The 222,904-nt window shown below is 74.5% G+C and carries 218 protein-coding genes and 8 pseudogenes (2 of these 226 cut by a window edge); 94 read left to right on the forward strand and 132 right to left on the reverse strand.

Translation table 11 applies throughout. The features are described 5' to 3' along the window. From D1J60_RS32360 to D1J60_RS32370, 3 genes are all read right to left on the reverse strand, one after another. Positions 1–382, reverse strand: the 5' portion of a protein-coding gene (locus D1J60_RS32360; RefSeq protein ID WP_125823559.1) for an alpha/beta hydrolase. 1,238 nt of this gene lie to the left of the window's left edge; the window shows 382 of its 1,620 coding nt (coding positions 1–382); its start codon is at positions 380–382; its stop codon lies beyond the left edge, outside the window. A 116-nt stretch (positions 383–498) separates the two neighbouring features. Beyond that, entirely contained in the window at positions 499–1,059 is a 561-nt protein-coding gene (locus D1J60_RS32365) for an FABP family protein (RefSeq protein WP_125823560.1), read from the reverse strand. Positions 1,060–1,161: 102 nt separating this feature from the next. Further along, entirely contained in the window at positions 1,162–1,833 is a 672-nt protein-coding gene (locus D1J60_RS32370; protein WP_125823561.1) for a hypothetical protein, read from the reverse strand. 193 nt (positions 1,834–2,026) lie between these two features. Here D1J60_RS32370 and D1J60_RS32375 point away from each other — a divergent pair, with 193 nt between their 5' ends. Beyond that, positions 2,027–2,578, forward strand: coding sequence for a hypothetical protein (locus tag D1J60_RS32375; RefSeq protein WP_125823562.1), 552 nt, complete (start codon positions 2,027–2,029; stop codon positions 2,576–2,578). Between the two features lie 143 nt (positions 2,579–2,721). After that, a complete protein-coding gene (locus D1J60_RS32380) occupies positions 2,722–3,807 on the forward strand; it encodes a cation diffusion facilitator family transporter (protein WP_125823563.1) in 1,086 nt (361 codons plus the stop codon). Positions 3,808–3,814: 7 nt separating this feature from the next. On the opposite strand, the gene D1J60_RS32385 is transcribed toward D1J60_RS32380, so the two are convergent. Continuing rightward, positions 3,815–4,717, reverse strand: a complete 903-nt coding sequence (locus D1J60_RS32385; RefSeq protein ID WP_345497842.1) for an alpha/beta fold hydrolase — start codon at positions 4,715–4,717, stop codon at positions 3,815–3,817. A gap of 100 nt (positions 4,718–4,817) precedes the next feature. On the opposite strand from D1J60_RS32385, the gene D1J60_RS32390 reads away from it, so the two are divergent. Next, positions 4,818–6,176, forward strand: coding sequence for an OFA family MFS transporter (locus tag D1J60_RS32390; protein ID WP_125604237.1), 1,359 nt, complete (start codon positions 4,818–4,820; stop codon positions 6,174–6,176). 147 nt (positions 6,177–6,323) lie between these two features. Here the strand turns inward: D1J60_RS32390 and D1J60_RS32395 are convergent, their stop codons facing one another. Next, positions 6,324–7,190 carry an ArsR family transcriptional regulator gene (locus D1J60_RS32395; protein WP_125823565.1) on the reverse strand — a complete coding sequence of 289 codons (867 nt, stop codon included), beginning with the start codon at positions 7,188–7,190 and terminating at the stop codon, positions 6,324–6,326. Between the two features lie 79 nt (positions 7,191–7,269). Between D1J60_RS32395 and D1J60_RS32400 the strand changes: the two genes are divergently transcribed. Next, complete coding sequence (locus D1J60_RS32400) at positions 7,270–8,499, forward strand: MFS transporter (protein WP_125823566.1); 1,230 nt, start codon at positions 7,270–7,272, stop codon at positions 8,497–8,499. Here the strand turns inward: D1J60_RS32400 and D1J60_RS32405 are convergent. Beyond that, the gene (locus D1J60_RS32405; protein WP_125823567.1) at positions 8,486–8,938 is read right to left on the reverse strand and encodes a MarR family transcriptional regulator; all 453 of its coding nucleotides are present in this window, start codon (positions 8,936–8,938) and stop codon (positions 8,486–8,488) included. The genes D1J60_RS32400 and D1J60_RS32405 overlap by 14 nt on opposite strands. Positions 8,939–9,030: 92 nt before the next feature. On the opposite strand from D1J60_RS32405, the gene D1J60_RS32410 reads away from it, so the two are divergent. Continuing rightward, complete coding sequence (locus D1J60_RS32410) at positions 9,031–9,885, forward strand: SDR family NAD(P)-dependent oxidoreductase (protein ID WP_125823568.1); 855 nt, start codon at positions 9,031–9,033, stop codon at positions 9,883–9,885. Between the two features lie 10 nt (positions 9,886–9,895). Here the strand turns inward: D1J60_RS32410 and D1J60_RS32415 are convergent, their stop codons facing one another. Beyond that, complete coding sequence (locus tag D1J60_RS32415; RefSeq protein WP_125823569.1) at positions 9,896–11,005, reverse strand: mechanosensitive ion channel family protein; 1,110 nt, start codon at positions 11,003–11,005, stop codon at positions 9,896–9,898. Positions 11,006–11,435: 430 nt separating this feature from the next. Between D1J60_RS32415 and D1J60_RS38755 the strand changes: the two genes are divergently transcribed. After that, a complete protein-coding gene (locus D1J60_RS38755; protein ID WP_164720785.1) occupies positions 11,436–12,281 on the forward strand; it encodes a hypothetical protein in 846 nt (281 codons plus the stop codon). Positions 12,282–12,366: 85 nt separating this feature from the next. Here the strand turns inward: D1J60_RS38755 and D1J60_RS32430 are convergent, their stop codons facing one another. Continuing rightward, entirely contained in the window at positions 12,367–13,107 is a 741-nt protein-coding gene (locus D1J60_RS32430) for a polysaccharide deacetylase family protein (RefSeq protein WP_241253481.1), read from the reverse strand. A 312-nt stretch (positions 13,108–13,419) separates the two neighbouring features. Here D1J60_RS32430 and D1J60_RS32435 point away from each other — a divergent pair, with 312 nt between their 5' ends. The 3 genes and pseudogenes from D1J60_RS32435 to D1J60_RS38345 form a co-directional block, all read left to right on the forward strand. Then, positions 13,420–14,052 carry an NAD(P)H-dependent oxidoreductase gene (locus D1J60_RS32435; protein WP_125824322.1) on the forward strand — a complete coding sequence of 211 codons (633 nt, stop codon included), beginning with the start codon at positions 13,420–13,422 and terminating at the stop codon, positions 14,050–14,052. Positions 14,053–14,443: 391 nt separating this feature from the next. Further along, positions 14,444–15,022: a sigma-70 family RNA polymerase sigma factor gene (locus tag D1J60_RS32440; protein WP_241253482.1), complete on the forward strand. Its 579-nt coding sequence runs from the start codon at positions 14,444–14,446 to the stop codon at positions 15,020–15,022. Between the two features lie 917 nt (positions 15,023–15,939). Continuing rightward, a pseudogene (locus D1J60_RS38345) lies at positions 15,940–16,656 on the forward strand (IclR family transcriptional regulator C-terminal domain-containing protein); the annotation flags it as partial. Between the two features lie 186 nt (positions 16,657–16,842). Here the strand turns inward: D1J60_RS38345 and D1J60_RS32450 are convergent. Further along, entirely contained in the window at positions 16,843–17,796 is a 954-nt protein-coding gene (locus D1J60_RS32450; protein ID WP_125823573.1) for a nucleoside hydrolase, read from the reverse strand. A 265-nt stretch (positions 17,797–18,061) separates the two neighbouring features. Between D1J60_RS32450 and D1J60_RS32455 the strand changes: the two genes are divergently transcribed. From D1J60_RS32455 to D1J60_RS32460, 3 genes are all read left to right on the forward strand, one after another. Continuing rightward, on the forward strand, positions 18,062–18,724 hold the full coding sequence (locus tag D1J60_RS32455) for a DUF4360 domain-containing protein (RefSeq protein ID WP_164721016.1): 663 nt from the start codon (positions 18,062–18,064) through the stop codon (positions 18,722–18,724). Positions 18,725–18,907: 183 nt separating this feature from the next. After that, positions 18,908–19,078 (forward strand): hypothetical protein, encoded by a 171-nt coding sequence (locus D1J60_RS37540; protein WP_164721017.1) that lies wholly within the window; start codon positions 18,908–18,910, stop codon positions 19,076–19,078. 284 nt (positions 19,079–19,362) lie between these two features. Next, entirely contained in the window at positions 19,363–20,793 is a 1,431-nt protein-coding gene (locus D1J60_RS32460) for a nucleobase:cation symporter-2 family protein (RefSeq protein ID WP_125823574.1), read from the forward strand. Positions 20,794–20,863: 70 nt separating this feature from the next. Here the strand turns inward: D1J60_RS32460 and D1J60_RS32465 are convergent, their stop codons facing one another. The 4 genes from D1J60_RS32465 to D1J60_RS32480 form a co-directional block, all read right to left on the reverse strand. Beyond that, a complete protein-coding gene (locus D1J60_RS32465) occupies positions 20,864–21,535 on the reverse strand; it encodes a transcriptional regulator (protein ID WP_241253483.1) in 672 nt (223 codons plus the stop codon). Positions 21,536–21,715: 180 nt separating this feature from the next. Next, a complete protein-coding gene (locus D1J60_RS32470; RefSeq protein WP_125823576.1) occupies positions 21,716–22,957 on the reverse strand; it encodes an MFS transporter in 1,242 nt (413 codons plus the stop codon). Continuing rightward, positions 22,954–23,709 (reverse strand): PIG-L family deacetylase, encoded by a 756-nt coding sequence (locus D1J60_RS32475; protein WP_125823577.1) that lies wholly within the window; start codon positions 23,707–23,709, stop codon positions 22,954–22,956. Before D1J60_RS32475 ends, D1J60_RS32470 begins: the two co-directional genes overlap by 4 nt. An 11-nt stretch (positions 23,710–23,720) precedes the next feature. Then, the gene (locus tag D1J60_RS32480; RefSeq protein ID WP_125823578.1) at positions 23,721–25,124 is read right to left on the reverse strand and encodes a glycosyltransferase; all 1,404 of its coding nucleotides are present in this window, start codon (positions 25,122–25,124) and stop codon (positions 23,721–23,723) included. 778 nt (positions 25,125–25,902) lie between these two features. Between D1J60_RS32480 and D1J60_RS32485 the strand changes: the two genes are divergently transcribed. From D1J60_RS32485 to D1J60_RS32495, 3 genes are read left to right on the forward strand one after another with little or no spacing between them, the layout of a single operon-like run. Further along, positions 25,903–26,697 carry an ABC transporter substrate-binding protein gene (locus tag D1J60_RS32485; RefSeq protein ID WP_125824325.1) on the forward strand — a complete coding sequence of 265 codons (795 nt, stop codon included), beginning with the start codon at positions 25,903–25,905 and terminating at the stop codon, positions 26,695–26,697. Continuing rightward, entirely contained in the window at positions 26,694–27,494 is an 801-nt protein-coding gene (locus D1J60_RS32490) for an amino acid ABC transporter permease (RefSeq protein ID WP_125604632.1), read from the forward strand. The genes D1J60_RS32485 and D1J60_RS32490 overlap by 4 nt, the downstream gene beginning before the upstream one ends. Before the next feature lie 7 nt (positions 27,495–27,501). Then, the gene (locus D1J60_RS32495; RefSeq protein WP_277607521.1) at positions 27,502–28,335 is read left to right on the forward strand and encodes an amino acid ABC transporter ATP-binding protein; all 834 of its coding nucleotides are present in this window, start codon (positions 27,502–27,504) and stop codon (positions 28,333–28,335) included. On the opposite strand, the gene D1J60_RS32500 is transcribed toward D1J60_RS32495, so the two are convergent. After that, positions 28,332–29,513 carry an MFS transporter gene (locus D1J60_RS32500; RefSeq protein WP_125823579.1) on the reverse strand — a complete coding sequence of 394 codons (1,182 nt, stop codon included), beginning with the start codon at positions 29,511–29,513 and terminating at the stop codon, positions 28,332–28,334. The two genes, D1J60_RS32495 and D1J60_RS32500, sit on opposite strands and share 4 nt — an antisense overlap. A 425-nt stretch (positions 29,514–29,938) precedes the next feature. Between D1J60_RS32500 and D1J60_RS32505 the strand changes: the two genes are divergently transcribed. Beyond that, the gene (locus tag D1J60_RS32505; RefSeq protein WP_125604957.1) at positions 29,939–30,649 is read left to right on the forward strand and encodes a tRNA-dependent cyclodipeptide synthase; all 711 of its coding nucleotides are present in this window, start codon (positions 29,939–29,941) and stop codon (positions 30,647–30,649) included. Beyond that, the gene (locus tag D1J60_RS32510; RefSeq protein WP_125604959.1) at positions 30,646–31,827 is read left to right on the forward strand and encodes a cytochrome P450; all 1,182 of its coding nucleotides are present in this window, start codon (positions 30,646–30,648) and stop codon (positions 31,825–31,827) included. Before D1J60_RS32505 ends, D1J60_RS32510 begins: the two co-directional genes overlap by 4 nt. Before the next feature lie 76 nt (positions 31,828–31,903). Here D1J60_RS32510 and D1J60_RS32515 read toward each other — a convergent pair whose 3' ends face one another. From D1J60_RS32515 to D1J60_RS32525, 3 genes are all read right to left on the reverse strand, one after another. After that, entirely contained in the window at positions 31,904–32,464 is a 561-nt protein-coding gene (locus D1J60_RS32515; RefSeq protein WP_241253484.1) for a hypothetical protein, read from the reverse strand. Between the two features lie 97 nt (positions 32,465–32,561). After that, positions 32,562–33,161, reverse strand: a complete 600-nt coding sequence (locus D1J60_RS32520) for a CAP domain-containing protein (RefSeq protein WP_125823581.1) — start codon at positions 33,159–33,161, stop codon at positions 32,562–32,564. Between the two features lie 150 nt (positions 33,162–33,311). Continuing rightward, a complete protein-coding gene (locus tag D1J60_RS32525) occupies positions 33,312–35,504 on the reverse strand; it encodes an FUSC family protein (RefSeq protein WP_125823582.1) in 2,193 nt (730 codons plus the stop codon). 289 nt (positions 35,505–35,793) lie between these two features. Here D1J60_RS32525 and D1J60_RS32530 point away from each other — a divergent pair, with 289 nt between their 5' ends. From D1J60_RS32530 to D1J60_RS32560, 7 genes are all read left to right on the forward strand, one after another. Then, entirely contained in the window at positions 35,794–36,375 is a 582-nt protein-coding gene (locus tag D1J60_RS32530; RefSeq protein ID WP_125823583.1) for an NADPH-dependent FMN reductase, read from the forward strand. Next, positions 36,375–36,989, forward strand: coding sequence for a serine O-acetyltransferase EpsC (epsC, locus tag D1J60_RS32535; RefSeq protein WP_185899856.1), 615 nt, complete (start codon positions 36,375–36,377; stop codon positions 36,987–36,989). The genes D1J60_RS32530 and epsC overlap by 1 nt, the downstream gene beginning before the upstream one ends. A gap of 169 nt (positions 36,990–37,158) precedes the next feature. Then, positions 37,159–38,178 (forward strand): cysteine synthase family protein, encoded by a 1,020-nt coding sequence (locus tag D1J60_RS32540; RefSeq protein WP_125823584.1) that lies wholly within the window; start codon positions 37,159–37,161, stop codon positions 38,176–38,178. A 40-nt stretch (positions 38,179–38,218) separates the two neighbouring features. Continuing rightward, positions 38,219–39,538, forward strand: coding sequence for an MFS transporter (locus D1J60_RS32545; RefSeq protein WP_125605629.1), 1,320 nt, complete (start codon positions 38,219–38,221; stop codon positions 39,536–39,538). Continuing rightward, positions 39,535–40,773: an ATP-grasp domain-containing protein gene (locus D1J60_RS32550; protein ID WP_125823585.1), complete on the forward strand. Its 1,239-nt coding sequence runs from the start codon at positions 39,535–39,537 to the stop codon at positions 40,771–40,773. Before D1J60_RS32545 ends, D1J60_RS32550 begins: the two co-directional genes overlap by 4 nt. Continuing rightward, positions 40,770–42,062, forward strand: a complete 1,293-nt coding sequence (locus D1J60_RS32555) for an ATP-grasp domain-containing protein (protein WP_125823586.1) — start codon at positions 40,770–40,772, stop codon at positions 42,060–42,062. Before D1J60_RS32550 ends, D1J60_RS32555 begins: the two co-directional genes overlap by 4 nt. After that, positions 42,059–43,312: a hypothetical protein gene (locus D1J60_RS32560; RefSeq protein ID WP_125823587.1), complete on the forward strand. Its 1,254-nt coding sequence runs from the start codon at positions 42,059–42,061 to the stop codon at positions 43,310–43,312. Before D1J60_RS32555 ends, D1J60_RS32560 begins: the two co-directional genes overlap by 4 nt. Positions 43,313–43,667: 355 nt before the next feature. Here D1J60_RS32560 and D1J60_RS32565 read toward each other — a convergent pair whose 3' ends face one another. Further along, positions 43,668–44,081 carry a rodlin gene (locus D1J60_RS32565; protein WP_125597194.1) on the reverse strand — a complete coding sequence of 138 codons (414 nt, stop codon included), beginning with the start codon at positions 44,079–44,081 and terminating at the stop codon, positions 43,668–43,670. A 267-nt stretch (positions 44,082–44,348) separates the two neighbouring features. Between D1J60_RS32565 and D1J60_RS32570 the strand changes: the two genes are divergently transcribed. Both D1J60_RS32570 and D1J60_RS32575 read left to right on the forward strand, forming a co-directional pair. Continuing rightward, positions 44,349–45,974 (forward strand): hypothetical protein, encoded by a 1,626-nt coding sequence (locus D1J60_RS32570; protein ID WP_125823588.1) that lies wholly within the window; start codon positions 44,349–44,351, stop codon positions 45,972–45,974. Positions 45,975–45,979: 5 nt separating this feature from the next. Beyond that, positions 45,980–48,106, forward strand: a complete 2,127-nt coding sequence (locus tag D1J60_RS32575; protein ID WP_125823589.1) for an efflux RND transporter permease subunit — start codon at positions 45,980–45,982, stop codon at positions 48,104–48,106. Positions 48,107–48,171: 65 nt separating this feature from the next. Here D1J60_RS32575 and D1J60_RS32580 read toward each other — a convergent pair whose 3' ends face one another. The 4 genes from D1J60_RS32580 to dacB form a co-directional block, all read right to left on the reverse strand. Further along, a complete protein-coding gene (locus D1J60_RS32580; RefSeq protein ID WP_125823590.1) occupies positions 48,172–48,933 on the reverse strand; it encodes a hypothetical protein in 762 nt (253 codons plus the stop codon). A gap of 248 nt (positions 48,934–49,181) precedes the next feature. Then, positions 49,182–49,916: a class I SAM-dependent methyltransferase gene (locus D1J60_RS32585; RefSeq protein ID WP_125823591.1), complete on the reverse strand. Its 735-nt coding sequence runs from the start codon at positions 49,914–49,916 to the stop codon at positions 49,182–49,184. Positions 49,917–49,977: 61 nt separating this feature from the next. After that, entirely contained in the window at positions 49,978–50,301 is a 324-nt protein-coding gene (locus D1J60_RS32590) for a putative quinol monooxygenase (RefSeq protein ID WP_125823592.1), read from the reverse strand. 24 nt (positions 50,302–50,325) lie between these two features. Next, on the reverse strand, positions 50,326–51,942 hold the full coding sequence (gene dacB, locus D1J60_RS32595) for a D-alanyl-D-alanine carboxypeptidase/D-alanyl-D-alanine-endopeptidase (protein WP_241253485.1): 1,617 nt from the start codon (positions 51,940–51,942) through the stop codon (positions 50,326–50,328). 848 nt (positions 51,943–52,790) lie between these two features. Between dacB and D1J60_RS32600 the strand changes: the two genes are divergently transcribed. Beyond that, complete coding sequence (locus D1J60_RS32600; RefSeq protein ID WP_125823593.1) at positions 52,791–53,738, forward strand: alpha/beta hydrolase; 948 nt, start codon at positions 52,791–52,793, stop codon at positions 53,736–53,738. A 9-nt stretch (positions 53,739–53,747) separates the two neighbouring features. Further along, positions 53,748–54,452, forward strand: a complete 705-nt coding sequence (locus D1J60_RS32605) for a phosphatase PAP2 family protein (RefSeq protein WP_241253486.1) — start codon at positions 53,748–53,750, stop codon at positions 54,450–54,452. Positions 54,453–54,505: 53 nt separating this feature from the next. Here D1J60_RS32605 and D1J60_RS32610 read toward each other — a convergent pair whose 3' ends face one another. Beyond that, positions 54,506–55,513: a LacI family DNA-binding transcriptional regulator gene (locus D1J60_RS32610; RefSeq protein ID WP_125823594.1), complete on the reverse strand. Its 1,008-nt coding sequence runs from the start codon at positions 55,511–55,513 to the stop codon at positions 54,506–54,508. Positions 55,514–55,705: 192 nt separating this feature from the next. Between D1J60_RS32610 and D1J60_RS32615 the strand changes: the two genes are divergently transcribed. Then, a complete protein-coding gene (locus tag D1J60_RS32615) occupies positions 55,706–56,506 on the forward strand; it encodes a class I SAM-dependent methyltransferase (RefSeq protein ID WP_125823595.1) in 801 nt (266 codons plus the stop codon). Positions 56,507–56,720: 214 nt separating this feature from the next. On the opposite strand, the gene D1J60_RS38900 is transcribed toward D1J60_RS32615, so the two are convergent. Further along, positions 56,721–56,996: a hypothetical protein gene (locus tag D1J60_RS38900; protein WP_347147201.1), complete on the reverse strand. Its 276-nt coding sequence runs from the start codon at positions 56,994–56,996 to the stop codon at positions 56,721–56,723. 341 nt (positions 56,997–57,337) lie between these two features. Here D1J60_RS38900 and D1J60_RS32625 point away from each other — a divergent pair, with 341 nt between their 5' ends. Further along, the gene (locus D1J60_RS32625) at positions 57,338–58,549 is read left to right on the forward strand and encodes a hypothetical protein (RefSeq protein WP_125823596.1); all 1,212 of its coding nucleotides are present in this window, start codon (positions 57,338–57,340) and stop codon (positions 58,547–58,549) included. Between the two features lie 52 nt (positions 58,550–58,601). On the opposite strand, the gene D1J60_RS32630 is transcribed toward D1J60_RS32625, so the two are convergent. The 13 genes from D1J60_RS32630 to D1J60_RS32690 all read right to left on the reverse strand — a co-directional run bounded on the left by D1J60_RS32630 (position 58,602) and on the right by D1J60_RS32690 (position 76,081). After that, positions 58,602–59,567 (reverse strand): glycosyltransferase family 2 protein, encoded by a 966-nt coding sequence (locus tag D1J60_RS32630; protein ID WP_125823597.1) that lies wholly within the window; start codon positions 59,565–59,567, stop codon positions 58,602–58,604. Between the two features lie 63 nt (positions 59,568–59,630). Then, positions 59,631–60,995 carry an AMP-binding protein gene (locus tag D1J60_RS32635; RefSeq protein WP_241253487.1) on the reverse strand — a complete coding sequence of 455 codons (1,365 nt, stop codon included), beginning with the start codon at positions 60,993–60,995 and terminating at the stop codon, positions 59,631–59,633. 159 nt (positions 60,996–61,154) lie between these two features. Continuing rightward, on the reverse strand, positions 61,155–63,710 hold the full coding sequence (locus D1J60_RS32640; protein WP_125823599.1) for an FtsX-like permease family protein: 2,556 nt from the start codon (positions 63,708–63,710) through the stop codon (positions 61,155–61,157). Between the two features lie 135 nt (positions 63,711–63,845). After that, entirely contained in the window at positions 63,846–64,637 is a 792-nt protein-coding gene (locus D1J60_RS32645; protein WP_125823600.1) for an ABC transporter ATP-binding protein, read from the reverse strand. 202 nt (positions 64,638–64,839) lie between these two features. Then, positions 64,840–65,517 (reverse strand): response regulator transcription factor, encoded by a 678-nt coding sequence (locus D1J60_RS32650; protein WP_125823601.1) that lies wholly within the window; start codon positions 65,515–65,517, stop codon positions 64,840–64,842. Continuing rightward, entirely contained in the window at positions 65,514–67,190 is a 1,677-nt protein-coding gene (locus D1J60_RS32655; protein ID WP_241253488.1) for a histidine kinase, read from the reverse strand. Before D1J60_RS32655 ends, D1J60_RS32650 begins: the two co-directional genes overlap by 4 nt. A 95-nt stretch (positions 67,191–67,285) precedes the next feature. Continuing rightward, positions 67,286–68,431 carry a galactokinase gene (galK, locus tag D1J60_RS32660; protein WP_125823602.1) on the reverse strand — a complete coding sequence of 382 codons (1,146 nt, stop codon included), beginning with the start codon at positions 68,429–68,431 and terminating at the stop codon, positions 67,286–67,288. Then, positions 68,428–69,456, reverse strand: a complete 1,029-nt coding sequence (gene galT / locus D1J60_RS32665) for a galactose-1-phosphate uridylyltransferase (protein WP_125823603.1) — start codon at positions 69,454–69,456, stop codon at positions 68,428–68,430. Before galT ends, galK begins: the two co-directional genes overlap by 4 nt. A 338-nt stretch (positions 69,457–69,794) precedes the next feature. Then, positions 69,795–70,487 carry a M15 family metallopeptidase gene (locus D1J60_RS32670; protein ID WP_241253489.1) on the reverse strand — a complete coding sequence of 231 codons (693 nt, stop codon included), beginning with the start codon at positions 70,485–70,487 and terminating at the stop codon, positions 69,795–69,797. A gap of 10 nt (positions 70,488–70,497) precedes the next feature. Beyond that, positions 70,498–73,170 carry a SpoIIE family protein phosphatase/ATP-binding protein gene (locus tag D1J60_RS32675; RefSeq protein WP_125823604.1) on the reverse strand — a complete coding sequence of 891 codons (2,673 nt, stop codon included), beginning with the start codon at positions 73,168–73,170 and terminating at the stop codon, positions 70,498–70,500. 125 nt (positions 73,171–73,295) lie between these two features. After that, a complete protein-coding gene (locus D1J60_RS32680) occupies positions 73,296–75,140 on the reverse strand; it encodes a VanW family protein (RefSeq protein ID WP_241253490.1) in 1,845 nt (614 codons plus the stop codon). 129 nt (positions 75,141–75,269) lie between these two features. After that, positions 75,270–75,677, reverse strand: coding sequence for a DUF2809 domain-containing protein (locus D1J60_RS32685; protein ID WP_241253491.1), 408 nt, complete (start codon positions 75,675–75,677; stop codon positions 75,270–75,272). Next, a complete protein-coding gene (locus tag D1J60_RS32690) occupies positions 75,671–76,081 on the reverse strand; it encodes a hypothetical protein (protein ID WP_125823605.1) in 411 nt (136 codons plus the stop codon). Before D1J60_RS32690 ends, D1J60_RS32685 begins: the two co-directional genes overlap by 7 nt. A 352-nt stretch (positions 76,082–76,433) precedes the next feature. Here D1J60_RS32690 and helR point away from each other — a divergent pair, with 352 nt between their 5' ends. The 3 genes from helR (at position 76,434) to D1J60_RS32705 (ending at position 80,926) form a co-directional block, all read left to right on the forward strand. Continuing rightward, positions 76,434–78,611 carry an RNA polymerase recycling motor ATPase HelR gene (helR, locus tag D1J60_RS32695; RefSeq protein WP_125823606.1) on the forward strand — a complete coding sequence of 726 codons (2,178 nt, stop codon included), beginning with the start codon at positions 76,434–76,436 and terminating at the stop codon, positions 78,609–78,611. A 135-nt stretch (positions 78,612–78,746) separates the two neighbouring features. Then, positions 78,747–80,234 (forward strand): histidine kinase, encoded by a 1,488-nt coding sequence (locus D1J60_RS32700; protein ID WP_347147202.1) that lies wholly within the window; start codon positions 78,747–78,749, stop codon positions 80,232–80,234. Beyond that, the gene (locus tag D1J60_RS32705; RefSeq protein ID WP_125823607.1) at positions 80,231–80,926 is read left to right on the forward strand and encodes a response regulator transcription factor; all 696 of its coding nucleotides are present in this window, start codon (positions 80,231–80,233) and stop codon (positions 80,924–80,926) included. The genes D1J60_RS32700 and D1J60_RS32705 overlap by 4 nt, the downstream gene beginning before the upstream one ends. 36 nt (positions 80,927–80,962) lie before the next feature. Here D1J60_RS32705 and D1J60_RS32710 read toward each other — a convergent pair. Next, a pseudogene (locus D1J60_RS32710) lies at positions 80,963–81,604 on the reverse strand (phosphatase PAP2 family protein); the annotation flags it as partial. Between the two features lie 128 nt (positions 81,605–81,732). Then, complete coding sequence (locus D1J60_RS32715; protein ID WP_125823608.1) at positions 81,733–82,983, reverse strand: SUKH-4 family immunity protein; 1,251 nt, start codon at positions 82,981–82,983, stop codon at positions 81,733–81,735. A 220-nt stretch (positions 82,984–83,203) separates the two neighbouring features. Here D1J60_RS32715 and D1J60_RS32720 point away from each other — a divergent pair, with 220 nt between their 5' ends. The 3 genes from D1J60_RS32720 to D1J60_RS32730 are packed head-to-tail and all read left to right on the forward strand — an operon-like array spanning position 83,204 to position 86,797. Next, positions 83,204–83,650 (forward strand): hypothetical protein, encoded by a 447-nt coding sequence (locus D1J60_RS32720; protein ID WP_125823609.1) that lies wholly within the window; start codon positions 83,204–83,206, stop codon positions 83,648–83,650. Continuing rightward, positions 83,647–84,645 carry a hypothetical protein gene (locus tag D1J60_RS32725; protein WP_125823610.1) on the forward strand — a complete coding sequence of 333 codons (999 nt, stop codon included), beginning with the start codon at positions 83,647–83,649 and terminating at the stop codon, positions 84,643–84,645. The genes D1J60_RS32720 and D1J60_RS32725 overlap by 4 nt, the downstream gene beginning before the upstream one ends. A 10-nt stretch (positions 84,646–84,655) precedes the next feature. Then, positions 84,656–86,797 carry a hypothetical protein gene (locus tag D1J60_RS32730; protein WP_125823611.1) on the forward strand — a complete coding sequence of 714 codons (2,142 nt, stop codon included), beginning with the start codon at positions 84,656–84,658 and terminating at the stop codon, positions 86,795–86,797. Positions 86,798–86,800: 3 nt separating this feature from the next. On the opposite strand, the gene D1J60_RS32735 is transcribed toward D1J60_RS32730, so the two are convergent. After that, on the reverse strand, positions 86,801–87,361 hold the full coding sequence (locus D1J60_RS32735; protein WP_125823612.1) for a hypothetical protein: 561 nt from the start codon (positions 87,359–87,361) through the stop codon (positions 86,801–86,803). A 193-nt stretch (positions 87,362–87,554) separates the two neighbouring features. Here D1J60_RS32735 and D1J60_RS32740 point away from each other — a divergent pair, with 193 nt between their 5' ends. The 6 genes and pseudogenes from D1J60_RS32740 (at position 87,555) to D1J60_RS32765 (ending at position 94,257) form a co-directional block, all read left to right on the forward strand. Continuing rightward, on the forward strand, positions 87,555–88,811 hold the full coding sequence (locus tag D1J60_RS32740; protein ID WP_125823613.1) for a cytochrome P450: 1,257 nt from the start codon (positions 87,555–87,557) through the stop codon (positions 88,809–88,811). A 187-nt stretch (positions 88,812–88,998) separates the two neighbouring features. Beyond that, positions 88,999–89,442, forward strand: a complete 444-nt coding sequence (locus D1J60_RS32745) for a hypothetical protein (RefSeq protein ID WP_241253492.1) — start codon at positions 88,999–89,001, stop codon at positions 89,440–89,442. A gap of 81 nt (positions 89,443–89,523) precedes the next feature. After that, a complete protein-coding gene (locus D1J60_RS32750; RefSeq protein ID WP_125823614.1) occupies positions 89,524–90,216 on the forward strand; it encodes a DUF6766 family protein in 693 nt (230 codons plus the stop codon). A gap of 197 nt (positions 90,217–90,413) precedes the next feature. Further along, a complete protein-coding gene (locus D1J60_RS32755; RefSeq protein WP_241253493.1) occupies positions 90,414–92,030 on the forward strand; it encodes an alpha/beta hydrolase in 1,617 nt (538 codons plus the stop codon). A gap of 66 nt (positions 92,031–92,096) precedes the next feature. After that, positions 92,097–93,101, forward strand: coding sequence for a BtrH N-terminal domain-containing protein (locus D1J60_RS32760; RefSeq protein WP_125823615.1), 1,005 nt, complete (start codon positions 92,097–92,099; stop codon positions 93,099–93,101). Between the two features lie 91 nt (positions 93,102–93,192). Beyond that, positions 93,193–94,257 (forward strand): annotated as a pseudogene (locus tag D1J60_RS32765) (chitinase). Positions 94,258–94,277: 20 nt separating this feature from the next. On the opposite strand, the gene D1J60_RS32770 reads toward D1J60_RS32765, so the two are convergent. Beyond that, on the reverse strand, positions 94,278–95,252 hold the full coding sequence (locus D1J60_RS32770) for an MsnO8 family LLM class oxidoreductase (RefSeq protein WP_125823616.1): 975 nt from the start codon (positions 95,250–95,252) through the stop codon (positions 94,278–94,280). A gap of 131 nt (positions 95,253–95,383) precedes the next feature. Between D1J60_RS32770 and D1J60_RS32775 the strand changes: the two genes are divergently transcribed. From D1J60_RS32775 to D1J60_RS32785, 3 genes are read left to right on the forward strand one after another with little or no spacing between them, the layout of a single operon-like run. After that, positions 95,384–95,773 (forward strand): GntR family transcriptional regulator, encoded by a 390-nt coding sequence (locus D1J60_RS32775; protein ID WP_125594996.1) that lies wholly within the window; start codon positions 95,384–95,386, stop codon positions 95,771–95,773. Further along, positions 95,770–96,639, forward strand: coding sequence for an ABC transporter ATP-binding protein (locus D1J60_RS32780; RefSeq protein ID WP_125594995.1), 870 nt, complete (start codon positions 95,770–95,772; stop codon positions 96,637–96,639). The genes D1J60_RS32775 and D1J60_RS32780 overlap by 4 nt, the downstream gene beginning before the upstream one ends. Beyond that, a complete protein-coding gene (locus D1J60_RS32785) occupies positions 96,636–97,565 on the forward strand; it encodes an ABC transporter permease (RefSeq protein WP_125823617.1) in 930 nt (309 codons plus the stop codon). Before D1J60_RS32780 ends, D1J60_RS32785 begins: the two co-directional genes overlap by 4 nt. 12 nt (positions 97,566–97,577) lie before the next feature. Here the strand turns inward: D1J60_RS32785 and D1J60_RS32790 are convergent, their stop codons facing one another. Further along, on the reverse strand, positions 97,578–98,318 hold the full coding sequence (locus tag D1J60_RS32790; RefSeq protein ID WP_125594993.1) for an SDR family oxidoreductase: 741 nt from the start codon (positions 98,316–98,318) through the stop codon (positions 97,578–97,580). A 181-nt stretch (positions 98,319–98,499) separates the two neighbouring features. Between D1J60_RS32790 and D1J60_RS32795 the strand changes: the two genes are divergently transcribed. Then, a complete protein-coding gene (locus D1J60_RS32795) occupies positions 98,500–98,982 on the forward strand; it encodes a hypothetical protein (protein ID WP_206436687.1) in 483 nt (160 codons plus the stop codon). A gap of 55 nt (positions 98,983–99,037) precedes the next feature. Here D1J60_RS32795 and D1J60_RS32800 read toward each other — a convergent pair whose 3' ends face one another. After that, complete coding sequence (locus D1J60_RS32800; protein WP_125823619.1) at positions 99,038–100,036, reverse strand: zinc-dependent alcohol dehydrogenase family protein; 999 nt, start codon at positions 100,034–100,036, stop codon at positions 99,038–99,040. A 198-nt stretch (positions 100,037–100,234) separates the two neighbouring features. Between D1J60_RS32800 and D1J60_RS32805 the strand changes: the two genes are divergently transcribed. The 3 genes from D1J60_RS32805 (at position 100,235) to D1J60_RS32815 (ending at position 102,557) form a co-directional block, all read left to right on the forward strand. Beyond that, positions 100,235–100,585, forward strand: coding sequence for a helix-turn-helix transcriptional regulator (locus tag D1J60_RS32805; protein ID WP_125823620.1), 351 nt, complete (start codon positions 100,235–100,237; stop codon positions 100,583–100,585). A gap of 127 nt (positions 100,586–100,712) precedes the next feature. Next, positions 100,713–102,023: a ClC family H(+)/Cl(-) exchange transporter gene (locus tag D1J60_RS32810; RefSeq protein WP_125823621.1), complete on the forward strand. Its 1,311-nt coding sequence runs from the start codon at positions 100,713–100,715 to the stop codon at positions 102,021–102,023. A 102-nt stretch (positions 102,024–102,125) separates the two neighbouring features. Continuing rightward, entirely contained in the window at positions 102,126–102,557 is a 432-nt protein-coding gene (locus D1J60_RS32815) for a nuclear transport factor 2 family protein (RefSeq protein WP_125823622.1), read from the forward strand. A gap of 56 nt (positions 102,558–102,613) precedes the next feature. Here the strand turns inward: D1J60_RS32815 and rox are convergent, their stop codons facing one another. After that, positions 102,614–104,053: a rifampin monooxygenase gene (gene rox / locus D1J60_RS32820; RefSeq protein WP_125824335.1), complete on the reverse strand. Its 1,440-nt coding sequence runs from the start codon at positions 104,051–104,053 to the stop codon at positions 102,614–102,616. 374 nt (positions 104,054–104,427) lie between these two features. Here rox and D1J60_RS32825 point away from each other — a divergent pair, with 374 nt between their 5' ends. Next, a complete protein-coding gene (locus D1J60_RS32825; protein ID WP_125823623.1) occupies positions 104,428–104,781 on the forward strand; it encodes a hypothetical protein in 354 nt (117 codons plus the stop codon). Positions 104,782–104,868: 87 nt separating this feature from the next. On the opposite strand, the gene D1J60_RS32830 is transcribed toward D1J60_RS32825, so the two are convergent. Further along, complete coding sequence (locus tag D1J60_RS32830; RefSeq protein ID WP_125594986.1) at positions 104,869–105,534, reverse strand: MerR family transcriptional regulator; 666 nt, start codon at positions 105,532–105,534, stop codon at positions 104,869–104,871. Between the two features lie 178 nt (positions 105,535–105,712). Here D1J60_RS32830 and D1J60_RS32835 point away from each other — a divergent pair, with 178 nt between their 5' ends. From D1J60_RS32835 to D1J60_RS32845, 3 genes are all read left to right on the forward strand, one after another. Beyond that, a complete protein-coding gene (locus D1J60_RS32835; protein ID WP_241253494.1) occupies positions 105,713–107,023 on the forward strand; it encodes a YhgE/Pip family protein in 1,311 nt (436 codons plus the stop codon). A 205-nt stretch (positions 107,024–107,228) separates the two neighbouring features. Further along, the gene (locus D1J60_RS32840) at positions 107,229–108,044 is read left to right on the forward strand and encodes a DUF4389 domain-containing protein (protein ID WP_125823625.1); all 816 of its coding nucleotides are present in this window, start codon (positions 107,229–107,231) and stop codon (positions 108,042–108,044) included. A 342-nt stretch (positions 108,045–108,386) separates the two neighbouring features. Next, positions 108,387–108,746, forward strand: a complete 360-nt coding sequence (locus D1J60_RS32845; protein ID WP_125595003.1) for a subtilase-type protease inhibitor — start codon at positions 108,387–108,389, stop codon at positions 108,744–108,746. 38 nt (positions 108,747–108,784) lie between these two features. Here D1J60_RS32845 and budA read toward each other — a convergent pair whose 3' ends face one another. Then, positions 108,785–109,546 carry an acetolactate decarboxylase gene (budA, locus tag D1J60_RS32850; protein ID WP_125823626.1) on the reverse strand — a complete coding sequence of 254 codons (762 nt, stop codon included), beginning with the start codon at positions 109,544–109,546 and terminating at the stop codon, positions 108,785–108,787. 177 nt (positions 109,547–109,723) lie between these two features. On the opposite strand from budA, the gene D1J60_RS32855 reads away from it, so the two are divergent. Next, positions 109,724–110,632, forward strand: coding sequence for a Rieske (2Fe-2S) protein (locus D1J60_RS32855; RefSeq protein ID WP_125823627.1), 909 nt, complete (start codon positions 109,724–109,726; stop codon positions 110,630–110,632). A 42-nt stretch (positions 110,633–110,674) separates the two neighbouring features. Here D1J60_RS32855 and puuE read toward each other — a convergent pair whose 3' ends face one another. Next, a complete protein-coding gene (gene puuE, locus D1J60_RS32860) occupies positions 110,675–111,583 on the reverse strand; it encodes an allantoinase PuuE (protein ID WP_125823628.1) in 909 nt (302 codons plus the stop codon). Between the two features lie 63 nt (positions 111,584–111,646). Further along, positions 111,647–112,861 (reverse strand): enoyl-[acyl-carrier-protein] reductase FabV, encoded by a 1,215-nt coding sequence (fabV, locus tag D1J60_RS32865; protein WP_125823629.1) that lies wholly within the window; start codon positions 112,859–112,861, stop codon positions 111,647–111,649. A gap of 211 nt (positions 112,862–113,072) precedes the next feature. Here fabV and D1J60_RS38350 point away from each other — a divergent pair. Next, positions 113,073–113,221, forward strand: a pseudogene (locus D1J60_RS38350) (oxidoreductase); the annotation flags it as partial. A gap of 94 nt (positions 113,222–113,315) precedes the next feature. Here the strand turns inward: D1J60_RS38350 and D1J60_RS32875 are convergent. Continuing rightward, positions 113,316–113,798, reverse strand: a complete 483-nt coding sequence (locus tag D1J60_RS32875) for a C40 family peptidase (RefSeq protein WP_125823630.1) — start codon at positions 113,796–113,798, stop codon at positions 113,316–113,318. A 185-nt stretch (positions 113,799–113,983) separates the two neighbouring features. Between D1J60_RS32875 and D1J60_RS32880 the strand changes: the two genes are divergently transcribed. Beyond that, on the forward strand, positions 113,984–114,352 hold the full coding sequence (locus D1J60_RS32880) for a PRC-barrel domain-containing protein (protein WP_125605558.1): 369 nt from the start codon (positions 113,984–113,986) through the stop codon (positions 114,350–114,352). Between the two features lie 91 nt (positions 114,353–114,443). Here D1J60_RS32880 and D1J60_RS32885 read toward each other — a convergent pair whose 3' ends face one another. The 13 genes from D1J60_RS32885 to D1J60_RS32945 form a co-directional block, all read right to left on the reverse strand. Then, positions 114,444–114,860 carry a secondary thiamine-phosphate synthase enzyme YjbQ gene (locus D1J60_RS32885; protein WP_007268172.1) on the reverse strand — a complete coding sequence of 139 codons (417 nt, stop codon included), beginning with the start codon at positions 114,858–114,860 and terminating at the stop codon, positions 114,444–114,446. A gap of 58 nt (positions 114,861–114,918) precedes the next feature. Beyond that, the gene (locus D1J60_RS32890) at positions 114,919–116,085 is read right to left on the reverse strand and encodes a glycosyl hydrolase (RefSeq protein ID WP_241253495.1); all 1,167 of its coding nucleotides are present in this window, start codon (positions 116,083–116,085) and stop codon (positions 114,919–114,921) included. Positions 116,086–116,340: 255 nt separating this feature from the next. After that, the gene (locus D1J60_RS32895; protein WP_125823632.1) at positions 116,341–117,486 is read right to left on the reverse strand and encodes an ATP-binding protein; all 1,146 of its coding nucleotides are present in this window, start codon (positions 117,484–117,486) and stop codon (positions 116,341–116,343) included. 257 nt (positions 117,487–117,743) lie between these two features. Continuing rightward, on the reverse strand, positions 117,744–118,784 hold the full coding sequence (locus D1J60_RS32900; protein ID WP_125823633.1) for a vWA domain-containing protein: 1,041 nt from the start codon (positions 118,782–118,784) through the stop codon (positions 117,744–117,746). 81 nt (positions 118,785–118,865) lie between these two features. After that, positions 118,866–120,050: a serine hydrolase domain-containing protein gene (locus tag D1J60_RS32905; RefSeq protein ID WP_125823634.1), complete on the reverse strand. Its 1,185-nt coding sequence runs from the start codon at positions 120,048–120,050 to the stop codon at positions 118,866–118,868. A gap of 144 nt (positions 120,051–120,194) precedes the next feature. Next, positions 120,195–120,578 (reverse strand): hypothetical protein, encoded by a 384-nt coding sequence (locus D1J60_RS32910; RefSeq protein WP_125823635.1) that lies wholly within the window; start codon positions 120,576–120,578, stop codon positions 120,195–120,197. A gap of 50 nt (positions 120,579–120,628) precedes the next feature. Then, positions 120,629–121,759 (reverse strand): YncE family protein, encoded by a 1,131-nt coding sequence (locus D1J60_RS32915; protein WP_125823636.1) that lies wholly within the window; start codon positions 121,757–121,759, stop codon positions 120,629–120,631. Continuing rightward, positions 121,756–122,385, reverse strand: a complete 630-nt coding sequence (locus tag D1J60_RS32920) for an ankyrin repeat domain-containing protein (RefSeq protein ID WP_125823637.1) — start codon at positions 122,383–122,385, stop codon at positions 121,756–121,758. Before D1J60_RS32920 ends, D1J60_RS32915 begins: the two co-directional genes overlap by 4 nt. A 180-nt stretch (positions 122,386–122,565) precedes the next feature. Continuing rightward, on the reverse strand, positions 122,566–123,960 hold the full coding sequence (locus D1J60_RS32925; RefSeq protein WP_125823638.1) for a hypothetical protein: 1,395 nt from the start codon (positions 123,958–123,960) through the stop codon (positions 122,566–122,568). Positions 123,961–124,153: 193 nt separating this feature from the next. After that, positions 124,154–125,020 carry an NmrA family NAD(P)-binding protein gene (locus tag D1J60_RS32930; protein ID WP_125823639.1) on the reverse strand — a complete coding sequence of 289 codons (867 nt, stop codon included), beginning with the start codon at positions 125,018–125,020 and terminating at the stop codon, positions 124,154–124,156. Beyond that, complete coding sequence (locus D1J60_RS32935) at positions 125,017–125,472, reverse strand: hypothetical protein (RefSeq protein WP_125823640.1); 456 nt, start codon at positions 125,470–125,472, stop codon at positions 125,017–125,019. The genes D1J60_RS32930 and D1J60_RS32935 overlap by 4 nt, the downstream gene beginning before the upstream one ends. A gap of 119 nt (positions 125,473–125,591) precedes the next feature. After that, a complete protein-coding gene (locus D1J60_RS32940; RefSeq protein ID WP_241253496.1) occupies positions 125,592–126,113 on the reverse strand; it encodes a MarR family transcriptional regulator in 522 nt (173 codons plus the stop codon). A gap of 16 nt (positions 126,114–126,129) precedes the next feature. Further along, entirely contained in the window at positions 126,130–126,618 is a 489-nt protein-coding gene (locus D1J60_RS32945; RefSeq protein ID WP_241253497.1) for a cupin domain-containing protein, read from the reverse strand. Between the two features lie 147 nt (positions 126,619–126,765). Between D1J60_RS32945 and D1J60_RS32950 the strand changes: the two genes are divergently transcribed. Both D1J60_RS32950 and D1J60_RS32955 read left to right on the forward strand, forming a co-directional pair. Further along, positions 126,766–127,641, forward strand: coding sequence for a LysR family transcriptional regulator (locus tag D1J60_RS32950; RefSeq protein ID WP_125823642.1), 876 nt, complete (start codon positions 126,766–126,768; stop codon positions 127,639–127,641). Positions 127,642–127,950: 309 nt separating this feature from the next. Continuing rightward, complete coding sequence (locus D1J60_RS32955) at positions 127,951–128,559, forward strand: response regulator transcription factor (protein WP_125823643.1); 609 nt, start codon at positions 127,951–127,953, stop codon at positions 128,557–128,559. 31 nt (positions 128,560–128,590) lie between these two features. On the opposite strand, the gene D1J60_RS32960 is transcribed toward D1J60_RS32955, so the two are convergent. From D1J60_RS32960 to lanKC, 4 genes are all read right to left on the reverse strand, one after another. Next, a complete protein-coding gene (locus D1J60_RS32960; RefSeq protein WP_206436691.1) occupies positions 128,591–130,363 on the reverse strand; it encodes an ABC transporter ATP-binding protein in 1,773 nt (590 codons plus the stop codon). Then, positions 130,360–132,129, reverse strand: coding sequence for an ABC transporter ATP-binding protein (locus tag D1J60_RS32965; RefSeq protein WP_125823645.1), 1,770 nt, complete (start codon positions 132,127–132,129; stop codon positions 130,360–130,362). Before D1J60_RS32965 ends, D1J60_RS32960 begins: the two co-directional genes overlap by 4 nt. Positions 132,130–132,228: 99 nt before the next feature. After that, on the reverse strand, positions 132,229–132,369 hold the full coding sequence (locus D1J60_RS32970; protein WP_125601303.1) for a SapB/AmfS family lanthipeptide: 141 nt from the start codon (positions 132,367–132,369) through the stop codon (positions 132,229–132,231). Further along, a complete protein-coding gene (gene lanKC / locus D1J60_RS32975; RefSeq protein WP_125823646.1) occupies positions 132,366–135,005 on the reverse strand; it encodes a class III lanthionine synthetase LanKC in 2,640 nt (879 codons plus the stop codon). The genes D1J60_RS32970 and lanKC overlap by 4 nt, the downstream gene beginning before the upstream one ends. A gap of 370 nt (positions 135,006–135,375) precedes the next feature. On the opposite strand from lanKC, the gene D1J60_RS32980 reads away from it, so the two are divergent. After that, positions 135,376–135,801, forward strand: a complete 426-nt coding sequence (locus D1J60_RS32980; protein WP_164721020.1) for a subtilase-type protease inhibitor — start codon at positions 135,376–135,378, stop codon at positions 135,799–135,801. Between the two features lie 10 nt (positions 135,802–135,811). Here D1J60_RS32980 and D1J60_RS32985 read toward each other — a convergent pair whose 3' ends face one another. Beyond that, positions 135,812–136,441 carry a TetR/AcrR family transcriptional regulator gene (locus D1J60_RS32985; RefSeq protein WP_125823647.1) on the reverse strand — a complete coding sequence of 210 codons (630 nt, stop codon included), beginning with the start codon at positions 136,439–136,441 and terminating at the stop codon, positions 135,812–135,814. Between the two features lie 70 nt (positions 136,442–136,511). Here D1J60_RS32985 and D1J60_RS32990 point away from each other — a divergent pair, with 70 nt between their 5' ends. Then, complete coding sequence (locus D1J60_RS32990) at positions 136,512–138,152, forward strand: FAD-binding oxidoreductase (protein ID WP_125823648.1); 1,641 nt, start codon at positions 136,512–136,514, stop codon at positions 138,150–138,152. Positions 138,153–138,274: 122 nt separating this feature from the next. After that, positions 138,275–138,802 carry a DoxX family protein gene (locus D1J60_RS32995; RefSeq protein WP_125823649.1) on the forward strand — a complete coding sequence of 176 codons (528 nt, stop codon included), beginning with the start codon at positions 138,275–138,277 and terminating at the stop codon, positions 138,800–138,802. A gap of 5 nt (positions 138,803–138,807) precedes the next feature. On the opposite strand, the gene D1J60_RS33000 is transcribed toward D1J60_RS32995, so the two are convergent. Next, positions 138,808–139,512 carry a DUF4232 domain-containing protein gene (locus D1J60_RS33000; RefSeq protein WP_125823650.1) on the reverse strand — a complete coding sequence of 235 codons (705 nt, stop codon included), beginning with the start codon at positions 139,510–139,512 and terminating at the stop codon, positions 138,808–138,810. 144 nt (positions 139,513–139,656) lie between these two features. Here D1J60_RS33000 and D1J60_RS33005 point away from each other — a divergent pair, with 144 nt between their 5' ends. Next, the gene (locus tag D1J60_RS33005) at positions 139,657–140,586 is read left to right on the forward strand and encodes a GNAT family N-acetyltransferase (RefSeq protein WP_206436609.1); all 930 of its coding nucleotides are present in this window, start codon (positions 139,657–139,659) and stop codon (positions 140,584–140,586) included. On the opposite strand, the gene D1J60_RS33010 is transcribed toward D1J60_RS33005, so the two are convergent. The 8 genes from D1J60_RS33010 to D1J60_RS33045 all read right to left on the reverse strand — a co-directional run bounded on the left by D1J60_RS33010 (position 140,538) and on the right by D1J60_RS33045 (position 146,371). After that, positions 140,538–141,089, reverse strand: coding sequence for a hypothetical protein (locus D1J60_RS33010; RefSeq protein ID WP_125823651.1), 552 nt, complete (start codon positions 141,087–141,089; stop codon positions 140,538–140,540). The two genes, D1J60_RS33005 and D1J60_RS33010, sit on opposite strands and share 49 nt — an antisense overlap. A gap of 101 nt (positions 141,090–141,190) precedes the next feature. Continuing rightward, positions 141,191–142,282: a PP2C family protein-serine/threonine phosphatase gene (locus D1J60_RS33015; RefSeq protein WP_241253498.1), complete on the reverse strand. Its 1,092-nt coding sequence runs from the start codon at positions 142,280–142,282 to the stop codon at positions 141,191–141,193. Positions 142,283–142,563: 281 nt separating this feature from the next. Further along, positions 142,564–142,983, reverse strand: coding sequence for a hypothetical protein (locus tag D1J60_RS33020; RefSeq protein ID WP_125823653.1), 420 nt, complete (start codon positions 142,981–142,983; stop codon positions 142,564–142,566). 97 nt (positions 142,984–143,080) lie between these two features. Further along, entirely contained in the window at positions 143,081–143,575 is a 495-nt protein-coding gene (locus D1J60_RS33025) for a MarR family winged helix-turn-helix transcriptional regulator (protein ID WP_125823654.1), read from the reverse strand. A gap of 105 nt (positions 143,576–143,680) precedes the next feature. Continuing rightward, positions 143,681–144,193, reverse strand: a complete 513-nt coding sequence (locus D1J60_RS33030) for a GNAT family N-acetyltransferase (protein ID WP_125823655.1) — start codon at positions 144,191–144,193, stop codon at positions 143,681–143,683. A 69-nt stretch (positions 144,194–144,262) separates the two neighbouring features. Beyond that, positions 144,263–145,804: a protein kinase gene (locus D1J60_RS33035; RefSeq protein ID WP_125823656.1), complete on the reverse strand. Its 1,542-nt coding sequence runs from the start codon at positions 145,802–145,804 to the stop codon at positions 144,263–144,265. Positions 145,805–145,831: 27 nt separating this feature from the next. Continuing rightward, entirely contained in the window at positions 145,832–146,059 is a 228-nt protein-coding gene (locus D1J60_RS33040) for a hypothetical protein (RefSeq protein ID WP_125823657.1), read from the reverse strand. 45 nt (positions 146,060–146,104) lie between these two features. Further along, positions 146,105–146,371, reverse strand: a complete 267-nt coding sequence (locus D1J60_RS33045; RefSeq protein WP_125597671.1) for a DUF6225 family protein — start codon at positions 146,369–146,371, stop codon at positions 146,105–146,107. Between the two features lie 96 nt (positions 146,372–146,467). On the opposite strand from D1J60_RS33045, the gene D1J60_RS33050 reads away from it, so the two are divergent. Then, complete coding sequence (locus D1J60_RS33050; protein ID WP_241253499.1) at positions 146,468–146,746, forward strand: hypothetical protein; 279 nt, start codon at positions 146,468–146,470, stop codon at positions 146,744–146,746. A 254-nt stretch (positions 146,747–147,000) separates the two neighbouring features. Here the strand turns inward: D1J60_RS33050 and D1J60_RS33055 are convergent, their stop codons facing one another. Next, positions 147,001–148,029 (reverse strand): aminoglycoside phosphotransferase family protein, encoded by a 1,029-nt coding sequence (locus D1J60_RS33055; protein WP_125823658.1) that lies wholly within the window; start codon positions 148,027–148,029, stop codon positions 147,001–147,003. Between the two features lie 78 nt (positions 148,030–148,107). On the opposite strand from D1J60_RS33055, the gene D1J60_RS33060 reads away from it, so the two are divergent. Then, positions 148,108–148,587 (forward strand): GNAT family N-acetyltransferase, encoded by a 480-nt coding sequence (locus D1J60_RS33060; protein ID WP_125823659.1) that lies wholly within the window; start codon positions 148,108–148,110, stop codon positions 148,585–148,587. A 117-nt stretch (positions 148,588–148,704) separates the two neighbouring features. On the opposite strand, the gene D1J60_RS33065 is transcribed toward D1J60_RS33060, so the two are convergent. Then, positions 148,705–148,911, reverse strand: a complete 207-nt coding sequence (locus D1J60_RS33065; RefSeq protein WP_125597661.1) for a hypothetical protein — start codon at positions 148,909–148,911, stop codon at positions 148,705–148,707. A 167-nt stretch (positions 148,912–149,078) separates the two neighbouring features. Here D1J60_RS33065 and D1J60_RS33070 point away from each other — a divergent pair, with 167 nt between their 5' ends. Further along, the gene (locus D1J60_RS33070) at positions 149,079–150,083 is read left to right on the forward strand and encodes a LuxR C-terminal-related transcriptional regulator (RefSeq protein ID WP_125823660.1); all 1,005 of its coding nucleotides are present in this window, start codon (positions 149,079–149,081) and stop codon (positions 150,081–150,083) included. 76 nt (positions 150,084–150,159) lie between these two features. Here the strand turns inward: D1J60_RS33070 and D1J60_RS33075 are convergent, their stop codons facing one another. Then, entirely contained in the window at positions 150,160–150,939 is a 780-nt protein-coding gene (locus tag D1J60_RS33075; protein ID WP_125823661.1) for an NAD(P)H-dependent oxidoreductase, read from the reverse strand. A 138-nt stretch (positions 150,940–151,077) separates the two neighbouring features. Here D1J60_RS33075 and D1J60_RS33080 point away from each other — a divergent pair, with 138 nt between their 5' ends. Both D1J60_RS33080 and D1J60_RS33085 read left to right on the forward strand, forming a co-directional pair. Continuing rightward, positions 151,078–151,902, forward strand: a complete 825-nt coding sequence (locus D1J60_RS33080) for a helix-turn-helix transcriptional regulator (protein WP_125823662.1) — start codon at positions 151,078–151,080, stop codon at positions 151,900–151,902. 94 nt (positions 151,903–151,996) lie between these two features. Next, positions 151,997–152,545 carry a GNAT family N-acetyltransferase gene (locus D1J60_RS33085; protein ID WP_125597648.1) on the forward strand — a complete coding sequence of 183 codons (549 nt, stop codon included), beginning with the start codon at positions 151,997–151,999 and terminating at the stop codon, positions 152,543–152,545. A 204-nt stretch (positions 152,546–152,749) separates the two neighbouring features. On the opposite strand, the gene D1J60_RS33090 is transcribed toward D1J60_RS33085, so the two are convergent. The 3 genes from D1J60_RS33090 to D1J60_RS33100 all read right to left on the reverse strand — a co-directional run bounded on the left by D1J60_RS33090 (position 152,750) and on the right by D1J60_RS33100 (position 155,309). Continuing rightward, positions 152,750–154,057, reverse strand: coding sequence for a penicillin-binding transpeptidase domain-containing protein (locus D1J60_RS33090; protein WP_125823663.1), 1,308 nt, complete (start codon positions 154,055–154,057; stop codon positions 152,750–152,752). 73 nt (positions 154,058–154,130) lie between these two features. Continuing rightward, entirely contained in the window at positions 154,131–154,826 is a 696-nt protein-coding gene (locus D1J60_RS33095; protein ID WP_125823664.1) for a 2-phosphosulfolactate phosphatase, read from the reverse strand. A gap of 111 nt (positions 154,827–154,937) precedes the next feature. Further along, positions 154,938–155,309 (reverse strand): peptidase inhibitor family I36 protein, encoded by a 372-nt coding sequence (locus D1J60_RS33100; RefSeq protein WP_125823665.1) that lies wholly within the window; start codon positions 155,307–155,309, stop codon positions 154,938–154,940. Positions 155,310–155,675: 366 nt separating this feature from the next. Between D1J60_RS33100 and D1J60_RS37545 the strand changes: the two genes are divergently transcribed. Continuing rightward, positions 155,676–155,939, forward strand: coding sequence for a hypothetical protein (locus D1J60_RS37545; RefSeq protein WP_164721021.1), 264 nt, complete (start codon positions 155,676–155,678; stop codon positions 155,937–155,939). Positions 155,940–156,073: 134 nt separating this feature from the next. Next, a complete protein-coding gene (locus D1J60_RS33110; RefSeq protein ID WP_125823667.1) occupies positions 156,074–157,405 on the forward strand; it encodes a hypothetical protein in 1,332 nt (443 codons plus the stop codon). A 40-nt stretch (positions 157,406–157,445) separates the two neighbouring features. On the opposite strand, the gene D1J60_RS33115 is transcribed toward D1J60_RS33110, so the two are convergent. The 4 genes from D1J60_RS33115 to D1J60_RS33130 form a co-directional block, all read right to left on the reverse strand. Then, positions 157,446–158,666 carry a DUF6545 domain-containing protein gene (locus D1J60_RS33115; RefSeq protein ID WP_125823668.1) on the reverse strand — a complete coding sequence of 407 codons (1,221 nt, stop codon included), beginning with the start codon at positions 158,664–158,666 and terminating at the stop codon, positions 157,446–157,448. Further along, positions 158,659–159,234: an ImmA/IrrE family metallo-endopeptidase gene (locus D1J60_RS33120; RefSeq protein ID WP_164721022.1), complete on the reverse strand. Its 576-nt coding sequence runs from the start codon at positions 159,232–159,234 to the stop codon at positions 158,659–158,661. Before D1J60_RS33120 ends, D1J60_RS33115 begins: the two co-directional genes overlap by 8 nt. Before the next feature lie 205 nt (positions 159,235–159,439). Further along, positions 159,440–160,033, reverse strand: coding sequence for a helix-turn-helix transcriptional regulator (locus tag D1J60_RS33125; RefSeq protein ID WP_125823670.1), 594 nt, complete (start codon positions 160,031–160,033; stop codon positions 159,440–159,442). 417 nt (positions 160,034–160,450) lie between these two features. Then, on the reverse strand, positions 160,451–161,098 hold the full coding sequence (locus D1J60_RS33130) for a DUF5701 family protein (protein WP_125824338.1): 648 nt from the start codon (positions 161,096–161,098) through the stop codon (positions 160,451–160,453). A 181-nt stretch (positions 161,099–161,279) separates the two neighbouring features. Between D1J60_RS33130 and D1J60_RS33135 the strand changes: the two genes are divergently transcribed. Then, complete coding sequence (locus D1J60_RS33135; protein WP_125823671.1) at positions 161,280–161,918, forward strand: PadR family transcriptional regulator; 639 nt, start codon at positions 161,280–161,282, stop codon at positions 161,916–161,918. A gap of 36 nt (positions 161,919–161,954) precedes the next feature. Here the strand turns inward: D1J60_RS33135 and D1J60_RS33140 are convergent, their stop codons facing one another. Next, positions 161,955–162,566, reverse strand: coding sequence for an HAD family hydrolase (locus tag D1J60_RS33140; protein ID WP_206436610.1), 612 nt, complete (start codon positions 162,564–162,566; stop codon positions 161,955–161,957). A gap of 282 nt (positions 162,567–162,848) precedes the next feature. Here D1J60_RS33140 and D1J60_RS38760 point away from each other — a divergent pair, with 282 nt between their 5' ends. After that, on the forward strand, positions 162,849–162,971 hold the full coding sequence (locus tag D1J60_RS38760; protein WP_277607522.1) for a hypothetical protein: 123 nt from the start codon (positions 162,849–162,851) through the stop codon (positions 162,969–162,971). Positions 162,972–163,104: 133 nt separating this feature from the next. On the opposite strand, the gene D1J60_RS33145 is transcribed toward D1J60_RS38760, so the two are convergent. Together D1J60_RS33145 and D1J60_RS33150 are read right to left on the reverse strand one after the other, a co-directional pair. Continuing rightward, entirely contained in the window at positions 163,105–163,506 is a 402-nt protein-coding gene (locus D1J60_RS33145; RefSeq protein WP_125603290.1) for a hypothetical protein, read from the reverse strand. A gap of 155 nt (positions 163,507–163,661) precedes the next feature. Continuing rightward, complete coding sequence (locus D1J60_RS33150) at positions 163,662–164,897, reverse strand: MFS transporter (RefSeq protein WP_164721023.1); 1,236 nt, start codon at positions 164,895–164,897, stop codon at positions 163,662–163,664. A gap of 160 nt (positions 164,898–165,057) precedes the next feature. Here D1J60_RS33150 and D1J60_RS37550 point away from each other — a divergent pair, with 160 nt between their 5' ends. Then, positions 165,058–165,669, forward strand: a complete 612-nt coding sequence (locus tag D1J60_RS37550) for a hypothetical protein (protein WP_164721024.1) — start codon at positions 165,058–165,060, stop codon at positions 165,667–165,669. A gap of 104 nt (positions 165,670–165,773) precedes the next feature. Further along, entirely contained in the window at positions 165,774–166,280 is a 507-nt protein-coding gene (locus D1J60_RS33155) for a RidA family protein (RefSeq protein ID WP_125603293.1), read from the forward strand. Between the two features lie 39 nt (positions 166,281–166,319). Here D1J60_RS33155 and D1J60_RS33160 read toward each other — a convergent pair whose 3' ends face one another. The 3 genes from D1J60_RS33160 to D1J60_RS33170 form a co-directional block, all read right to left on the reverse strand. Continuing rightward, a complete protein-coding gene (locus D1J60_RS33160; protein WP_164721025.1) occupies positions 166,320–166,862 on the reverse strand; it encodes a DapH/DapD/GlmU-related protein in 543 nt (180 codons plus the stop codon). 58 nt (positions 166,863–166,920) lie between these two features. Continuing rightward, on the reverse strand, positions 166,921–168,036 hold the full coding sequence (locus D1J60_RS33165; protein ID WP_164721026.1) for a PD40 domain-containing protein: 1,116 nt from the start codon (positions 168,034–168,036) through the stop codon (positions 166,921–166,923). A 187-nt stretch (positions 168,037–168,223) separates the two neighbouring features. After that, on the reverse strand, positions 168,224–169,354 hold the full coding sequence (locus D1J60_RS33170; RefSeq protein ID WP_125823674.1) for an NADH:flavin oxidoreductase: 1,131 nt from the start codon (positions 169,352–169,354) through the stop codon (positions 168,224–168,226). Positions 169,355–169,563: 209 nt separating this feature from the next. Here D1J60_RS33170 and D1J60_RS33175 point away from each other — a divergent pair, with 209 nt between their 5' ends. Then, positions 169,564–170,043, forward strand: coding sequence for a MarR family transcriptional regulator (locus tag D1J60_RS33175; RefSeq protein ID WP_241253633.1), 480 nt, complete (start codon positions 169,564–169,566; stop codon positions 170,041–170,043). A 4-nt stretch (positions 170,044–170,047) separates the two neighbouring features. Here the strand turns inward: D1J60_RS33175 and D1J60_RS33180 are convergent, their stop codons facing one another. The 3 genes from D1J60_RS33180 to D1J60_RS33190 form a co-directional block, all read right to left on the reverse strand. After that, the gene (locus D1J60_RS33180) at positions 170,048–170,674 is read right to left on the reverse strand and encodes a response regulator transcription factor (protein ID WP_164721027.1); all 627 of its coding nucleotides are present in this window, start codon (positions 170,672–170,674) and stop codon (positions 170,048–170,050) included. After that, positions 170,671–171,789, reverse strand: coding sequence for an ATP-binding protein (locus D1J60_RS33185; protein ID WP_125823675.1), 1,119 nt, complete (start codon positions 171,787–171,789; stop codon positions 170,671–170,673). The genes D1J60_RS33180 and D1J60_RS33185 overlap by 4 nt, the downstream gene beginning before the upstream one ends. A 177-nt stretch (positions 171,790–171,966) precedes the next feature. Then, positions 171,967–173,484, reverse strand: coding sequence for a hypothetical protein (locus D1J60_RS33190; RefSeq protein ID WP_241253500.1), 1,518 nt, complete (start codon positions 173,482–173,484; stop codon positions 171,967–171,969). Positions 173,485–173,709: 225 nt separating this feature from the next. On the opposite strand from D1J60_RS33190, the gene D1J60_RS33195 reads away from it, so the two are divergent. After that, positions 173,710–175,128 carry a cellulase family glycosylhydrolase gene (locus D1J60_RS33195; RefSeq protein ID WP_125823676.1) on the forward strand — a complete coding sequence of 473 codons (1,419 nt, stop codon included), beginning with the start codon at positions 173,710–173,712 and terminating at the stop codon, positions 175,126–175,128. 72 nt (positions 175,129–175,200) lie between these two features. Beyond that, positions 175,201–175,992 (forward strand): transglutaminase domain-containing protein, encoded by a 792-nt coding sequence (locus tag D1J60_RS33200; protein WP_125823677.1) that lies wholly within the window; start codon positions 175,201–175,203, stop codon positions 175,990–175,992. 49 nt (positions 175,993–176,041) lie between these two features. Here D1J60_RS33200 and D1J60_RS33205 read toward each other — a convergent pair whose 3' ends face one another. Next, positions 176,042–176,668, reverse strand: coding sequence for a hypothetical protein (locus D1J60_RS33205; RefSeq protein ID WP_125823678.1), 627 nt, complete (start codon positions 176,666–176,668; stop codon positions 176,042–176,044). A 100-nt stretch (positions 176,669–176,768) separates the two neighbouring features. On the opposite strand from D1J60_RS33205, the gene D1J60_RS33210 reads away from it, so the two are divergent. Continuing rightward, positions 176,769–177,332, forward strand: coding sequence for a nitroreductase family protein (locus D1J60_RS33210; protein WP_125823679.1), 564 nt, complete (start codon positions 176,769–176,771; stop codon positions 177,330–177,332). Between the two features lie 124 nt (positions 177,333–177,456). Continuing rightward, entirely contained in the window at positions 177,457–177,666 is a 210-nt protein-coding gene (locus D1J60_RS33215; protein WP_125603785.1) for a hypothetical protein, read from the forward strand. Positions 177,667–177,756: 90 nt separating this feature from the next. Here D1J60_RS33215 and D1J60_RS33220 read toward each other — a convergent pair whose 3' ends face one another. After that, entirely contained in the window at positions 177,757–178,032 is a 276-nt protein-coding gene (locus D1J60_RS33220) for a hypothetical protein (RefSeq protein WP_125824341.1), read from the reverse strand. 451 nt (positions 178,033–178,483) lie between these two features. On the opposite strand from D1J60_RS33220, the gene D1J60_RS33225 reads away from it, so the two are divergent. Continuing rightward, on the forward strand, positions 178,484–179,968 hold the full coding sequence (locus tag D1J60_RS33225) for a sialidase family protein (RefSeq protein WP_125823680.1): 1,485 nt from the start codon (positions 178,484–178,486) through the stop codon (positions 179,966–179,968). 31 nt (positions 179,969–179,999) lie between these two features. Here D1J60_RS33225 and D1J60_RS33230 read toward each other — a convergent pair. Together D1J60_RS33230 and D1J60_RS33235 are read right to left on the reverse strand one after the other, a co-directional pair. Next, positions 180,000–180,203 (reverse strand): annotated as a pseudogene (locus D1J60_RS33230) (LLM class F420-dependent oxidoreductase); the annotation flags it as partial. A 134-nt stretch (positions 180,204–180,337) separates the two neighbouring features. Next, complete coding sequence (locus tag D1J60_RS33235; RefSeq protein ID WP_125603899.1) at positions 180,338–180,862, reverse strand: MarR family transcriptional regulator; 525 nt, start codon at positions 180,860–180,862, stop codon at positions 180,338–180,340. A gap of 40 nt (positions 180,863–180,902) precedes the next feature. Here D1J60_RS33235 and D1J60_RS33240 point away from each other — a divergent pair, with 40 nt between their 5' ends. From D1J60_RS33240 to D1J60_RS33265, 6 genes and pseudogenes are all read left to right on the forward strand, one after another. Further along, on the forward strand, positions 180,903–181,820 hold the full coding sequence (locus D1J60_RS33240; protein WP_241253501.1) for an EamA family transporter: 918 nt from the start codon (positions 180,903–180,905) through the stop codon (positions 181,818–181,820). A gap of 7 nt (positions 181,821–181,827) precedes the next feature. Continuing rightward, the gene (locus D1J60_RS33245) at positions 181,828–182,916 is read left to right on the forward strand and encodes a serine hydrolase domain-containing protein (RefSeq protein ID WP_125823682.1); all 1,089 of its coding nucleotides are present in this window, start codon (positions 181,828–181,830) and stop codon (positions 182,914–182,916) included. Positions 182,917–183,049: 133 nt separating this feature from the next. After that, positions 183,050–183,454: a hypothetical protein gene (locus tag D1J60_RS33250; protein ID WP_125823683.1), complete on the forward strand. Its 405-nt coding sequence runs from the start codon at positions 183,050–183,052 to the stop codon at positions 183,452–183,454. 107 nt (positions 183,455–183,561) lie between these two features. After that, entirely contained in the window at positions 183,562–184,587 is a 1,026-nt protein-coding gene (locus D1J60_RS33255) for a serine hydrolase domain-containing protein (RefSeq protein ID WP_125823684.1), read from the forward strand. A gap of 86 nt (positions 184,588–184,673) precedes the next feature. Next, positions 184,674–185,520, forward strand: a pseudogene (locus tag D1J60_RS33260) (alpha/beta hydrolase). A 144-nt stretch (positions 185,521–185,664) separates the two neighbouring features. Beyond that, positions 185,665–186,756, forward strand: coding sequence for a polyprenyl synthetase family protein (locus tag D1J60_RS33265; RefSeq protein WP_164721029.1), 1,092 nt, complete (start codon positions 185,665–185,667; stop codon positions 186,754–186,756). Positions 186,757–186,786: 30 nt separating this feature from the next. Here the strand turns inward: D1J60_RS33265 and D1J60_RS33270 are convergent, their stop codons facing one another. Genes D1J60_RS33270 through D1J60_RS33280 form a run of 3 tightly spaced genes read right to left on the reverse strand, consistent with a single transcriptional unit; the run spans position 186,787 to position 188,579 of the window. Continuing rightward, complete coding sequence (locus tag D1J60_RS33270; protein ID WP_125823685.1) at positions 186,787–187,245, reverse strand: hypothetical protein; 459 nt, start codon at positions 187,243–187,245, stop codon at positions 186,787–186,789. Positions 187,246–187,252: 7 nt separating this feature from the next. Beyond that, positions 187,253–188,059, reverse strand: a complete 807-nt coding sequence (locus D1J60_RS38765) for a DUF4232 domain-containing protein (RefSeq protein ID WP_164721030.1) — start codon at positions 188,057–188,059, stop codon at positions 187,253–187,255. Continuing rightward, entirely contained in the window at positions 188,049–188,579 is a 531-nt protein-coding gene (locus tag D1J60_RS33280; RefSeq protein ID WP_125823687.1) for a SigE family RNA polymerase sigma factor, read from the reverse strand. The genes D1J60_RS38765 and D1J60_RS33280 overlap by 11 nt, the downstream gene beginning before the upstream one ends. 105 nt (positions 188,580–188,684) lie before the next feature. Between D1J60_RS33280 and D1J60_RS33285 the strand changes: the two genes are divergently transcribed. After that, entirely contained in the window at positions 188,685–189,386 is a 702-nt protein-coding gene (locus D1J60_RS33285) for a DUF4232 domain-containing protein (protein ID WP_125823688.1), read from the forward strand. 28 nt (positions 189,387–189,414) lie between these two features. Here D1J60_RS33285 and D1J60_RS33290 read toward each other — a convergent pair whose 3' ends face one another. From D1J60_RS33290 to D1J60_RS38360, 6 genes and pseudogenes are all read right to left on the reverse strand, one after another. Beyond that, the gene (locus tag D1J60_RS33290) at positions 189,415–189,660 is read right to left on the reverse strand and encodes a hypothetical protein (protein ID WP_125823689.1); all 246 of its coding nucleotides are present in this window, start codon (positions 189,658–189,660) and stop codon (positions 189,415–189,417) included. 86 nt (positions 189,661–189,746) lie between these two features. Further along, positions 189,747–190,715: a polyphosphate kinase 2 gene (ppk2, locus tag D1J60_RS33295; RefSeq protein ID WP_125823690.1), complete on the reverse strand. Its 969-nt coding sequence runs from the start codon at positions 190,713–190,715 to the stop codon at positions 189,747–189,749. 63 nt (positions 190,716–190,778) lie between these two features. After that, positions 190,779–192,318 (reverse strand): annotated as a pseudogene (locus tag D1J60_RS33300) (NAD(P)/FAD-dependent oxidoreductase). Then, entirely contained in the window at positions 192,305–192,751 is a 447-nt protein-coding gene (locus D1J60_RS33305) for an SRPBCC domain-containing protein (protein ID WP_125823691.1), read from the reverse strand. The pseudogene D1J60_RS33300 and the gene D1J60_RS33305 overlap by 14 nt, the downstream one beginning before the upstream one ends. A 242-nt stretch (positions 192,752–192,993) precedes the next feature. Further along, on the reverse strand, positions 192,994–193,302 hold the full coding sequence (locus tag D1J60_RS33310; RefSeq protein ID WP_125823692.1) for a hypothetical protein: 309 nt from the start codon (positions 193,300–193,302) through the stop codon (positions 192,994–192,996). Next, positions 193,284–193,811, reverse strand: a pseudogene (locus D1J60_RS38360) (SDR family NAD(P)-dependent oxidoreductase); the annotation flags it as partial. The pseudogene D1J60_RS38360 and the gene D1J60_RS33310, both read right to left, overlap by 19 nt. Positions 193,812–193,922: 111 nt before the next feature. Between D1J60_RS38360 and D1J60_RS33320 the strand changes: the two are divergent. Continuing rightward, positions 193,923–194,357 (forward strand): Hsp20/alpha crystallin family protein, encoded by a 435-nt coding sequence (locus tag D1J60_RS33320; protein WP_125603090.1) that lies wholly within the window; start codon positions 193,923–193,925, stop codon positions 194,355–194,357. Positions 194,358–194,437: 80 nt separating this feature from the next. Here the strand turns inward: D1J60_RS33320 and D1J60_RS33325 are convergent, their stop codons facing one another. From D1J60_RS33325 to D1J60_RS33340, 4 genes are all read right to left on the reverse strand, one after another. Then, complete coding sequence (locus D1J60_RS33325) at positions 194,438–194,956, reverse strand: hypothetical protein (protein ID WP_125823693.1); 519 nt, start codon at positions 194,954–194,956, stop codon at positions 194,438–194,440. A gap of 189 nt (positions 194,957–195,145) precedes the next feature. Next, complete coding sequence (locus D1J60_RS33330; RefSeq protein WP_125823694.1) at positions 195,146–195,706, reverse strand: hemerythrin domain-containing protein; 561 nt, start codon at positions 195,704–195,706, stop codon at positions 195,146–195,148. A gap of 165 nt (positions 195,707–195,871) precedes the next feature. Then, the gene (locus D1J60_RS33335; RefSeq protein ID WP_125823695.1) at positions 195,872–196,765 is read right to left on the reverse strand and encodes an SDR family oxidoreductase; all 894 of its coding nucleotides are present in this window, start codon (positions 196,763–196,765) and stop codon (positions 195,872–195,874) included. Between the two features lie 46 nt (positions 196,766–196,811). Next, on the reverse strand, positions 196,812–197,435 hold the full coding sequence (locus D1J60_RS33340; protein WP_125823696.1) for an NAD(P)H-dependent oxidoreductase: 624 nt from the start codon (positions 197,433–197,435) through the stop codon (positions 196,812–196,814). Between the two features lie 94 nt (positions 197,436–197,529). Here D1J60_RS33340 and D1J60_RS33345 point away from each other — a divergent pair, with 94 nt between their 5' ends. Continuing rightward, on the forward strand, positions 197,530–198,768 hold the full coding sequence (locus tag D1J60_RS33345; RefSeq protein ID WP_125823697.1) for an aromatic acid exporter family protein: 1,239 nt from the start codon (positions 197,530–197,532) through the stop codon (positions 198,766–198,768). Positions 198,769–198,787: 19 nt separating this feature from the next. On the opposite strand, the gene D1J60_RS33350 is transcribed toward D1J60_RS33345, so the two are convergent. The 9 genes from D1J60_RS33350 to D1J60_RS33390 all read right to left on the reverse strand — a co-directional run bounded on the left by D1J60_RS33350 (position 198,788) and on the right by D1J60_RS33390 (position 207,441). Then, positions 198,788–199,408 (reverse strand): VanZ family protein, encoded by a 621-nt coding sequence (locus D1J60_RS33350; protein ID WP_241253503.1) that lies wholly within the window; start codon positions 199,406–199,408, stop codon positions 198,788–198,790. A gap of 99 nt (positions 199,409–199,507) precedes the next feature. Next, on the reverse strand, positions 199,508–200,653 hold the full coding sequence (locus tag D1J60_RS33355) for a phospholipase D-like domain-containing protein (protein WP_125824344.1): 1,146 nt from the start codon (positions 200,651–200,653) through the stop codon (positions 199,508–199,510). Positions 200,654–200,781: 128 nt separating this feature from the next. Continuing rightward, the gene (locus tag D1J60_RS33360) at positions 200,782–201,537 is read right to left on the reverse strand and encodes a restriction endonuclease (RefSeq protein ID WP_125823698.1); all 756 of its coding nucleotides are present in this window, start codon (positions 201,535–201,537) and stop codon (positions 200,782–200,784) included. 147 nt (positions 201,538–201,684) lie between these two features. Continuing rightward, positions 201,685–202,044 (reverse strand): STAS domain-containing protein, encoded by a 360-nt coding sequence (locus D1J60_RS33365; RefSeq protein ID WP_241253634.1) that lies wholly within the window; start codon positions 202,042–202,044, stop codon positions 201,685–201,687. Positions 202,045–202,123: 79 nt separating this feature from the next. Next, positions 202,124–202,582, reverse strand: a complete 459-nt coding sequence (locus D1J60_RS33370; RefSeq protein WP_125604266.1) for a response regulator — start codon at positions 202,580–202,582, stop codon at positions 202,124–202,126. Continuing rightward, the gene (locus D1J60_RS33375; protein WP_241253504.1) at positions 202,579–204,267 is read right to left on the reverse strand and encodes an ATP-binding protein; all 1,689 of its coding nucleotides are present in this window, start codon (positions 204,265–204,267) and stop codon (positions 202,579–202,581) included. The genes D1J60_RS33370 and D1J60_RS33375 overlap by 4 nt, the downstream gene beginning before the upstream one ends. After that, on the reverse strand, positions 204,264–205,544 hold the full coding sequence (locus D1J60_RS33380) for a SpoIIE family protein phosphatase (protein WP_125823701.1): 1,281 nt from the start codon (positions 205,542–205,544) through the stop codon (positions 204,264–204,266). The genes D1J60_RS33375 and D1J60_RS33380 overlap by 4 nt, the downstream gene beginning before the upstream one ends. Positions 205,545–205,702: 158 nt before the next feature. Further along, on the reverse strand, positions 205,703–206,191 hold the full coding sequence (locus tag D1J60_RS33385) for a MarR family transcriptional regulator (RefSeq protein WP_125823702.1): 489 nt from the start codon (positions 206,189–206,191) through the stop codon (positions 205,703–205,705). 56 nt (positions 206,192–206,247) lie between these two features. Continuing rightward, positions 206,248–207,441 (reverse strand): PP2C family protein-serine/threonine phosphatase, encoded by a 1,194-nt coding sequence (locus D1J60_RS33390; protein WP_125823703.1) that lies wholly within the window; start codon positions 207,439–207,441, stop codon positions 206,248–206,250. A gap of 100 nt (positions 207,442–207,541) precedes the next feature. On the opposite strand from D1J60_RS33390, the gene D1J60_RS33395 reads away from it, so the two are divergent. Then, a complete protein-coding gene (locus tag D1J60_RS33395; protein WP_125603118.1) occupies positions 207,542–208,048 on the forward strand; it encodes a MarR family transcriptional regulator in 507 nt (168 codons plus the stop codon). Positions 208,049–208,139: 91 nt separating this feature from the next. On the opposite strand, the gene D1J60_RS33400 is transcribed toward D1J60_RS33395, so the two are convergent. Continuing rightward, on the reverse strand, positions 208,140–208,571 hold the full coding sequence (locus tag D1J60_RS33400; protein WP_125823704.1) for an ATP-binding protein: 432 nt from the start codon (positions 208,569–208,571) through the stop codon (positions 208,140–208,142). A gap of 64 nt (positions 208,572–208,635) precedes the next feature. Further along, positions 208,636–208,980 carry an STAS domain-containing protein gene (locus D1J60_RS33405; protein ID WP_125603120.1) on the reverse strand — a complete coding sequence of 115 codons (345 nt, stop codon included), beginning with the start codon at positions 208,978–208,980 and terminating at the stop codon, positions 208,636–208,638. A 307-nt stretch (positions 208,981–209,287) separates the two neighbouring features. Here D1J60_RS33405 and D1J60_RS33410 point away from each other — a divergent pair, with 307 nt between their 5' ends. From D1J60_RS33410 to D1J60_RS33420, 3 genes are read left to right on the forward strand one after another with little or no spacing between them, the layout of a single operon-like run. Beyond that, a complete protein-coding gene (locus D1J60_RS33410; protein ID WP_125823705.1) occupies positions 209,288–210,874 on the forward strand; it encodes a PP2C family protein-serine/threonine phosphatase in 1,587 nt (528 codons plus the stop codon). Further along, the gene (locus D1J60_RS33415; protein ID WP_125823706.1) at positions 210,871–211,947 is read left to right on the forward strand and encodes a cobalamin B12-binding domain-containing protein; all 1,077 of its coding nucleotides are present in this window, start codon (positions 210,871–210,873) and stop codon (positions 211,945–211,947) included. The genes D1J60_RS33410 and D1J60_RS33415 overlap by 4 nt, the downstream gene beginning before the upstream one ends. Beyond that, entirely contained in the window at positions 211,944–212,372 is a 429-nt protein-coding gene (locus D1J60_RS33420; protein WP_125823707.1) for an STAS domain-containing protein, read from the forward strand. The genes D1J60_RS33415 and D1J60_RS33420 overlap by 4 nt, the downstream gene beginning before the upstream one ends. 17 nt (positions 212,373–212,389) lie before the next feature. On the opposite strand, the gene D1J60_RS33425 is transcribed toward D1J60_RS33420, so the two are convergent. After that, entirely contained in the window at positions 212,390–212,839 is a 450-nt protein-coding gene (locus D1J60_RS33425) for a PRC-barrel domain-containing protein (RefSeq protein ID WP_125823708.1), read from the reverse strand. Positions 212,840–212,871: 32 nt separating this feature from the next. Then, the gene (locus D1J60_RS33430) at positions 212,872–213,207 is read right to left on the reverse strand and encodes a WhiB family transcriptional regulator (protein ID WP_125604558.1); all 336 of its coding nucleotides are present in this window, start codon (positions 213,205–213,207) and stop codon (positions 212,872–212,874) included. 134 nt (positions 213,208–213,341) lie between these two features. Between D1J60_RS33430 and D1J60_RS33435 the strand changes: the two genes are divergently transcribed. Beyond that, on the forward strand, positions 213,342–214,511 hold the full coding sequence (locus D1J60_RS33435) for a glutamate--cysteine ligase (protein ID WP_125823709.1): 1,170 nt from the start codon (positions 213,342–213,344) through the stop codon (positions 214,509–214,511). Here D1J60_RS33435 and D1J60_RS33440 read toward each other — a convergent pair. Together D1J60_RS33440 and D1J60_RS33445 are read right to left on the reverse strand one after the other, a co-directional pair. Next, positions 214,492–215,274, reverse strand: a complete 783-nt coding sequence (locus tag D1J60_RS33440; RefSeq protein WP_125823710.1) for a 2OG-Fe dioxygenase family protein — start codon at positions 215,272–215,274, stop codon at positions 214,492–214,494. The two genes, D1J60_RS33435 and D1J60_RS33440, sit on opposite strands and share 20 nt — an antisense overlap. A gap of 92 nt (positions 215,275–215,366) precedes the next feature. Beyond that, the gene (locus tag D1J60_RS33445) at positions 215,367–216,251 is read right to left on the reverse strand and encodes a YhjD/YihY/BrkB family envelope integrity protein (protein ID WP_241253505.1); all 885 of its coding nucleotides are present in this window, start codon (positions 216,249–216,251) and stop codon (positions 215,367–215,369) included. 232 nt (positions 216,252–216,483) lie between these two features. On the opposite strand from D1J60_RS33445, the gene D1J60_RS33450 reads away from it, so the two are divergent. Then, on the forward strand, positions 216,484–217,773 hold the full coding sequence (locus D1J60_RS33450; protein ID WP_125823712.1) for an MFS transporter: 1,290 nt from the start codon (positions 216,484–216,486) through the stop codon (positions 217,771–217,773). Here the strand turns inward: D1J60_RS33450 and D1J60_RS33455 are convergent. The 5 genes from D1J60_RS33455 to D1J60_RS33475 all read right to left on the reverse strand — a co-directional run. After that, a complete protein-coding gene (locus D1J60_RS33455) occupies positions 217,720–218,817 on the reverse strand; it encodes an LLM class flavin-dependent oxidoreductase (protein WP_125823713.1) in 1,098 nt (365 codons plus the stop codon). The two genes, D1J60_RS33450 and D1J60_RS33455, sit on opposite strands and share 54 nt — an antisense overlap. A gap of 131 nt (positions 218,818–218,948) precedes the next feature. Continuing rightward, entirely contained in the window at positions 218,949–219,752 is an 804-nt protein-coding gene (locus D1J60_RS33460; protein ID WP_125823714.1) for a GNAT family N-acetyltransferase, read from the reverse strand. Then, positions 219,749–220,765, reverse strand: a complete 1,017-nt coding sequence (locus D1J60_RS33465) for a transporter substrate-binding domain-containing protein (protein WP_125823715.1) — start codon at positions 220,763–220,765, stop codon at positions 219,749–219,751. The genes D1J60_RS33460 and D1J60_RS33465 overlap by 4 nt, the downstream gene beginning before the upstream one ends. Positions 220,766–220,794: 29 nt before the next feature. Continuing rightward, positions 220,795–221,772 (reverse strand): amino acid ABC transporter permease, encoded by a 978-nt coding sequence (locus D1J60_RS33470; RefSeq protein WP_125824345.1) that lies wholly within the window; start codon positions 221,770–221,772, stop codon positions 220,795–220,797. Between the two features lie 169 nt (positions 221,773–221,941). Beyond that, positions 221,942–222,904 carry the 3' portion of an amino acid ABC transporter permease gene (locus D1J60_RS33475; RefSeq protein WP_125823716.1) on the reverse strand. Its footprint extends 15 nt past the window's final position, so 963 of the gene's 978 nt are visible here — the last part of the coding sequence; its start codon lies beyond the right edge, outside the window — the gene reads right to left on this strand; the stop codon is at positions 221,942–221,944.

The following is a 222,904-nucleotide window of genomic DNA, read 5'->3' on the forward strand; positions in this document are numbered from 1 at the left end:
CGTACGCGGCCGCCAGCTTCGGCGCGTACGAGGCCAGGCCCGCCGGCCGCCCCAGCCCCGAGGCCCCCGGACCGCCGGCGGCCATCATCAGGACGCCGCGCCGGGCGGCGGGGTCCGTGGAACGGTGCCGGGACACGGCCACCGTGAGGTCCGGCCCCCGGCCGGGGTGGTACCAGTCGCGCGGTACCGCCATCGAGGCGCACTCCAGCGGACCCGAGGCACAGGGCCGCCAGTCGAGGCGCTGGTCCGCGTACCGGGCGGGTATCGCGCGGCTCTCGGCCCCCGGCGCGGCGTGCGCGGGGACGGCGGGCACGGCTGCCACGGCGAGCAGCCCGAAGGCGGCGGCCGCGGCACGGCGGGCGGTCTTCTTCAACAGGTCCATCTGGGCGGTCTCTCCCCCGTAGCGGTGATCGGTCGTAACGATCCTCCGCACATCGGGGGCCCGGGACGATCTCCCCACCACCCGTGTCCGGGGTGGTGCTGGTGCCACCCCCGCCGTCAGGCGCGGCGGACCAGACGGGTCGTCAAGTGGTGCTGGAGAGGCTGCCCCACGGCCGCCATGTCGTGCACGACCGTCAGCCCCTCGGGGCCGAGGGCGTAGTGGCGGCGGGTGCCGGTGACCTCCTTGGCCAGCGGCGTCAGCGACACGTCCTTGGTCTCGATCCCGATCTCGACCTCCTGACCGGCCGCGGCGGGGGCGGACACCCACCCGGTGTACGTCTCGACGATGCCGGTCGGGTGGGCGAGCACCACCTCCAGCGAGGCGTCGGGCGTCACCCGCCACCACCCGGCCTCCCGGCCCGCCGGCCGTACCGGGGCGCCGTCCGCGTCGACCAGCCAGGCGCGCGCCTCGTAGCGCAGGAAGGGCCGGCCGTCGTGGCTGAAGGCGATCTCCTGCTCGTACCGGAAGTCCTGCTCCAGGGTCGGGTACTGGCCCTCTCCCCGCCCGTGCCAGCGCCCCAGCAGGGGGAGCACCGGAGCGAGCAGCGGATGCGGCTCGGGCCCCTCCCCGAGGACGTGGGTGTCGGGGTAGGGATTCTCCTGCGCCGGCTCGAACATGTTCACCTTGCCCGTTCTGTGGTCGTCCCCCGTGGGCGTGCAGCGTAGCCCGCGGCACGCGGCCGCTCCCGCGCGGTCCGCCGGCCGGACACGACGAGGGCGCTACGCGACGAACTCCTCGTCCCCGTACCGGACCTCGGCGGACTTCCAGTCGACACCGAGCCGGGCCGTGAACTCCCGGGCGAGCGGCAGGTCCGCGAGCGGCGCGACCAGGATCAGCCGCCCGTCGAGGGCGACCGAGCCGCCGCCGAGCCGCTCCCGTGCCACCGGGTCGGCGAGCAGCGCGTCGCGCAGCCGGGTGGCGCTCACGCCGTCGGCCTGGATCTCGACGGCGTCGGTCTCCGGCGAGGTGCGCGGCAGGCAGCGGAACGTCAGCACGGACTCCTGCCGGTACTGCTTGCGGATGACGTCGGCGATGTGGTGCAGCCCGTTGGCGTCGACGCGTGCCACGTCGAACTCGCGCGAACGCTCGTAGGTGGCCTGCTGCTCCTCCTCGGACCAGAACACCCCGTCGAGCAGGGTCGAGGACTCGGTGCGCGCCCCGTGCGAGCGGATGATCTCCCGGACCTCGCGGTCGAAGCGGTGCAGCCGGGTGCGGAGGCGGGGGTCGGCCGGGTCCGTGATGACGGCGGTGTTGTCGGTCGCGAAGATCTCCGCGGCCGGGCAGCCGCCCGTGCCGGACGCGGGCGGGCCGGCGGCGGCCTGGGCCGTGCCCGCCCCCGCCGATGCCAGTGCCAGGACCCCGACCGCCGCCAGTGCGCGCAACCGCTTCATTCGTCAACTCCCTGCCTGTGGACGCGTGCTGCGGCGCTCCCGGGCCGCAGCGGGCCTCATCCTAGGAGCCGGGCGGGGCCCCGCGGGGGCGTGGGCACCCCATATGGCGGATGGCGGACGGTGGCTACTTGGGCACGTCCCGCGTTAGGCAGCCGCGGTCACGGGTATGGCCCAGCGGGGGAGGGGGTGCGGGGTGCGGGGTGGTGCAGGCGGGGCGGTCCGGGGCGCGGCGGCGCTCGGATCGGCGGCGACCCTCGTCCTCGCGGCATGGCTGCTCTGGCTCCTGCCGGGCCCGCAACTGGCCGCCGTGCTCGGCTTCGGTCCCGTGGACGGGGTCGTGACGATCGCCGAGTGCCACGAGGCCGCCGACGTGGAGGGCTACGCGGCAGGCACGCAGTGCAAGGGCCGCTACACCCCCGCCCGCGGGGGCGGGGGTCCGCAGGAGGAGATCCTGCTGGAGACGGCCGCGGAGGAGCACCGGCCCGGCTCCGAGGTGGAGGTCCGCACCGCGCACGGGAAGGCGTACGAACTGTCGGGCTTCGCCGTCGGCAACCTGGGCGTGGCGACCGGCCTGCTCCTCGTCCCCTTCCTCGCCCTCGCGGCCTGGCTGGCGGCCTGCGCCCGGCGGGGCGGGGCGGTGGACGGGGGCGGGTTCGTGCTCTCGGCGCTGGCCGCGATGGTGGCCGTGGTCGTACTGGGCGTCGCGGCCGGCCTCCTGGTCGGACTCCTCACGGCCCTCTTCTGAGCCCGCCCGGGCACGGCCCGCCGCCGGCCCTCGCCGACCGGTCCGCACGTCGCCAAGGTGCGCAGGTGCGAGGCTGTCGCACCTGGTCACGGCCGGTACGACGGCCGTAGCCGCAACGGGTTCCGTGTGCCAACGTAGGGCCCATGGACGGCAATCGGAGCAGCGGCCGGAGCACCTCCGCGCACCGGCACGGTCACGACCACCACCCCGACCACGACCCCGACCACGGGCGCGGGCACGGGCACGACCACGAGCACGAGCACCGGCACACGCACCGCCGGTGGCGCGGACTGCGGCACCTGCTCACCCCGCACCGCCACGACTCCGGCGACAAGGTCGACGCGGCCATGGAGGCCTCCCGCGACGGCATGCGCACGCTGTGGACCTCCCTCGCGGTGCTCGGCACGACCGCCGCCGCCCAGGCCGTGATCACCGCCCTGTCAGGATCGGTCGCGCTGCTCGGCGACACCGTCCACAACACCGCCGACGCCCTGACCGCCGTACCGCTCGGCATCGCCTTCGTCCTCGGCCGGCGCGCCGCCGACCGCCGCTACACCTACGGCTACGGCCGCGCCGAGGACCTGGCGGGCGTGCTCGTCGTGCTGGCCGTCGCCGCCTCCGCCGCCCTCACCGCCTGGACGGCCGTCGACCGGCTCCTGCACCCCCGCGAGGTCACCCACCTGTGGGCCGTCTGCGCCGCCGCGCTGACCGGCTTCGCCGGCAACGAATGGGTGGCCCGGCTGCGCATCCGCACCGGACGGCGGATCGGCTCCGCCGCCCTGGTCGCCGACGGCCTGCACGCCCGCACCGACGGGTTCACCTCCCTGGCCGTCCTGCTGGGGGCCGCGGGCTCCGCGGCCGACCTCCCGGCCGCCGACCCCGTCGTCGGCCTGCTGATCACCCTCGCCATCCTGCTGGTGCTCAAGGACGCCGCCCGCGAGGTCGGCCGCCGGCTGATGGACTCCGTCGACCCCGTCCTCGTCGACACGGCCGAGCACGCGCTGCGGGACGTGCCCGGAGTGCTCGGCGTCGGACAGCTGCGCATGCGGTGGATCGGCCACAGCCTGCGCGCCGAGGCCGACATCGTGGTCGGCGGCCACCTGACCGTCGTCCAGGCGCACGAACTCGCCCTCGCCGCCGAGCACGCCCTGATCCGGGCGATCCCCAGGATGGCGGCCGCGACCGTCCACACCGACCACCCGGCCGCCGCCGCGCGCCTGCCGGCCTGAGACGGTTTCAGCGGACCGCCTCCGTACGGTGGACGAGGTCCGTGATCAGCCCGGCGATCTCGGGCCACAGCGCCCGCGGCAGGTCGTGGCCCATGCCGGGGAAGACCACCAGCTCGGCACCCGGGACGGCCCCCGCCGTGGCCCGGCCACCGCTGACGTCGCACATCGGGTCGTCGGCGCCGTGCACCACCAGCGTCGGCAGCCGCAGCGACCGCAGCCGCTCCGTACGGTCGCCCGACGCCACCGAGGCCACGGCCTGGCGGCCGACGCCGAGCGGGTCGTACGACCGGTCGAAGGCGCGGGCGGCGCGCTCGCGCACCGCCGCCTCGTCGAAGGGGAAGCCCGGGGAGCCCAGCACCCGCACGGCGTTGACCGTCCGTTCCACCGCCTCCTCGCGGCTCCTCGGCGGCGGCCCCGCCAGCGTGCTCAGCGCCCTCAGGTCCGGCTGCCCCACCGCCCGGTCGCCCGTCGTGGACATCAGGGAGGTCAACGACCGCACCCGGTGGGGGTGTTCGATCGCCATCGTCTGGGCGATGGCCCCGCCCAGCGACATGCCGACGACATGGGCGCTGTCCAGCCCCAGCGCGTCCAGCAGGCCCACCGCGTCCGCGGCCATGTCGGACAAGGAGTACGACGCGGACGACAGGTCGCCGGCGAGCGCCGCCGGCACGTCGGGCAGCGGCGCGTCGGGGAAGTGGGTGGACAGGCCCGCGTCGCGGTTGTCGAACCGGATCAGCCGCACGCCCCGCGCCGTCAGCTCCGCGCAGAAGCCGTCGGGCCAGCCGTGCATCTGGAGGGCGATGCCCATGACCAGCAGCACCGGCGGATCCTGAGCGTCGCCCCACCGCTCGTAGGCCACCTCGATGCCCGTCGGTCCCACGCCCACGGCCTTCTCCTCGTTCACCGTCACGCCGTCTCCTCCAGTGCAGGGGCAGAGGCCGAACATACCGGGGGAGATTGGCGCGAGAGGCCATCACGCGGCGGTGTCCGCGTGCTGTACGGTCCGCGGCATGTTCGCCGGACTGCGTACGCCCGCCCCACCGGGCTGGAGCCGCTGGCTCGTTCCGCCCGCCGCCCTCTCCGTCCACCTCGCCATCGGCCAGGCCTACGCCTGGAGCGTCTTCAAACCGCCGCTGGAGACCTCCCTCGGGCTCTCCGGCACCGCCTCCGCCGTGCCGTTCCAGCTCGCGATCGTGATGCTCGGGCTCTCCGCCGCCTTCGGCGGCACCCTGGTCGAGCGGCATGGCCCGCGCTGGGCCATGACCGTGTCGGCCGTGTGCTTCACGTCCGGGTTCCTCGTCGCCTCCCTCGGTGCCGCCACCCGCCAGTACTGGATCGTGGTGCTCGGTTACGGCTGCGTCGGCGGCATCGGCCTCGGGATCGGCTACATCTCGCCGGTCTCCACCCTCATCAAGTGGTTCCCCGACAGGCCGGGCATGGCCACCGGCATCGCCATCATGGGCTTCGGCGGCGGGGCCCTGATCGCCGCGCCGTGGACGGCGCGGCTGCTGGACGCCTTCGGCCGCGACTCCTCGGGCATCTCGAAGACCTTCCTCGCCATGGGGGCCGGTTACGCCGTCTTCATGGCCTTCGGGGTGCTGCTCGTGCGGCTCCCCCCACCCGGCTGGACGCCGCCCGGTGCCCCGGCCGCGAGCGGGGACCGGCCGGCGCCCGGCCCCCGGGTCTCCGCCCGCGCCGCGCTGCGCACCCCGCAGTTCTGGTGCCTGTGGGTGGTCCTGTGCACCAACGTGAGCGCGGGCATCGGCATCCTGGAGAAGGCCGCCCCGATGATCACGGACTTCTTCGCCGGTACGCCGGCGCCGGTGTCCGCGGGAGCCGCGGCCGGTTTCGTCGGGCTGCTGTCCCTCGCCAACATGCTCGGCCGCTTCGTGTGGTCGTCGGCCTCGGACCTCGTCGGCCGCAAACGGGTCTACCGCCTCTACCTGGGCGCCGGTGCGCTGATGTACCTCCTCATCGCGCTGAACGGAAACTCCTCGAAGACCCTGTTCATCGCCTGCGCCGCCGTCATCCTCTCCTTCTACGGGGGCGGATTCGCCACGATCCCCGCCTACTTGAAGGACCTCTTCGGAGTCCACCAGGTCGGCGCCGTCCACGGCCGGCTGCTGACCGCGTGGTCGCTGGCCGGCATCGTGGGCCCGCTGATCGTCAACGCCGTGGCGGACGCCGGGAAGGCGGCCGGGCGCACCGGCACCGCCCTCTACGGGACCTCGTTCCTCATCATGATCGGCCTGCTGGCCGTCGGCTTCGTGGCCAACGAACTCGTACGGCCCGTGCACCCCCGCCACCACGAACCACCGGACGCCGCCCCGCGGGCCGTTCCCGCCACCCCCGAGGGAGCCGCCCCGTGACCGGCCGGCGCCGCACCCTGTCCGTCGTCGCCTGGCTCTGGGTCGGGCTCCCCTTCGGCTACGGCATGTACGAACTGGCCCTGAAGATGCGCCAGTTGTTCACGGGCTGACCCTCGGCGGCGGCGCCGACGCGTGCGGGCCGGCCGCTCAGGACCGCTCCAGCAGGGCGGTGCCGAGCTCGGTCGCCGTGTAGTGCACCTCGCGCCGGTAGCGGTGGCCGGTGACGAGACCGGCGTCGCGCAGCACCGACAGGTGCTGGGACACCGCGCCGAGGCTGAGCCCGCTGACGGCCGCCAGCTGCGTGGTGGTGCTGGGCGAACCGGTGAGGGCGAGGAGCCGGGCCCGGCTGCGGCCCAGCAGCCGGGCCAGCCCGTCCGCCCGGGTGCCCCGCCGCTCCCACAGGCCGCCCACGGCCCGCGAGGGGTAGACGAGCGCCGGGGGAGCGGTCCCGGTGCCGGCCAGCAGGTGGCAGCGCACGGCGAAGGCACTGGGGGCCAGGACGATGCCCGTGCCGCCGAGGTCCGGCCCGGCCGGGGGCAGGTCGTCGGACACCAGCCGGTCGCCGGTCCAGTGCAGTGACGGGTGCAGGCGGGCGAACACCTCCTGGATGCCGTCCTCGGCGAGCTGGCGCGTGCGGTACGCGATGTCCGCCTCCAGCACGGCCCGGATCCGCGGCCAGTACGGCCGGACCGCCGCCTCCCACCAGGCCCGCAACGCCCCGGCCGGCTCCGGCGCGGCCCCCATCAGGGCGAGTTCCTCCTCGAACTCGGCCAGCGGGCAGCGCGGCGGCGGCGTGGTGAACCCCGGGGAGGCGGCCGCCGCACGCAGCGGCGCGATCCGGCCGGCGAGCGAGCGGTCCTCGCGCAGCGGCAGCACCGACTTGATCCACGGCAGATGGACCGCGTGCCGCCCGGGGTCGGCGGTGGCCCGGAAGGCGGCCACGGTCTCCCACAGCGGCGATACGGCGAACCTGATGCCGGCGACGTCGTGCACCCCGAACCGCACTTCCCCCACGTACCCACCCCCACGTCGGACCTTTTCGCGCAGCCTAAAACATTGGCCCGGCCACCCCCGCGGCCGACATCTTCGCGGCATGAAGAACCACCTCCCCCTCCACGCCGATTTCCGCCGGCTCTGGACCGCCGACACCGTCAGCCAGGCCGGCTCCGCCGTGACCCTCCTCGCGCTGCCGCTCGTGGCCATCGGTGTCCTCGAGGCCACCGCGTTCGAGGCCGGACTGCTCGTGACGTGCGAGTACCTGGCCTTCCTGCTGATCGGACTGCCCGCCGGCGCCTGGGTGGACCGGCTGCGCCACCGCCCCGTGATGATCGCGGGCGACCTGGGCCGGGCCGCCCTGCTGCTGTCCGTCCCGATGGCCGCGGGGCTGGACGTGCTGTCGCTGCCCCACCTGTACGCCGTGGCCTTCGGGATGTCGGTGTGCACGGTCTTCTCCGACGTGGCCGCCCAGAGCGCACTGCCCCGGCTGGTCGAGCCGGACCGCCTCGCGGACGCCAACGTCCGCCTGGAAGCCACCCGCAACGTCACCCAGGTCGCCGGGCCCGGCCTGGCCGGAGTGCTGGTCGCAGCGCTGACCGCGCCCGTGGCCCTCGCCGTCGACGCCGTCAGCTACCTACTCTCGGCGTTCCTCGTCTCGCGCGTGCGCCGCCCCGAGCCGCGCCCCGCCGCAGGGGCCCGCGCGAGCCTGCGCGTCGAGATCGCCGAGGGGCTGCGCTTCGTCCTCGGCGACCGGACCCTGCGGGCGATCACCGCCGCCTCCGCCGTCTCCAACCTGTTCGGCACCGTCGGCGCCGCCATGCTGATGGTGCTGCTCGCGGGGGAACTCGGGCTGTCCCCGCTGCTGTGCGGGGCCGTGTTCACGGTGGAGGCCCTGGGCGGCCTCCTCGGCAGCCTGCTCACCCTGCGCGTCGCCGCCAGGGTGGGCGAGGGCCGGGCGATGTGCGCGTCCGTGGCCGTCAGCGGCGTGCTGTGGCTGTCGGCCGTGCCCCTCTACCGGGACGACTGGCGGTTCGCGGCCGCCGTCGCCCTCCAGGGGCTGGGCTGGACCGCCTTCATGACCTTCAAGATCACCTCGGTCGCGTACCGGCAGCGGGTGTGCCCCGCGCCCCTGCTCGGCCGCACCGCCGCGACGTTCCGCTTCGTGGTGTGGGGTGCCATGCCCCTCGGCGCCCTGGCCGGCGGGCTGCTGGGGCAGTGGCTCGGCGCCCGGCCGGCGATGTGGATCGGCGCACTGGGGGAACTCCTCGCGGTCCTTCCGCTCCTGCTCTCGCCACTGCGGAACGCCCGCGCGCTCAGCGCCGTTTGAGCTTCGCCCAGACGGTTTCGAGGGCTTCGATGTCCGCGTCGTCGAGGCGGTCGTCGAAGACCTCCCGCAGGGCCTCGCGGCGGGTCGCGTCCGCCTCGGCGAAGGCCCGGCGGCCGTCGGCGGTCAGGCGTACGCAGACGGAGCGGGCGTCCGTGGGGGAGGGGACCCGGTCGACCAGGCCCCGGGCCTGGAGCTGGTCGACGACGCGGGAGACCTGGCTGCGGCTGAGGAGGGTCTTGGCCCCCAGCGCGGAGGCGGCGACCGGCTCGCTCTGGCCGTTGAGCCACAGCATCACCTCGAACCAGGACAGCGGCAGGCCGTGGGCCCGCGTGAGCTCCTGGTCGATGCGGGCGGAGAGGGTGGTGCCCGCCCAGATCAGGCCGTAGAAGGCGTGATCCCGGGCGGTGAGGTCACCCATGGTGAGGTCTGTGCGCGCCATACCGGCAGCCTAGCCGCTTGCGTGTGCACGCACATAAATATATTGTGTGTGCACACACCTAATTCTCCCCTCGTCCCCCCGGAGCACCTCCCATGAGCAGCACCGCCGCCCCGAAGACCGTCCTGATCACCGGCACCTCCTCCGGCATCGGCCTCGCGGCCGCCGTCCTCGCCGCCCGGGCGGGCTGGCAGGTCGTCGCCACCATGCGCGACACCGCGAAGGCGGGCCCGCTGCGCAGGGCCGCCGCCGAGGCGGGGGTCGAGGACCTGGTCCAGGTCAAGCGGCTCGACGTGGTCGACCCCGCGTCCATCGACACCTGCCTGGAGGAGCTGCTCGCCGAGCACGGACGGCTCGACGCCGTGGTGAACAACGCCGGCGCCGGCCACGTCGGGACGATCGAACAGGGCACGGTCGAGGACGTCCGCGCCACCATGGAGGTCAACTTCTTCGGCGTCGTCCAGGTCACCCGGGCCGCGATGCCGCACCTGCGCGCCTCGCGCGGCCGCCTGATCACGGTCACCAGCGTCGGCGGCGTGATCGGCCAGCCCTTCAACGAGGCCTACTGCGCCGCCAAGTTCGCCGTCGAGGGCTTCATGGAGTCCCTCGCCCCGGTCGCCGCGACCGCCGGCGTCGCCGTCACCCTCGTCGAACCGGGCGCGGTGGCCAGCGAGTTCGTCAACTCCATCGGCGTGGACCTGCCCGCCATGCTCACCGCGGCCGGCCCCTACGCCCCGGCGCTGCGGACGTACGTCGAGCGCACGGTCACCTCGTTCACCACGGCCCAGACCCCGGCCGAGGCGGCCGCGCCGATCACCGAGGCCCTGACCGCCGAGCGGCCCGCCTTCCGCGTCCAGACCTCCGACTGGGCCCGCGACTTCGTCGCCACCAAGCTCGCCGACCTGGACGGCTCGGCCGTCCAGGCCATGACGGCCGCCTGGGTGGGCTGACGGCACACCCCTACCGCCGCCGGTCCGCCAGCACCTCGGACGACGCGTCCCGCTGGTGCGGGACCGGCGGGAGGGGCAGCGGCGCCCCCGCCTCGTCCTGCCGGAGCGAGACCGTGCGCGCGGGCGCCGGGATCGAGATGCCCTCCGTCCGGTACCGCTGGTGCAGGCGCTTGATGAACTCGTGCTTGATCCGGTACTGGTCGCTGAACTCGCCCACGCCCAGGATCACCGTGAAGTTGATCCTGGAGTCCCCGAAGGTGTGGAAGCGCACCGCGGCCTCGTGGTCCGGGACCCCGCCGGTGATGTCGGCCATCACGCTGTCGACGACGTCGAGCGTCACCCGCTCCACGTGCTCCAGGTCGCTCTCGTAGCCCACCCCGACCTGCACCAGGATCGACAGCTTCTGCTCGGGCTGGCTGTAGTTGGTCATGTTCGTCCGCGCCAGCCGGCCGTTGGGAATGATCACCAGGTTGTTCGACAGGTTGCGCACCACGCTGTTGCGCCAGTTGATGTCGACGACGTACCCCTCCTCACCGCTGGTCAGACGGATGTAGTCACCCGGCTGGACGGTCTTGGAGGCGAGGATGTGCACCCCGGCGAAGAGGTTGGCGAGGGTGTCCTGCAGGGCCAGCGCGACCGCCAGACCGCCCACGCCCAGCGCGGTGACCAGCGGGGCGATGGACACCCCGAGGGTCTCCAGGGCCACCAGGACGCCCATCGTCAGCACCACGATCCTGGTGATGTTGACGAAGATCGTCGCCGACGCCGCGACACCCGTACGGGACGCCGCCACCGACTGGACCAGACCCGCCACGACCCGCGCCGCGCTGAAGGTGGCGATGACGATGAGCACCGCCGTCAGCGACTGGTCGACCACGCCCCCGACCCGCGCGGTGAGCGGCAGCGCCGAAGCGGCCACCGCAGCCCCGGCGATCACCGCCGCCCAGGGGACGATCGTCCGCAGCGCGTCGACGATGACGTCGTCCCCGCTCCACTTGGTCCGGCTCGCGTGCTTGGCCAGCCACTTCATCAGCGCCCGCAGGACCAGACCGGCCACGCCGCCGGTGGCCAGCGCGACGCCCGCCACCACCCAGTCGTGCAGGACGAGGTCCCGGGTCACCGCCCGGCCCCCGCGCAGTGGAGGGTGAGGGAACGGGCCGCGGCGGGCCGCCGTATGTGCTGTGTCGTCACCTTGTCACCTGTCAGGTCGTGTCGTGAGCAGCGCCGTTGGAGCGGATGTACGCATTCCGAACGGAACTGTCATCCTGCCCCATGGCCCCGCCGCCCCCACACCCGGACCCCGCCGTTCCGCCCGGCCGCCGGGGGCGCACCGCGCCCCCGTTCGGGTGGGGCGCCGTTGCTCCGCGTTGACGAACCCCTCACCTGAGCGGCCCACACCCCCGGCCAGTCGGCCAGGCCCCGGCGGCGGGGACCGGTGATATGTGCACCGCGTGGAGAGGCGCCCGGCCCGGCCCACGGGCCACGGGGGCCCACGCGACCGTTCCCTCGTGCTCCCGCGGCGCTCCTCGGCGCCGGCGGGGAAGGAAGTCATGAACCTCAACGCTCAGAAGGTCTCCCGACGGCCCCGGACCCGGTCCCGGCTGCTGCTCGTCTCCCTCGCCGCGGCCGCGGCCCTGTCCGGCCAGCTGGTGGCGACCGCCCCGGCGGCGTTCGCGGACGGGCCCAAGCCGTCGGCCCAGGACCAGAGGCACCAGGACAAGGGCAAGGACGACCACAAGAAGAAGGCCGTGCAGTTCCCGCACGGTCTGCGCCAGTTCACCTCCGACAACACCTTCACCGTGCCGGCGGGCGTCACGACCGTGTTCGTCCAGGCCTGGGGCGCCGGCGGTGGCGGCGGTGGCGGTGGCGGCGCGTCCGCCACCGCCCCGGGCGGTGCGGGCGGTGGCGGTGGCGCCGGCGGCTTCACCTGGTGCGTCCTGAACGTACGCCCGCTGGCCGACTACGGCGTGGACATCGGCGACGGGGGATCCGCGGGCGGCGGCGGTCCCGCGGGCGCCCCGGGAACCTCCGGCAACCCGGGCGAGCCCACGACCGTCGTCGCGACGGCGACCAGCACCACCCTCGCCACCGCCACCGGTGGCGGCGGCGGTGGCGGCGGTGGCGCCGGTACCACCAGCCCGGGTGCCGGCGGTGCCCGTGGCACCGGGGGCAACGGCTCGTGCACCACGACCAGCGTGAACCGTGCGGGCGGCGCCGGCACGAACGGCGGCATCGGTACGACGGTCGGCGAGGGCGGAACCCCCGCCGACGGCATCGTCGAGCTCCCCCCGGGCGCCGCCGAGGGCGGCGACGGCGGGGCGGGCGGCAACGCTGCCAACCAGGCCGGAAGCCCCGGCCAGTCCGGCGGCGCCGGCTACGTCGTCATCTGGTGGTAGCAGCGGCACCCTGACCGGGCGCCCGGGAACACCCTGACCGCCCGCTCCCACGGCCTCCGCGGCCGAGGGGGCGGGCGGTCGTCCGTCACCGCGCGGCCGTCAGGAACTCCCGCAGGTCCACGACCGCGTACTCCTCCTCCAGCAGCGCGTCGACGATGCGCGGCAGGGCCTGCGCGTCGAGGACGACCCCGTCGCCCGCGCTGCTGCCCACGTGCAACTGCAGGATGGCCCCCGGTCCCAGGGCGCGCACCGCCCGGCGGACCACCTTGTCCACCGTCATCCCGCCGGCCGGTCCCAGGTAGCCGTTCGTGTCGTCGGTGAACTCGATCGCCGCGTACCCCAGCGCGTTGACGTCCGCCACCGCGTCCTCGGTGGCCGAGCTGTACGGGAACCGGAAGAACGGCAGCGGCTCGGCCCCGGACGCCGTACGGATCGCCGCGTCCGCGGTGCGCACCTCCCGCTCCCGCTCCGCCGTGGCGAGGTCGTCGAAGTACGGGTGGCTGTGCGAGTGGTTGCCCAGCCCGTGCCCCGCCGCGGCCATCGCCCGCACGGCCGCGGGACGGGCCCTCGCGAACAGGCCGGTGGGGAAGAAGGTGGCGGCCGCCTTCCGCCGCCGCAGCTCCGCCAGGACCGTCTCGAGACCGCTCTCGTCCCAGGCGGCGTTGAAGGTGAGCGCCACCACCCTGCGCGAGGTCGGCAGCCGCCGGATCTCCTGACCCAGCAGCGACGCCGGCGGCCGCGGTCCCGCCGCCGCGGCGGCCGCGGCACTCCCGGCGGCCACCAGACCCGCGCCCAGCAGCGCCGCCATCGCGGCACGTCGTCCCACATCCACCACAGTCGCTCCCTCGGCCGGCGCACCGCACCGCGCGGCGCTGCCACGAGTGTGCGAGAGCGCCGGCCCGGGCGCCGCGCGGCCGTGCCGGGCACCCGGGTGATCTCCGCCGGCCGTACCGCCGCCCCACGGTGCGCCCGGACCGGCCCCGGCCGGCGGCCCCGTACAGTCCGCTTCGGGCACCCCGCCCCCGTCACCGAAGGCCGCGCACCGGCAAGGGAGACAGCCGTGAACACCACCGACCAGGACCGCTTCCCGTCGGATCCGGCCCGCCCCCAGCAGCGGGAACTCAACGGCCGGGCCTCGCTGCACGCGCTCGTGCTCTCCGGCTCCTCCCGGACGGGCTCGGTCAACGCCCGCCTGGCCGCACTGGTCGCGAGCCTGGTGGTGCGGGCCGGCGCCACCGCCGAACCGGCCGTGCTCGGCGACTTCCCGATGCCGCTGTACGACGGCGACCTGGAGGCCGACGAGGGCGTGCCGCCGGGGGCACTGGCGCTGCGCGAGCGGATCGAGGCCGCGCAGGCCCTGGTCATCGCCTCGCCCGAGTACAACGCCTCCGTCCCGGGCGTGGTCAAGAACGCCGTCGACTGGGTCTCCCGCGTCCGGCCGCAGCCCTTCAAGGACAAGCAGGTCCTGCTGGTGTCGGCCTCGCCCTCGATGGTCGGCGGCAACCGTGGCCTGTGGGCGCTGCGCGTCCCGCTGGAACACCTCGGCGCGCGGGTCTACCCCGACATGTTCAGCCTGGCGATGGCCCATCAGGAGTTCACCGAGGACGGCGCGCTGCGCGACCGTGGGCTCGGCGAGCGCCTCACCGCGACCGTCGAGTCCTTCCTCGACCTCGCCGAGGCCGACACCCGCTACCTGTGCCTCCAGCGCCGCTGGTACGAGTTCCTCGGCGACCGGACCGACGCGCCGGTCACCGCCCGCGCCCAGGACTGAGCCGCCGCACCCTTGGGTACGCGCCCCACCCCGCCGCCGGCACCGCCGCGGCCGGGGTGGGGCGCGTACCCGTGTCCGGGGGCGCGCGCTGGTGCCGAGGGGGCGTGCGGGACGGCGGATGCGACTCTTCCGGAAGAATTCCGGGACCGGCTTGCACGATCGGGCGTCGTTTCCGATGGGGTGGTGATGGGGGCGTTCGCGCTCCACGGCTGTCGCACACGGGGGCAGGCAGCCGACCACCCCACACGCCATTTGGAAGGTTCCACGCCGAAGTGAATGTTGCCGAGATTGTCGCCCTCGCGCTGATAGTCACCACCACGGTCCGTGTTTTCTCGAGCGATGTGACACCCACCGCCCTGGAGGGCGGCGACGAGCAACGGTGGGGGAGTGCATGAGCGAAGGTGAGTTCGACCCAGCGGGGGACCAGACGGTCTCCAGTGAACTGGCGGGCGTCCTGCCCGTGGAGTTCACCGCGTTCCACTCCCAGCAGCACCGAGCGTACCTGCGCTACGCCCACCTCCAGCTGGGCAACGCCAAGGACGCCCAGGAAGTCGTCGACGACGTGTTCACCTTCCTCCTGAAGGTGTGGCGCCAGGCCCTCAAGGAGGCGAGCCTGCACGGCTTCGCCTGGGCGGTGCTCCGCGAACACGTCGAACGCCGGCTGGCGGCCCTCGGCCGCCAGGTGGCCATGGTGGAGACGGCGTGGTTCTCGGCCCTGCGCCGCTCGTCACGCGAACGCCTCGAACTGCTGGAGTCCAAGCTCGGCCTGTACGCGGCCATCGCGGAGCTGTCCGAGCGGCAGTACGACGTGGTGCTGCTGGCGTTCCTGCTGGGCAACGACTCCGACACGGTCGCACGGATGATGGGGATCTCCCCCGCGACGGTCCGTTCGCACGTACGCGGCGCACGCCGAACCCTGTCCCGCAAGCTCGGGGTGGACTGGATCCCCGGAGAGGAGAAGGACCAGTGAGCGACATGCCCGCTGACCGTGACATGCCGCTGTGCGAACTGGACGCGGCCCTGAAGAACGCCGCGGTGCTCGCGGAGGAGTACGCGGGGTACGACGAGGGCGCGGCCCGGCGTCGCATCGCCCGCCGGATCGTGGCCGACCGGGCCCGCTCCGCGATCGGCGCCACCGGACCGGACCTGCCCGCCCGCGGGCAGACCGGCCCCTGCGCACACGACGACCTGGTCCTCGACGCCGCCTGCCACGTGCGGGCGGCCCGCGTCCTGGACGACGTGACCTGGTCCCTCGTGGAGAGCCGGGACTTCGCGGAGCTCGCCCTGCACGCCGAATCCTGGCCGCACGGAGTGGACTCGGCCCTGCTGTTCGGCTGTCTGCTCCACCTGACGGACCGTACGGAAGGCGCCCGGTTCTGGTTCCAGTACGCGGCCGGGGCCGGCTCCCGCACCGCCGCGCAGTGCCTCTACCTGCACCACCTCTCCCGCGCGGAGGTACGCACGGCGAGGCACTGGAAGCAGCAGGCCCGGACCCTGCCCGCCGAGGAGCACCTGCCCCACCTGCAGCCGGTCCCCGAGGACCTCGAAGAGGCCCTGGCCGCCTCCGTGATCTGGACCTCCCCGCCCATCACCACCCAGGACCTCAGCTCGCTCACCAGCGGGCCCGGCCGGGCCGCGCGGCCGCCCTACCGGCTGCCCGCACGGCTGCGCCAGGCGGTCGCGGCGCGCCCCCACCACGAACACCCGGACCTGGGAGACGTGTTCACCCCCAGTCCACCGGTCGCCGTGGCCGTGGCCCACCACGCCCGCCTCAACCCCCTCCACCTGACGGGGGAGGCCAACGCGTGGGCGCTCGAGGCGCTCAAGCAGCCGCACCTGACGCACGCCGCCCGCAAGAGCCCCGAAGGCCGGCCGGCGTCCGCCGCCCTGGAATCGGTGCACCAGGCGCTGCGCGTCCTGGAAGTGGTCAACCGGTACTCGGGCGGAGTCAGCCTCACCCAGATCGCCCGTGAGACGAAACTGCCGCAGCTGGTGATCGCCCGCGCGGTGGAACAGCTCGTCCGCGCCAGCCTGGCCGCCCCCACCGGGCCGGACGCCTACGTCGCCGGCAACGCCCTGACGCTCACCGACGCGGCGGGCGGCGACGGGCGCGGCCACCTCAAGGACACCCTCGCCTGGGTCCGCGACGCCGTGGGCGCCGCCGTCTACGTGGCCCGCTACAGCGACGGCGAGGTCTCCATCACCCAGTACGCCGACGGCCCCGGCACACCCGTCGTCGAGGAATGGGTCGACTTCAGGGCGGCCGCCCACGCCTCCGCCGTCGGCAAGGCCCTGCTCACCCAGCTCGACTACGACGACAGGAAGGACCACCTGGACCGCCACCGGATGTCCAAGCTGACCCCGCACACCATCGGCAGCGAGAGGGCCCTCTTCCACCAGCTCGACGCGCGCGGGCCGGGCGCCCCGCTGCTCGACCTCCAGGAGTACGCCCTCGGCACGGTGTGCGCGGCCGTCCCCATCACCTCGGGCCCGAACGCCGAATGCGTGGCGCTGTCCATCCCCGTCCCCGATCCGGGCCGGCTGAAGCAGGCCGCCCGGATCCTGCAGAGCGAGGCGGCCGCCGTCTTACTCGCCCTCATCGTGGCCGGCAGCGCCCAGCCCGCCCCCGCGGTCCGCGGCGCGGCCGCCACCCCGGGGCCCCGGTGGTTCCGGGACACCTCGGCCGGCGGGACGGCCCCGGCCGGACTGCCCCGCCCCTTCCTGTCCACCACCGTCTAGCGACCACGGCCGGCCCCGCCCCGGGGCCGGCCTCCGCCGCCCTCGGCTCCCTCACGCCCCGCCGGGGCCGCGGGAGCCGAGGGCGGCCACCGCGCCGACCATGCGGTCCCAGAAGAGCTCCGTGTCCAGGGTCGTGCCCACCCGCGCGTTCACGGGCCGTCCCACGTACTGGTGGAGGTCCACGACGGTGGCGCCGCGGGTGTAGCGGCCCCGGAGCTCGACCACGACGTTGGCGTCGGCGCAGCCCACGATCGCCGGGTCGATCACCCGCGCCACCGCCACCGGGTCGTGCAGCGGCGGGTGGGGCATGCCCCACAGCCGGTGGTAGGCGGAGGCGAAGTAGGTCAGCAGTTCCACGCAGACCGAGCCGATCGGGGTGCCGAGGGCCTCGAAGCGGGCCAGCACCTCGGGCGTGGCCAGCGCCTGGTGGGTGACGTCGAGCCCGCACATGGTCACCGGTACGCCGCTGCCGAACACGACGGCGGCGGCCTCCGGGTCGGTGTAGACGTTGAACTCGGCGGCCGGGGTGCGGTTGCCCGGGCCCACCGAGCCCCCCATCAGCACGATCTCGCGGATGTGCGCGGCGCTCCCGGGATGGCGGGTCAGCAGCAGGGCGATGTTGGTCAGCGGGGCGGTGGGCACCAGGGTGACCGGCTCGGGGTGTCCGACGAGGATCCGGTGGATGAGGTCCACCGCGTGCTCGGGCACCACGTCCACCGTCGGCGGCGGGAAACTCGGTCCGTCCAGCCCCGATTCGCCGTGCACGTCGGCGGCGACGGCCAGCGGCTGGAGCAGCGGCCGGTCGCAGCCCGCGGCGACGGGCACGTCCGTGACGCCGGCCAGGGTCAGGACCCGGCGGGCGTTGAGGGTGGTCTTCTCCAGCGTCTGGTTCCCGGCGACGGTGGTGACGGCGAGGAGGTCGACGGCGGGATCCCCCGCCGCGAGCATGATCGCCAAGGCGTCGTCGTGTCCGGGGTCGCAGTCGATGATGATCGGAACGGGCACGCGCTGGACCTCCTCGTGGGCCTGGACGGCCCAGTCTGCCGCCGTACGGCCGCGCGGACCGCCCCTTACGAGCCAAAAGGCGGCCGGGTCGTGGCGCAGTGGCGGACACGCCCCGGGCGCACGGTGTGATGATCGGACGACTGCCCCGGACGGGGGTCCTGTGCGGGGTGACGGGGGCCGCGGCTGACGCGCCTGCGCCTTTGGCCGCGGGGAGTGTGGAACGGTTCGTGCCGATCACGCACAGCAGCGATCGGAAGGACTCCCCATGCTCAGAACGGTGTTCACTGCCGGCGCGGCCGCCGCGCTCGCCGCTGCCGCCCTGGCGCCCTCCGCGGGCGCCGCGCCCGCCCTGCCGTTCCCCGCGCCGCCGGGGCAGATCACCGTCGACGTGGTCCAGGTCAACGGCTCCGGCTGTCGCCCCGGCACCGCCAATGTCGCGGTCTCCCCGGACAACACCGCCTTCACCGTGACGTACAGCGAGTACCTCGCCCAGGTGGGCAAGGACGCCAAGGCGACCGACTTCCGCAAGAACTGCCAGCTCGGCCTCAGCGTGAACGTGCCCCAGGGCTACACCTACGCCATCGCCAAGGCGGACTACCGCGGCTTCGCCAGCCTGGCGCAGGGCGCGAGCGCCACCCAGAACGCCAGCTACTACTTCCAGGGCATGCAGCAGACGGCCTACCGGAGCCACACCCTGAACGGGCCCACCGAGGGCAACTGGCAGGTGTCGGACTCGGTGCCCGTCGAGGCCCTGGTCTTCCACCCCTGCGGGGCCAAGCGCAACCTGAACATCAACACCGAGCTGCGCGCCCAGGCCGGTTCCTCCGACACCGCGAACACCACGAGCTTCGTCGCGATGGACTCCACCGACGGCAGCTTCAACACCGTGTACCACTTCTCCTGGAAGACGTGCCCGCAGCGGCGCTGACGGCGCAGGGACGGCGAGGGGCCGTGCCCGGGATCCCCCTGGGCGCGGCCCCTCGCGCTTTCCGCGGGCGGTGTGAAGAGATGCCATTGAGGGCGTTCGGGTGGGAATGTCCGGCCCCGGCAACCGGACGCGGAGGGTGACGAGTCATGACGTTCAGTGATGACTCCACTACCGGGAGGTCTGATGAGCACCGTGAACACCGCACCGACGTACGGACTTTCCTCCGGGACGCCGCAGTGGGCGCTCGACCCCTACCGCTTCCCGGGCCTCCAGGACCTGGACGAGCCGGAGGCTCCCGCCGGGCCCGTCGAGGAGGGGCCCGAGGGTCCCCGTCCGTCCCCGCGCCGGCCCTGATCGGGAAGCGGAAGCTCCGGTTACTCGCGCGGAAACCCTCCCTTTGGCTATGGTGAGCGCCCTCCGGTCAACGGCACCTTCGGATCCCATGCCCAGTCAGGGATCCGGCGGGCGATCGAAGGATGTCCCGCCAATCCGGGACGCAATCTGCATCCAGAGCGACGTGCTGTCGGCAACACCGCCCGACGTCGGCTCCGTGCGAGCCGGCCTGCGCTCGCCCCGCCACCCCGGGGCTGGAGCGCGGCGGTCCTCTCATTCACCTACCTCGCGAAGGCAAGGCAGAGATGGCAAGAGCCACCAGACAGTCCACCCGACAGGGCATGCACCCCGTCGACGAACTCCTCCCCTTCCCCCAGCTCGCCCTGTACGGCTTCCAGCACGTGCTGGCGTTCTACGCGGCGGCGGTCATCGTCCCCGTCCTCCTCGGCAACGCGCTCGGACTCAGCCGCCAGGAGCTGGTCCACCTCATCAACGCGGACCTCCTCACCTGCGGCATAGCCTCGATCATCCAGGCCCTCGGCGTCTGGAAGGCCGGCGCCCGGCTCCCCCTCGTCCAGGGGGTCACCTTCACCGCGGTCTCCCCGATGATCGCCATCGGCCTGGGCGCCGGCGGCGGCACCGCCGGCCTGCTCGTCGTCTACGGCGCGGTGATCACGGCCGGCATCGCCACCTTCGCCTTCGCCCCGCTCTTCAGCAGGCTGGTGAAGTACTTCCCGCCGGTCGTCATCGGCACGATCCTCACCATCATCGGCATCACCCTCATCCCCGTGGCCCTCCAGGACGCGGCGGGCGGCGCCCACCTCATCGGCACGCCGGCGTACGGGTCCGCGAAGAACCTCGCCTACGCGCTGGGCACCCTGCTCTTCATCCTCGCGCTGGTCCGCGTCGGCCGGCCCTTTCTCAGCAGCCTCGCCGTCCTCCTCGGACTCGTCGCCGGAACGGCCGTCGCCTGGCTCTTCGGGGACGTCGACTTCGGCGCCGTGGCCCAGGCCGACTGGATCGGGGTCACCACCCCCTTCCACTACGGCATGCCGCGCTTCGAACTGCTCCCGATCGCCGCGATGCTCGTCGTCATGCTGATCACGATGGTGGAGACCACCGGCGACGTCTACGCCATCGGAGAGATCACCCGCAAGAAGGTCGACGCCGACACGGTCGCGCGCGCCCTGCGCGCCGACGGCGTGGCGACGGTCCTCGGCGGGATCCTCAACTCCTTCCCCTACGTGGCCTTCGCCGAGAACATCGGCATCGTCCGGATGTCGAAGGTGATGAGCCGCTACGTCGTCGTCGCGGCCGGCGTGTTCATGGTCCTGCTCGGCCTGCTGCCGAAGGCGGGCAGCCTGGTGGCCTCCGTCCCGCACCCCGTGCTGGGCGGTGCGGCGGTGTCCATGTTCGGCATCGTCGCGGCCGTCGGCGTCCAGATCCTGGCCAAGGCCGACCTGCGGGAGGAGCGCAACACCCTGATCCTGGCGGTCAGTCTCGGCGCCGCGCTGCTGCCCACGACCGTCAAGCCCTTCTTCGAGCGCATGCCCGACGACGTCCGGGCCGTGCTCGACAGCGGGATCACGCTCGGCGCCCTCAGCGCGATCCTGCTGAACCTGCTCTTCAACGTGTTCACGAGCCGCAGCACGATGGAGATCGACTGGGACGACATCGGACCCGAGGCCGAGGAGGACGGCCCGGCCGTGCCTCCCGCCTGGGCGCCGGCCCGCTGACACGCGGGCGGGCCGGGAGGGGCGAACCTCACCCCTCCCGGCCCGCCCGGGCGTCGTGCCCGCCCCCGCGTCAGCCGCCCGCCGGACGGCCGGGCGCGGCTTCGCCCTGATCGCCCACCAGTTCCCAGAAGTGGTCGGCCAGGCCGCGCAGGTAGGCGGACCGCTCCGCGGCTATCTCCTTCAGCCTGACGTCGTCGTTGCGGGCGACCAGGTGCCCCATGTACCGCTCGGAGAAGGCGGCGAGCTCGGCGTGCATCGTCCGCAGCGCGTCGCCCACGCTCGTCGCGTCGACGGAGGCGATCTCCACCACGGGATCGACGTGCGCCTTCCAGCGTCCGGCCACCGCCGAGCGCAGGTGCCCCTCCAGCTCCTCCGCGCGGCCCGTGACCATGGTCAGGGCGCGCAGGGACAGCCCCAGGGCCTCCACCAGCACCCTGGTCTGCCAGGAGTCGCCGTGCCATTGCCCCGACGCCTCCGCGGCGCGGTACTCCGACGGGTCCATGCCCAGCCGGTACGCCAGCCGCTCCACGCTCAGCCGCCGGGCCAGCCGGAACTCGGCGAGCGTCCTCGGCGCGGTCCCCATCAGGGTGGCCGCGTCGCACCACAGTACGTCGGCCAGGGCGAACAGGTGCCGGTCGGAAGGGACGTGGGAGCCCTGCTCCCACGCCGCGACCATGGCGGGATGGACCGGGCTCCCGCAGGCCGCCATGGCCTCGGCCACCTGAACCGTGCTCAGACCCATGCGGGCGCGGGCGGATCTGGCCCCGGCGGGGGAAAACGGAGTGCTGTACACGTACACGCCACCTCTGGGAAACGGAATGCTGAACGAACACCAGGCGCGGGCACAGTAACAGATGTACAGAAGGTTGTAACCAGCAATTCCCCTTCGTTTTAAAGGCTTTGACGGCGATCTCCCCGTTGATCAACGGGTTCTCGGAATGTCCTCTAGTGGAAGCGGAATCCTCTTTCGAGGCTCCGGCGCAGGCAGTGCGGCGGCGAGCGCGGCGGCCGCCAGCGCGAGCACCGGCACCAGCAACAGGGCGGTGCGCAGGCTGCTGTGGGAGGCGAGGAAACCGATCAGCGGCGGTCCGGCGAGGAAGGCGAAGTAGCCGGTGGTGGACACCGTCGCGACGGCGGTCCCCGCCGGGGCCCCGGGGATCCTGCTCGCCCCGCCGACCACCAGGGGGAAGGACGCGGAGATCCCGAGTCCGACCGCGCAGAACGCCACCACCGAGACCGCCGGATGCCCGGACAGCAGGGCCGTCAGCGCCCCCGCCGCACTCAACAGGGCGCCCCGGCGCACGACGCGCACGGAGCCGAACCGCCCCGCCGCCCGGTCACCCCCGAGCCGCCCTGCCGTCATCGCCAGCGCGAAGGCCGCGTACCCGGCACCCGCCGGACCGGGCCCCGCGCCCAGGGAATCGGCCAGGTACACGCTGCTCCAGTCGGTCATCACCCCCTCGACCAGCAGCACGCACAGGCCCAGCGCACTGAGCGGCAGCAGCCGGCCCGCGCCCCCGCCCCGCCGCCCGCCCCCGCCCCCGCCCCCGTTCCCGGGCGCGGGCGGCGGGGGAGGGGCCGCCGGGTGCAGGGCGGCCACCGCCAGCCCGGCGGCGGCCACCCCCACGACCGCGGACACCGTGAACTGCGTACGCACGCCCACGCCCCCGGCGGCCGCGGCGGTGCCGAGCAGCGCGCCCGCCAGCGCCCCGGCGCTGAACAGGCCGTGGAAGGACGAGAGCCTCGCCCGGCCGGTGCGCCGCTCCAGATCCACCGCGTGGGCGTTCATGGCGACGTCCAGCGCCCCGACCGAGGCCCCCAGCACGGCCAGGCCCAGCAACAGCTCCGTCAGCGAGCCCGCCAGGCCGGGCAGCGCGATGGCGGGGGCGTACACGAGGGCGGCGCAGCGGGCCACCGGCCGGCTGCCGAAGCGGTTCACCAGCAGACCGGCCGCGGGCATCGCCGGTACGGACCCCAGCGCCACCCCGAGCAGGGCCGTGCCGAGCCGGCCGTCCGACAGCCCGAGCTGTTCCTTCACCTGAGGGATGCGCGGGGCCCAGCTCGCCAGGACGATCCCGTTCAGGAAGAACACCGCGTACAGGGCCGCCGCGCCCCTGCCGTTCGGCCCCCTGCCGTTCGCGCCCCTGCCGTTCGCGCCGCTCACCGCGGCACGGTCAGGACCGGGAGGCGGATGCCCGTGCCCTCCGGGACCAGGTCGTGCACCGAAGTGGCGGGATGGGAGGGCGCGCAGGTGAAGGCCTCCGCGTACCGGACGCCCGCCTCCGAGCCGCGCCGTGCCGCCTGCTGCCTGGTCAGGTCCAGGAAGTCGGCGCCCTTGCGCTCCTTGCGGGCGCTGTTCTGGCTGGTGTGCTCGGCCAGCATGGCCTCCTTCACCGCCATGGTCGCCGTGATGTCCACCCACAGGTCAGGGGTGCCCGCCCCCGTCCCCAGCAGGGTGTCCATGTGGAAGAGGGGAGGGACCCGGTCGGTGGCGGGGCTCCCGGTGGACAGACCGGGCTCGCGGGCCAGCAGCCGTGCCGCGCCGACGAGCCGGCTGACGGCGCGGTGGTCGGGGTGGTAGTCGTCGGGGTGGTGGGCGAGGACGACGTCCGGCCGGACCCGCCGCAGCACCTCGACGACCTGACGGCGGGTGTCCGCCGCGTCGAAGAGGAAGCCGTCGGGCCGGCCCAGCCAGAGCAGTTCCGCGCCGAGCACGCCGACGGCCCGCCGCGCCTCCTCCTCGCGGACCGCGGCCGTCCGCGCGGGGGACAGGGTGCGCGAGCCCAGTTCGCCGTTGGTGGCGATGGCGACGGTCACCTCGGCCCCCTGCCGGGCGTAGTGGGCGAGCGTCCCCGCGCAGAAGAGTTCGACGTCGTCGGGATGGGCCCCGATGGCCAGGATGCGTAGCGCTGTCATGCTCTGCTCCCCTACCGGTAGCGCTGGGCGGCGTCCGAGAGGACCCGCGCGAATCCGAGGACGCTGCTGTCGGTGAGGAAGCGCCGCAGCACGCGCTGGTGGCCGTTCCTGCCGAGCTCCTCCGCGTAAGCGCGGTCCGACAGAAGCCGGTTGACCGCCTCTCCGAGCCCCCGCAGGTCGCTCGCGTCCGAGAGCAGCAGCCCCGTGGTGCCGTGCTCGACCTGCTCCCGGATGCCCCCGACGGGGGCGGCGACCACCGGCCGGCCCTTCCAGGCCGCCTCCGACACGGTCAGGCCGAAGCCCTCGGCGAGGCTCTTCTGTATCACCACGGCCGAGCGGCGCTGGACGGCGTTGACCATCAGCGCGTGCTCCGACGGATTGGCCGTCGGCAGCCGGACCAGGTGCACGCGCCGCCCCCGCCGGCCCAGGCCCGCCCACACCTGGCGGCACTCGGCGAAGACCCGCTCGGCCTGCCGGTCGCCCCTCGTGTCCGGCCCGACCAGCAGCAGGTGGGCCTCGAAGGCCGGATCGACGTACTCGGCGAACCCCCGGATCACCCCCGGGATGTCCTTGACCCGGTCCCAGCGGCTGACCTGGGTGACCAGGGGCGCGCCCGCCGGGGCCGGACCGCCGGCCCGCACCACGCGCGCGGGCTCGCGCACCAGCAGGTCGGTCAGGGCGTACCGGCCGGGAGGGGCTGCGCCCTCCTCCTCGATCAGCCCGGCGGCGGCCAGCAGACGGGACGGATCGGTGCCCGGGTGCAGCGGGATGTTCTTGGGGGACAGCGGATCGATGGACGGCCGGAGCACGCGGCGGTCCACCGGCGCCAGTGCGGCGGGCAGGACCCCCGGGCAGGAGGTGATGTGGCAGTGCGCGCAGGAAAGGTAGCGGTGCAGGAAATCCCATCCGAGCGCGGCGAGGTCCTCCCTTAGCGGCGTTCCGATATGGGCCCGCCACAGCACCGTGCAGCCCGCCGCGCGCAGATGCGGAATGAGCCCGGCCGTCTGGTGGTCGTGGACGACGACAATGGAACGCCGGTCCAGGGCCGGGGTGAGCCGCGCCGCGTTCTGCGCGCAGATCCGCTCGTACATCCGGCGGCCCCGCTCCAGGTCTGCGGAATCCGCCCCCGGGGCCACACCGCACAGCCGGTAGTACAGGGACTTGGTGAACGCCCGGAATTCGGGCGGGCCCGCGAGGGTGGTCCAGCGGGTGGAAACGCCCTCTCCCGCCAGGTAGGGGAGATCGGCCCGCAGGAGTTCGGCGACGCCGCCCCGGACCGGGTTGTCGCTGATGTGCCACACGGTCCGCCCGTCGAGCAGGTCGCGCACCCCGTGCAGGGCCTCCCGTACGTCCTGGGTGCGCTCGCTCCCCACGAACGGCTCGATCCACTCCAGCGGCGTCCCGGGCAGCTCCACCTCGGGCGCGGCCGGCGTCCGGGCGGGGGAGGGGTGGGGGCGGGGGGCCGGTAATCGCCTCCCGCGGGCCTGTGGGGCCCGTCCCGGCGGACGGGACCCCAGCGGGACCGACAGTTTGTGCAACAGCGTGTTTCCATGGCGCAGACGTGTCACGGTATTCGCCTTCCCGGGAGGGTCGGGGCGGACGGTGAGGGGAAATCCGCTCGACCCGTGGTGGAATTCCGGCCGCTCCGGCCCGTTGTGGCCGTGGGGAAATCGCCGCGTGGAGAAACGGGCGCGGGCGGCGGTGAAGTGAGGATGTGTCGGCATATGGAGGAATCCGCGACGCCCCGCCCCGATCCTGGCACGAGGTCCACAGTCGCGACATGTGTTCCCGCCCACGCGGTGAACGCCCGCACACACCCCCGGGATCGCCCGTCCGGGTTATGCCACGGCTCCCATCAGGGCGTTCTCGGAACGCACAGCGGGCCGTCCGGCGAAAGTCCCGGAAAACCGTTGACGAAGTATTGACGGGCGCGCACCGGGAACGTCGTACGCCCTTCGTCTCCCGGACTCCTGCCGCACCCGGCGCTCCGCGGCAGGACGCTTCGCGCCGCATCGCCCACGGTCCCTTGCCGGTGCGCCCCCGGGGCTTACGATCTCGACGGACGGTCCCCTTCCGCGGACCGCCGCTCCCCCCGCACCCCCGTGGAGGTCAACCGTGTTCCGGACGGCCGAAGGACACCGCAGTCACCGCGACGGCGGTCACCCCCACCCCTCCCGCCGGGGCCCGCGCGCCCTGGCCGCCGCTGCCGCCGCCGCGGGCCTGTTCCTCGCCGTGGGCTGCTCCTCGGGTGACGAGGGGCCCGGGGAGGCGGCAGGGGGCGTGAAGGTCGTCGAGAAGGGCAAGCTGACCACCTGCACCCACCTGCCCTACCCGCCGTTCCAGTTCGAGCAGAACGGCAAGGTCGTCGGCTTCGACGTCGCCCTGATCGACCTGGTCGCGAAGAAGCTCGAAGTCGAACAGAAGATCCTCGATACGCCGTTCGAGAACTTCAAGACGGGGGCCTTCCTCAACTCCGGCCAGTGCGACCTCGCCGCGGCCGGCATGACCATCACCGACGAGCGCAAGAAGAACGTCGACTTCTCCGTCCCCTACTTCGACGCGACCCAGGCCCTGCTGGCGACGAAGAAGAGCGGCGTCACCTCCCTCGCCGACCTCAAGGCCAAGAACAAGAAGCTGGGCGCCCAGGCGGAGACCACCGGCGAGAGCTACGCCAAGGCCCAGGGCTTCAACCCGGTCGCCTTCGAGAGCTCGGACGCGGTGCTCAACGGCCTGCGCACCGGCCAGGTCGACGCGGTCGTCATCGACTACCCGGTCGTCCAGGGCTGGCTCAAGGACCCCAAGAACTCGGCCGAGTTCGTCCTCGGACAGAACATCGAGACGGGCGAGAAGTACGGCTTCTCGGTGAAGAAGGGCAACACCGCCCTCCTCGCCGCGATCGACAAGGCGGTCACCGACGCCAAGGCCGACGGCACCTACAAGAAGATCTACGAACAGTGGATCGGCCCGCTGCCCCAGGCGACGTCGTGACCTCACGGCTCACCCGGCGGCAGCGGCGCCGCGTCTGGCAGGGCGTCCAGTACGCGGTCTTCGTCGCCGTCCTGGTCCTGGTCGGCGTACTCGCCGACTGGGACCGCCTGCGGAACCAGTTCGCGCAGCCGGACCTGGCGTCCAGGCTCTTCCCCGACATCATCACCATCGCCCTGCGGAACACGGTGGTGTACACCCTCTCCGGGTTCCTGTTCGGGCTGGTGCTCGGCCTGGTCGTCGCCTTGATGAGGCTGTCGTCCGTGGCCCCGTACCGCTGGGTCGCGAGCGTCTACATCGAGCTGTTCCGGGGCCTGCCCGCCCTGCTCATCTTCATCTTCGTCGGGGTGGCGGTCCCCCTGGCCTTCCCCGGCACCGCCATCCCCGGCGGAACGTACGGGAAGGTCGCGCTCGGCCTCGGGCTGGTCGCCGCCGCCTACATGGCGGAGACCATCCGCGCCGGCATCCAGGCCGTCCCCAAGGGGCAGATGGAAGCCGCCCGCTCACTGGGCTTCTCGCACGGCCGGGCCATGGTGTCGGTGGTCATCCCCCAGGCGTTCCGCATCGTCATCCCCCCGCTCACCAACGAACTCGTCCTCCTCTTCAAGGACTCCTCGCTGGTGCTCTTCCTCGGGGTGACGCTGGAGGAGCGGGAACTGACCAAGTTCGGCCGGGACCTCGCCAGCGAGACCGCGAACTCCACCCCCATCCTCGTCGCGGGCCTGTGCTACCTCCTGGTGACCGTGCCGCTGAGCTTCGTGGTGCGCCGGCTCGAGGCCCGTGCCGACAAGGCCACGTGAGGAACCGATGCCACAGACGACGGGAACGGGGGACACGATGGGCAGCGACCGCCCGGAGATCGAGATCCGGGGACTGCACAAGTCCTTCGGCGACAACCACGTCCTGCGGGGCATCGACCTCGACATCGGCCGCGGCGAGGTGGTGTGCGTCATCGGCCCCTCCGGCTCGGGCAAGTCCACCCTGCTGCGCTGCGTGAACCTGCTGGAGGAGCCGACGAGCGGCCAGGTCTTCGTCGGCGGTACGGAACTCACCGACCCCGACGTGGACATCGACGCCGCACGCCGCCGCATCGGCATGGTCTTCCAGCAGTTCAACCTCTTCCCGCACATCAGCGTCACCGGCAACCTCACCCTCCCGCAGCGCAGGGTCCTGGGCACCGGCAAGGAGCGGGCCGCCGCCGTGGCCCGCGAGAACCTGGACCGCGTCGGCCTCGCCGCGAAGGCCGACGCCTACCCGGCCCAGCTCTCCGGCGGCCAGCAGCAGCGCGTCGCCATCGCCCGCGCCCTGTCCATGGGCCCGGAGGTGATGCTCTTCGACGAGCCGACCTCCGCGCTCGACCCGGAACTCGTCGGCGAGGTCCTGTCGGTCATGCGCGTCCTGGCGGGGGAGGGGATGACCATGATGGTCGTCACCCACGAGATGAGCTTCGCCCGCGAGGTCGCGGACCGGGTCGTGTTCATGGACGGCGGCGTGATCGTCGAACAGGGGCCCGCGGAACAGGTCGTCACCCGCCCCCGCCACGAACGCACCCGCAACTTCCTCGACCGCGTCCTCGACCCGGCGGCGGTCGAAACACCGGCCGAGGCACCGGCCGACCGGGAACCCCCGCCGGAGTCCTAGGGGTCCGACCGCCGCAGCAGGTAGGCTCCGGCGGCCGAGACCAGCACCGCCATGCAGGCGATGAACACCAGGCCCGCGCCCTCCAGCCCGACCGGCTCCACCAGCACGCCCACCCCGATCACCGGCACCGAGATGCCCGCGTACGCCACCACGAACAGCGTCGAGATCACCGCGGCGCGCCGGTCCGGCGGCGAGGCCGACGCCACCACGGACAGCGCCCCGCGGAACGCCAGCCCCTGACCGGTCCCGCCCACCAGCGCGCTCAGCACCACCAGCGCCAGCAGGTCCCAGTACAGCGCGCCCGCCAGCAGCGCGAGCCCGGCCAGCAGCCCCGCACAGCCCAGCGGCAGGGACCGCCGCGCACCGACCCGGCCCACCGCCAGCTGTCCCGCCGTCGAGGCGAAGAACGCCAGCGCGACCACCAGCCCGCTCACGGCCCGGTTGTGCACCCCCAGGGACTGCGCGAGGAACGCGGGGCTGACCGAGGTGAACACCCCGAACAGCGCGAACCCCACGAACGCGGCGATGGCCGCCGGCCCGAACACCGGCCGCACCGCGGGCGGCAGCCCCGGCCGCTGCGGCCGTACGGTGGCCAGCGGCCGCCGCTGCCGTACGGTCTCCCCGAGCCCCAGCAGGACGGCGGCCGAGGCCGCGACCAGGACCAGGTGGACGGCGAACGGCAGGTACAGCGGCTGCGGCGCGTACTGCGCGAGCAGCCCCGCCAGCAGCGGACCGCAGCCCAGCCCGCCCATGTTCGCGGCCGTCGCCACGAACGTCGCCCGGCCGCCCCCGCCCGGCGGGGCCGACTCGATCACATAGGCCGTGGCCGCCCCGGTGAACAGCCCGGCCGACAGCCCCGACAGCAGCCGCCCCGCGTACAGCCAGCCGAGCCCGGTGGCGAGCAGGAAGCACCCGGCGCTCGCCGCCGCGAAGCCCAGCCCCACCAGCAGCACCGGCCGCCTGCCCACGGCGTCGGAGGCGTTGCCGGCCAGCAGCAGCACGCCGATGACCCCGAAGGCGTACACGGCGTACACCACGGTGACGGTCAGCTCGGAGAAGCCGAACTTCTCCTGGTAGAGGCCGTAGAGCGGGGTCGGCAGCGTGGTGCCCGCCATGCACACGGCGAACACCGCCCCGCCGAGCACACACTGCCGCCAGCCCCGGCGCATCCGGTCCATGCCGCCGACGGTAACCCCGCGCCCGACCCCGGTCCCGCCCCGCGCGCCCGAATCGCCGAGGCGTCGCCCACCCGCCACGCCGCAGGCCCCGGGAAGGTCAGGGAGACGATGTCCTCGGCTCCGGCGCGGTTGCCGGTCATGCCCCCGGACACAACGGAATCCCTGATACCGCTCAAAACGGAAGCTTGCCTTCGAAAGGGCCGACCCGCCAGTGGATATGGCGGAACGTCACTTTACCGTCCGGATCCACACGCTTACAGGCCGTGGCAGTTGACTCGGGCAACATACGGTTTCAGTAACCGAGACGAACTGCACGGTAATCGTCCGGGGCCCCACGTGTTCGTATAGCTTTCGACTCGTCGCCGCCGCACCCGGGACACGGGGTCCGCGCGGGGAATCGCGGCGACAGGGATGCGACCACTCCCATGACAACAGCCACTCGAACCAGTGCCTTCCGTGTCGACGCGTACACACCGCACTGCCAGGTCATCGCCGACGAGGGCGGCCACGCCGTCATCGGCATCTCTCCCGGCAACTCCTACTTCTCCGCCCAGCGCGTACACGCCCTCGCCGAATGGGCGCTCGACAACTTCGAGCAGGCCGACCTGATCTACACCGACCTGCACGTGGCCGAGATGTACGAGGCCATGGGCTATCCCCCCGACGAGGCCCGCCGCAAGACGGTCAAGAACCTGCGCGGCGTGCGCGCCAAAGTGACCAACGCCGTCGCCGACATCGACCCCTCGGGCACCCGCCTGCGCGGCAGGCCCATGTCCTCGCTGCGCGGGATACCCGCCTACGACGCCATGCACGCCGACCTGCTGGAGCGGCTGCACACCGACCCGGCGTTCGCGCAGACCTGCAACGAACTCGTCGACATCTTCCTGTCGTCGAAGGTCCTCGGGGGCCAGCAGCCCACCGCCCACCAGCGGGCCGTCTGCCTGGACTACGTGTGCGCCGAGGCGCCGCTCTTCCTCGACACGCCCGCGATCCTCGGCGTCCCCTCGTCGCTGAACTGCTACCACCAGGCGCTGCCGATGGCGGACCTGCTCTACTCGCGCGGCGCCGGACTGCGGGCCTCCCGCAACCAGGGCCACGCCATCGTCACCCCCGCCACCGAAGGAGACCAGCTGTGACCACCCACGCGGAGCCGATCCTCGAATTCCCCTTCACGTGGGACGGAACGCACCTGCCCACCCAGGTCGACGAACTGCCCCCGGTGGTGAAGGTCCGCACCATCGCCGGCGCCGAGGCCTGGCTCGTCTCCTCGTACGAGCTCGTCAAGCAGGTCCTGGAGGACGACCGGTTCAGCCTCAAGAACACCTCCGACCCGGGTGTGCCCCGCCAGTACGCGCTGACGATCCCCCCGGAGGTCGTCAACAACATGGGCAACATCACCGGCGCCGGCCTGCGCAAGGCCGTCATGAAGGCCATCAACCCCAAGTCCCCCGGCCTCCAGCAGTGGATGGACGAGTACGCCGCCGAACTGGTCGAGCGGATGCTCCGGCACGGCGCCCCCGTCGACATCCGCACCATGTTCACCGACCCGTTCTCCGAGGCGATGCACTGCCAGATCCTCGGCATCCCGCACGACGCGGCCCCGCTCCTGGCGGAGTCCCTGCCGATCGCCTTCATGAACAGCGCCACCGAGATCCCCGCCGCGCGCCTGAACTGGGACCGCGACATCGCCTACATGACGGCGCGCCTCGACGACACCGAGCAGGGCCTCATCGGCGACCTGGCCAAGCTGCGGGGCACCGAGGGCTACGAGCACGTCAGTGACGAGATGTTCGCGACCGTGGGCGTCACCCTCTTCGGCGCGGGCGTCATCTCCACCGCCGGCTTCCTCGCCATGGCGCTGGTCACCCTGCTCACCCACCCGGAGGAGTCCGACCACCTGGCCGACCACCCCGAGCTCATGCCCCAGGCCGTGGACGAGCTGCTGCGCATCAACCTGTCCATCGGCGACGGCCTGCCGCGCCTGGTCATGGAGGACATGACCCTCGGCGACGTCCAGGTCAAGGCGGGCGAGCTGGTCCTCGTCCTGCCCGAGGGCGCGAACTTCGACCCCTCCGTCTTCCCGGACCCGCACCGGCTCGACTTCACCCGCGCCAACTCCTCCGCCCACTTCTCCTTCGGCGGCGGCTCCCACTACTGCCCCGCCACCGCCCTCGGCAAGAAGCACGCCGAGACCGCCCTGCTCGCCCTGCTCAAGGCCATGCCCCGCATACGGCTGGCCGTGCCGGTCGAACAGCTCGTGTGGCGCACCGGCTTCATGAAGCGGCTGCCCGAGCGCCTGCCGGTGATGTGGTGACCACCGTCTGACCGGACCCGCCCGGCCGGCCGTGCCCCCCGCCCCTCACGGGGCCGGGGGCACGGCCCGTTCCACGTCACACGGGGCAGGGCCGGTACTCCAGGCTGAGTTCGCGGTCCACCGCGTAACCGGTGCGCATGGAGGCCTCGGTGACCTTCTGCCAGGACCCGTACTTGGCGTAGAGCTGCTCGGCGGTCGGGCCCAGCGGGTTGCCGTACTTGGCCTGGTTGCGCTCCTCCAGGACCCGGACCTCCTCCGGGGTCATGCCCGCCCGGGTGATCTCCTTGGCCTGGTTGCGCATGTCGACCATCTCCCGGGCGATCTCCTCGTCGGAGGCGTCGGCTTCGCGCATGTCCGCCTCGGTGCGGTGCATGTCCTCCAGCAGGCCGTGGTAGCGCATCCGGGTCCGCTGCGCCTCGACCTTCTCGTCCATCGGCATGACGCGGATGCGGCACACCACCGGATCGGCGCTGGGACACGGGTCGTCGGAGGCCACCGGCCGGGCCAGGGGAGCGGTGATGAGCGAGCCGCACGCCTCCGCGGCGGTGGCGGCGGAGGCGGCGGCCGGAGTGAGCAGGGCGACCGAGGCGAGCAACGGTACGAGGGCGCGCCGCATGAACGCGGTGGAGGGAAGCATGCCCGCCATCCTGGGCGGGCGCGCCGCACCGGTTCACGCAGGCGCACCGCCGGCCGCCGCCGATCACCCCTACGGGGACGGGTACCGGGCGGCCCCGTCACCGCACGCAGCGGCCGAAGTCCACGACGTACGTCCCGGCTCCGGTCGAGGCCGCGCCCGCCGGGTCCGCGGCGCCGGGCTGCGCCCAGCCGCCGAAGTCGCGCAGCGAGCCGTCGAGGATGATCGCGCGGTGACCCGGGCTGTTCATCCACCACTTGACGGCGGAGGCCGGGGTGCCCGAGCCGCCCCAGCCGTTGTAGGTGATCTCGGACACGGCCCAGGACCGCGGGTTGAGGCAGTAGCCCGCGCCCATGACGCGGCTCTGCGGGGTGGAGCCGGTCCGCGGGTTGGTGTGCGAATCCTTCCCGGGCCCCCACCACTTGAGCTGTACGGCCGCGGCCGCGTGCTGCCGGGCCGCGGTGGTCAGCGCCGCGTTCGCCGTCAGCGGGGGCAGACCGCGCTGCGTGCGCTGGGCGTTGATCAGGCACAGGACGGCGTCCCGCTCCTGGACGCCCCCGCCCGGCGGACGGGCCGCCGCCGCTGCGTCGCATCCCACGGCGGTCGCGGACGGCGCGGCCGCCGGCACGAGCAGGGCGGACAGGACGGCGGCCACGGCCAGGGCGACCGTGGTACGGGTACGTGGAGTGCGGCTTCTCACGGGCTTCCACCTCCTGCGGACACGGAACAGGGGTTGCGGGCGGTGTGGAGGAGCCCAGCGCTGTGGCTGCTCCCTCCAGCCTGGCACCCGCCCCCGCTGATCGCCATCCGGCCCCTGGAACGGGGCGAGTTGCACCGCCGACCGCCCTCCTCAGCGCTCCGGCTGCGCCTGCCCGACCTGCCCGGACTCCTCGGCGTCCTCCGCCTCCCCGGTGATCCGCTCCAGGTCGCTCATCAGCGAGTCCAGCCACGACACCGCCGCCCAGTACCGCCTCGGCGCGCCCGGCGGCTCCGCCCCGAACCCGTCGGAGGCCGGGTCCCGCAGCGCGACCGGCGTCCGTGGGGTGTCGCCGCCCGGGTCGAGCCACGCCGACACCAGCAGCATCCGCCCGGCCACCCGGTCCCCGAGCCGCGTCACCGCCTCGGCCGGCTCCCGCTCCAGCGGCGGTACGAGGACCCGCTCGGGCACCGCCAGCAGCCGGTCCGCGCCCCACAGCGTGTGGTGGCCGGCCAGCAGCGCGGCCTGCCAGTCCTGCCCGCCCGCCGCCCCCGCCGGCCATGCCCCCGCCGGCCCGTGCGGCCGCGGCTCGCTCTGGTACTGCGCGTACGCCGACTCGGCCAGGACCAGCGAGTGCAGCAGCGACCGGTGCCCCGGCACCCCGGCCACCGGCTCCCGCACCCCGCCCGCCGCGAGCCGGGCCGCCGTCGCCACCACGATCTCCGCGGCGCCCCGAAGCAGCACCGCCGCCGACCGCCGCAGCTCGTCCTGCGCACCCCGGGGCCAGGCCAGCAGCCCGAACACCGCGCCGATCGCACTGCCGGTCAGCACGTCCAGCAGCCGGAACTCGGCGAGCTGCCACGTCGCGGGCGCCAACTGGGCGAACACCAGGGCCACGACCACCGTGAACAGCGCCTGCGCCCACCCCACCCCCTTGACCGGCCCCAGCGTGAACGCGGCCAGCATCAACGGCGGCAACGCCGCCGCGTACACGGCCGTGTCCGACCCCGCGAGCGCCAGCAGCCCCGCCGCGGCCAGCGCCCCCACCAGCGTCCCCGTCAGCGCGAGCCGTACCGTCCTGCGGGTCTCCCGCACCGTCGTACGGGTCAGCGTCAGCGTCGCCAGCAGCACCCAGAAGCCGTGCGGCAGGCTGTCCTCACCCGCGATCACCCGCGCCGCCCCCAGCGCCAGACTCAGCCGCACCGCGTTCTGGAAGAACACCGACCGGCGCTCGGCGTGCCCCGCCAGCCGGTGCCACCACAGCCGCGCCGTGCCCATCCGCGCGTACCAGAACCGGCCCGGCGCCGCCCGCTCCGCACCCGCCCGCCCGCATACCGCGATCCCGGCCGCCGTCGACATCGCCAGCGCGGCGTCCGCGAGCTCCAGTACGGCCGCGTGCCGGCGCAGCACCGCCGGCCCCTCCGCGCCGTCCGGGCCCGCCGCCAGCGCCGCACGGGCCCGCACCAGCCCCGTGTGTGCCTCCCCGCCCGGCTCCGCGCCCCGGCCCCGGGACCGCAGCAGGGCGGCCGTCTCCCGCGCCGTGTCCCGTACCGCGCCCAGCACCTCCCGGTCCTCCGCCGACGGCGCCCCCGCCGCCGGTGGCAGCCCCGCCAGCCGGACCAGCAGGGTGCGGGCCGCCAGCCCGGTGTGCGTCAGCGCCCGGTCCCGCAGCCCCGGCCCCGCCGGCCGCTCCGCCTCCGGTACCCGGGACGGCCGCAGCGCCGGCCCGGCCTCCCGCGCCCGCAGCTCCGCCGCCGCGGACAGCGCGTACGGCGGCCCCGCCAGCTCCGCCGCGCACCCCCGCGCGCACTCGGCGGCCCGCGCGGCCAGCTCCCGGTACGGGACGGCCGGCGGATCCGGCAGCACGTACGCCTCCGCCAGCACCAGCAGCACCAGCCCCACCGTCGCACCGCCCAGCCGCTCCCCGAGCGAGCCCGGATCGTAGGGCGGGAACGACGGCAGGATGTACATCAACTGCAGCCCCGGCCCCGCCCCCGCCGCCCGGGGCCCGCCCACCGCGAGGAACGCCAGGACGAAGCCGGCCACCAGCATCCCGAGCACCGCGCTCCAGGTCCGCACCGACAGGAAGGTGCCGATCGTGATCAGCACCCAGCAGGCCGGCACCAGCCGCAGCACCACCACCGCCCGCTGCCGGCCGGTACCGGGGATGTGCGACAGGCCCGCCAGCGCCACCGCGGCGAACAGCGCGTAGGTCGCCGCGACGGTCGAGCCGAAGCCGTACAGGAGCAGGTAGAACCCCGCGCCGGCGGCCAGCGTGACCCGCACCGAGCGCCGCCCCGCGGCCGCCCAGCCGGCCGGCAGCCGCATCCCGGGAACGCCTCCCATGCCACCAGCATCACCCGCCCCGGCCCGCCCGGCACGCCACGCACTGGAGCCGCCCTCAGCCGCGGCACGAGTCGCGGTCCAGCAGCGCATCGGTTCGAGCTGACACGGTTACGACCAGGACGCGGGCCGGACCGTACCGCCGGAGCATCCCGGTGCCCGGCCACGCGCCGACGCTCCCGGAGAACCGCACGGCGCAGCGGCAGGGGCCGGGAGCCCCGAAAACGCAGGAGCGGCTCCCGACCGGTCGAAGGCCCGCCGACCGGAAGGCCGAGGAGAAGGAGTTCCACCCATGAAGATCGTTCTGATATCCGGCAGCACCCGCGGCGACTCGGTGAACACCGCCGTACTCGCCACCGTGCGCCACATCCTCGACGGCCTGCCCGGCGAGCACGAGAGCGTGCTGCTCCCCGTCGGCGAACTGCCCCACTACGAGGCCGAACTGGAGCGCACCGACGGCTCGCCCGCCGTCCGCGCGGCCAAGGAGCTGGTCACCGGCGCCGACGCGCTGTTCATCAGCACCCCCGCCTACAACGACCAGATGCCCGGTGTGCTGAAGAACGCCCTGGACTGGCTCTCCCGCGCCCAGGGCGAGCACCCGAGCCCGCTCACCGGCAAGGTCGCGGCCGTCACCAGCGCCTCCCCCGGAGCGCGCGGCGGCGTCGACGCGCAGCCCGGCCTGACCGGCCTGCTCACCCGCTGCGGCGTGCGGGTCGTCGAACACGAGCCGGTCGCCATCGGCTCCGCGGGCAGCCTCGCCACCGAGGACGGCCGCTACACCGACGCCGGGGTCGTGGCCCGGCTGGAGAGCCTGACCCGGGCCCTGACCGCCGAGTTCGCCGCGGCCGGCGACCGCGTGGAGGTGCTCGTCTGATGGCCTCGTCCTCCACCCCCGGCCTGTTCCAGATCATGAAGGAGGACCTGGAGGTGGTCGTCGCCCGCGACCCCTCCATGCGCAACCGCCGGGAGGCGCTGCTGCACGCGGCGCTGCCCGCGCTGTGGGCCCACCGGATCGCCCACCGGCTGCACCGGCGGGGACACCGGATGATCGCCCGGCTCATCGCCTGGAACGCCCGCCGCAGCACCTCCGTGGAGATCCACCCCGGGGCCGTGCTCGGCCGTCGCGTCTTCATCGACCACGGCGCCGCCGTGGTGATCGGCGAAACCGCCGTCGTCGGGGACGACGTGACCATCTACCACCAGGTGACGCTGGGAGCGGTCGGCTGGTGGAGCGACAACAACCGGCCCGAGGGCGACCGCAGGCACCCGGTGGTGGGCGCCCACGTCGTGCTCGGCACCAACGCGACCGTACTGGGGCCGGTCACCATCGGCTCGCACGCCGTCATCGGCGCCCAGGCACTGGTGAACAAGGACGTCCCCGCGGGCGCCCGGGTGCTCGCCGCCACCGCGGTGATCAAGCCCGTCGGCCGGCGGCCGGAGCCCATGGAGGACCTGTACGCCATGACGGCCTCGGCCGGCTCCTGGTAGCCGCCCCGGCCCCTGCCGCGCGGCACCGCACCGGCCCCCGAACCCGCCCGCCGCGCACCCGCTCCACCCCCGAAGGACGTCCCCCCACACCAGGCCGCACCGGGCCGCGCCGGACCAGCCCCGCCCGTCCGGCCCGCAGCCGCACGAACCGACTTGTGAGGAACCACACGTGCAAAGCCGTGAGACGCGCCGCATCGCAGACAGCATCGCCGACCTGGTCGGCTCGACCCCGCTGATCCGCCTCCGCTTCGACGACGCGGCCCCGGGCGGCGAGGTGCTCGCCAAGCTGGAGGCCGCCAACCCGATGTCCACCAGCAAGGACCGGGCGGCCCTCTACATGCTGCGCGCCGCCGAGGAGCGGGGCGACCTGATGCGCGGCAACGGAACCGTCATCGAGGCCACCTCGGGCAACACCGGCATCTCCCTGGCCGCCCTCTCCGCGGCCCGCGGATACCGCTGCGTCATCGTGTTGCCCGACAGCGCCACCGCCGAACGGGTCGCCCTGCTCAAGGCGCTGGGCGCCGAGGTCGTACAGACCCCCCGCGACGCCGGCTACCCCGGCGCCATCGCCAAGGCCCAGGAGCTGCACGCGGCCACCCCCGGGTCCTGGTTCGCCTGCCAGCACGAGAACGCCGACAACGTCCGCGCCCACTACGAGACCACCGGCCCCGAGATATGGGCCGACACGGCCGGCCGGATCGACGTGCTGGTCTGCGGCGTCGGCACCGGCGGCACCCTCAGCGGCACGGCCAAGTACCTCAAGGAGCAGGACCCGCGGATCCGCGTCGTCGCGGTCGAGCCGGAGAACTCCCCGGTCCTCACCCAGGGCGAGGGCGGCCTGCACCGCATCCCGGGCCTCAACGGCGGCTTCGTCGCCCCCACCACCGACGTCGCGCTGATCGACAACGTCGTGACCGTCTCGGACGAGGACGCCCTGGCCGCCGCACGCTCCCTCGCCCGCCGGCAGGGCGTCTTCGTCGGCGTCTCCTCCGGCGCCGTCGCCCACGCCTGCTCCCGGCTGGCCGCCCACCCGGACTACATCGGCGCCACCATCGTCACGATCCTGCCCGACACCGGCGAGCGCTACCTCAGCCTGTGGAACGAGACCCCCGCGCCCGCCGCCCGCCAGTCGTCCCCCGCCCCCGCGCCGCCGGCCGCCACGGACCAGGTACTGGCCGCGAAGTCCTGACGCCTCCCGCCCGTCCCCCCACCCCTCGAAGGAACCCGGCGTGAATTTCCGTCAGCTCCATCCGAACATCAAGCTGCGGCTCGGCATCGGATTCGTCCAGCGGATGCTCGGCATCATGCTGATGCCGCTGATGGTCATCCACCTCGCCACGCTGTACGGCGCGGCCGCGGCCGGCGCGCTGACCATGGTCGTGGCCGCCGCGGGCATCGCCGCCAACTTCGTCGGGGGCCACCTCGCCGACGTCCACGGCCGCAAGCCGCTGATGGTCGCCGGCGAGGTGGGGGCCACGCTCACCTTCGCCCTGCTCGCCCTGGCCAACTCGCCCTGGTGGCAGTCCGGCGCGGCCACCTTCGTCCTCTTCCTCCTCAACACCGCCCTCGCCGGCGCGGCCACCCCCGCCGCCGAGGCGATGATGATCGACGTCTCCACCCCCGAGAACCGCCAGCTCGTCTACACGGTCAACTACTGGTCGATCAACATGGCGTTCACCGCCGGCGCCCTGATCGGCGGCTTCTTCTACGGGGACCACTTCGCCCTCCTGCTCGCCGGCGCGGCCGCGCTCTCCCTGGCCACCGCCCTCGTCACCTGGTGGCGGATCGCGGAAAGCGCCCCCGAATCCGCCAAGGACCGGGCCTCCGGCGTCCCCGCCATGCTCCGCGGCTACCTCGCCGTCTCCCGCGACCGGGTGTTCCTCCGGCTCGTGGGCGCCGCGGTCCTCACCCGCGCCATCGAGGTCCAGATCGGCTACTACATCGCCGTCCGCCTCGCCGACGACTTCCCCGAGCAGGCACTGGCCGGCCTGGAACACTGGTTCCCCTCCGTGGACGGCGTCGCCATGCTCGGCATCCTGCGCGCCGTCAACACCGTCCTCGTCGTCGGCTTCGCCCTCTTCACCGGCAGCATGTTCCGCCGGCTGTCCGACCGGACCCGCCTCTACGCCGGCATCGCCGTCTTCACCGCCGGCCACATGGTCCTGGCCGTCAGCAACAGCGGCTGGGTCCTGATCGCCGCGGCCGTCGTCTTCACCCTCGGCGAGATCGCGAACGTCCCGGTCAAGCAGGCCATCCTCGCCGACCTGGTGGACCCGGCCGCCCGCACCAAGTACCTCGCCGCCTACGGCCTGGTACCGCGCGTCGGCCTGCTCATCGGCTCGGTGTGCGTGACCGTCGGGGCCTTCCTCTCCCCGGTCGGCATGAGCCTCCTCTACGGCGCCTTCGGCCTCGGCGCCATCCTCGTCTACCGCTCCCTGCTGCCGCTGCGCGCGTCCCGCCGCCCCGCCACGGAGCACGAACCCCAGGCCGCACCGCCGGCCGCCGCCCCGCCGGCACCCGTGCCGGCCCAGAACGGAGCCACGTCATGACCCCGCCCCGCGAGCCCGGCCGCCTCCTGATGGTGATGCCGTACGAGCAGCTCGTACGCAAGGCCGTCGAAGCCGGCTTCGAGGTCTGGTCGGTCTGGGACCCCGCGCTGCGCACGCCCGAATACCTCGCCAAGGTCGCCGCCCACTCCCGGGAACTGGCCCTGGTCGACTTCGGGGACGAGACGGCCCTGCGCGCCCTCGTCGCCGGACTGGCCCGCGAGCACGACGTCCACCACGTCCTGCACCTGGGCAGCGAGGCCACCATGGCCCCCGTGCTCGCCGAGGCCGAGGCCCTCGGGCTGTCACCCAACACCGCCGAATCCGTACGCCTGCTCAACGACAAGCACGCGATGCGCGGCCTGCTCAACGCCCACGGCGTCTCCGCCGTCCGCGCCCGCCGGGCCGAAACCCTCGGCGAGGTCGAGCCGCTGCTCACCGAGTTCGGGCTGCCGGCCGTCGTCAAGCCCACCAACACGGCCGGCAGCCGCGGCATCGCCCTCGTCCGCACCGCCGCCGACCTGGCCGAATGGACCGAGCGGGTCAAGGCGGGCGGCTTCGAGGGCCCCTTCATCATCGAGGACTACCTCGAAGGCCCCGAGTTCAGCGTCGAGACCCTCACCGCCGGCGGCACCCACCACGTCGTCGGCATCACCGCCAAGCAGACCACCGGAGCCCCCGGCTTCGTCGAGACCGGGCACATCCACCCCGCCCCCCTCGACCCCGCCGACGCCGCGGCCATCCGCGACACCGTCACCGCCCTCCTCGACCTCGCCGGCTACGCCTTCGGCCCCGCCCACACCGAGGTCATCCTCACCCCGGCCGGACCGCGCGTCGTCGAGTCCCAGGCCCGCCTCGGCGGCGACCGGATCCCGCTGCTCGTGGAGGTCGCCACCGGCTACGACATCGAGGCGGCCATCTTCCGGGGGCTGGCCGGCGAGGACGTCACCGCCCCCGCACCCCACCGGTACGCGGCCATCGGCTTCTTCCAGCTCCCCGCCGGACGCCTGGAGTCCGTCGACGGCCTCGACGACCTGCGCGCCCGGGACCACGTGCACGGCGTGCACTTCCCGTACGGGCCGGGCGACGTCCTGCCCCGCACCACCGACTCCGGCACCCGCCACGGCTACGCCGTCGTCGACGCACCGACCCCCGCGGCGGCCGCCGACCGGATCGCCGCGGCCCGCACCGCCCTGCGCACCACGACCACCCACACCCCGAAGGAAGCACTGCGATGACCGCCCCCACCGCGCGCGCCGCGGACCGTACCCTGCTGCTCGTCGGCGCCACGGACCAACACCTCCAACGGGCCAAGGCGCTGGGCGTCCGCGTGGTGCTCCTCCAGCACCCCGACAAGATCACCCCGTACCAGACCGGGCTGGCCGACGTCCTCCTGATGGTCGACTACACCGACTGGGACACCGTACGGCCGCTCGCCGAGGCCTCCCGCGAGGTGTGGGGCTTCGACACCGTCGCCTCCCTCACCGAGGCCGGACTCGACATGGCCGCCCGCCTGAACGCCCACTTCGGCTTCCCGGGCACCGGCCCCGAGGCCAGCCGCCGCATGCGCGACAAGTTCCTGATGCGGCAGCACCTCACGGAGCAGGGCAAGCTGTCGATCCACTGGGACCGGGTCACCGACCGCGCCTCCCTCGACGCCTTCGCCGCCCGCGCCGGCTACCCCTTCATCATCAAGCCCACCGACGCCACCGCCGGCTTCGGCCTCATCCGCGTCTCCACCCCCGGGGAACTGGACGCCACCTGGGAGCGGATCCAGGAGCTGCGCGGCCGCCGCACCGACCGCGGCTCGACCCTCTACACGGTCAGCGAGTTCCTGATGGAGTCCTACCTCGACGGGCCCGAGTTCAGCGTGGAGGCCTTCAGCTTCGCCGGACGCCACGTGGTGATCGCCGTGACCGAGAAGCTCGTCGACGACACCCACTTCGCGGAACTCGGCCACGCCCTGCCCGCCCGCCTGGCACCCGGCGCGCACGCCCGCGTCACGGCCGCCGTCGAGGACTTCCTCGACACCATGGGCGTCACCGACGGACCCAGCCACACCGAGCTGCGCCTCGGCTCCCGGGGCCCCGTCGTCATCGAGTCCCACAACCGGGTCGGCGGCGGCCACATCAACGAACTGGTCGAGGCGGCCTACGGCATTGACCTCCTCGGCTACGGCGTCGCCTGGCCGCTCGGCCTCGTCGAGGCGCTCCCGGAGCCCCCGAAGGCCCGGGCCGGCGCCTGCACCCGCTTCGTGCTCCGCGACCCGGGCACGGTCACGGCCGTCTCCGGAGTGGCGGAGGTCGCCGCCCGCCCCGACGTGCTCGCCGTGGAGGTGTCCGTGGCGCCCGGCGACCCGGTGCGCCCGCTGCGGGACAACTGGGACCGGCTCGGCTTCGCCGCCGTCACGGCCGCCGACACCGACGCGGCCATCGCCCTGTGCGAGCGGCTGACCGAGCGGATCCGCATCGACGTGACCCCCGCCGAGGCGCCGGCGGACGCCCTGGACCTGGAGGCCGCCGCGTGACCGCGCTCGTACTGCACCGCTTCCCGCTCGGCCCGTTCCCCTACGACCGCTGGCTCGCGGAACTCGACGGCGGGGTGGTGCTGATCGCCGCCCGCGACCGGATCGAGGGCGCCCGCGAGCAGGTCCCCGACGGCGACGGCGGCTACCGCCGGCTGGTGGTGCTCGACGACTTCGAGGACGAGGAACTCCTCGACCGGACCGCCCTCGAACTGGCCGAGGAGTACCGCGTCACCCACGTCGTCGCCCCCCACGAGGCGGACCTGATGCGCGCGGCCCGGCTGCGCGAGAAGCTCGGCCTGCCCGGGCAGCTCCCCGACGAGGTCCTGCCCTTCCGGGACAAGGCCCTGATGAAGCGGCGGCTGGAGACGGCCGGCATCGAGGTCGCCCCGCACGCCCTGCCCGCCACCGCCGACGACGCGCGCGACTTCGCGGACGAGCACGGACTGCCCCTGGTCTTCAAGGCCCGCGACGGCTTCGGCTCGATCGGGCTGCGGATCGTACGGACCCCCGGGGAACTGGAGGACTACCTGGCAGGGGCCTTCGCGCCGGGCGCGGCCCCGCGCGAGGACCTGCTGGCCGAGGCGTACGTCCCGGGCCGGATGTGCCACGTGGACGGGGTCGTCGTCGGCGGCCGCACCGTGATGGCCTGGCCGTCGCAGTACCAGTACGAGCTGGCCTCCTTCCAAGCCGACCCCGGCGCCCGGGTGGACCTGACCCTGGACCCCTCCGACCCGCTGACCCCACGTCTGCTGGAGCTGGCCGACACCGCGCTCGCGGCCCTCGGCGGCCCGGCGGACTACACCTTCCACGCCGAGGTCTTCCACACCCCCGACGACCGCCTCGTCGTCTGCGAGGTCGCCTCCCGCCCGGCCGGTGCCCGGATCCGCGAGGTCCTGGACGCCGTGTTCGAGGTGCACCCGGTGGAGCTGGCGACGCGGGCCCAGACGGGACTGCGGCTGCCCGTCGTGGCCAGGCTCGCCGACGGCGCCCGGCTGGAACCCGTCCGCATGGCCGGACAGGTCCTGATGATGAAGCGGCCCGGCACCGTACGCGGCATCCCGGTCACCCCGGAAGAGCCCTGGGTGCGGTACTACGGCGTCTACGCGGAGCCGGGCGAGGTCCTCGGGGAGGCGGCCCTCTCCTCGGACTTCCTCGCGGCGGCGGTGCTGTCGGCGCCGACCCGGGAGCAGTGCGAGCGCCGACTGCGGGCCCTGGGCGCCCGGTTCGAGGCGGAGATCGTGATCGACTGACCGACAGGGTTCCGAGCAGCCGGCCCGTGCGCCGACCTGCGGAGATGGGCTATAGTCGCTCTCGAGCCCGCCGCCGCGGAACACGGCGAACGGGACGATGCGTTGGTGGTCCAAGGAAAGACACCCCACTTCCCGTGGGGGAATGCAGGTGCAAGGCCTGCCCAGCGCTCGAACGAAGGCCCCGGCCTCCTCACGGAGACCGGGGCCTTCTGCATACGCCCCGCGGGTGGTGCCGCCGTTCTCGGCACGGAACCCGGTGCCCTCGACGACGCTCCGGGCCCCGCGGACGCCGAGGGGCCGGCCGGGGACGTTCGTGCGGACGTCCCCGGCCGGCCCGCTCAGCGGCGGCCGGTGATCAGCTGCCCGCGGAGAGGTTGCCGGAGAGGACCGGGATGTTGCTCAGGATGTGGGAGAGCGGCTCGTCGCCCTTGGCCTGGGTGGAGTTCTCGGTGCACTGCTGGTTCTGCGGGTTGGCGAGGACGTTGATGTCCTGGACGCCGACGTTCGCGATGAGGGCGAGTACCGACTGCGCGTTGACCTTGACCGGCAGGCCGATGCAGGGCTTGTTCAGGGTGCCCTGGACGACGCTGAGCTGCGGGCTCTGGTCACCGGTGGTCTTCTGGTTGCCGTAGATCTGCTGCGCGCCGTTGCCGTTGACGGTGTTGATCCCGTTGTCGTTGCCGATGGCCATGGCCGGGGCGGCGACGGCGGCACCCGCGCCGACGGCGGCGGCGGTGGCTGCTGCGGTGACCATCATCTTCTTCAGCATTCGAGAACTTTCCTTCGCTGTAGCCGAAACGAGCCCCGGATGGGGGAGTTCGTGCTGGTAACGGGAGCGCGGCCGGGTACGTGGCGGTGGGTCACCCGAATGGCAGAGCGCCGGTACACCGGACCCCGGCGGCCAGGACGCCGACCGGGTGCCCGGTGGCCGGAACACCGCCACACCGGCCGCCGCCCGTCGTTGGACGATGCGGTCCCGCCCGGGCGCCGCCCCCACCCCGCCCGCCCCGACGCGCAGCCTCGACCGGAGCCGCCCATGACCGCTGTCGCCCTGACCCGGCGGGCACCGGCAGCCCTCCCCCTCCCCTTGAGGGTCCCGCTGGCCGCGACCGGCTGCGCGCTGCCGCTGTACGCCGTGTGGGCGGCCGTCCTCGCCACCGGCGGAGGGGACCTCGCGGCCCAGACGGCCTGGGCTGACTTCGCCGCCCGCCACCCCGGCTCCGCCTACGACCTCGCCTGGCACGGCGGGCTGCACACCGCCGCCTACAGCCTCGTCTCCCCGTACGCCATGGCCCTCTTCGGCGTGGTACCCGTGACCGTGGCGGCGGGCCTGACCGCCACCTGGCTCGCCGCGCTGCTGTGCGTACGCGGCGGGGGCCGGGCGCCGGAACGGCCCGCGCTGGCCGCGGCCCTCGCCCTGTGGTGCCATGTGGCCTCCGGGCGCACGACCTTCGTCCTGGGCGTGGCGTTCGGCCTCGCGGCCCTGCTGAGCGCCCTGCCCCGGGGGCCCGGCGGTAGCGGCGGGCGGCTCGCCGCCCCCGCGCTCTGCGCGGCCCTCTGCACCATGGCCAGCCCCGTCGCGGGTCTCTTCCTCGCGCTGACCGGCGCCGCACTGCCGCCCGCGCCCCGGCGCCGGGCCGCCGTGGCCGCCGCCCTGTCCGTACCGCCCTGCGCCGTCCTCGCCCTGACGGCCCGCCTCTTCCCCTTCCAGGGCGAGCAGCCCATGCCCCCGGAGCGGATCTGGCCCCCGCTGCTGGCGGCGCTGGCCGTCCTCGCGGCGGCGCCGCCCGCCTGGCTGTGGGTCAGACGCGCCGCAGGCCTGTACGCGGCCGCCGTCCTGCTCGCCTACGCCGTCCCGTCCCCGATGGGCACCAACGTCGAACGGCTCGCCGGTCTCGCCGCACCCGCACTCCTGCTCGCCGCCGCCGCGACGGCGACCGGCCGCGTACGCCGCGCCGCGGCCGGGGCCGGGCTCGCCCTCTGCCTGCTCTGGGTGGGCGGGAACACGGCCGCCCACCTGGGCGACACCGTCCGGGTCCCCGCCTGGGCCGCCGAGACCGACGGGGTCCTCGCGGAACTCGGCCGCCTCGGCGCCGACCGCACCCGGGTGGAGGCCGTCATGGCGCGCAGCCACCGCGAGGCCGCCGTCCTCGCCCCGTACGTCACCCTGGCGCGCGGCTGGAACCGGCAGGCGGACGTGGAACGCGGCCGCCTCTTCTACCGGGACGGCGGCCTCACCCCCGCCGCCTACCGGGCCTGGCTCGACCGGTGGGCCGTGGGCCTCGTCGTCGTCCACGACGGCCCGCCCGACGCCGCCTCCGAGGCCGAACGCGCCCTCGTCGCCGACCGGCCCGCCTACCTGGAGCCGGTGTGGCAGGACCGCAACTGGCGTATCTACCGCGTCCGGGACGCCGTCCCCCTCGTCGACCCGCCGGCCCGCGTACGGAGCTCCGACGCGGCCGCGATCACCGTCCGGGTGCCCCGCCCCGGCACGGTGACCGTGCGGATCGTCGACTCGCCCTGGCTGACGGCGGACGCCGGATGCCTCGAACCGATGCGGGACGCCCGCGGCGACCGCTTCGTCCGGCTGACCGTACGGCGGCCGGGTGACGTCACCATCGGCTCCGCCTACCTCTCCGAAGGCCGCCGATGCGCACCCTGAGGGCGATGCCCGCACGCCTCGCCCTGCTCTGCGTGCGCCGCCACCTCCTCGTCCTGCTGCTGTGGCTGCTGCTCCTGGCAGCCGGAGCGGCCGCCGCCGGACCCGTGATGGACGGCCTGGACCGGCGGCCCTGGAGCGTGGCCGCGCACGAGTCGGTGCGGGGTAACCGGCTCCTGGACGGCGTCCGCGCGTACGGCGGCCAGATCGACGCCGTGGTGTCCGGCGTGCCGGTGTCCGACCCCGCCCTCACGCGGGAACTGGCCGCCGCCCGCCGGGACCTGGCCGCCGTCCCCGGCGTACACGGCGTCACCCCCCTCACCGCAGCGGCGTACGCCGCCGACCGCCGGGCCGTCCTGCTCTCCGTACGGCTGGACCGGACCCCGGCCGGGCAGGACCGGCGGCGCTGCGAGCGGGCCGTGGAAGCCCGGCTGCGCGCCGTCCACGGGGCCGTGCCCGGCGCCGCGGTGACCCTCGGCGGAAGCGACCGGGCCCGCGCCGAGGTGGCGCGGCGGTCCCTGGCCGACACCCGGCGCGCCGAACTGATCACCCTGCCCGTCACCCTGGTGGTGGTGTACCTCCTCTTCGGCGGCCTCGTCGCGGCTGCCGTGCCCCTGGTCGCGGCCGTCGCCACCGTCGGCACCGGGATGCTCTGGCTCCTGCTGCTGTCGCGCTGCTACGACCTCACCTCCCCGGTGCTGTCCACCACCACGATGCTCGGCCTTGGCCTGGCCGTGGACTACTCCCTGCTCACGGTCGGCCGGTTCCGGGAGGAACGCGCCGCGGGCCACGACGTCCCGGAGGCGGTGGTGCGGACCATGGGCAGCGCGGGCCGCTCGGTCCTGTTCGCCGCACTGGTCGTCGCCGCCGCCCTCAGCGGGCTGGCCGCCTTCCCCAGCGACTTCTACGCCTCCCTCGGCCTGGCCGCCGCGGGCACCGTGCTGCTGTCGCTCGCCGCCGCGGTCACCCTCACCCCGGCGCTGCTCGTGGCGTGCGGCGGGCGGATCGGGGCCCGCGCCCGCCGCGAGCCCGACGAGGGCGCGTTCGCCGCGCTGGCCCGCTGGACCCGCCGCCGGGCCCCCGCCGTCGCGGTGGGCGTCGGGGTCCTGCTGCTGGCGGCGGCCGCGCCCTTCCTGCGCGTCCACCTCGTCAGCCCGGTCGGCGAACTGCAGCTGCCGCCGGGCACCGAGGCCCGGCGCTTCGCCGACCTGGTCACCGACCGGTTCCCCCAGCACCGGCCCGACGCCGTGGTGGTCGTGGCCCGCACCGGCCCGGCCCGGCTCACGGCCTGGGCGGAGCGCTTCGCGGACGCCCCGCAGGTGCAGCGGCTCGAACCCGCCACCGCGGCGGGCCCGGGGGTCGCCGTCGTGCGCCTCGTACCGGTGCCCGACGAGGACGCGGCCACCGCCACCCGCCTCGTGGAACGGCTCCGCGCGGACCGCCCCGCCGACTTCCCCGTGTGGGTGACCGGACGGGCCGCGCTCGACGCCGACTTCAGGGCCGAGGTCGTCGGGAACGCGCCCCGGGCCGCCGCCCTGATCGCCCTGACCAGCTACGTCCTGCTGCTGGCGATGACCGGCTCCGTGCTCCTGCCGCTCAAGGCGATCGTGATGAACACCCTGTCCCTCGGCGCCTCGTTCGGCGCGCTCGTCCTGGTCTTCCAGGACGGCTGGGGCGCCGGGCCGCTGGGCGTCCACACCCTGGGCGGGCTGGGCTACTGGCTGCCGGTCGTCGTGTTCGCCCTGGCCTTCGGGCTGTCCATGGACTACGAGGTGTTCCTCCTCTCCCGCATCCAGGAGGCGTACCGCGCCGGAGCCGGCAACGACCTCGCCGTCGAGGCGGGCGTACAGCGCTCCGCCCGGATCATCAGCTCCTCGGCGCTGCTGATGTGCATCGTCTTCACGGGCTTCGCGACGGGGGAGGTGCTCGTGATGAAGCAGCTGGCTACCGCCCTGACCCTGGTCGTCGTGGTCGACGCCACCCTCGTGCGCTGCCTCCTCGTGCCCGCGACGATGACCCTCCTCGGCCGCGCCAACTGGTGGGGCCCCCGCCCGTTCCGCCGCCCGCGCCCGGCCCCGCGGGAGGCCGGTGGCCCGGCCGCCCGCCCCACGGAGTCCGCCGTCACCACCAGCTGACGGCCTTTCCGCCGCTCCGCCCGGTACCCGCGCCGACGCCGGCCCCGCATGGTTCTGGCCCGGGGTCAGCCGTGCAGCTTCCACGGCGTCGGCCCGTCGCCGTGGTAGTGGCCGTACCCCACCTCGTCCATCGGGCAGGGCCGCAACCCGTCCACCGTCCGGGGATCGCCCGCCAGGAAGGCCCGTACGATCCGGCCGGCCTGACGGGCGGGGTCCTCGTCGGTGACCGGCGCCATCATGGCGAACTCCTCGGCGCGCCCGTACCGGCCCTGCGTATCCCGCTCCTCGCGGAAGAAGTAGAGCAGGACCTGCCCGGGGTGCTTCGGGTCCGTCCACACGTGGCCGAGCTCGCACGACCACCGCTCCAGCCACCCGGTCTGCCCGCGCAGCCCGTCGAGCACCAGTCGCGAGACCGTCTGTGCCGGCCACTCCCATCCGCCGTCCCGGCGGGCCCGCTCCAGCTCGGCGTCGTACTGGGCGGCGTCGAAGCGGTACTCGGGGAGCGCCTGGATCCCCGCCTCGGCGGACTCCCAGCTCCACACGACGATGTCGCCGTCGCGCCGCAGCGTCAGGTACAGCAGGTCGTGGCAGCCGCACGCCTTGGAGGCGAACTCCACCCAGTGGGCCCCCTCACCCACCGACAAGGGGCCGTCGGGCACCAGCCAGTCCCGGGGATCGCCGCACTGGACCCCGTGGTCCTCCTGCCCGAAGGCCGCCTCGATCACGTCCACCCCGTCGACCAGCGGGCGGACCTCCAGGTACTCGTACGGCCCGAACGCCGGGTCGTTCCGGACGGACAGGCGCAGAACGTTCAATTCCTCGGTCATCGGGACAGGCTGACCTCCCGCCGGCCGCGGTGTCACCCGGTTTTGGCGCCCGTCCGCGTGCCGTATAGTTGATCTCGAGCCCGCCGCCGCGGAACACGGCGACCGGGACGATGCGTTGGTGGTCCAAGGAAAGACACCCCACTTCCCGTGGGGGAATGCAGGTGCAAGGCCTGCCCAGCGCTCGAACGAAGGCCCCGGCCTCCTCACGGAGACCGGGGCCTTCTGCTTCACCGCGAACGGGAGCAGGGCTACCGGCGTACCGCCATGTCGAGCCTGACCGTGTAGTGCTCCCGCAGCCGGCCGTCCGGGAAGAGGGCGAGCAGGCGGGCGCGTTCGGCTTCGAGGAAGGTGTCCGTACCGGGCTCTGCCACCAGGAAGAGCGAGTGCGTGGAGAGCTTGCCGAGGTGCGCCTCGACGGAGACGGGCCGGGACCAGCGCAGCCGGCGCGTGGTGAAGTCCAGGCCGGGCAGGGGACGGGCCGGCTCGTTGACGTACCAGCCGGGGCCGAAGTGCTTCTCGATGCGCGCCTGCTGGTCGGCGATCCACTCCACGTCCGTGTCGGGGTCGTTGGACCAGACGGCCAGCGCGCCCCCGGGCCGCAGGACGCGCAGGGCCTCGGGGCCGGCGAGGGCCGGGTCCGTCCAGTGCCAGGACTGCGCGTAGGTCAGCAGGTCGGTGCCCTCCGTGGCCAGCGGCAGCCGGTCGCCGTCCCCGCGCACGAGGGCGATCCCCGGATTGCGGCGACGGAACTCGGCGGCCATGCCCTCCGAGGGCTCCACCGCCACCACCCGGGCCCCGCGGGCGTGCAGGAGCGCGCTCGCGATGCCGGTGCCCGCGCCGACGTCCGCGACGCGGGCACCGGCCAGCGGGAACCCGGCCAGCTCCTCGACGGTGTCGAAGAGCGCGGCCGGATAGGAGGGCCGGTGCGCGGCGTAGCGGGCCGCCGCGGAACCGAACGAACGAGCACGGGATCCGGTCGTCATACCGTCCATCATGGACGCCCGGTCAAGGGCACCCGGCCCACCGGCCCACCGGCCCAGCGGCTCAGTCGATCCGGAGCTCCCCCATCCGGCTCCAGCCGGTGGCGCCGGCGATGGTGGTGCTGACGATGTCGGGCGTACGGGCGACCAGCGGACGCATGGTCTCCAGGGCCTTGGTGAAGTGCTCGGAGGTGACGTGGGCTTCGGCCGCGTCGTCCTGGAACGCCTCGACCAGGACGTACGTGTCCGGCTCCTCCAGGCTGCGGGACCACTCGAACCAGAGGTTGCCCGGTTCGGCGCGGGTGGCGCGGGTGAACTCCGCGACCTTCTCCGGCCACTGGTCCACGTATTCGGGCTTGACGGCGAATTTCACCACAATGAAGATCATTCAGCCATTGTAGGCACGGGCCTGTCAGGAGCCCTCCTGGAGGTAGGCGGCGATCAGGGCCAGGTCGTTGGCGATGCCCACCACGTCCTCCGGGTCGGCGGTCGGCGTCATCGCGCCCGTGACGCCCGCGTAGAAGGTGTCGAAGCGCCCGCCGCCCTTGTCCAGGTAGCCGGCGATGGTGATGGCCCCCACCGACAGCCTGTCGTTGAGGAGGTCGCCGCCGACGGCCGCGCCGGTCTTCGCGAACACCTTGCCGCGCGCGGGACAGTCACGGCAGTTCTGCGCGAGCAGCCCGTCGACCCCGAGGACGGGCAGCGCCTCCCGGAACCGCCGCGCGTCCGGCGTGCCCTGCCAGTACGCCAGCATCTGCACCAGCGCCCGGGGCGTGACCCGGTCGGCCGGATTGCCGCCCCGGCCGTCCATCAGGGCCACCTGCTCGCGGTCGACGCCCGCCCGGTCCAGGAAGGCGGCGAGCACCGGGAAGCCCGCGGCGCACTGCCGGCTGCCGGTGGTGACGGCCAGCAGGCAGACGTCCAGGTTGGCGCCGAGGTTGTGACTGACCTTCAGGATCAGCTTCGCGTACTGCTCGTACGGGGGAGAGGTGTACGCGGCCACGCGCGGCCGGCCCGCGTAGTCGCGCGGCAGCCGGGCCACCGGATTGGGCCCGGTGGCGCCGGCGGTGACCTCCACGCCGGCCCGGCCCAGCGCCTCGATCAGCGCCGTCCGGCCGAACGCGGCCGGGTCCGTGACCGGGGCGGTGCGCAGCAGCGGCCGGGCGTCCGCGGCGATGGTGCCGGACAGCCGGATGCGGGTGCCGCCGTCGGAGGCCGTCACCGTGATGTCCGTCGGCTTCCCGGCGGCGACGGTCCTCACCGTGGACGTGACCTCGTACGGGGCGACCTTGGGCCGCCATTCCAGCCGGGCGGCGGCGCCCGCGCGGTCGCCCGGGGTGGTCAGCAGGTCGACGAGGTTGTCGTTGACGATCAGGGGGGTCGGTACCGGGTCGAGGCCCGGGTCGGGGGCGAAGAGCCGGCTGTCGACGATCACGTCGCCCTCGACGCGGGTGATGCCCGCCGCGCGGACCTGCCGGGCGAGCTCGTCGATCCCGGCGAGGGGGTTCTCCGGGGTGAGGGTGGCACCCGGGAAGTCGTTGGCGTAGGTGTGGTCGAGGTCGGTGTACGCGACCGTCCCGTCGGGCCGGGTCCGGCCGCCCAGGGTGAGGTCGCCCTGCGCGACGAGGTCGAGGTCGCCGGTCAGGGTGGATCCGGCGCGCCGGCCGACCGCGTAGAGGGGCGTCACGAAGCGGTGGTCCGGGCCGAGGGTCTGCCAGGTGGCGGAGACGGGGAACAGCTTCGCCGTGGACCCCGGTATGAAGAACTGACCCGGGAACATGCTGTGCAGCACCCGGCCGTCACCCGGTTCCGTCTGCAGCAGCCCCCACTGCGCGTGGCGGTACTCCGGTTTGCCCATGATCTCCGTGATGCGGGGGTCGAGGCCGGCCCCGGTGGCCTCCGGCGGGGGCACCGGCGACGGAGAGGGGGCAGCACGGGCGCCCGTACCGCAGGTGAGCGCCAGCAGCAGGGCGGCGCAGCAGCCGGCCGTCCGGCGCCGCAGCGCCACGGGCAGGATCGCAGTTCCCACGGCGCGCTCCGTTCGTCGCGGCCGCCTTCCCCGGCGGCCCGAGCCCCGTCAACAGCGTGCCACGCCCCTCTGGGCCCCGCACGTCACCCGTTCGCCGCAGCGGCCCGCCCCTCCGGGCCCCGCACGTCACCCGTTCGCCGCAGCGGCCCGCCCCTCTGGACCCCGCACGTCACCCGTTCGCCGCAGCCGCAGCCGCAGCCGCAGCCGCAGCCGCAGCCGCAGCCGCAGCGGCAGCGGCCCCGCCCCCGGCCCGAACCGCCGCCGGCGCCCCGCCCGCCTCCCGGCGCATCAGGGCCCGCAGCTCGGCGGCGACGCCGAGCCCGCTGTGCCGCCCGCTCGGTCAGCCGGCGCACCAGGGCGAGCCGTTACCCCGTGAGCCAGGCCGGCGGCGTCGTTCCCAGCTGTGCCCGTAACCGGCGGTGCGGGCCGACCGCCGCGGGCGCGGCGAGGCCGGCGACCGTGCTTGGCGCGCCCGGCTCCGTCAGGGTCGGTGGGGGGAGGATCAGGGTGTCCGCCGTGTCGGCCGCCTCGAGCCCGGCCACCGCCATGAGCGTGAAGAACCCGCCGCCCCTCATGCGTGCGCGGCTCTTCCTGTTCCCCGGCGGAGCGCTTCGCGTCTCCCCGCGCGGGCCCGGCGGGCAGCGCACGTCGCACTCTGCGCGGGCCGCCTGTGACCGCCCCCAGGGCGCGGAGCGCAGGCCGCACGCGCCGTCGTCCTCCCGCTCGAACCCGGCGGGAAACCGCCCGCACCAGTCGTCTTGTGGCCCCGGGCAGGGCTGGCTACAGTCCGCTGTTACACGTGTAACTCGGCAGGAGTCACGTGCAGCTCTCCGCGTGAAAGGGCCGCAATGACGCATTCGCTCCCGGTCGAGCCCGACCTGACCTGGCCGCCCCCTCCCTTCCTGGCGCCCGTAGCGCCCGTGGTCGCCGAGGACGGCGTACGCCGCTTCGACGGGGTCACCTACGCCACCCGGCCGGGCTACCGGCCGCGCCTGCTGGACGTCCAGGTGCCCGCCACCGCCCGGGGCCCCGTCCCGGCCGTGGTCTGGATCCACGGCGGCGGCTGGCTGGAGGGCGACCGGCGCTACCCGCCGCCGACCGTCCCTGCCGCGCTGCTGCACGGCGCGGTGCTGGCGGCCGGGCTCGCCCTGGTCTCCATCGACTACCGGCACAGCCTCGAAGCACCCTTCCCGGCGCAGCTGCACGACGTGAAGGCCGCCATCCGCTACGTCCGGAAGTTCGCCGGCGCCTTCGGCGTCGACCCGGACCGCATCGCGGTCTGGGGCGAGTCCGCGGGCGGCCACCTCGCCGCCCTCGCGGGCCTGACCGGCCCTCACACCCCCGGCGCCGCCGCCCTGGAGGGCACCGAGGGCGTCGGCGCCGGCGACACCTCGGTACGGGCCGTCGTCGACTGGTACGGCGTCTGCGATCTGCTCGCCCTGCGCGGGCACCCCATGCCGCCGATGCCGCCGGGTGTGCAGTCCCCGGACCCGTACGAGGCGCTGCTCGGCGGTACCGAGGAGGAGCGGCCGGCGCTGGCCCGCGCCGCGAGCCCGGTCGCGTACGCCGCCGACGGACACGGCGCGCCGCCGCCGTTCCTGCTGGTCCACGGTACCCGGGACGGCCTGGTCCCCTACAGCCAGAGCGAGGCGCTCGACGCGGCGCTCCGCGCGGTCGGCGGGGAATGCGAACTGGAGCCGGTGGAGGACGCCGACCACATCTTCCTCGGCGTCCCGGACGTGGCCCCGATCGTGGCCCGCAGCGTGGCCTTCCTCGCCCGCCACCTGGACGCCTGAGCCGCGCCCGTGAGCGAGAGACCCGTTCCCGGGCACCGCACGGCCGGCGTGCTGCCGCTCGGCCTGCTGCTGGCCGGGGCCGCCGTCCTGGTGACGGCGGTCGTCCGCGCCGACCCCGCCCGCCCGCCGTTCCAGGGCGCCGACCAACGCTGGCTCGACCTGATGGGCGGGCCGCACCGGGGCGTTCCCGCCGCCGCGGCGGCGTTCCTGAACTGGTTCGGGGGGCCGGCGGGCGTCATCGTACCGCTCGGCCTGCTGGCCTTCCTGCTGGTGCGCGGGCGCTGGTGGTCGGCCTGCTGCCTGCTCGCCGCCTACCTCGGGGCCAACCTGCTCGTCGTCCAGACCCTCAAGCACCTGGTGGACCGGCCGCGCCCGGAGAACCCGCTGGTCCGCGTCGACCACGGCTCCTTCCCCTCCGGCCACGGGGCCGCGGCGGCGGCGCTCGTGGTGCTGGCCGGCGCGCTGCTCGTGCCGGCGGCGCGGCGTCGGGCCTGGTGGTGCGCGGGGACGCTGTTCACGCTGGCCATGATGTGGAGCCGTACGTGGCTGCACGCGCACTGGCTCAGCGACACCGTCGCCGGGGCGCTGGCGGGGGCCGCGGCCGCGCTGCTGGTGTGGCGCGCCTTCATGCCCGTACTCGCCCGGGAGGGGCGTGGCTCCGTACGGTCCGAGGGGGTGCCGCGGAGAGTGCCGCCGCAGGCCGCCGGAGGCTGAGGCCGGGGCGGGCGCGGCCGGGAGGCCCCGGGGGGATCCTCCCGGCCGCCGCCTCAGGAGGACTGGCGGTGCACCAGCGCCGGTTCGATGCCCGCCACCCCGGGTGCCGTGCCCCGGGCGACCAGGGCGTGCAGGGCGTCCGCCACGGAGGCGGCGGAGGGCAGCTCCAGTGCGACGCTGGTCAGCGCGGGCCGCTGGAGCGCCGACAGCACCAGGTCGTCACAGCCGACGACGGCCACCTCGTCCGGCACCGGGATCCCCTCCGCCATGAGCGCGTGCATCAGCAGGGCCGCGTACTCGTCGTTGTACGCGAAGACGGCGTCCAGGCCGAGCTCCCGCCACCGCCGGGCCAGCGCCGTCGCGGACTCCCGGGTGTAGGCCAGCTCGACGGGGGTGACGGTCACCGGATGCCGCGCGGCGACCTGCTCGGCGCCGGCCAGCCGCGGCCGGGCGAGGGTGTCCAGGCCGCGCTCGCGCGGGATGACCACCCCGATCCGGGTCCGGCCCCGGTCGATGAGGTGCCGGGTCGCGGTCGCGCCGACGGAGGTGTGGTCGAAGGCGATGGTGTGCACCCCCTCCACCGGGTGCGAGGCGAAGGCCAGCGTCCCGCGCACCCCGGCGCGGCGCAGCACCTCGGCCGTCTGCGGGGTGAGCCGGTCGCCGTCGAGGGAGAGCACCGCGGCGGGCCGCAACTCGGCCCAGGCGCGGGCGGCTTCGAGCGGATCGTCGAAGCGGCCGGCGTGCATGACGGTGGTGTAGCCGTGCCGCTCCAGCTCGCTGACCAGGTCGTCCACCCACTCGCTCACCAGGCGTCCGACCGCGGAGACGGAGGCGGGCATCAGGACGAGGTTGCTGCGGCCCGCGCGCAGGGACCGGGCGGCCGCGTTCGGCACGTAGCCGAGCTGCGCGGCCGCGGCCAGCACCCGCGCCCGGGTGCCCTCGCTGACCCGGTGGCCCTGGGTGTCGTTGAGTACGAACGAGACGGTGGCGCGGGACACCCCGGCCAGGCGGGCGACGTCCGCGCTGGTGGCCGACGCGGGAGCCGATGCCTCTTTCGCCATGGCGTGTTCATCGCTCCCCGTAGCCCGGTGCTGCCTTCCCGTGTGCAGGTTACACGAGTTAAGGCCGAAAGCCCGGGGCGCCGTCGCGTCGCCGGGCGTCGGCCGCTCGGCCGCGTCGGCCGCTCCGGTCGGGGGTGATCGGCCGGGAAATCCGATTGATCACCGTTCGCGACCCCGGTTAGCGTCCCCCGCATGACCACTCCCTCGCTCACCGATGCCACGGGTTCCACCGGCCCCGCCGACTGGCGCGAGGCCAACCGGGCCAACTGGGACGAGCGCGTCCCGATCCACCTCGGCACCTCCTTCTACGACATCCCCGCCTTCGTGGCGGGCCGGGACTCGCTGCAGGACTTCGAGCCCGGCGAGGTCGGCGACGTAGGCGGCAGGTCCCTGCTCCACCTCCAGTGCCACATCGGGCTGGACACCCTCTCCTGGGCCCGCCGCGGAGCCACCGTCACCGGCCTCGACTTCTCCGGGCCGGCCGTGGCCGCCGCGGGCGAGCTCGCCGAGCGGATCGGCGCCGGCACCGCGCGCTTCGTCACCGCCGACGTGTACGACGCCGTCGAGGCCCTGGGCGGGCAGACCTTCGACATCGTCTACACCGGCTTCGGGGCGCTGTGCTGGCTCCCCGACATCACCCGGTGGGCGCGGACGGTGGCGGAGCTCGTCGCCCCCGGCGGCTTCCTCTACCTCGCCGAGTACCACCCCTTCGCCGACGTCCTCTCCGAGGACGGACGGGCCGTCGAGCACGACTACTTCGAGCGCGGGGCGATGGTCTACGACGAACCCGGCACCTATGCCGACCCCGGGGCGCCGACCAGGTCGAACCGGACCGTCGAATGGCTGCACGGCGTCGGAGAGGTCGTCAGCGCCCTTGCCGCCGCGGGCCTGCGCCTGGAGTTCCTGCACGAGCACGACCACGGCCACTTCCGGCTCCCGGCCGGGCTGTACGTCCCCCAGGTCTACTCGCTCCGCGCGGTGAAACCGCGGTAGCGGAGCCTCCTCTTTCGTGGGCTATAGTTGATCTCGAGCCCGCCGCCGCGGAACACGGCGAACGGGACGATGCGTTGGTGGTCCAAGGAAAGACACCCCACTTCCCGTGGGGGGATGCAGGTGCAAGGCCTGCCCAGCGCTCGGAAGAAGGCCCCGGCCTCCTCACGGAGACCGGGGCCTTCCTGCGTCGCCGGCCGTACGGTCCGAGCCGCCGTCAGCTGCTGCGCCGGACGAGCGTGTAGCGCCAGAACAGGCGTCGGCGCAGGCGCACGCCGGGAAGCGTCCGCCGGGCCACGTCGGAGATTTCGGCGAAGCCCATGGACGCCGGACGGGTGGGGGCGGTCGTAGCGGCCGGGCGGGGTGCCCCGCGGCCGCGGTTCCTGACCCAGGCCATGGCGACGTTCGCCGGTATCGCGGCGGCGCCGATGAGGCGGTCGACGGCCGACTGCGCGGCGAGGTGCGGCGCCGGGCGGCGCGGGTCTGGGGGCACCTCCCAGCGGTAGCTGGGGGAGCGAGATCCGGGAGACACGGCCTGGGTCACCGCTGCCCGAGCCGACGTCCAGGGCGCGGCCGAAGCGGTGGGGGAGCTGCCGCAGGATCCAGCGGTGGTAGTGGGCGTTGTGGTCCCACGGGTGTGCCGCGTGGAACCGGGCGAGGGCCTGGAGGCGGTGCGCCGATGTCGTCATGGGCCGATTCGATCACCCCGGGCGCGCGGCGGGCCCCCCGGGTGGGAGCAGCTCCGGATGCGGGGCCCGGGGGCGTTGCCCACAATGATCGTGAAGCGCGGCAGCGGACGGCCGGACCGCCGACGAGACGATCGCGGGGCTGGAGATGGCGCAAGCGTCCCGGGCGGCGGGCCGCGGCCCGCGCCACCGGCTGCTGCCCCCGGTCCTCGCGTGGCTCGTGGCCAACCTCCTCACCTGGGCCGTCGCCAGGGCCTCCGTCGCGGGCGACGGCTCCCCGGTGCGGTACTGGTCCACCGGCGGCCGCAGCCGCTGGGACTCCGCCCACTACCTGTCCATCGCCGAGACCGGCTACGAGATGTTCCGCTGCCGGGACCGCTATCCGGACTTTCCCGACGTCGTCTGCGGGAACGTCGCCTGGTTCCCCGGATACCCCATGTCCGTCCGGGCGGTCTCCGCCACCGGCCTCTCCTACCAGCTGTCCGCCGCCGTCGTCACCGAGGCCGCCCTGCTCGGCATGTTCGCCGTGCTGTGGGGGCTGCTCGGCGCCTGGCTCACCCCGGCCACCGGCCTCACCCTCGCCGTCGCCACCGTGTTCCCGGGCGGCGTCTACTTCCACGCCCTGTTCCCGGTCTCCACCGCGACCCTGGCCCTGCTGGTCTGCGTCGCCGGGGTGCGGCGCGGCTCGTGGACGGTCGCCGCCGCCGGCGGGTTCGCCTCCGCCGCCTGCCATCCCGTCGGCGCCGTCGCCGCCGGCATGCTGCTGCTGAGCGCCCTCTTCGCGTGGCGCGCCGACACCTGGCCGGTCCGGTGCGCGAAGGCCGGCTCGGCGGCGGTCGTCTCCGGCTGCGGCGTGCTCTGGGCCAAGTGGCTGATGTGGCAGGCGACCGGCCGCTGGGACGCGTACGAGACCCTCCAGGAGTCCAGCTACGGACAGGGCGGGGTGCACCAGCCCTTCGACCAGATGGCGGCGGCCTACCGCTTCCCGTTCAAGGACTGGTACACGCCCCCGGGGCACCTCCCGTGGCTGGTGCGTCACGCGCTCGACGCGCACCGGACGCAGCTCTGGCTCGACACCGCCTTCGTCCTCCTCGTCATCGCCACGGCTCTGGCCCTGCTCGTCCGCCGCCGCGGGCTCGACGCGGGGGAGTGGGCCGCGACCGTCCTGACGGCGGCGGTCTTCCTCGTGCCCTTCCTGGCGGGCGCGGAGATGTCCTGGTACCGCAACCACGCGCAGATGTTCGTCGGGCTGCTCCTCGTCGCGCGCATGCCGCGCTGGGTCCAGGTGCCGCTGCTGGCGTGCTGCGCCGCGCAGTACGCCCTGCTCGGCGCGATGTTCTTCGCCGGAGTGCTGGTGTGACGGTGTGACGGTGTGCCCCGGGCCCCGGGCGCCGTAAGTTCGAGGACAGACCCTAGGGCTGCTCCCCGTCCGTGTCACGGGCCACGAAGTAGGCCGGCCGTGCCTGCACGGCCGTGTAGATGCGGGCCACGTACTCGCCGAGCATCCCCACGCAGAACAGCTGGACCGCGCCGAAGAACAGGACCGTCGTGATCAGGGAGGTCCAGCCGGGCAGGGTGTTGCCCGTGGCGTGGGCGACGAGGGTCCAGACGAGGAACCCGAGGCACACGGCGAGGCTGCCGGCGCCGATCGCCGTGGCCAGGCGCAGGGGCGCCGCCGAGAAGCTGGTGACGCTGTCCAGGGCCAGCAGGACCATCTTGTGCAGGGGGTACTTGGTGGTGCCCGCCACCCGCTCCCCGCGCTGGTAGGTGATCCGGCCGTCGGGGAAGCCCAGCCACGGGATGAGCAGCCGGTGGATCTGCTGCTGCTCGGGCAGGGACTTGAGGGTCTCCACCACCTGGCGGGACAGCAGCCGGAAGTCCCCGGCCTGGGCCGGTACGTGGGGGCCCGCCAGACGGCGCATCAGCCAGTAGTAGCCGGCGGCCGTCCGGCGTTTGAAGCCGCTGTCGGCCGAGCGGTCCGTCCGGACGCCGTACACCACGTCCAGGCCGTCCGACCGGGCCAGCTCCAGCATCCGCGGGATGACCTCCGGCGGGTCCTGGAGGTCGGCGTCCATGCTGACCACGTAGGCGCCCCGGGCGCGGTGCAGTCCGGCCGTCAGGGCCGCCTGGTGGCCGCTGTTGCGCCGGAGGGTGACGACGCGGAGCCCCGGCCAGTCGCCGCGCAGGTCCTCCAGCACCCGGGGGGTCTTGTCGGTCGAGCCGTCGTCGACGGCGAGGACCTCGTACGGTTCCCCCAGCCGGTCCAGCACGGGCCGCAGCCGCGCCGCCAGAGCGGGCAGGGACTCCTCCTCGTTGAAGACGGGAACCACGATCGACAGGAAGACCGGTCCGCCGGGTGGGTCGCACACAGCACTCATGATGCGGGAACAGCCCGGACCGGGCACTCCGGGCCGCCGCGTCCGCGGGGGATCCCGCGGCCGTCAGCCCGCGGGCCTGTCCTCTGCCCGGCCGGTCACCACCAGGTCGCCGTCCGCCGTACGCCGGGCCAGCACCCCGGTGCGCAGGAAGCCGTCGGGGGTGAAGCGGCCGGCCCCTTCCCCGGCCGGCCGGTAGTGGCCGCGCGGGGTGTAGGGGCCGCGCGCCAGGAGCTCGCCGGGCTCCCCGTCCGGCACGCCCCGGCCGTCGGCGCCGACGAGGCGGATCTCGTCGTCGGGCGAGAGCGGGCGGCCCTGGGTGCCGTACACCGTCTCGTCCGGGTCGGCGGGCCGGGTGAGCACGACCGGCCCGCCGGGCGGGGCGAACACCTGCTGCGGCCGGGCGCCCAGCCGGGACGCCAGCCGCTCGGCGGTCGCCCGGGGCAGGGGCGCTCCGCCGCCGCTCTGCACCAGACGCAGAGTGCTCACGTCGGCTCCGGCCGAGGGCAGCGCGTCGAGCCAGGCGGCGGCGTCGTCGGGCGGCAGCGACGTGACGGTGACCCGCTCCCGCTCGACGAGCGGCAGGCATGCGGCGGGATCCGGTCCGTCGGCCAGTACCACCGTCCCGCCGGCGGTGAGCGTGCCGATGATGCCGGGGCAGCCGAGGGCGAAGGAGGACGCGGCGGGCAGTGCGGCCAGGTACACGTCGTCCTCGGTGAGCGACACCAGCTCGGCGGCGGCCCGCGCCTGGTAGGCGAAGTCGTTGTGGGTGCGGGGCACGAGCACCGGCCCGCCGCCGGCGCCGTCCCCGTCGCCCACCAGCAGGAACGCCACCCGGCCGGCGTCCGGCGGGAGCGCCGGCTCGGGTGCGGCGTCGACGGAACCCAGCGGGGCGTACTGGCAGTTCGACGCGTCGGTCGTCAGACCGCCGTACGGGGACCCGGTGCCCGGCGGCTCATAGGTGAACACCCGGCGCAGGAAGGGCCGGCGGGCGGCGGTGTCCGCGGCCATCGCCGTGTGGTCGAAGCCCCGGTACTCGGCCGGGCCGACGTAGCCGACGGCCTGGGTGACCCGTACGAGCTCGGGCACGTCGGGGTGGGGGAGCGGGCACAGGACGGGGACCACACCGGCGCGCATGAGCGCGAACGTGCCGACGACGAACTCCGGGACGTTCGGCAGCTGGACGACGACCCGCATACCGGGCCGCAGTCCGCGCAGCCGGAACCCGGCGGCCATCCGGTCCACCCGCCGGTTCAGGTTCGCGTACGTGAGGCGGGTCCCGCCGTGCACGAGCGCGGTCCGCGGCCCGTACTGCAGGGCCCAGCCGCGCAGCAGGTTGTCCAGGGTGCTGCCGCCCCAGTGGCCCGCCGCCCAGTAGCGGTCGACGAACGCCTGCGGCCACGGGGTGCAGCCTTCGAGCATGGATGCCATCGGATTCCTTCCGTGCGTGACCTCGGCAATTCCAGTCCGCCCAGGTCCCCGTGCGCAATGCGCCGTCCCGACCATGGGGGCGGACCCCGGTCAGCGGAAGATCCAAAACGGCACCGTCCGGCCCGGCCGGAGGGCCGGGCCGGACGGTGCCGCCTGCCGTCAGGCGTCCGCCACCGCGTGCATCGGGGTGAGCGCTGCGGCCCGGCGGGCGGGCAGCGCGGCCGCCGCCACGCCGACGGCGAGGGAGAGCAGGACGACCAGGGCGAGGGTGCCCCAGGGGAGGGAGAAGGAGTACTGCGGGATGGCCCCGTTGGCCAGGCCGCTGACCTTCCAGGCCCCGAACAGGCCGCCCGCGAGCCCGAGCAGGGTGCCGTACGCGGCGACCGTGAGCGACTCCAGGCGGATCATGCCGCGGACGCCGGCGCGGTCCATGCCGACGGCCCGCAGGACGCCGATCTCCCGGGTGCGTTCGGCGACCGACATGGCCAGCGTGTTGACCATCCCGAGCGCGGAGATGACCACGCCGATGGCGAGCAGCCCGAACACCAGGGTGATCAGGTCCCCGGCGACGCCCGCCTGTTCCCGTACCAGCTGCGCACGGCTCTGGACCTTCAGCAGGGGGCTGTTGTCGACGGCAGCGCGCAGCCGCCCGCCGAGGTCCCCGGAGCCGGCCACCAGGACCCGCTGGACGGAGTCGCGCAGGTAGCCGTACCGCTGGACGTCGGCGCGGTCGGCGAGCACGTCCCGCGCGGTGGGGTTGTCCTGGTAGACCCCGACGACGGTGTAGGGCCGGTCGCGGTCCTCCCCGGCACCGGGGCCGACGGCCGCCCGGACCCGGTCGCCGGTGCCGATCCGGTTGTCGCGGGCGAAGGACGCCGAGACCGCGATCCGGCCCGGCCCGAGGTCCTCGGCGGAGCCGCTGGTGAAGCGGAGCCTCATGACGGCCTCCACGCTCTTCGGGTCGACGCCCGACACCTGCCCCGCCCCGGCCCCGACCGAGATCCCGGAGTCCGCGACGGCGGAGGCGGTCGATACCCCGGGGACGGCGGCGATCCGCCGGACCGCGGCCGCGTCGACGGCGGTGGTCGTGTCGCGGGTGCCGATGACGTAGTCGGCGCGCAGGCCGGCGGCCGCCTGGGAGTCCAGGGCCCGGGCGGAGGAGTGCTCGATGACGGAGAGACCGGTCACCAGCGCCGTGCTGATCATCAGGGCGACGGCGGTGGCCGCCGTACGCCGGGGGTCGCGCAGGGCGTTGTCCCTGGCGAGGCCGCCCGCCACGCCGAACCGGCCGGTGACCCGGCCGATGAGCCGGACCACCGGACCCGCCAGCAGCGGCGCCAGCAGGATCAGCCCGGTCACGAGGACGCCGCAGCCGAACAGCGCCGTCCGCAGGTTCTCGTCCGAGGCGTCCTTCGCCCCGCCCAGGGAGAAGAGCAGACCGGCACCCAGCAGGACCACTGCCGCGCCGGCCGCGCCCCGGATCCGGGACAGCGTCGCGGACGGCGGCTGCTCGGCGGTGCGCATCGCCTCGACGGGCGCGATCCGGGCGGCACGCCGGGACGGCAGCCAGGCGGCCAGGACCGTGACGCCGACGCCCACCGCGAGCGAGGCGGCGACGGGAGCGGGGCCGACCACCAGCGGGCCGCCGGGCAGCAGGTCCTCACCCGTGCCGAGCAGGCCGGGCAGGGCGGCGGCCACACCGAGGCCCATGCCGAACCCGATCACGGAGGCGACCAGACCCACCAGGGCCGCTTCCGCGAGCACGGAGCGGACCACCTGGCGGCGGGTGGCGCCGATCGCGCGGAGCAGGGCGATCTCCCGGGTGCGCCGGGTGATGAGCATGGTGAAGGTGTTGATGATGAGGAAGGAGCCGATGAAGAGCGACACCGCGGCGAAGAGCAGGGGCAGCCGGGCGTAGCTGCGGGTCTTGGTGCCGATGAAGACGGACTGCTGGTCGGCCTTGGCGCTCGCGGTGGTGGCCTGCGCCCGGTCGGCGGGCAGCAGCGCGCCGACCCGCCGCGCGAGGTCGCTCTGGTCGGTGCCGGGCGTGGCGGACAGGTCGATCCCGGTGTAGCGGCCGGGCGCGGCGAACAGCTTCTGGGCGGTGGCCTTGTCGAACACCGCCAGGGTGCCGCCCGAGGTGACCCGGGTGTCGCCGGTGGAGACGATGCCGACCAGCCGCGGCTTCAGCACGGGGCCGTCGACGGCCAGGCTGACGGTGTCGCCGAGGGCGTACCCGCCGGCCGTGGCAGTGCCCCGGTCCAGGGCCACCTCGCCGCCGTCGCGCGGGGCGCGGCCGGCCGTCAGCGGATAGCGGGCGTCCTTGCCGTCGGGTCCGGGTACGTACCCGGCGGCGAGCTTGCCCATCGCGTTGCCGGCCCGCATCGGCGAGCCGTCCTTCGCGGCCAGCGTCACCGACCCGTCGACGGCGGGGCGGGCCGAGGCGACCCCGGGGACGGCGGCCAGCCTGGCCGCGAGGGCGTCGTCGAGGACGCTCGTGCGTTCACCGGCGGGGGCGCCGACCGGGTAGGCGGGGTCGACGGTGACCGCGATCCCGGCGTAGTCGCGCGCCATGGAGGCGCGGTAGGCGGCGGTGGTGGAGTCCGCGAAGACGAGCGACCCGGAGATGAACGCGACCCCGAGACAGACCGCGAGGACGGTCATGATCAGGCGCGCCTTGTGGGCGAGGACGTTGCGCAGGGCTGTTCGCAGCATGGTGGGCTTTCGGAAGGCTGGAAGGGCTCGGAAGGGCTCGGAAGGGCTCGGAAGGGCTCGGAAGGGCTCGGAAGGCCCGGAGGGCTCGGAGGGCCCGGCGAGCGGGACGTGAGGGCGGGGGCGGGGCCGGCGCCGTCAGCTGGTGCGGCCCTGGGCCTCGAAGGCGAGCATCCGGTCCAGCACGGCGCCGGAGGTCGGCTCCCGCAGCTCGTCCACCAGCCGGCCGTCGGCGAGGAACACCACCCGGTCGGCATGGGCGGCGGCGACCGGGTCGTGGGTGACCATCACCACCGTCTGGCCCAGCTCCCGGACCGAGTCGCGCAGGAACCCGAGCACCTCCGCGCCGGAACGCGAGTCGAGGTTGCCGGTCGGCTCGTCGGCGAACACGATCTCCGGACGCGAGACCAGCGCCCGGGCCACGGCCACGCGCTGCTGCTGGCCACCGGACAGCTCGGCCGGCCGGTGCGCGAGCCGCCCGGCGAGCCCGACGGTGGCGACGACGGTGTCCAGCCACGCCGCCTCGGGCTGCCGCCCGGCGAGCCGCAGCGGCAGGGTGATGTTCTCCAGCGCCGTGAGGGTGGGCAGCAGGTTGAAGCCCTGGAAGACGAAGCCGACCTTCTCCCGCCGCAGCCGCGTCAGCCGCCGGTCGTTCAGCTCGGACAGCTCCACCCCGCCGATCCGCGCCGAACCGGACGTCACCGTGTCCAGGCCGGCCATGCAGTGCATCAGCGTGGACTTGCCCGAGCCGGAGGGCCCCATCACCGCCGTGAACCGGCCCCGCGCGAACTCCACCGACACCGAGTCCAGGGCGGTGACCCGCGTCCCGCCCCTCCCGTACGTCTTGGTCAGCCCCGTCGCGCGGGCCGCCGGCTCGACGGGGGCCGGGGGCGAGGAGGGCGCGGGGGAGGAGGGAAACGCGTGCGACATGGATGCTCCGGCTGAAGTACGACGGCCCGCGGAACATGCCGCGAGCCGGGGGGACACCTCCATCCTCACCGCGCTGACCTGCGCGGACATCGGCCTCAAGGCGCGAGTGGGCCTCTGCCGAAAGGGCGGCCCGGACCGGCTCCCCTCTGCCGGACGGCAGAGGCCGCGGCCGTTGCCCTCCCTCCCCGGGCAGAGCCGGGGATCAGGAGGCCAGCCCGGTCCGGTGCGCCAGCAGCGCCGCCTGGACCCGGCTCGTCGAACCCGTCTTGTCCAGGATCGCCCCCACGTGGGTCTTCACCGTGCCGGTCCCGATGCCGAGCCGCGCCGCGATCTCCTGGTTCGACAGCCCCTCGCCGAGCGCCGCGAGGACGTCCCGCTCACGGCCCGTCAGCCGGGCGATCCGCTCGTCCGCGTCCGCGCCGCCCGCCCCGGCGGGCTCCGGCGCGCCCAGCATCCGGGAGATCACCGCCCCGGTGACGCCCGGGGAGAGCACGGCGTCGCCCGCCGCGGCGGCGCGTACCGCGCTGATCAGCTCCTGCGGGCCCTCGTCCTTCAGCAGGAACCCGGCGGCGCCCTCACGTAGCGCCCGCACGACGTTCTCGTCGTCGCCGAAGGTCGTCAGCATCACCACCCTCGGTGCCGGATCGAGCGCGAGCAGCGGCGCGATGGCCGCCAGTCCGTCGCACACCGGCATGCGGATGTCGACCAGCGCCACGTCCGGGTGGTGGACGGCGGCCAGTTCGACGGCCTGCCGCCCGTCCGCCGCCTCCGCGACCACCTCGATGCCGTCGGCGTGCCTCAGGATCAGGCGCACACCGTGCCTGATCATCGTCTCGTCGTCGGCGAGCAGGACACGGATCGGCCCGTCGGGCTCGGTCAAGGGGTCTCCCAGGGTGAGGCGTCCCGCACCGACGGGACGGTGAAACGGTCGACGGCGATCAGACGCTGTCCGGCGTCGAAGCAGTAGCGGGCCACCAGCAGGCCGCCCGGGCGGACCTCGGTCGCGCCGTTGAACGGGTACGCGCAGCCGGCCGTGCCGGCCGGGCGCGGCGGCTCGTGCCCCGTGGCGGCCGCGCGCACCGCCTTGTTGTCGACGACGCCGAGCCCCGTCACCTCGTCGTACGTCATCCCGACCCGCGGCAGCGGGCGCGGCCCGGAGTCCGGCCGCGGCGCGCTGCCGTACACGAAGGCGGTCGCCAGGGCCATCAGCACGCACAGCGCCCCCAGTCCCAGGGCGAGCGTCAGCGCGTTCGCCGCCCCTCCCTCGGCGCCGCCGCCCTCCGCGCCCAAGGCGGCGCCGGCCCCCTGCGGCCCGGCGGCGTGCGGGACGACCGCGTCACCGGGCTCCGCCGGCAGGACCGCGTCCACCAGGAACCCGCCGGACGGCAGCGGGGCCGCCTCGAAGGACCCGCCGAGGACCTCCACGCGCTCCCGGAGCCCCGTCAGGCCGCGCCCGGTCCCCAGGCTCCCGGCCGGGACGGGCGGCCCGGACGGCGCGCCGTTGCGCACGGTGATCCGTACGACCTCCCCCTCGTGCGCGACGCCGACGGTGACGTGGGCCGAGGGGGCGTACCGGTGGACGTTGGTCAGGGCCTCGCGCACCACCCGGTGCGCCGCCCTGCGCACCGCCGCGGGGCGGCCGTCCAGGTCCGGTCCCGTCCAGTCCAGCCGTACGGCCACCCCGCCGCCCCTGGACTCCGCCACCAGCGCCTCGACGTCGGCGCGGGTGCCCGTCGCGTCCGTGAGGACGCCGGGACCGGCGTCGCGGCCCAGCGGGCCGAGCACGCCGAGGACCTGCCGCAGCTCGCTCATCGCGTCCCGGGTGGTCCGGCGCACCAGGACGGCCTCCTCGCGCAGCTCCGGAGCGGCCCGGTCCAGGGCCAGTTCCAGCCCGCCCGCGTGCAGCGAGATCAGGCTGAGCCGGTGGCCGAGGAGGTCGTGCATCTCGGCGGCGATACGGGAGCGCTCGTGGGTGCGGGCCTCGCTGTCGGCCGCCAGCCGGGCCCGCTCCGCCGCGTCCCCGCGCTCGCGCAGGGCCCGTACCAGGCGCTGCTGCTGCCCCTGCGCCGTACCCACCAGACCCGGGACGATCACCGCCGTCGGCGCCAGGGCCAGCCCGAGCGCCAGACCGTACGGGACGGGCCCCGGCCCCACCACGGGCGCGGCCGCCGTGGCGGTGGCCACCAGCAGGACCGCCGCCGCGGCCGGCAGCCGGGCACGCCGCCGTGCCCGGACCGTCCGCCGCGCCAGACCGTACGCGGCCACCGCCGCGAGCGGACCGGCGCCGCCCGACAGCCCGGTCAGCACGGCCAGCGCGAGCAGGACCGGCCCGGGGAAGCGGCCGCGCAGCGGGAAGAGCAGGGCGGCGGCGGCGATCACCAGCAGCTGGAACGACGGGTGCGGCGCGAGCCCGGCCCACGCGACGGCCGCGAACACGCCCAGGCCCAGCAGGGCCACCCCGGCGGCCTGGGCCGCCGTACGCGCCCACCCGGAGGGTGGGGCCCCGCGCGGCGGGCCGGGGACAGGACGGGGGATCGGGGGAGTGCGCACCACGCTGACCAGTATTGACGCGGGCGGCGGCCACGGCATGAGCCTCGCGGTGGATCCGCCCCTCTGCCGAAGGACAGAGGCGGCGGGGGACCGGCCGCTCAGGCGATCCGGCGGGCCCCCGCCGACGGCACGGCGTCCAGCACCGCCGGGCGGAGGAACCCGGCCGCCGCGAAGGCGTCCGACACGGCCCGGCCCACGGACTCCGCCCGCCCGGCCGGGACCAGGGCGATCACGGAACCGCCGAACCCGCCGCCCGTCATCCGCGCCCCCAGCGCACCCGCCGCGACGGCGGCGTCCACCGCGAGGTCGGTCTCCGGGCAGGAGACCCGGTAGTCGTCGCGGAGGGAGGCGTGCCCGGCGGTCAGCAGCGGGCCCAGGGCCTCCGGCCGGCCGGCCGTCAGGCGGTCCACGGCCCGGCCGACCCGGGCGTTCTCGGTGACCACGTGCCGCACCAGCGGGACGAGTTCGCCGGGCAGCCCGGCCAGCGCGCCCGCCAGCCCCCGCTCGTCGAGGTCCCGCAGGGCGGGCAGGCCCAGCAGCCGCGCGGCCCGCTCGCACCCCGCCCGCAGGGCCGCGTACGCCCCGTCGGCGAGGTCGTGCTTGACCCGGGTGTCCAGCACCAGCAGCGACAGCCCGTGCCCGGTGAGGTCGAAGGGGACCTGCCGGACCGACGGACCCCGGCTGTCCAGGTGCAGGGCGCTGCCCTCGGCACAGCACAGCGAGGCCATCTGGTCCATGACCCCGCACGGCACGCCGGCGAAGGCGTTCTCCGCGTACTGCGCCACCCGTGCCAGCTCAGGCCGCTCCAGCCGCAGCCCGTACAGCTCGTCGTAGGCGACGGCCACCGCGCACTCCAGGGCCGCGGACGAGGACAGTCCGGCACCCGTGGGCACCGTGCTGTCCACGTGCAGGTCGGCCCCGCCGACGGGCAGGCCCCGCTCGCGCAGCGCCCAGACCACCCCGGCGGGATACCGGGCCCAGCCGTCGGCCGCGCCGGGGGCGAGCTCGGCCACCGCGAACTCGGCGACCCGGCCGTCGCCCTGGGCGCTGTGCACCCGCAGCAGGCCGTCGCCGCGCCGGCGGGCGGCGAGCAGGGTGGTCCGCGGCAGGGCCATGGGCAGGGCGAAGCCGTCGTTGTAGTCGGTGTGCTCGCCGATCAGGTTGACCCGGCCCGGTGCGGCCCAGACCCCCTCCGGCGGGCGGCCGTGGATCCGCTCGAACTCCTCGCGCACCCGCGCCGTCACCGCGCCTCCCGCAGTCGCCGGGCCGCCGTCTCCGGAGCCACGTCGTTCATGAACGCGTCCATGCCGGACTCCGTCCCGGCCAGGTACTTCAGCTTGTCGGCGGCCCGCCGGACGGTGAACAGCTCCAGGTGGAGGGCGAGTTCACCGCCGTCGGCCGTCGGGGCCTGGTGCCATGCCGAGACGTACGGGGTGGGCTCGGCCAGCCCGAAGAGGCGGTCGAAGCGGCGCAGCAGGTCCAGGTACAGGCCGGGGAACTCGGCCCGCTCGGCCTCGTCGAGGCAGGTCAGGTCGGCCACCCGGCGGTGCGGGTACAGGTGCACCTCGTACGGCCAGCGGGCGGCGTACGGGACGAACGCCGTCCAGTGCTCCCCGGCGAGCACCACCCGCTCCGTGGCCGCGCGGGCCTCGGCGAGCAGGTCCTCGAAGAGGTTCCGCCCGGTGGCGGCGCGGTGGGCGGCCGCCGCGGCGAGGTGCTTGACGGTGCGCGGAGTGGGCGTGGAGAAGGCGTAGATCTGCCCGTGCGGGTGCGGGAGGGTGACGCCGATCTCGGCGCCCCGGTTCTCGAAGCAGTACACCTGGCGGGTGCCGGGACGGGCCGACAGTTCGGCGGTCCGGTCGGTCCAGGCGTCCAGCACCAGCCGGGCCCGCGCGGGGGTGAGTGCGGCGAACCCGCAGTCGTGGTCTGGGGTGAAGCACACCACCTCGCACCGGCCGGCCGCGCCGGACAGGGAGGGGAAACGGTTCTCGAAGACGGCCACCTCGTAGTCGGCGGCCGGGATCTCGCTCAGCAGTCCCTCCCGGGACGGACACAGCGGGCAGGCGTCGGCGGCCGGACGGTAGGTGCGGGACTGCCGGTGGGCGGCGACGGTGACCCAGTCCCCGGTGGCCGGATCCCGGCGCAGCTCGGGGGCGCTCACGACCGGGTCGAGCGGCCGGAGGTCCTTGGCGCCGCGGTCCCTGCCGGGGGAGCTGTCGTAGTAGATGAGCTCGCGGCCGTCCGCGAGTTCGGTGACGGTCCTGTGCACGTGCGCGTCCTCGCCTCGGTGGCCGTGGTTCGCGGGGCGGTCAGGGAGCCGGCCGCCGCGGAGGACGACCGGGGCGTGCGGCCCCTCCCCGGACGGGGCCGGCGTGGACCCGATCATACGGCCGTCCGTGGATCACCCGTGCGAGAACGGGAACACCCCGGCCCGCGCCTCCGGGGCCGGGTGCCCCCGGCGCGCCGCGCGGACCCGTCGAGCCCGGTCTTCCGGCGGCGGGGCGGGCGAGGGAGGGTTCCCGGCCGGGCTTCACCCGTGGGCGGTCGGGGCCGGGCCCCGTGACGGCGTGACGGCGTGACGCCGTGGGCCGGAGCGGCCCCGGTCGGCTATCCGCCGTCGGCCGAGAAGTGCTGGTAGTCCGGGCTCGACCACCACTCGCCGCCCCAGTGCCAGCCGACGCGGCGGAACGCCCTGGCCGGCACGCCGTCCTCGGTGATCATCCCGGGGCGGGCCCGGTTCCGCCGCAGGTAGGCCCGGCCCGCCGGCGGGTGCACCGTCCCGCCCCGGTCGACGTACGGGTTCTCGACCGGGTTGACGTCCACGGCCAGCCCCCACGAGTGCCGCGACAGCCTCCCGGAGTCCCCGGTCACCGGCCGGCAGTTGAAGGCCGAGGTGTTGTCGTCGGCCATCGCCGCGAGGTCGTCGCCGCCGTAGTCGGCCGCCACGCGCATCCGCCGGATCGGGAAACGGGCCTCCAGTGCCCGGCCGAAGACGTACAGCAGCGGCTGCACCGCGTCCTGGTGGACGACCAGCTCGCCCCGGTGGACCTTCCCGTCGAAGCCCCAGTGGTTCATCCGGATCAGCCGCAGCCGCTCCGCCGGCACCGGGCAGCCGGCCCGCATGCTCGCCCCCAGCTTCCCCGCCGGCACGCCCGACACCTGCGCCACGAGCGCCGCCGTCGCGGCCGGCACCGGCACTCGGGACCGCTCCCGCCCGGAGGGCGCGCAACCGGGCGCCGCGCTCGCGCACAGCACGGCGACCGCGGTCAGGGATGCGCAGACGGGGCGCGGGGGACGCACCCCGCCCACGCTACGGTTCGAGGTCCCCGAAGACGTCCAGGGGTACGCCGTTCGTGGGGCCCTGGAGGGCCTGCTCCGACCAGATGACCTTGCCGTCCGGGGTGTACCGGGTGCCCCAGTGCTCGCTGAGCTGCGCCACGAGGAACAGCCCGCGCCCGCCCTCGTCCGTGGTGGCCGCGTACCGCAGGTGCGGGGCGGTGCTGCTGCCGTCCCACACCTCGCAGGTCAGGGCGTGGTCGTGGAGCAGCCGGACCCGTACCGGGGGCACCCCGTGCCGCAGGGCGTTGGTGATCAGCTCGCTGAGGATGAGCTCCGTGGTGAACGCGAGCTCCTCCATCCCCCACTCCTCCAGCTTGGCGGACGCCAGGTTCCGCACGACGCCGACCCCGCTGGCCCTCGGCGGCACGTCCCACTGCGCGACCCGGTCGGGCCCCAGCGTCCGGGTCCGGGCGATGAGCAGGGCCACGTCGTCGGTCGGCCGGGCCGGCAGCATGGCGTCGAGGACCGCGAGACAGCTCTCCTGCGGGTCCCGGTCCGGGTGGCTCAGCGCCTCCCGCAGCATCTCCAGCCCCTCCTCGATGTCCCGGGTCCGCTGCTCCACCAGCCCGTCCGTGTACAGCACCAGCTGACTGCCCTCCGCCAGGCGCAGCTCGGTCGTCTCGAACGGCATGCCGCCCAGCCCGAGCGGGGGCCCGGCCGGCAGGTCGACGATCTCCGTGCTGCCGTCCGGGGCGACCACCAGCGGCGGCAGGTGCCCGGCCCGGGACAGGGTGCAGGTCCGGGACACCGGGTCGTACACGGCGTACAGGCAGGTGGCGCCCAGCATCCCGCCGGCCCCGTCGGTGTCGTCCTCGTCGATGCGCTGCACCAGGTCGTCGAGCCGGGCCAGGAGCTCGTCCGGCGGCAGGTCGAGGGAGGTGAAGTTGTGCACCGCCGTGCGCAGCCGCCCCATCGTCGCGGCCGCGTGCAGCCCGTGCCCGACCACGTCCCCGACGACCAGGGCGACCCGGCCGCCCGGCAGCGGGATCACGTCGAACCAGTCCCCGCCCACCCCCGACTGCGCGGGCAGGTAGCAGTGCGCCGCGTCCACGGCGCTCTGCTCGGGCAGGCCGCGCGGCAGCAGGCTGCGCTGGAGGGTGACGGCCAGGGTGTGCTCACGGGTGTAGCGGCGGGCGTTGTCCATGGCCACGGCGGCCCGGGCGACGAGCTCCTCCGCGAGCGACACGTCGTCCTCGTCGAACGGCTCGGGCTTGCTGGCCCGCCAGAAGTTGACCACGCCGAGGACCACGCCCCTGGCCTTGAGCGGCGCCGCGATCAGCGAGTGGATCCCGTACTCGACGATGGCCTCGGCCCGGCGGGGGTCCTGCACGTGCCAGCCCGGAGCGTCGGCCAGGTCGGGCACCAGCTCCGTCTTCCCCGTGTCGTAGCCGCGCGCCTGCGGGGTGGTGGGCTTGAACTCGATCACCCGCCCGAGCGGGTACAGCGGATGGTCCCGGCTGATGCCGCTGACGGCGGTGCGCCGCATGTCGGAGTCCGGGCCGGGCTCCTCGCCGTCCAGCACCGGGCCGGCCAGGTCGACGGTGACGTAGTCCGCGAACCGGGGGACGGCGACGTCGGCGAGCTCCTGGGCGGTCCGCTCCACGTCCAGGGTGGTGCCGATGTCGCCGGTGGCGTCGTACAGCAGCCGCAGCCGCTTGCGGGCGGCCTCGGCGCGGCCGGTGAGGACCTGCATGTCGGTGGAGTCGCGGATGGTGACGGCCGCGCCCTCCGGCCGGCCGCGCGGATGGGTGGGCCGCTGGTTGACGACGAGCATCCGGTCGCCGGTCTCCAGCACCTCGTCCGTGGCCACCCGGCCCGAGCGCAGCAGGTCGGCCATCCGGCTGTCCAGGCCCGGCACCTCGTCGATGCGGCGGCCCTCGGCCTCCTCGGGCAGCCCCAGCAGCCTCTTGGCCTCGTCGTTCGCCAGGACCAGCCGCCCGTTCCCGTCCGTGATCACCACCCCCTCGCGGACGGAGTGGAGCACCGCGTCGTGGTGCTCGTACATCCGGGTCATCTCCTGGGGGCCCAGCCCGTGCGTCTGCCGGCGCAGGCGGCGGCTGGTCAGGGCGGTTCCGGCGGTGGCCAAGGTCAGGCCGATGGCCATGGCCAGCAGGATCACCGGGAGCTGGCGGTCGAAGGCGCCGCTGACGTTCTCCACGGTCAGGCCCGCGGACACCAGCCCGACGACCCGTCCGTCGGGCGCGGTGACGGGCACCACCGCCTGGATCTCCTTGCCGAGGGGGCCCTGCACGCTCTCGGTGTGGACCCGGCCGGCGAGGGAGGGCTCGATGTTCCCCACGAAACGCTTGCCGATGCGGTCGGGCTGGGGATGGCTGTAGCGGATCCCGTGGGTGTCCATGGCCACGATGAAGTCGACCCCGGCGGCCTTGCGGGTGACCTCGGCCAGGGGCTGCAGGGTGGCGGACGGGTCCGGTGTCCGCAGCGCCTCCTGGAGGTCCGGGGAGTGCGCGAAGGTCTCCGCGACGGCGACCGACCGGTTGCGCGCCTCACGGTCGACGTCGTGGCGGGACTGCAGGAGCAGCGCCAGGAGGGCACCGGCGGCGAGCAACACCACGATCGCCACCTGCAGGACGAACACCTGTCCGGCGACGCTCTTGAATCCCTTGCTCAGGGGTGGCCGCACCGAGTTGCCCGGTCCGGCTGGCGAGGAAGGGTCACGTCCCCAGTTGTAGCACCTGGGGCCCCTCCGGCGCCCGGCGGAGCGCGCCGCGCGCGCCGCCGGTCACCTCGGGCGAGGGCTCTTTCCCCCTACCGGCCCTGTGCGGCGGCGGCCTGGGCGGCCGGCTGAGCGGCCGAAGGGACGCCCGCCGTCGTGGTGCCCGGCGTGGGCGTGCCGCCGGGCGTCGTGCCGCCGGGCGCCGTGCCGGGCGCGGTCGCCGGCTCGCAGGTGACCTCGTCGCGCGGGGTGTAGTGCGTCTTGTACTCCTCGCGCCTGACCTCCTGGCCGTTGGTGACGAACACCCGGCCCACGGTCACGTCGAAGCCCTCCAGGGGCGTCTGCACCTCGCACTTCGGCCCGGCGGCGTTGATCTTGGCGGGCGGCACGACATGGGTGCGGGGGCCCTTGGTCGCGCGGATCTCGTCGTACTTCTTCGTGCCGAGCAGGGAGATCGTCAGCGAGGTGTCCGTCGAACTGGCCTTCACGTACACCGGGTGCCCGGAGTCGTTGAGCCAGCGCAGGTCGAGGCTGCCCCAGGCGACGGTGGCCTCCCGGCCCTCGGGGTAGCGCTCGATGTAGAAGGAGTGCGCGCCGTGCTCCAGGGGCTTGAGGCCCGCGAAGAACATGGCGTTGTACATGGTGGTGGCGACCGCGGAGACGCCGCCGCCGGGCGACTTCACGTACCGGCCGTCGTTGATCATGATCCCGTCGACGAAGCCGTTCTCCTTGGTGCGCTCGCCGACCGTGCGGTTGAAGCTCCACTCCTCGCCCGGCATGACCACGGAGCCGTTGATCAGCTCCACGGCACGCCCGATGTTGGTGGTCCGGTACGGGGCGGCCGGGAACTGCACGGTGAAGGAGGACATCTGCTCCTTGATCCCCAGGCTCCGCACCTCCGCGTCGGTGAGCTCCGGCTCGACGGCCTTGGTGGCCACCTCGGCGCTCCGGCCGGCGCCCGAGCGGGTCAGCGCGGGCAGCACGGCCCGGCCGAGGGCCTCCCCGGTGACCTCCTGCCCCGCACTGCTGCTCCGCGCGACCACCACGCGTCCGGCCGCGTCCACGTCGAGAGCGGCGTCGCGCGGCCGGCCGGCGGCCTCGGCGAGGGGGCCCGCCACGGCGGGGTCGGCGAGCAGGGCGTCGGAGTCGAGGGCGGGCACCAGGCGGCCGCCCGCGTCGGGGTTCATCTCCAGGTGCTCGCCCAGGACCGCGGGGCTCACGGGTATCCGCGCACCGGCGACGCTGAGGGTGACCGGCCCGGACACGGCGGGCTGGGCGAACTCGCGCAGGGCCCGCCCGGTCTCCTCCGCGCCCACGCGCGGTTCGGTGCGGGTGACGGGCAGGGCGACGGGGGCGCCGGCCGGGCGGAGGTAGGCGTCCCGGAGGGTGCCGAGGGCCTGGTCCCCGACCAGGGTGACCCCGGTCCGCGCGGGCACGACCCGGGGCTTGCCGGCTTCGAAGGCGACGGACCCGTCGCGGACCTCCTGGGCGGTGTCCGCCACCAGCCGGTCGACGCCGGCGCGGGCGGCCCGCTCGTCGGTACGGATCACGGGCTCCAGGTCCGGGTCGCCGGAGGCGAAGAGCCTGCCGATGACCTCGACCGGCCCGTAGCCCGCGCGGGAAGCGCGCTCGGCGGTCGCGGCGGCGTCCAGGGACAGGCCGACGGACGCGGGGGCGACCTGCTCGACGCGGTCCCCGATGCCCGCCGGGATGGGGGCACCGGCCCGCGGACCGAGCTCCCGGAGCAGCGTGCTCTGCGCCGCCGCACGGCTCATGCCGCCGATCTCGACGCCCCGGACCCGGGTGCCGTCGGCGACGTCGTCGCCCACGGCGAGCCCGGCCGCGTAGAGGCCGCCGAGGCCGAGCACGAGGGCCCCTCCCGCCACCGGCAGCGCGATCCGCCAGTTCTTCCCCGTCCAGCTTCCCGCAGGTCGCACGGTTCTCCCTAGTGGCGCCGACCGGCCGCCGACGGCACCAGGGCCGTGGCAGGGGGGCGCGTAGACGACAGTTCCGGTCACCCATCATGAACCCGGAAGAGCGCCGTTCGGGTGAGAAGGTAACCGTTCTCACAAAACGGGCAAAGGCCTCACCGTGCTGCGTGAGCGGCGCGCCCGCACGGCCCACAGGACGAGCCCGCCCGCCGCCGCGCCCACGGCGTACCAGAGCAGATCGGGCGCGTCGAAGGTGGACCCCAGTACCAGCCGGGCCACCGTGCTGCGCCGGGAGAGATCCGCCGGCACCCCCGTGAGCTGGAGGAACTCCACCGCCCAGCTGACGGCCAGCGCGGCGGCCGCGGCCCGCGCCGCCGCCAGCCGGGGAGCCACCAGCACGACCAGGGCCAGCACCAGGACGGCGTACAGCGCGTCACCGCCGTACTTCGCCACGCTCCCGCCGGCCACCGCCCGCAGGCCCAGCCCCGCCAGCACCACCGCCACCGCGGCACCCGCGGCGGCCGGGCGGCCCCGGATCAGCACGGGTCCCCGCCCGCGTCGGCGAACAGGTCCGCGGGCGTCCCGTCCAGGACGAACCCGTTGTCGAAGCGCACCCGGACCGTCACGCCGGGCCCCAGCTCCTGGTGCGCGGTCCACTCCGGCTCCAGGGCCGCGAGCTGCTCCTCCAGCTGCCGCCTGCTGGCCTGCGGCATGGCGTGCCCGAAGGAGTCGAAGAGCGACCTGAGGCGCGCGTACTCGCGGACGCCGTGGCTCTCCCGCCGCTCCACCCGGTCCACCCGCTCGACCGTCCCCGCCGTGCCCGCCGCCAGCGCGAGGAACCCGGCCACCGGCACGGGCGGGGCGCCGCAGCCGTCCGCCGCGGCCAGCGCGTCGGCGAGCCCGATGTCGGCCGCCAGCGTCACCCGCCGGCCTTCCTTCAGCGTCATGGAACCTTCGTCTCCCCGGGTCGGTGCGCGGCGGCGCGGGTCGCCGCGCGGCGCTGCCATTATCCGGGGGCGCGTACGGGGGGAGCGGTGCGGGGCGGTTCGGGGGGAGTTCCGGGAACGGGCGGGGCGTCGGGGGATCGCGCAGGCCGGGTCGCGTCGTGGAGGCGGGTCATCCACACGGGAGCGGCGGAAACAACAAAGGCAAGGAGGTGAACCCACTCCTTGCCACTCTCAAGTTATAACGCACCAGGGGGCTTGCGGCAAGGCCCCCGTCCTCCCGCAGAATCACCGGCCTGAGCCAAAACCGCCGCAACACACGGGTCGCGAACGACCCTGGATCGGAGCCGCACCAGTGCCCCCGCTGACCACCAGCGTGTTCGACCTTCCCGGCCACCTCCGCGCCAAGGCCGCCCCCGAGCTCGTCGCCGGCGACGAACGGCACTTCGCCGCCATCGGGGACGCCCTCGCGCAGACGACCGCCGAGGTCCGCGAACGGCTCGACGCCGCGCGCAGGGCACCCGGGGGCGCCGGCCGGGAGGCCATGGACCGGGACGCGGAGATCCACCGGCTGACCGCCCGCCTGCGCCTGCTGCGCCGTTTCGGGCTGGACCTGTGCCTCGGCCGCGTCGTCCTCGCCGACGACCCCGAGCCCCTGTACGTCGGCCGGTTCGGCCTGACCGACAGCACGGGCCGCCGGCTGCTCGTCGACTGGCGCTCGCCGGCCGCCGAACCCTTCTTCGCGGCCACCCACGCCAACCCGATGGGTCTGGCGAGCCGCCGCAGGTACCGCTGGAACAGCGGCCGGATCGGCGACTACTGGGACGAGGTGTTCACCGTCGACGCCCTGGCGGGGCACGCCGCGCTCGACGACCAGTCGGCCTTCATCGCGAGCCTCGCGGGCAACCGGTCGTCCCGGATGCGGGACGTCCTCGGCACCATCCAGGCGGACCAGGACGCCGTCATCCGGGCGGGATCCCGCGGCGCCCTCGTCGTCGACGGCGGCCCGGGCACCGGCAAGACCGTCGTCGCCCTGCACCGCACCGCCCACCTCCTCTACGCGGACCCCCGCCTGGGCCACCGCCGGGGCGGCGTGCTCTTCGTAGGACCGCACCGCCCCTACCTGTCGTACGTCGCCGACGTCCTGCCCAGCCTCGGCGAGGAGGGCGTACAGACCTGTACCCTCCGCGACCTCGTCGCCGAGGGCGCCACGGCGGAGCCCGAGGGCGACCCGGAGGTGGCCCGGCTGAAGTCCTCCGCGGCCCTGGTGGAGGCGATCGACGCGGCCGTCGGGCTCTACGAGGAGCCGCCGGCGAAGGGGATGACGGTCAGCACGCACTGGGCCGACGTCCGGCTGACCCCCGACGACTGGGCCGCCGCGTTCGCGGCCGTCGAACCCGGTACCCCGCACAACGAGGCCCGCGAGCAGATCTGGGCGGAACTGGTCGAGATCCTGCTGGACAAGCACCTCGACGAGGGCGACGGGGACGAGGACGACCTCTCGCCCGAGCTGCTGAACAGGTCGCTGCGGCAGAACCGGGAGCTGGTCACCGCCCTCGACCGCGCGTGGCCCGTGCTCGAGGCCACCGACCTCGTCGCCGACCTGTGGACGGTCCCCGCCTACCTGCGCAGGTGCGCGCCCCTGCTCAGCCGCGAGGAGGTCGCCCGGCTCCAGCGCGAGGACGCCGGACGCTGGACGGTCGCCGACCTGCCGCTGCTGGACGCGGCCCGGCACCGGCTCGGCGACTCGGGGGCCTCGCTGCGCGAGCGCCGGCGCGAGGCCTCCGTCGCCGCCGAACGCCGGCGCATGGCCGACGTCATCGACAGCGTGGTCGCGGCCGACGCTGACGGCGAGGGCGCGGTGACGATGCTGCGCGGCAGGGACCTCCAGGACAGCCTGATCGACGAGACGGCGCTGCCCTCCGCCGACCGGGACCTGCTCGCGGGCCCGTTCGCGCACGTCGTCGTGGACGAGGCCCAGGAACTGACCGACGCCGAATGGCAGATGCTGCTGCGGCGCTGCCCCTCCCGCAGCTTCACCATCGTCGGCGACCGGGCCCAGGCCAGGGACGGGTTCCCGGAGTCCTGGCGCGAACGGCTCGAACGGATCGGGCTCGACCGGATCACCATGGCCTCGCTGAGCGTCAACTACCGCACCCCGCAGGAGGTCATGGCCGAGGCCGAGCCGGTCATCCGGGCCGCCCTCCCGGACGCCAACGTGCCGGCGTCCGTCCGCAGCAGCGGCATCCCCGTCGTCCACGGGTCCGCCGCCGAACGGGACGAGGTCCTCGACGCCTGGCTCCGCGCGCACCCGGAAGGGATCGCCTGCGTCATCGGCGACCCCACGTTCCGCGCGACGCCCCGCGTCCGGTCGCTGACCCCGCGGCTGTCGAAGGGGCTGGAGTTCGACCTGGTCGTCCTCGTCGACCCGCAGGAGTTCGGCACGGGCGTGGCGGGCGCCGTCGACCGCTACGTCGCGATGACCCGGGCGACCCAGCGCCTGGTGGTCCTCACCGGAGCCGGCCAGCGGTAGTGGACTTTCGGCGGTGCCGCGGGACCGGCCCGGTTGCGTAGGGTCACGTCCGTGAGAAGAACGATCTTGAACGGCCGGGCGGTGCCGGCACCGGGACGGACCCGGGTTCGGATACCGATACCGATACGGATACCCGTGCCGGTGCTGTCCGCCGCCCTGTTCGCCGGGGCGGTGGCCGGTGTCGGCACGGGCGTGTCCACCCTGTGGTGGGGACTGCCTGCGGCGGCCTGCGCCTTCCTCGCCGGCCGGCAGCCGGGCCGTGCCCGGAGCACGGCGGCGGCCCTGGCCGCGGTCCTCGCCGCCGCGGTGGTCTGCGTACTCCTCGTGCCGGCCTGGCTGGGGTGGGCGAGCCGGTTCGTCGGGCTGCTCCTCGTGGCGGCGATGCTGCCCTGGTTCGCGGGCCGTTTCCTGCGCCAGTACCGCGAACTCGTACGGGCGGGGTGGGAGCGGGCCGCACGGCTGGAGCGGGAACAGCGGCTGGTGGCCGAACAGGCCCGGCTGCGCGAACGGACGCGCATCGCGCAGGACATGCACGACCTCCTCGGCCACGACCTCAGCCTCATCGCCCTGTCGGCGGGGGCGCTGAAGCTGGCCCCCGGGCTGCCGGACGAACACCGGGCCGCCGCCCAGGACATCCGGGCCAGGGCGGGCGCCGCCGTGGACCGCCTCGGGGAGGTGATCGGGGTCCTGCGCGAGCCGTCGGAGCCGGCGCAGGGGACCGGGCCGGCCGCCGGGCCGGCGGAGGTCGAGGCCCTGGTGGACCGGGCCGCCGCCGCGGGGCTGGACGCCAGGCTGCGTGTGGAGGGCGTACCGGACGACACCGGGACGGACGGCGGCGGTGCGCCGCCCCCCGCCGTCGGACGGGCCGTACTCCGGGTCGTCCAGGAGGCCCTGACGAACGTCGCCAAGCACGCCCCCGGGCACCGCGCGACCGTCCTCGTCCGCCACACCGGGGACCGGACCGAGGTCACCGTGACCGACCACCCGGTGCCCGGTGCTCCCGAAGGGCCCCGGGACCGGCCCGCCCGGACCCCCCGGCCCGCACCGTTCGCTTCCGGGGCCCCGGCGGCCGGGGACGGGCACGGCTTCGGCCTCATCGGCCTGGACGAACGCGTCCGGCTGGCGGGCGGCACCTTCACCTGCGGCCCCGAGGGCGACGGCTTCGCCGTACGCGCCGCGCTCCCGCACCGCCCGGGCACCCTGCCGCCCCCACCCCCCGCCCGGCCCGCCGGAGCACTGCCACCCGAGCACCGGACGGCCCGTCGCCGGCTGGGCCGTACCGCCGCCGCGGGCGTGCTCGTACCGCTGTGCACCTGCGCCCTGCTGATCGGCGGGGTGCGCGCCTGGGACACCGTCACCGCCCGGCAGTCGGTCCTCGCGCCCGCCGACCACGCCCGCCTGTACCCGGGTCTGCCCCGCGCGGAGGTGGCGCGGTACCTGCCCGAACGCCAGACGACCCGCCGCCCCGCGGCTCCCACGCCCGAACCGCCTGACGCGGTCTGCGAGTTCTACGTACAGACCGCCGACCCGTTCGACGACCGCTCGGGGGACCTCTACCGCCTCTGCTTCCGGGCCGGGCGCCTGGTCTCCACCGACACCTACACCGGGAAGGACGTCCGATGATCCGGATCCTGATCGCCGACGACGAGCCCATGGTCCGCGCGGGCGTCCGCGCGGTCCTCGCCACCGACCCGGGCATCACCGTGGTCGCGGAGGCCGCCGACGGCCGGCGTGCGGTGGAACTGGTCCGGCTGCACCGCCCGCACGTGGCGGTCCTCGACATCCGGATGCCCGGTACCGGCGGTCTGGAAGCCGCCGCAGAGATACGCAGGACCGTGCCCGGGACGGGAGTCGTGATGCTGACGACCTTCGGCGAGGACGAGTACATCCTGCGGGCCCTGGGAGAGGGCGCCGCCGGATTCCTGATCAAGTCCGGGGAACCGGAGGAGCTGATCGCCGGCGTCCGGGCCGTCGCAGAAGGCGCCGCCTACCTGTCACCGAAGGTCGCGGCCCGGGTCGTCGCCCACCTGGCGGCGGGCGGCGCGGGAGCCGGCGCCGCCCGCCGGTCCGCGGCGCGGGCCAGGGTCGACGCCCTGACCGGCCGCGAGCGGGAAGTGCTCGGCTACCTCGGCAGCGGTTTCTCCAACGGCCAGGTCGCGCGCCGCCTGGGGCTCGCCGAGGGCACGGTGAAGGCCCACGTCAGCTCGATCCTCGCGCGCCTCGGCGTCGACAACCGGGCCGCGGCGGCGGTGGTCGCGCACGAGGCCGGCGTGGTCCCGGTGCCGTCCGGCCGCCCGGAGGCCGAGCAGCGCTGACACCCGGCGTACGGCGTACGGCTGGACGAGGAGCCGTACGGCCGCCACGGCCGCCGCGCCGAGCGCCGCCCCCGCCAGCACGTCGTGCGGGTAGTGCACCCCGGCAGCCACCCGCAGCAGGGCGGCCGCCGCGCCCACCGGCAGCGCCAGGGCGGCGAGCCGGGGCCGTACGAGGACCACCCCCACGGCCAGCGCGACCGCCAGGGTCGCGTGGTTGCTGGGGAAGGACCAGTCACCCGGCTCGGGACACACCGCCCGCGCCCGGACCCCGGTCAGGGCGCGGCAGGGACGCTCCTCGGCGACGAGGAGCTTGACGGCCTCACTGGCCGCGTAGGCGAGGACGGTCCCGGCGGCGGCCGCCGCGGCTCCGGCCAGGCCCCGGGCGTCCCGGCGGCGCAGGGCGCCCCAGGCCGCCCAGAGCAGCAGCAGTCCGAGCAGCAGCAGCGTGCCGTCACCGGCCGGCCCCGCCAGGCCCCCCGCCCACGGCGGGCCGTCGGCCACGCTCCCGGTCAACGCCCGGTATCCGGCGGCCGACCAGCCCCCGGTGACGCGCACCGGCGCGTTCGTTCCCACCGCTTCGCCGGGGGCCAGCCACGCCACGGCCGCCGCTCCCGCACCGGCCGGGACGACCGCGAGCAGAGGGCGGCACCCCCGGCCCCATCTCATGATCGAATCCATGCCCCGACCGTAGGGACGGAACTACCCGCGCACCCCGGCCGAAGGTCTGCCCGCACCCCTGACGATCGTCGGGGTTGACGCGGCGGCCCGCCCCGCGCCGGGCTCGGCACCGGCGCCCCGCGCCGGGCTCAGTAACCCCAGACGCTGAGCTCGACGATGGCCGCGAACAGGTGCTCCCAGACTTCCCCGGCGGGTGTGGCGGGGTCGACCGAGAGCGGTTCCAGAGCGGCCGCCTCGCGCACGAAGTCCCGCTTGCCGTCCTCGCCGGGGTACGGGCTCCAGCACGCGCCCATGAACCGGTACACCGCCTCCAGCAGCCGTACGAAGGTCTCCACGTCCCGGGCGAAGAGGAACGGTTCCCCGCCGTTGCGGACCATCCACACCGCGCCCGTCTCCGGGTGGACGGACACCCGGCCGGAGTCGCCGTACATCAGGTCGAAGGTGCCCAGCGGCAGCAGGCCGTCCTCCCCGGGCTCCACCTGGTGCGCGCCCGCCCCGGTCCACGCCAGGGAGAACGAGGCGACCCCCGCCGCCCACCAGCGCGGAAGCCCCGCGGCCGCGATCAGCTCCCGGGTGGGGGAGTGGCGCAGCGCCGCGGGCTGCCGCTCGGGCGCCAGGCGCAGCACCCAGTCCGCCCCGAAGGCCTCCGCCAGCCGGCCGGCGTCGAGCGGCAGCCCGGCGGCCGCCGGCCCCGCGAACCAGGGCCCGTCCGTGCCCCACCCGACGGCACCGGCGGACGCGTCGGCCGGCAGGTCGCCGCCGCGCTCGACGACCACGATCCCGCGCTCCTCGGCGAAGGCGAACCGGCCCCCGCCGAGCGGTACGGGCTCCTCCCATGTCCCGGGCCGGTGGAGGACCGGCTCGTCCTCGTCGTCGAAGCAGGCGTCCTCCCCTTCGGCCCCGGCCCCGGCGTCGTACGGGCGCTCGGTGAACTCCCCCTCGGCCGGGGCCGGTACCTGCTCACCGGTGGCCGGGTCGAACCAGCGCTCGCCCGCCCAGGTCGCCTCCAGCTTCAACAGCACCCGGCCGTCCGCCGATTCCTGGACCTCCAGGTCCGCGCCGCCCGACAGGTTCGGCTGGGCCCGGTAGGCGCCGACCGGGCGCCACCAGGCCCAGACGGTCCGCCACGGCATGTCCGGCGCGGCCGCGGCGACCAGGCCCGCGTACGCCTCGTGACCCAGCACCCGCGCGCCGAAGTGCAGCCACGAGGCGAACTCGGCCCGGGACACCTCGGCCCCGTCGAGCACCGCGACCGCCTGCCCGAAGGCCTCGCGGCCCGCACCGCCGCCCGTGGCGGGCAGTTCCCCGAGGGCACCGGGTCCGGCCGCCAGCAGCGTGGCGGGGGAGGCGAACAGCTGGTCGAGATCATCAGGAGCCATGGGGTCATGCTGCCATCCCGGCCGGCAATGCCGTTCACCCGTACGGACGATGCCCTGCCGGACGGCAGTACGAGTACGCCCCCGCTCCGCGGCCACCCGGAGCGGGCGGCCGGCACCGGATCCGCGGCAGTGGCGCCAACGGCCGGACAGGCTCCGGCCCACCCCTGCATCATGTGCTTTCCACACCGGCCGCGACCGGCCGAGGGGGGAAGGGGCACGCATGAGGACCGTCCGCGGGGAGCAGGCCGGCGACGTGATGGTGTGGGTGCGCCGGGGCGGCTTCCCCGGCGAACTCCGGGAGGGCGACGCCGACACCGCACGCCGGCTCCTCGCCGCGGCGCCCGCCGGGGTGAGGGCCGTGGTCATCGCGCTCGGCGGCGAGGCGTTCCGGTGGGTGGACGGCGACGGCGACGCGGACGTGCTGCTGGAGGACGCGGGGGCGCAGGACGAGGACGCCGGCCCGGGCCCGGACGACACGGCGGGCGGGTTCGCGCTGGGCACCGGCGACGGTGCCACCCTCCCCGGACTGCCCGTGTCCTGGGCGCTGCTGGAGTTCCGCTGCCCCCACGGGGACACGACCGTGCTGCTCGCGCGCCATCCGGACGTCCCGCCGGCCTGCCCGGAGCACCAGGTACCCCTGCGATCGCACGAGACCGCCGCGCGGTGAGCACCCCCGCCCAGCTCGCGACGGGCGTGACCCAGCTGACCGCCTCCCGGTTCGCCCTCGTCGGCTACCTGCCCACGTACGCGGCCCTGGCGTACCTCGGCGCCCTCCTCGCCGCCCGGGCGCCCGGGGGCGGCATCGAGATGTCCCGGGCACTGTCGCGCCTGCACGGCCTGTCCGGCGCCGCGTTCGCCGCACTCGCCCTGGGGGCGCTGCTCGTCGCCGTGCTCCTGCACCCGCTCCAGACCCCCCTCGTCCGGCTGCTGGAGGGGTACTGGCCGCGCCCGGCCCGCGCCGTCGCCCGGCTCGGGGTCACGGCGCAGGAACGGGCCCGCGACGGCCTGGCCCGGGCGGCCACGGTCGCCACCGCCGACCCCGCCGAAGCCGAACGGCAGCGGATCCTGGCGGCCGCCTGGCAGCTGGCGCGGAGCTTCCCACCGCCCCCGGTGCCGCTCCTGCCGACGGCACTCGGCAACACCCTGCGCGCCGCGGAGGCGACGGCGGGCGCCGCGTACGGGGCGGACGCGGTGGTCTGGTGGCCCCGGCTCCACCCCCTGCTCGGGGACCGCGTCCGGGCCGTCGTCGACGACCGGCGCGACCAGCTCGACCTGGCGTGCCGCCTGAGCGTGACGGCGGCCGCCACCGGACTGCTGAGCGTCCCCCTCGTCCTCGGCGCCGACGGCTGGTGGCGGGCGAGCCCGGCCGGGTTCCTCCTGCCGGCCTGGGTGGCGTACCGCGCGGCCGTGGCGGCGGCCCGCGGCTACGGCGAGGCCCTCTCGGCCGCCTTCGACCTGCACCGCTTCGACCTGCTGACCGCCCTGCACCTGCCCCTGCCCGCCGACCCCGACGCCGAGCGGGACCTGGGCCGCCGGCTCACCCGGTTCTGGGCGCAGGGGGTACCGCTCACCGCCCTCCCGTACGAGCACCAGCACGAGCGGGAGCCGGCCCCGCACCCGCCCGCCCCGCCCGCCGCACCGGGCGAGGACGGCTCACGCTGAAAGGCCCGCCATGCCCCGCACCTCCCCCTCCCGCCCGCACTCCCGCCCGCCGGCCCGCACCGGATCCACCGCGCGCGTCCTCGACTTCAGCCGCGACTGGGCGGGGCTCTGCCGGGGCGGCCGCATCCTCGTCAGCATCGACCGGATCACCCACGGCGACCCGCTCACCGAGATCCTCGCGCACGAATCCGTGCACGACGTCCTGCTCAGGACCACCCCCCTCGGCTGGACCCAGCTCGTCCTGAGCCCCTCCGCCATGGACCCCTACCAGCCCGGCCCGCTGCGCGACCGGTGCGCGCGGCTGCTCGCGGCCACCGTCCAGGCGTCCCGCTTCACCCAGGAGGCGGTGGCGACGTTCCTGCCCGGCCTGGACGTCGCACCCGCCGGCATGGAGGCCTACCGGGCCAGGCACCCCCAGCCCTACCTCGACGCCGCCGACGCCCTGGAGTGGCTGCGCACCCGCGACCTGCCCCCGCAGGCCCGGGAGCGGCTCGCCCTCGCCCTCGGCCAACTCGCCCTCGCCGTACCCGTCCTGGAGGCGTGGCAGCCCCAGCGGCTCCACCGGCCCCAACGGGCCGAGCAGTGGTTCCGCGACCCGCGCAACCGGCCGGACCGCCGCTTCCCCGTCCTGTGCCGCGCCCTGCGCGAGCTGCCCGACGGGGACCTGCTCCGCGCGGCGCGCGGCGGAGCCGACGCGACCGCCCGCCTGCTCGCTCACGTACGCGTCGACGGAGAGCCCCTCGCCTACGGCCGGCTTCCCGACGACCTCCCGACCTCGGAGTGGCTGGACGGACTCGTCGAGAACGTCATCGGGCCGCTCCTCGCGGACACCACGCTGCCGCAGGACGACCGGGACGTCCTCGCCGGCGTGTGGGCCCTGCCGGCGCTCACCATGCCGGGGCTGCATCCGGCCCTGCTGTCGGTGGTCCTCACCCAGACCACCTCCACGAACGGCCGGATCGACCTCGACCCGCCGACCGACGAACTCCACGGCTACCCCCTGGTCGAGGTGCTGCACAACGCGCTCCCCGTCCGGGTGCCCGGCGTGGAGCCCGTCGGCCGGGAACCGATGTGGCTGGACGAGGGCGACACGGCCCTGTGGTTCATCTCGCCCTGGCAGGACCAGCGGGCCTGCCACCTGTCACCGTCCTGGCTCCACGAGTGGCTCGCCGAACTCGACGACGACACGACCCTGTGCCTGCGCGACGGCGGCGACCTCGCCGGAGTGCTGACGGGCGACCGCCGGCTCGCCGCGCGGCGGCGCGTCGTCCTCCTCCAGCACCGGACCCCGCACCAGGCCCTCCTCGTCGAACTGCCGGTGCTGGGCCTGGACGAGGAACGCGGACCGGTCACGATGATGGTGGCGCACTCCGAACTCGACGGCGTGGCCTACCTCATGCTGCGGCCCGAGAGCTCCTCGCCCGTGCTCATCGTGCCCACCGCCCGCGTCACCGCCGAACGCGCCGCGCGCGAACTCGTGGAGCGGCGCGACGAGGTCCGCTTCCGCCTGGTGACCGACCCCGAGGACTTCTACACCTCCCGGGGGATGCTCCGGGACGTCCTGCGGGTGCTGCACAACTTCGAGGCCAGGCCGTGGCCGGACACCCTGCGGCCCGCTCCGCCCGCCGCCCCGCGCGAGCCCGCCCGCCGCCGCGCCGAGGCGGACCTGGATCCCGTCGTGGCCCGGATGGAGAGGGCGCACAAGGCGTTCGGGCGGAGCCCCACGGCGGAGCGGTTCGCCGAGCTGTCGGCGGCCGCCGAGGCCGTACTCGCCGCCCCGTCCTTCCCGCACGTCTCGCTGGGCTGGCGGATCAGGCTCCGCCAGGACGTGGCCGGCGCGCTCTACGGAGGCGTCCTTCGGCTGCACGACCACGACGTCCTGCGGCGGGTGGTCGAGATCCAGGCGGAACTCGTCGCCCTGCTCCCCGAGGACTCGCCCGAACGGCCCGCGCAGGAACGCACCCTGGCCCTCCTCTCCCTGTGCCTGCGCCGCGTGACCGGTGCGGCCGCGCCGGAGGAACTGCTGCTGGAAGCACTGCTGACGGCATCGGCCACCGAGGCGGCCACGCGCAGGCCCTTCGGCCCCGCCGACCTCCGCCACCTGGGCCGGCCCCCCGCACCCCGACCGCCCGGTGACGCCTCCTGGCCGTAGTTCCTAGGGCACCGACCGGGAGCCGAGCGCGCCCGGCGTCTTCGGGATCCAGGACGGCACGGCCGTGGCCGCCGCGGGCTGCGGCTCGTCCATGTACACGTACCAGTCGCGGTCCTCGCCGCCCATGCCCGTGCGGACGTCGATCTGCTTGATCTGGCCGGTCGCGTGGAAGTACAGGACGACGCTCTGCCGTTTGGAGCCCTCGTCGTAGAACTCCGCGGTCACCTTCCCCCGGGCGCCCTCGCCGAAGGCGGAGATCCAGTTCCGCGCCGTCGCCACGGGGACGCCCCGCGCGGTGCCCGGAGCCGCGAGGGCGGCCAGTTCCGCCGTGTTCCCGTCGGCCGTACGCCAGACGACCTCCTGAGCGGTCCGCAGCGTGCCCGTCGACGGGTACCCCACCACGGCCAGCGGCTCGTGGCCGCCGTAGTCCCCGGCGTAGCGGACCTCCTCCTCGCCCGGCAGGTCCGAACAGCCCGTCAGCACGCCGATCAGCGCGGCCGCGGCGGTGGCGGCGGCAGTCCGTCCGGCCCGGTGGTACGGCTCCCACCTGCTGCGTCTGTGCATCCGGCCAAGGTAGCGGAGGGCCGGCGCGGGCCGCGGGGCGGGTGTCCGGACGGCCCGGGGTGCCTTCGGGACCGGCCGGGCGGGACGTGCCTCCCCGGAGGACGGGCCGGCCCGCCCCGCCCTCCTCCCGGCGGTCGTACGGGCCGCCGTGGCGCTCCTGCCCCGGGACCGCCGCGCCGGGCATCATGGCCGGGTGACGACGCGATCAGGCGACGACCCCGGACCCGACGCGGGCGAGCGGCCCGTCCTGCTGCCCTACGCCGACCCGGCCTTCGTCGCCGACCCGTTCCCGCTCTACCGGCACCTGCGCGAAGAGGCCCCCGTCCACCGCGCGGTCATCGCGGGCGGCCTGGACGCCTGGCTGGTCACCCGCCACGAGGACGCCCTGGAGGCCCTGTCGGACCCCCGCCTGAGCAGCGACGTACGCGACGCCACCGACACCCGCCTGCTGCGGCAGCTGCCCGGCACCGGACGCGAGGCGATGCTCGGCAACATGCTCCGCAGCGACCCGCCCGACCACACCCGGCTGCGCCGCCTGGTCTCCCAGGCGTTCACCGCCCGCCGGGTGGCCGGGATGCGGCCCCGCGTCCAGGCCCTCGCCGACGGGCTGCTCGACGCGGTCCTCCCCGCCGGCCGCGCCGACCTCGTCGCCGACTTCGCGCTGCCCCTCCCCGTCACCGTGATCAGCGAACTGCTCGGCGTCCCGGTGGACGACCGCCACGACTTCCAGCGCTGGACGGACCGCCTGGTCACCCGCGGCGCGGAGCCGCCGGACCCGGCCGTCGTCAACGAGGCCTGGCAGCACATGCGCGGCTACGTCACCGCGCTCATCCGGGAAAAGCGGGCCCACCCCGGGGACGACCTGCTCAGCGCCCTGGTCACCGCCCGGGACGAGGAACGGCGGCTGTCCGAGGACGAGCTGATCGCCATGGTCTTCCTGCTGCTGGCCGCCGGCTACATCACCACCGTCAACCTGATCGCCGGCGGCCTCGCGATGCTGCTCGCCCACCCCGACCAGCTCGGCCTGCTGCGCTCCGACCCCGGGCTGCTGCCGGGGGCGGTCGAGGAGTTCCTGCGCTACGACGGTCCGGTGAACCCCGGCATCGCCCGCTTCGCCCGCGAGGACCTCGAGATCGCCGGCGTGCGGATCCCGCGCGGATCGACCGTGCTGATCGCCTCCGCCATCGCCGACCGGGACCCGGTCCGCTTCCCCGACCCCGACCGCCTGGACATCACCCGCCGGGACAACGCCCACCTGGCGTTCGGGCACGGCATCCACTACTGCCTGGGCGCACCGCTGGCCCGTCTCGAAGGGGAGATCGCCATCGGCACGGCCCTGCGCAGGCTCCCCGGCCTCGCCCTTGCCGTCCGCCCGGACGAGATCCCCTGGCGCCCCGGCGGCCTGCGCGGCCCCCTGTCCCTCCCCGTGACCTTCACCCCGGCCGACTGAGCCGTGTCCTTCGGATCGGGCCGGGCCCCGCACGGGGGCCGGCGGCGTGGCTGACCGGCCCCACCCCCTCCCGCGCACGGGTGCTTTCCCGGCGGGGACCGGGACGGACGGGCCCGCCGGGGGAACCCTCCCCGGACGGCGGCGCTCTCCCCGGGCGCCGGCCGGCCCCGGCGTCAGGAGGAGCGGTTTGGACGGCACGACACGTCCCGGACGCGCGCGCCGTGCGCCCGCCCTGGCGACGGCGCTCGCCTGCTGCGCCGGGGCCGCGGCCGTGCTCGCCGGGTGCGGGGCGCCCGCGCCCCGGCAGGACGCGGCACGGGACGCGGCGGCCGCCTTCGAACGCGCCCTGAAGGCCTCCGACTACGCCCGGGCCTGCGCACTGCTCGCCCCCGGCACCCGCCAGGAGCTGGAACAGCAGGAGGAGGCGCCCTGCGCCCGGGCGCTGCCGGAGGCCCGGCTGCCGCACGGCGGCCCCGTACGCGCTACCGAGGTGTACGGCCGCCAGGCCCTGCTGCGACTGGCCGCCGACACGCTGTTCCTGTCCCAGTTCCGCGGCGGCTGGAAGGTGGTGGCCGCGGGCTGCACCGCGCGCCAGGACCTCCCGTACCGGTGCACGCTCAAGGGAGAGTGAGATGAAGGGCCTCTTCGTCACCTGCCTCGCCGTCATCCTGGGCGGACTCGGCTACTTCCTCGCGATCGGGGTGATGCACCGGTGACCGCCCCCGCGGGCCGCCGGGGTTTCTGGCACGACAACAGCCTCACCCTCGCCTTCGGCGCCGGATTCCTGCTCGTACTGGCGGGCCAGGCCGTCGCCGGGCACGCCGAGTTCAACGAGGCGCTCGCCGTCGACGGGCTGGAGCCCCTCGCGTTCGGGGACTACCTGATGTCCTCGGACTTCGCCGTGGACGTCACCGAGAACTGGCAGTCGGAGTTCCTGCAGTTCTTCCTGTACATCTTCGGCACCGTCTGGCTGCTCCAGCGCGGCTCCCCGGAGTCGAAGGAACTGCACAAGGCCGGCCCCGAGAGCGAACGCGAACAGAGCATGGGCGGGCACGCCCGCGCCGACTCGCCGCGCTGGGCCGGCACCGGGGACTGGCGCCAGCACCTGTACGCGCGCTCGCTGGGCACGGTGATGGCCGTGCTGTTCCTGCTGTCCTGGTTCGCCCAGTCCGTCACCGGCGTCGCGGCCTACGACGAGCAGCAGCTGAGACAGCTCCAGGACCCGGTCGCCTGGGGCGCCTACCTGGCGTCGGCCGACTTCTGGAACCGGTCGCTGCAGAACTGGCAGTCCGAGCTGCTGGCGGTCGCGGCCATGGCCATCCTCTCCGTCTACCTGCGCCAGCGCGGCTCCCCGGAATCCAAGCCGGTCGGCGCCCCGCACACGGCGACGGGCGTCGAAGGCTGACGGTCCGGTCCGGACGACGGCGAAGGAGCGTCAACCTCCGGATGTGTAGGCACCATCGACCCCCTGTCCGGGCGGGCCCGGGGGTGCGAACCTGGCCACGCCGCCCGGCCGAGCCCGCGCGCACGAGCCCCCGATCGTGCGCGCCGCCGTTCGACGGCCACCCGTCCCGTCCGACCCGTCACCAAGGAGCCCGCCGTATGCGGACCCGTTCGACCATCGAGCCGCGCAAACGAGTGGTGTGGGGGATATCCCTCGTGCTGACCGCGGTCACCGCCCTGTTCGGGGCCGCGCCCGGGGCCGCTACGGCGGCACCGTCCCCCGCCGCCCCGCCCGTCCCCGTCCTGTCCTGGGGCCCGTGCGAGGGCGCCGCCCCCGGGGACGCGTTCGAGTGCGCGACCGCCCGCGTACCGCTGGACTACCGCGACCCGGCCGGGCGCACGATCCCGCTCGCCGTCACCCGCCGGCTCGCGCCCGACCGGGCCCACCGCACCGGCGTCCTGCTGCTCCACCCCGGCGGCCCCGGCAACTCCGGTGTGGACTTCGCCCGCAACAGCTACGAGAACCTGCCCGCCTCCCTCCGCGACGCCTTCGACATCGTCGGCTACGACATGCGCGGCGTGGGGCGCAGCGGGCAGATCGAGTGCTGGAACGACAAGGAGTACTCCGCCGCCGTCGACGCCGCACGCGGCGTACCCGGTCCCGGAGCCCTGCACGAAGCGGTCCGCCAGGGCCTCGACTTCGCCACCGCCTGCCGCCGGCGCGCCGCGGACCTCGCCCCGTACATCGGCACCGGCTCCAACGCCAAGGACATCGACCTGCTCCGCCGGGCCCTCGGCGAGGAGCAGCTCACCTTCTACGGCCGCTCCTTCGGCAGCTACGTCGGCACCGTCTACGCCGCGGAGTTCCCCCGCCGCGTCCGCGCCATGGTCCTGGACGGCGCCTACGACCCGCGCACCTACGCCGAGCTGCCCTACGCCTACGACGCCGCGCAGTTCACCGCCCTGGACGGGGCCGTGGGCCGGTTCCTCGACTGGTGCGCGCAGGACCCCGCCGGGTGCGGCTTCGGCGACGGCAGGCCCCGGGAGGCCTTCGAGGAGCTGAAGCGGGCACTGGACGCCGACCCGGTGATCACCCCGAGCGGCCGCCCCGCGACCGGCTACACCCTCGCCTACCGCCTGATGTTCAACATCAACTCGGGCAAGGAGATCTGGCCCTACCTGGGCCAGGCCCTGAAGGCGGCGCAGGCGCGCCAGTCCACCTTCCTGCTCAACCCGCCCTCACCCGGGTCCTTCGACTTCCTCAACGTCAACCTGGCCGTGGAGTGCGCCGACCGCGCCTATCCGAAGAGCCCCCTGCTCCTGGGCGCGCTGGTCAGCGCCGAAGCGGCCTCCGCCCCGCTGCTGGGGCCGGCGATCGGCTTCGGGCCGCCCACCTACGACCACAACCACGCGACCACCTGCGCCCAGTGGCAGACGGAGCGCCCGAGCCGCCACGAGGGCTCCTACCGGGCGGCCGGCTCCGCCCCGATCCTGGTCCTCGGCACCACGGGGGACCCCGACACCCCCTACCAGGACGCGGTCTCCCTCGCCCGGACGCTGGAGAACGGCCGCCTGCTGACGTTCGACGCCGAGGGGCACACGGCGTACAACCGCAGCGCGTGCGTCAGCGACCTGGCCACGAAGTACCTCGCCACGCTGGCGCTGCCCGCCCGGGGCACCGTCTGCGCGGACGAGGCGCCCCCGGAGGCGGCGGCCCGCCGGACCGCCGGCGTCGAGGTCGACGAGACGCGCGACGTGATCCCCGCCCTGCGCTGAGCACCGGCGGCCGCGCGGTGCCCCGGCCGGTCACCGGCCGGGGCACCGCGCGGTTAGGCTCACCCCATGACTGTGCTCGTATACGAAGACTTCGGCACCGGCCGCCACCGCGAGGCCTCGCTGATCAGGCACGCCCTGGGCAGCGTCCACGACGAGGAGCTCGTGGCCGGCCTCGCCGGGGGCGTCGGCTTCATGTACTTCGTCTTCGAGTACGAGGGACGCCTGCCCATCCTCACGATCGTGGCCCAGGCCCACCCCGAGCCCTGGGTGCAGGTCGCGCTCGGCCGCCTCGGTGTCCCGTACGAGGCCACCCGCGCGATGAACCCCCGCTGGGGCCGGGTCCGCGCGGCGCTGGACGGCGGGCAGCCCGCGTTCTGCGTGGTCGACCGTTCCTCCCTGCCCTGGCACGCGGCCGACCCGGACGCCGAGATGACCGGCACCGACCCGTACACCGTCGTCATCGCCGGGTACGACGGCGACGACCTGCTGGTCGAGGACGGCGCGCAGACCCCGTACCGGATCGGACGCGAGGAGTTCGGCGCCGCCTGGACCGCCCACCGCAAGGGCCGCCACCAGCTGATCGTCCCCACCGGGCCGGCGGAGGGAGAGCCGGACGTGGACGGGGCCGTCGCCTCCACCGTCAGGCACCTCACCGGGCCGGTCCTCGGCAACGCCTTCGACGTCAACTTCGGCTTCACCGGCATGGAGAAGCTCGCCGCCCAGCTGCGCGACGGCACCACCGGGACGGGCTGGGAGCGGCGGTTCGGCGGCTCGCCCGAGGCCCTGCGGGCCGGTACGGGGCGGCTGTACGCCTGCCTGGAGGAGGAGTGGACGGCCCCGGGCGCGACCCGCCCGCTGTACGCCGACTTCCTGGACCGCGTCGGGCGTCCGGAGGCGGCCGGGCTCTTCCGGGAGTCCGCCGGGCACTGGGCGGAGCTGGCCATGCTGGGCCGGGACGCCGACCCGCGGGCGGGTGCGCAGGAGCGGCGGGCGCTGTTCGACGCGTGCGCGGAACGGGTGGACCGGTGCCTGGAGCTGGAGCGCGAGGCGGTCCGCGCCCTGGAGAAGTAGGGGTCCGCACACCCTTGACGGATGGATGGTCTGGACCAACCCTACGTGGTGGCGCGCCACTTCGGCGCGAACGGACGAAGGGAGCACCCCCATGATCCGTCGCACCATCCGCCTGCTCGGCCTCGGCCTCGGCATCGCCGCGTTATGCGTCCAGCTGCCCGCGGCCGCCGCGGCCGAGCCCCCGGGGCCGCGCGCGCCCGACACCTGCGCGGTGAAGCCGAAGCCGGCCGGCAAGGTCCTCCAGGGGTACTGGGAGAACTGGGACGGCGCCGCGAACGGCGTCCACCCTCCGCTCGGCTGGATCCCCCTCACCGACGGCCGCATCCGCGCGCACGGCTACAACGTGGTCAACGCGGCCTTCCCCGTCATCCGCTCCGACGGCACCGTGCTGTGGGAGGACGGCATGGACAGCACCGTGTAGGTGCCCACCCCCGCCGAGATGTGCCAGGCCAAACAGGACGGCCTCACCATCCTGATGTCCATCGGCGGCGCGGCCGCGGGCATCGACCTGAACTCCACCGCCGTCGCGGACCGCTTCGTCGCGACGGTCGTCCCCCTCCTGAAGAAGTACAACTTCGACGGGATCGACATCGACATCGAGACCGGCCTCGTCGGCTCCGGCAGCATCACCCGCCTCTCCCCGTCCCAGGCCAACCTGATCCGCGTCATCGACGGCGTGCTCGCGCAGATGCCGGCCGGATTCGGCCTGACGATGGCCCCCGAGACCGCCTACGTCACCGGCGGCAGCGTGGCGTACGGCTCGATCTGGGGCGCGTACCTGCCCGTCATCAAGAAGTACGCCGACAACGGCCGGCTGTGGTGGCTGAACATGCAGTACTACAACGGCAGCATGTACGGCTGCTCCGGCGATTCCTACTCCGCCGGGACCGTCGCCGGCTTCAAGGCGCAGACCGACTGCCTCGACCGGGGCCTGGTCGTCCAGGGCACCACGATCAAGGTGCCCTACGACAAGCAGGTCCCCGGGCTCCCTGCCCAGCCGGGCGCCGGCGGCGGCTACATGGCACCGGGTCTCGTCGCCCAGGCCTGGAACCCCTACGCCGGCCGGCTCAAGGGGCTCATGACCTGGTCCCTCAACTGGGACGGCTCCCGGAACTGGACCTTCGGCGACAACGTCAGGTCCCTCCAGGGCCGCTGACGCCGCCGCCCCGGGCCCCCTCAGCCCCCCAGCTGCTTGCGGATCAGCTCGTACGAGCGGACCCGGTCGCGGAAGCCGTAGACGGGCGTGGTCAGCATCAGCTCGTCCGCGCCGGTCCCGGCGGCCAGCTCCGCGAGCCGGCGCACGACGGTCTCGGGGTCGCCGACGGCCTGCTGGGCGCGGAAGCCGGCCAGAGCCTGCCGCTCCGGGTCCGTGAACGGGTGGGCGGCGGCCTCCTCGGGCGTGGGGAAGGGCATGTCGCTGATCCCCTGGAGCAGCTTCGCCTTGACCACGTTCATCGGCCCGCCGAGCCGCTGGGCCTCCTCCTCCGTCTCCGCGCAGACCGTCTCCACGCACAGCAGTACCCTGGGCCGCCCGCACCAGCGTGACGGGGTGAACGCGGCCCGGTACCGCTCCAGGACCGCGCGGGTGTTCTCCGGCCGGATGTGGTGGGCCACGGCGACCGGCAGGCCGAGCTCCGCGGCGAGCGCGGCCCCGGCGGAGCTGGAGGCGAGCAGCCACGGCTCCGGCAGGGGGCCGAGCGCGACCTCCTCCACGAGGAAGGACAGGACGGCGGCCACGTCCTCCCGGTACTCGGCGTCCGTCGTGGGCCCCGCCCCGCGGCGCAGGGCGCGCGCGATGCCCTCGTCGAAGGTGCCGGGGCCCCGTCCGATCCCCAGGTCGATGCGGTCCTCGTGCAGGGCGGCCAGGGTGCCGAACTGCTCGGCCAGGGTGAGGGGCGCGTGGTTGGGGGCCAGCACGCCGCCCGAGCCCAGCCGGATCACCGAGGTGGACGCCGCGGCGTGCGCGGTGAGCACGACCGGCGGGAACGCGCCGATCGCGGGGGAGTGGTGGTGCTCGGCGTACCAGACCCGGTGGTAGTCCAGCCGTTCCAGCTCCCGCGCGAAGGCCGCGGTGTCCCGCAGGGTGTCCACGGCCCGGGTGCCGGTCTGGACCATCGCGACTTCGAGCGCGGAGAGGGGTATGTCGATCATGCCGCCAGCATAGGGACCGGCCGCCCGGCCCAGGCGCGCGACGATCCCTTTTGCGCCACCGCCGGAGGTTGACAGCGGCGCGGCCTTGGACCACCCTTTCACTAGTCAACTAGTGAAAGGGTGGTGCTGTCGTGCTGGAGTACCGCATCGACCGGCGCAGCGGCATCGCCACGTACCTGCAGATCGTCCAGCAGACCAAACAGGCCCTGCGCCTGGGCCTGCTGGTACCCGGCGACAAACTGCCGGCCGCGCGCGAGGTCGTGGAGGCCACCGCCATCAACCCGAACACCGTCCTGAAGGCCTACCGCGAGCTGGAACGCGAAGGCCTCGTCGAGGCGAAGCGGGGGATGGGCACCTTCATCCGGAAGTCCCTGGGCGGCGCCCCGGCCGACTCCCCGCTCCACGACGAACTCGAAGGCTGGGCGCGGCGGGCACGGGACGCCGGGATGGAACGGGACGACGTGGCCGCGCTCTTCGCATCCGTACTGGACCAACACTTCAAGGGGGACGGCGCCGCATGACGGACACCGTGATCGAGGCGGAAGGCCTCGGACTGCGCTACGGACGCAAGGGGGCATGGGCACTGCGCGACTGCGCCTTCCGGCTGCCCGAAGGCCGGATATGCGCGCTCGTCGGCCCCAACGGCGCCGGCAAGTCCAGCCTGCTGGCCCTCGCCGCCGGGCTCGTACCGCCCACCGAGGGCACCCTGCGCACGGCGCCGCGCGAGGAACTCGCCTACGTCGGCCAGGACAAGCCCCTCTACCCGCAGCTCACCGTGGACGAGACCCTGCGCCTCGGCCGGGAACTCAACCCCGGCCGCTGGGACGCGGCGACGGCCGAGCGCGTCGTGGACGCCGGCGGACTGTCCCGCGAGGCCCGGATCCGCACCCTCTCCGGCGGCCAGCGCACCCGCGTCGCCCTGGCCCTCGCCCTCGGCAAGCGGCCGGCGCTGCTGCTCCTGGACGAGCCCATGGCCGACCTCGACCCGCTCGCCCGCCACCAGCTCATGGGCACCCTGATGGCCGACGCCGCCGAGCGCGGCACCTCCGTGGTGATGTCCTCCCACATCCTCACCGAGCTGGAGGGCGCCTGCGACCACCTCCTCCTCGCCGACGGCGGCCGCATCCGCCTCTCCGGCCCCATCGACGAGGTCAACGCCGCCCACCGGCTGCTCACCGGCCCGGCCGCCGCCTCGGCCGAACTCGCCCGCCACACCGTCGTCGAAAGCCGTACGACGGGCCGCACGCTCACCGCGCTCGTGCGGCCGGCCGGGCCCGTCGACAGCCGGACCTGGCAGACGTCCACCCCCTCCCTGGAGGAGCTCTTGCTCGCCCACCTGCGATGCCCCGATGCCCCGACGTTCGAAGCCGCGGAGGTGCGGGCATGAGCGCGCCGGCACTGAGGGGCCCGTACTGGGCCACGGTCCGCCAGCACCGCCACGCCGCCTGGGCGCTGACGGCGCTCACGGCGGCCGGCCTCGCCGCGGTGGCCGCCCTGCGCGTGTGGGTCGGCGACCCGGGCCCTGAGGGGCCGTTCGCGTTCCCTGCCCGGGCCCACCGCGTGATGCGGCTCTGCATGGAGTACGGCGGCACCGGCCTGCTCCTGCTGCCGCTGCTGGTCGGAGCCTTCGTGGCCGGCCCGATGACCGCGCGCGAACTGGAGAGCGGGACCTGGCGGCTCGCCCTCACCCAGTCGACCACGCCCCGGGCCTGGCTCGGCGCGAAGGTCCTCGTCGCCGGGCTGGTGTCCGCCCTCGGGGCGTCAGCGCTGGTACTGGTCTACCGCCTCGGCTGGACGCGGGTGTCCGCCACCTGGCAGCTCACCCGGTTCGACCGGGGCCCGTACGAGGCCACCGGCCCGGTGCTGGCCGCCTACTGCCTGCTCGGCGTGGCCCTCGGCGTCCTCGTCGGCCAGCTCCTGCGGCGCACCGTCGTGGCCATGGCCGCCACCGGCCTCCTGACCGGGCTGGTCCTGCTGGGCATCGGCGCCCTGCGGTGGTCGTTCCTGCCCGTGCAGACCAACACCATCCCCTTCGGCGGGAACCCGGCGAAGCTGCTCCCGCCCGACTCCCTGCTGGTGGACACGGGGCTGCTCACCGCCACCGGTTCGCGGCTGCCCAACCAGGCGTGTTTCGAGCGCACCCGGACCATGGGCGTCTGCCCCGCCGACCTGAACGTCACCGGCCGGTACGCGGACTTCCACCCGGCCTCGCACTACTGGCCGACGCAGCTGATCGAGACCGCCCTGGTCCTCGCCCTGGCGGCCGCGGCCCTGTACGCGGCGTTCCGGGTGCTGCGCGCCCGCCGCGGCTGAGGCGGGCCGGGCCTACAGTCCCGCTCCACCGGTCGCGTCGACGACGCGGCCGGTGACCCAGCGTCCGGCGTCCGAGGCGAGGAAGGCGACGACGTCCGCGATGTCCTGCGGCTGTCCGACCCGGCCGAGCGCGGCCAGCGAGGCCGCGTGCGCCTCGGCCTCCGGGTTGCCGCGCAGCCAGCCGGCGTTGACGTCGGTGTCGACGATGCCGGGGGCGACGGAGTTCACCGTGACGCCCCGCGGGCCGAGGGCCTTGGCGAGGTTCAGCGTCAGGGTGTCGAGAGCTCCCTTCGTCGCCCCGTACGCCAGGATCTCCGGCATCGCGAGGCGGGCGGCGCCGCTGGAGATGTTGATGACCCGGCCGCCGTCGCGCAGCCGGCCCAGGGCCTCCTGCACGACGAAGAACGGGGCCCGCACGTTGACCGCGTAGACCTGGTCGAAGCCCTCCTCGGTGACCTCGCCGAGCGGGGAGGGCAGCCCGATGCCCGCGTTGTTCACGATGATGTCGACGCCGTCCAGGCCGAGTCCGTCGTACGCGGCCCAGAGCGCGGCCGCGTCCCCGTGCCGGCCGAACTCGGCCCGCAGGGCGAAGGCCCGGCCGCCGCCGGCGGTGATCCGCTCGACGGTGTCGCGCGCGGCCGCCTCGTCGCCGGCGTAGGTCAGCGCGACGGTGACCCCGTCCGCCGCGAGCCGTTCGGCTATGGCCCGGCCGATGCCCCGGCTGCCGCCGGTGACGAGCGCGTTCTTGCCCATGAGGACTCCCCGTATTTCTGTAGTGGTCGATACAGAAAAAACGTAACACAAGATCGAGAACGCCCGCAACGCCCGCCGGGGGCCGGCGCCTTGCCCCCGGCGTCCTTCAACCTGCTCGCGCACCGGCCGTATTGACGTGCGCAGTCTCCTGGGAGCTGCGACAGTCACCGTCGTGACCCTGATGAACGTGCTCCTCGACTTCGCCGCGACCGGCCGGATCGGCCCGCTCCACTGCGGTATGCCCCTCGCCGGAGCCGAGGAGGTGCTCGGCCCGGGCCGGCCACACCCGCAGATCGTGATGAAGGGCCCGGACTTCGACGGGTACCCGTACGCCTGGGGCGGGCTGGAACTCGTCGTCACCCGGCGCCGGGTCAGCGGCATCTCGATACGGCTCGACCCCGGTTCGACGGCCCGGCTGCCGCCCGAGGTGCTGCCGGACGCCGGCGCGTACGCCGCGACGTTCCTGCGCGAGGACTTCACCGCCGCCCTCGACGCCGCCGGGTGCCGGCACGTCACCAACCCGGGCCTGACCTTCGACGAGCAGTCGGCCGTCACCACCCGGCCCGCCGGGGTCAACGCGCTCTTCGGCGTGCCGGTCGCACGCGTGGACGTGCCCGACCGCAGCCGCTTCTACCTGGAGTTCCTCGACAAGCAGACCGCGTGACCCCCGGCCCCGCGACCGCCGGGCCACGGCTGCCACAGGGGCGCCGCGTCCGGACTCAGTGGGCGACCTCGACGACGATCTTCCCGATCTGCGTGCCCGACTCCATGTGGCGGTGCGCCTCGGCGATCTCGTCCAGTCCGAAGACGCGGTCCACCACCGGACGGAAGGCCCCCGCCTCCAGGCCGGAGGTGACGAACGCCTCCGCCCGCCGCAGTCGCCCGGGGTCCCTGGTCGTCTCGTGCATCGTGTACGTGCGCATGTTCAGCGCGGGCATGCCGAGTTCGAAACCGGGATACGGCGTCGGCAGGCCGCTCACCGCCCCGTACAGGAAGAGCGTGCCCCCGGGGGCGACCGCCCTGGCCAGGTCCACCACGCCCGGCCCCGCCACGGCGTCGAAGACGAACTCCGCGCCCCGGCCCCCCGTCAGGGCCAGCACCCGGTCGGCGACCGGCTCCTCGTCCGTGACGATCACCTGCGCCGCCCCCGCCGCCAGCAGTGCCTCCCGCTTGGCGCGGCTGCGCGTCGTGGCGACCGGCACCGCCCCGACCCGCCGGGCGACCTGGATCGCGGCCAGGCCCACGCTGCTGGAGGCGGCCGTCAGCACCACCGTGTCACCGGCCCGCATCCCGCCGACCTCGACCAGCGCCCCGTACGCCGTCACGTAGGGCATCCACACCGCCGCCCCCTCGACCGCGCCGAGCCCGGCCGGGCGGTGCACGACCGCGGCCGCCGGGACGACGGCCCGCTCCGCGTAGACGGCGTAGTCGTTCATCGAGAACGCCGGCACCACGCTGACCGGCCGGCCGATCCCGAACCCGGTGACCCCCGGACCGGCCGCCTCGACCACGCCCGCCGCCTCGGCGCCGAGCCGGGCGGGGAACTCCTTGGCCGGCTCGATGTACCGGCCGGCCCGGAACAGCACCTCCGCCCGGTTGATGCCGATCGCGTCGACCCGGACCAGCAGTTCGCCGGGGCCCGGCTCGCCGGCCGGAACCTCCTCGATCCGCAGTACCTCCGGTCCGCCGTACTCGTGGAACCGCACCGTCGCCGTCATGACGCATCCCCCTCCACTCGACGCCGGTACGGGTGCCGCACCGCCGTGCCCCCAGCCAACCTGAAAGTTCGACAGCTGTCAAAGTTCGATGGCGGTGGTACTTTGGCGGTGGCCCAAGGCGGCCAAGGCGGCCAGCGCGGCCAACGCGGTCCAGGGCGGAACCAGTACGGGACACGGAACACGGAGGCGGGCGGACCGATGACGGCAGCGGCGGCGCGGCGGAGCGGCACCCGGACGGACCGCGTCCCGGAGCACCCCGACATCCACACCATCGGCCTCCAGCAGGTGCTCGAAGCCCTGGTCGACCCGGTCCGTCGGAAGATCGTCGGCGAGCTCTACCACGCCCGGCAGGACCTGGCCTGCGGCACCATCGACCTGCCGGTCGGCAAATCCACCGCCACCCACCACTTCCACGTGCTCCGCGACGCGGGCCTGATCCGCCAGTACTACGTGGGCACCTCCCGGATGAACGCCCTGCGCCGCGAAGAGGTGGACGAGGCCTTCCCCGGTCTGCTGCGCGCGCTGGTCGGCGTACCGGAGCGCCCCTGACGGGCCGGGCGCCGCTGCGTCCGGTCGGGCGCCTCCGGAGCGCCCGACCGGCGAGCTGCGCCGGACCGGACGCCCGGCGGGTCCAGGCTCGGACGACGTCCGTCCGGCTCGGTGGGGAGGCAAGCGCATGCCCGGTCCTCGGTCCGGCCCACCCGGACGCGCCCCGGAGGGGTACCGGGCCTACCTGGTCGCGGTGCCGGCCGGCGCCCTGGTGGGGCTGGTCGGCGGCGCGTTCCGCCGGTGCCTGGAAGGCGCCGCCGAACTGCGCGGCAGGCTGCTGGAGGCGGCCGACGGGATGGGCGGCCCGGGCCGGCTGCTGATCCCGGTGGCGCTCGCGGCGGCCGGCGCGGCCGTGGCCTGCGCGATCGCCCGGCGGGTCCCGCACGCCGCGGGCAGCGGCATCCAGCACGTGGAGGCCGTCTGGCGGCAGGAGGCCGGGCCCGGACCCCACTCGCCGTGGCTGGTGCCCGCGAAGTTCCTCGGCGGCCTCATCGCCATCGGCTCCGGCCTGGTCCTCGGGCGGGAGGGCCCGATCGTGCACATGGGGGCCTCGATCGGGTCCGGTGCCGGCCGCCTCACCCGCCTGGACCGCGACGACGTCCGCCAGCTGCACACCGCCCTCAGCGGCGCCGGCCTGGCCACCGCCTTCACCGCACCCCTCGGCGGGCTGCTGTTCGTCTGCGAGGAGGTGACCCGCACGGTCCGGCCCCGCCTGGTGCTGCTCACCCTCGTCGGCACGGCCTCGGCCCTCGCCTGCTCCCGGTTCCTGGTCGGCGACGCGCCCGTCTTCCCGGTCGCGCCGACGCCGGTCCCGCCGGTGTGGACGCTGCCCCTGTTCCTGCTGTTCGGTGCGGTGGCCGGACTGCTGGGCGCCGCCTACGCCGGCCTCGTCGTGGGGACCCTCTCCGTGTGCGACCGGCTCACCCGGGTGCCGCCCGTGGCCCGGGCCGCCGCCATCGGGGCCGTCGTCGGCCTGCTCATGGCGTACGACCCGCTCCTGGCCGGGGGCGGCGACCCGCTCAGCGAAGCCCTGCTGGCGGGCGCGGTGCCCGCCGTCGCGGTGCTGGCGGGCTGCTTCGCCGTCCGGTTCGTGGCGGGTCCGCTCAGCTACGCGGCCGCGACCCCGGGCGGGCTGTTCGCCCCGCTGCTGGCCCTGGGTGCCCTGTGGGGGAGCTTCGCGCACGCCGTCACCGCGCCGCTGCTGCCGCCGGGGGCGGCCGGGCCGGGGGCGTTCGCGGCGGTCGGGATGGCCGCCCTGTTCGCCGGCGTCGTACGCGCGCCGTTCACGGGCGTCGTCCTGGTGCTGGAGATGACCGGTGCCACCGCGCTCGTGCTGCCGCTGCTGGTCGCCTCCTTCGCCGCGGTACTGGCCGCGGACGCGGTGGAGAGCGAGCCCGTCTACGACCGCCTGCGGCGCCGGATGCTGGAGCGGCCCTGAGCCGGCGGAGAGGGTGAGCGCCGCCCGAAACCCCCGCCGGGGAAGGCCGCTCCGTGATGGTGTGGCCTTCCGATGCCCACCGCACTCACAGGGGAGGCCGCCGTGCCACCGACACCGCAGCAGATCTTCGAGGGCTACCTCCACGCAGGAACCGTGAACCGCGACGCCGACGCCCTCGCCGAGACCTTCACCGAGGACGGGGTCTTCGAGGCGCCGCTCATGCCGGACGGCGCCGCCTTCCCGCGCAGGCTGGCGGGCCGCGAGGAGATCCGCGCCGCGATGGCGGCGTACTACGCCCGCCCCGTCGAGGGCGGCCGCGCGCCGAACTTCGAGAAGTCCGGCTACGTGCTCCACACCACCTCCGACCCCGACGTCTTCATCGCCGAGATCGACACCGTCTTCGACGGCGACGGCGAGGGCGCTGACGGCGAGGGCACGGCCGACCGGGCCGTCTCGCTGGTGCAGATCTTCCGTGTCCGGGACGGGAAGATCGCCCGCCTGCGCGACTACTTCGCCCCCGCGCTGGTGGACTGAGCCTCCTCACCCGCCACCCCGCGGGCGGGGGCCGCCCCCCCCGCCCGCGGACGGGCTCAGCCGGCCGCGGCGGCCCCGAACCACCTCGTGAGCGCGCCGGGCAGCACCCGCGGGTCCTCCCCGGCCCACGCGACATGGCCGTCGGGACGCAACAGGACCGCGGGCACGTCCAGTTCACCGCTGACGTCCACGACGTGGTCCACCCGGTCCGCCCAGCCCGCGGCCGAGAGCCGGCCGGTCTGGTCCAGCAGCAGCCCGCGGCCCCCGTGCGTCAGCTCGTAGAGGCGTCGGCCCCGCTCCAGCCGCACGTCCCGCAGCCGCCTGCCGAGCAGTTCGTGGCCCGTGCCGAGGTCGTAGCGGACCCCGATCGCGGTGATCTTCTCGATCAGCAGGCGGTTCACCTCCTCGAACTGCACCAGCTCCGCCAGCAGCCGGCGCACCGCGCGGGGGCCCGGCCCGGTGGACATCAGCTCCATCTGCGCGCGGGTGTTGTCCAGCACGTCGGCCGCCACCGGGTGCCGCTCGGCGTGATAGGTGTCCAGCAGCCCGTCCGGTGCCCAGCCGGCCACCTCGGCCGCGAGCTTCCAGCCGAGGTTGAACGCGTCCTGCAGGCCCAGGTTGAGCCCCTGCCCGCCGGTCGGCGGATGGACGTGCGCGGCGTCGCCGGCCAGCAGCACCCGGCCGGTCCGGTACCGCTCGGCCAGCCGCGTCGCGTCGCCGAAGCGGGAGATCCAGCGGGGCGAGTGCACGCCGAAGTCGGTGCCGGCGTACGCGATCAGCTGCCGCCTGAGTTCGTCGAGGCCCGGCGGCACCGTACGGTCCTCGGCCACCCCCTCGGCGGGCACGACGATCCGGTACACCCCGTCCCCCTCGGGGATGACGCCGAACCGCTTCTGGGTCTCGCGGACTTCGGCGACGACGGCCGCCAGCGTCTGCGGCGACGCGGTCAGCTCCACGTCGGCGAGCAGCGTCTCGGTCCTGCCGGGCTCACCGGGGAAGCCGACGCCCAGCAGCCCGCGTACGGTGCTGCGTCCGCCGTCGCAGCCGACGAGGTAGCGCGAGCGCAGCCGCGTCCCGTCCGCGAGTCCGACGGTCACCCCCTCCTCGTCCTGGTCCAGCCCGACCAGCTCGCGGCCGCGTCCGATCTCGACGCCGAGCTCGGTGGCGTACCCGGTGAGCAGGCGCTCGGTGACCGCCTGGGGGATGGCGAGCACGTAGGAGTGCGTGGTGTCGAGTCCGTCCGGCCAGGAGGTGCCGATTCCGGCGAAGAAGCCGCCCATCGTGAACGTCTCGCCGTGCGCCAGGAACGGTTCCACCAGGCCGCGCTGGTCCATCAGCTCGATGCTGCGCGCGTGCAGGCCGCGCGCACGGGACGGGCGCGGCCGCTCGGTCTCCGTCTCCTTCTCCAGCACGAGCACGCGCACCCCGTGCAGCCGCAGTTCGCGGGCGAGCATCAGGCCGGTGGGTCCGCAGCCGGCAATGATCACGTCGATCATGAAAAACACCCGTTCCATGGGTTATTTCCGCAGGTACTGGATTTCGGCCGCCCATTCTGCGACGGGCCCGGGGTCTTGCCGCAAGCCCCCCGGTGCGCTATACGTTGAGAGTGGCGAGGAGCGGGTGTGACTCCTTGCCCTTCTTTTTTGTCGGGTCCTTTTGTCGGGGCCCCGTCGCCGCAGTGGCGTTTCGCCAGGTGAACGCATTAGCCCACACGGGTGAGTTCCCCCAGTGGGCCCTGTCCCCGCACCGCTGCGGGTCGTTACAACCGGATCGTGATCAAGGGCCGCCCCCCGGGGGGCGCCACGGTCACCGCCGCCCGCCGGCGTTCTCCGAGCAGCGACAGAGCGACAGAAAGAAAGACGGCTTTTCCATGAACAACCGCCTGCGGTACCTCGCCGCGACCTTGGCAACCGGTGTCACCCTGGCGCTCACCGCCGGTACTCCCGCCGACGCCCGTCCGGGCGGGGTCGACAGCCAATGCGGCAAGTACATCTGCGTGATGACCGCCCACCACAACCGCTTCGTCCAGGACATCACCGTCCAGACCAAGGACGGCCTGCCGGGCACCCTGCGCTCCTACTGGGGCGGTTTCCACGGCCCGAGGGTGGTCGCCGCCTCCCACCGGTGGCCGGTGAACTACGAGCAGGCGAACGCGAAGCTGGTGTGCGGCGGCCTGGAGCGCGACGGCCGCACCATCGAGGACGGCATCTGCGTCACCATCTGACCCCGGCGCAGCCACCCCCGAAGCCGCCGGCGGCGGGCCCCCCGGCGGCACCTCCGCGCCCCGCCCCGCGGGGCGACGCGGCCGCCGCTAACAGGCGGAGCCGGTGTCGTCGTGCGTGATGCGGCGGCGGACCTGGTCCTCCTGGGCCAGGCGGCGGAGCAGTTCGAAGACCGGGGCGCAGATCGCGAAGACGATGACGGCCCGCTCCGCGAGGGCCACCGGCTCGTCGAGGCAGGACGCCCGTTCCAGGTCCAGCCGGGCGACCGACTCGGCCAGCCGCGCGTAGGCGGCCAGCTCGCCCGGGGCGTACTGGGCGTCCAGCCGGCGCAGCTCCTTGAGCGCCGCCGTCAGCCCCTTCACATGGGGTGAGGTGCCGGGCGCCCGCCATTCCAGGGCGGCGAGCAGCTCCGCGACCTCCGCCGCCGCTGCCTCGTCGGCTCCGGCCTCCTCCTCGTCGTCCGCGGGGCCCTGGGAGGCCACCGGCACGGGGAGCGCGTAGCTGATCGCGCCGAGGGCGCCCTCGGTGCTGTGGGCCTGGTCGACCGCGCCGAGCACCTCGCGGGTGGCGGCGATGGACAGCCCGCCCAGCGTGGTCAGGGCCTTGATCAGCCGCAGCCGCTCCGCGTGCTCCTCCCCGTACTCCGCCAGGGTCGCGGCCGTCGCCCGGCCGGCCGGCAGCAGACCCTGCCGCCGGAAGTACTTGATGCTGGCGACCGGCACGCCGGTGAGCCGGCTGAGCTCCGAGATCTTCATGAGGCTTCCCTGCTGGTCATGCGGTCCGGTCCGGTCTGTCCGCCCTCGGCCGTCCGCCGCCGGCGATTGGACACCACAACAAGATACTGCCAGTATCCAGTGACTGGATACCAGAAGTATCCAACCCAGGAATCGCAGCCGCACCGGAGAATCGATGCCTCACCCCACGCCACCCTCCGTGCTCCGCCGACCCCAGTTGTGGATCGGTACGGGACTCATCGCCGCAGTGGTCTCGATGTTGTTCGCCCTGCTCTACGTGGGCGGCAACGTCAACCCCAGAGGGAACCTGCGCGACCTGCCGGTGGCCCTGGTCAACGCGGACGCCGGTGCCGACGCGGGCGGCCGTCGCGTCAACCTCGGCGAGCAGGTCGTCTCGGGCGTCCAGAAGGCCGCCGAGGGCGACAAGAGCATCGACTGGCAGCTCGTCAGCCGCGAGGAGGCCGACAAGCGGCTGGGCAGCGGCAAGGTCTTCGGCGCCCTCGTCATCCCGCGCGAGTTCTCCGCCACGGTGACCGCGCTCGCCGCCCCGCAGCCGCCGGCCCAGGGCAAGCCCGCCCCGCCGGTGATCACGGTGCTGACCAACCAGTCCGCCGGCAGCATAGGCTCGTCCATGTCCTCCCAGGCCGCGCAGAAGGCGGCCCACGCGGCCTCCGCCCAGATCGGCCAGGAGCTCCTCAAGCAGGCCGCGGCCCAGAAGACGCCGCTGCCGACGGCCGCCCAGCTCAAGCTGGCCGACCCGGTCACCGTCACCGTCGCCGACGGCCACCCCGTCGGCTCCCGAAGCGCCATGGGGCTGAGCGCCTTCTACTACGCCCTGGTCCTGGTCGTCTGCGGCATGCTCGGCGCCAACCTGGTCAACTCCCAGGTCGACACCGCGCTCGGCTACCTCCACACCGACTACGGCCCGGTCCGCAAGCGCGAACCCGTCCAGCACACCAGCCGCGTCCGGACGCTCGCCGTCGGCATCGCGCTCATGCTCGGCATATCGGTGATCATGGGCACCCTGGTCGAGGTCGCCACCGTCGGCGTCCTCGACATGGACGCCTCCCACCTGGGCCTGCTGTGGCTGTACTCGGTCGCCACCATCGCGGTCGTCGGCATCGGCGGTCTCGCCCTGTTCGCCGCCTTCGGCACCCCCGGCATGCTGCTGGCCACCATCGTCTTCATCGCCATGGCCGTCCCCTCCTCCGGCGCCACCGTGCCCCTCCAGGCACTGCCGGGCTTCTTCCGCGGTCTCGCCGAGTTCGAGCCGCTGCGTCAGATCACCGAGGGCCTGCGCTCCATCCTCTTCTACGGCGCCCAGGCCGACGCCGGCCTGACCCGGGCGTGGACCGCGATGGGGATCGCCCTCGTCGCCGCCCTGCTCTTCGGCTTCGCCGTCACCCGCCTCTACGACCGCCGGGGCCTGCACCGCATCCCGCGGCCCACCGCCGACGAGAACCCGGAGCCGCCCGCGGCCGCCGAGACTCCGGCGTCCGCCACGGCCTGAGCCGGCCGGCCGGCCGCCGAGGGGGCCCTTCAGGGCAACGGGCGGCCGGCCGCAGCCGGGATCCTTGGAAAGGCGGGTTCCGCGCGGTACCCCTGACAGGGCGTACGCGCGGAACCCGCCTTTCCGCATCCGCCCGCCCGGCCGGGCGGGCCGGACCGCTTGGCGGGCCCGGCCCGTGCGCCCCGACCGACGGCAGGAGCGCCCCATGACCACAGGCTGGACCCCCCGCCCGCCGGACGCCGGCCACCCGCAGGGCGAACACCTGCCGGAGCTCGACGTCCCGCCGCCCGGCCGGCAGCGGCGCTGGACGGTCCTGCTGCGGCTGCTCCTGCTGCTGCCGCAGCTGATCGTCACGGCCCTCCTCGGCATCGCCGCCTTCTTCGTGACCGTCGCCGGCTGGTTCGCCGCACTGGTGCTGGGCCGCCTGCCCGACGGCCTCGCCCGCTTCCTCGGCGGGTTCCTGGCGTACGAGACCCGGGTCGCGGCCAGCGCGATGCTGCTGGTGGACCGGTACCCGCCGTTCTCGTTCGAGGCACCCGGCCATCCGGTCCGGATCGAACTGCGCCCCGGCCCGCTGAACCGGGCGGCCGTCCTGTTCCGCCTCGTCCTGATGCTGCCGGCGCTGATCGTCACCGGCCTGCTGCAGTACGGCTGGGGCGCCGTCTGCTGGGTGTTCTGGCTGATCACCCTCGTGCTCGGGCGCATGCCCGCCCCCGTCTTCGGCGCCGTCGCGGCGGTCGCCCGCTTCCGGATGCGCTATCAGGCGTACGCGATGATGCTGACCTCCGCGTACCCCAAGCGCCTGTTCGGCGACGCGTGGGCCGCCGACGCCCCGATGGCCGGGCCCGGCCGGGTTTCCGGCACCCGCCCGCTGCTCCTCGCCGCGCCGGCGAAGGCGCTGGTCGTGCTGTTCCTCGTCCTCGGGATCCTCGTCGCGGGCGCTTCCCCGACGGTCCAGGTCCAGGTCAGGGACGACGACCAGTTCGAAGGCGTGGAAACCGCAGCGATCCGGACAAGCTGAGTGGCCGCCAGGTGAACGCCCGCCGCTCGACACCAGGTCAGCGGCGCGCGTTCCACCGCCGACCCCTCTCCTCACCCCCCGTTTCCGTGCGGACACGGAGCGCCGCACACCGCCTGAGCTGCCCGAACGACCATTCGTTATCCGATAGTCGAACGCCGTGTCCGTAAATCGGCCGTCGACATGCGCTCCACCTTCACATCCGACAGACTCGGCCACATCCAAGCCCGACAACGCAAGTAATTGTCGCGCTCAACCTTCACATCGAAAGTGAGTCTTGTCGTGCGCTACCGCTTCGCTGCCGTCTCCGCCGCCGCCCTCCTGTGCCTGGCAGGCGCCACCGGCATGGCGGAGGCCAAGCCCACCAGCCTGTACGCCCCGTCCGCGATGGTCTTCTCCGTCGCCCAGGGCGACGACGCCTCCGCCCCGGTCCTGCGGGCCGCGACCCTCAGCTGTATGCCGACCGCCCAGGGCACGCACCCGGACCCCAAGGCCGCCTGTACGGCCCTGAACTCCACCGGCGGCACCTTCGACCGGCTGCTCGCCGCCCCCGACACCAACCGCGCCTGCCCGATGCACTACGCCCCCGTGACCGTCACGGCGGAGGGCGTCTGGCAGGGCAGCCGCGTCACGTGGAAGCACACGTTCTCCAACACCTGCTCCATGAACGCGACCCTCAACGGCAACGCCGTCTTCGCGTTCTGACGCCCGCTCCGCCGCCGGCACCCGGACCGGCCCGCCCGTCACGGCACCGGGCCTCCCTGGAGCACCGCCTCGATCTCGCCCGCGACGTCGCCGCGGCCGAGCCGCGCACGGCCGAAGTCGGCCGTGCGCGGCAGGTGCAGGACCAGCTCGTACCCCACGTCGACCCGCACACGCCCGGACCGCAGCGCGAAGTCGTACGCGTGCCCGCCGCGGGTGCGGCAGCCGGACAGGAAGTGCAGGTGGTACCCGGCTGCGGCCACCCCCAGCATGTGGGCGGGGCTGCGGAAGCCGACGACGGTGCCCCGCAGGCCCGTGTGGGTGGCGATCACCTGCCCCGCCACCGCGTCGATCAGCCGGGGATACGGCCGGTGCTGCTCGGGGAGCATCCGGGTGACCACGTGGTCGAAGTGCCCGTCGACCCGGACCGCGTAGAAGTGGTTGGGGCTCGGCAGCCACCCGTCGATCCGGGCGCGCAGCCCGGCGGCGTCGAGCGGCTCCCGGATCCGCCAGTCGTGCTCCCCGTGGAAGTAGGTCACCGCCGCGAGGGGCGTACGCGTCGAGAGGTCGGCCTCACCGGCCGACCCGTCGGCGCGCAACCGGTAGCAGCGGCCGTCGAGGACGATCATCTCGCCGTCGAGCCGGTCGAAGGTGCCGATGCCGAAGTCCCCGTGCCGGCGAAGTTCGGCGATCGTGGTCGTGCCCTCGTACACGCCCTCGAGCATGGCCGTCATGGTCGAGGTCTGGAAGATCCTCCCCCTCGGCCGGGGCGCGCCCGGCGGGCCTTCTTCCGGTGCGGTCATGTTCCCCCCCTGGTTCCCGTGCGTACGCCGGTCCCACGTCGAGCACCGTAGGGAACCGCCACCCCCGTCACAACGGCGCGCACGCGGTCGCGCGTGGCGCGCGGGGGTGTGCGCACCCCGCGGAGCCCCCGCGTGCGGCGGGTGCTGAACCGGGGCCGGGCGGGGTAGACGCGGCCCATGACCGGAGAACGCCTGACGACAAGTGCCACCCGCGCCTGGTCGCGGCCGCTGCTCACGGCCCTGGACCGCCTGGAGCACTGGCCGGGGCCCGACCGCCTCGCCTCCGCGGTGCGCGGGGCCGTGCGCGCGGTTCCGCTGGGGCCGGCCCGTGACGTCCTGCACGGCCTGCCGCTCGGGCACCCGCTGCATCCCCTGCTGGTCCAGGTACCCGTGGGTGCCTGGCTCTCGGCGGCCGTGCTGGACTGCCTCCCCGGACGGGGGCGCCAGCAGCAGGTGCTGATCGGAGTCGGCCTCGTCTCGGCCGCGCCGGCGGCGCTGGCCGGGTGGGCCGACTGGGCGGAGCTGCCGCCCGGACAGGCCCGGGTCGGACTCGTCCACGCCGCGGCGAACCTGACCGCCGTGTCCCTGTACGCCGCCTCCCTCACCGCGCGGCTGCGCGGCCGGAACGCCTCCGGCAGGCTGCTCGCCGCGGCCGGCCTCGCCGCGGTCGGCGTCGGGGGAGCCCTGGGCGGGCACCTCTCGTACCGTCAGGCGGCCGGGGTCAACCACGCGGAGGCCGTCCCGAACATCGTGCCGCAGGACTGGACCCGGATCGGCGCCGTCGCGGACTTCCCGGTGGGGCGGCCCGTACGGGCCGAGCTGGCCGGCGTGGACCTCGTGGTGGTGCGGGAATCCGGGGGCGGGATCCACGCCCTCGCCGGCCGGTGCTCCCACATGGCCGGCCCCCTGTTCGACGGCGAGGTCGCCGACGGCTGCGTCCGCTGTCCCTGGCACGGCAGCGTCTTCCGCCTGACGGACGGCTGGAACGTACGCGGCCCCGCGACCGCGCCGCAGCCGGCCTTCGAATGCCGCACGGTCGACGGGCACGTCGAGGCCCGCCTGCGCCGCCCGCACGCGGGCGGCTGACCGCCGGCGTTCACGGCGGCCGGACGAAGAGCCCGGCCGTGGTCAGCCGGCCGGCGGGTGCGTGGCCAGCCAGTGGCGGGCGATGCGTTCGCGGGTGGTGATCCACGCACCGCCGCGCCGCGCCACGTGCCGCAGGAAGCCGTCGAGCGCGCGGATGCGCCCGGGCCGGCCGATGATCCGGCAGTGCAGGCCCACGCTCATCATGCGCGGCCGGTCCGCGCCCTCCGCGTGGAGGGAGTCGAACGTGTCGACCAGATAGCCGAGCATGTCGTCGGCGGTCGTGAAGCCGTGGACGATCAGGAACTTGAAGTCGTTCGCGTCCAGGCTGTACGGCACCACCAGGTGCGGCCGCCCGGCCGCCTCGACGTAGAAGGGCAGGTCGTCCGAGTAGTCGTCGGAGTCGTAGAGGAAGCCGCCCTCCTCGGCGACGAGGCGCCGCGTGGCGGGGCTCGTCCGGCCGGTGTACCAGCCGACCGGACGGCGGCCGCAGAGCCGTTCGATCGTCTCCGCGCAGCGCGCGATCTCGGCTCGCTCGGTGTCCTGCGGCACCTGGCGGTAGTCGGTCCAGCGCCAGCCGTGGCCCGCCACCTCCCATCCGGCCGCGCCCATCGCGCGGGCCGCGTCCGGGTTGCGCTCCAGCGCCCGCCCCACGGCGTGGACGGTGAGCGGCGCGCCGTGCTCGGCGAGCGTGCGGTGGACGCGCCAGAAACCGGCCCGCGCGCCGTAGGCGAACATCGACTCGACGTTCAGGTCCCGCCCGCCGACCACCGGCGGCGCGCCGACGATCTCGTGGAGGTACCCCTCCGACGCCGGGTCGCCCTCCAGGACGCTCCGCTCGCCGCCCTCCTCGTAGTTGAGCACGAGGCTGACGGCGACGCGTGCCCCGCCGGGCCAGGCGGCGTGCGGCGGCTCGGCACCGTAGCCGACGAGATCGCGCTGATGCTCCGACACGCGCCGCACCCTACCGCCCCGCCCGGCGGGAGCGCCGGACCGCTTCCGGCCGTGTCCCGCGGATCAGGGAGCGGGGACGGGCCAGGGGACCTGGGTGGCGACGGGCGCGGCGTAGTCGACGCCCGGCACCGAGAACCCGTACAGGCGCCGGACCTCGTCACGGAACCAGTCGAGGTCGGCGAGGCCCGCGATGGTGGCGGTCGTGGCGGCCGCCCAGCGCTCGGCGACGGCCGCCTGCACCTCGTCGGTGAGCTCCCAGGTGTCCAGCCGGACCCGGCCCTCGTCGTCCTGCGCGAGCGGGGCCGCGCCGGTCAGCTGGTCCCACAGGCCGGCGAGCTGACGGATCGGCGGGACCAGCGCCTCTCCGAGCACGCCGCGCAGCAGGCCGGTGTAGAGGGCGATGCCGGGGATGGCGGTGGAGGACTGGGTGACGGCCGCGCCGTTCACGGAGGTCACGGCCCGCCCTCCCACCGTCTTCGCGAGGCGCTCGTCCAGGGTGCGGGCGGTGGCCTCCAGGTGCGCCTTGGCCGCACCGATCGTGCCCTGCCGGTAGATCGCCGCCGTCAGCGGCGAACCGATGTAGGACAGAGCGGCCGTGGTGAAGCCCTCGGCGAGCAGGCCCCGTCCGGCGAGGTGGTCGATCCAGCGTTCCCAGTCCGCGCCGCCCATCACGGCCACGGTCTGCCCGACGTCGTCGCCCTCGGCCGGTGCGGTCTCGACCTCGCGGACCGCGGGGGCGCCCTGGTCGTCGAAGACGAGGGTCTTGGTGCGGTTCGCCGCGCCGATCGGCTTGAGGACGGAGGCGTACGCGGCACCGGTGTCGGGGTCGGTCCGGCGGGGTGCGGCCACCGAGTACACGAGGTGGTCCAGCCGGCCGCCGAAGCGCTGCTCGACGAGCTCGGCGACCTGGTCCTTCATCGCGTCCGAGAACGCGTCGCCGTTGAGGAAGACCAGGTCCCGCCCGGCCGCGCGGGCGATGTCGGCGGTGGCCGCGGTGCGGTACCAGCCCGCGGTGGCGGTACGCCGCTCCGTGGGGGCCTTCTCGAAGGAGACCGCGATCCCGCGGATCCCGGCCCGCTTGAGCCCGGCGAGGGTGGCGGCGAGGCCGTAACCGGCGGAAGAGCCGATGACCAGTGCAACCGGGCCCTCGCCCTCGGGGGCCAGGGCGGGAGCCGGGCACGCCTGCCACATGTCCTCCACCAGCCGCCGGCAGCCCGCCGGGTGGGAGTCGAGGAAGAGGAAACCCCGGTTGCGGGGGGTCAGCACGCGCTCGTTCACGGTGGTCCTTAATCCTTGGGTCGGCCGGGACGGGGACGGGGTGGCCGGCGAGTGGCCACCGCGTCCCGCCAGTCTGCGACAGCACCGCTGCCGACCGGAGCCGTGGCGGGGGACAACGATCCCCAGTCGATCTTGGAGTGTTCCCACCACCCACCCCGCTCCCGCGACCCCGGTTCGCGCCCCCCTACGAGGTCCTCGGCCGGCGCCGGGCCGGGAACTCCGAGGTAGGGGTGTGGGGGTGTCCCTCGTGCAGCCGGGATTCGTCCGCGACGCGGGCGTGTTCGCGCGACGGGTGTTACCCCGCCGGGCGGTATCAGGAGCGTGACGCCGGGGCAGGTGGCCGAGGGTGTCGTACGGGCGCCGCTCGGTGCGAGGGATCGTCGAGGCGCAGCGCGCGCGTACCGGTAGGCGGGCCGCCGCTCGTGGTGCTGGTGCGTTTCGCCCCGCTGCTCGTTCAATTGGCCCGGCTGTAGCGGGCGGTGCCGGTCCAGATGCGTTCCAGCCGTACGCGGGTACCGGGTTTGGGGGCGTGCCAGATCTTGTCGTGGCCGGCGTAGATGCCGACGTGGCCCATGGTCCCCCCTTGGGGGAAGAAGACCAGATCGCCGGGTGCGCGCTGCGCGTGCGGAATGTGGAGGGTGCTCTCGTACTGCGCGTCCGCGGTGCGGGGAAGGGCCCGGCCGGCCTTCCGGAAGGCGTAGAGGGTGAGGCCCGAGCAGTCGAACTCATCGGGCCCGGTGGCCCCGTAGACGTAGGGTGCGCCCTTCTTGGACGCGGCGATGGCCACGGCCTTTATCCCGTACAGGGAGGCGGCCTGGGCCGGGCGGGCGGGGGCGAACAGGGCGGCGGCAACGGAGAGGGAGAGGAGCAGGGCGGGGCCGCGATGTCTCTTGAATCGTTTTTCTGATTTCGGCAATCGTGATACCTCCGCATTCATGTACAGGAACAAACCGTGATGGTGGGTGTTCTCGGTGACTGCGTAATGGCTCCCGACGACCGCCCATTTTGCACGAAGTGTCCGCAGTTGCACGCTCGGACACGGCGCGAGTTTTCCGGGGCGCATGCGGGGCAGGTGCGCCCGTACGAGGAAGGACTTCCGTCGATGGGAAAGGAACACACCTGATGACCGAGAACGCGTGGGGCTACCGCGAGACGTCCGGCCGCCTGCAGGGCGTCGACCTGAGCGGGTTCAAGGTGGAGGCCGTCGATGGCAGCATCGGCAAGGTCGACAAGCACTCGGACGAGGCCGGCTCCGCCTACCTCGTGGTCGACACCGGCCCGTGGATCTTCGGCAAGGAGGTCCTCCTGCCCGCCGGCACCGTCTCGCGGATCGACGTCGACGAGGAGAAGATCTACGTCGACCGGACCAAGGAACAGATCAAGAACGCCCCGGAGTTCCACCGGGAGAAGCACCTCGGCGACGTCGGCTACCACGACGAACTGGCCGACTACTACCGCTCCGGCGGGGCCTTCGGCGGCCGCCCGCTCTGAACCCCCGCCCGGGGCAACGCAGATGACCGGACACCGGCCCGCGCCGACGGCGCGGGCCGGTGCGGCGTGCACGGGCAGCCGGTACGTCCGGTCAGCCCAGGAAGGACAGCCGTACGGTACGCCGCGGGTTGTCCTTGTTGGTGTCCACCAGCACCACCGACTGCCAGGTCCCCAGGGCGAGTTCACCGTCGACGACCGGCAGGGTGGCGTGCGGCGGGACGAACGCCGGCAGCACGTGGTCCCGGCCGTGGCCGGGGGAGCCGTGGCGGTGGCGCCAGCGGTCGTCGGCGGGCAGCAGCTCGGCCAGGGCGTCGAGCAGGTCGTCGTCGCTGCCCGCACCCGTTTCGATGACCGCGAGCCCGGCCGTCGCGTGCGGGGTGAAGACGTTGAGGAGCCCGTCGCGTCCCCGGGCCGCCTCGCGCAGGAAGCCGGCGCAGGCCGAGGTCAGGTCGTGGACGGTCTCCGCGGAGCCGGTGGTGATGTCGATGGTCCGTGTCGTGAAGGTCATCCCCTCATCCTCGGTCAGACGGCCGGCGCGACGGGGGACGGGCCCTGCTCCGGACGGGTCACTTCCCCGCGCGCGCAGCGGTGGCGGCCCCGAGGGCGGCACCGCCCCAGAGGGCGCCGGGCCCAGTCGCCTCACCGGCGCCGCCGGGACCCCCGTCGGCGGCTCGGCCGTCCGGCCCGTCCGGGAGGCTGTCCGGGAGGCCGTCCGGACGCGGCGGTCCGCCCGCCGGGCGCCCGCCCCGGCCGGCCGACAGGAACTCCCGGAACACCTGCGCGGAGCGCGGGTTCTGCCCGCACTGCCACACTCCGTGCGGGCAGTAGTCGGTGATGCTGTGGTACAGCGGCTTGTGGTCGGCGATCCACGCCAGCATGTCCCGCATGTACTCGGCGTTGTCGCCGTTGCGGAACAGCCCCCACTCCGGGTACGAGATCTGCTTGCCGTGCGCCCTCGCGAAGTCGACGTGCTGCTGGAGGCCGTACGGCTGGGTCACCTGCTCCTCGAAGCTCTCTCCGGGCGGCTGGTCGTAGGAGTCCATGCCGACGATGTCGACCACGTCGTCCCCCGGGTAGCACTTCGTCCAACCGATGGCGTCCGGGCCCCGGTTGGGGGCGAAGTCGAAACGGAACCGCTGGCCCCGCACCGAACGCATCGAGGACACGATGTTGCGCCAGTACCGCTTCCAGCTCTCCGGATCGGGCTTGCACCGGTGGGTGTAGTTGAACCCGTTCATCTCCCAGCCCAGTACGATGACCGTGTCCTGCAGCCCGAGGGAGACCAGCCGCCCGGCCAGGCGCCGGAAGTGGTGGTCGTTCGCGCCCTCCGCCCCCGCGCGCAGCAGCTCGGCGACGCGGGCGTCGGGTACACCGGCCTCGTTCTGGTTGAGCATGGGCACGTTGAGGACGAACAGCCGGTCCGCGCGCTCCTTGCGCCAGTGCGCCCAGGTGTCCAGGGAATCGGGCGCCCCTTCGATGTTCGTCCAGGTGTCGCCGGGCAGGTAGGTGTGCCCGGCGCGCAGGTCGGTGCCGCCGAGCCAGTGCGAGAGCCCCTGCATCCGGTCGACGCCGGGCGAGCCGTAGTGCAGGTAGGCGCCCACGGCGACCCCCTTCCCCGAGCCTCCCCCCAACGCCCCGTGCGGTGCCGGGGCCGGGGCGCCCCCGGTGGCGAGCAGTACGACGGCGGCCGTACTGGCACAGGCGCCGGCCATCCAGCGGCCTCTACGGGACATGGCGTCTCCACAAGGTCTGCGCAGGGGTCTGCGAACAGGTCTGAGAACGGGTCTGAGAACGGTCTGCGAGCGATGTGCCTCCCCAGCGACGTTAGGCACCCCACCCGGACAACGGCCTCTCCGGTGTCCCGATCCTGGACCATTCGCGGTAGCGGACCGCCGCCGCTTCCCCCGACCAGGTGACGGCGGGAGGGCTCGGACATCCGTTCCCGCCCCGGCCCGCGGCGCGGGCCGGGGACGGCCTCCGGCGGCGGGTCAGGCGCGGCGGGAGCCCCGCAGCAGCCGGCCGACGACGGCCGCGGCCGTCTCCCGGTCCCGGGCGAACCGGGCACCCAGCTCCTCGCGCACGGCCTCCGCGACGCCGCCGCGCACCGAAGCCGGGCCGCCGAGCACTGCGTGCGCCACGCCCCGGAACTCGGGCCGGTCGAGCTTCACCGAGACGACCGCGACCAGCCCCTCGCCAACCCCGAAGGCGGCCGATCCCGGTTCCGCGGACGGCGGCGGCACCCGCGCGCCCGCGAACGCGCCGACGGCGGCGGCCAGTCCCTGGCGCAGGCCTTCGGCGTGGGTACCGCCGTCCGGGGTGGGCGAGCTGTTGGCGAAGCTCAGGACCCGCTCGCCGGGGGAGTCGTGCCACCGCAGGGCCACCTCCACCGTGCCGCCCATCGCGGGGACCTCCCGCTCGAACCCGAAGACCTCCGGGTGGACGGGGGCGCCGGCCCCGGCCCCGAGGAAGGCGACGAACTCCCGGGCCCCGTCCGGGAACCGGAACCGCTCGGAGCGCGGCTCGGCCGCGGTGCGCCGGTCGGTCAGCGTGACGTCCAGGGCACGGTTCAGGAAGGCCAGCTCCCGGAAGCGGTCCGCCAGTACGTCGAACGCGTACGCGGCCGTACCGAAGATCTCCGGATCGGGCCGGAAGGTGATCATGGTGCCCGTACCGGACGCGGGGCCCGCCGGAGCCGGAGGGGTGACCTCCTCGCCGCGCTCGTACTCCCGCAGTACGCGGACGCCGTCGTGTCGCAGCTCCGTGGTCAGGCGGCTCGACAGGGCGTTGGCGACGCACAGGCCGGTACCGCCCAGGCCCAGGGCGACCACGTGCCGGCCGGCGTGCCGGCGGCCGGCGGGCAGGCGGCACAGCAGCGCGTCCGCCTCCTCGGCGGGCAGCGCCGGGCCGTCGTCGGCGACCCGTACCGACCCGTCGGCCGTGAGGGTGACGTCCACGGCCCCGGCCCGGCCGGCCAGCACCTCGTTCACCGCCCGGTCGGCGACCTCGAAGACCAGCTGGTGCAGCCCGCGCTCGCCGTCCGACCCGACGTACATGCCGGGTCGCTTCCGGATGGCCTCCAGACCCTCCAGCACCTGGATGTGGGAGGCGTCGTACTCGATGTGGTCCTTGCTCATGAAGTCCCCCTTCGATGGTGTCCTGCAGACCCCCACAGCCTAGGTCTGATCTCGCATAACACCAGGTCAGGGCCGTTTTTCCGAAGGGGTGTACGGCCAGGTGGGCGCCCCGCGCGGGTCCGGACGGGGAACGGGCCGGGGCCCCGGCCGGCGGGCCCCCGGACCCCCGCCGAAGACCTCCAGGACCCCTTCCCGGGCGGCCCGCGGGTCCCCGGTTCCCGAGCCCGGACCCCGGGCCCGGTCCGGCGGCCGGGGCCTCAGACCATCAGCAGCAGCCGCGTCTGCGGTACCAGCTTCCGGTTGACGCTGGTGCTCTGGATGAAGATCGTGAAGTCGTCGTTGTGGTCGGGCTTGACGCGGACCTCCGCGTCGGGCAGGCCGAGCAGGGCGCGGGCCTCCGGCCCCGTGTAGATGCGGTCCGTCTTCTTCTCCAGTACCGCTATCTGCTTTCGCGCCTGGACCTTTTCCGACTTGCTCAGCTGGTAGAAAGCGCAACCGGTGCGGTAGGTGTGCCCGCTCTCGACGACCCATTCCCGGATGGCCGCGTCACGGGCCACCGGAATCAGCTGGTACTTCGACGGATCCGCGGGAGTGAGACCGGCCGCCTCGATCGCCTTCTTGTTGACCGCTTCACCGCCCGTGGAGAAGACCGCCCGCGAACCGCGGATTCCCTTGGTGCGGCCCACCATGAATTTCTCGGTGGCCTCCTGGATGACCTGTCCGGCGTCCTCCAGCCCGCGGGTGCTCGTGGCGTCCCAGATGGCGATGTTGTCCTTCGGGAAGCCGCACTGCATGGCCTCGCGCTTGCCCATCTGGTCCGGCACCAGGACGGCCAGCGTCCAGTTGTCGTCCTGCGTCTCGATCATCGTGCCCACGGCCTTCACCAGTTCACCGGGGGTGCGGCCGGGGGCGCCGGGGCACCGGTGGCTGGCGTTCTCCTGACCGTCGGTCAGCACGAAGGTCAGGAAGCTGTGGTCGCCGTACAGCTGGGCGGTCTGCGCCAGCTCCCGCTGCGACTGCAGCGTCGCCGCCAGCAGCGCCGTCATCCCGCCGACCCGGTACAGCTGCTTCAGGGACGGCATCCGCAGCACGTCCTTGTCGTAGATGACGCACTCGACCTTGTTCGAGAACACGTAGACCGTGACCCGGGTTTCCTGATCGAGTTCCTTGGAACGGCGGGCCAGATAGGCGATCTGCTGATCTGCCACGTCGACGACCTTCTGGCTCAGGTGCGACATCGAGGAACTCGCGTCCAGCACGAGGGCGACGTGATTGATGTAATTCTGGATTCCGGCCATGGCGGACCCCCCTGATTCCGTTCCCGACTTGATGCTCCGATCCTCGCACCCGCCACTGACAATCGGCCTCGGACCGCCCGGTCAGCGGTCCTTGAGGAGCGCGCAGGCGAAGTCCTCCTGGACCGTGCGGAGACGGGCTAGCAGGGCGGGCTTGTTCCCCTTGCTCGTCTGGGTGTTGATGGAGAACGTGAGCGACCTCGTGCCGTCGGGCGTGGCGGCGGCCAGCTGCGTGTAGCCGGGGAAGTTGCCGGTGTGGCCGTACAGCACGCCGCAGCGGGTCGTGTACTGGAAGAGCGCGAGCCCGGCGGCGTTGGTGCCCGGGCCGGCGGGCTCGGAAGCGTCCCCGGGACGGAAGGCGAGCTGCTCCGCGCGGGTCTTCTGCGACAGCAGGCCGGGACCGCCGTACGCGCGGATGAAGGCGCCCAGATCCCGCGGGGTGGAGACGATCCCTCCGGAGGCCCAGACCCCCGAGGTGCCGACGGCCTCGCTGACGTCCTCGGGCGCCGCGGGCGGGGAGACGTCGTAGCCGTGCAGGAACGGGCGCGGCAGGCGGTAGCCCGGGGGCAGGCTGGTCCGGCGCAGCCCGAGGGGCCGGTACACGAGGTCCTTCAGGAGGTCCTCGTAGCGGCGGCCGGTCGCGGCCTCGGCCATCAGGGCGACGGCGATGTTGTCGGAGTTGGAGTACTCGTACAGGGAGCCCGGAACGAAGAGCAGCGGCTCGCGCGCGACGAAGTCCAGGAGGCGGCGGGAGTCGAAGACGTGCCGGGGGTCGGCCTGGAGGATCCGCAGGAACGCCGGGGCGGCCGAGAAGTCGGGCAGGCCGCTGGTGTGCTGGAGCAGCTGACGCAGTGTCACAGCGTGCCAGGCCTGTGGCTGTTCGGGCAGAAGTTCGCCGATGGTGTCGTCGAGGGAGAGCGCCCCCTGGTCCACGAGCCGGAGCGCGACGGCCCCGCTGAACGCCTTCGCGATGCTGGCGACGCGCATGTGGTCGTCGAGGTGCGGCGGGCGCCCGGTGGCGAGGTCGCCGACACCGGCGGTGTACACCCGCGTCCGGCCGCCCTTGGTCAGTACGGCGATCACCCCGGGCGGGCCGTCGTCCTGGGCGACGAGCCGGTCCAGCTGCCGCTGGAGGCGCTCGTCCGGACCCGGGCCGGGCGGTGTGCCGGCCGCCTGCGCGGGCGGGAGCAGCGCGCCGAGCGCGGCGGCGGTGAGCGCGGCGGCGGACAGACCGGCGCGGAAACGGCGTACGGAGGCGCGGGTGGGCACGGATGTCTCCCGGTGTGAGGTGCGGTGGGACGGCGGCTCACACCACTAGCACCCCCGCCCCCGCCCCGGCCCGTCGCCGCGCGCCACCACGGCCGCTCGGCCCACCCGGAACCCCTCGCACCGGGCGTGTCCGGGCCGCGGCCGTCAGCGGGTGAAACCGGCCACCCGGGCATGGGCCGTGACGGTGCCGTCGCCGAGGAGGGCGGCCTTGGCGTGCAGGCGGTCCATCACCGACGGGCCCGGGTCGCCGTACACGTCGATGGAGCGCATCCGGATCAGCGGGACGAAGGCCCGGAACCTGGGGCCGCCGAGTTCGAGGTGGAGTTCCAGCGACGCCGCGTCCGGGTGGACGGCCAGCAGGGTCATGGTGGACCCGGCCCGGTCGACGTAGAAGTGATAGGCCAGGAGCTGCGGTTCGACCGTCTCGACGAAGGCCGCCAGCTCCCTCATGGCGGCCTTCGCGTCGTCGAGGCGGCCCGGCAGGATGTCCGAGCGGTCGACGTAGTGGATCGTCTCCGGCGGTGGCATGCCCAGACGCTAGCCGGACCGGAGGCGGCCGCCGGCCCGCCGCGCCGCGTTCACCGCAGGACGGCGATGCCCAGGGGGCGGGTGCCGGCCGGGAGGCGCCGGGTGGTGCCGTCGGCGAGGTCGACGACGGTCAGCCCGTTCCAGTAGCCGTCCCGCGTGTAGCCGCCGGTGACGTACGCCGTCCTGCCGTCGGGCGACACCGCGACGTCCTCGTGCGGGCCGTCCAGCGGATACACGCGCTCCTCGCCGCCCGGCGAGCGCACGGCCAGCGACGGTCCCGCACCCTCCTCCACGGCGCCCGTGCCGACGACGAGGAGGCGGCCGTCGGCGGTGAGGGCGGCGCCGTGCTGGTGGGTTCCGGCCGTCATCGGCTCCACCGCGACCGTGCCGCCGCGCGGGTCCACCACGGCCAGCCGTTCCCCTTCGAACGGCAGCAGCAGCCGGCCGTCACCGGGGCGTACGACCGCGTAGTGCGGCTTGAGCCAGGAGCCGAGCCCGCCCCCGGTGCCGTACGGGGCGACCTCGATGCGGCGCGCCGCGAGGGTGTCCGCGGCCACCACCGTGACGTCGAAGGAGTCGTGGCCGGTCACGTACACCTCGCCGCCGTCACGGGCGACGTCCACGTCGAAGGGCCGGCGGCCCACCGGCACCGTCGCCGTGACCGCGCGTGCGGCGGTGTCGATGACCTTCAGGACGCCCCGGCCGCCGGGGACGTTGACCCCCACGTAGACGCGCGAGCCGTCCGGCGCGAGCGCGATGCCCATGCCGCCGCCCCGGTACTCGCCGGTGCCGGCCGGACCCGTACCGGTCGTGTACGGGATCCGGGCCACCCGGGTGCGGGCGCGCGTGTCGACCACCGCCACGCCCTCGGCGGTCGCCACCCAGGCGAGCCCGTCGGGGCCGACGGCCAGCCCGTACGGCGCGGTGCCGACGGCCACGGACCCCACCGGGCCGCGCCGGGGGTCGACGAAGGTGACGGTGTCCGCGCCGAAGTCGGCGACGAGCAGGGTCCCTTCGGGGGTGGCGCGCCCGCTCGGCAGCGGGGTCCCGCTCGGGGCGGGCGCGGCGGAGGCAGGGCCCGCGCCGCCCTCCGCCCCGGCCCGCGCGGTGCAGCCGCCCAGCAGCGCGAGCACGGCCGGGACGGCCAGGAGCAGCCCCCGCGCACGGGCCCGGCGGCTCACGGCCCGCTCCGGCCGTCGCCGCCCGACCGGTCCTGCGCCGCTGCCAGGAGCCGGGCCAGACCGGCGAAGCCGCGCCGCACCGCGTGCTCGTACGCCGTCACGCCCTCGGAGTCGGCGAGCCACGGGTCGGCTCCGGCGGCGAGCAGCAGCCGGACGACCTCCTCGTGGCGGGAGCCCCCGTCGCCGAGGATCACCGCCTCCAGCAGGGCGGTCCAGCCGAGCCGGTTGACGTGGTCGACGCGGACGTCCGTCTCCGCCAGCACGGCCCGTACGTATCCCACGTGCCCGCGCTCGGCGGCCGGGATGAGGGAGATCCCGCCGAACCGGTTGCGCTGCGTCAGGTCGGGTCCGGCCGGGAGCAGGGCCCGCATCATGCGGACACTTCCGGTGACGCCGGTGACCAGCCAGGGGCTGTCCGCTCGGGAGTCGGGGGCGTTCGGGTCGGCGCCGGCGGCCACCAGGACCTCGGCCGCCCGGAGGTGGTCGCCGAGGACCGCCAGCAGCAGCGGTGTGCGCAGGTCCTCGTCGCGGGTCTCCGGGGCGGCGCCGGCGGCGAGCGCGGCGCGCACCGCGTCGGTGTCCCCGGCCCTGGCGGCGTCGAGCAGGAGTCGGTCGTGCGGGTTCATGCCCCCATCGTGGCCCGGGCGGTACCGGCGGGCGGTCCGCCCGCCGTCCCTCCCGTACGGCCCGACCGGCCGACCCGCCCGTCATCCGATCGGCTGATCCGCCCCGGCCGCGAGCCCGCCGGCGGCCGGGCCGCGGCAGGGGGTCGCACGGCCGCGGCAGGGTGGTGGCAGGGCGGCGCCTCAGCCGGTGCAGCCGGGGACCGCTCCGGACGGGGCGCAGTTGTTCGGCCGGTTGTCGCGGACCACGTCACCGTTGAGGGTGAGGACGCCGGAGGCCTTGAAGATCCCGCCTCCGTCGCCGGCCCGGTTGTGGGTGATGGTGTTCCGCTCCAGCGTGGTCGAGCCCGGCCTCAGCACCCCTTCCGCGTGGTAGAGGCCGCCGCCCTGCGCCGTGCCGTTCTTCGCGGTGACGGTGTTGCGGAGCAGTTCGTTGTGCTCGGCCCTCAGGACGCCGCCTTCGGGGTTGTCGATGCCGGCCCCCTGCGCGGTCCCGTTCGGCGCGTCGGCCGTGTTCCCCGTGATGTGGCTGTCCTTCAGGTCGAGCGTGCCGAAGGGGCCCACGCGGATGCCGCCCCCGCGCGCGGTGCCGTCCTTGGCGACGGCCCGGTTGCCGCTGATCTTCACGTCGGTCACGGTCATCAGGGCGTTGTTGGCGATGCCGCCGCCCTGGGCCACGCCCTGAGGGGCGTCCGCGACGTTGTCGCGGACGGCCCCGCCGGTCACGGTCAGTCTCCCGAATTCCTCCGGGATGCCGTTGGCCACGGCGCCGCGCGCGATCCCCTCCCTGGCGAAGGCACGGTTGTCACTGATGACGGTGTCCCTGATGGTCGTGCCGAAGAAGCTGATGATGGCGGACCCGAAGGCGATGCTCCGCGTGCGGGGGGTGACGGTCGCGGTGTTCCCGGTGAGCCGGGAGCCGGTGACGGTCAGCGGACCGTCGTTGGAGATGCCGCCGCCCGCGGCGCCCCCCTCGGCGGCGTCCCCGTCGTAGACGACGTGGTTCCCGCTCACCTCCGTGTCGCTGATGCCGCCGGCGGAGCCGGGGCTGTCGATGCCGCCGCCCTGGGCGAAGATCCTGGACGCGGACGTGTTGCCGGTGACCTTGCTGTGGGTGATCTTCATCTTCCCGTTGTTGGAGATGCCGCCGCCGCAGGCCATGCCCACCGGGTCCGGGAAGGCGGGGCAGTCCGTGGCGTAGCCACCCCGGATGGTCGTCCGTCTCAGCGTGAGGTCGCCCGTCTTCTCGACGTAGATGATCCGGAACTTCGCCACCTTCTTCCCGTGCCCGCCGCGTTCGATCGTGGCCCCGCGTCCGTCGATGGTGATCTTGCTGGTGATCACCGGCAGTCCGTTGCCCGGGTGCACGGGGTCCGGTGCCCTCAGCTTGTACGTGCACCCGCGCGCGAGCCGGATCGTGTCCGCTCCGGGTGTGCCGTTCGCGGTGTTGACGGCCTCGACGAGGTCCGGGACCGAGCAGGCGACCTCCACGGTGGCGGCGCGCGCGGCCTGGGCGGGGACCGCCACCAGCGAGCCCGTGACGAGGGCGAGGACGGCGGGTACGTGCCGACGGGACATGGAGGTTCCTCCTTGTGCGATGCATGCGACTGGGGGGAGGGCCGGCCGTCGGGGACCGCGGCGGGCCGAGCCCAGCCGACCACGCACGCGGGTGGTCGGCTCCCCGGCGTGATCCGTACGGGCGGCCGCACAGCCCGTACGGATCACGCGGGCGTGCGAACGGCCCAAGACGGGCCGCCCTGCTGACCCCCGGTCAGCGGAACCGGTGCAGGTTCTCGCGGAGGAAGGCCTCCAGGCTGCGCGGGGCGCGTCCGGTCAGGCGCGGGAAGGTGTCGTCCGGGGTCTCCTCGCGCGCCACCGCGAGCTGCTGGATCTCCACCACGTGGGAGGCCAGCCAGGGCGGCATCCCGGCGCGCCCGACCAGGTGGGCGTGGAGCGCGGACGGGCTCAGGTCGAGGTGGCGGACCGGCCGTCCCAGCAGTTCGCCGAGGAGCGCGGCGAGTTCCGGGTGGCTGTAGGCCCGCCCGCTGGTCAGCGGATACGCGCGGCCCGCCGTCTCCGGGCGGGTGAGGACCGCGGCCGCGGCGTCCCCGACGTCCCGCACGTCCACGTAGTTGCACCGCGCCCCGCCCATGGCGCCGTGGAACACTCCGGCGCCGGCGATGCCGGGGGCCAGGAGCAGCAGCTTCTGCATGAAGGCGTACGGCCGCAGGACGGTGGTGGTGATGCCGCTGGACCGCAGCCGCTCCTCGATCAGATGGTGGCCGCGGGAGACGGCGACGGGGGAGTCCGGCTCGGCGGCCGGAGCGGACACCTTGACGACGTGCCCCACGCCGCAGTCGGCGGCCGCCTGGACGGCGTCCAGTTCGTACCGCACCTGGTGCGGGCCGTTGGCCATGGTGAGGAAGAGCGCGCGGGCGCCCCGGAAGGCGGCCCGCAGGGAGTCCGGGTCGGCGGCGTCGGCCGCCAGTACCGTGGTACGGGCGAGGGTGCGCCGGTCGAGCCCGGCGGCCAGGCGGGCGGGGTCGCGGCTGAGGGCCCGGGCGGGTACGCCGAGGGCCGCGAGGCTGCGCAGGGTGGCTCCACCGGTGGCGCCGGCGGCGCCCATGATGACGATCACGGTGTGTTCCTCACGGGTCGGGGGGCGGCGGGGAGCCGACGCCAGGCGGTGACGGTGGCCGCGATGGCCGCGGAGACGGGCAGGTCGGCCGGCAGGCGGCGCGGCCAGGGGCTGTCGGAGAGGGCCGGGACCTGCGGCAGCCAGTGGGCGGCGGCGAGTCCGGCGGCCAGGCCGAGCGCCGCGCCCGCCAGGCCGAGGCCGGCTGCCGCGAGCGCGCGCGGGGTGCGGGCGGGCCGGATACGCGCGGGCCGGCGCCGCAGGACCGCGCCGAGGACGGCGGCGACCAGGGCCGAGGTTGCGCTGATGGTGGTGAGTGCCGCGGCCACCAGCTGCGGCTGCCGGGTGAGCGCCCCGGCGAGCCCGGCCGTGAGGGCGGGCATGGCGTAGGCGGCCAGCACGTCGGGCCACAGGGCGGGCGGCGGGGGAGCGCCGGGAGCCTTCGTATGCGTCATGGATCCTCCTGCAAAGGTGTTTAGGTGGCTAATCAGTAGGTCAGGGTGGGTAATTAGTGACCTAATTATCTGGGTGGAAGAAAGGCGGGCCGCCTCCTGGCGGCCCGCCCCGGGCGGCGTCAGTCCCGGGTGAGCGAGTCGATGCCCGCGACCACCCGGGCCAGCAGGTCGAGGAAGATCGTGCGCTCCTCGGGGGTGAGTCCGGCGACCAGTCCCTGCATCCGGCTGAAGTGCTCCGGTGCCAGGTCGCGCAGCTTGTCGGCGCCGCGCGCGGTGAGGATCACCACGTTGCCGCGCCCGTCCTCGGTGGACGGCCGACGGGCCACCAGCCCCTCCCGCTCCAGGCCGTCGACCAGGCCCGTCACCGTGGCCCGGGAGACGCCGAGGCTCGCCGCGAGCTGGGAGGGCGACTTCTCGCCGCCGTGGTCCTCCAGGTCGGCCAGCAGCCGGTAGCGGCCGGTGGAGAGGCCGAAGCGGCCGAAGTGCACCTCGCCGGCCTGCCCGATCCGGGCGCCCGCCGCCATCAGCCGCGCCGCGACCAGGACCGCCTGCGGATCGGCCGTGAGGCCGTAGCGGACGATCTGGCGGCGTGCCTGGTCGAGGGTGGGGGCGTCGGGGCCGTGGTCGGCGTGCTGGATCACGGGGAAAGTATGGCGGCTAATCGGATTGCCGGTCAAGTGGCGGCGCGGCTGCGGCGAAGTGCACGTCGTAGCGGTCCTGCTCCCCGAGCAGGACCTCGAAGGGCTCCTCGCCCCGCCGGACCCGCCCCAGGGCCCGGAAGTAGCCGAAGCGGTCGACGCCCGGAGTCAGCAGGACGAGCAGCTCCGCCGCCCGCCCCGGAGCGGCGCCGAACGCGTGGACCGTGCCCGGCGGCACCACCACCAGGCCACCCGCCCCCACCGTCTCGGCCCGGTCGCCGCCGGCGCCCCACCACCGGAACCGGGCGGCACCGTCCAGCACGTAGAACACCTCGGTCGACCGGGAGTGGTGGTGCGGACCGGCGCCGTCGGCCCCGGCCGCCAGCCGCAGCAGGTTGGCACCCACCGCCCCCGCCGTGTCGGCGGCGTCGGCGAGGAGCCGCATCCCGGCTCCTGCGGGCAGCGGGACGTGCTCGGCCTCCTCGGACCGTACGACGAACGGGTTCACGGCGACTCCTCTGGCAGACGGCATCCGGTCACCCCATTCGACTCCGGGAACAACCGGCGGACCAGAACCGGTTGAGGATCACGGCCATCCCGGACCGAGATGACCGGGCCGGGCGGGCGCCCGTCACACCGGGGGAGCGCGGACCGAATGGAACTGCGGCAGCTCAGGTACTTCGTCGCGGTGGCCGACACGGGCGGCTTCGGCAGGGCCGCCGAAAGCCTGGGCATCGTCCAGTCCGCCGTCAGCACCCAGATCGGGCGCCTGGAACGGCAGTTCGGCGTCGCGCTGTTCGACCGCGGCACGCGGCGCACCGTCCTGACCGGCCTGGGTGAGGCACTCCTGCCGCAGGCCCGCGCCGTGCTGGAGGCGGCCGACCGGACGCGGGCGCTGGCCGCCGCCCTCGCCGACGGCAACGCCGGCCTGCTCCGGCTGGGCCCGGTGCGGGGCCCCCGCACCGCCCGGCTGCTCCACCGCCTAGCTGACCAGACCGGTGCCTTCCGCGTGACCCTGCGCCACGTCCCGGCCGCCGAACGGCTGCGCCTGCTGCGCGACGGCGAACTCGACGCCGCCTTCGTCCGCGGCGCCCCGGCCGCCCCGCCCGGCACCAGCCTCCTGGAAGCCTGGCGGGACCCCCTGTACGCCGCCGTACCGGCCGGCCACCCCTTGGCCGCCCGCCCCGTCCTGACCCCGGCCGAACTCGCGGAACTCCCGCTCCGGCTCGCCGGCCGGACCGCCAATCCGCCCTTCCACGACCTGGTCACCCGCCTGTTGCGGGCGGCCGGGAGCCGGCCGCCCGCAGGCCCCCGCTTCACCACGCTCCCCGAGACCCTCGCGGAGATCGCCTCGGCGGCCGAGCCGTCCTGGACCCTCTTCTACGAGGTCACCGGACTGCCCGACTTCCCCGGCGTCGCCGTACGCCCCCTCGCGGGCCCCGCGTCGACCACCTGGCTCGCGGTCCCCGAAGGCCCGCCCTCGCCGGCGGTGCGCCGGCTGCTGGCGGCTCTGGCGGACCTCGCCGGGTAAGGGGGCAGCCCGGTCCCGAAGGCGCCCCCGCGACCCGCCGAACGCGCCCCCGCGACCCGCCGAACGCGCCCCCGCGACCCGCCCAAGGCACCCGGAATCAGCCCTACCGCTTCGGTCCGCCGCGGCGCCCGCAACCGCGTCGCGGCCGCACAGGCGGAGCGTGGCGCGGGTGCGGCCGCCCGCGCGGCCCCCCGCCGGGGTGCCGCGGTTCGGCCACGCGCCCCCTGCGCCGCGCCGGCGCGCGTTCCTACCCGGTGGTTGCTGGGCACCCGCTTGGTGCCCGTTGATCAGCACCCGAGGAGAGCCCGGATGACCAAGGTCCTCGTCCTGCACAGCGTCAGCATCGTGAGGTCGGCGCTGGCCGCCCTCCTGAGATCGGAGGGCGGGTTCGACGTCACGTGCGCCGGCTGGCGCTCCGCGGCCCGCGAGGCGGAGTCCTTACGGCCCGACGTGACCGTTCTCGACCTCGACTGTCCGGGCGCTTCGGCCACCCTGGAGGCCCGGGCGGGGACCTCCCGCCCGCTCGACGGGCCGCCCGACCCGCTGCTGGTGCTCGCCACCTCCGGAACGCCCGGCTCCCTCCAGCGGGGAGTCCGCGCGGCGGCGCGCGGCTACGTCGACAAGGACGGGTCGCCCGGCCGCCTCGTCCGGGCCATCCGCAAGGTCGCCGCCGGAGAGCGGTTCGTCGACCCCTCGCTCGCCTCGGCCCTCCTGGAGGCCGACCCCATGCCGCTCAGCCCCCGTGAACTGACCGTCCTGGCCCGGGCCGCGGAGGGCGACTCCATCGCGGAGATCGCCCACGCCCTGCACCTCGCCAGCGGCACGGTCCGCAACTACATGGCCGCCGCCACCCGCAAGACCGGCGCCCGCAACCGGATAGACGCCATCCGGATCTCCCGGCGGGCCGGCTGGGTCTGAGGACGGCCCCTTCCCGCTGCCACGGGCCCGCTCACACCCGCGCGTTCCAGACCCCCACCAGCTCCCGGTACAGCGCCGACCGGTCCGGGAGGTCCGCGTGCGTGCCGCAGACCGCACGGCTCCCGTCGAGTACGAGGACCCGGTCGGCCCGGGCCGCGGAGGAGATGCGGTGGGCCACGACGACCAGGGTGCCCGGGCGGTCGGCGAGCGCCCGCTCGGCGCGCTCCTCGGCCGCCGGATCGAGGTGGCAGGTGGCCTCGTCGAGCAGCAGCAGCGGAGCGGGCGACAGGTGGGCGGCCACCAGCGCGAGCAGCTGCCGCTCGCCCTGCGAGAGCCCGGCGGGGTCCAGCGGCGCGTCGGGCCCGCCCAGCCGCTCCAGGAGGCCGGCCGCCCCGAGGTCCGCCACGGCCCGTTCCAGCCGCGCCCCCGGCACCGGCCCGGGACACAGGTGCGTGAGGTTCTCGCGGACGGAGCCGGTGAACACGTACGCCTGCTGCGGCAGCAGGGTCCGCCGGGGATCGGGACCCCGCCCGGGCCCGCGCAGGGCCGGGGCGCCGGCCAGCAGGACGGTGCCCCGGCCGGGCGGCAGGAGCCCGGCCAGCAGGGCGGTGAGGGTGGACTTGCCGATGCCGCTCGGCCCGACGACGGCGAGGTGCTCCCCCTCGCGCAGCGCCAGGTCGAGCCCGTCGACCACCGGCAGGGCGTGGGCCCCGTACGCGAACCGCACCTGCCGAAGCTCGGCGGCGAGCCCCCCGCCGCCGGGCGCGGGCACCGGCTCCGGACCGGGCTCCCGCGCCTCCGTGGCCGGCTTCAGCGCCCCCGCGGCCGGCTCCCGCCCCGGTCGCGGGAGGCAGAACCGGTCCAGGACCACCACGAGCCTGGTGCCCGCGGAGCCCACGGCGCCCATGAGCGCGTCCAGCGCCGGCAGCAGGGACTGGACCAGGTAGGTCAGGGCGGCGGCCAGGGCCCCCGGGCTCAGCCCCCGCCCGAGCAGCCAGGGCGCCCCCAGCAGCAGCGCGACCACCGGGAGCCGGCCCGCGACGCCGAGCGCCACCGTGCGCAGCGCGGCCCACCGGGCCAGCAGCCGCGTCAGCCGCTCCTGTTCGGCGATCAGCAGCCGCGGGCCGGCCGCCGCCTCGGCGCCGCCCCCGCAGGCGACCACGTCGCGCAGGCCCGCCGCCAGCTCCCCGGTCCGCGCGGCCAGGGCCTCGTCGGTGTCGAGCGCCCGCCGCTGCACCCGGGCCATCGGGCGCAGCGTGAGCAGGAACCCGGCCGTCCCCAGGAGCAGCGGCGGCAGCACGAACAGGAGCAGCACCGGCGCCAGCGCCGCCAGCCCGGCCAGCGCCCCCGCCGCCGTGAAGACGAAGGACCGGGCGACGAGCACCAGTCCGGCGAAGGAGTCCCGGGCCATCTCGGTCTGCTGGGTCAGCCGGGAGACGGCCCCGTCGTGCGCGGCCCGGGCGGGGTGGGCGACCGCGCGCTCCAGGGCCTGGCGCACGGCCCGGCGCACCAGGCCGTCGCGCAGCGGTTCGACGAGGTCGGCGAGCCCGCCGAAGACCCCCCGCAGGGCCAGTCCGCCGAGGACCGCGCCGGCCCCGGCGACGGCCAGCCAGGCGAGCCCGGTTCCGGTCCTGGAGGCGAGGAAGCCGTCGTCGAGGGCGCGGGCCACCGCGTACCCGCCGAGGAAGGTGTGGCCGGACTCCAGGAGGGACCACAGCGCGAGGCGGCGCAGGGTCCGGCCACGTCCGCGCAGGAAGCGCCGTCCCTCGCCGCCGACCCGGCGCCAGGTGCCGTCCCCGCTCACCGCTGCGCCCCGGGGCCGGCCGGGTCCTCGGCGGCCCCGAACAGCGTGCGGTAGCCGGGGTCCCGCCACAGCTCCGCGTGTGTCCCGGTGGCCCGGACCCGGCCCTCCTCCAGCCATACGACGAGGTCGGCGCGGGCGGCCGTGGCGGCGCGGTGGGTCACCACGAGACGGGTCCGGGCCCGTACGTCGCGGGCCAGGGCACGCTCCACCTCGCGGGCGGTGACGGTGTCCAGGGAGGAGGTGGCGTCGTCGAGGACGAGCACCCGGCCGGCCCCGCGGAACGCCCTTGCCAGGCCGAGTCGTTGCAGTTCGCCGCCGGACATCGGGGCTTCGGCGAGCGGTGTGCCGTAGCCCCGGGGCAGGCGGAGCACGAACGGTTCGGCGCCGGCGGCCCGCGCGGCGGCCCGCACGGCGTCCGCGCCGGGGGCGGGCCGGCCCCCGAAGGCGATGGCCCCGCCCACGGTCTCCCCGAACAGGGCGGGCCGCTCGAAGGCGTGGCCGACCTCGCGGCGCAGCGCCCCGGTGGTGAGCTCCTCCAGCGGGGTGCCGTCCAGCAGGACCCGGCCCCCGTCGCAGGGGGTGAGCCGTCCGGCCGCGGCGGCCAGCAGGCTCTTGCCGGACCCCGAACGGCCGACGACCGCCGTGGTGGTGCCGCCCGCGAGGCGCAGGTCGACGCCGCTCAGCACGGTCCGGCCCGCGCGCACCAGACGGACCCCGCGCAGCTCCAGCGTGCCGGGGCCGTCGGCGGCGTACTCCCTTTCCCCCTGGGGGAGTTCGGGCAGGCCGAGCAGGGCGGCCGTGCGGCGGGCGGCGGCCCGGCCGCGCACCACCGCCGCGAGCCGGGCCGTGACGGCCCCGGCGCCGGCCGCGAGCCCCGCGTAGCGGACGGCGGCGAGCAGGCCGCCGACGCCGAGCGCCCCGTCCGACAGGCGCAGGCCGCCGACGCCCAGGACCACGTACAGCAGGAGTGGCATCAGGGCGCCGGTGCGGGCGGCGGTACCCCCGTAGATCCGCCACATCTTCCGTCCCTCGCGGCCCAGTTCGGGCAGCGGGGCCAGGACCCGTGCCGCCTCGCGCTCCGCGGTGCCGGCCGCCGCGATGGTACGGGCGCCGGCCAGCGCCTCGGCGAGGCGCCCGGCCAGGGTGAGCTGCACCTGCTGGTAACGGCCCACGCTGGCGTCCGACGCGCGGGCGAAGGCCCTCAGCAGCAGCGCGAGGACGGGGACCCCGGCCAGGAAGGCCAGGCCGGTCCAGACGTCGACGAGGAACAGCGCGACGAGCCCCCCGGCCGGCGGAAGCAGGGCCGTGACGGCCGTCGCGGCCGCCGCGGGGACGGTCCCGGCGGCCGCGGCGTGGGCGGTGAGCCGGGCCGAGACCTCGCCGGGGGAGTGGCGGGCGGCGTGGTGCGGTGCGGTGCGCAGCAGCGCGCCGAGGCCGCGCCGTCGCAGCCAGGCGGTGGAGCGGGCGTCCACGCCGCCGGTGAGCCGGGCGGTCGCGGCGTCCAGCAGTACCTCGGCGGCGATCACGGCCGCGCAGCACCAGGCCCACAGGGTGCCCGAGGGGTCGCGGCGCAGCAGCAGGTCGAGGGCGTGGCCGAGGAGGGCGGGTTCGGCGAGCGCCGCGCAGGCGGCGGCCAGCGAGCAGCCGGCCACGGCCGCGGTGCGGCCGGCGCTGTGCCGTGCGGCCGCCCGCAGCGCCCGGTCGGCGGCCGACGCCTCACCGGGCGGATCGGCGGCCGGGGTCACGCCGGCGGCGGGCGGGGTCATCGGGGGCGGCTCCTCGTGTTTCCCGGCGGCCCGGGACGCGGGTGCCCGGGATGAGGTGCGGGCCCGGGCGAAGTGCCGCCCGGGCCCGCAGGGACCCGATCAGTTACAGGTCGTGATGCTCAGGCTGCTGTCGCCGCAGAGCAGGAGGCTGGCGCGGCTGCCGCCCCCGCCGCCGAGCTGCGCGGCCTCGGTGGTCTCTTCCTTCGGGGTCTCCATGGACTGCAGGTCGAGAAGGGTCATGGCTGGTTCCTTTCCTTCGCTGGTGTGTTCCGATGGGTCACGGCCCCCCGGTGGGGGACCGGCTCTGGGGCCGCCGCGGTGCGCGGCGGCGGGAGGAACGGCAGGTGCGCGCGTCCGCCGGTGGCGGCGCTGCCGAGGGCCAGGAGGGCGCCGGCGGTGCCGGTGGACAGGTCCATGGACAGGCGCATCATCTGCTCGCCGGGGAAGGCGAGCCGTCCCTGGTACGGGAGTGCGTGGCGGGCCAGGGCCTCGATCTGCCGGCCGATGTCCGCGGGACCGGTGCCGGGGCCGGGCGTGGTGGTCCGGGACAGGTGCAGGATCATGCCGGCGGCGCCGCGGAACAGGCCCGGCTGGGCGTAGAAGGTGGCCTGGGCCGCCCGGACGATCTCGGGCCGGGCCTTCTCGAAGCGGTCGTCCCGCCCGTGCCGCGACCAGTCGTCCAGGACCACGCCGATGCCCACGCTGCCCGCGCCGAGGTAGGGCATGGTGCGCCAGCCCTCGTCCACCTGGAGGGTGCCGAAGGCGCTGGTCACGCAGCGGTCCAGGTCCCGGTGCAGGAACTGCCCGGCGCGCCCCAGCAGTTCGGGGTCCCCGGTGCGCTCGTACAGGCGCAGGTGCAGCAGGGCGATCCCGCTCTGCCCGTACAGCAGCCCCGCCCGTTTCAGCCCGGGGGCGGCCGCGTGGGCCAGTTCCGCGCAGCGCAGGGCGGCGTCGTGCAGGGCGGCGTCGCCGGTGGCGGTGCCGAGGGAGTCGAGGGCGAGGCCGATCCCGGCCAGGCCGCCGTGCAGGTCGGGTCCGGCGGACTGCCACGGCTGTGCCAGCAGGCGCTCCACCAGGGCGAGCGCGCGCTCGTGGTGTCCGAGCCGGTGGTGCGTCCAGGCCAGTCCGGCGAGGCCGTCGTAGAAGCCGAGCGGTGTGCCGGACGCGGGGTCCCGCGTCCGGGCGAGCAGCCACTCCTCGGCCTGCGGCCAGGGGGCGTCGCCCGTCTCGGCGAGCGCGTACAGCACCCCGGCGGCGCCGTGGCCGAAGGCCGTTCCGCCGCCGGCGGTGGCGAACTGGGCCGGGTCGCCGGGGAAGAGGCGGTCCTCGCGCTCCGGGGTGGCGGTGGCGCGCAGGGCTGCCGTCAGGGAGGCGCGGGCGGCCGGCCAGTCCTCGGGGCGGGCCGGGAGGTACGGCCGGGCGGGGGCGGGTGTGCGCCGGCCCGGGGAGGCGTCGCAGGGGTCGGCGAGGATCTCCCGTACCGCCTCGTCGAGGAAGGAACGGGGTACGGGGAACTGCTCGGCGGCGATGTCCGCGAGGTGCGCGGCCTTGCCCCGGTCCATCACCAGCAGGCTGGTCAGCGGCAGGAACAGGGCCAGGCGCAGACAGGCCAGGGCGTACCGGTCGACGGCGAAGCCGCGCCGGCCGGGCGGTGCCACGAAGGCCGGGTTGGCCACCGTCTGGCGCAGGCCCTCGTCGACGTGGGCGGCGGCCTCGAAGTCGAGGAGGGCGACGGAGGGTTCGCCGGTGTCCGCGTCCTCCGCGACCATGATGTTGAACAGGTGCAGGTCGTTGAAGACGATGCCGCGGGCGTGGACCGCGTCGACGGCCTCGGTCACCCGTGCGTGGATCTTCAGCGCCCAGTCGGTGTAGGCGGCGAGCTCCGCGGGGCCGGGGTCGGCCTCGATCAGCGGATGGCGGCGGGCGAAGTAGGTGTTCAGGGGCTTGCCGTCGAGGTACTGGAGCGCGAGGAAGTGGTGCTCCCCGACGGTGAAGGCGCCGCGGACGGCGGGTACGCAGTCCAGCCCGGCCAGCCGCTCCAGCGCCCTGCGCTCCCGGTGCAGCCGGGCCACGGCGTCCGCCCCGTCGGCGGCCAGTCCCGCGAAGGGGCGGGCCTCCTTGAGGACGACCGGCTCTCCCGTCCGGGTGTCGCGGGCCGCGTACACCCCGCCGCCGTTGGAGAAGTGCAGGGCCCGCTCGACGGTGTAGGGCATGCCCTCCAGGGTGACGGCGGAGCGCCGTTCCAGGTGCGGCCGCAGGAAGTCCGGCGCCTCCACCCAGGCGGGCGGCCGGAACGCCGGACCGCGCACCTCCGGTACCAGCCGGCCGCCGGGCTCCTCGATCGCGGGGACCAGTTCGCCGTGTTCGTCGTAGCAGTGCCGCAGGGTGAAGCTGCCGTAACGCAGGTGCACGGGGCCGTCGTTCCAGCGCAGGTCGCTGAGGACGTACGGGCCGGGCTCGCCGGCCAGCAGGGCGTCCAGGTCCTCCGCGACCCGCCGGCAGGCGTCCGCGTCGGCGGGGTAGACGGTGAGGAACTTTCCGCTCGCCGCGCGGTCCGCGTACTTGGCGTTGCGCAGGTGCAGCAGGTAGCTGCTGGGCACGAACTTGAAGGCGATCCGCCGTTCCACGCAGTAGCCGTGGACCCGGTCGAGGACGGACTCCGCGTTGTCGAGACAGGCCGACACGTGGATCTTCCAGCCCTGGGAGGGGAGGCGGAGGCCGAGGGGCCGCAGGGCCAGCCAGTCGCCGCTGCGGTGCGAGCGCCAGCCCTCGGGTACGGGGGCGGTGGCCGCCGGGAACTCCTCGCCGGCCCGCCGGTACGGGGCGTCGTAGAACCAGCGGTCGGCGTCGCAGAAGGCCGCGTGCCCGTTGTTCACACCTGCTCCCTCGGTCGGTGACGGGAGCAAAGGTGGCACGTGGCGAGGAGCCCGCGACAGTCGCGTTTGTCACCAGCCCGACGTGCGCTACGCACGGGTCACCTGGGCCCCGCAGGCGCCGGGGCGCCCCGGCGCCGCCGCGTCGCCGGCGCTGTCGTCAGCCCGCCGCCGCACCGATCCGGTCACGCTGGACGGCCTCCGGGCGGACCGGAGGCCGCCGCCACCAGGCCTCCGATATCCGAACCGCCCGTCCGTAAATCGATCCTCGACATGCGGAGGCCTTTGGGATCTGACAGTGTCACCCCCAACTGGCCGCTGGATACCAGAGATAGGGCCAGTTTCAACCTTCGAATCGAAAGCGAGTCCTGTCGTGCGTCACCGCTTAGCAGCAGTCTCCGCCGCCGCCCTCCTCTGCCTCGCCGGCGCCACGGGCGCGGCGGAGGCCGCCCCCGCGACCCCGCACGGTCCGTCCGCCATGGTCCTCGGCGTCGTCCAGGGCCGCGACGCCGCCACCGGCACCGCCCTGCGGGCCGTCACCCTCAGCTGCGCCTACACCGCCGAGGGCACGCACCCCGACCCGAGGGCCGCGTGCGACGTGCTGGGCGCCACCGGCGGGAAGCTCGACCGCCTGCTCGCCGCCCCGGCCCCCGACCGCCCCTGCCCCCGGCAGTACGCCCCCGTCACGGTCACGGCGGACGGGGTCTGGCGCGGCAGCCGCATCGCCTGGCAGCACACCTTCCCCAACCCCTGCGAGATGGCGGCCACCCTGAACGGCAACCCGCTCTACGCCTTCTGACGCCGCGGGATCAGCGGCCGCCCTCCGGAGCGAGCACCGCGGCCGCCGCGAAGAGGCGGGCGCAGCGCCGCGTCATGGCATCGGGGGTCTGCTCCGGGTGCTTGACCCACCACCGGACCAGGGTGGCCACCAGGTCCCGCCACACGTACAGGAGCGCGTCGGCGTCCAGCGGGTCGGCGGATCCGGCACCGCGCAGCAGTTCCGCGGTGCCGGCGGCGGCCAGCCGGTCGACGGCCGCCCGGTACCCGGCGGCCGCGCGCGCCGCCTCCCCGCCCGGCGGCAGGGTGCGGTCGTACAGCACGAACCACGACTCCCGCCGCCCCTCCAGCGCGGTGAAGATCGCCTCGAGCACCCGCAACGGGGTCCGCGGGGTGGTCCCGTCCGGCCCCATCGCCGCGCGGACCGCCCCCAGCAGCCGGTCGCCGACCGGCAGAAGGCAGGCCACGTAGAGGTCCTCCTTCGTGCCGAAGTACTGGTGCAGCAGCGTCTTGGTGACGCCGACCCGCGCCGCGATCGCCGGCAGCGAGGCCGCGGCGTAGCCGCGGGTGCCGAACTCCTCCGTGGCGGCCTCCAGCATCTGCCGCGCACGGAGCTCGCGGGGGACTCCCTTGGTGCCGGCTTTCGAAGGAGGGGTTGCCATGCGCCGATCTTACCAGTAGGTAATTTACCTCAAGGTAAGTTCGTGCCACGGCGACCTCTGGAGTACCTCCATGGACGGCACCACCACCCGCCCGGCTCCCCAAGCGCGCACCCGCTCCTGGTGGGGCTGGGGCTGGGCCGACGAGCACCCCGCCGACGCGGAATGCGTCGCGATGGGGGCCCTGCTCCCCGGAACCCTCGCCCGCCCCCTGCCCGTTCCCGACGTACGCGACCTCGTACGCGGCCGCCGCCTCGGAGCCCCCGCCGTCCAGCCGCCGGCCGCCCTCGCCCACCTGCTCACCGCCGACCCCGCGGACCGCGCCGCCCACGCCATGGGGAAGGCCTACCGCGACGTGGCGCGCGCCCTGCGCGGGCAGCCCGGCCGCATCCCCGACCTCGTCGCCCGCCCCACCGGCGAGCAGGACGTGGCCGACCTCCTCGACTGGGCCGGCGGCCACGGGACGGCCGTCGTCCCGTACGGCGGCGGCTCCTCGGTCACCGGGGGAGTGGAGTACCGCGGCGACACCCACCGGGCCGTGCTGTCCCTCGACCTGACCGCCATGCGGCGCGTCCTGGAGGTCGACACCGAAGGGCGCGCCGCCCGCATCCAGGCCGGCGCCCTCGGCCCGGACCTGGAAGCCCAGCTGCGCCCGCACGGCCTGACCCTGCGCCACTTCCCGCAGAGCTTCGAGTTCTCCACCCTCGGCGGCTGGCTCGCCACCCGGGCCGGCGGCCACTACGCCACCGGACCCACCCGCATCGACGACTTCGTCCAGTCGATGCGGGTGGTCACCCCCGTCGGCACCAGCGGCTCCTGGAGACTGCCCTCCTCCGGCGCGGGCCCCTCGCCCGACCGCCTCTTCCTCGGCTCCGAAGGCGCGCTCGGAGTCATCACCGAGGCATGGATGCGACTCCGGGAACGCCCACGCCACAAGGCCTCCGCGGCCGTGTCCTTCACGGACTTCCACGCCGCCCTCCGCGCGGTGCGCGACCTCGCGCAGTCCGACCTCTCACCCGCCAACTGCCGCCTCCTCGACGCGGGCGAGGCGGCCCTGTCGGGCGCCGCCCACGACGGCTCCTGCGTCCTCGTCCTCGGCTTCGAGTCCGCGCACGAACCGGTCGGCGGCTCCCTCGCGCGCGCCCTCGACCTGGCCCGCTCCCACGGCGGCCGCCACGACGCGGACACCGGCCCGGCCCCGGACCGCGGCCCCGACGGGACACCGGGCGGCGACGCGGCCGTCGGCGCCTGGCGCGCCGCCTTCCTGCGGATGCCCTACCTCCGCGACGGCCTCGTCCGCATGGGCGCGGTGGCGGAGACCTTCGAGACGGCCGCCACCTGGGACCGCGTCCCCGCCCTGATCGACGCCGTACGCACCGAGGTCGGCGCGGCCGCCCTGAAGGCCACCGGCCACCCCGCCACCGTCAACTGCCGCCTGACGCACGTCTACCCGGACGGCGCGGCCCCCTACTTCACCGTCCTCGCCGCAGGCCGGCCCGACGACGGCGTCGCCCTGTGGGACGACCTCAAGGCGGTCGCCGCCGAGGTCCTGCACCGGTACCGCGCCACCATCACCCACCACCACGCCGTGGGACGGGACCACCGGCCGGGCTACGACCTCCAGCGCCCCGAACCCTTCGCCCTGGCCCTGCGGGCCGCCAAGGACGCGCTCGACCCCCGCGGCATCCTCAACCCCGGAGTCCTCGTGGGCTGACGGGCCGCCGGCCGCTCGCCCGATCGGCGGACCTATTCCCGTACGCGGGGCGTCGCCGCCCGGAACGGATACGGATGTCCCCGGCATCCGGCCTCCGGCCCCGTCGTCCCAGGGAGACTCCGATGAGCTGCATCAACCGACGCGACCTCGCACTGCTGGCCCTCCGCACCGGGACCGGTGCCGTGCTCATGGCACACGGCACCCAGAAGCTGTTCGGCTGGTTCGGCGGCGGCGGCCTGGAGAAGACCGCCGCCGCCATGGAGCACATGGGCTTCACCCCCGGCCGGCAGAGCGCCCTGGCCGCCGGACTCGGCGAGACCGGCGGCGGGGCCCTGCTGGTCCTGGGGCTCGCCACCCCGGCAGCCGGCGCCGCGGCCGCGGGCGCCATGGCCGGCGCCGTGTCCGTCCACGCCCCGGCCGGCTTCTTCGCGCAGTCCGGCGGATTCGAGTACCCGGCGTTCCTGGGGTTCACCGCGGCCGCCATCGGCCTTGCCGGCGCGGGCCGCTACTCCCTCGACCACGCCACCGGCCACACCTTCGACCAGCGGTGGATGCTCGTGCTGGCCTTCACCGCCAGTGCCGTCGCGGCGGCCGCGGTCGTCGCCAAGCGGGCGAAGGGCCGGCCGGACGGCGACGAGGACGCCGTCTGACGCGGTTACCGGAGGGTCTGGAACGAGTCGCGAGCGGTGAAGTGGTACAGGCCGACCTTCGGCTTGACGACGGGGCCCGGCGTGGCGAGCGGCAGGCTGACACCGTCCGCGTTCGGCATGTGGTAGCCGTCGGCCAGGACGTTGATCTCGTCGGCGACGGGCCCGCCCGCGCCCGACGGGTCGAGGTCCACCGCCGCGTACGCGGTGGCACCCGGCCGGACCGGGTGCGCCGGACCGCCGATGCCCTCGGGCGGCGTCGCCTGGATGCCGAGGGCGGCGCCCTTGGCGCTGAAACCGACGGCGGGGTGCAGGTCGAGCCCGCAGCTGGTGGAACCGTTGTTGGTCACCGTGACGACGCGGACCGTGGCGGGGAAGCCCTCGGGCGCGGTCACCTTGACGGTGAGGTTCCGGGCGGAACAGGGGTGGGTGTAGGCGTAACCGTCGTCGGTGCCCGGGCCCCCGCTGCCGCCCGGGCCCTTTCCGTCGCCGCCCGCGTCGGCCTCACTCGCGGGGGCCGCCGGCGTCCCGCTGCGGGACGGCGACGGCGACGGCGACGCCGACGGCGCGGGTGGCGCAGCGGTGGGGGAGGACGGAGCTCCCGGGCCCGCCGTGGGCGCCGCGCTCGAGTCACCGCCCTCACAGCCGGTCAGGCCGAGGACGAGCCCCGCGAGGGCGGCCAGGGCCGCGGAACGGCGCCGGTGGATGCGCATGATGGAACTCCCCGTGTGTGCTTGCGTCCGGGAACCGTAACCGGTGCACCGTACAAGGGAGTCGACCGGGTGCGGCGACACTCCGGGGCGCCCCGCCGCGCGCTGCGTTCGACATCGGCGGCGGCGCTTGCCACAGTCGTCACCGTGCCCTCCGCCCCACGCCTGACACTGCGCCCCTACGCCCCGGCCGACGCCGGAGCGGTCCTGTCCCTGGTGAACGCCGACCGCCTCCCGGGCCAGCCGGGGGCGACACCGGAGATGCTCCGCGAGGCCCTCGCGGGCCGGTCGCCGATCGACGGGGACCGGTGGGCGGAACTCGACCCGCCCGCCACCCACGTCGCGGCCGGACCCGACGGCACCGTCCTGGGCGTCGTCTCCTGGGCCCGGCGGCCCGAGGACGCCACGGGCCTGATCCTGTGGCTGCACTGCCGGGAGGACCCGCGGGCCGCCGACGCGCTCGTCGGCACGGCGCTCGCCGCCCTCGGCCCGCGTCCCGTCGAGGCCTTCCGGCTGGCGACCGCCCTGACCCGGGGAGTGGAGGCGCTGCCGCGGGCACACCGGGAGGCCACCCACGCGGCCCTGGAACGGGCCGGCTTCCACGGCGGGCCGCGGTGGCGGTACCTCCTGGTCGACCTGCCCGCGCCGGACCTGCCGCGCGCCGCACGCGTACGCACCGTCCCGGAGCCCGGCGACAGCCACGCCCGCCGTCTCGAGGTCCGCCAGGGTGCGGCCGCCGCCGAGGGCGAGGCCGTGATCGGCCTGCCCGTCGAGGGCGCCGGCGCACTGTGGTGGATCGGCGTCCGGCAGCCGTCACGCCGCCGGGGCATCGGCCGGTCGCTGCTGGGTTCGGCACTGGACGTCCTCGGCGCGCACGGCGCCCGCGAGGCCTTCCTCTACGTCGAGACGAACACCGTGCGGGGCGGCGAGGACGACCGGACCGCGGCCACCGCCCTCTACCGGTCGGCCGGGTTCCGGGAGGTGGACACCCTCCACTCCTACACCCGCCCGGCGCCGCCGCCCGGCTGTCAGTTGCCCTTGCCGAGCCGGGCCGCCGCCTCCGTGGCCACCTCGTAGGCGCCCGCCTGGGAGGGGTCCAGCCCGCCGTCCGCGGGTGCGTACCGGACGGCGACCACCACGTTGCCCTGGCGGAACCACACCTCGCTCGTCACCCGGCCCCGGCTCGGGTTCCGGATGCGGGAGAACGCCTCGTCGCCGAAATCGGACAGCTCCGCCGTCATCGGGCCCGTCTTGCCCTCCGACTCCTCCTTGACCCGACGGAAGTCCGCCCGCGCCCGCGCCGTCGCCAGCCGGGTCACCCGCACCTCCAGGACCGGCTGCGGGTCACCGCCCGGGTCCGCCCAGGTACAGGCCGACCCGGCCTCCACCCCCTCCGCCCGCCCCGCCACCAGCCGGGCCGTCCCCGCCGTGACGAGCGAGCAGGGACGCGGGTCGGAGGTGAAGTCGCCCCGCCGCGCCAGGTCCGGGTACAGCCAGAGACCGACCGCCGCGACGGCCCCGGCGGCGGCCACCGCCAGTACGAGGCGGCGGGTACGACCGGGACGGGGAGGGGACACCATGCCGGCAGCGTAGCGGGACCGGTGCCCGCCCGCCGCCGTCTCATCCGCTTCCCGTGGCCAGGGCGACCGGGCGCACCGCGTCGCCGGTGCGGGGCGTTTCGTCAGGGTCCGCGCAGGCGGATGGCGAGGGCGGCGACGTCGTCGTCGAGGCGGCCCCTGCTGTGGTGGACCAGGTCCCGGTGGAGCGCCGTGAGCAGCTCGCGGGGCGGGGTCGGCGGCTGGCGGCGCATCCAGGCCGTCAGCGGGAAGAACTCGCCGTCGCGGGCGCGTGCCTCGGCGATCCCGTCGGTGTAGAGGAGCAGCAAATCCCCGGGTGCGAACGCGTAACTGTCGACGCTGTAGTGATCGCCGATCAGCTCCGCCAGACTGAGCAGCGGGGAGGGGGCCGCGGGTTCGAGGACGCGGAGCTCTCCGCGGTTCAGGAGCAGGGGCGGGGGGTGCCCGCAGTTGAGGATGTCGATGTGCCCGCCGCCGTGCGGGATCTGGACGAGCAGGGCGGTGGCGAAGCGCTCCGTCGCTCCGTCGGCGGGGAAGGCGGCGTTGTAGCGCATGCTGCTGGCGTCCATCCGGCGCGCGACCTCGACCAGGTCGGTCTCGTCGTAGGCCGCCTCCCGGAAGGCGTTGACGATGGCCGCCGCCGCCCCCACCGCGGGCAGCCCCTTGCCCCGCACGTCACCGATGAGCAGCCGCACCCCGTACGGGGTGTCGGCCGCCTCGTAGAAGTCCCCGCCGATGCGCGCCTCCGCCGCGGCCGCCAGGTACAGCGACTCGATCGCGACGTCGCCGAAGCGGCGGGGCATCGGGCCCAGCACCACCTGCTGGGCCGCGTCGGCGACGAGCCGCACCTGGAACAGCGTGCGCTCGCGCTGGAGGCGCAGGTGGCTTCCGTACGCGGCGGCGACGGTGACGGCGATGATCCCCGCGGCGGTCCACCACGTGCCGAGGTCGGGGAAGACGAGGCTGAGGCCGATCATCAGGATCAGGCAGACCGTACCGAGCAGGACGGTGGGGAGCACCGGCCACATGGCGGCGGCGAGGGCCGGGGCGGCGGGCAGGAGGCGGCTGAAGGCCAGCTCCGGCGGGGTGGTGTACGCCAGGCTGGCGATGACGACGGTCAGGATGACCGGCGACAGCCGCACAAGCCTTCCCGGGCCGGGGCGCCGACGGGGCCGCGGCCGTCCGGACTCGATCACAGTTCACAGGATATCCACGCAAGGGGGGCATAGCGCCCCGTGCGGCCGGTGGCCGTCCGCTCCCGGGGGCCGAGCAGGCGTCGAGCGGGGTGGCCCTGAGCCCGTCGCAGGCCGCGGTGGCGTCTCGACGGGCGGGCGGTGGCCGGGGCCGGGCGTGCCGTGGAGCAGGACCTACGCCGCGGGTCCGCCCGGCGCGCCCGTGTGCCCCTCGTCGTGGCGGGAGCCCCTCACGGTCTTGGTCCTCTCCCGCCCGCCACCCGTACACCCGAACGGGCGCGGCCTCAGAAGGCGTCGATCTCCACGTGGCCGGTGGAGGCCGCGCAGACGCCCCACCGCTCACCGCTGCGGAGCAGCTCCAGGACCACCGCGACCCGGTCGCCCGTACGCGGCAGCAGGTCCACGTTCACCGCCGCCCGGTCCCCGCTCTGCGTGGAGGACACGATCCGGTGCCCGAAGGCCGGCGCGAGACGGCGGAGCGCCGCTACGGGATCCTCACCGCCGGCCGGACAGGCACCGGGGCGCCCGGCGGCCGGACCGGGCCCGTCGCCTCCCGCCGCGTCGAGGTAGGCGTCCACCGCCGCGTGCAGGGGGCCCGCGGCCGTCCCGCCACCGCTCGGGAGGACGGCCGCCACCACGATCCCCGCCACGGCCAGCGGCACCCCCACGGCCGACGCCACCACCCAGCCCCTCACACCCCGCACCGCCCCGCCCCTCCGTCGACGCCCTTCACCGACGCCGGAGACGCAAAGCCGCCCGCGGCCGTTCCCGCCCCGACCTTCCCGGCCGGGGAGGGACGCGTCAGCCGGCCGTCCCGCCGGCGTTGCGGATCAGCTGCCGGAGCACCCGAACGGTGGTGACGTAGTCCGCTTCGTCGATGCCCTCGTGGAGGGCGGCGCGGATCGCGGGACCGTTGCGCGAGAAGTCGACGCGGGCCCGCTCACCCTCCTCGGTGAGCCACAGCCGCCCCTCGTCGTCGCGGCGCAGCCAGCCGCGCTCGACGAGCACCGCGGACTCCGCCGCCAGGTCGTCCTCGGCCCGGATGTAGGAGGCCATGGCCTCCCGCAGGGCAGCCAGGGTCATCCCCTCGCCGTCGGGCGAGATGTCGTTCACCGACAGGTTCCGCAGCAGCCAGAACTGGGGCTGGGTGTAGCCCTTCTCGGCCTGCCGGGCGCGGGTGTACGCGATGAGCGCCTCGTAGGCGAGGCCGGTCACGTAGGCGGCGGGGTATGCGGCGAGCTCGTCGTCGGAGTCCTGCTCGGCCTCCGGACGCGGTGGTGGTGTGATCGTTCCCATCCGGTGATCTTGTCAGGGGCCCCCTTGAGCCTCGGTCGAGAACGCGTGGGGAACGGGTGGGGGCCGGGTCGGGGCCCGGCCGGGGGCGAAACGGGGGCCGGGGCCTCAGAGCGCCCGGCGCATGCAGGCCCTCGGCCAGCGGTCCAGGCCGTGGGCGGCTTCGAGCTCCCGGATCCGCCGCAGGCCGGGGGTGAGACGGGCCTCGTCCATGAGCCGGAAGCCGCAGCGCGCGTAGTAGGGGGCGTTCCACGGCACCCCGGTGAAGGTGGTGAGGGTCAGCGCGGGCGCGCCCTCGCCCGCGGCGTGGCCGGCCAGGTGCTCCAGCAGCAGCCGGCCGACGCCCCGGCGCGCGCTGCGCGGGTGCACCGACACCTGCTCGACGTGGAGGTTGCCGTCGACCCGGTCGGCGATCAGGTAGGCGGCCGGCTCGTCGGCGTCCGTGTCGTCGGCCGCGACCCAGGCCAGCCCGGCGTGGTGGTAGCGGGCGAGCTCCCCGAGGGGGAGCGGCTCGTCGTCGGCGATCTCCGGCATGCCGATGTCCCGGAAGCACTGCCCGGCGGCCCTCTCGATGTCCTGGAGGAGCGGCAGCTCGTCCAGGCGTACGGCTCTGATGCGCATGCCCGCATTCTCCCGCGCGCGCCGTACGGGGTCACCGGACGGGTGCCGCCCCTGGGGCTCCGGTGGCGCTCACAGCCGCCAGTACTGGCCGGTGTAGTCGCCGCAGGGGTTGAGCACCAGGCCGACGCTGGGCGCCGGGGGCCCGCTGGTGTCCAGGCACAGGCCGCTGGCCGGGTTGCCGAACCGCCCGGTGGCGTTGTCGTGGTGCCATTGCTGGCCGGTGGACCGGCCGCACGGGGCGAGCACCGCCGCGACCCCGCCGGCGGGCTTCCCGTTCGTGTCGAGGCACAGGCCGCTGGGCGTGTTGGTGAGGCGCGCGCCGGTCTCGTCGTAGTTCCAGATCTGGCCCGTGAAACTCCCGCACGCGCGGAGCACCACGTTCAGTCCGGGACGCTGCGGGCCGTCGGTGTCGACGCACAGGCCGGTGGGGGTGTTGGATATCGCGCCCGTCGACGCCGAGGGCGGGGACGACGGTGCCGGAGGGGCGGCGGTCGTACCGGGCGCCGCGGGCCCCGTACCCGTAGCGGTGGACGGCGCCCGCGTGGTCGGAGGCGAGGACGGGGCCGTCCCCGCCGCCCGGCCCGAGGGGGCGGGTGCCCCCGAGGCCGTCGAGCGGCCGTCGCCGGGCAGTACCGCCCACAGGATCCCGGCCGTCAGGACGACGAGTGCCAGCCCCGCCGTCACGGCCGCGGTCCGCGCGGGGCGCCGTCCCGGCACCGGAGCGGGGGGCACCGCCCCTTCGGGTATCCGCCACGCCGCGGCGAGCACCGTGCCGACGGTCTCGGTGGGGAGTTCCGCCGTGGGAACCCCGCCGCCGGTCAGTTCGGCGAGCAGCTCCGCGGGCGCGGGGCGCTGCTCGGCCGATCTGGCCAGGGCCGACGTCAGCAGCGGCCCGAGGCGGGGCGGTACGCCGTCCAGGTCGGGTTCCTCGTTCAGGACCCGGTAGAGCACCGCGTCGGCCGGTCCGGTGCCGAAGGGGGGCCGCCCGGTGGTGGCGTAGGCGACGGTCAGGGCCCACGCGAACACGTCGGCCGCGGGACCGGCCTGCCCGCGGATCTGCTCCGGCGCCATGTAGCCCACGGTGCCGACCGCGACACCGGTACGGGTCAGTGCCGTCCCGTCGGCGGGCTGGGCGATGCCGAAGTCGATGACCTTGGGACCCTGCCCGGACAGCAGGACGTTGGCGGGCTTGAGATCGCGGTGCACGATGCCGGCCCCGTGGATCGACACGAGCGCCTCGGCGAGCCCGACGGCGAACAACCGCGCCATGTCACCGCGCAGCGGCCCGTGTTCGCCGACGTACTCCGACAGGGTCGGGCCCTGCACGTACTCCATGACGACGTACGGGGTACTCGCCTCGGCCTCGACCGCCAGCACCCGTGCCGTGCACGTCCCCTGGACGCGCAGCAGCGTCGCCGCCTCCCGCCTGAAGCGCGCCCGGAACCCGTCGTCCGAGGCGAGTTCCTCGCGCAGCCGTTTGAGGGCTACGAGCCGCCCGTCGGGACCTTGTGCCAGGTAGACGACGCCCATGCCGCCCGCGCCCAGCCGTCCGACGAGCGTCAACTCGCCGATCCGCTGCGGGTCCCCCGCTCGCAGCCCGCTCAGACCCACCTGGTTCCTCCCGCAACGTAGGGCAGTTCAGGCCCAGGATGCAGCAGACTCCGCCACCGCGTCATCGGCTTCCCGACGCGGTGGGCACGGTGAGGTCGGCGGGGTGGTCCAGACGCCGACGCCGGCCCCGCCGAGGAGCAGGAACCCGGGCGGCTCCCGCCGGGAGCGCGCCACGGGGAGGTTCGCGAGCACCGGCAGGCGGGCCGCCGCGAAGGCGCCGATCACGGCGTCCTCGGGCCAGCGACCAGCACCCACACCCTCAAGGCCCGCACGAACACCCTGCCGACGGGCCTTGCACCGTCACTCCATGTCGAGGTAGTACAGCCCTGCCTTGGCGTCGGCGAAGAGGGTGAACTCGACCTGGGGCGTGCGGGGATCCTCGCCGTCGCCGGGGTCGACCTCCACGGGTTCGGCGCCCACGAGAACGAACTCGTCGTACTCGTCGAAGTCACCGGGGGTACCGGCGACGCCGATGCTGATCGGGGAGTCGTCGGGAACATCGGCCAGGGCGGAGCGCAGCTGCCTCGCGGTCCAGACCGCGGGAGCGTGATCGAACGTGTCTGCCATGCGCCGAGGGTAGTGACGCCCCCTCCCACGGCGGAACATGCCACGCCGGACAGTCCGGCGGCGTGCGGCAGAATGCGGACGCGGGATCCTGGAGGGGTGGGGGAGCAGAGGGCGATGGTCGGGCAGCCGTACGCGATCCGTCTGTCCCCGCGTGCCGCCGAGGTGCTCGCCGGGTTGCCCGGCCACGCCGAGGCCGCGGCCTGGGACGTCCTGGACCGGGCGTCCGCCGGGCCGTGGGGCTTTCCGCAGTGGGACGCGGGCGACCCCGAGGGCGAGGACGTACGGATCGCCTCCGCGGGCGCGCTGTCCGTCGTGTACTGGGTCAACCGGCCGCTGCGCCGCCTGGCGGTCCTGGACGTGGTCTGGCTCGGATAGGCGGGGTGGAGCGGGGTGGGCGGGTTGCCGTCCCGCTAGGCCGTGTCTTCCGGATCTTGCCGGTTAAGCCCGCGTCTCCCCCAGCTACCGCTGGGAGGGGCCCCCAGGTGCCGTGCATCGGCGCGTTGGCGGGGCGCCCTTGTACTGGACGTACTCGGGTGCTCCGCCAACGCGGCGAGGTGCGGTGCCGGGCGGCGCGGGTCTGGGGGCACCTCCCAGCGGTAGCTGGGGGAGCAAGATCCGGAAGACACGGCCTAGGGGCGCTCCGCCGGGACCGGCCCGAGCGCGGGCCAGCGGTCGAGCATGCTCCGGCGCATGGCCGCGCCGAGGCCCCCCAGTCCGCCGAGCGAGCCGTGGCCCGCGGCCATCCCCGCGACGACCCCGAGCCGGTGGACGAGCCGCTGACGAGCCGTCGCGGTGCCCCACGTCCAGTCCCGTCGCGGAATCCGGGCCAGGTGGTCGGCCCCGTCACGATGGGCCCGCTCGACGAGCGCGTCGCCGCGCAGCAGCCAGCCGGCGCAGGCGTCGGTGAGGTCGCCCGGGGCTTCGGAGCCGGTCGCGGCGCGCCAGGCGTCGCGGTAGGCGTCCTCGGCCCGGCGCAGCGACGGCTCCGCGGCCGAAGTGACGCACCAGCAGGTGGGGAACCCGATGCGCAGGTAGGCGAGCTCCGTCATACCGCTGCCCAGTGAAGCCTGTTCGAAGTCGACGAACCTGACACCCGCGGCGGTGTGGAGGTCGTTGCCGGGGCACGGGTCCCCGTGGAGAAGGGCGTGCCCCTCCGCCCGGCCGAGCCGCTCCACGAGCTCGTACAGCTCATCGGTCACGCGGGGTGCGACGGGCACGTCCAGGGCCCCGGCCAGCCGCAGGAACGCGTCGGCGTCCGCCCGCCCCGGGCCTTGCCACCGGGGGAGTGCCCCGGCGTCCCCCGGGCCCGCCACCGCGTGCAGCCGCGCCAGGGCGCCCGCGTAGCCGACGATCCAGTCCCCGTCGGGCGGCCGGTGCTCCAGGTGCTCCAGCACCAGCACCCGTTCACCGGGATCGGCGGCCAGCAGCGCCGGAACCACGGGGGAGTCCCCCCGGGCGGCGAGCCGCAGCGCCGTCACCTCGCGGGCGTAGCGCTCGTCGGCGTCAGGACCGCCGACGACCTGTTTCACCACCACCGTCGCGTCCGGCCGGACGACCCGCCACACCCGCGAGCGCGGGCTGCTGCCCAGCCTGCGGGCGCGCCGGGGTGTCCCCAGTCCGGCCCGCAACCCGCTACCGAACGGGAGCCGCCGCCCCATGCGCCCGTCCTCCCCGGTCAGCCCCGACGCCCACAACGGTAATGGTCTCCATGCCACTGTGCCCCTATACTCCGGCGGATGCAGTCCATAACGATCAGGCGTGCCGTCGCGCAGGACGCGGAGCGCCTCACCTCACTGATCCAGCAGTCCGGCGCCTACCGGGGGCGGTACGCCTCGATCGTCTCCGGCTACCGCCTCACCCCCGAATACGTCATGCGGCACCGGGTCTTCGCGGCGGTCGACACCACCGGCCGGACGGTCGGCTTCTACTCCCTTGTCCTGGACCCGCCCGAGCTCGACCTCGCCTTCGTCGCCGACGAGGCGCAGGGGCTCGGGGTCGGCCGGCTCCTGATCGGGCACATGATCGGCCAGGCGGCCGAAGCCGGGCTGGCCGGTGTCCGCGTGGTGTCCCATCCGCCCGCGGAGCGGTTCTACCGGCGCATGGGCGCGGAGCGGGTGGGGACGGTCGCCCCGATCCCGCCGAAGGTTTCCTGGGAGCGCCCGGAGCTGCGGTTCACCGTCCCCCGCGAGGCGCCGGCGGCCCCGGCCGCACCCTGACGGCCCGCCACGAGGGCGTGCGATCTCCTCGTGGCGGACCGGCCCCGGACACGGCGTCGCACCCGGCAGGGCGGGGTTACCGCTACACCGGGTGCTGTGCGCCGCAGCGCGGGAGGATCATCCCCAGTCGGAGTCCGGCGGCTGGATCAGTGAACCCGCGGACACGACGTGGACGTCGGCCCGCTGCTCCACCTCTCCCATGGCTGCGCTTCCCCAATTGGTGCCGGCCGGACCACTGGCCGCCGCGACACCACTGAGTCCGGTGACCGCGAGGAGCGCGAGCAGCACGGCGGTGATGGTTGACCGGATGTTGATCGGTATCAAGGTGTTCCTCCCTTGGCCGGCCCGGCCCCCGCGGACGATGCGGGCAGCGGGGCCTTCTGCGCGCCACGGGCCCTGTGGCACGGATCAAGCCTCTACGGGGGGAAGGGCGCGATCAACCTTCGCGATACTGCGTCCACCCGCAGTTCAGGAAGAGGAAGACAGATCTGATGACGGAACGGGACATAGCCGCCGCCCCCGACACCTCCCGGCTGACCCCGGTGGAACTGCGCACCTACCGCGCGGCCCTGCGGGGCGAGGTGCTGCCCGACGACGAGCCGGGACTGGCCTCGCTCCTCGCCCGCGACATCCTCTTCCCCAACACCCACGAACCCGGTACGTACGTCCCCGCCCCGTCCCGCTACCTGGAGACCCAGCTCACCGACGCCGTCCTGAAGGCGCTCACCGGCGTCACCGCCGCGCTGGCCGCCGTCCCCGCCCACGTGCGCGAGCTCGAAGCCGAGCAGCAGCGCTACCACTACAGCCCGAGCCCGGTCGGGACGCTCCTGCTCCGCACGGTCCCGGAGGTCAACGCCGAGACGATACGCACCATCCAGTCCGCCGAGTCCGAGATCCTCACCGCCCAGCCCGGACACCGCAAACCCCAGGTCCTCAAGGGGGCGCTGCCGCGTGACCTGCAGGCGGCCCAGCGCGGCGTGACCGTACGGACGATCTACCGGACCAACGGGCGCAGCAACCCCACCCAGCGGGACTGGGTCGCCACCATGACGCGGGCCGGCGCCCAGGTCCGCACCCTCGGCGAGGACTTCCTCCGGTTAATCATCGTGGACCGAAAGCACGCCTTCTTCGAGGTCTACGGCGACGACGGCACCGTCCAGCCGGCCGCCGCCTGGTACACGCAGGACCGCGGCGTGTGCGCCGTGCTGGCCGCGCACTTCTGGCAGCAGTGGGAGCGGGCCGACCCGTGGCTGCCGGGCGAGACGGACTCGGGCGCGGCGAAGGACGACGGCGACACCAAGACCACGAAGATCCAGCGGACGATCGTACGCGGCATCGTGGCCGGCAAGAGCCACCGGCAGATCGGGGAGAACCTCGGCCTCAGCGAGCGCACCGTGACGGCCCAGGTATCCAAACTGCGCGAGGCGCTGGGTCTGGAGACGGTGCCCCAGCTGACGTTCTGGTGGGCGACGTCCCCCGAACGACTGCTCCCGTAAGGGCACCCGCACGGCCCCGGAGCCCCGAAACCGGTGAGTTCAAGCCAAAACCCTCGGGCGCCGCGCCCCCCGCCCGTCAGCCGCGCACGTGCAGCCCGAAACCCGAGCGGCCCGCCGGCTCCAGACCCTCCTTCAGGTGCAGCGAGGGGATCTCGTAGTCCCCGGAGTTCTGCCGCCGGAACGCGATCGGCTCGGTCGACTCCAGCGTCAGCAGGCGCCGCTCCCAGGCCCTGGCGGCCTCCGCGTACTCCTCGTCGCCCATCCGGTCGGTGCCGTACAGCACGAACGGCGGCAGGACCTCGATGCCCGGGTAGTAGAGGATGCCGTGCTGGATCGGGAACAGCAGGTCCTCGATCGGGCCGTTGACGCCCCGGGCCGCGTAGTGCGCCTGAGGGCCCCCGGCGGTCACCGACAGCAGCGCCCTGCGTCCCGCCAGGGTGCCCTCGCCGAAGCGCTCGCCGTACTTGGTGTCGCTGTGCTCGCCGACCCCGTACGCGAAGCGGTACGTGAACACCCGGTCCACCCAGCCCTTGAGGATCGCCGGCATCGAGTACCACCACAGCGGGAACTGGAAGATGACCGTGTCCGCCCACAGCAGCTTCTCCTGCTCGGCGAGGACGTCGGCGGTGAGCGTGCCGGCCTCGAAGGCACGGCCCGAGTCCAGCGCCACCCTCAGCGGACTGGAGGCGTCGGGGCCGTAGTCGCGGGCGTCCACGACCGCCTTCCACCCCATCGCGTACAGGTCACTCACCCGCACCTCGTGCCCGGCACCCTCCAGCGTGGACACCGCGAGGTCCTTCAACGCGCCGTTGAGCGACTTCGGTTCGGGGTGGGCGTGGACGATCAGCGTCTTCACGGGAACTCCTTCGGATCGGATGACCCCATCCTGGGCGCCGCCTCGGCCGCCGTTCAGGGACGGCCCTTCCGGCGGACCGGCCATCCTGGGAACGGCAGTACCACCCTCGCGCGCGCGGGGCGCGCCATACTGGAGGGCATGGATGATCTCGCGGGGTTCCTGCGGACCCGGCGCGCCCGGGTCGCCCCGGCCGCCGTCGGCATACCCGCCGACAGCCGTCGGCGGGTCGAAGGGCTGCGCCGCGAAGAGGTCGCGCACCTGTCCGGGGTCAGCGTCGACTACTACGTACGCCTGGAGCAGGGCCGCGCGACCCAGCCGTCCGAGCAGGTCCTCGACGCGCTCGCCCGCGTCCTCGGCCTCGACGAGACCGAACGCGGCCACCTCCACCGCCTGGCCCGGCAGCCCCGGCGCCGCGCCAAGGCACCGGGCGGACGGGTCCGGCCCGAACTGCTGCGCGTCCTCGGCCTGGTCGCCGGCGCGCCCGCGATGGTCATGGACCACCGGATGGACGTACTCGCCGGGAACCGCCTGGCCCAGCTCCTCTTCGGCCGGCCGATGCCCGGCCTGAACATCGCCCGGCACCTCTTCCTGGAGGAGGCCGAGTCCGGCCTCTACGCGGACTGGGAGCAGTGCACCCGCGACGTGGTCGGACACCTGCGCCTGGCCGCCGGCGAACACCCGGAGGACCCCCGCCTGGCCACCCTCATCGGCGAACTGGCGATGGGCTGCGAACGCTTCCGCCGCCTCTGGGCCCGCGCGGACGTACGCGCCCGCACCCACGGCGTGAAGAGCTACCGGCACCCGCTGGTCGGGCTGCTGGAACTGCACCAGGAGAACTTCGCCCTGCCGCACGAACCGGGCATGGAACTCGTGGTGCTGTCGGCGGCCCCGGACACCCCGGCCGAAGACGGCCTCCGGCTGCTCGAGGCCCTGGACGCGGCCGCCCCGGACACCCCCTCCTGAGCGGGGACGGGCGCCCCGGTGAAAACCTCGTGCGGCCGTCCCGCGTGCCGGATATCTTGCCTCGTCCTGAACAGGCCCCGGGAGGTCCCACACCATGAGCAGTGCCACGCCGTCGTCCTTGCCCGAGCGGATCCGGCTGTCGGGGGAGGGGCTCGTCCTGCGCGACTGGACGGAGGCGGACCTCGCCGCGATGCCGGAGCTGTTCGACCACCCCGACATCGCGTACTGGACGCCGATCGTGTCCCCCTTCGACGAGGCGGCCGCCCGCACCCGGCTGGCCCGGGACCGGCAGCTGCGCCAGGAGGGCACGACCATCCTGCTCGCCATCACCGTCGACGGCGGCGCACCGCTCGGCGAGATCATGCTGCGCCGCGCGCCGGAGGGCATGGAGATCGGCTACGCGGTCGGCCCGGCGCACCGCGGCCAGGGGGTGGCGGCACGGGCGGTGCGGGTGATGGCCGCGTACGCGTTCGAGCAGATGGGCGCGGAGCAGGTGATCCTGGAACTGGAGGCCGAGAACGCCGCCAGCGTCGCCGTGGCGCAGAAGGCCGGCTTCGCCCTGCTCGACGTACCGCTGATCACGGGCGAGGAGAAGGGCCGGCCGTTCGTCCTGCAGACCTGGGGCCTGAACCGCCCCGCCTGACCGGCACCGGCTCCGCCCGCCCGAGATGTGCCCCGCGGGGAACCGCGCCACCATGGCTGGGAACGGCGGAGCCGGGAGGTGGCGGACGTGGACGAATCACGCAGGGCCTGGGTCATGATCGGCGGCGTGATCACCGTCGTGCTCCTGGACCTCGTCGCCATCATCCTGATGAACACCCTCGGCCGCTGACGCCCGATGTCGATCCTACTGCCCGGCGGCGGCGAGGTGCCGGGCCAGGGGGGTGGCCTCTGCCGTGGCGTCCGTGGGGGAGGAGAGGCAGACCGCGACCGCGAGGCGACGGCCCGCCGGGGTCCGGGCGGAGGACGTGGCCCAGGTGACCGAGGCCGAGGGGACCCACGCGCTCGACGAGTCGCCGAGCGCCGACTGCAACTGCTCCGCCGTGCGCTGCGAGACGGCACGCTCGGCCGGCACGGGCGTTCTGGGATCGGTCACCAGGGAGGGGCGCACCCGGTTGCCGCCGTTGGCGAGCACGGCCGTCACCATGGCCATCTGGATCGGGGTGGCCTTGACCTCGAAGAGGCCGTTGGCCATGAGGGCGAGCTGGGCCGGGTTCTCGGGCTTGCGCGGCCACGTGCTCTCGAAGGCGCGCAACGGCGTATCCGTCTTGTCCTGGTTGAACCCGAACGCCACGGCCGTCGATGCCAGTGCGTCGGCGCCGAGGTCGGAGGCGATGCGGGCGAAGACGTTCGCGCAGGCGTGGCGCAGGGCCGTCCGCAGGCTCGCGTCGGTGCAGTGGGCCGGATCGCCGGCGAACTCGGCCGTACTGTCCGCGGCGGTGTGGACGGCGGGGCTGCGCGTCGGCGCGTCCACGGATGCGATGAGGCCCTTCTCCAGGGCGGCGGCCGCGACGACGACGTGGACGGCCGACCCCGGGTTGTCGACGTGCCGGATGGCCCGGTTCGTCAAGGGCCCGTCGAAACCCTGGTCCTTGAGCTGGTTCCACGCCCGCTCGTCGCTCTTCAGGTTTCCGCTGAAGGAGTTCGGGTCGTACGAGGGCGTGCTCACCTGCCCGAGGATCCTGCCGGAATCCGCGTCCAGGACGACCGCGGCGCCCTGTCGGCCGCGCAGTCCGTCGAACGCGGCGCGCTGCACGGCGGGGTCGATGGTCGTGGCCACGTCCTTGCCGGCGTCGAGCTCTTCCCTGAAGACCGCTTCGAGCCCGACGGCGCCGAAGGCCATCGACCGGTATCCCGTGACCGGCGCGTACAACTCACCTTCGGTGTACGTGCGCTTGAACGGGGCCTTGGGAATGCCCGAGGCCTGCGAACCCGTGACGGGCCGGCCCGCCACCAGGATGTCGCCGAGACCTCCGCCCGGCTCCGGCGCGGGCGCCTTCGTCCCCGGCGCCGTCCCCGGCCGCTCCGCGGTGCCGGGCCGCGCGTCCGACGCGTTCGTGTCCCGCGCCCCGGGTCCGCATCCCGTCACGCACGCGGCCAACAGCGCGGAGACGGCGGTGAGTACGAGAGCGGGACGGCGACGAGACGGTGACATCCGATGATCTTAAGCCGGAGATCCGGCCGGCCCGCGCCCGCGCCCGCTCCTGCCAGGACGGGGCGCCGCCGGCTCAGGCGTCCCCGGCGGCTGACGGCACGTCACAAGGGCGCAGGACCATGTGGGAGTCCTCCAGCGCGGCCACCATGGCGAAGGGGAACCGGTCGAGTTCCAGGCAGAGCGCTACGTCGTCGGGGTGGGACCCCTCGCGTACGCCCTCCGCCAGTTCGGCCGCGGCGCGCGATGCGGCGGCGCGGCGCAGGAAACCCGCCGCGTCCTCCCCGGCCTCCGAGGCCCGCCCGGCGATGTACTGGGCGCACGCCAGATCCTCCTCGGCGCGCCCGTCCTCACCGGTCACCACGAACGTGACGCTGCCGCACCCGCGCGCCCGCAGGAGCCGCGCCGTCGCCTCCGCCACCACGAAGCCGGCGCACAGCACCAGCGACGCGTCCTTGACCGCGAGGGCGCCGACCGTACCCGCCGTGGTCTTCTGCACGACGGTCCGACCGCCGAGGTCGGCAGACCGGAGCAGCCCCGGCGAGTTGACGGCGTCGAACCCGGGCGCCGGCGGGCCGTCCTTGAGCGCCACCCAGTCGGGGCGGCGGGCCTTGAGCGCCAGGACCTCGTCCAGCGACTCGGCGAGAACGATCTTCTCCGCCCCCCGGGCGAAGGCCCAGGCGGCCACGGTGAAGGCGCGCATGACATCGACCACCACCGCCGCGGACGGGGGTTCGGTCAGCTCGGGGATACCGAGGAAACGGGCGTCCATCCGGCCATGATCACCCATGACCGGACGTCGGCACCGGGACAGTGTCATGCCTCACACTCGACGGATGCGGGCGCGGCGGCCGGTGCCGCCCGCGCCCCCGCGTTAATTTCCCTACTGCTTCTTGAAGGACCGGATCTGGTAGTTGCCCATCAGGTTTCCGCCCGCGCCGCCCGGCGTGGATCCCACGCGCGCGTTGTAATTGGTCTGGGTGTAGTACTGGACCCGGTTGTTCTTTCCGTTCCACACGGACTTGACGTTCCAACCCCACTGGATAAAGGGGCAGTTGTCCGCCGTGTTCGCCTTCTGCGACTCGGAGAACTCGCAGTGCTCGCCGCCACCGTTCCAGTCGCTGTAGATACAGAAATTCTGGGAGTTGCAGTTGTACGCCGCAGCCGAGCTCTCGCCGGCGGCGGCGAGGGGCGCCGCGGCGAAGGCGAGGGCGATGGACAGGCCGGCGGCGGCAAAGGAATTCACACGGCGCATGACAGAAGTACCCCTTTGATCAATCGTGACCGGGGCAGTGCCCCGACAAATGATGGGGACGCGCGGAGAGGACCCGGAAAGAAGGACTGATCCGTCCCGGGCCTCATCAAGCATGGGGTGTACACCTGGGTCCGGCGAGGCAATTTCGCGTCAGCCGATGGCGGGATATCCGAATGCGCGGTCCGGCACCCCCCCGCGCCCCCCGCGCCCCCAGGCGTGGGCCACGCCGCGCCGGACCGCCGTCGCGGTGAACCTGTACGCCGGATGGCGGCGAGCGCGGCGGCAGGAGTGGCAGCGGGTCCGTAGGCCCAGGAGGCTCGTGGCGGGAGACGAGCACGAGGGAACACGAGGGAAGGAGAACGGGCGATGCCGCAAGCCGAAGAGGAGGAGGAAGGCCGCACCGCGCGTCCCACCGCCACGGCGGCCGCCGGCCGCAGCCCGGCCCGCCACCTGAGGGCCGCGATCACGCGGACCAACCTGCTTCCCGCGTTCCTGGTCCTCACCGTGATGATGGTGGCCCTGTGGCTCACGGGCATGCCGTTCCTCCAGGCCCTGACGATCGCCACCGGCGTGAAGATCGCGGTGGCCCTTCTCGAACTCCGCCGGCTGCCCGGCCCCTCCGGGAACTGACGCACCGCCACCACCGGCCGCCCGCCGAACCCCTGCGCGTTGGCCGCCCACCGGAACGGCCGTAGATTGGGCCGGAGTTTTTGTGCGCGGAGCGCCGGACGGGAGGCCGGCCGGTGGAGGAGGGGAACGAGCACGTGCAACACGTAGTAGTCCTGGGCGGAAGCATCGCGGGGCTCGCGGCGACACGAGCCCTGCGCGGCCACGGCCTGGCGGTCACCGTCGTCGAGCCCGACGGACTCGCCACGACGGGCGCACGGGGCGGTGTGCCGCAGGGCGGGCAGCTCCACGCGCTGCTCGACATGGGCCGGACGCAGGCCGAGCGCTGGTTTCCCGGTCTTTCGAAGGACCTGGTGGCGGACGGAGCGGTCCTCGGGTCGGGCGACCAGATCCAGCTCTACGAGAACGGGACCCGCAAGGTCAGCGTTCCCGGCAACGAGCTGATCGGTGTGAGCCGCACCCTCCTCGAAGACCACGTCCGCCGGCGGACCGTCCTGGACGAGGGAGTCTCGGTGAGGGTGGGCAGGGCCTGCGGGCTGGACATCCGCAACGGACGCGTGACCGGTGTCCGCGTCCGCACCCCCGGCTCGGCCGACGTGAGCGTGGTGGCCGCCGACGCCGTCGTCGACGCCACGGGCCGGTCGAGCAGGCTGACGTCCTGGCTCGCGGCGGAGGGCTGGCCCGAGCCCCCGGCCGACCGCATGCGGATCGATCTGGGCTACGCCACCGCCCGCTTCCGCCGGGGCGACGAGCTGCCCGGCGTGAGCGTGGCGCACCAACTGCCCGGCGCCGCCGCGGGCGCCGGGGAGCAGCCCGACACGGGAGCCATGGCCGCGGTGGAGGGCGACCAGTGGATGGCGGTCATCGTCGCCTACGCCGAGAGGCGCCCTTCCCGTGACCCCGCGGAATTCCTGCGGCGCATGCGGGAGATGGAGGCCGCTCCGTTCGGCGTCGTGGCCGACCGGTGCGCGATGATCGGCGGGGTCGAGACGTACGGCATGTCGCACTCGCTGCGGCGCAACTGGTGGGCGCTGGACCGCCTCCCGGGCGGCCTGTTCGTGGCGGGCGACGCCGTGGCCTCCTTCAACCCCGTCTACGGGCAGGGGATGACCAGCGCCTTCCTGCACGCGTCCTGCCTGTCCGCCCACCTGCGCAGGGGAGCGGACCTCCACGCGCCGGCCCACGCCTACTTCCGCCACGTCAGGGTCGTCGTGGACGCGGCGTGGGAGGTCTCGACCCTCTCCGACCTGGCCCAGCCGCACGTCACGGGCCCCTATCCGCGGGGCTACCGGATGGCCCGGAGGATGGCGGACTGGATGGCCCGGGCCTCGACGACGGACGCGTGGGTGAACGAGCGGTTCCTCGACGTCGTCAACATGCGGCGCCGGCCGGCCGCCCTGCGGACCCCGGAGTTCTGGTGGCGCGTCGCGGCGGCGCTCCGGGCACAGGCCACCCAGCCGGGACGCTGAGGCGCCGCCCCCGGACGCCCGTGCCGCGATCCGGGCGCAGTCAGGCCATGTCGGGGACCAGCCGGCCCTCGGTGTCCACCCCCGCCGCGGCCAGGACGTCGGGGTGTTCGAGGTGGCGGGCCATGCGGACCAGGTGGGCGCGCTGGGCGGCCGGCTCCAGGCCGGCGCCCGGCAGCGGCCGGCCCCTCTCGCTCACGACGGGGGCCCCGCTCTCGGCGAGCGCCACCGCGCGCAGCAGGACCGCGGCGGCCGCGGCGGCGTGCTCCTCCTCCTGCGACCAGCCGGCGCCAGGGGCCGCCCGGCGGATCCGGGCGACGGGGGCGTCGCTGAAGTACGGGTACAGGCTGCGGATCCCGCTGAGGATGTCGGCCATGCGCGTCACCAGGTGCCAGTCCCGCACGTAGACGAGGCCGAGCTGCGTGACCTGGTTGGGCTCGGTCAGCGCGATCCGGGGGTCCGGGCGGCGCGTCAGCTGCCACAGCGGGGCCAGCGCCAGGTAGTCCCGGCGGTCGGTGCGCCAGGCGGCGATAGCGGCGCCCGAGAACCCCCAGTTGATGATGATCGCTCCGATGGTCCCGGAGACCGGCCCGAGGCTGTGCAGGGGCTCCAGAGCGCGCACGCCGAAGGCGCCGGCGAGGGTGGCGGGTCCGACGCACGCCACGTAGCCGGCGATGAACCAGGTGGCGACGGCGATGTGCTGGAGGGCCCGGCGCAGCCGGGGGTCGTCCTGGGCGTAGAGGGCGTTGCGGCGGAAGCGCAGGGCGGTGGAGACCGACGCGTAGCCGAGGCCCAGCTGGAACGCGGCCAGCATCACCAGGGCGCCGGGGTCCCTGCCGTAGGCGATGTTGAAGTCCAGCGGGTGCGGCGCGTCGTCCAGTCCGCCGGCGAGGAACCCGCCGGTCATGGCCAGGGCGACGAGGACGTAGACGCAGAGCGGGAACGCCAGCACGTTCCGCTCGGAGTCGGGCTCGGCCACGGGCCGCCACACCAGCGACATGACGTGCGTGTGCGCGAAGAAGCCCAGGATGCAGAAGAAGACCAGCAGCTCGGCGAGGTTCGGCGCGCCCGTGAGCCCGGCGACGCCGCGGTAGACCACGGGCGTGGCGAACACGAACGCGCCCACCCCGACCGCGGAGCACACGGCGATCAGCCGCAGGGCGGGGGAACGTTCCCGCTGCCAGGCGACGAACTTCGCCAGGGTGGTGCACGAGGCTATCGCGGCGACGACGAGGTAGACGACGTTCGCAGTGTCTTCAGACACCGGTCCCCCTGTGGCGCAGGGCAGAGCTCGCCGATGTCGCCGAGTTGCCGCCGGTATTGGTGATCATGCTGACGATGAGCCGTCCCAGGGTCTCGGCCTCCCGCTCGGGCGGACTCTGGCCGTGGGAACGGGAGGGTTCGGCCCCGTCGAAGTACGTACGGGCCAGCATCATGCGGGCCACCTTCGGGTTGAGCGCGGGCGCCAGGCTGGCGAGCAGCTCGTCCTGGAGGTCGTGCCCCGCCGTCTGCGGATCGTGCCCGAGGAAGGCGTGCGCCAGTTCGTGGGCGATCACGAAGCTCTGCAGGATGCTCGGCGAGTCCTTGTCGACCACGACGATCAGTTCGCCCGGGCCCTGCAGGAGCCCTCCCGTGAGCGGGTACGTCAACGGCAGCTGGAGGATCCGGATCGGCATCCCGCAGTGCCCGGACACGGCCGAGACGACCTCGTCGATGGTCGGGTGCGCGGGCAGCCCCAGCCGGGAGCAGAAGGTGTTGCGCAACCTGCGCAGGGTACGGATCTCCCGGACCGTCTCCACGACGATCCCGACGGCTTTCCTGATTCCCGCCACGGCCGGCCTCTCCTCCCACAGGACCCGCGGCCCGACGCGCACTTCGTCCGGTCCACGGGTCTGCCGCATCGCTCGTGACCCGCCCCGCGTCCGCGGACCGCCCACTGTGACCCCACGGCAGCGTAAGGGAGCGGGCCCCGAATGACCGCCCGGGCCGGGCGGCGCGGCGCGCCCGGAGCCCGCCCGCGCCCGCGGGGCCGGCGGGTCAGGCCCCGGCGCGGGACGTGCCCGGGGGAAGGTTGCCGAGGTAGCGGCTGAGGACGGCCGGGGCGCCGACTTCCCTCAGCAGGGCGACGAGTTCCACCTGGCTCTTCGTCTCCCGCACCAGTTCGTCGTCTTCGGGGAGCACGAAGAACCGTGCTCCGGCCTCGATGCCGAAGTGCCGCGCCAGGGCCTCCAGGGGGCCGTCCGTGAAGAAGGACGGGTCCACCCCGAAGATCTTGCAGAGCAGCTTGGTGGACTCCAGGCTCGGCTTGCTCTTGTCGTCGAGCAGGTTGTAGAGCCAGGTCCGCGACTTGCCGCAGGCCCTCGCCAGGTCCGTGATCGTGTGCGGTTTGCCCTCGGCGGTCATCCGGGTCTTCAGCAGGTGTTCGAGCCGGGCGATGAACGGGTCGTCGTCCACGCCCTCCGTGACGGGCTCGCCCGCCCGCAGGCGCCGCAGGAGGGCGACCGGCACACCCGTGGCGAGGCTGACGGCCTCCAGCGACTGGGGCCCGCCGTTCCTCGGGAAGATGTGGGCGAACAGGAAGTCGAGACGCGCCGAGATCAGCGACGCCCGTTCGTCCCCCGTGCCGCTCATCGGTCTCTTTCCTGCTGGCTCGATCGGCTGCCGGCACCGGGCCGCGGAGCGGCCGGGACGGCGAGTGCCACGATCATCGCCGCTTTCGCCTTGGCAGGGAAGGGCCTAAAGCCCTCCGCGCCGACGACGGCGCGCCGGCGGCCGGTTCCCGTGCCGAAGGTGGGACAAGCTCCACGGACCGCCCACGAGTTGAGGTATGTGCAAACTATTGTTGACAGCCGCAGGCTCGTGCAGCAGGATCTTGCCCATGCCGCCAAGGGGGCGGCCCACCGCACTCGCGGGGGGCCTTCCGTATGGCTGTATGCGCCGCCCAAAGGCAGCGATCTCCACGGGGGAGGGTCGCAACTTCGGTCCAGGACAGCATGATTGCGGCCCGGACCGACGCCCGCGGGCGGCGCACGGCATGCCCGGGGCGGATTACGCCCGGCGATCCACGGCGGAGGCGAAACCCAGCCAGGTGTGCCGGTTGTTCCACCAGCACCAGCCGACCTTGGGCGCGTTGCGCCGCTCGCGGCCGTCCCGGCCGGTCCCGTTGCTGATCCAGATCGCCGGAGTACGCGCGTCCGCACTGCCGTTGGCCTTGATGAGGCGCGAACCGATCGTCATGAAGCAGTGGTTGCGGTCGAGCACGGCGGGCTGCTGGAGGATCCAGGCGACGCCCTCGGTGAGCAGGAGCGGGGTGCGCCCCTCCTCGGCGAGGGCGGGAAGCGCCTCTTCCGGGCTCCAGTTGGCCATGCGGTCGCCGCGGTCGAGGCCGTCGACCAGGTAGAGGGGTGCGTCGGGCAGCTCCACCCGGTGGGGTGCGAACCGGTCGACGTCGTGCATGTCGGCGACGACGAAGCCGGACTTCCCCTCCCGCCGGAGCAGCGGCGCGAGGGCGGAGGCGGGGGCCCGGTCCGGGTGGACGGCGAGCAGGGCCCCGTCGCCGCCGGAGCCCGCGAAGGCCCGCAGCTCGGCGGCGGATATCCCGGCGATGGCGGGCACCCCGAGCTCGATCAGGCGCTCGGCCTGGACGGAGAGCGGCGGCAGCGCGGTCGCGGCGTCACCGGAAACGGTTGCGGGCAGGGGCACGGTTACTCCCTCGCGGTACGTGATCGACTCCGATTCACTGGTCAAACTTGACTACGACGGTCCACGGTACGACGTCGACCGTGATTGGTCAAACTTGATTAGAGGGATCGGGTCGGCCGCCGTCGTCCGCCCCGCGGCCCTAAGCTAGTCAAACTTGTCTTGAAGGGAGACTCCCATGTCAGCGATCCGTCTGCTGGTCCTCGGCGCGGTCCGCCAGCACGGACGGGCGCACGGCTACCAGGTCCGCAACGACCTGGAGTTCTGGGGCGCCCACGAATGGTCCAACGCCAAACCGGGCTCGATCTACCACGCCCTCAAGCAGATGGCGAAGGAAGGCCTCCTGCTGGCCCACGAGGTCGCGCCGAGCACCGTGGGCGGCCCGCCCCGCGTCGAGTACGAGATGACCGACCGGGGCACCGGCGAGTACCTCACCCTGCTGCGGCAGGCGCTGACCTCCTACGACCAGAAGACGGACGTCCTCTCGGCCGGCATCGGATTCATCGTAGACCTGCCGCGGGAGGAGGCCGTCGCGCTCCTCAAGGAGCGCATCGAGCGGCTCCGCCAGTGGCGGGCCTCGGCCACGGAGTACTACACGCCCGAGGGCGGCCCCGGACAGCTCGGGCACATCGGCGAGATCATGAACATGTGGGTCCACTCGGCCGACAGCGAAGCGGCGTGGACCCGCGGCCTGATCGACCGGATCGAAGGCGGGGCGTACACCTTCGCGGGGGAGGGCGAGCCCTTCGTGGGCGTCCTGGCGGAAGACCAGCCCAACCCGTACGCCACCGGCCCCCACCCCGAGGACACCCTCTAGAGCCTCACGAACGCCGGCACGGCGGCGCCCCCCGGGTCACCTGTCCTCCACCGGTTCCCGCAACTCCACGGTGAAACCGGCGTGTTCGAGCACATCGGCGCCGCGTCCGCTCGCCAGCGCGAGCACGAGCCGCTCCGACGCCACGTTCACGGGCACGGCCTCGGTCGTCTCCGCCACCGCGGCCAGTTCCGCCGGACCGCGGCCCTCCGGCAGGCCGATCCGCGCCGAGAACACGGGACGGCCCTCCACCGCGGCGGGCGCGAACACCGGGTGCGGCGCCGTCCGCATCCCCGCCTCCCGGGCGAACGCCCGCTCCTGCGCGTCCTCTCCGACGAACACGCAGCCGTCGGCCGGCACACCGCCGGCGCTCGCGACCGCCCGGTCGAAGATCCCGCGGCCGTCCTTCACGCCCCAGTGCACGAGACCGGCGTCCGTGAAGCGGCCGGGAAACGCCGCTTCCAGGGCCGCCGCCGCCCGCTCGGCAGCGCCGTCGCCCGGCCCGGGATTCGAGACGATGCCCATGCGCACGCCGGCGAGGGCGTCGAGGACGGCGACCACCCGGGGCCGGGGCCGCAGCGTCAGCGAGCCGTCGGGCTCGAACCGGGCGTCCGCCAGCGTGGCCCCGATGTCGAAGAAGAGCACGGACATGTGAAGCGCCTCCGAGGTGTGTGGGTTCCCACCCCGACCTCTGCCCGCGCCCCCGCCCGCCCACCGCGCGCACCGCCCCACTCCCACCCGATCGGCGCAACGAACCGTCCCTGACCGCCCGTAAGCCGGATCCCCGGAGAACACGGCGGCCGGCAGGGCATGGTGGACCCAGCGATCACAGCCGGAACGGAGAACCGATGAGCACTCTCACCGCCCCCCTCGCCTCCTGGTCGCCCTCGAGAGGCTGATGGGGCAACTGGGCCCGCCGGGGCGCGGGTTCCGGTGCGGAACGTCGCCAAGGTCGTGCCCTTCGTGGGCGTCCTCATCGGTGCCGGCATGAACTCCGCGGTCCTCGGGGGAGTGGCCGCCGACGCCCGGCGCTACTGCCAGCCCCGGTTCCTGTGAGACAAGTACGGGCTGCCTCTGCCGGCCGCGCTGGCGACCGGCGAGGACGAGGACCCCGCGGCGCGGGCCCCGTAGCGGGCGAGGACCCGGCCCGGCGCCCGGACCGGGCCCCCGCCGTCCGCCTGGCGGTGCGTCAGTCGACCTTGTGCCAGTGGGTGACCCGCACCGCTCCGTCCTCGGCGCCGATGTTCGCGTACATCGCGAGGTGCCCGGGAGCCAGGAAGGTGTCCTTCTTCTGCCGGAAGAACTCCTCGTCGTACCAGGCCACGTCGAAGACCACCTTGCCGCCGGCCTGGCCGTTGCGTTCCACCCAGGTCCGCTGCCAGTCGTACGGGCCGTCCGACTGCTCGGCGAGGCGCTCGTCGGAGGCCCGCAACGCCTGCACGCAGCGCTCCAGCGCCTCGTCGGAGGCGAGGTCGATCTCGCAGTGGGACTGGGCGACGACGGTGCGCCCGCCCCTGCGTCCGGGCGCCGAGTCGCCCAGGAGAACCAGTTCTCGGATCACGGGATTGCCGGGAAGTATCGTGCTGGACATGGGTTTCCCCCTCTGACGGGTGGCAGGGACCGCCTGGCACCCTCGGAGATCAGAGACACGACGTACTCGACCGTTACCGGTCGATTTTCGACGCTAGGGACGCCCGGACGACCCGTCAACGCGGGGGAGCGCAAACCGGCCACCGCCACGCGGGCCTACTCCCGCGCGGGACCCGCCCCCCGCTCCCGCGCCGGGGACCGCTCAGGCGCATCCGCTCCGGCGCGGTGGCGCAGGAGCACCGGACTGCCCGCCAGGGTCACGAGCAGCGTCCCCGCCCCCGCCAGCTCCAGGGCTCCGGCTCCGCCGAGCAGTGCCGTGGCCGGCCCGCCGAGCGCGGTCCCCACCAGGTTGGCCCCGTTCAGCGTCGCCCCCGAGGTGGCGAAGGCCCGGCCGCGTACCCCCTCGGGAACCCGGGCGTGGATGAGGTTGCGGATCGCCAGCCCCTGGAGGGAGTTGGCGACGCCGGTCAGGACGAACGAGACCAGCGCGAGGGCGAAGACCGGCACGGCGGCCCCGACGGCGAGCGAGGTCCCCATCAGCACCCCGGCCCCGACCAGCACCCGCGGCTGCCACTCCAAGGGGACCCGCGGGGCGATCAGCGTGGAGGCGGCGAGCATGCCGACGGTGTGCGCGCTGACCAGGAAGCCGTACCCGGTGCCCGAGACGCCCAGGTCGTCCCGGATGAAGAAGACCCGGGCCACGCTCAGCACGGCGGTGAACACGATCGCCGACGCCAGCGCGAGGATCGCGGTACGCAGCAACCGGTCCCCGCCCAGGACCCGCACCCCCTCCCGGACCTGCGCGGGCCAGCTCCCGCCCGCGCCCGCCGCGGGCTGGCGCCGGACCCCCAGGCAGGACAGCACCACGGCCATGACGGCGAAGGTGGCCGTGTTCGCCAGCAGGACGACCCGTACGTCGAACACGGCGATCAGCACACCGGCCAGCGCCGGCCCGGCCACGTTGCCCGCCGACCGGAACGCGTCGAGCCGGGCGTAGCCGCGGGCGGTGTCCTCGGCCCCGACGATCTCCGGGACCAGCAGCAGCAGCGCCGGCGACGCCAGGGCCAGCCCCGCCCCGAGCAGCACCAGCAGGACGAGCGTGCCGGCCAGCCCTGTCACGAACACCAGCCCCGCGCTGACCAGACCCTGCAACGCCGTCACCACGACGACCAGCCGGGCGCTCTCGACCCGGTCGACCAGCGGGGCGGCCAGCGGCCCGACCACGACCAGCGGCAGCACCCCGGCGACCACCAGCGCCGAGACGGCCACGCCCGAGTGCCCCTGGTCGTGCAGCCGCAAGGTCAGGGAGAGGATCGCCATCTGGTCCCCCATGGAGGACATGCCGTACGCCGCCGCCACCACCGTCAGGACAACACCACGTTTTCCGAGCACCCGCAGATGCTGCCAGCCCCGCCCCGCCCCCGGTACCCGCGGGCACCGGATCCGGCCAGTGCGCGCCCCCGCGCCGTACCGGTGACGGGGCACGGCCGATGGGAGCAGTGGGCCGGGTCGCTCAGCGGTGCGACGGGTGCGCGGTCGGCACAGTGGGACCGTGAACAGATCCCATGGGCCGCGCGCGGCCAGAGTCCTCGGTCCCGCCGTGACCGCCCTCTCCCTCGTCGTGCTCGCCGCCGGTCCCGCGGCGGCGGCGCCGTCCCTCGCGCAGCGCGCGGGGTCCGAGGTCCAGTGGACCGCGCTGCCCGCGACCGCCAACGAGGTCATCGTCGACGTGAACTCCGGCGAGATCTCCCTCTTCGACGCGGCCGGCGTCGTCCCCGGGTCCGGCTGCCACAGCATCGCGACCAGCCAGGTCAACTGCGGTCCGGTCGGCACCACTTCGCGGCTGCGGATGGCGGCCGGGGACGGCAACGACACGGTGGGGCTCGGGTTCTTCGTCCCGCTGCCGGTCGCGGCGGTCATCGACGGCGGGACCGGCCAGGACCGCCTGCGCGGCGGCAGCCGGGGTGACCAGCTGTCCGACCCCGACGGCTGGCCCGTCCCGCAGGCGCAGAACAGCTTCGTCGGAGGCGGCGGCAACGACACGATCATCAGCCGCAACCGGGGCTACGACCGGATCGACTGCGGAGACGGGTTCGACACGGTGATCGCGGACCCGGCCGCCCGCGACGTGGTCGTGAACTGCGAGAACGTGATCCGCCTCTGACCGCCTCCCCCGCGCGTCCGCTCGATCCCCCTTCGAGGAGTTCTCGCTCCCGCGCTGACAGCGTCAGCGCCACGGGCTCCACCGGGGACGAAAGGACACGAGGAATGACCAAGTCAAGGCGCAGGTTCGGCATTGGCGCCGTGGTGGCCGCGGTCGTGGCCACCACGATCACCTTCACGGGACCGGGCGCCAGCGCGCAGGACACCGCGCGCCGCGGCTGGGACCACTTCACCTTCGGCGTGCCGTGGGAGGAGTCCTACGGCTACTCGCAGGGCATCAGGGCCGGGGACGAGATCTACATCTCGGGGCAGGTGTCGCACGACGCGGCGGGCAACTTCGTGGGCGCCGGCGACTTCGAGAAGCAGGTGCGCACGTCGTTCGACAACCTGGACAAGGTCCTCGCGCACTACAAGGTGCCGCGCAGCCAGATCATCAGCATCAAGATCTTCACCAAGGACCTGCGCCAGAACTTCGACACGGCCGCCCGGCTGCACAAGGAGTACGTCGGCAAGCACCGCACGACCGACACCATCGTCGGCGTCTCCGAGCTGTCGGTCCCCGAGCAGCTCGTGGAGATCGAGGCCATCGTCAAGGTCTCGCCCCGCTCCTGACCCGACGGGCCGCGCGGTGAGCACCGCGCGGCCCGCCCGTCACCACTGACGCTTCACGGCGGCCTTCGTACCGGTCACCAGGCTCGCCGGCGCGACGTCGTCGGCCACGACCGCGCCGGCGGCGATCACGGCGTCCCGCCCGATGCTGACGCCGGGCAGGATCGTGGCACCGGCGCCGATCCACACGTTCTCCGCGACGTCGATGGGCGCGCCGGTGAGGTACAGCCGCCGCTCCTCGGGGTCGACCGGGTGCCCGCTGGTGATGAAGGTGACCTTCGGGCCGACCATCACCCGCTCGCCGAGCCGGATGCCGGCGTAGTCCAGGAACGTGCAGTTCTGGTTGATGAACACGCGCTCGCCGAGTTCGAGGCGCAGGCCGTGGTCCGTGTAGAAGGGCGGATAGATCGTGACCCTCGGCGGCAGCGGCTTGCCGAGGATCTGTTCGAACAGCTCGGCCTTGGCCTCCTCGTCCTCGAAGGGCAGGACGTTCAGGCGGGAGGTGAGCCGGGTGACCTCCAGCACCCTCTCGGCCATGGCCTGGAACTGGGGACTGTGGATGCGCATGAGCCGGTCGCTGGACATGCCGGGATTCTCCCGCCCGTCCGCCTGACCGGACAAGACGGGAGCCGACCGGCCCGGGTCAGAAGAGGTGGCGGACGAAGACGTCCGACGTGCCGTTGGTGTCGCCGGGCACGATGTCGTCGGCCGCGGACTGGAAGACCACGTCGCGCCCTCCCGTGCTGACCGCGTCGATCCCCGCCGTGGCGGGCCGGTCCGAGACGACCTGGTCGGTACCGGTCTCCAGGTCGCGCAGCACCAGCGACGGTCCGCCCGTGGCGTTCGGGGCGTACAGCAGGTGCCGGCCGGTCGGATCGACGGCCAGGCCCTTCACGTCCGTGACCGTGCGGGTCGTGCCCGAACGCAGGTCGTGGACGTAGGTGTGGGAGCCCGAGAGGTAGACGGCCGTGCCGCCGTCGTCGCTGAGCTGGACGAGCGAAGCCGCCGTGGCCGGGCCCTCGACCGGGCCGGTGCTGGTGCCGGTGGTCCGGTCCCAGACGAAGACGTCCTTCGCCGCGCCGTCCTGGTAGGCGACGTAGCGCCCGTCGCCGCTGATGGAGGGCCGGGCCGGGTAGGTGTGCTCGAAGGAGGCGACGGTCACCACGGCGCCGGTGTTCCAGTCGTGGACCTCGACGCGCTGGCGGTTGGTGGGGGCCGGCTTCCTCATGAGGAGGGCGAGGGCCGTGTACCGGCCGTCCCCGTTCAGCGACGGCTGGTCGCAGCTGTAGGCCGAGCAGTTGGCGGACGCCGTCCCGCCGCTGCTCACCTGGTACTGGCGGATGCGTACGTCGTTGATCCACTGGAGCGAGTAGCCGACGTACGCCCCGTTGCCGCTGATCGCCGGGGGCTGGAGCGGGGTGTACGTCCCCATCCGCTTGGTCAGCGCCGTCTGCTGGTCGCGGACGAACACGGCCTCGTTGCCCGCCGGGCTGTCGGGCGTGAGGTTGCGCGCCGAGGAGGAGAAGACGACGCGGCGGCCGTCGGGGGTGATCGAGGCGGCGCCGGAACCGCCGTCGCCCTGGGTGCCGTCGGGCGCGACGCTGATCCTCTCGACGCCCACGATGGCCGGACCCGCCGCCCCCGCGGGTCCGGCCCAGGCGGCTCCGGGCAAGGCGGCCGTGACAGCGCAGACCGCGACGGCCGCGCCCAGGGCGGCCCGTGCGCGTCTGGCGGTGACCCCGTGCGTGGTTCCCCTCATGTTCCCCCCAGTCAGGACGAAGTCCCGCCTCAGGCTCCCTGCCGGAGGCCAGAGCATGCAATCGCGGCGGTGCTGTGGGGTCAATGAGGCACATGCCCGAGAGACGTGGTTTCGGCCATGACGGAGCGCGAACGCCCCGCGGGGCCGGCTGACCGGCCTCGCGGGGCGTTCCCGCACGGACCCGCCGTTACCGGCTGAGGGTCCCGAGCGCCGCCGCGTCGTACGGCTTCAGCTCGTCGAACCGGTTGCCGAGGACCTTCGCCGCCCACTGCGGGTCCTGGAGCAGCGCCCGGCCGACGGCCACCATGTCGAACTCGTCGCGCTCCATGCGGTCCAGGAGGTTGTCGATGTCGCCGAGCGCCGCGCCCTCGCCGGCGAAGGAGCGGATGAAGTCCCCGTCGAGGCCCACCGAGCCGACGGTGATGGCCGGCCGGCCGGTGAGCTTCTTGGTCCAGCCCGCGAGGTTCAGGTCCGAACCCTCGAACTCCGGGAGCCAGTAGCGCCGGGTGGAGGCGTGGAAGACGTCGACGCCCGCCGCCGCCAGCGGGGCCAGGATGGCCTCCAGCTCGGCCGGGGTCTGCGCGAGCCGGCCGTCGTAGGCCTCCTGCTTCCACTGCGAGTAGCGGAAGATCACCGGGAACTCGGCCGAGACGCGCTCGCGGACCGCCGCGACGACCTCCGCGGCGAACTTCGTACGGGCCACCGCGTCACCGCCGTACGCGTCGGTACGGCGGTTGGTGCGCTCCCACAGGAACTGGTCGAGCAGGTAGCCGTGGGCGCCGTGCAGTTCGACGCCGTCGAAGCCGATCCGCTCGGCGTCCGCGGCGGCGTCGGCGAACGCGCCGATGACGTCGTCGAGGTCGGCGCGGGTCATGGCCCTGCCGGTCCCCTCGGTGCCGTCGACGCGGATGCCGGAGGGGCCGACGGCGGGCGCGTCGGGGTACGGCGCCTCGCCCTGGTTGCGCACCATGCCGATGTGCCACAGCTGCGGCACGATCGTGCCGCCCGCCTCGTGCACGGCCGCGGCCACCTTCGCCCAGCCCGCCAGCTGCTCCTCGCCGTGGAACCGCGGCACCCGGTCGCTCTGCCCGGCGGACTCGTGGCCCACGTAGGTGCCCTCGGTGACGATCAGGCCCACGCCCGCGGCGGCGCGGCTCGCGTAGTACGCCCGCACGTCCTCGCCGGGCACGCCGCCGGGGGAGAACATCCGCGTCATCGGAGCCATCGCGATGCGGTTGGGGACGGTGAGGCCGTTGAGCGCGACGGGCCGGGAGAGGATCTCGGCCGCGCGGGAGGCGGTCGACGTGGTGACGGTCATGCGGGTCCTCCGGGTGGTGGCTGTGGCTCGTCGGACGACAACGAGAAGTGCATAGTACACACGCTATGTATCATGCATATTGCAGCGCTGTCGGCCCGCCGGTCCCGGCCGGCCCGCCCGCCCCGGCCCGGCGGTCCGCACGCGTCGGCGATAATGGAGCGCCGGAAGGAGCGGGAGGCGCAGTGCTGGAGAAACTGGAGCGGGAGCTGATGCTGCTCTCGCGGCACCAGGTGCTGGGCCGGCACGAGCGCGACCACGAGCGCCTGGAGCGGTCGGCGTACCTGCTCCTGAGCCGCATCGACACCCAGGGCCCCATGTCGATCGGCCAGCTGGCGGAGGCCTTCGGGCTCGACACCTCGACCGTGAACCGCCAGACCGCCGCACTGCTGCGCTGCGGGCTTGCCGAACGCGTCGCCGATCCGGACGGCGGCATGGCCCGCAAGCTGCGCATCACCGACGAGGGCGGGCGCCGGCTCAGCGGGCACCGCGAGGTCAACCGCTCCTGCCTGGCCCGGATCGTCGCCGGCTGGTCGCCGGAGGAGGTGCGGGAGCTGGAGGACGTCCTGGTCCGGCTCAACCGCAGCGCGGAGGCCCTCGAAGGGCGCTACTGGCCGCGCACGGAGGAGGACGCCGCCGGCGCCGCCTGCCGGCCGCCGGCCCCGGGGGAACCCGCGCCGCCCACCGCGTGACACCTCACGGGTGCAGGCCGTCCTCGTGCACCCGCCGGGCCAGCTCGATCTTCGTACGGGCGGGCCGTCCGGCCTGCCGGTACTTCTCCTTGACCTGGTCCAGGTAGTACTTCGCGGTGTGGTAGCTGATGCCCGCACGGCGCGCGGCGGCCTTCAGCGTCAGCCCGGAGGCGTAGTCGCGCAGCACCTGCCGTTCCCGCGGCGCCAGGTGCGGCCGGGCCGGACCGGTGTCGTTCGCCCAGGCGAAGGCGAGTTCGGGCGAGTGCGCCGTGCCGCCCGCGGCCACCGCCTCGACGGCCTCGACGAGGGTGTCCAGCGCGTGGTCCTTGGTCAGGTAGCCGTCCGCCCCGGCCGTAACGGCCGCCACGATCCGGGCGCGGTCGGTCACCGTACTGATCAGCAGGACCTTGCTCCCGGCCGCCCGCACCCGCCGTACGTTGGCCTCCGGATCGGAGCCGTCGCGCAGGACCAGGTCCAGCAGGACGACCTCGGCCGCCGCCCCCGGCCGCGCCAGCAGCTCACCGACCGTCGCCGCGGTGCCGACCAGCCGCAGCCGCTGCTGGCGGCCGAGCCAGGAGACCAGCCCGTCGAGGAGCATGCGGTCGTCGTCGACCACGGCGATGTCGATCACGCGGGCCACCGCAGCTCGACGACGGTCCCCTCACCGGGGTGACTGTCCACGACCGCCGCCCCGCCCACGGCGGCCAGCCTGCCGCGGACCGACCTGCGCAGCCCGGTCCCACGCCCGCCGGACCCGCGGACGTCGAAACCGGCCCCGCGGTCGGCCACGGTCACCTCTACCCCGCCCCCGGCCCCTCCGACGGCGGTGACGTAGGCGGTGTCGGTGCCCGCGTGCCGGCTCACGTTGTTCAGGGCCTCGGACACGGCGGCGGCGAGGGCCTCGCAGACCTCCCGCGGCAGCTCCGGCACGGCGTGGAACTGCGCCTTCAGGGTCAGCCCCAGGCCCTCCGCCCGGTGGACGGCCTCCTCCAGTGCGGCCCGCGCGTCCGCCGCCGCGCCCGGAGGCGGGCCGTACGGCCGGTCGTGCCCCTCCTCCTCGGACTCGACGAGCCGCCGCAGGTACGCGGCCTCGCGCGCGCAGCGTTCGCGGACCGCCGGGGCGTTGGCGTCCACGCGGCCCGCCCCGATCGTGGTGAGGGTGGCGAGCACGGTGTCGTGCAGGGCCGCGTGGTGCGCCGTACGCTCGGCCTGGCGCGCGCGGGCGGCCTCCAGGGCGACCGCCCGGTCGTGCGCGGCGTCCAGCAGGAGCCCCTGGCGCCGTGTGTACCACCAGCCTCCGCCGGCCAGGGCGACACAGCTGGCGATCGCGCTGAAATGATCGAGGAGACCCGCCGGGTCCGGGTCCGGCACCACCGCGTGCACGGCGGGCGAGGTGGCCAGCAGCAGCGCCACCGCGAGGGCGGCCCCCCGCCACCGGAACGCGACCACCGCGGTGGCGGCGGCCGACAGGCTCTGCACCATCAGCCAGCCGTGCGGTGCCACGGCGTCCCCCTCGCCGATCACGGCGACGGCGACCCACGGCAGAACGCACCCGGTCACCAGCACATCGGTCCACACGCCCGCACCGGAGAACCAGCCGCGCACGAGGGCGGGCACGTAGAGGACCACCGAGACGGCGCAGACGCAGGCCAGCAGGGCGACGCTCCGGACGTCCACCCGGTCCGCGAGCACGACGCCCGCCGCGGCTATCAGGTGCGCCAGCCGGAACAGCGCCGTGGCCTTCACCGCGAACCCCCGCGCACGCCGAAGCCCCACCCCTCGCCCCCCATGCCACGAAACCCCACCGGTACCCGCCCATATGGGGCGGGTGTCGTGGCTTCAGTGGATCTCGCCCGGTTTCCCGCCGTCAAGACGGTCCTCGGACACGCTGGGCCGGACGCGTTCCCGGCCCCCGGCGTCCCGTCAGCCCTTGAGCCGGCGGTTGACCTCCTCACTGATGCGGCGGTTCAGCTCGGCCAGCTGCCCGGGCGTGTAGGCGGTGAGGTCGCCGAGGTCCGGCGGCTCGGCCCGGGGCTTGCCCTTCGCCTGTTCCTCGCGCCGTTTGAGCTCCTGTTCCTCCGGTGAGCCGGGGGCCGCGAACGCGCACTTGATCAGTGTCCCGTCGGCGGCCTTCAGGCAGGTAGCCTCGCGGCCCGCGACCTGGCCCCGGCCCTCCACGCGGTAGCGGATGTCCTGTTCGCTGCCGATGGTGGCGGTCCAGGTGGTGCCGCCCGTGGGGACCACCTCGAACACCCGGTCGTCGTTGTAGCAGCAGACGTCCCGGTACTCGGCCTTGATCAGCGCGATGATCGCCTTCGGCGAGGACCAGGTCGGATCGAGCCGGTGGACGGTCAGCGGCGCCAGCCCGCCGCCCTCGTGGCGGGCCGGCACCGTCGCGACGGCGACGACCGAGCTGGCCTCGCCCTGCGGCGTCAGCGGAGTGACGTAGACGCTGCGCCCGCTCGCATCGCCGTAGCGCAGGGTGAACTCCGAGTCGTTCCCCTCGTTCGCGCCGTCCTCCGAGGCGTCCCAGCCGCTGCGTTCGAACCACCAGTCCGTGAAGCCGCCGACGGCGGCCACCGCCTCGCGCTGACGGGCGGCGAGGCTGAGCGGATAGGAGGGCCCCGGCACGGCGTCCGTCTCCGTGGTGATGGTGACCTTGCCCGTCCGGCCGTCGTAGAGCGCCACTCCCGCCGGGCGTTCCGTCACGACCAGGAACCCGGTCTGCCGCTTCAGGGGTACGACCACGACGGGCGTATCGCCCGAGCAGGTCACGTACGCGTCGCCGGCCTCGAAGCGGACCCAGCGCTTCTGCTCGGAGATCTTCCGGCCCAGGTTGTGGCCGAACCAGCCGCTGATGCGGGCGTCCGCCACGTCGACGTCGAACGAACAGCGCTGCTGCGCCCGGCCGGTGCCCCCGAGCGGCACCTCCTGCACGAGGCCGACCTCGTACCCCGACAGCCAGCCGCTGCGCTCGACGAGGGTGGAGAAACGGTCCGAGTCGGGCAGGTACGTGATGTCGGAGATCTCACCGGTGACATCGCCCAGGTGCGGAGCCGCCTGCGCCTTCCCGACGAGGTAGGGCGCACGGGGGGCCAGCGCGGGCACCGGCTCGGTCACCACCCGCGTGGCCTCCATGTAGCCGCGGTCCTGGAGGTACGCGCCGTAGACCAGCCACCAGACGGCGAGTGCGAGACCGACGAGGACGCCCAGGCAGCCGAGCACCCCCGCCGCCTCGCCGGAACCGCCGCCTTCCCTGCCGCGCGCCCGGCGCAGCAGCCACCGCCCGGTTCCCGCCAGCGCGATGAGTCCCGACGCCAGCAGCGGCAGGGCCAGCCAGGCGAAGAGCTTGCGCAGCTCCCACACCAGGACGGTGGAGTAATAAGGGGCGTACCACGGTGCGCACGCCACCAGCAGCACGACACCCGCAGGCACACCCATACGCAGAGCCCGACCCATCAGCGCCTCCCCATCGCGTGGTTCAGCACCAGTGTGGAGTGCCGGGCGGAACCTGTCATGGCCGAATCCGCATTCTCCGGCAGACCCCCGCCGCGAAGGCGTCGCGCCAACTCCGTTGAAACAGTGGGAACTTGCCTCACCCGTCAGTAACATCCCACCGGCCAGTAGCACGCCGTCCGTGAAGCCGCCCCCGAAAGGGTCTCCCGCATGCGCCGGACCTCCCGCTTCGCCCCCGTCGTCCTCGCCGTGGCAGCCCTCCTGCTCGGCGTCGTCCCCGCGCAGGCCCAGGCCCGCCCGGACCGCGTCACCGACCGCGTCACGGTCGGGGACCGCACCTTCATCGCCGACGGCCGGGGCCGCGCACTGCAGTGGCGCGGCTTCAACCTCGCCGACAAGAGCGGCCGGGGCGCCGACGCGTTCGCCGACATCCACGAGAGCGACCTGCGGGACATGTCCGCCCGCGGCTTCAACCTCGCGCGCCTGGCGTTCTTCTGGGACGACCTCGAACCCACCCCCGGGCACTACGACCGCGGTTACCTCGCCAAGATGCGCCGCATCCTCGACTGGGCCGACCGCTACCGGGTCAAGGTCGTACTCGACGCCCACCAGGACGTGTACGGGCCGCACTTCGGCGCCCGCGGCGTCCCCGACTGGGCCACCCGCGACGACGGACTGCCGTTCACGCCGATACCCGACGACTGGTTCTCCCAGTACTTCGAGCCGTCCGTGCAGGCCGCCTTCGACCACCTGTACAAGGACGCCGACCTCCGCACCGCGCACGCCCGCATGTGGATGACGGTCGCCTCCGCCCTGGGCCGGCACCCGGCGCTGCTGGGCTACGACCTGATGAACGAGCCCTTCGCGAAGTTCCTCGAAGGCGAGGACCTCCCGGCCGCCGCGGCCCGCTTCGAGGCCGGCGAGCTCACCGAGATGTGGAACCGCCTCGCCCGGGCGGTCCGCCTGGTCGACCGCACGTCGTGGGTCTTCGTCGAACCCACCGTCATCGTCGGCCTCGGCGTCCCCACCCGGCTGGGGGCCATCGACGACCCGCACGCCGGGTACGCGCCGCACTTCTACGAGACCGGGATGGAAACCGGCGCCGACTACGACCCCGATGGCACCTTCGTCCCCGCCTACGAGGCCGCCATCAGCGACTACCCGACCCGCAACCGCATGCCGGTGATCGTGGGGGAGTGGGGCGGGAACCCCTACGTACCGCACGCGAGCCGGTTCGTCACCGACATGACGGCCGCCATGGACCGCTTCTCCAGCGGCTGGACCTGGTGGCAGTGGTGCCGGGGCGGCGGCTACTGCTTCCTCGACCGGACGGGCGCCGTGAAGCCCGGCGCCCGGCTCCTGGTCCAGCCCTACGCGCGGGCCGTCGCGGGAGACCCGCTCCGCTTCGCGTACGACCCCGCCACGCGTACCTACACCCTGGCCTTCCGCACCCGCGGCGACGCCGGGGGACCCACCGAGATCACCGTTCCCGACGACGCCTACCCGGACGGTTACCGCGTCACGGTCCGCGGAGGGAACGCCCGGTGGGACGGACACGGCCAGAGCGTGACGGTGACCACGCGCGGCAGGGCCGGAACCACGTACGAGGTGACGGTCGGCCCGAAGTAGGGCGCAGCGCCAGTTTATTGAACGCGTTCAGTCGGTGTGTCATGATGCGGTTCCCAGGAAAGGACGGCCGCCATGACGAGCTCGCTCCTGCGGCCCCGCGGCCGCATCCGCACGGCCCCCGCCGCGACCGGAACCCCGGTACCCGTCGAGGGCGCCACGGAGCCGACGCGCATCCTCGACTGGCGCGACCCCCGCGTCACCGCCCTCACCCGGAGCCTCGAACTGCCCGCGGGCGAGGACGCCGACCCGGTGGCCTCCCTGCGCCGGGCGCACCGCTGGATCGCCACCTCCATACGCCCGGTCTACTCCGTCCAGGACGAGCGGCCCGTGTCCCAGGTGCTGCGCCGGGGACGCGGCTCGTGCAGCCAGCGGCTGGCGGTGCTGGAGGCCGTGGCCCGGGCGACGGGGACGGCCACCCGGGTGCGCGGCCTGGTCGTCGACGGGGCCTTCTGGTACCCGCGCTTCCCCCGGCTGCGCGCCCTCGTCCCCGACCAGGTCGTCCTGGCCTGGCCGGAGTTCAGACTGCCGGAGCCCGCCGCGGAACCGGGGGCCGCGCGTTGGCTGACGGTCTCGGAGCTCTTCGGCGCCCTGGACGAACGCGGCGCCGCCCCGGGAGGCGGCTTCACCAACGCCGGCTCCGAGACCCTCTTCGAGGCGGTCGCCCGTACGGCCGTCGACTGGGACGGCGCCGCGCCGCTCTGCCCGACCGGCGCGGCCCCCTGCGACCTGTCGGCGTACGTCCTGACGGACCTCGGCCACTTCGACTCGCGCGACGCCCTCTTCGCCCGCCACGGCCAGACCCTCTGCCCCCTGGCCCGCACTGTGGCGGAACCGGTCCTGGGCCGCCACGCGGCCGGAGCCTAGGCCGGCCCCCCGGCACGGGCCCCGGCTCGACGGGCGCACGCCGCCGGGGTCAGGCGTCCGCCTGCCCGTCCGCGCCGGGGCGCCGGCCTCCGTACGACGCGGCCAGCGCGTCCGCGACGGCGGCCGCGTCCGCGTCGGCCACGTCCGCGGGGTACTCGGGCAACAGGTCGTCCCAGACGGGCAGCCACGAACCGTAGAGCTGCGACTGTCCCTCGGGGCGGGCGAAGAACCACACGTGGAGGTGCGCGGCCCCGTCCCCGATGCGGTACACGTGGGCCCGGGAGACGTGCGGCAGCGCCTGGACGTGCCGGACGATGTGCGTGGTGAGCACACCCAGTTCGGCGGCGAGCTCGTCCGGCAGATCGGCCATGTCGTAGTGGTCGCGCGGGTACAGCATCAGCACCAGCGGCACACCGGGGCCGGGTATCCGGGCGAGCCGCCAGCGGTCGTCGAGCCAGATGCCCTCGTCGCGGGAGCGGCACTCGTCGCAGTCCGCGGGATCCTCGCCGTGCCGCGGCGGCTCGGGCAGGACGGGCGGCCGGAGCGCCGAGACGCGCAGGCCCTCCGCCTCGAAGGGGCTGACCTCCCATCCGGTCATCCTGGCGAGCGGGAGCCGGAGCTCCTCATCCGCGGCCGCACGTGCGTGGTCGTAGAACTCATCGGGTCGCAAAGCCATGATCACCACACTAGTCACGGACTCCTTGGCGGCTCCACCCCCATGACGTGTGCGCCGTGACGCCGGAAATGGATCACCGGACCGTGTGGTTGTCCGTCACGTGCCCCAAGACCTCCAGCAGACCGAGCAGATCCACGCCCTCCTGGCCAACCGTTTCAGCCCCCGCCGGTTCGACCCGTCCGCCACCGTCGACGACCCCGCCCTCCACCTGCTCCTCGAAGCCGCGCGGTGGACGCCCTCGGCGGGGAACTCGCAGCCGTGGGGCTTCCTCCCGGTCAGGCCGGGCGAACCGGACCACGCACGGATACTGCCCCACCTCGCGCCCAGTTCCCGCCGCTGGGCGAAGGACGCCGGGCTGCTCGTGGTCGCGCTGACCCGCCGGTACGTCGACGACACCGACCTGGTCTACTCCGAGTTCGCCGACTACGACCTCGGGCAGGCGGTGGCCCACCTCGGTGTCCAGGCCCAGGCGATGGGCCTGTCCACCCACCAGTTCCGGGCCTTCGACCTCGAAGCCCTGACCGAGGAGCTGCGCCCCCGACCCGGGTGGGTGATCGTGTCCATGATCGCGGTCGGGCGGGCGGCCGACGAGCCCCCCGCGGTCCGCGAACGCCGCAGCACGGCCGACCTGTGCTCCGCGCCCTGGTCGACGCCGGGGGCGTAGCCGCCCGCCGGCTCCCGCCTCGCGGGGCCCCTGGGCGTCGCCCATGCTGGTGGTAGGCGCCGTCGGCGTGAGATGTCCTTGTCCTTCCAGGAGGCCGGAACCGGCGCCTGAGAGGAGCAGAGCCATGCGTGCGCGAAAGCTGGGCCTCGCTCTGGCCGCGGCGATCCTTGCGGGTACGGGTATCGGCGCCACGGGTGCGGTCAGCGCCCATGCCGCCACCGCCCCGACCATCACCAGGGACGAATGCACCGCCGCCGGCGGGCAGGTCAGCACGATCCCCTACGGCGGCACCGTCTGCACGCTGCCCGACGGGACCCGGGAGACGGTCACCTGACGGACCGGCGCCACGGCCGGCTCCGAGCCCGTGTCACCGGGCGTCGGGGCCGGCCGTGGCGCCGGCGTCGCGGGGCGGCCGCCGCCCCCGCTACCGCGGTTCCTGCGCCGCGAGCCGGCACGCGCCGCCGGCCGCACCACCCGGCACTCCCGCCTGGGCCAGCCCGTCCACACACCCCGTCAGGTCGCCGGACACCCCGCGGGTACAGGCCGCCGTGACGGCTTCGGTGGCACTGGCACCCGCCTGGACCGCCGTGTTCACGCAGGCGGGGATGTCCGCGCGCGCGGCCGGGGCGCCGAGCGCCACACCGCCCAGCGACACGGCGAGTCCGGCGAGGACACCGGCGAATCGGGTCGACGTACGCATGGCAGACACCTGCTCTCCGAGTGACCGCGCCACCGCGACCGGACGGCGAACAGCGCGACGGCGTACCGGCCGGCCGGGCCGCCGGGGGCGGTGACCGCCGCCGTCGGTGACGACACGAGCGCCCCGCAGGGGGGGGCGGGGCGACGCCCCCGCTGCTTCCACCGTACGACCTGCCCGCCCCTGCCACGACCGGGCCACACCGGGCCGCCCGGACCCGCCTGCGCCCGCGCCCGGACCCGCCTGCGCCTCGCCCCGGACCTGCCCGGGCCCGCGCCCGGAGCCGCCCGCCCCCCCGCCCGGGCCCCCGTGAGAAATCCGCCGCCCAGCCGTCCGGCCCATCAAGCGCCCCCGCCACCACGCCGAAAAGGATCGGGCGGAGTCGAATCCGTGCCCCACGCCACCCAGACGAGGGCGGTCCCGCCCCGGCCGCCCAGGCCCGGAGGAGACCCCCATGCGCGCGTCAGTGCCCCTGACCGCTGTCGCCACCGCCGCACTCCTGCTCGCCACGCTCACCGCCGCCGCCCCGACGGCCGCCGCGGCGGACCGGGACCCGGGCCCAGGCGGCTCGCCCCTGGTCAAGGTGTCCCACGGCGACCCGTACGCGGACTGCGCCATCGGCGCGATCTCCCCCGACAGCGTGGTCTACCCGGGCAGCGAGGTGGAGCCGTACCTGGCCGTCGATCCGCGCGACCCGAAGCGCGTGGTCACCGTGTACCAGCAGGACCGCTGGAACGACGGCGGAGCCCGTGGACTGGTCGCCTCCTGGACCACGGACGGCCGCACCTTCCACCGGAGCACCCTCCCCTTCAGCCTGTGCGCCCCCGGCGGCGCGGACTTCGAACGGGCCACCGACCCCTGGGTCAGCACCGGACCGGACGGCACCGTCTACGCAAGCGGCGAAGGCGTGGACTTCGTCAAGAGCACGCGCACCGGCCTCCTGGCCGCCACCTCCCACGACGGCGGCCGCACCTGGCAGAACCCGACCACCACGCACGTCGACGCGCAGCCCTTCTTCAACGACAAGCCCTCGCTCACCGCCGACCCGGTCCGGGCGGGCACCGCCTACCAGGTCTGGAACCGCCTCGACAACGCCCCGCCCGGCCCGGGCTCCCTCGACGGCCCCGGCTACCTCTCCCTCACCCGCGACGGCGGCCGCACCTGGAGCCGGGCCCGGAAGTTCGTCGACACGGCCGCCGTGCCCAACACGCAGACCATCGGCCACCTGATCGTCGTCGACCGGCGCACCGGCACCCTGTACGACTTCTTCGACCGGATCACCTACTCCGGCGACCTGAGCACCGTCGTCGAAGCCCGTTACCAGGTGGTCACCTCGACCGACGCCGGAGAGACCTGGAGCGCCCCCGTCACCGTGGCCCGGGACACCTCCGTACCGGAGGTCGACCCGAACGACCCCGCCAAGCCGCTGCGCGCCGCGTCCACGCTGCCCAGCCCGGCCGTCGACCCCGGGACGGGCACGCTGTACATGGCGTACGAGGGCGCGGACTTCACCGCCGGCCGGTTCAACTCGATCCAGCTGGTGCGCTCCACCGACGGCGGACGCACCTGGGGGGCGCCCGAGCTGATCAGCCCCGGCAACGTCCCGGCCTTCTCCCCGTCCATCGCGGTCGACGAGCGGGGCACCGTCGCGCTCACCTACTACGACCTGCGCTTCCTCGAGCCGGGCGACACCACGACCCTGCCCACGGCGTACCAGCTGGCCACACTGCCCCACGGAGACGCACGGCGCCGGACCGAACGGCGCATCTCGCGCGTCTTCGACTGGCTGGACGCGCCGTTCGCCGGGGGCTACTTCCTCGGCGACTACCAGGGCCTCGTGGCGGACGGCAAGGGGGTACGGGCGGTACTCACCCTCACCGGCCCCGACGCGCCCCGGAACCGCACGGACGTCTACACCGCCACCTTCCGGACCGGCTGACCGCGGCGGCCACCGTGCGCGCGGGTCCGCCTCACCGGGAGCTCCGCCGCGGAGCGGGCGCGACGAGCGCGGAGGCGAGTTCGCGCCACTGAGCCTCCGGCAGCCTGGCCGGGTCGGCGGTCAGCACCTGGAGGCAGACGTGGTCGGCTCCCGCGCCGAGGTGCTCCCGTACGCGACGGCGTATCGCCTCCGCGTCCCCGTACGCGACGATCGCGTCCACCAGCCGGCGACTCGGCGCACGGCGATCGGGCCGGTCAGGCCGAGGGCGCCGAGGGCGCCGAGGAGACCCGGCAGTCCGAACCGCTGCTGGACCTGGTGCTGGACGCCGTGCACGGCGCCCCGCGCAGGCTTCGCGGCTGAGGGGGCCGGCTACTCGCCGCCGCGCGGCCGCGGATGATCCAGGCGGGAGAGCCAGTTGGTGAGCAGGGTTTCGAGTGACGCCGCCTCGGCGGGCGTCAGCAGGTCCAGCAGGTGGCGTTCGTTGCGCATGTGGTCGGCGAACGCCTGGTCGATCAGTTCCCGTCCGGGGCCGGTCAGGGCGACGATCCGGCCCCGCTGGTCGTCGTCGGCCCGGCGGCGCGTGACGAGTCCGGCCCGTTCGAGGCGGTCGATCCGCTTCGTCATCGCGCCGGTGGTGACCATGGTGTGCGCGGCGAGCTCGCCCGGTGCCCGCTCGTAGGGCTCCCCGGCGCGGCGCAGCGCGCACAGGACGTCGAACTCGCCCTCGCCGAGGCCGTAGCGGCCGTAGACGAGGGTGAGTTCCTCCGTCAGCCGGTCGGCCAGGCGGTGCAGCCGGCCGATCACGGCCTGCGGGCCGACGTCGAGGTCGGGGCGCTCGCGGCGCCAGTCGGCCTGGATGCGGGCCACGCGGTCCAGCGGTTCACCGTGTTCCATGCGCACCAGGATACCTTCCTGGGAAGTTATATTGGCTTCCATGGAAGCGAATACGCGCTGGGTGGTCCTGACGGCGATCGCGCCGGTGGCCTGGGGGACCAACTACTTCGTCACGCACGAGTTCCTGCCGGCCGACCGCCCGCTCCACGGGGCCGCCCTGCGGGCCCTGCCCGCCGGCCTCGTCCTGCTGGCCCTGTGCAGGCAGCGGCCGCGCGGCGCGTGGTGGTGGCGGTCGGCGGTGCTGGGGCTGCTCAACACGAGCGTGTTCTTCGTCCTCGTCTACGCCGCCTCCCAGCTGCTCCCGACGAGCGTGGCCGCGACCGTGATGGCGGTGTCCCCGATGACGATGATGCTCATCGCCTGGCTCCTGGTGTCCGAGCGACCCGGCGCCGCTCACCTGGCCGGTGCCCTGATCGGCCTCGGCGGGGTCTGCCTCATGCTGCTGACCGGGGTGGAGGAGGTGAGTGCGGCGGGGGTCCTCGCCTCGGCCGCCGCCATGCTCGTGTCCTCCTTCGGCCACGTCCTGACCAAACGGTGGGGCGCCGGCGCCGACGTGCTCGCCTCGACCGCCTGGCAACTCACCGCCGGGGGACTGTTCCTCCTCCCGGTCGCGGCAGCCGTGGAGGGTCGCGTGCCCGAGCTCCCCGCGCCGACGCTCCTCGCGTTCGGCTACGTCGCCCTGATCGCCACGGCGCTGGCCTTCGCCGCCTGGTTCACCGGGCTGAAGCACCTGCCCGCGGGGACGGTCGCGCTGATCGGGCTGCTCAACCCCGTGACCGGCGTACTGCTCGGCACGGCCCTCGCCGGAGAGGAACTGACCGCCCGGCAGCTGTGCGGCCTGGGCCTGGTCCTGGCCGGCGTCCTGCTCGGCCGGCCCGGACGCGCCGCCCGGCGGCCCGGCGCCGGGCCGCACGCCCCGGCGGACGATAGGGTGCCGAGTGCTTCCGGCGGCGATTGAGGAGCCCATGGACCTCCAGGAGACGGTCGACGAACTGGTCGCCTCCGGCCGGGAGGCCGGACTCCAGGTGGCCGCGTACCAGGGCGGGCGGCTGCTCGTGGAGGCGTACGCCGGGGTTCCCGGACCGGGGACGCTCGTCCACGCCTTCTCGGTCGGCAAGGGCTGCACGGCGACCCTCGTGCACGTGCTCACCGAGCGCGGGCTGCTCGAGTACGACGCCCCCGTCGCCCGCTACTGGCCCGCCTTCGGAGCCCACGGCAAGGCGGGCATCACCGTCCGGCACGCCCTCACGCACACCGCCGGGATCCCCCAGCTGCCCCGCGCCCTCACCGGCGCCGAACTGTGCGACTGGGAGCACATGTGCGGGCTCGTCGCAGGGCTGCGCCCGCTGTGGGAGCCGGGCACGGCCAGCGGCTACCACGGCTGGACCTACGGCTGGATCCTCGGCGAGACCGTCCGCCGGGCCACCGGACTCACCCCGGGGCAGGCCCTGCGCGAGTACGTCACCGAGCCCCTCGGGATCGCCGACGAGCTGTACTTCGGGCTGCCCGCCGACCGACTGGCCCGGGTGGCACCGCTGGTGGAAGGCGGCTGGGAGGCCTACCTGGCCGGGCTGCCCTCCGGGGCGCCCTTCGTCCGCCTCGTCGCCCCCAACCGCGGCCTGTGGACCACCGCCACCCTCGCCAACCGGCCCGCGTACCTCATGGCCGACCTGCCCGCCTGCGCCACCACCACCGCCCGCGCCGCCGCCCGGATGTACGCGGCGCTCCTGGGCGAGGTGGACGGCGTACGCCTGCTCCCGCCGGCCCGGGTCGCACGGGCCACGGCGGTCGCCGTGGACGGCCCGGACCGGACACTGCTGCGCCGCCACGCCAAGGGGCTCGGCTACTTCCTCGGCCTGCCCCCGACGGGCGGCGATCCGACGGCCTTCGGCCACCACGGCAGCGGCGGCTCCATCGCCTTCGCCGACCCCCGCCGCGACCTCACCTTCGCCCTGACCCGCACCCGCCTCGCCCACCCCGCCGACGACACGGCCACCCACCTGGCAACCACGCTCCGCACGACAGCCCCCACCACCCCCCGAGCCCACCCATGACCACCCCGCCACCCGCGCCACGCCCGCCCGAGGGCGCCCCCTCTCGCGGCACTCGCGGCCGACGGGGTGACGGGCGAGGGGTGGGGGTGGGTCGTTACGCTGGTCGTGCAGGAGGGACTTCCGGGAGGCCGCCATGGCGGCTTACGCTCGCGCGCACCAGCACCGCTTCCACCTGGAGCAGGACGGGCACTCGATCACCGTGGTGTGGAGTGCCCGGCGCCGCCGCGCCGAGGTGCTGGTCGACGGCAAGGTGGTGGCGGCGGCGCGGACGCGCCGCACGGCGACGACCGAGCTGCGCGGCGAGACCGCCGACGGCGAGGGTGCCGTCCACCCGTTCACGATCCGGCTCGGCCGCCCGGACATCCCCGGCGACGAGCCCCTGTGCGCCCTGGAAACCGGGCACAGGCTGTACCTCATGCCGCTGGTCCCGCTCACCGGCGACGAGGCCTGGCCCCCGGAGCCCACACCCCCGCCCCGCGGCCCCCGCGAACTGCTGACCCGCTGGCGCACACGCCACCGCAGGCGCCGGCCCCGCTGACGCCGCGTCCCGCGCCCACAGCACGCCTGACGGCAGCGGCGCGCCTTTACCATCGGCGGGGCAGGCACCGCCCAACCCGCCCCGACCGACCCCGAGGCATGGAGCCGATGACGAAGCCCGTCCCGTTCACGTCCGACGACGTCGCCCGCCTCGCCGAAGCCCTCCGCCAGGCCGTGGCCGACGGCGCGACCCCCGGCGGTGTCATCGCGCTCGGCACCCTCGGCGACGCCCCCCGCTTCCTGACGTCCGGCCGCATCGCCGACGAACTCGGCGACGCCACCCCCGGCGCGGACACCGTCTACGACATCGCCTCCCTCACCAAGGTCGTCGCCACCTGGCCCCTCGTCTGCCAGGCCGTCGACGCCGGACTCCTCACCCCGACGGCCCCCGTGCGCGACTTCCTCCCCGCGCTCGACGGCCCGGCACCCAGCGGGGAGGCCACCATCGAGCAGCTCCTCACCCACACCGCGGGCCTCAAGGCGTCCACCCGCCTCGACCGCTACCGCGGCGCCCACCAGCCCCTGCACGAACTCCTGTGCCGGGAACCCCTCGAAGCCGAGCCCGGCGAGCACCGGTACGTCAATCGCGGCTACATCCTCCTCGGCCTGGCGCTCGCCCACACCCACCGCCGACCGCTCGACGAACTCGCCCGCGCCCTGTGGGACGACCTCGGCATGACCGGCACCACCTACGGTCCCGTCGCCCGCGGCCCGCAGGTCGCCCCCACCGACCGCCGCCTCCCCGGCGCCCCCCGCGTCTGGGGCCAGGCCCACGACGACAACGCCGCCCTCCTCGGCGGTGTCGCCGGCCACGCGGGCGTCTTCTCCACGGCCCGAGACCTCGCCCGCTACGCCGAACACCTCATCGACCCCGCCGGCCGCCCGCACGGCTGGCTCCGCGCCTCCGCGCTCCCGTTCGCCCCGATCGAGGCCGGCCTGCACCGGGGCCTGTCCTGGGTCTGCGCCCCGGGCGACGTGGCCTGCCACCACGGCTTCACCGGCACCAGCCTCTACCTCGCCCCCACCGCGGGCCGCTACCTCGCGATCTGCACCAACGCGGTCTACCACGGCGAAGCCCGCCGCGGGATCGCACCCCTGCGCGCCCTCGCCCTCAAGAGCATCACCGCCACCTGACCGGTACGGGGGCGTCCACACCTTGATCATTCGTGGCCGAAGTCTGATGATCATGGTGCAGGACGCATCAGAAAGCGAGCAGACACATGCAACCGACGTTCGTACTGGTTCACGGAGCCTTCTCGAACTCCTTCCCCTTCGCACCGCTCCAGGCCGAGCTCGGCCTCCTCGGACACCGTTCGGTCGCCGTCGACCTGCCCGGCCACGGCTTCGAGGCCACCTTCACGCACGCCTACCAGACGCCCCAAGACCCCGAAGGCCTCGCCACCACGCCCGGCGCGATCAAGGGCGTCACCCTCGCCGACAACGCCGCACACCTGATCCGGATCCTCGAACGAGCCAAGCGCAACGGCCCGGTCATCCTCGTCTCCCACAGCCGCGGCGGCATCACGGCCACCGCCGCGGCCAACGCGCGTCCGGACCTCATCGACCGCATCGTGTACGTCTCGGCCTGGTGCCCGGTCGACCTCGACGTCAACGACTACTCCGGAGATGGCCTCGGTCGACGCCGCGTCCCTGGCCCTGGCGCTGGCCGGGAACCCCGCCGAACTCGGCCTGCTGCGCGTCAACTTCCGCACCGCCGACCCCGACGCCCTCGCCGCCTTCAAGGCGGCCTTCTTCGCCGACGGCACCGACGAGGAGTTCCTGACCTTCCTGAACACCTTCCAGCCCGACGAGAACCTGGACGTCGGCACCTCCGCCGACCGCGCACGGGCCGACACCTGGGGCAGCATCCCGAAGACCTACGTCCGCCTGGCCGACGACACGAGCCTGCCGCCCGCCATGCAGGACCGGCTGATCCGTGAGGGGAACGCGCTGACCCCGGACAACCCGTACGACGTCCGCACCCTCGAAGGCAGCCACCTGAAGTGGCTGGTCGCGCCGGCGGCCGCGGCACGACTCCTGGGCGAACTCGCGACCCCGGCGCAGTAGCGGGCAGCGGCCGCCGAACGCCTCGGCGCCAAAGCACCGTGATCCGGTCCGGGGGCGTCCGCGGAGGGGCTCCCGCGCCGGTACCGGCGGCCCGAACAGGCGGCCGGTCGGCCCCCGCCGACGCCGGCGTGCAAACCTGACCCGGTGAACGAAGCCCTCTCCGCCGCCCTGCAGCGCGCGTCCCGCCACCAGCACCGATTCGAAGCCCGCTTCGCGGCCTACTTCGATTCCCTGACCGACCCCGCCGGCGGCGCGCTCGAGACGCCGCCGTACGGCACCTTCCCCTCCCGAGCCCTCGACCTGGTGCGCGACATGTCACTGCGCGGCGGCAAACGGCTCCGCGTGGTCCTCCTGCACGAGGCCGCCGCGCTGGTGGCCGACGACGGCGTCGCAGGCCTGGACGAAGCGGCCATCAGCATCGAACTGCTGCAGACCCACGGCCTGATCCACGACGACATCATCGACGACGCGCCCCTGCGCCGCGGCGGCCCCTCCACCTACTACGCCTACCGCCACGAGTTCCCCGACCGGCCCGACACCGCCCTCGCGCTGGCCCTCCTCGCCGGCGACCTCGCGGCCTTCCTGTCCCTGCGCGTGCTGCTCACCAGCGGGCTGCCCGCCGACCGGGCCCTGGCCATGGCCGCCGTCCACGCCGACACGGGAGCCGCCACGATGAGCGGCCAGATGATCGATCTGGAACGCGACTTCCACCCCGCCCCCGGCATCGACTTCCTGCACGCCGTCACCGAGTTCAAGTCCACCCGCTACTCCGTCCTCGCCCCGCTGCGGCTGGGCCTCCTCGCCGCCGGCACCGACCACACCCCCTACGACGCCGAACTGCGGCGCTACGCCGGCGCATTGGGCATCGCCAACCAGATCCACGACGACTGGCTCGACCTGTTCGGAGATCCGGCCGCCCTCGGCAAACCGACCGGCTCGGACATCCGGTCGGGCCGCCGCAACTACGCCCTCCGCGCTCTCACGGCCGTCTGCGAGGACGCCGAGCGCAAGCTGCTGGGCGAAGCCTGGGGAGATCCGGGCTGCGACGAGGAAACCCTCGACCGCATACGCCGCATCGCGCGAGCACACGGAGTCGACCGGCAGCTCCGGGCCGAGGCCGAAGCCCACGCCCGCCGGGCGGAGGCCGAGGCCGCCACGTGGCGGCGGCGCTGGCGACCGGAGGCCGTGGCGTTCTTCGCACACATGCCGACCTGGAGCGTCACCCGCGACCGGTGACGCCCGCCCCCACCCATCGGGAGGGCGCGGTCAGGTGCGGCGGCTCGCCGCGTTGCGGACACGGCGGGTGCGTCCGTGCTCGGCCAGCAGGCTGAGGGCGGCGGGCGAAGTCACGAGCTCGGCGGCGGCGGCCGTGCGCTGGAACCAGTCGGACGCGGTCAGCACCTCCTCGTCGGTCCAGGGCTCGTCCAGCACGAGGGACCTCAGCAGAGTCCACTCGCGCAGCCGGCGGGTGAGGAAGGCACGATCGCCGATCACCGTGGCCATCATCGCGGCCCAGGCGGGGAACCGGGGGCCGGTCAACTGCTGGGCCGCCCGGCGTTCGAGGTGATGGTTCACGGCGCTCTCGGCCATCACGGCGTCCTCGTCGCGTAGGACGGTGGCCACCAGGGCGGCCTCCTCCGCTTCCGAGACGCTGTCCAGGGCCCGCAGGTAGCCGGCATGGCGCCGGTGCTCGGGGGGCTCCTCGTCTTCGTGAGAGCCGGTCATGTGGCCGTCACCGCGATCCGATGAAGCGCAGGGCGAGGCCGGAGGCGGGGATCCAGTAGGTGACACGGGCGCCGTCGTCGAACGACACCTGCCCGGGCAGGGCGACGTTCGCCGGCCCGCCCGGCTGGAGGCCGAGGGGAAGGGTGTCCGTGTCGTACGTGTCCATACGGCCGCCGCTGGCGAGGAGGGCCGCGTACGCCTTCTCACCCGGAGCGAGCGTCACGGGTGCGTCCTTGCTGTCCTCGATCACCGCGATCGGGGCCCTGGCATGAGGGAACTTCAGGTACGGGTACCCCTGGAGGCCGCACTTGGCGGACCCGGTGTTGGTGACCGTGAGGAGGAGGTGCCTGACGGGCTTGCCCGCCTCGTCCTGGTTCGTCGCCGAGAACGCGAGGTCACCCACCCCACACGCGGCGATCGTGGCCGGCGGGGTGGCCGGCGCGGTGGCGGACGGCCCACCGGTCGCGGGGGCGGTGGGAGTCGGCCCGGCGAGGGTCGGCGCGGTGGGGGAGGGCTCGGTGGACGGGGACGCGCTGGGGGTGGGCACGGCGGGGGAGGCCGGCCCGGCCGTGGGCGCGGTGAGGGACGCGGCGGGTGGTGGTGCGGGGTCGAGGCGGGGCTCCGGGCCGCCGAACGCCGTGGTCAGGCCGAACGCGAGGGCCGCGACGACCGCGACGCCGCCTCCCGCGTAGGCGGAGTTCCGGCGACGACGCCGGGCGACGGCCCGGCGCCGGACCTCCGCGCCCGTCGTGGGCGGGGGGCAGGCGGCGCTGTCGGCCAGCTCGCGCAGGGCGGAGGACAGGTCATCGGGCACGGTCTTCCTCCTTCTCCTCGCCGCTTGCGCCCACCACACCGGCCTCGCCCGGCGGCAGCAGCTTGGCGAGGGCTGCCCGGCCGCGTGAGAGGCGGGCCTTGACCGTACCGGTCGGCGCGCCGGTCTCGGAGGCTACCTGTTCCACACTGAGGTCACACAGGTGGTGCAGCACTATCGCCATGCGCTGGGGCTCCGGGAGCTGTCGCAGCGCCGCGACGAGGGCGACGTGCTCGGGACCGGGCCCGGGGGCGTGATCGGGCAGCGGCGGGGTGCGGCGCACCAGCTCCAGCCACCGCCGCGCCCTGCGCCAGTGGCTGACCGCGAGACGCATCGCGACGGTGCGGATCCAGGCTTCGGGAGCCTCGGTGGCAAGGATGTCCCGCCGCCGGTCCCAGGCCCGTACGAAGGCTTCCTGTACGACGTCCTGGGCCTGGCCGTGGTCACCGGTGAAGGAGTACACCTGCCCGACGATCCGTGGGAACGCCGACGCGTAGAACGCGTCGAACTCGTCCTCCGTCATACCGCCCCCCCGGTCCCGAAATCTTTTCCGATCCGCATGCAACCCGCCTGGTCCTGGCGTGCGTACAGGTCGTGTACAGCGAACAACACCACACAGGGGGCTCTGTTGACCAGGGGAAACAAGGCGATCAGGAAGGCGGCGGCCGCGGCCGTCCTCGGCGCGCTGCTGCTCGCGTCCACCGCGTGCGGGCCGAGCGGCGCCGACGCATCGCGCGACTCCACGACCTCGGAGCAGCCGAGCGCGCCGAACTCGCCGGACTCGCCCAACTCGCCGAACGCAGTGAAGACCGGGGAGACGGGCAAGACGGCCGCGGCGCGGCCGGGCGGGGTCCCGGCGAAGTCCGGCGGGGGCCCGGCCAAGCCGAGCGCCGGCCCGGGCAACGCCGGCGGTACCGGCGTCGCCGCGTGTGGGGTGGGTGACCTCGCGTTCTCGGCGACGAACCAGGACGAGGCGGGCAAGCCCGTCAGGCACCTCCTCCTCACGGTCACCAACACCGGGTCCGCCAAGTGCGGCCTCCAGGGGTACCCGTACCTGAAGTTCCCTCATGCCAGGGCCCCGATCGCGGTGATCGAGGACAGCAAGGACGCACCCGTGACGCTCGCTCCGGGTGAGAAGGCGTACGCGGCCCTCCTCGCCAGCGGCGGCCGTATGGACACGTACGACACGGACACCCTTCCCCTCGGCCTCCAGCCGGGCGGGCCGGCGAACGTCGCCCTGCCCGGGCAGGTGTCGTTCGACGACGGCGCCCGTGTCACCTACTGGATCCCCGCCTCCGGCCTCGCCCTGCGCTTCATCATGTCGTCCTGACCCGCCCTGCCGGGGCCCCGGCCCCGGCTCAGCGGGTGAGGACCACGGTGGCGCCGGCGAGGACGGTGACCGCCGAGCCGGTCAGCATCACGTACCGCAGCCGGGGGCACGTCCGGCCCGCGATCAGGGCCTGTACGCGGTCGAGCCCGTCGGTCTCGGGCGTGGCTCCGCCGTGCACGTCCTCGGCGCAGCCGGTGCGCGTGCAGGGGGCGGTGCCGGTGTCGCGGTGAAGCCAGTAGGCGTCGGCGAGCTCGGCGAACGGCAGTCCTTCCATGGTGCGTTCAACGGGCGTACCCGTCCCGCGGGTGCGCCCGCCGCGACGTCCGTTATGCGATCGGGACCGACCGGTCGGCCCCCGGGCTACGGGTGGGGGTGGAGCCCGGGGCCGAGGTGTGGCCCGGCCAGGGGAGTGGGGGAGAGGTCGGTGGGTCCCTCACCCGCTTCGAGGAGGGTGTCGGCGGCCCCGACGATGAGGGGGTCGGGCCGGCCGACCGCCCCCTCGTCCTTGCGGTCGTAGTCGACGCGCCACAGCAGGCTGCGCATGGCCTCGAGCCGTCCGCGCCGTTTGTCGTTGGTCTTGACCACCGTCCACGGCGCGTGATCGGTGTCGGTCGCCCGGAACATCGCGACCTTGGCCTCGGTATAGGCGTCCCACCGGTCCAGGGAGGCCAGGTCGGTGGGGGAGAGCTTCCACTGCCTGACCGGGTCGACCTGCCGGATCGCGAAACGGGTGCGCTGCTCGCCGCGGGAGACCGAGAACCAGAACTTCACCAGCATGATCCCGTCCTCCACCAGCATCTCCTCGAAGACGGGGCACTGGCGCAGGAACAGCGCGTACTGCTCCGGGGTGCAGAACCCCATCACCGACTCGACCCCGGCGCGGTTGTACCAGGACCGGTCGAAGAAGACGATCTCCCCGGGCGCCGGCAGGTGGGCGGTGTAGCGCTGGAAGTACCACTGCCCGGCCTCCCGCCCGGTCGGCTTGTCCAGAGCCACGATCCGTGCCCCGCGCGGGTTGAGCCGTTCGGTGAAGCGCTGGATCGTGCCGCCCTTGCCCGCCGCGTCCCTGCCCTCGCAGATCACCACCAGCCGGCCGCCGGACTCCTTCACCCAGTGCTGCAGCTTGAGCAGCTCGATCTGCAGGATCCGCTTGGTCCGCTCGTACTCCTTGCGCCGCATCTTGCGGTCGTAGGGGTAGTTCTCCCGCCAGGTCCGCAGAGGGGCACCGGCGGAGTCCAGCAGGACCGGCTGCTCGGGCCGGCGGTCGTCCACCCGCAACCCGGACAGCAGCTCCTCGGCCTGCGGCGGCGAAGACGCCTCGTCACTCATTCCATGCCTCACTCATTCCATGCCCCTACCCAGACCCCCCGCGTCCATGGCACGCGCGCCGGATCAGGACGGGCGAGGGCGGGAGCGGCGGCGGCGCAGGTGGTCGAGCGGGGCGAGGGCGCGGGCGTGGAGGGCGGTGCGGGCGGCGTTGAAGCCGGGGGCGCCGTGGACCCCACCGCCGGGGTGGGCGGAGGCGGAGGCGAGGTAGAGACCCGGGACCGGAGTGGAGGGCCGGCCGCTGCCGGGTACCGGGCGGAAGACCAGTTGCTGGTAGAGGTTGGTGGTGCGCTGGTTGACGGCGCCGCCGGCCAGGGCGGGGTTGAGGCGTTCCAGGTCGGGCGGGGCCAGGATCCTGCGGGCGCGGAGGGCGGCGCCGAAACCGGGGGCGTACCGTTCGACCTGCTCCTGGAGCCGGTCGGCGATGGCTTCCTTGTCCCGCTCGTCTCACCGCCCCGTGATGCCGTCCGGGCCGGCGTCGCCGGTGATGTCCTGCGGGACGTGGGTGTAGGCCCATGCGGACTCGGTGCCTTCGGGGGAGCGGTCGGCATCCGCGGTGGTCATCTGTCCGAGCACCGCGAACGGGCTGGACGGCACCTGTCGCATGGCGATCTGCGCGGCGAACAGGGTGAGCGCGTCCACGCCGTCGGCCAGATGGACCGTGCCGGCGGCCCGCGGCCCCTCGGCCCGCCAGGGGATCGGCCCCGACAGCGCCCAGTCGACCTTCACCGTGGAGAAGTCCCACTGGAAACGCCGCAGGTCCTCCCGCAGCCGGCCGGGCAGCTGCTCACCGCGCAGGAGCCGCCCGTAGAGGACCGGAGCGGGTACGGCGGCCAGCACGGCCCGGCGCGCCGTGACCAGCGTGCCGTCCGCGGTGCGTACCGCCGCCGCCCGCCCGCCCCGTACCAGGACCTCGGTCGCCGGCTGCCCGCAGTGCACGACGCCCCCGCGGGCCGTGAGCCGTCGTACGAGGGCGTCCGTCAGCGCCTGGGCGCCGCCCCGCGGCACGGGGAAGCCGTACTGCTGTCCGAGCATGCACATCAGCCAGCCGAACCCGCCGCCGAGCGCCGACTCGGGGGCCAGGTCGGCGTGCAGGGCGTTGCCCGCGATCAGCAGGCGCCCGCCGGCCCCGGCGAACTTCTCCTCGCCGAGCCTGCGGGCCGGCAGCAGCATCGTGCGCGCCACCCGCAGCATCTCGGCGTAGCCGAGCCGCAGCGCCAGCTTCCCGCCCGCCCGGATCGGCGGGAACGGGGTGAACAGGCAGTCCAGCAGGTCGTCGCCGATGCGCTGCCACAGCCGGTAGAGCCGCAGCCAGGCCTCCCCGTCGCCCGGCGCGAAGCGCTCCAGGGAGGCGGCGGTCGCCTCGGGTGCGGCGGCGAGGACGGCGCAGCGGCCGTCGGGCAGCGGGTGGGCGACGGCGGCCGGCGCCCGGCTCCAGCACAGCCCGTGCTCCTCCAGACACATCCCCGCGGTCGCTGCGGACGGCGCCGCCCGCCGAAGCCGCCGCTTCCAGCACCACGACCTGCCAGCCCGCGTCGGCCTGGACGTTCGCGGCGACCAGACCGTTGGGCCCGGCACCGATGACCACCGCGTCAGGGCCGCTCACGATGACCGTCCTCGCACACGCGGGCCAGCCGGGCCAGCATGGCGCGGTGCCGCCACTGGGCGACGGCGTCGATGGCCGCGTGGTGGAAGGTCCAGCCCCGGCCGCGCAGCGGGTGTTCGTCCAGGACCACCAGGGTTTCATCGCCCCAGGGCCGTACCTCGATGGCGATCCGCGCACTGGCGTGATCACCGGCCCTCGCTTCCAGCTCCAGCCGGTCCGGCGGTTCGTGTACGCGCACCACCGTCTCCCCCTCGTACCTGAACGGGCCGGCCTTCACCTGGTAGGGGAGCACGGAGCCCTCCTCGGGCCACCGGTCGTCCGCCGGGCGGGAGAGGTGCGTGCCCACCACCCACCTCTCGTAGCAGCCGGCGTTCTCGAGGACCGCCCACACCCGGTCGGGCCTGGCCCGTACCAGGCGGTGCTGTAGTGCCATGGCTGCCTCCCACGCTGCCCGCGGCCGCCACGGCCGGGGTCCCGTCGCCTACCCGGCCCGGGTCCGTCCCACGCCGGCCCGTCCCGGCGCCGGGGGAGCACGGCGCGCAGCACGGCCAGCCCGGCGGCCGCGCCCACCGCCCGGCGGGCGGCCGGCGGGAGCGTCCAGGGTCCCGGAGCCGGCCTCGCCGCCCGACGCGCCGCCGAAGTAGGCCTTGTCGGTGCGCCACGTCACGGTCCGCCTCACCAGCGCGGGAGCCGGCGTACGGGCGAGGACGAGCAGGCGGGCGTACGGGCCGACGAGCACCCGGTCGCGGGGCCGGCGGGCGGCCCGCACGACGCACGGGCGATCCGCTCGGGGGTGGCCACCGGCGGCAGGGACCGCAGAACCCGGCCGGAGCGGTTCGCGGCATGCCGGAAGAACGGGGTGTCCACCCCCGTGGGCAGCACCGTGCACACCGAGATCCCACTGTCCCCCGAGAGCCGCAGCTCCTCGCGCAGCACCTCGTCGAACGTGCACAGGGCTGCCTTCGACATCGCGTAGCCGCCCATGTACGGGGCCGTGACCCGCCCCCGAGCAGCGAGGACACGTCGACCACGACCCCCCGCCCCTGGCGGCGCATGACCGCGACCGCCGCGCGAGCCCCGTTCACGGCACCGATGACGTTGACGTCGAGGAGGCGGCGCAGCTCCCGTGCGGGCACCTGGTCGAAACGGCCCAGGATCCCCACCCCCGCGGCGTTGACCCACGCGTCGATCCGGCCGAAGCGCGCGACGGCGGCGGTGGCCAGCCGCCGGACGGCCCCTTCGTCGCTGACGTCCGTCGGCACGGCGAGGGCCTCGCCGCCCCGGGCCCGGCACTCCCCGGCCGCCCATTCCAGCGCGGCGGCGCTGCGGGCGGCCAGCACCACCCGCGCACCCCGACGGGCGCACTCCACGGCGGTGGCCCGGCCGATCCCGCTCGATGCGCCGGTGACCACGACGACGGCGTCGCGCATCCTCACCCCCGCGTCTGACCACACCGGGCCGTCCCATGCCTCCGGGACCGGCGCATCCGTCATGTCATCCTCTCGATGACGTCCTGCTTGTCATCGTTTCGATGACGTGCTACAACGGGAGCACGTTGAAGCGCATGGGCAGTTCCTGCCTGAACCGACTGGAGGTGTTTCGCGATGCTGATGCGCACCGACCCGTTCCGCGAGATGGACCGCATCGTCCAGCAGCTCTCGGGCACGTCGGGCACGTGGTCGAAGCCGTCCGTGATGCCGATGGACGCCTACCGGCAGGGCGACACGTACGTGATCGCCTTCGACCTCCCCGGTGTGAGCACCGAGGCGATCGACATCGACGTCGAGCGGAACATGCTGACGGTGAAGGCCGAGCGCCGGCCCGCGGAGAAGTCCGACGGCGTGCAGATGGAGCTCTCCGAGCGGCCCCTCGGCGTCTTCTCCCGCCAGATCGTCCTGGCCGACACCCTCGACACCGAGCACATCGAAGCCGACTACGACGCGGGCGTCCTCACCCTGCGGATCCCGATCGCCGAGCGCGCCAAGCCGCGCAAGGTCGCCATCGGTGGCGAGTCCGGCCGCAAGCAGATCTCGGGCTGAACCAGCCCGGCACAGGCGGCGGAGGACGGGGAACCCGATCCCCCTCCGGCACCCCGTCCTCCGCGGAGCTGATCTGGGAGCTAACCCAGGGCCGCGCTCCGGTTGCCGAGCAGGTCCAGCAGCGTGTCCCGGTGGAGGGCGGCCACCGGTTCGAGCAGGTCGGGATGGCGCAGCAGGGCTGCGGCCTCGTGCTCGTGATCACCGGGACGGGTGAGACGGCTGACCTCGCCGGCCCGGCCGTGACCGACCCGGAGGTGGGCCTCGACGGCGAGGGCGGGGGATGCCAGGAGGCAGGCCGCCCAGCTGACGACGATCTCGTCCACCCAGGTCCGCCAGCCGGCGTCGGCCTCGGCACCGGCGTCCGCGACGTGATCGACGCCGGTGGTCCAGTCCAGCCGGGCGCTCCCCCCGGGGCCCAGGAGATGCAGCAGCTGGGCGTCGAGCGGGTCCGGGTAGCGCAGGGCGGCGGCGACGGTGACCGCCTGCCCGGCCTGGGCCTCGGCCAGGGCCCGGCTGAACGGGCCCGCTGTGGGCGGCGGGTAGGCGGCCAGCAGCCAGCGGGTACCGGCGGCTATGAGGGGTGCGAGATCGGCGGACACGGCGGTTCCTCGGGAGGCGTGCTCGCCCTGCCCCTTCCGGGGCCGCGAGCTGCGGGGCGAAGCCGCTCCGCTCCGCTCGTGGCTGACCAGAGTAGCCGTCACCGGCAGCCGCGCGGCATGACGCACGTCACCGTCCCGCCCCGGTGGCGGCCCGGAGGCCCGCCCGCGGGCCCGCCACCGGGCAGGGGGTCAGGACTTGCCGCGGCCGGTCACGAAGTCGCGCGCCCGGTCCACCAGGCCGGCCCCCGGCGCGAGCAGCTTGCTCGCGGTGGGACTGCTCGGTGCGGCGGGGTGGGGGCGGGTGGGCGCCATGGCCTTGGCGCGACGGATCTTGTCGCCGAGGTCGTCCAGCTGCTGCGGGGTGCAGGCTCGCTCCAGCATCGGGAAGAGGTTGCTCTCCTCGTCCTGGACATGGGCGGAGACCTCGTCCATGAGCTGCCGCAGGAGCGGGCCCATCTGCGCGTCGTCGGTGCTCATCTTCTCGAGCCGCTTGAGCATCTTCTCGACCCGGCCGTGGTCCTCGATCTCCTTGTCCGCCATCCGGTCGCCGCCCGGGACGTGCTCGCGCACCGCCGGGTAGAGGTACTGCTCCTCGGCGACCGAGTGCCGTACGAGCTCGATGGTGAATTCGTCGATGAGATCGCGCAGCTCCTGTCCGCTTCCGGTCATGGCCCGGAGACGGCTGAACATCTCCTCGACCTCCCGGTGGTCGGCCTTCAGCTCGTCGATCACGTTCCCGCCGTGTCCCATGTCGCCTCCATGCGCGTTCGGTGCGGGCCGCTGCGGCCCGATCCGATCGCTTCCCCGTCGCGCCCCCGGGCGCCCGGCGGCAGGCGACGTCTCACCCGCATGGTCTTGTCACCGGCGCCCCGCCATCCGCCCCGGGGCTTCGGGGGCGCACGCGTTCTCCGGCGGTCACGGCAGGGGCGTGCCGCCCGTGGCGTTGAGGATCTCGCCGGTGATGTAGCCGGCCTGGGGCGAGGCGAGGAAGACGTACGCCGGCGCCATCTCGGCGGGCTGGGCCGGCCGGCCCAGGGGCGCCTTCTCGCCGAACTTCGTGGTGTCCGGCATCGTCGCCGGGATCAGGGGCGTCCATACCGGCCCGGGGGCGACCGCGTTGACGCGGATGCCGCGCTCCGCCACCATCTGCGCCAGGCCGTGGGTGAAGGAGATGATCGCGGACTTGGTCATCGCGTAGTCCAGCAGGTGGGGGCTGGGCTGATAGCCCTGGACGGACGCCGTGTTGATCACCGACCCGCCACGGGGGATGTGGGCCAGCGCCCTGCGGGTCAGCCAGAACATCCCGTACAGGTTGGTCTTCATCACCCGGTCGAACTGCTCCGTGGTGATCGCCTCGATCCCGTCCGGCTGGGACATCTGGTAGGCGGCGTTGTTCACCAGGATGTCGAGGCGCCCCAGCTCGGCGACGGCCCGGTCGATCAGCGCGTCGCACTGCGCCTCCTCCCGGATGTCGCAGGCGACCGCCAGCGCCCTGCGGCCGGCCTGGCGGATCAGGCGGGTGGTCTCGGCAGCCTCGTCCTTCTCCTCCGGGAGATGGGTGAACACGATGTCCGCGCCCTCCCGGGCGAAGGCCACGCACACGGCCCTCCCGATCCCGGAGTCGCCGCCGGTGACCACCGCTGCCCGCCCCATGAGGACGTCGTGGCCCTGGTAGGAGTCCTCGCCGTGGTCGGGGCGGGGTTCCATCTCCTCGGTCGAGCCGGGAGGCTCCTGTTCCTGGTCCGGCAGCGGCGGCCGGGGGTGGCGGGTGACCGGGTCGGGTACGTGGGGCGCGGGAGGAGCTGACACGGTGGTTCTCCTTGTCGGGATCCGCTGGGACGGACGGGGGCGCGGCTCAGCTCGCCGGATACGGTTCGGCCTTCAGCCGCCGGGCGAGGTGAGCGGTGTTCGCGGCGAGCGTCCTGGTCGTGGCAGCGGTCTTTTCGGGGGTCTTCTCGAGGTCCTGGTAGTCGGTGGACTGCATGGCTTCACCCACCCAGTAGGTGACGGCGTTCGGGGCCAGGGAGAAGCCGACGTCGTTCAGGCCCTGGAAGAGGTCCGCGCTGACCTTGTGCGCTCCGTCCTCGTTGCCGACCACGCAGACCCCGGCGACCTTGCCGTAGGTGAGCATGCGTCCCTCGTCGTCGCTCTCGCCGAGTTCCGCGTCCAGCCGCTCCAGCACGCGCTGCGCGACGCTGGAGGGGTGCCCCAGCCAGATCGGCGTGGACAGGATCAGGATGTCGCAGCCCAGGATCGTGGCGCGGATCTCCGGCCACGCGTCGCCCTCGCCCATGTCCGTCTCGACCCCCGGCTTCACGTCGTGATCGGCCACCCGGATGGTCTTGCCGGTGACCCCGTGCTCGGACAGCGCGGCCATGGTCTGTTCGGCCAGCAGCAGGGAGCTGGACGGGGTGGGGGAGGAGGACAGCGAGCAGACGAGCGCGACCGCGCGGAGCGGAGTGTGGTGGGTGGAAGTCATGGTGGGCGTGTGCCCCGCCTTCCCCCGGGCTATCACCTCGCACGGGATTCGGTCCGCCGCGTGATCACCGCCGCCGACGGGGAAGGGACGGGATATGCCCGACCTCGCCAGGCCCACCCGCCCCTCCCGCACCATCCGCCTCGCCATGCGCCGCCTGGCCGCCAGACGTCGGGACCCCGTGGTGGTGCAGAGCGTACGGTCGACCGGGGCCGCGGTCCTCTCGTACGTGGTCGCGCTGCGGCTCAGCAACGAGCCGGCCCCGCTGACGGCCCCGCTCACCGCCCTGCTCGTCGTCCAGGTCACCCTGTACTCCACGCTCACCACCGGAGTGCGCCGGGTCAACTCGGTCGTGGCGGGGGTGCTGGTCGCGATCGGGTTCAGCGCGCTGGTGGGGCTGACCTGGTGGAGCCTCGGGCTGGTCATCCTGGCCTCGCTGGTCGTCGGACACCTGGTCAGGGTGGACGAGTTCGTCCCCGAGGTGGCCATCAGCGCGATGCTCGTCCTCGGAGTCACCCGGGTGGCCGACACGGCCTGGGACCGGGTGCTGGAGACGCTGATCGGCGCGGTGGTCGGACTGGCCTTCAACCTGCTGTTCGCCCCTCCCGTCTGGGTGGAGCCCGCCGGACGGGCGATCGACGACCTGGCCGCCCGCATGGCCGCGCTGATGACCGGCATGGCCGACGAACTCACGGGCCGCACCAGCGTCGCCCAGGCCGCCACCCGGCTGCACGAGGCCCGCCGGCTCGACAACGACATCGCCGACGTGGACGCCGCACTGCGCCAGGCGGAGGACAGCCTGCGCATGAACCCCCGCGTACGGGAGGGCCTGATGTTCCGGCTGGTCCTGCGGACCGGCCTGGACACCCTGGAGATCTGCGCGGTCGTACTGCGCGTCTCCGCCCGGGCGCTCACCGACCTGGCGAAGGCCCGCACGGACGAGCCGCTGTTCTCCCCGCCGGTGACCCGCGCGCTACAGGACCTGTTCGGCCACATGGCGCTCGCCGTCCACAGCTTCTCCCGGCTGATCACCGCCCAGGTCACCACCAACGCCGAGGAGCAGGAGGACCGGCTCACCCGGGAGCTGGGCATGGCGCGCCAGGCCCGCGACCAGCTGGCGAACCTCCTGCTGGAGCAGCTGCGGTCCGAGCCGGGACACTGGCAGCTGCACGGGGCCCTGCTCGCCGACGTCGACCGGGTGCTCGACGAACTGGACGTGGACAAACGCTCCCAGCGCCTCATGGAGGAGCTGGACCGCCACTCCCGCCTGCGCCGCGAGGCCGGCACCGGCGTACGCCGCGCCCTGCGCCGGGCGCGGCGTGCCGACGCTCCTTGACGGACACCACGGGCCCGTCCTAGCCCGCCCCGTCCGGCGCGCGGTCGGCCCGGCGGGGCAGGCGGTGCCACCAGTGGGAGCGGCGGGGGTGGACGGCCCGGCCCATCCGGCGGCCCAGGAGGAGGTAGCCGAGCAGCGCTCCCGCGGTGTTGAGGATGACGTCGTCCACGTCGAAGGCGCGCCCGGTCACCAGGGCGCCCTGGACCAGTTCGACGAGCGTCATCACCGCGGCCGTCACCGCCGCCACCCTCAGCAGACCGCGGGCCTGCGGCAGGAGGACCGGGAGCAGCACCCCGAAGGGGACGCCGAGCAGGACGTTCCCGCCGAGCTGCACGGCGGCCTCCCTGACGGTCGCGCCGTCGAGGTACGCGCCGATCGAGGCGCCCGGGCGGGTGTTGCTGTGCACGAGCCCCGCCGACGCCGCGGAGGGCTCCAGGGTGACGTGTGCCAGGACCAGGCTGAACAGCACCGTCCCGGCGAAGGCGGCCAGCATCGCCAGCGCCCGTAACACGGGCCGCGCGGGAGGCCGGTTGACGGGGGCGGGCTCCCGCGCCCGCTCCGTGCTCTGCGGCGTCGCCGTCGCCGTCCGCCGCTTCCACTTCGCCCGACGCGCCGTGGCGAGCCTCGCGCGCACGTCCATCGACCGCTCCCTCCCTGTTCGGCTCCGTACCGTGCAGGCGCGTGTACCCCGCCGCGAGCCGCCGACGCGGCCCGGCTCCCGCGTGAACTCCGGCCGCCCTTAAAGGAATCGGCGCACCGGCTGGACGGAGAGTTCCCGGGCGCGCTGGAGGACGGAGCGGCGGCGCCAGCGCTCCGGGGAGATGCGCGTGCTGTCGCGGAGGTCCTGGTCGTAGTGCTCGTCCAGGGTCCGGGTGACCGCCGGGTCCATGACGGCCAGCATGACTTCCTCGTCGTGGTCCAGCGAGCGGCGGTTGAAGTTCGAGGAGCCGATGAGGGACACGACCCCGTCCATGGTGATGATCTTGGCGTGCATCATCGTCGGCTGGTACTGGTGGATGCGCACCCCGGCGGAGGTGAGGGCCGCGTAGTGGTGCTGGCCCGCCAGCAGGCACACCCGCTTGTCCGTGTGCGGACCGGGCAGCAGGATCTCGACGGTGACGCCCCGGCGGGCGGTGGCGGACAGCAGCTCGACGAAGTAGTCGTCGGGGGCGAAGTACGCGGTCGCCAGGCGGACGCGCTCCTGCGCCGACTCGAGGACGACCCGCATCAGCGTCTGCATGTCCTGCCACCCGAAGGCGGCCGAGCCGCGCACCACCTGCACCACGGCGGAACCGGCCGGCTCGTGGCTGACGAAACGGTCCCGGTCGTCGAAGAGTTCGGGGTGGCACTCCGCCCAGTTCTGGGCGAAGGCCGCGGCGATCCCGTCGACGGCCGGGCCACGCACCTCGGCGTGGGTGTCGCGCCACTCGTGCGGGTTGCGGGCGTCGCCGCACCACTCCTCGGCTATGCCGACGCCGCCGGTGAAGGCGGTGCGTTCGTCGACGACGAGGACCTTGCGGTGGCAGCGGTGGTTCTGCTTGAGCGGGGAGAGGAAGACGGGCTTGCGGAACCAGGCCACGTCCACTCCCGCCGTGCTCATCCGGTCCAGCAGTTCCCGCTCGATCAGGCGGCTGCCGAAGCCGTCGAGCAGCAGCCGCACGCGCACGCCGTGACGGGCCCGCTCGGCGAGGGCCTCGGCGAACCGGCGGGCGATGTCGCCCTTCCAGTAGACGAAGGTCATCATGTCGACGGTGTGCCGGGCCGACGCGATGGCGTCGAGCATGGCGGCGAAGATCTCGTCGCCGTTGCGCAGGGGGCGTACGGAGTTCCCCTCGGTGGCCGCGATGCCGATGAGGCGTTCCAGGCGGCGGCGGATGCGGTGGATGCGCTCGTCCGCCCGGCCGGCGGCGTCTGCCGGGCTCCCGGCCGTGCTGCCCGAAGGGCTCGCCGCGGCGGCGCCCGTTCCGGGGACCCGGGGGTTCCGGGCCGGGACGGTGTCGATGTCGATGTCGGTCACGGCCTGGCTCCTTCGGAAGTGTCGGACGGGGCGGTCGCGGGCGCGCCGCCCACGGACTCCCACGGCGCGGGCGCCCGCTGCTCGGTCCACGCGGCCAGGGCCTCGCCGTCCACGCGGGCTATCCCGCACGTGTCGGCGTACTCGGCGGCGGGCGCGGTGAAGGAACTGGTCGTCACGATGACGGCTACGTCCGCCTCGTGGACCGCGTAGCAGGTGCCGCCGAAGCGCTGGAGGTCCTGCGAGCCGACCCGGTTGTCCTCGGCGTAGTGCTTGCACTGGAGCACCACGCGCCGCCCGTCAGCCGTCGTCGCGAGGACGTCGGCGCCCAGGTCACCGGCGCCGCCCACCACCTCCACCGAGGTGCAGCCGTCCCGTACGCACAGGGCGGCCACAGCGTGCTCGAAGCCGTCCGCGTCGACCGCGGCGTGGTCGAAGGCGTCACCCCCGACCTCGGGCGGGTCCGCGGGCGCCGCCGCGTACCGGGCGGGCCGCGCGGTACGCGGCCGGCGGCGGACGGGGGCGTAGCCCCACTTCGCGAGGAGCACGCCCAGCAGCAGCACGGCCACGGTGGCCACCGGTACGAGCGGGAACCGGACCCCGTCCGCGTCGGCGGCCCGCGCGAAGGCGGCGAGGCCGGTGATCGCGGTGCCGAGCAGCCCGAGGGCGAGCACGGCGTCCCGCCCCGCCCCGGGGCGGCGTGCGGATCCGGCGCCGTGCCCGGACGCGCGCGCGTCCCCCTTGGATGCGGTCATACGAGTCCCCCTCCTGCCCGGTACGCCGCGGTCCCCGCCCCCCGGCCGGCGCCGGGGGGCGGGGACCGCGGCGGACGCGGAAGCCTGTTCGAGGCTCGTATGGCCAGGATTCCGCGTGTCAAACCGGCTGGGCCCCGAAGGGCCCGCTCAGCCCCGGGGAGGGATGATCATGGCCTTCCCCTCGTCCACGCTGGGCGCGGAGGCGAACACCAGAGCGGCACCGGTGAGTTCCAGGACCCGCGCCAGCCTGGCCGGCACGGTCCCCGCGAGGACCACCGGGCGGTTCAGCGCGGGCTGCAGCAGCACGCTGAGCGCCGTCGAGTCGACGAAGGTGACCCCGGTGACGTCCACGACGAACCGGGAGATGCCCGGAGTCGTGGGATCCATCGCGGTCCGCAGGGGGCCCACGCTGTCCATGTCGAACTCACCCGCCATGACGACGACCCGAACCTCCCCGTCCGTCCAGGTCTCGACGCGGCTGCGCGCCCGTGCGCCGTGGGTTTCCATGCTGCTCACTTCCGTCCTCCCCGCCTCTGCGTTCCGTCTTGGGGACCTTGCGCCCCGTCACCGGCCCCGGTCACCGGGCTCACCGCGTGCGGGGGAGCTTGACCACCGTGACGAAGAAGTCGTCGATCTGCTGGATCGCCCGGATGAACTGGTCGAGGTCCACCGGCTTCGTCACGTACGCGTTGGCGTGCAGCTTGTAGCTGCGCAGGATGTCCTCCTCGGCCGCCGAGGTGGTGAGCACGACCACGGGGATGTGGCTCAGGTCCGGGTCCGTCTTGATCCGTTCCAGGACCTGCCGCCCGTCGTACTTGGGCAGGTTCAGGTCGAGCAGGATCAGATCCGGGCGCGGGGCGTCGGCGTGCTCGCCGCGCCGGTACAGGAAGTCGAGGGCCTCCAGGCCGTCCCGGACGACGTGCAGCACGTTGCCGATCTTGTTGTCCTCGAAGGCCTCCCGGGTCATCAGCTCGTCGCCGGCGTCGTCCTCGACCAGCAGGACTTCGGCGGGGGTGGCCCGGGGCCGGTCGGCGGGAGTGGTCATCGCGGGTTTCCTTCGGTGGAGACGGGGGCGGGCGTGGGTTCGGGGGACGCGGCCGAGTCGGCGTCGGAGTCGGTGCCGGACGCGGGGGTGGCGGCGGCCACGGGCAGGGTGAAGACGATCCGGGTGCCTTCGCGGTGCTCGGTGTCGATCCGGATGTGCCCGCCCGCGTGCTCGACGATCTTCTTGCACAGGGAGAGCCCGATGCCGGTGCCGCCGTACGTCTCCCGGCCGTGCAGCCGCTGGAAGATGACGAAGACCTTCTCGGCGAACTCGGCCGGTACGCCGATGCCGTTGTCGGTCACCGTGAAGGTGTGGAACCCCGGTTCCGCGGCGGTGCCGGCCGGGCCTTCGGTCACGGCCAACTCGACGCGCGGAGCGCGGTCGGGGGAGCGGAACTTGACGGCGTTGCCCACCAGGTTCTGCCACAGCATCGTCAGGAGCGTCGGGTCGCCCACCACGTCCGGGAGGCGGTCGGGGCGGGTGACCTCCGCACCGCTCTCCTCCAGGGCGGCCATGAGGTTGCGCAGCGCCCGGTCCAGGGGGCCGTCCATGGCGACCGTCTCGCGCGCGTCCTGGACCCGGCCCACCCGGGAGAAGGTCAGCAGGTCGTTGATCAGGACCTGCATCCGCTTGGCGCCGTCGACGGCGAAGCCGATGTACTGGATTCCCCGCTCGTCGAGCTGGTCCCCGTAGCGCTTCTCCAGCAGCTGGCAGAAGGAGGCCACCTTGCGCAACGGCTCCTGGAGGTCGTGCGAGGCCACGTACGCGAACTGCTCCAGCTCGGCGTTGGAGCGGCGCAGCTCCACCGCCTGCGCGTCGAGTTCGGTCGCCGTCCGGTCGAGCCGCTCGGCGTTGCGCCGCGAGGCGATCAGCTCGGCCACGGTCCGCTGCCGCATGGCCTCCACCGCCCCCGCCAGGGCCCGCAGGTCGGAGGGACCGCGCAGCGGGATCTCCTCCTCGAAGGCCCCGTCCGCGACGCGCTGCGAGGCGGTCCGCACCAGGGCGAGCGGCCGCAGCACCCCCACGTGCAGCAGCACGGCGAGGCCGGCCCCGGCCAGCAGGAAGACCACGGCCATCGCCAGCAGGATGCGGTCGCGCTGCGACCGCGCCTCGCCGAAGGTGGTCCGGGCGTCGGACTGGATGCCGTCCAGGCGGGACTGCTGCGCGGCGATCCGGCGGCGGACCTCGTCGAAGAGGTCCTTGCCGGTCTGGAGGGAAGGCGGGGTCGAGCCGTTCTCCACGGAGGCGATGGCGGGGGCCGCGAACCCCTCCCGCCAGGCCCGGGCGGCCTCCTGCACGGCGGCCAGGTCCCCGCGCACCCCGGTCTCGCCGTCGGGGACCGTCGCCAGACGCCGGGCGGCCTCCGTCTCGCTGGCCAGACCGCGCTCGTACGGCTCCAGGAGCGCGGGTTCCTTGGCCAGCAGGTAGCCGCGGATCCCGGTCTCCTGGTCCAGCAGGGCCGTCTCCAGCCGCAGGGCGTCCCGCTGGGCGGGCAGGATCCCGTCGACGAGCCGGTTCCCGGCCGTGGTGGTGTGGGACAGGAGGGCGGCGCCGAGCGCGCCCGTGCCGACGACCATGAGGGCGAGCGTGACCAGCACGGTGGTCAGCCAGACCTGCAGGCTCGTCTGCCGGCGTCGCGGTGCCCGTCCCGCGGGCTCTGCGGGCGGGTGTGCGGGGGAGGTCACGTGGGGGAGTTCCATTCGAGGTGGAGGACGGCGACGTCGTCGGCCAGGCCGCCCCAGTCCGCGGCGAGTGTCTGCGCCGTCTGGATCAGGGTGTCGACGAACGGTTCCGCGGGCAGGCCGGCGTGCCGGCGGGCGATGTCCAGGAGCCCGTTCTCGTCGAGCCGGTCGGGGCCGGGGCCGATGCGCCCCTCGATCAGGCCGTCGGTGAAGAGCATGACCGCGCCGCCCGCCTCCACCTCGACCTCGGCGACGGGCCAGCCGGCGTCCCAGCCGGGCAGGATGCCCAGGGCGGGGCCGCCGGGAACGGTGCGCAGGTCCACGCCCGCCGCGGAGCGGACCAGGAAGCCGGGGTGCCCCGCACGCTGGACCGAGACGGCGCCGCTGCCGGCGGGACGGGTGAGGGAGACGAGAGTGGCGAAGATCTCGGGTCCGGACCGTTCCGCCAGCAGGATCCGCTCCAGCAGCCGCAGCAGTTCGGCGCCGCGGGCGCCGGCCATGACGAAGGAGCGCCAGGCCACGCGCAGGCAGACGCCGAGCGCCGCCTCGCTGGGGCCGTGGCCCGACACGTCGCCGACCACGGCGTGCGTCGCCCCGTCGGGGGTCTGGACGACGTCGTAGAAGTCCCCGCCCAGCAGCGTCTGGGCGCGCCCCGGGTGGTAGCGGGCGCAGACGGTGACGGTGTCGTCCGCGCCGTCGAGCAGCAGCGGTGTGGGGAGCAGCCCGCGTTCGAGTCGCGCGTTCTCCTCGGCGCGCAGTCTGCCCGCCTGGAGGGCCACTGCCGCCAGCTCGGTGCGCTTGCGCTGGATCGCGTAGCGGATGGCCCGCATGAAGACGTCGGCCTCCAGGCGACCCTTCAGCAGGTAGTCCTGCGCGCCGGCCGCGACGGCGGACAGTCCCGCCCGTTCCTCGGACAGGCCCGTCAGGACGACGACCGCGGCCTCGGCGCAGACGGAGAGGACCTTCTTCAGCCCCTCCAGGCCCTGGGTGTCGGGCAGGTGCAGGTCCAGCAGGACGCATTCGGGGGCCTCTGCCGCCAGCAGGCCCAGGGCCTCGGCGAGGGAGCGGGCCCGGCCGAGGCGGACCTCGATCCCGCTGTCCTCCACCAGCTCCTCGACGAGCAGGGCGTCGCCCTCGTCGTCCTCGATGAGCAGGACGTAGGGCGGTACGCCGTTCCAGAGTGCCAGGAGGTCGTCGGGCTTCCCCGAGGCCCCTGGGAGGGGCTGCTGTGGTGTGCCGACTGCGGGGCGCTGGGCCCCCAGCTCGGAGATGCTCGCCATGGCGTCGCGTCTGTCCCTTCTCATCCCGGACGGCGGACGCCCGACGGCCGCGTGGTCGCTCCGGCCCAGCCTAGAGTGATCATTTGCCGTTAGGCAATATTTTACAAACTCAATGATCCCGACAACCCCCAAACCTGTGCGAACCGGCCACCCGACTCTCAGGCGCTGTCCGAAACCGCGGCCGGACCGCCGGCCGGGGACGGCCGCCCGGCGGCTTCCCGGAACGCCGCCAGGCCCGCCACCAGCGAGTCCACCGCCTCGGGCGCCATCCGCCCGAGCACCGCCGACAGCTCGCGGACCTGGACCGCCCGCCGCTGGTCCAGCAGCGCCCGCCCCTGGGCCGTGAGCCGCACCTCCACCTCCCGCCGCCTGGACGGATGGGGCGAGCGGACCAGCAGCCCCATGGCCTCCAGCCGGTCGCAGAGCCGGGTGACCGACGACGGCCGGGAGCCGAGCACGTCACCCAGGGCCCGCAGGTTGACCCCCTCGGCGCCCTCGACCGCGAGCAGCGCCCGCAGCTGCGACGGCGACACCGCCGGCGCCACGTCGTCCTGGCCCCTGGCGTACAGCACCGCGAGGACCTCCGCGGCGGACGCGAGGGCCGCGGCAGGGTCCTCGTCCGCACGGGAACGGCCGGGACGGGGCATGCCACCACTGTGCCACCGTCCGGGCCGCCCGACCGGCCTACCGCGTGACGGCCGGACTACCGCCCGGGCCTCCCGTGCCAGTCGAGGCAGACGACCATCGCGTCGTCGACCGCGTCCACACCGCCCCGGTATCCCGGCAGCTCCTCCAGCAGCGCCCGCGGCACCTGCGAGGGCGGGAGCAGCCGCGTGCTCAGGACGGCCCGGGCCAGCGCGTGCCGGCCGTACGCCTCACCGGCGGGGGAGAGGACGTCGTAGACGCCGTCGCTCAGGAAGAACAGCCGGTCCCCGGGCAGGACCCGGAAGCGCTGGGAGGTGTAGACGGTGTCCTCGAACATGCCCAGCGGCAGCTGCGCCTCCAGACCGACCGGCTCCACCGTGCTCCCGCGCAGCCGCCAGATCCGGGGCGACCCGGCGTCGATGACCTCGGCCTCGCCGCTGTCCAGGTCGAACCGGAGCAGCAGCATCGCCAGGTGCAGCCGCCCCCGGTACTGCCCGTACAGGGCCTGGTCCGCCAGGGCCGCCTGATCGGCGAGGCCGAGGCCGGCCCGCCGGGCGTTGCGCAGGGCGCTGACGGCGAGATTGGTCAGCAGCGCCGCCTCGATGCCCTCGCCCATGCCGTTGTTGACGGTCAGGGTCAGGTGGTCCGCCGAGGCCGACCAGTCGAAGCTGTCGCCGAAGATGGCGTACGCGGGTTCCAGCTGGGCCCCGAGGTCGTACTCGGGCCGGGAGCAGGAGCGCCCCGGCAGCAGCTGCCACTGCATCTCGGCGGCCAGGGTGAGCCTCCTGGCCCGGCGCGCCTGGAGGAAGAAGTCGGTGTCGCGGTCGGCGACGAGGATCTCGTGCGCCAGCGCGTCGGCCACGTCCCGCAGCGGTCCGAGGAGCGGCCCGACCGAGGCGCCGGCCGCGAAGCGGACGCTCAGGACCCCGAGCCGGTCACCGCGCACCGTCACCGGCAGGTGCACCGTGGTCCCGGCCTCCCCGTGGACCACGTGCGGCTCCTGGGAGCCGAAGGCCCGGCCCTCGGCGCTGTTGTAGGCGGACACGGAATCGGCGGTGAAGGGCCGCTCCGTGACGGGCTGGAGCCGTGCCGAGGCGTAGTCCGCCATCAGCAGCTCGGCCCCGGCCGCCCCGTGCTCGCGGGCCAGGATGGCCCGGACCTCCTCGAACAGCGCGTGCGGTGCCGCGTCGCGCAGCGCACGCTCGACGTCCCCGCCTCCACCGACACCTCCGCCGCGCACGACTGCAGTCACCGGCCCCGTACCTGTCTCTCTCGCAACTGCCAAGATGGGGGACGACGAAGCCGCCGGTCCGCCGGGGAGGGCAGCGCGTACGTCCATTAGGGAGTGTCACATGGGTCAGCGGTCGATCGGCTCCCCCCGTACTCCGTCCGCCGTGTCGGCGGTGGCCCAGATGAGCGAGCTGATCGAGCTGCTGGAGGTGGTCTGGGAGCGCGGCCGGGACACTGCCAGCACCCCTCCCGTGTCCTCCGCGCAGGCCCGTGTGCTGTTCCTCGTGGAGGCGAACGGCCGGCTGAACCTGCGCGAGCTCGGCAGGCTGCTGGAGGCTGCCCCGCCGTCCGTCACCCGGCTGTGCGACCGCCTGGAGGCCGTGGGCTTCCTCGAACGCCACCCCGGGGCCGAGGACCGCCGGGAAGTCCTGCTCGTGCTGACCTCTGCGGGGCGCCTGTACCTGGAACGGCTGCGCGCCCGCAGGCAGGAGGCGCTGGCCGAGGCGATGGCCACGATGCCGGCGGCCTCCAGGGCCGCCCTGGCCACGGGGCTCGCCGACTTCTGCGAGGCGGTGGCGAAGCCCCTGCGGCTGCCGCCCGCGGAGTCCCCGGCCACCAGAACGGCCTGAGCCCCGCCACCGCCGCGGCCGTACCGTTCCCGGCCCGGCACGCGGGACCGGCACGCCGGACCGGACGAACGGCCGGACCGTGCCGGGCGGTTCAGCCCAGACGGAGCGTGGCCGTGATGTTCTTGCCCCCGGGACGGGCGCTGCAGGCGACGTGCTCCGCCAGCCGCTGGATGAGGGGCCAGCCGTAACCGCCGGGGTGCTCGGCCGTGCCCGTACGGGCCGCGGGCAGCCGGGAGCTGGCGTCGGTGACCGACAGCCGCAGGAAGCCGTCCTCGACGTCGGCCCGGAAGGCGACCACCCCGTCACCGTGCCGGATCGCGTTGGTGACCAGCTCCGAGGTGACGAGCAGCGCGTCCGCCGCGACCACGCCGTCGAGGCCGACACCCGCGAGGAGCAGCAGTTCGCGGACGCGGTCACGGGCCGTCGCCGCCGAGACCTGCGATACGGCAGGCCGGTCTGCGCCGGCGTCCTCGCGGGGGCGCTCCGCGTCCAGGGGCGTGTCGGACGGCGGGGATGGGTTCATGCCCCTCGCCTGCCCAGGGCCGCAGGGGCTGTACCGTGACGGCCCGTCAGGGCGCGGGAGGCGGTCAGCATGTCATCGCGGAGGCCAGGCTGTCCGCCATGCGGAACACCGTGTCGGCCCCGGTGACTTCGAACAGCCTGCGGACCCCCGTGTGGAAGGGGCCGGCGAGGACGAGGGCCCCGCCGGCGGCCGTATGGGCCCGCTGTGCGCGGAGCAGCGCGTGCAGCACCGAGGAGTCGACGAAGTCGGCGCCCGACAGGTCCACCACGGTGCGGGGGCCGCCCTCCGCGGCCTGTGCGAGGGCGCGGGCCAGCAACGGCGCGTTGTCCTCGTCGACCTCGCCGTGCAGGCCGATGACGGTCACGTTGCCTTCTGCGGTCGAGGTGACGACCACTTGCTCTCCGGTCACCAGGACATACTCCTACATCGGGTGAGGGCCCGGTCAACAGGCACCCGCATCGGCGACCGGCCCGCCGTTTTCACCCACGAGCGTGAGTCCTCGACACCGCGTGCGGCCGGGGCCCGGTTGCACGGTGCACGGACCATGGAGGATGGTTGCCGCAGGACAACTGTTATTCCGAAGCATTTCCGACGTGACGAACGCGATGAAGAGGTGAGGGGTTCGCACAGCGGGCCTTCAACGTTTGGTTCCTTCCACCGAAACGACGCCGTACTCACCCACCGCCGGGCCGCCGTGGAGTCAGGCACCCTACCCGGTGCTGGTGGCGGACGCCGGCGCGGTCGTGGTCCACGCCAACGAGGCGGCGGGGCTGGTGTTCCCGGACGCCCGCCCCGGCTCGCCCATGGCGGACACGGTCCCCGGCTGGCTGGTGTCGGCGCACGCGCGCCACACCACGGCCCTTCCCGCCCAGCGCCCGGCCGCCCGGTCCGCCACCGCCCGCGGACCCGTCGGCGAGCGCTCCTACGAGGCGCACCCGACACCCCGTGACGACGGCACCGTCGTGTGGTGGCTGGTGGACGACACCGACCACCGGCTGGCCCGGGAAGCCCTGTCGACGGAACGCAGACGCACCGAGTTCCTCGTCCGCTCCTCCAACCTCCTGCTCTCGTCCCTGAACCTCGACCGCTGCATGGACGTCACGGCGCAGATGGCGGCCGACCACCTCGCCGACGCGGCACTGGTGATCGCCCCCGCGCAGGGACCCGAGCTGCCGGTCGTCTCGTGCCTGCGGGGCGGCAGCCCGTCCGTGTCCCGCGGCGCCGTCGACCCCGCCGACGTGCCCGGGCTGGCCGAGGCGCTCCAGGGCTTCCCGCCCGTCCCCTCCCGCTGGATCGACCCGTCCGCCGCTCCGGCCTGGCTGGTACCGGCCGGGCTCGCCACCCTGGGGTCGATCGTCATCACCCCCCTGCCCGGACACGGCGTGCCCGCCGGCGCCCTGGTGCTGCTGCGCGCCGAGGGAGCGGCCCCCTTCACGGAGGACGAGGAGGTCTTCGCGCGCCTGTTCGCCGCCCGCGCAGGCGCCGCGATGTCGGCCGCCCGCCTCTACGCGGAACAGGCCTCGATCACCGACACCCTGATGCGCGAACTCCTGCCCCCCTCGCTGCACCAGGTCTCCGGCGTGGAGTACGCAGGCGGCTACCGCCCGTCGAGGGACCACGAAAGGGTCGGCGGCGACTTCTACGACGTACACCCCGCCGCCGACGAGGGGGCGTCCTCCCTGGTCGTCCTCGGAGACGTGTGCGGCAAGGGCCTGGAAGCGGCCGTGATGACCGGCAAGATCCGCAGCACCCTGCACGCCCTCCTGCCGATGGCCGACGACCACCACCGGATGCTCAGCCTGCTCAACACCTCGCTGCTGAACTCCGAGAACGCCCGGTTCGTCACCATGGTGCTGGCCTCCGCGGCCCGTGACGGCAACGCCGTACGGCTGCGCCTGACCAGCGCCGGCCACCCCGCTCCGCTGATCCTGCGTTCCGACGGCCGGGTGGAGGAGGCCGACACGAAGGGAACGCTGGTCGGGGCGCTGCCCCAGATCACCACGGAGACGGCCCGGGTGACCCTCGCACCCGGGGACACCTGCGTCCTGTACACCGACGGGATCAGCGAGGCTCGGGGAGGTCCCATGGGCGGTGCGATGTTCGGGGAGGAGCGGCTGCGCCGCGCCCTGTCGAAGTGCGCGGCGATGCCCGCCGAGGCCGTGGTGGAGCACGTGCAGATGCTCACCTCCCAGTGGGTGGGCACGGGCCGCCACGACGACATGGCCGTGGTCGTCATCTCGGCGCCGCGCACCAACCACCTCAGCGCCGTGGACGGCCACACCCGAGGACGGTTCACCGCGTGAGCCCGTCCGTGACCTCCGCCTCGCCGGCCGGTGAGCTGTGCGCGCGGGTGTGGGAGTCGGTGATGGCCTTCGACGAGGCCGCCACGGTCGCCACCCTGCTCCGCGCCCTTGACGCGGGCATGAGCGCGGAAGCGCTCCTGCTCGACGTCATCGCCTCCGTGCAGGGGCGGGTCGGCCGGGAGTGGGCGGCCAACCGCATCACCGTCGCCCAGGAGCACGCCGCGACGGCCATCAACGACCGGGCCCTGGCAGCCGTCGCCCTGCACCGCTCCGTGCCCGCGTCACCGGCACGCGGCCGGATCACCGTGGCCTGCGTGGACGGCGAATGGCACGCCCTGCCCGCCCGGCTCCTGGCCGAGGTGCTGCGGATCAGGGGCTGGCGCATCGACTACCTCGGCGCCCAGGTGACCGCCCCCCACCTCGTCGCCCACCTGCACCGCACCGGCCCGGACGCCGTGGCGCTCTCCGGCTCCCTGGCGACCCGCCTGCCCGCCGCGCACGCGACCATCACCGCCTGCCAGGCCGTCGGCACGCCCGTGATCGTCGGCGGGGCCGCGTTCGGGCCCGAGGGCCGCTACGCGCGGCTGCTGGGCGCGGACGCCTGGGCCCCCGACGCGCGCGCCGCCGCCGACGCGCTGGACCTCGGACCGCTCCCGCAGCCCCGCCCCGGTCACCAGGCCATCGACGACCTGCCCCACCTGAAGGACCAGGAGTACACACTGGTCGCCCGCAGCCGCCCGCGGCTGGTCAGGGCCGTGTTCGAGGCACTGGAGGCCGCACACCCGGCCGTGCGCGACTACTCCGAAGCGCAGCGCGAGCACACCGCCGAAGACCTCTCCCACGTCGTCGAGTTCCTCGCCGCCGCCCTCTACACGGACGACGAGGACCTCTTCGGCGGCTTCCTGCTGTGGACCGCCGGAGTCCTGGAAGCCCGCCGCGTGCCGGCCGCCTCACTGCTGTCGGCCCTGGCCTTCCTGGAGCGGGAACTCCAGGACTTCCCCCGCGCCACCACCATCCTGCGGGCCGGCGCCGCCCGCCTGACCCGCATCCCCGCGACCAGGACAGCTGAATGACGAGCCCGCCCTCCGCCCCGCTCACCCTGACGCCCTCCGCCTCCCGCGGCACCGGGCGCGTCGAGCTGAGCGGCGACCTCGACCACCACCACGCCGACCTCCTCGTCGAAACCGTCGGCCGGCTCCTCGCCGAGCAGCCCGGCCTACGGGACCTGCGGCTGGACTGCGCCGGCCTGTCGGCCGTGGACTCCAGCGGGCTGGCGGCCCTCCTGATGGTCCGGCGACGCACCGACGGGGCGGGCGCGGAACTCCACCTCGACGGCCGGCCCGCACATCTGAACCGCCTCCTGGAGATCACCGGCACCCTGCACCACCTCACGGCACCGACGCCGCGAGCCGGGGCCGCCGGCGGCCCCCAGCGCGCCGCTCCCCGCACCGCCCCCGCGGAACAGCCGCCCCCGGGCGCGACGGGCCCGACGGCCTGACCGCCGGGCCCGGCCGCTCACCGGCCGAGCCGCCCCGGCTCGAGCCGGGACACCCGCGGCTCCCGGCCGCCCGTCCCCTCCCGGATGGCCGCGGCCCGGTCCATGTGCCCCCAGCCGGCGCCGCTCTCGGCGTTCACCTCTTCCCGGACGTCCCTGAGGCCGTAGTGCGCGAACAACTGCTTCTCCTCCACGACCGACAGGACGCTCCCGCGGTCCGGCGCGGCACGGGGAGCCCCCTCGATCAGCGACACGGGGTACGGCAGCACCAGACGCCCGTCCTCGAAGGCGGCGTGGCGCAGCGGCACGAAGACCCCTCCCGGGCCGCGGGCTCCGTCGGCGATCCGTGCCCATTCGGGCCTGCCGGTGGTGTCGTCCACGAGGACGCACTCCACCCCGCCCACGCGCCGGCCCTGCTCCGTGTACGCCGCGCACCCGTCCATGGCCCTCAACTGCTCCTGTGTGATCATCAGTCCTCCTCGTCATCTCCCGCACACCACGCTCACCGGCCGGCTGCCTCGGACGTGGCCGGCCCGGTCTCACCCTGCGGCGCACCCGCGGGCCGGTAGCCGGTACGCAGCTTCCGCCGCTCCCGCGCGGTCAGCCCGCCCCACACCCCGTACGGCTCCTGAGTGCTCAGCGCGTGCCGCAGGCAGACCTCCCGCACCGGGCAGGCCGAGCAGAGCCTCTTCGCCTGCGCGTCGCGCTGCTCACGGTCCTTGCGCCGTTCGTGCCAGGGCCCGTAGAACTGCTCCGCGCCCACCTCCTGGCACAGGGCTTCGGCCTGCCAGGCCCAGTGCCTGTGCGCGGGTCCCGGGAGGAGGGAAAGATTCGGCATCGCTCGCCCTTTCGGCATCGGTGTCGGTGTCGGTGTCCGAAGGGGCGTCTGTTCCCGTTTGTTCGAATGAAACGTCCGTCGGCCGGACGGCCCGCCCGCGACCGGTACCGGCCGGTAGTGGGGATGCTGGAGGAATGAGCAACCAAGCGCCCGCGCCCGCTCCCGACACCGGCGGAGCGGCCGTGACGATCGGGGTGGAGGAGGAGTTCTTCCTCGTCGATCCCCACACCCGCCTCGTCGTGCCGGCCGGACCGGCCGTGGCCGCCCGTGCCGCGCGCGAGGCGGGTGACCGGGTGACGCAGGAGTTCGCCCTCGGCCAGGTCGAAGGACGCACCCGCCCCTGCCGCTCCGCGGACGAGCTGCGCGCGGAGCTGGAGCAGGTGCGCGGGGCCCTCGTCGCGGCGGCCCGCGCCGAGGGGGTCCGTCTGTGCGCGTCGGGGACGGCGGTGCTCCAGGATCCCGGGCCGGTGCAGGTGGCCGGTCATCCCCGCTACCGGGCCGGGCGCCTGCAGTACCGCGGCATGATGGACGACTTCGCCGTCAGCGCCCTGCACGTCCACGTCCACCTGCCGGACCGCGAGCTCGCCGTACGCACGGTGAACCACCTGCGCCCCTGGCTGCCGCTGCTGATCGCGGCGAGCGCCAACTCCCCCTATCACCGGGGGCTCGACACCGGATACGCCAGCTGGCGGACGGTCATCCGCCACCGCTTCCCCTGCCTGGGCCCACCGCCCTACGCCGCCTCGTGGCGGGAGCACGAACGCCTGGCCGTCACGATCGCCGACACCGAGGCGATGCTGGACGCGCGGACGCCGTTCTGGGACCTGCGCCCCAACCCCCGGCTGCCCACCCTGGAGGTGCGGGCGATGGACGTCCTGCAGGACGTCGGCGACACGGTCGCCTTCGCCGTCCTCCTGCGCGCCCTCGTGCGCACCGCCGCCGCCCGGGGCGAGGCGGGGGACCCGGGGCCGCCCTGGGCGGGCGAGGTGCTGCGCGCCGCCTGCTGGAGGGCCGCCCGCGACGGCTGGGGCGGTGACCTCTTCCATCCGGCGACCGGCCGGCCCTGCCCGGCCGGGGACCTCGCGCGGGAGCTGGTGGACCTCGTGCGCGGCGCGCTGGAGGACGCCGGAGACCTGGACGAGGTCACCGGGCTCTTCGACCGGCTCGCCGAGCTCGGTGACGGCGCATCCCGGCAGCGGGCCTGGGCGGCCGCGGGAGCCGGGCCCGAGGAAGTGGCGGACCGGCTGGTGGCGGCCACGGCACGCGGGACGGGCGGGGACGGGGTCAGCGGGCCGCGAGCGTGACGACCAAGACGTCCCGGTGGCCGGGACCGCCGTCGTCCTCGGGCCGCACGGGTGAGACGGCGTGCCAGGTGGCGCGGTCGTCACTGAGCAGGAGCGTGCCGGGCTCGCTGAGAGTGGTGGCCTCGACCTCCCTGCCCTCGGCGTCGTAGACGGTGCTGCGGCCGCCGGTGACGTTCCGGCGGCCGACGAGGAGCGAGGAGACCAGCGTGACGCCGTCCTTGTGACGGCCTTCGGGCGTGGGCTGCCCCAGACCTCCGGGACGCGCGACGACGCGGAACGGGTGGACCCGCACGATCCACTCCTCGGCGTCGTCCAGCCCCGCGGCGACCTCACCGAGCAGCCCGATCAGGGCGCCCAGCATCGGCTCGGCCCGGAAGGCGCCGGTGAGCGGTTCGAAGCGCCGCTCGACGTCCACGTAGAGCGGGTTGCTGCGGTCGGGCTGCACGAAGACCTCGTGCGGCAGCGGCATGATGCCGCCACCGCGCCGGGGCAGGAGGAACTGTCCGTACCGGCGCAGCCGGCTCGTCCCCGTCTCGGCCGCGTACGGGTCCGCGGCGAGCTCCTCCCAGTGCCGGTCGATCCTCGCCCACTCCGCCGCGGCCACGCCCAGGCACCGGGAGAGCACGGCCGGGGCCATCAGGTACCACCCGCGGGCCGCGACCACCCGCCGCGCTTCCGCGACCGCCGCCCGCACCTCCTCGTCACCCCGGGGACCGCCGCTCCCGCCCCCTGCCCGCCGTCCGGAGTCGTCCGCCTCGTCCATGTGCCCATGCTCGGCCTTGCACGGCGGCCCGGCATCCGCAGCGCCATGGCCGGACGTGTCCCGGCAACACGCGGAACGCGGCCCGGTGGGGCTCAGGGCGCTCCGCTGCCCGGGTCCCGGACGGGGCTGCCCAGGCGGTCGGCGAGGAACGGTTCCCGAGCCAGCACGGCGCCCGTGCTGAGACCGACCGCGATGGCCACGCACAGCACGATCAGCCACGAGAGCAGCACGAAGACCGAGCCGAACGCCCCGAACTCGCCCAGCACCCGGTTCATGGCCACCGGCATGTACAGGCGCGCGCCGAGCGACAGCGCGGTGACGGCCATGGCGGTGAGCAGCGCCCCGGGCAGCATCGGCCACCAGCCGATCACACCGCCCAGCAGCAGGTGCTGCGTCCACCACCACGCCGCCGTCTGGAGGAGGAGGGTGAGGGGGACGCCCAGCCACAGTCCCGCGCCGAACCCGTCCCGCACCGGGCCCTGCACCACCAGCAGGACCGTCCAGACGGCGATCCACACGACCCAGCGCCAGACCGCGATCCGGGCCGCGCCCCGCGGGATCCCCCACGCGCGTCTGCACAGCCGCTGGACCGCCCGGCTCACCGCGGTCGCCGACAGCAGCACCATCACCGACCCCACCACCCCCACCGCGTTCTGCACGTCGTCGTCTGTCCCCGCGAAGACCTCGTCGAGCTGCTCACCGGACTCGCCGGTGAGACCGAACAGGGCGCGCAACGACGAGGTCAGCTGCTCCTGGAGGGCCGGCGGGGCGAGCGAGGCGACGACGAACAGCAGGGGAACGACCGTCAGGAGGACCTGAGCGGCGACCCGGGTCGCCGAGTCGAAGACGTTCACCGCGATCAGGCGCTCCGCCAGACGGGTGATCACCGGGAAGCGGGCCTCGCCGCGGTACCGGATCCGCCGTCCGGTCTCCGCGAGCTCCCGCGAACGGGTCCGCCACCACGATGCCCACAGCACGCCGCGCACCGGCCTCCTTCGTCCCGTCCAGGGTGGCGGACCCGACCGGCCACGGCACGCCGACGCACCACCGCGTGGTCCGATGCGTGGCACACCGCCCTTCGGGCGGATGCACGGCCGGCGGGGCGGGCTCATGGACGCCTCCCCGCGCCGACAGCGTGATCAACAGGCTCGGAGCGCGGCGGAGGCGGCCCGTGGCGTAAGCACGGCTCCCGACGGGCAGAGCGTGATCATGACAGAGACCGCCGCGCACACCGCCCCCGCCCCACCGCACCGCCCCTTACGCCAGCTGCTGGCCGCGTCCGTCGGCAACGCCGTGGAGTGGTACGACTGGTACGCGTACACCTTCCTGGCCACCCACATCGCCCGGCAGGTCTTCCCGCCCGGCGCGGGCGGTTCCATGGTCCCGCTGCTCTCCACCTTCGCCGTCTTCGCCGTCGGATTCTTCATGCGCCCGGTCGGCGGGCTCCTGATGGGCGCGATCGCCGACCGCCGGGGCCGGCGGACCGCGCTCACCGTCACCATCCTGCTCATGGGAGGCAGCAGCCTCCTGGTCGGCCTCACCCCGGCGTACGCGTCCGTCGGCGTGCTCTCCCCGGTCGTCCTCGTGACCGCCCGGCTGCTCCAGGGCCTGTCCGTCGGCGGGGAGTTCGCCGCTTCGACCACCTTCCTCGTGGAGTCCGCGGGGCCCGGCCGCCGAGGCCTCTTCTCGTCCTTCCAGTACGTCTCCACCTCCATCGGCCAGCTCGCCGCCTCCGGCCTCGCCGCGCTGCTCGTGACCGCGCTCCCCGAGGACGCCATGAACGGCTGGGGATGGCGCGTGCCCTTCCTGCTCGGCGCCGTCCTCAGCCTCGCCGGGTTCTGGATCCGGCGAGGCGCGGAGGAGACCCTTGCCCCCCACCCCGCCACGGCCCCCCGCCCCGGGCTGTTCGACGCCCTGCGCCACCACCCCCGCGCCTCGCTGCTGATCGGCGGCATCACGGCCGGGGGCACCCTCGCGTACTACACGTGGACCTCGTACCTGCCGACGTACGCCGAACTCGAGACCGGCATGGCCAAGGGGGACGCGCTGCTCGCCGGGACGCTGTCCCTGGCGTTCTTCGCCCTGCTCCAGCCGATCGGCGGCCTGCTGTCCGACCGCTTCGGCCGCAAGCCCTCCCTGCTGTTCTTCGGGCTCGGCTTCGCCGTGCTCGTCGTACCGCTGCTGCGCGCCCTGGACGGATCGTTCCTCTCCCTGCTGCTCGTCCAGTGCGCCGGCATGGTGCTGCTCACCGGCTTCACCTCCATCTCGGCGGCCGTCAACGCGGAGGTGTTCCCGGCGCGGGTGCGGGCGGCGGGCATCGGCTTCCCGTACTCGCTGACGGTCGCGCTCTTCGGCGGCACGGCCCCGTACATCGGCACCCTGCTGCAAGAGCTGGACCTGCCGGGCCTGTTCCCCTGGTACGTCGCCGTGCTGTGCCTGTGCTCGTCAGCGGTGTACCTGCGGCTGCCGGAGAGCGCCCACAGGCCCCTCGACCGCTGACGGCCCGGGGAAGGAGGGGTCGGGGATCTCGCGCCGCAGCACCGGGGCGACGTCCGACTGGAAGAGCTCCAGCGAGGCCCGGTGCCCGGCCTGGGTGAGCCCGCCCGGCTCGGCCTGGAGGTGCAGGACGGTGTGGCCGAACTCCGCGTGGTAGCGGTGGACCTTCTCGATCACCTGCTGGGGGCTGCCGATCAGCGCCGAGCTGCGCTCGATGAAGTCCTCCAGCGTCGGGAACACCGGATCCAGCCCCTGCCGCGCGTGCGCGTCGAGGTACCGGGCGAAGGCCGGCCGGTACGCCCGCGCCGCCTGCTGCGAGGTGGGGGCCGTGTGGAACCCTGCCGTGCCCGCCCCGACGACCGCGTGCGCCGGATCGTGCCCGTAGTGCTCCCAGCGCTCCCGGTAGTGGCGGATCAGCTCGGCGTAGGGGCCGATGGGATGGGTGACGTTCGCGGAGAAGAGCGGGTCCCCGTAGCGTGCGGCGAGGTCGACGGACTCGCGGCTCGTGGCGCTGCCGTGCCAGATCCGGACGGCCCGCTGGTACGGCCTCGGCAGCACCTCCGCCCCGCTCAGCGCCGGACGGAAGCGCGGCTCGGCGGTCACCTCGTCCTCGCGCCAGATCCGCCGGAACAGCTCGTAGCCCTCGGTGTTGCGCGCCCACTGGTCCTCGGGGGTGACGTGGAAGAGCTCCCGCTGCGCGGTGCCGTTGCCCTTGCCGATCATCAGCTCCAGGCGGCCGTCGCAGAGGTGGTCGAGCGTCGCGTAGTCCTCGTACGCCCGCACCGGATCGAGCAGGCTCAGAGTGGTGACGGCGGTGAACAGCCGGATCCGGCTGGTCAGCGCGGCGATGTGGGAGAGCACCACGGGCGGAGAGGAGGACAGGAACGGCCGTTCGTGGCGCTCGCCCACCCCGAAACCGTCGAAGCCGAGCGACTCCGCCAGCTGTGCGGCGGCCACGACCTCGCGGAACCGCTCCCGCGTGGGGGTGGGGGCACCCGTCACGGGGTCCGTGGAATCCGTGATCAGGGTGATGGCCAGGAACTTCACGCGACCACCGCCCGTCGGGCCGCCCGGAGAGGGAATTCTGACACGGCGAAGGGGCCTTCCTGACGAGCCGAATGAAAAGGGAGGGGAAAAGGAAAAAGAGAAAGGAAGTGGGGGAGGAGAGGGCGGAATTCTCAGGGGTGTTCGGCGGGTCTGCCGGCCGGGGCCCGGACCGCCATGAAGAAGGGGCGGCGCCGCACCGTGAAACCGATCGACTCGTAGAGGCGGACGGCGCCCGTGTTGGCCGCGGCGGTGTGCAGGAAGGGGATCTCGCCCCGCTCGCGGATGCCCGCGGCCACGCCCCGCACCAGCCGGGTCGCCAGGCCCCGGCCCCGGTGCGCGGGATGGGTGCACACCGCGCTGATCTCGGTCCACCCGGGCGGGTGCAACCGCTCGCCGGCCATGGCGATCAGCCGGCCCCGGTGGCGGATGCCGAGGTAGGTGCCCAGTTCCACGGTGCGGGGCAGAAAGGGCCCCGGCTTCGTGAGCCCGATCAGGGCGAGCATCTCCGGTACGTCGGCGGCCCCCAGCCGAACCGCCTCCGGCGCGGGTTCGGCGCGCAAGGAGGTGTCGACGAGCTGGACCCCCTCGACGGAGCCGACGGTGTCCCAGCCCTCGGGCGGGGTCAGGAGGCCGGAGAGCGCGGCGGTCCCGCCCGGGCCGACCAGGGCGGCCAAGTCGGCCCAGGAGCGGGGGTCGGCCGGGTCGGCGAGGGCGGCGAAGGGGGCGACGTCCGGGTCGTAGCGGGCGGCGCGGGGCGTGCCGGGCGGCGTTGCGTACGGATGCTCGGCGAAGGCGGAGTGCGCAGCGGACAGCGAGGCCCAGGCCGCGTTGTCCAGGACGTGCGCGCAGACCGGGGCCCGCCCGCCCGCGCCGTGACCCGAGTCCGCGCCCGGGTCCGTCGCCGTGGCCGTGCCGGTGCCCGTGCCCCGGCTCATGAGGCGGCCGGCGGCAGGCCGGGCGGGTTCACCTCGGAGGTGGTGACGGCCTCGTTGGAGAGGTTCCAGGCGGCCAGGAGGCGGGCGTACTGGCCGTTTCCGACCAGGTGGTTGACCGCGCCCGCCAGCGGCTTGGCCAGCCCGCCGTCCTTCTTCGCCGTCGCGGCGATCAGCCCCTGGAGGCCCTCGCCGGCACCGGAGAACGAACCGGCGCTGCGGGTGGGCGCGCTGCTGCTCGCGGTCTGCGTGATGTGGTAGGCGATGGCGGGGTTAGGGCCGAAGCTGAGGTCGATCTTCCTGCCGCTCAGGGCCAGGTAGACGCTGTTGGGGTCGGGGAAGTACTTGACCTCCACGTCCTTGCCCTCGGACCGGAGCTTGGCCTGCCAGTCCAGCAGGATCTTCTCCTGGTTGGTGCCCTTGCTCACCGCCACTGTCTTCCCCGCGAGGGTGCGGTAGTCGCCGCCGAAGTTCCAGGTGCTGTCCTTCAGCACCTCGAAGGCCAGGTTGTCCTGCCGGTAGGAGGCGAACTCGTACTTCTTCTTGCGGTCCTCGGTGACCGTCACGTTGGAGAAGGCCGCGTCGACCTTGCCGCTGTCGATGCCGACGAAGAGGTTCTCCCAGGTGGAGTTCTTGAACACCGGCTTCAGCCCCAGTGTCGCGGCGACCAGGCGGCCGAGGTCCGGCTCCGCGCCCGTGAGGGTCTTCTGGTCGGTGCCGACGTAGGCGAGCGGCGGGAAGCCGGCCGGCAGGGCGCCGACGCCGATGACCAGCTCGCCGCGTTCGCGGACGTCCTTCGGGAGCTGGGCGCGCAGGGACTCGACGACGGGGACGGACAGTTCGGCCTGCTGGGCGGCGCCGTTGGAGACGGCGCCGACGGTCACCCTGCCCGTCGCGCCGCCGTCGGCCTCGGCCTCGCCGCCGCACGCCGTGAGCCCGGCGGCGAGGGAGGCGGTCGCGGTCACCGCCCCGAGGCCGCGGACGAGTCTGGTGCGCAGGGTGGGCTGGCGTCGCATGGAGTTCCTTCTGGTATGTGCGTACGGGGTCACGGGGCCGTCTCCCGGCGGAAGCGGAGCCGCAGGTCGCGCAGGCCCTCCCGGGCCCGCTGGAGGGGGCTCGCGGGTACGGCGCGCAGGGCGCCGCGGGCGTAGTACCGCTCGACGTGGTACTGCACGGCGGAGACCAGGCTGGTGAGGATCACGTACCAGACGGTCGCCACCAGCAGCAGCGGCACCACGTCGCCCGGATAGGTCGCGGCGAGGCTCTGCACGGAGCCGAACAGGTCGAGCAGCGAGACGTAGAAGACGAGCGAGGTGGCCTTGAGCAGGCCGATGAGCTGGTTGACGTAGGAGGGGACGATGGAGCGGAGGGCCTGGGGGAAGACGATCCGGGTGAACTGCCGCCACCGGGGGATCCCGAGGGCGTTCGCCGCCTCGTGCTGGCCCTGGTCGACGGAGAGCACGCCGGCCCGCACGACCTCGGCCGCGTACGCCGCCTCGCACAGACCCAGGCCGATCACGGCGATCACGATGTCGGTCGCGAGCCGGGACTCGTCGAAGGTGACGAACGCGGGCCCGAACGGCACCCCGATGCTGAGCGTGGGATAGAGGGCGCTGAGGTTGTAGAGGAAGAGCAGGACGACGATGAGCGGCACGGAGCGGAACAGCCAGACGTACGTCCAGCTCACCGACCGCACCACCGCGTTGCCCGACAGCCGGCCGAGGGCGAGCAGGACACCGCCGGCCAGGCCGAGGACCGCACTGTACGCGGTCACCTGGAGGGTGATGAGCAGCCCGTCCAGGACGACCGGGCGCAGGAACCAGTAGGCGAAGCGGTCCCATTGGTAGAACGGGTTGGTGATCAGCCCGTGGGCGGCCTGGGAGACCAGGACCAGGACGATGGCGGCGGTCACCCAGCGGCCCGGGCGTCGGAGGGGGAGGACCCGCTCCGCGGTTCCCGGAGGACCGGAGGGGGCGGACGGACCGGACGGACCGGGCGGGCCGGCGGGCGCGGAAAGGAGCAGGGGTTCGGTCACGGAATCTCCAGCGGCTTCGGCGAAGCGCAGAATCGAAAAGCAGCCTTCATGCCGTGGAGGGGAGACGGCGGATGGGTGGCTGCGGCGTAAGCTAGGCAGCCCGGAGAAGGGGTGTCAACGGCCTCGATATCGGAATGCGCGGATGAGCGAGCCGATTTCATCCGCCGTACATGTAACGCCTCTTGGTGAAACGAAACGGCTTTGTTCCGGTGCTCGCGTCGCCGCCGCGGGAGGTGCCCCGCGCGTAGTACCGCTCCACGTAGTACTGGCCCGCGCTCAGCACGGTGGTGACGGCGACGTACCAGAGCGTGGCGACCATCAGCAGCGGGATCACCTGGTAGTTCTGGTTGTAGACCAGCTGGACCGAGTACAGCAGGTCGTGCACGGCCAGCACGCTGACGATGCTCGTGCCCTTCAGGGTGCCGATCAGCATGTTGCCGGCGGTCGGCACGATCGAGCGCATCGCCTGGGGCACCACGATCCGCCGCAGGGTACGCGGGCTGCTCAGGCCGAGCGCCTGCGCGGCCTCGGTCTGGCCGGGGTCCACGGACAGGATGCCGCCGCGCACCACCTCGGCGGCGTACGCGCTCTCGTGCAGGGTCAGACCGATGACGGCCGTGAGCGTCGGGCCGAGCAGGTTCACCGTCTTGACGCTGAACAGCTCGGGGCCGTACGGGATCGCGAGGCCCACAGTGGGGTACAGGGCGCCGATGTTGAACCAGAACAGCAGCTGCACCAGCAGCGGCGTGGAGCGGAAGATCCACACGTAGCCCCAGCTCAGCGTCCGCAGGACCGGGCTGTCGGAGAGCCGCATCACCGCCAGCAGCGTGCCGGCCGCGAAGCCGAGCACCATCACCACGCCGGTCAGCCACAGGGTGAGCAGCAGCCCGCTCAGCACCGCGGAGGTGGTGAAGTGCCGGCCCACCACGTCCCATTGGAAGGCGTCGTTGAGGACCACGGAACGCAGCACCAGCGCGAAGACCAGCAGGGCGGCGGCGGCGGACAGCCGGCGGCCCGTGCGCCGCCGCGGCACGATCCGCGGCGGTCCCCCTCCGGGGCCGGCTCCCGGCGCGGGCTCCGCGACGGAGACGGAGGCGGAGGTGGAGGCGGAGAGGCGGGA

It is taken from the genome of Streptomyces sp. W1SF4 (assembly GCF_003950035.1).
GTDB lineage: Bacteria > Actinomycetota > Actinomycetes > Streptomycetales > Streptomycetaceae > Streptomyces > Streptomyces racemochromogenes.

Excerpts from the sequence above, each read along its gene's own strand:
- D1J60_RS32365 (WP_125823560.1), bottom strand. The coding sequence starts at position 1,059 with ATGTTCGAGCCGGCGCAGGAGAATCCCTACCCCGACACCCACGTCCTC.
- D1J60_RS32370 (WP_125823561.1), bottom strand. The coding sequence starts at position 1,833 with ATGAAGCGGTTGCGCGCACTGGCGGCGGTCGGGGTCCTGGCACTGGCA.
- D1J60_RS32380 (WP_125823563.1), top strand. The coding sequence starts at position 2,722 with ATGGACGGCAATCGGAGCAGCGGCCGGAGCACCTCCGCGCACCGGCAC.
- D1J60_RS32390 (WP_125604237.1), top strand. The coding sequence starts at position 4,818 with ATGTTCGCCGGACTGCGTACGCCCGCCCCACCGGGCTGGAGCCGCTGG.
- D1J60_RS32400 (WP_125823566.1), top strand. The coding sequence starts at position 7,270 with ATGAAGAACCACCTCCCCCTCCACGCCGATTTCCGCCGGCTCTGGACC.
- D1J60_RS32405 (WP_125823567.1), bottom strand. The coding sequence starts at position 8,938 with ATGGCGCGCACAGACCTCACCATGGGTGACCTCACCGCCCGGGATCAC.
- D1J60_RS32410 (WP_125823568.1), top strand. The coding sequence starts at position 9,031 with ATGAGCAGCACCGCCGCCCCGAAGACCGTCCTGATCACCGGCACCTCC.
- D1J60_RS38755 (WP_164720785.1), top strand. The coding sequence starts at position 11,436 with ATGAACCTCAACGCTCAGAAGGTCTCCCGACGGCCCCGGACCCGGTCC.
- D1J60_RS32440 (WP_241253482.1), top strand. The coding sequence starts at position 14,444 with ATGAGCGAAGGTGAGTTCGACCCAGCGGGGGACCAGACGGTCTCCAGT.
- D1J60_RS32455 (WP_164721016.1), top strand. The coding sequence starts at position 18,062 with ATGCTCAGAACGGTGTTCACTGCCGGCGCGGCCGCCGCGCTCGCCGCT.
- D1J60_RS37540 (WP_164721017.1), top strand. The coding sequence starts at position 18,908 with ATGAGCACCGTGAACACCGCACCGACGTACGGACTTTCCTCCGGGACG.
- D1J60_RS32460 (WP_125823574.1), top strand. The coding sequence starts at position 19,363 with ATGGCAAGAGCCACCAGACAGTCCACCCGACAGGGCATGCACCCCGTC.
- D1J60_RS32465 (WP_241253483.1), bottom strand. The coding sequence starts at position 21,535 with ATGGGTCTGAGCACGGTTCAGGTGGCCGAGGCCATGGCGGCCTGCGGG.
- D1J60_RS32475 (WP_125823577.1), bottom strand. The coding sequence starts at position 23,709 with ATGACAGCGCTACGCATCCTGGCCATCGGGGCCCATCCCGACGACGTC.
- D1J60_RS32495 (WP_277607521.1), top strand. The coding sequence starts at position 27,502 with ATGCCACAGACGACGGGAACGGGGGACACGATGGGCAGCGACCGCCCG.
- D1J60_RS32500 (WP_125823579.1), bottom strand. The coding sequence starts at position 29,513 with ATGGACCGGATGCGCCGGGGCTGGCGGCAGTGTGTGCTCGGCGGGGCG.
- D1J60_RS32505 (WP_125604957.1), top strand. The coding sequence starts at position 29,939 with ATGACAACAGCCACTCGAACCAGTGCCTTCCGTGTCGACGCGTACACA.
- D1J60_RS32515 (WP_241253484.1), bottom strand. The coding sequence starts at position 32,464 with ATGCTTCCCTCCACCGCGTTCATGCGGCGCGCCCTCGTACCGTTGCTC.
- D1J60_RS32525 (WP_125823582.1), bottom strand. The coding sequence starts at position 35,504 with ATGGGAGGCGTTCCCGGGATGCGGCTGCCGGCCGGCTGGGCGGCCGCG.
- D1J60_RS32530 (WP_125823583.1), top strand. The coding sequence starts at position 35,794 with ATGAAGATCGTTCTGATATCCGGCAGCACCCGCGGCGACTCGGTGAAC.
- epsC (WP_185899856.1), top strand. The coding sequence starts at position 36,375 with ATGGCCTCGTCCTCCACCCCCGGCCTGTTCCAGATCATGAAGGAGGAC.
- D1J60_RS32550 (WP_125823585.1), top strand. The coding sequence starts at position 39,535 with ATGACCCCGCCCCGCGAGCCCGGCCGCCTCCTGATGGTGATGCCGTAC.
- D1J60_RS32555 (WP_125823586.1), top strand. The coding sequence starts at position 40,770 with ATGACCGCCCCCACCGCGCGCGCCGCGGACCGTACCCTGCTGCTCGTC.
- D1J60_RS32565 (WP_125597194.1), bottom strand. The coding sequence starts at position 44,081 with ATGCTGAAGAAGATGATGGTCACCGCAGCAGCCACCGCCGCCGCCGTC.
- D1J60_RS32570 (WP_125823588.1), top strand. The coding sequence starts at position 44,349 with ATGACCGCTGTCGCCCTGACCCGGCGGGCACCGGCAGCCCTCCCCCTC.
- D1J60_RS32575 (WP_125823589.1), top strand. The coding sequence starts at position 45,980 with ATGCCCGCACGCCTCGCCCTGCTCTGCGTGCGCCGCCACCTCCTCGTC.
- D1J60_RS32580 (WP_125823590.1), bottom strand. The coding sequence starts at position 48,933 with ATGACCGAGGAATTGAACGTTCTGCGCCTGTCCGTCCGGAACGACCCG.
- D1J60_RS32585 (WP_125823591.1), bottom strand. The coding sequence starts at position 49,916 with ATGACGACCGGATCCCGTGCTCGTTCGTTCGGTTCCGCGGCGGCCCGC.
- D1J60_RS32590 (WP_125823592.1), bottom strand. The coding sequence starts at position 50,301 with ATGATCTTCATTGTGGTGAAATTCGCCGTCAAGCCCGAATACGTGGAC.
- D1J60_RS32600 (WP_125823593.1), top strand. The coding sequence starts at position 52,791 with ATGACGCATTCGCTCCCGGTCGAGCCCGACCTGACCTGGCCGCCCCCT.
- D1J60_RS32610 (WP_125823594.1), bottom strand. The coding sequence starts at position 55,513 with ATGGCGAAAGAGGCATCGGCTCCCGCGTCGGCCACCAGCGCGGACGTC.
- D1J60_RS32615 (WP_125823595.1), top strand. The coding sequence starts at position 55,706 with ATGACCACTCCCTCGCTCACCGATGCCACGGGTTCCACCGGCCCCGCC.
- D1J60_RS32625 (WP_125823596.1), top strand. The coding sequence starts at position 57,338 with ATGGCGCAAGCGTCCCGGGCGGCGGGCCGCGGCCCGCGCCACCGGCTG.
- D1J60_RS32630 (WP_125823597.1), bottom strand. The coding sequence starts at position 59,567 with ATGAGTGCTGTGTGCGACCCACCCGGCGGACCGGTCTTCCTGTCGATC.
- D1J60_RS32635 (WP_241253487.1), bottom strand. The coding sequence starts at position 60,995 with ATGGCATCCATGCTCGAAGGCTGCACCCCGTGGCCGCAGGCGTTCGTC.
- D1J60_RS32640 (WP_125823599.1), bottom strand. The coding sequence starts at position 63,710 with ATGCTGCGAACAGCCCTGCGCAACGTCCTCGCCCACAAGGCGCGCCTG.
- D1J60_RS32645 (WP_125823600.1), bottom strand. The coding sequence starts at position 64,637 with ATGTCGCACGCGTTTCCCTCCTCCCCCGCGCCCTCCTCGCCCCCGGCC.
- D1J60_RS32690 (WP_125823605.1), bottom strand. The coding sequence starts at position 76,081 with ATGACGCTGAAGGAAGGCCGGCGGGTGACGCTGGCGGCCGACATCGGG.
- D1J60_RS32705 (WP_125823607.1), top strand. The coding sequence starts at position 80,231 with ATGATCCGGATCCTGATCGCCGACGACGAGCCCATGGTCCGCGCGGGC.
- D1J60_RS32715 (WP_125823608.1), bottom strand. The coding sequence starts at position 82,983 with ATGGCTCCTGATGATCTCGACCAGCTGTTCGCCTCCCCCGCCACGCTG.
- D1J60_RS32720 (WP_125823609.1), top strand. The coding sequence starts at position 83,204 with ATGAGGACCGTCCGCGGGGAGCAGGCCGGCGACGTGATGGTGTGGGTG.
- D1J60_RS32730 (WP_125823611.1), top strand. The coding sequence starts at position 84,656 with ATGCCCCGCACCTCCCCCTCCCGCCCGCACTCCCGCCCGCCGGCCCGC.
- D1J60_RS32735 (WP_125823612.1), bottom strand. The coding sequence starts at position 87,361 with ATGCACAGACGCAGCAGGTGGGAGCCGTACCACCGGGCCGGACGGACT.
- D1J60_RS32755 (WP_241253493.1), top strand. The coding sequence starts at position 90,414 with ATGCGGACCCGTTCGACCATCGAGCCGCGCAAACGAGTGGTGTGGGGG.
- D1J60_RS32760 (WP_125823615.1), top strand. The coding sequence starts at position 92,097 with ATGACTGTGCTCGTATACGAAGACTTCGGCACCGGCCGCCACCGCGAG.
- D1J60_RS32770 (WP_125823616.1), bottom strand. The coding sequence starts at position 95,252 with ATGATCGACATACCCCTCTCCGCGCTCGAAGTCGCGATGGTCCAGACC.
- D1J60_RS32780 (WP_125594995.1), top strand. The coding sequence starts at position 95,770 with ATGACGGACACCGTGATCGAGGCGGAAGGCCTCGGACTGCGCTACGGA.
- D1J60_RS32785 (WP_125823617.1), top strand. The coding sequence starts at position 96,636 with ATGAGCGCGCCGGCACTGAGGGGCCCGTACTGGGCCACGGTCCGCCAG.
- D1J60_RS32790 (WP_125594993.1), bottom strand. The coding sequence starts at position 98,318 with ATGGGCAAGAACGCGCTCGTCACCGGCGGCAGCCGGGGCATCGGCCGG.
- D1J60_RS32795 (WP_206436687.1), top strand. The coding sequence starts at position 98,500 with ATGAACGTGCTCCTCGACTTCGCCGCGACCGGCCGGATCGGCCCGCTC.
- D1J60_RS32800 (WP_125823619.1), bottom strand. The coding sequence starts at position 100,036 with ATGACGGCGACGGTGCGGTTCCACGAGTACGGCGGACCGGAGGTACTG.
- D1J60_RS32805 (WP_125823620.1), top strand. The coding sequence starts at position 100,235 with ATGACGGCAGCGGCGGCGCGGCGGAGCGGCACCCGGACGGACCGCGTC.
- D1J60_RS32810 (WP_125823621.1), top strand. The coding sequence starts at position 100,713 with ATGCCCGGTCCTCGGTCCGGCCCACCCGGACGCGCCCCGGAGGGGTAC.
- rox (WP_125824335.1), bottom strand. The coding sequence starts at position 104,053 with ATGATCGACGTGATCATTGCCGGCTGCGGACCCACCGGCCTGATGCTC.
- D1J60_RS32825 (WP_125823623.1), top strand. The coding sequence starts at position 104,428 with ATGAACAACCGCCTGCGGTACCTCGCCGCGACCTTGGCAACCGGTGTC.
- D1J60_RS32830 (WP_125594986.1), bottom strand. The coding sequence starts at position 105,534 with ATGAAGATCTCGGAGCTCAGCCGGCTCACCGGCGTGCCGGTCGCCAGC.
- D1J60_RS32840 (WP_125823625.1), top strand. The coding sequence starts at position 107,229 with ATGACCACAGGCTGGACCCCCCGCCCGCCGGACGCCGGCCACCCGCAG.
- D1J60_RS32845 (WP_125595003.1), top strand. The coding sequence starts at position 108,387 with ATGGCGGAGGCCAAGCCCACCAGCCTGTACGCCCCGTCCGCGATGGTC.
- budA (WP_125823626.1), bottom strand. The coding sequence starts at position 109,546 with ATGACCGCACCGGAAGAAGGCCCGCCGGGCGCGCCCCGGCCGAGGGGG.
- D1J60_RS32855 (WP_125823627.1), top strand. The coding sequence starts at position 109,724 with ATGACCGGAGAACGCCTGACGACAAGTGCCACCCGCGCCTGGTCGCGG.
- D1J60_RS32875 (WP_125823630.1), bottom strand. The coding sequence starts at position 113,798 with ATGAATGCGGAGGTATCACGATTGCCGAAATCAGAAAAACGATTCAAG.
- D1J60_RS32880 (WP_125605558.1), top strand. The coding sequence starts at position 113,984 with ATGACCGAGAACGCGTGGGGCTACCGCGAGACGTCCGGCCGCCTGCAG.
- D1J60_RS32885 (WP_007268172.1), bottom strand. The coding sequence starts at position 114,860 with ATGACCTTCACGACACGGACCATCGACATCACCACCGGCTCCGCGGAG.
- D1J60_RS32890 (WP_241253495.1), bottom strand. The coding sequence starts at position 116,085 with ATGTCCCGTAGAGGCCGCTGGATGGCCGGCGCCTGTGCCAGTACGGCC.
- D1J60_RS32895 (WP_125823632.1), bottom strand. The coding sequence starts at position 117,486 with ATGAGCAAGGACCACATCGAGTACGACGCCTCCCACATCCAGGTGCTG.
- D1J60_RS32900 (WP_125823633.1), bottom strand. The coding sequence starts at position 118,784 with ATGGCCGGAATCCAGAATTACATCAATCACGTCGCCCTCGTGCTGGAC.
- D1J60_RS32910 (WP_125823635.1), bottom strand. The coding sequence starts at position 120,578 with ATGCCACCGCCGGAGACGATCCACTACGTCGACCGCTCGGACATCCTG.
- D1J60_RS32920 (WP_125823637.1), bottom strand. The coding sequence starts at position 122,385 with ATGAACCCGCACGACCGACTCCTGCTCGACGCCGCCAGGGCCGGGGAC.
- D1J60_RS32925 (WP_125823638.1), bottom strand. The coding sequence starts at position 123,960 with ATGTCCCGTCGGCACGTACCCGCCGTCCTCGCCCTCGTCACGGGCTCG.
- D1J60_RS32935 (WP_125823640.1), bottom strand. The coding sequence starts at position 125,472 with ATGACGCATACGAAGGCTCCCGGCGCTCCCCCGCCGCCCGCCCTGTGG.
- D1J60_RS32950 (WP_125823642.1), top strand. The coding sequence starts at position 126,766 with ATGGAACTGCGGCAGCTCAGGTACTTCGTCGCGGTGGCCGACACGGGC.
- D1J60_RS32955 (WP_125823643.1), top strand. The coding sequence starts at position 127,951 with ATGACCAAGGTCCTCGTCCTGCACAGCGTCAGCATCGTGAGGTCGGCG.
- D1J60_RS32965 (WP_125823645.1), bottom strand. The coding sequence starts at position 132,129 with ATGACCCCGCCCGCCGCCGGCGTGACCCCGGCCGCCGATCCGCCCGGT.
- D1J60_RS32970 (WP_125601303.1), bottom strand. The coding sequence starts at position 132,369 with ATGACCCTTCTCGACCTGCAGTCCATGGAGACCCCGAAGGAAGAGACC.
- D1J60_RS32985 (WP_125823647.1), bottom strand. The coding sequence starts at position 136,441 with ATGGCAACCCCTCCTTCGAAAGCCGGCACCAAGGGAGTCCCCCGCGAG.
- D1J60_RS32990 (WP_125823648.1), top strand. The coding sequence starts at position 136,512 with ATGGACGGCACCACCACCCGCCCGGCTCCCCAAGCGCGCACCCGCTCC.
- D1J60_RS32995 (WP_125823649.1), top strand. The coding sequence starts at position 138,275 with ATGAGCTGCATCAACCGACGCGACCTCGCACTGCTGGCCCTCCGCACC.
- D1J60_RS33000 (WP_125823650.1), bottom strand. The coding sequence starts at position 139,512 with ATGCGCATCCACCGGCGCCGTTCCGCGGCCCTGGCCGCCCTCGCGGGG.
- D1J60_RS33010 (WP_125823651.1), bottom strand. The coding sequence starts at position 141,089 with ATGGTGTCCCCTCCCCGTCCCGGTCGTACCCGCCGCCTCGTACTGGCG.
- D1J60_RS33025 (WP_125823654.1), bottom strand. The coding sequence starts at position 143,575 with ATGGGAACGATCACACCACCACCGCGTCCGGAGGCCGAGCAGGACTCC.
- D1J60_RS33030 (WP_125823655.1), bottom strand. The coding sequence starts at position 144,193 with ATGCGCATCAGAGCCGTACGCCTGGACGAGCTGCCGCTCCTCCAGGAC.
- D1J60_RS33045 (WP_125597671.1), bottom strand. The coding sequence starts at position 146,371 with ATGGCAGACACGTTCGATCACGCTCCCGCGGTCTGGACCGCGAGGCAG.
- D1J60_RS33055 (WP_125823658.1), bottom strand. The coding sequence starts at position 148,029 with ATGGGGCGGCGGCTCCCGTTCGGTAGCGGGTTGCGGGCCGGACTGGGG.
- D1J60_RS33060 (WP_125823659.1), top strand. The coding sequence starts at position 148,108 with ATGCAGTCCATAACGATCAGGCGTGCCGTCGCGCAGGACGCGGAGCGC.
- D1J60_RS33070 (WP_125823660.1), top strand. The coding sequence starts at position 149,079 with ATGACGGAACGGGACATAGCCGCCGCCCCCGACACCTCCCGGCTGACC.
- D1J60_RS33080 (WP_125823662.1), top strand. The coding sequence starts at position 151,078 with ATGGATGATCTCGCGGGGTTCCTGCGGACCCGGCGCGCCCGGGTCGCC.
- D1J60_RS33085 (WP_125597648.1), top strand. The coding sequence starts at position 151,997 with ATGAGCAGTGCCACGCCGTCGTCCTTGCCCGAGCGGATCCGGCTGTCG.
- D1J60_RS33090 (WP_125823663.1), bottom strand. The coding sequence starts at position 154,057 with ATGTCACCGTCTCGTCGCCGTCCCGCTCTCGTACTCACCGCCGTCTCC.
- D1J60_RS33095 (WP_125823664.1), bottom strand. The coding sequence starts at position 154,826 with ATGGACGCCCGTTTCCTCGGTATCCCCGAGCTGACCGAACCCCCGTCC.
- D1J60_RS33100 (WP_125823665.1), bottom strand. The coding sequence starts at position 155,309 with ATGCGCCGTGTGAATTCCTTTGCCGCCGCCGGCCTGTCCATCGCCCTC.
- D1J60_RS37545 (WP_164721021.1), top strand. The coding sequence starts at position 155,676 with ATGCCGCAAGCCGAAGAGGAGGAGGAAGGCCGCACCGCGCGTCCCACC.
- D1J60_RS33125 (WP_125823670.1), bottom strand. The coding sequence starts at position 160,033 with ATGAGCGGCACGGGGGACGAACGGGCGTCGCTGATCTCGGCGCGTCTC.
- D1J60_RS33135 (WP_125823671.1), top strand. The coding sequence starts at position 161,280 with ATGTCAGCGATCCGTCTGCTGGTCCTCGGCGCGGTCCGCCAGCACGGA.
- D1J60_RS33140 (WP_206436610.1), bottom strand. The coding sequence starts at position 162,566 with ATGTCCGTGCTCTTCTTCGACATCGGGGCCACGCTGGCGGACGCCCGG.
- D1J60_RS33145 (WP_125603290.1), bottom strand. The coding sequence starts at position 163,506 with ATGTCCAGCACGATACTTCCCGGCAATCCCGTGATCCGAGAACTGGTT.
- D1J60_RS33155 (WP_125603293.1), top strand. The coding sequence starts at position 165,774 with ATGACCAAGTCAAGGCGCAGGTTCGGCATTGGCGCCGTGGTGGCCGCG.
- D1J60_RS33160 (WP_164721025.1), bottom strand. The coding sequence starts at position 166,862 with ATGTCCAGCGACCGGCTCATGCGCATCCACAGTCCCCAGTTCCAGGCC.
- D1J60_RS33165 (WP_164721026.1), bottom strand. The coding sequence starts at position 168,036 with ATGAGGGGAACCACGCACGGGGTCACCGCCAGACGCGCACGGGCCGCC.
- D1J60_RS33170 (WP_125823674.1), bottom strand. The coding sequence starts at position 169,354 with ATGACCGTCACCACGTCGACCGCCTCCCGCGCGGCCGAGATCCTCTCC.
- D1J60_RS33175 (WP_241253633.1), top strand. The coding sequence starts at position 169,564 with ATGCTGCTCTCGCGGCACCAGGTGCTGGGCCGGCACGAGCGCGACCAC.
- D1J60_RS33190 (WP_241253500.1), bottom strand. The coding sequence starts at position 173,484 with ATGGGTGTGCCTGCGGGTGTCGTGCTGCTGGTGGCGTGCGCACCGTGG.
- D1J60_RS33195 (WP_125823676.1), top strand. The coding sequence starts at position 173,710 with ATGCGCCGGACCTCCCGCTTCGCCCCCGTCGTCCTCGCCGTGGCAGCC.
- D1J60_RS33200 (WP_125823677.1), top strand. The coding sequence starts at position 175,201 with ATGACGAGCTCGCTCCTGCGGCCCCGCGGCCGCATCCGCACGGCCCCC.
- D1J60_RS33205 (WP_125823678.1), bottom strand. The coding sequence starts at position 176,668 with ATGGCTTTGCGACCCGATGAGTTCTACGACCACGCACGTGCGGCCGCG.
- D1J60_RS33215 (WP_125603785.1), top strand. The coding sequence starts at position 177,457 with ATGCGTGCGCGAAAGCTGGGCCTCGCTCTGGCCGCGGCGATCCTTGCG.
- D1J60_RS33220 (WP_125824341.1), bottom strand. The coding sequence starts at position 178,032 with ATGCGTACGTCGACCCGATTCGCCGGTGTCCTCGCCGGACTCGCCGTG.
- D1J60_RS33225 (WP_125823680.1), top strand. The coding sequence starts at position 178,484 with ATGCGCGCGTCAGTGCCCCTGACCGCTGTCGCCACCGCCGCACTCCTG.
- D1J60_RS33235 (WP_125603899.1), bottom strand. The coding sequence starts at position 180,862 with ATGGAACACGGTGAACCGCTGGACCGCGTGGCCCGCATCCAGGCCGAC.
- D1J60_RS33240 (WP_241253501.1), top strand. The coding sequence starts at position 180,903 with ATGGAAGCGAATACGCGCTGGGTGGTCCTGACGGCGATCGCGCCGGTG.
- D1J60_RS33245 (WP_125823682.1), top strand. The coding sequence starts at position 181,828 with ATGGACCTCCAGGAGACGGTCGACGAACTGGTCGCCTCCGGCCGGGAG.
- D1J60_RS33250 (WP_125823683.1), top strand. The coding sequence starts at position 183,050 with ATGGCGGCTTACGCTCGCGCGCACCAGCACCGCTTCCACCTGGAGCAG.
- D1J60_RS33255 (WP_125823684.1), top strand. The coding sequence starts at position 183,562 with ATGACGAAGCCCGTCCCGTTCACGTCCGACGACGTCGCCCGCCTCGCC.
- D1J60_RS33270 (WP_125823685.1), bottom strand. The coding sequence starts at position 187,245 with ATGACCGGCTCTCACGAAGACGAGGAGCCCCCCGAGCACCGGCGCCAT.
- D1J60_RS33280 (WP_125823687.1), bottom strand. The coding sequence starts at position 188,579 with ATGACGGAGGACGAGTTCGACGCGTTCTACGCGTCGGCGTTCCCACGG.
- D1J60_RS33290 (WP_125823689.1), bottom strand. The coding sequence starts at position 189,660 with ATGGAAGGACTGCCGTTCGCCGAGCTCGCCGACGCCTACTGGCTTCAC.
- ppk2 (WP_125823690.1), bottom strand. The coding sequence starts at position 190,715 with ATGAGTGACGAGGCGTCTTCGCCGCCGCAGGCCGAGGAGCTGCTGTCC.
- D1J60_RS33305 (WP_125823691.1), bottom strand. The coding sequence starts at position 192,751 with ATGGCACTACAGCACCGCCTGGTACGGGCCAGGCCCGACCGGGTGTGG.
- D1J60_RS33310 (WP_125823692.1), bottom strand. The coding sequence starts at position 193,302 with ATGGGCGGCTACGCGATGTCGAAGGCAGCCCTGTGCACGTTCGACGAG.
- D1J60_RS33320 (WP_125603090.1), top strand. The coding sequence starts at position 193,923 with ATGCTGATGCGCACCGACCCGTTCCGCGAGATGGACCGCATCGTCCAG.
- D1J60_RS33330 (WP_125823694.1), bottom strand. The coding sequence starts at position 195,706 with ATGGGACACGGCGGGAACGTGATCGACGAGCTGAAGGCCGACCACCGG.
- D1J60_RS33340 (WP_125823696.1), bottom strand. The coding sequence starts at position 197,435 with ATGACTTCCACCCACCACACTCCGCTCCGCGCGGTCGCGCTCGTCTGC.
- D1J60_RS33345 (WP_125823697.1), top strand. The coding sequence starts at position 197,530 with ATGCCCGACCTCGCCAGGCCCACCCGCCCCTCCCGCACCATCCGCCTC.
- D1J60_RS33350 (WP_241253503.1), bottom strand. The coding sequence starts at position 199,408 with ATGGACGTGCGCGCGAGGCTCGCCACGGCGCGTCGGGCGAAGTGGAAG.
- D1J60_RS33360 (WP_125823698.1), bottom strand. The coding sequence starts at position 201,537 with ATGACCGCATCCAAGGGGGACGCGCGCGCGTCCGGGCACGGCGCCGGA.
- D1J60_RS33365 (WP_241253634.1), bottom strand. The coding sequence starts at position 202,044 with ATGGAAACCCACGGCGCACGGGCGCGCAGCCGCGTCGAGACCTGGACG.
- D1J60_RS33370 (WP_125604266.1), bottom strand. The coding sequence starts at position 202,582 with ATGACCACTCCCGCCGACCGGCCCCGGGCCACCCCCGCCGAAGTCCTG.
- D1J60_RS33380 (WP_125823701.1), bottom strand. The coding sequence starts at position 205,544 with ATGGCGAGCATCTCCGAGCTGGGGGCCCAGCGCCCCGCAGTCGGCACA.
- D1J60_RS33385 (WP_125823702.1), bottom strand. The coding sequence starts at position 206,191 with ATGCCCCGTCCCGGCCGTTCCCGTGCGGACGAGGACCCTGCCGCGGCC.
- D1J60_RS33395 (WP_125603118.1), top strand. The coding sequence starts at position 207,542 with ATGGGTCAGCGGTCGATCGGCTCCCCCCGTACTCCGTCCGCCGTGTCG.
- D1J60_RS33400 (WP_125823704.1), bottom strand. The coding sequence starts at position 208,571 with ATGAACCCATCCCCGCCGTCCGACACGCCCCTGGACGCGGAGCGCCCC.
- D1J60_RS33420 (WP_125823707.1), top strand. The coding sequence starts at position 211,944 with ATGACGAGCCCGCCCTCCGCCCCGCTCACCCTGACGCCCTCCGCCTCC.
- D1J60_RS33425 (WP_125823708.1), bottom strand. The coding sequence starts at position 212,839 with ATGATCACACAGGAGCAGTTGAGGGCCATGGACGGGTGCGCGGCGTAC.
- D1J60_RS33430 (WP_125604558.1), bottom strand. The coding sequence starts at position 213,207 with ATGCCGAATCTTTCCCTCCTCCCGGGACCCGCGCACAGGCACTGGGCC.
- D1J60_RS33435 (WP_125823709.1), top strand. The coding sequence starts at position 213,342 with ATGAGCAACCAAGCGCCCGCGCCCGCTCCCGACACCGGCGGAGCGGCC.
- D1J60_RS33440 (WP_125823710.1), bottom strand. The coding sequence starts at position 215,274 with ATGGACGAGGCGGACGACTCCGGACGGCGGGCAGGGGGCGGGAGCGGC.
- D1J60_RS33450 (WP_125823712.1), top strand. The coding sequence starts at position 216,484 with ATGACAGAGACCGCCGCGCACACCGCCCCCGCCCCACCGCACCGCCCC.
- D1J60_RS33460 (WP_125823714.1), bottom strand. The coding sequence starts at position 219,752 with ATGAGCCGGGGCACGGGCACCGGCACGGCCACGGCGACGGACCCGGGC.
- D1J60_RS33465 (WP_125823715.1), bottom strand. The coding sequence starts at position 220,765 with ATGCGACGCCAGCCCACCCTGCGCACCAGACTCGTCCGCGGCCTCGGG.